This is a genomic window from Brachybacterium timonense (genome assembly GCF_900258505.1).
In the GTDB taxonomy this organism is placed as follows: domain Bacteria; phylum Actinomycetota; class Actinomycetes; order Actinomycetales; family Dermabacteraceae; genus Brachybacterium; species Brachybacterium timonense.
Window position 1 is genome coordinate 2,065,291 of record NZ_LT984895.1, and the last position, 230,686, is coordinate 2,295,976.

The 230,686-nt window shown below is 67.0% G+C and carries 205 protein-coding genes, 7 tRNA genes, 1 other RNA gene and 1 pseudogene (2 of these 214 running past the window's edge); 79 read left to right on the forward strand and 135 right to left on the reverse strand.

Features of this window, described 5'->3' with window-relative positions; genetic code table 11:
- The 5 genes in view from C8271_RS09120 to C8271_RS09140 are tightly spaced (at most 14 nt apart) and all read right to left on the reverse strand, a layout consistent with a single transcriptional unit that may run on beyond the window.
- Positions 1–264: the 5' portion of a vWA domain-containing protein gene (locus C8271_RS09120; RefSeq protein ID WP_106507017.1), read on the reverse strand. It extends 732 nt beyond the left edge of the window; only the first 264 of its 996 coding nucleotides appear in the window; the start codon lies at positions 262–264; its stop codon lies off the left edge, out of view.
- On the reverse strand, positions 261–1,283 hold the full coding sequence (locus C8271_RS09125; protein ID WP_106507018.1) for a vWA domain-containing protein: 1,023 nt from the start codon (positions 1,281–1,283) through the stop codon (positions 261–263). Before C8271_RS09125 ends, C8271_RS09120 begins: the two co-directional genes overlap by 4 nt.
- Positions 1,274–1,831, reverse strand: coding sequence for a hypothetical protein (locus C8271_RS09130; RefSeq protein ID WP_245921070.1), 558 nt, complete (start codon positions 1,829–1,831; stop codon positions 1,274–1,276). Before C8271_RS09130 ends, C8271_RS09125 begins: the two co-directional genes overlap by 10 nt.
- On the reverse strand, positions 1,818–2,714 hold the full coding sequence (locus C8271_RS09135; protein ID WP_106507019.1) for a DUF58 domain-containing protein: 897 nt from the start codon (positions 2,712–2,714) through the stop codon (positions 1,818–1,820). The genes C8271_RS09130 and C8271_RS09135 overlap by 14 nt, the downstream gene beginning before the upstream one ends.
- A gap of 14 nt (positions 2,715–2,728) precedes the next feature.
- Positions 2,729–3,811, reverse strand: a complete 1,083-nt coding sequence (locus C8271_RS09140; protein WP_425428192.1) for an AAA family ATPase — start codon at positions 3,809–3,811, stop codon at positions 2,729–2,731.
- 302 nt (positions 3,812–4,113) lie between these two features.
- Here C8271_RS09140 and glgX point away from each other — a divergent pair, with 302 nt between their 5' ends.
- From glgX to glgB, 3 genes are all read left to right on the forward strand, one after another.
- Positions 4,114–6,339, forward strand: a complete 2,226-nt coding sequence (glgX, locus tag C8271_RS09145; RefSeq protein WP_106507020.1) for a glycogen debranching protein GlgX — start codon at positions 4,114–4,116, stop codon at positions 6,337–6,339.
- An 89-nt stretch (positions 6,340–6,428) separates the two neighbouring features.
- Positions 6,429–8,495 carry an alpha-1,4-glucan--maltose-1-phosphate maltosyltransferase gene (locus C8271_RS09150; RefSeq protein WP_106507021.1) on the forward strand — a complete coding sequence of 689 codons (2,067 nt, stop codon included), beginning with the start codon at positions 6,429–6,431 and terminating at the stop codon, positions 8,493–8,495.
- Positions 8,488–10,692 carry a 1,4-alpha-glucan branching protein GlgB gene (gene glgB / locus C8271_RS09155; protein ID WP_170957845.1) on the forward strand — a complete coding sequence of 735 codons (2,205 nt, stop codon included), beginning with the start codon at positions 8,488–8,490 and terminating at the stop codon, positions 10,690–10,692. Before C8271_RS09150 ends, glgB begins: the two co-directional genes overlap by 8 nt.
- A 115-nt stretch (positions 10,693–10,807) precedes the next feature.
- On the opposite strand, the gene C8271_RS09160 is transcribed toward glgB, so the two are convergent.
- From C8271_RS09160 to C8271_RS09170, 3 genes are read right to left on the reverse strand one after another with little or no spacing between them, the layout of a single operon-like run.
- Complete coding sequence (locus tag C8271_RS09160; protein ID WP_106507022.1) at positions 10,808–11,695, reverse strand: co-chaperone YbbN; 888 nt, start codon at positions 11,693–11,695, stop codon at positions 10,808–10,810.
- Positions 11,696–11,755: 60 nt separating this feature from the next.
- Positions 11,756–12,799, reverse strand: coding sequence for a DUF8094 domain-containing protein (locus tag C8271_RS09165; RefSeq protein ID WP_106507023.1), 1,044 nt, complete (start codon positions 12,797–12,799; stop codon positions 11,756–11,758).
- Complete coding sequence (locus tag C8271_RS09170; protein WP_106507024.1) at positions 12,796–13,800, reverse strand: hypothetical protein; 1,005 nt, start codon at positions 13,798–13,800, stop codon at positions 12,796–12,798. The genes C8271_RS09165 and C8271_RS09170 overlap by 4 nt, the downstream gene beginning before the upstream one ends.
- A gap of 152 nt (positions 13,801–13,952) precedes the next feature.
- Between C8271_RS09170 and nucS the strand changes: the two genes are divergently transcribed.
- Both nucS and nagA read left to right on the forward strand, forming a co-directional pair.
- A complete protein-coding gene (gene nucS / locus C8271_RS09175; protein WP_106507025.1) occupies positions 13,953–14,660 on the forward strand; it encodes an endonuclease NucS in 708 nt (235 codons plus the stop codon).
- Positions 14,661–14,702: 42 nt separating this feature from the next.
- Entirely contained in the window at positions 14,703–15,911 is a 1,209-nt protein-coding gene (gene nagA, locus C8271_RS09180; RefSeq protein WP_106507026.1) for an N-acetylglucosamine-6-phosphate deacetylase, read from the forward strand.
- 42 nt (positions 15,912–15,953) lie between these two features.
- Here nagA and C8271_RS09185 read toward each other — a convergent pair whose 3' ends face one another.
- From C8271_RS09185 to lysA, 20 genes are all read right to left on the reverse strand, one after another.
- Positions 15,954–16,388 carry a DUF2550 family protein gene (locus C8271_RS09185; RefSeq protein WP_106507027.1) on the reverse strand — a complete coding sequence of 145 codons (435 nt, stop codon included), beginning with the start codon at positions 16,386–16,388 and terminating at the stop codon, positions 15,954–15,956.
- 19 nt (positions 16,389–16,407) lie between these two features.
- Positions 16,408–16,683 (reverse strand): F0F1 ATP synthase subunit epsilon, encoded by a 276-nt coding sequence (locus C8271_RS09190; protein ID WP_106507028.1) that lies wholly within the window; start codon positions 16,681–16,683, stop codon positions 16,408–16,410.
- Complete coding sequence (atpD, locus tag C8271_RS09195) at positions 16,680–18,134, reverse strand: F0F1 ATP synthase subunit beta (RefSeq protein ID WP_170957846.1); 1,455 nt, start codon at positions 18,132–18,134, stop codon at positions 16,680–16,682. The genes C8271_RS09190 and atpD overlap by 4 nt, the downstream gene beginning before the upstream one ends.
- Before the next feature lie 52 nt (positions 18,135–18,186).
- Positions 18,187–19,101 carry a F0F1 ATP synthase subunit gamma gene (locus C8271_RS09200; protein ID WP_106507030.1) on the reverse strand — a complete coding sequence of 305 codons (915 nt, stop codon included), beginning with the start codon at positions 19,099–19,101 and terminating at the stop codon, positions 18,187–18,189.
- Between the two features lie 70 nt (positions 19,102–19,171).
- Positions 19,172–20,794 (reverse strand): F0F1 ATP synthase subunit alpha, encoded by a 1,623-nt coding sequence (atpA, locus tag C8271_RS09205; protein ID WP_106507031.1) that lies wholly within the window; start codon positions 20,792–20,794, stop codon positions 19,172–19,174.
- Between the two features lie 81 nt (positions 20,795–20,875).
- Positions 20,876–21,691, reverse strand: a complete 816-nt coding sequence (locus C8271_RS09210; RefSeq protein WP_106507032.1) for a F0F1 ATP synthase subunit delta — start codon at positions 21,689–21,691, stop codon at positions 20,876–20,878.
- Between the two features lie 10 nt (positions 21,692–21,701).
- Positions 21,702–22,241, reverse strand: a complete 540-nt coding sequence (locus C8271_RS09215; RefSeq protein WP_106507033.1) for a F0F1 ATP synthase subunit B — start codon at positions 22,239–22,241, stop codon at positions 21,702–21,704.
- A 20-nt stretch (positions 22,242–22,261) separates the two neighbouring features.
- A complete protein-coding gene (atpE, locus tag C8271_RS09220; RefSeq protein ID WP_425428208.1) occupies positions 22,262–22,489 on the reverse strand; it encodes an ATP synthase F0 subunit C in 228 nt (75 codons plus the stop codon).
- Positions 22,490–22,575: 86 nt separating this feature from the next.
- Positions 22,576–23,391, reverse strand: a complete 816-nt coding sequence (atpB, locus tag C8271_RS09225) for a F0F1 ATP synthase subunit A (RefSeq protein WP_342751958.1) — start codon at positions 23,389–23,391, stop codon at positions 22,576–22,578.
- Between the two features lie 222 nt (positions 23,392–23,613).
- A complete protein-coding gene (locus tag C8271_RS09235) occupies positions 23,614–24,117 on the reverse strand; it encodes a Cg1360 family ATP-synthase-associated protein (RefSeq protein ID WP_106507037.1) in 504 nt (167 codons plus the stop codon).
- Positions 24,101–25,261, reverse strand: a complete 1,161-nt coding sequence (locus C8271_RS09240) for a glycosyltransferase family 4 protein (protein WP_106507038.1) — start codon at positions 25,259–25,261, stop codon at positions 24,101–24,103. The genes C8271_RS09235 and C8271_RS09240 overlap by 17 nt, the downstream gene beginning before the upstream one ends.
- Positions 25,258–26,250 (reverse strand): L-threonylcarbamoyladenylate synthase, encoded by a 993-nt coding sequence (locus C8271_RS09245; protein ID WP_106507039.1) that lies wholly within the window; start codon positions 26,248–26,250, stop codon positions 25,258–25,260. The genes C8271_RS09240 and C8271_RS09245 overlap by 4 nt, the downstream gene beginning before the upstream one ends.
- Before the next feature lie 4 nt (positions 26,251–26,254).
- On the reverse strand, positions 26,255–27,178 hold the full coding sequence (gene prmC / locus C8271_RS09250; protein WP_170957847.1) for a peptide chain release factor N(5)-glutamine methyltransferase: 924 nt from the start codon (positions 27,176–27,178) through the stop codon (positions 26,255–26,257).
- Entirely contained in the window at positions 27,175–28,344 is a 1,170-nt protein-coding gene (prfA, locus tag C8271_RS09255; protein WP_106507040.1) for a peptide chain release factor 1, read from the reverse strand. The genes prmC and prfA overlap by 4 nt, the downstream gene beginning before the upstream one ends.
- Positions 28,345–28,423: 79 nt before the next feature.
- Positions 28,424–28,636 (reverse strand): 50S ribosomal protein L31, encoded by a 213-nt coding sequence (gene rpmE / locus C8271_RS09260; protein ID WP_106507041.1) that lies wholly within the window; start codon positions 28,634–28,636, stop codon positions 28,424–28,426.
- 233 nt (positions 28,637–28,869) lie between these two features.
- Positions 28,870–30,804 (reverse strand): transcription termination factor Rho, encoded by a 1,935-nt coding sequence (rho, locus tag C8271_RS09265; RefSeq protein WP_106507042.1) that lies wholly within the window; start codon positions 30,802–30,804, stop codon positions 28,870–28,872.
- Between the two features lie 328 nt (positions 30,805–31,132).
- On the reverse strand, positions 31,133–32,047 hold the full coding sequence (thrB, locus tag C8271_RS09270) for a homoserine kinase (protein WP_106507043.1): 915 nt from the start codon (positions 32,045–32,047) through the stop codon (positions 31,133–31,135).
- A 61-nt stretch (positions 32,048–32,108) separates the two neighbouring features.
- Positions 32,109–33,167: a threonine synthase gene (gene thrC / locus C8271_RS09275; RefSeq protein WP_106507044.1), complete on the reverse strand. Its 1,059-nt coding sequence runs from the start codon at positions 33,165–33,167 to the stop codon at positions 32,109–32,111.
- Between the two features lie 2 nt (positions 33,168–33,169).
- Complete coding sequence (locus C8271_RS09280; protein ID WP_106507045.1) at positions 33,170–34,498, reverse strand: homoserine dehydrogenase; 1,329 nt, start codon at positions 34,496–34,498, stop codon at positions 33,170–33,172.
- A 101-nt stretch (positions 34,499–34,599) separates the two neighbouring features.
- Positions 34,600–36,024 (reverse strand): diaminopimelate decarboxylase, encoded by a 1,425-nt coding sequence (gene lysA, locus C8271_RS09285; protein ID WP_106507046.1) that lies wholly within the window; start codon positions 36,022–36,024, stop codon positions 34,600–34,602.
- A gap of 223 nt (positions 36,025–36,247) precedes the next feature.
- Here lysA and C8271_RS09290 point away from each other — a divergent pair, with 223 nt between their 5' ends.
- Entirely contained in the window at positions 36,248–38,503 is a 2,256-nt protein-coding gene (locus C8271_RS09290; RefSeq protein ID WP_106507047.1) for a bifunctional alpha,alpha-trehalose-phosphate synthase (UDP-forming)/trehalose-phosphatase, read from the forward strand.
- 27 nt (positions 38,504–38,530) lie between these two features.
- Here the strand turns inward: C8271_RS09290 and C8271_RS09295 are convergent, their stop codons facing one another.
- From C8271_RS09295 to C8271_RS09320, 6 genes are all read right to left on the reverse strand, one after another.
- Entirely contained in the window at positions 38,531–39,064 is a 534-nt protein-coding gene (locus C8271_RS09295) for a hypothetical protein (RefSeq protein ID WP_106507048.1), read from the reverse strand.
- Positions 39,065–39,197: 133 nt separating this feature from the next.
- A tRNA-Arg gene (locus C8271_RS09300) sits at positions 39,198–39,270 on the reverse strand.
- Positions 39,271–39,391: 121 nt separating this feature from the next.
- The gene (gene tsaD, locus C8271_RS09305; protein WP_245921072.1) at positions 39,392–40,453 is read right to left on the reverse strand and encodes a tRNA (adenosine(37)-N6)-threonylcarbamoyltransferase complex transferase subunit TsaD; all 1,062 of its coding nucleotides are present in this window, start codon (positions 40,451–40,453) and stop codon (positions 39,392–39,394) included.
- Positions 40,450–41,277, reverse strand: coding sequence for a M23 family metallopeptidase (locus C8271_RS09310; RefSeq protein ID WP_245921073.1), 828 nt, complete (start codon positions 41,275–41,277; stop codon positions 40,450–40,452). The genes tsaD and C8271_RS09310 overlap by 4 nt, the downstream gene beginning before the upstream one ends.
- A 351-nt stretch (positions 41,278–41,628) precedes the next feature.
- Positions 41,629–42,681 (reverse strand): hemolysin family protein, encoded by a 1,053-nt coding sequence (locus C8271_RS09315; protein ID WP_106507050.1) that lies wholly within the window; start codon positions 42,679–42,681, stop codon positions 41,629–41,631.
- Positions 42,674–44,008 carry a hemolysin family protein gene (locus tag C8271_RS09320; RefSeq protein ID WP_106507051.1) on the reverse strand — a complete coding sequence of 445 codons (1,335 nt, stop codon included), beginning with the start codon at positions 44,006–44,008 and terminating at the stop codon, positions 42,674–42,676. The genes C8271_RS09315 and C8271_RS09320 overlap by 8 nt, the downstream gene beginning before the upstream one ends.
- A 119-nt stretch (positions 44,009–44,127) precedes the next feature.
- On the opposite strand from C8271_RS09320, the gene C8271_RS09325 reads away from it, so the two are divergent.
- From C8271_RS09325 to C8271_RS14505, 5 genes are all read left to right on the forward strand, one after another.
- The gene (locus tag C8271_RS09325; RefSeq protein ID WP_106507052.1) at positions 44,128–44,889 is read left to right on the forward strand and encodes a response regulator transcription factor; all 762 of its coding nucleotides are present in this window, start codon (positions 44,128–44,130) and stop codon (positions 44,887–44,889) included.
- Between the two features lie 7 nt (positions 44,890–44,896).
- A complete protein-coding gene (locus tag C8271_RS09330; RefSeq protein ID WP_106507997.1) occupies positions 44,897–46,024 on the forward strand; it encodes a sensor histidine kinase in 1,128 nt (375 codons plus the stop codon).
- A gap of 122 nt (positions 46,025–46,146) precedes the next feature.
- The gene (locus tag C8271_RS09335; RefSeq protein WP_106507053.1) at positions 46,147–50,037 is read left to right on the forward strand and encodes a multifunctional oxoglutarate decarboxylase/oxoglutarate dehydrogenase thiamine pyrophosphate-binding subunit/dihydrolipoyllysine-residue succinyltransferase subunit; all 3,891 of its coding nucleotides are present in this window, start codon (positions 46,147–46,149) and stop codon (positions 50,035–50,037) included.
- An 81-nt stretch (positions 50,038–50,118) separates the two neighbouring features.
- A complete protein-coding gene (locus tag C8271_RS09340) occupies positions 50,119–50,775 on the forward strand; it encodes a GDSL-type esterase/lipase family protein (RefSeq protein ID WP_106507054.1) in 657 nt (218 codons plus the stop codon).
- Between the two features lie 89 nt (positions 50,776–50,864).
- Entirely contained in the window at positions 50,865–50,939 is a 75-nt protein-coding gene (locus tag C8271_RS14505) for a 50S ribosomal protein bL37 (RefSeq protein WP_369832988.1), read from the forward strand.
- Positions 50,940–51,046: 107 nt separating this feature from the next.
- Here the strand turns inward: C8271_RS14505 and C8271_RS09345 are convergent, their stop codons facing one another.
- Together C8271_RS09345 and C8271_RS09350 are read right to left on the reverse strand one after the other, a co-directional pair.
- A complete protein-coding gene (locus tag C8271_RS09345) occupies positions 51,047–51,361 on the reverse strand; it encodes a zf-HC2 domain-containing protein (RefSeq protein WP_106507055.1) in 315 nt (104 codons plus the stop codon).
- Positions 51,358–52,062: a sigma-70 family RNA polymerase sigma factor gene (locus C8271_RS09350; RefSeq protein WP_245921074.1), complete on the reverse strand. Its 705-nt coding sequence runs from the start codon at positions 52,060–52,062 to the stop codon at positions 51,358–51,360. Before C8271_RS09350 ends, C8271_RS09345 begins: the two co-directional genes overlap by 4 nt.
- A 309-nt stretch (positions 52,063–52,371) precedes the next feature.
- On the opposite strand from C8271_RS09350, the gene C8271_RS09355 reads away from it, so the two are divergent.
- From C8271_RS09355 to C8271_RS09380, 6 genes are all read left to right on the forward strand, one after another.
- Positions 52,372–52,959, forward strand: a complete 588-nt coding sequence (locus C8271_RS09355) for a DoxX family membrane protein (RefSeq protein ID WP_106507998.1) — start codon at positions 52,372–52,374, stop codon at positions 52,957–52,959.
- A gap of 4 nt (positions 52,960–52,963) precedes the next feature.
- The gene (gene aroA / locus C8271_RS09360) at positions 52,964–54,292 is read left to right on the forward strand and encodes a 3-phosphoshikimate 1-carboxyvinyltransferase (RefSeq protein WP_106507057.1); all 1,329 of its coding nucleotides are present in this window, start codon (positions 52,964–52,966) and stop codon (positions 54,290–54,292) included.
- A complete protein-coding gene (gene rsgA, locus C8271_RS09365) occupies positions 54,286–55,329 on the forward strand; it encodes a ribosome small subunit-dependent GTPase A (protein ID WP_170957946.1) in 1,044 nt (347 codons plus the stop codon). The genes aroA and rsgA overlap by 7 nt, the downstream gene beginning before the upstream one ends.
- A 65-nt stretch (positions 55,330–55,394) precedes the next feature.
- The gene (locus C8271_RS09370) at positions 55,395–56,192 is read left to right on the forward strand and encodes an inositol monophosphatase family protein (RefSeq protein WP_106507059.1); all 798 of its coding nucleotides are present in this window, start codon (positions 55,395–55,397) and stop codon (positions 56,190–56,192) included.
- 83 nt (positions 56,193–56,275) lie between these two features.
- Entirely contained in the window at positions 56,276–57,496 is a 1,221-nt protein-coding gene (locus C8271_RS09375; protein WP_106507060.1) for a pyrophosphate--fructose-6-phosphate 1-phosphotransferase, read from the forward strand.
- Positions 57,497–57,595: 99 nt separating this feature from the next.
- A complete protein-coding gene (locus C8271_RS09380) occupies positions 57,596–58,390 on the forward strand; it encodes a calpain family cysteine peptidase (protein WP_138774549.1) in 795 nt (264 codons plus the stop codon).
- Positions 58,391–58,429: 39 nt separating this feature from the next.
- On the opposite strand, the gene C8271_RS09385 is transcribed toward C8271_RS09380, so the two are convergent.
- Entirely contained in the window at positions 58,430–59,074 is a 645-nt protein-coding gene (locus C8271_RS09385; RefSeq protein WP_106507062.1) for an SGNH/GDSL hydrolase family protein, read from the reverse strand.
- A 425-nt stretch (positions 59,075–59,499) separates the two neighbouring features.
- On the opposite strand from C8271_RS09385, the gene C8271_RS09390 reads away from it, so the two are divergent.
- Together C8271_RS09390 and C8271_RS14175 are read left to right on the forward strand one after the other, a co-directional pair.
- The gene (locus C8271_RS09390; protein ID WP_138774550.1) at positions 59,500–60,117 is read left to right on the forward strand and encodes a DUF6318 family protein; all 618 of its coding nucleotides are present in this window, start codon (positions 59,500–59,502) and stop codon (positions 60,115–60,117) included.
- A 224-nt stretch (positions 60,118–60,341) separates the two neighbouring features.
- Positions 60,342–61,181 carry a PKD domain-containing protein gene (locus tag C8271_RS14175; RefSeq protein WP_245921075.1) on the forward strand — a complete coding sequence of 280 codons (840 nt, stop codon included), beginning with the start codon at positions 60,342–60,344 and terminating at the stop codon, positions 61,179–61,181.
- A 256-nt stretch (positions 61,182–61,437) separates the two neighbouring features.
- Here C8271_RS14175 and C8271_RS09400 read toward each other — a convergent pair.
- A tRNA-Met gene (locus C8271_RS09400) sits at positions 61,438–61,511 on the reverse strand.
- A 221-nt stretch (positions 61,512–61,732) separates the two neighbouring features.
- Complete coding sequence (locus C8271_RS09405; protein WP_106507064.1) at positions 61,733–64,840, reverse strand: UPF0182 family membrane protein; 3,108 nt, start codon at positions 64,838–64,840, stop codon at positions 61,733–61,735.
- Between the two features lie 146 nt (positions 64,841–64,986).
- On the opposite strand from C8271_RS09405, the gene C8271_RS09410 reads away from it, so the two are divergent.
- Positions 64,987–65,730, forward strand: a complete 744-nt coding sequence (locus C8271_RS09410) for a PPA1309 family protein (protein WP_106507065.1) — start codon at positions 64,987–64,989, stop codon at positions 65,728–65,730.
- Positions 65,731–65,957: 227 nt separating this feature from the next.
- Here the strand turns inward: C8271_RS09410 and C8271_RS09415 are convergent, their stop codons facing one another.
- Together C8271_RS09415 and C8271_RS09420 are read right to left on the reverse strand one after the other, a co-directional pair.
- Positions 65,958–66,461, reverse strand: a complete 504-nt coding sequence (locus C8271_RS09415; RefSeq protein WP_106507066.1) for a single-stranded DNA-binding protein — start codon at positions 66,459–66,461, stop codon at positions 65,958–65,960.
- A gap of 354 nt (positions 66,462–66,815) precedes the next feature.
- Entirely contained in the window at positions 66,816–67,442 is a 627-nt protein-coding gene (locus tag C8271_RS09420) for a superoxide dismutase (protein WP_106507067.1), read from the reverse strand.
- A gap of 347 nt (positions 67,443–67,789) precedes the next feature.
- Here C8271_RS09420 and C8271_RS09425 point away from each other — a divergent pair.
- Positions 67,790–67,862 (forward strand) — tRNA-Arg (locus C8271_RS09425).
- Here the strand turns inward: C8271_RS09425 and C8271_RS09430 are convergent.
- Complete coding sequence (locus tag C8271_RS09430) at positions 67,824–68,705, reverse strand: HAD family hydrolase (RefSeq protein ID WP_342751959.1); 882 nt, start codon at positions 68,703–68,705, stop codon at positions 67,824–67,826. The genes C8271_RS09425 and C8271_RS09430 overlap by 39 nt on opposite strands.
- Here C8271_RS09430 and C8271_RS09435 point away from each other — a divergent pair.
- Together C8271_RS09435 and orn are read left to right on the forward strand one after the other, a co-directional pair.
- Positions 68,602–70,725 (forward strand): oxidoreductase, encoded by a 2,124-nt coding sequence (locus tag C8271_RS09435; RefSeq protein WP_106507068.1) that lies wholly within the window; start codon positions 68,602–68,604, stop codon positions 70,723–70,725. The two genes, C8271_RS09430 and C8271_RS09435, sit on opposite strands and share 104 nt — an antisense overlap.
- A 145-nt stretch (positions 70,726–70,870) precedes the next feature.
- Positions 70,871–72,778 (forward strand): oligoribonuclease, encoded by a 1,908-nt coding sequence (gene orn / locus C8271_RS09440; RefSeq protein ID WP_342751944.1) that lies wholly within the window; start codon positions 70,871–70,873, stop codon positions 72,776–72,778.
- A gap of 21 nt (positions 72,779–72,799) precedes the next feature.
- Here orn and C8271_RS09445 read toward each other — a convergent pair whose 3' ends face one another.
- Complete coding sequence (locus C8271_RS09445) at positions 72,800–73,156, reverse strand: thiamine-binding protein (protein ID WP_106507069.1); 357 nt, start codon at positions 73,154–73,156, stop codon at positions 72,800–72,802.
- A gap of 165 nt (positions 73,157–73,321) precedes the next feature.
- Between C8271_RS09445 and C8271_RS09450 the strand changes: the two genes are divergently transcribed.
- A tRNA-His gene (locus C8271_RS09450) sits at positions 73,322–73,397 on the forward strand.
- 13 nt (positions 73,398–73,410) lie between these two features.
- On the opposite strand, the gene C8271_RS14185 is transcribed toward C8271_RS09450, so the two are convergent.
- Entirely contained in the window at positions 73,411–73,782 is a 372-nt protein-coding gene (locus tag C8271_RS14185; protein ID WP_245921076.1) for a pyridoxal-phosphate dependent enzyme, read from the reverse strand.
- A gap of 86 nt (positions 73,783–73,868) precedes the next feature.
- A pseudogene (locus C8271_RS14190) lies at positions 73,869–74,225 on the reverse strand (pyridoxal-phosphate dependent enzyme); the annotation flags it as partial.
- A gap of 45 nt (positions 74,226–74,270) precedes the next feature.
- Between C8271_RS14190 and C8271_RS09460 the strand changes: the two are divergent.
- Positions 74,271–74,927 carry a Pr6Pr family membrane protein gene (locus tag C8271_RS09460; protein ID WP_138774551.1) on the forward strand — a complete coding sequence of 219 codons (657 nt, stop codon included), beginning with the start codon at positions 74,271–74,273 and terminating at the stop codon, positions 74,925–74,927.
- On the opposite strand, the gene C8271_RS09465 is transcribed toward C8271_RS09460, so the two are convergent.
- Positions 74,875–75,624 (reverse strand): ABC transporter permease, encoded by a 750-nt coding sequence (locus C8271_RS09465; RefSeq protein WP_212591339.1) that lies wholly within the window; start codon positions 75,622–75,624, stop codon positions 74,875–74,877. The two genes, C8271_RS09460 and C8271_RS09465, sit on opposite strands and share 53 nt — an antisense overlap.
- A gap of 289 nt (positions 75,625–75,913) precedes the next feature.
- Here C8271_RS09465 and C8271_RS09475 point away from each other — a divergent pair, with 289 nt between their 5' ends.
- Together C8271_RS09475 and C8271_RS09480 are read left to right on the forward strand one after the other, a co-directional pair.
- Positions 75,914–76,273: an SDR family oxidoreductase gene (locus C8271_RS09475; protein ID WP_212591340.1), complete on the forward strand. Its 360-nt coding sequence runs from the start codon at positions 75,914–75,916 to the stop codon at positions 76,271–76,273.
- 547 nt (positions 76,274–76,820) lie between these two features.
- Positions 76,821–77,810: a hypothetical protein gene (locus tag C8271_RS09480; protein WP_106507072.1), complete on the forward strand. Its 990-nt coding sequence runs from the start codon at positions 76,821–76,823 to the stop codon at positions 77,808–77,810.
- Positions 77,811–77,902: 92 nt separating this feature from the next.
- On the opposite strand, the gene C8271_RS09485 is transcribed toward C8271_RS09480, so the two are convergent.
- Positions 77,903–77,976: transfer RNA gene (locus C8271_RS09485), tRNA-Lys, on the reverse strand.
- Positions 77,977–78,137: 161 nt separating this feature from the next.
- Between C8271_RS09485 and C8271_RS09490 the strand changes: the two genes are divergently transcribed.
- On the forward strand, positions 78,138–79,034 hold the full coding sequence (locus C8271_RS09490) for an NAD-dependent epimerase/dehydratase family protein (protein ID WP_106507073.1): 897 nt from the start codon (positions 78,138–78,140) through the stop codon (positions 79,032–79,034).
- An 81-nt stretch (positions 79,035–79,115) separates the two neighbouring features.
- Here the strand turns inward: C8271_RS09490 and C8271_RS09495 are convergent, their stop codons facing one another.
- Positions 79,116–79,700: a sugar O-acetyltransferase gene (locus tag C8271_RS09495; protein ID WP_106507074.1), complete on the reverse strand. Its 585-nt coding sequence runs from the start codon at positions 79,698–79,700 to the stop codon at positions 79,116–79,118.
- A gap of 9 nt (positions 79,701–79,709) precedes the next feature.
- The gene (locus C8271_RS09500) at positions 79,710–80,087 is read right to left on the reverse strand and encodes a hypothetical protein (protein WP_106507075.1); all 378 of its coding nucleotides are present in this window, start codon (positions 80,085–80,087) and stop codon (positions 79,710–79,712) included.
- Positions 80,088–80,320: 233 nt separating this feature from the next.
- Here C8271_RS09500 and C8271_RS14510 point away from each other — a divergent pair, with 233 nt between their 5' ends.
- Positions 80,321–80,872 carry a class I SAM-dependent methyltransferase gene (locus C8271_RS14510; protein WP_425428209.1) on the forward strand — a complete coding sequence of 184 codons (552 nt, stop codon included), beginning with the start codon at positions 80,321–80,323 and terminating at the stop codon, positions 80,870–80,872.
- Positions 80,873–81,131: 259 nt separating this feature from the next.
- A complete protein-coding gene (locus C8271_RS09510) occupies positions 81,132–81,566 on the forward strand; it encodes a YchJ family protein (RefSeq protein ID WP_106507077.1) in 435 nt (144 codons plus the stop codon).
- 106 nt (positions 81,567–81,672) lie between these two features.
- Here C8271_RS09510 and C8271_RS09515 read toward each other — a convergent pair whose 3' ends face one another.
- Together C8271_RS09515 and C8271_RS09520 are read right to left on the reverse strand one after the other, a co-directional pair.
- The gene (locus C8271_RS09515) at positions 81,673–82,125 is read right to left on the reverse strand and encodes a hypothetical protein (RefSeq protein ID WP_245921077.1); all 453 of its coding nucleotides are present in this window, start codon (positions 82,123–82,125) and stop codon (positions 81,673–81,675) included.
- 99 nt (positions 82,126–82,224) lie between these two features.
- A complete protein-coding gene (locus C8271_RS09520; protein ID WP_106507078.1) occupies positions 82,225–82,983 on the reverse strand; it encodes an SDR family oxidoreductase in 759 nt (252 codons plus the stop codon).
- 92 nt (positions 82,984–83,075) lie between these two features.
- On the opposite strand from C8271_RS09520, the gene C8271_RS09525 reads away from it, so the two are divergent.
- A tRNA-Leu gene (locus C8271_RS09525) sits at positions 83,076–83,157 on the forward strand.
- An 84-nt stretch (positions 83,158–83,241) separates the two neighbouring features.
- The gene (locus C8271_RS09530) at positions 83,242–83,778 is read left to right on the forward strand and encodes an NUDIX hydrolase family protein (RefSeq protein ID WP_106507079.1); all 537 of its coding nucleotides are present in this window, start codon (positions 83,242–83,244) and stop codon (positions 83,776–83,778) included.
- 120 nt (positions 83,779–83,898) lie between these two features.
- On the opposite strand, the gene rdgB is transcribed toward C8271_RS09530, so the two are convergent.
- The 6 genes from rdgB to clpS form a co-directional block, all read right to left on the reverse strand.
- Entirely contained in the window at positions 83,899–84,543 is a 645-nt protein-coding gene (gene rdgB, locus C8271_RS09535) for an RdgB/HAM1 family non-canonical purine NTP pyrophosphatase (protein WP_106507080.1), read from the reverse strand.
- The gene (rph, locus tag C8271_RS09540; RefSeq protein WP_106507081.1) at positions 84,540–85,307 is read right to left on the reverse strand and encodes a ribonuclease PH; all 768 of its coding nucleotides are present in this window, start codon (positions 85,305–85,307) and stop codon (positions 84,540–84,542) included. The genes rdgB and rph overlap by 4 nt, the downstream gene beginning before the upstream one ends.
- Before the next feature lie 136 nt (positions 85,308–85,443).
- Entirely contained in the window at positions 85,444–86,220 is a 777-nt protein-coding gene (locus C8271_RS09545) for an MBL fold metallo-hydrolase (RefSeq protein ID WP_106507082.1), read from the reverse strand.
- On the reverse strand, positions 86,217–87,026 hold the full coding sequence (gene murI, locus C8271_RS09550) for a glutamate racemase (RefSeq protein WP_106507083.1): 810 nt from the start codon (positions 87,024–87,026) through the stop codon (positions 86,217–86,219). The genes C8271_RS09545 and murI overlap by 4 nt, the downstream gene beginning before the upstream one ends.
- An 85-nt stretch (positions 87,027–87,111) precedes the next feature.
- Positions 87,112–87,753 (reverse strand): DUF2017 family protein, encoded by a 642-nt coding sequence (locus C8271_RS09555; protein ID WP_106507084.1) that lies wholly within the window; start codon positions 87,751–87,753, stop codon positions 87,112–87,114.
- A complete protein-coding gene (gene clpS, locus C8271_RS09560) occupies positions 87,753–88,103 on the reverse strand; it encodes an ATP-dependent Clp protease adapter ClpS (RefSeq protein ID WP_106507085.1) in 351 nt (116 codons plus the stop codon). Before clpS ends, C8271_RS09555 begins: the two co-directional genes overlap by 1 nt.
- A 220-nt stretch (positions 88,104–88,323) precedes the next feature.
- Here clpS and C8271_RS09565 point away from each other — a divergent pair, with 220 nt between their 5' ends.
- Positions 88,324–89,706, forward strand: coding sequence for a nicotinate phosphoribosyltransferase (locus C8271_RS09565; protein WP_106508003.1), 1,383 nt, complete (start codon positions 88,324–88,326; stop codon positions 89,704–89,706).
- A gap of 35 nt (positions 89,707–89,741) precedes the next feature.
- Here C8271_RS09565 and C8271_RS09570 read toward each other — a convergent pair whose 3' ends face one another.
- Both C8271_RS09570 and C8271_RS09575 read right to left on the reverse strand, forming a co-directional pair.
- Entirely contained in the window at positions 89,742–91,547 is a 1,806-nt protein-coding gene (locus tag C8271_RS09570; RefSeq protein WP_170957849.1) for a DEAD/DEAH box helicase, read from the reverse strand.
- 101 nt (positions 91,548–91,648) lie between these two features.
- Positions 91,649–92,020, reverse strand: a complete 372-nt coding sequence (locus C8271_RS09575; RefSeq protein WP_106508004.1) for a DUF3039 domain-containing protein — start codon at positions 92,018–92,020, stop codon at positions 91,649–91,651.
- Positions 92,021–92,148: 128 nt separating this feature from the next.
- Here C8271_RS09575 and C8271_RS09580 point away from each other — a divergent pair, with 128 nt between their 5' ends.
- Genes C8271_RS09580 through C8271_RS09590 form a run of 3 tightly spaced genes read left to right on the forward strand, consistent with a single transcriptional unit; the run spans position 92,149 to position 95,215 of the window.
- Positions 92,149–93,405, forward strand: a complete 1,257-nt coding sequence (locus C8271_RS09580) for a serine hydrolase domain-containing protein (RefSeq protein WP_106507087.1) — start codon at positions 92,149–92,151, stop codon at positions 93,403–93,405.
- Complete coding sequence (mgtE, locus tag C8271_RS09585; protein WP_106507088.1) at positions 93,402–94,763, forward strand: magnesium transporter; 1,362 nt, start codon at positions 93,402–93,404, stop codon at positions 94,761–94,763. The genes C8271_RS09580 and mgtE overlap by 4 nt, the downstream gene beginning before the upstream one ends.
- A complete protein-coding gene (locus tag C8271_RS09590) occupies positions 94,760–95,215 on the forward strand; it encodes a VanZ family protein (protein WP_106507089.1) in 456 nt (151 codons plus the stop codon). Before mgtE ends, C8271_RS09590 begins: the two co-directional genes overlap by 4 nt.
- Here C8271_RS09590 and C8271_RS09595 read toward each other — a convergent pair.
- The 4 genes from C8271_RS09595 to hrpA form a co-directional block, all read right to left on the reverse strand.
- Positions 95,158–96,822, reverse strand: a complete 1,665-nt coding sequence (locus C8271_RS09595) for an ABC transporter substrate-binding protein (RefSeq protein ID WP_106507090.1) — start codon at positions 96,820–96,822, stop codon at positions 95,158–95,160. The two genes, C8271_RS09590 and C8271_RS09595, sit on opposite strands and share 58 nt — an antisense overlap.
- 122 nt (positions 96,823–96,944) lie before the next feature.
- On the reverse strand, positions 96,945–98,402 hold the full coding sequence (locus C8271_RS09600; protein ID WP_106507091.1) for an NAD-dependent malic enzyme: 1,458 nt from the start codon (positions 98,400–98,402) through the stop codon (positions 96,945–96,947).
- Between the two features lie 201 nt (positions 98,403–98,603).
- Positions 98,604–99,191: a hypothetical protein gene (locus C8271_RS09605; protein ID WP_245921079.1), complete on the reverse strand. Its 588-nt coding sequence runs from the start codon at positions 99,189–99,191 to the stop codon at positions 98,604–98,606.
- Between the two features lie 210 nt (positions 99,192–99,401).
- Positions 99,402–103,319: an ATP-dependent RNA helicase HrpA gene (gene hrpA, locus C8271_RS09615; protein WP_425428193.1), complete on the reverse strand. Its 3,918-nt coding sequence runs from the start codon at positions 103,317–103,319 to the stop codon at positions 99,402–99,404.
- Between the two features lie 101 nt (positions 103,320–103,420).
- Here hrpA and tdh point away from each other — a divergent pair, with 101 nt between their 5' ends.
- Positions 103,421–104,482: an L-threonine 3-dehydrogenase gene (gene tdh / locus C8271_RS09620; RefSeq protein ID WP_106507093.1), complete on the forward strand. Its 1,062-nt coding sequence runs from the start codon at positions 103,421–103,423 to the stop codon at positions 104,480–104,482.
- A 29-nt stretch (positions 104,483–104,511) separates the two neighbouring features.
- Entirely contained in the window at positions 104,512–105,729 is a 1,218-nt protein-coding gene (locus C8271_RS09625) for a glycine C-acetyltransferase (RefSeq protein ID WP_106507094.1), read from the forward strand.
- Between the two features lie 308 nt (positions 105,730–106,037).
- Here C8271_RS09625 and ssrA read toward each other — a convergent pair.
- From ssrA to C8271_RS09695, 14 genes are all read right to left on the reverse strand, one after another.
- Positions 106,038–106,408, reverse strand: a transfer-messenger RNA (tmRNA) gene (ssrA, locus tag C8271_RS09630).
- A gap of 276 nt (positions 106,409–106,684) precedes the next feature.
- Entirely contained in the window at positions 106,685–107,587 is a 903-nt protein-coding gene (locus C8271_RS09635) for a hypothetical protein (RefSeq protein WP_106507095.1), read from the reverse strand.
- A 135-nt stretch (positions 107,588–107,722) separates the two neighbouring features.
- Positions 107,723–108,223 (reverse strand): SsrA-binding protein SmpB, encoded by a 501-nt coding sequence (gene smpB, locus C8271_RS09640; protein ID WP_106507096.1) that lies wholly within the window; start codon positions 108,221–108,223, stop codon positions 107,723–107,725.
- A gap of 182 nt (positions 108,224–108,405) precedes the next feature.
- Complete coding sequence (locus tag C8271_RS09645) at positions 108,406–109,716, reverse strand: murein hydrolase activator EnvC family protein (protein WP_106507097.1); 1,311 nt, start codon at positions 109,714–109,716, stop codon at positions 108,406–108,408.
- Between the two features lie 2 nt (positions 109,717–109,718).
- Complete coding sequence (gene ftsX, locus C8271_RS09650; RefSeq protein ID WP_106507098.1) at positions 109,719–110,636, reverse strand: permease-like cell division protein FtsX; 918 nt, start codon at positions 110,634–110,636, stop codon at positions 109,719–109,721.
- Positions 110,633–111,511, reverse strand: coding sequence for a cell division ATP-binding protein FtsE (ftsE, locus tag C8271_RS09655; RefSeq protein WP_106507099.1), 879 nt, complete (start codon positions 111,509–111,511; stop codon positions 110,633–110,635). The genes ftsX and ftsE overlap by 4 nt, the downstream gene beginning before the upstream one ends.
- A gap of 264 nt (positions 111,512–111,775) precedes the next feature.
- Positions 111,776–112,891 carry a peptide chain release factor 2 gene (gene prfB / locus C8271_RS09660; RefSeq protein ID WP_106507100.1) on the reverse strand — a complete coding sequence of 372 codons (1,116 nt, stop codon included), beginning with the start codon at positions 112,889–112,891 and terminating at the stop codon, positions 111,776–111,778.
- A gap of 68 nt (positions 112,892–112,959) precedes the next feature.
- Positions 112,960–113,427 (reverse strand): pilus assembly protein TadG-related protein, encoded by a 468-nt coding sequence (locus tag C8271_RS09665; RefSeq protein ID WP_106507101.1) that lies wholly within the window; start codon positions 113,425–113,427, stop codon positions 112,960–112,962.
- A complete protein-coding gene (locus C8271_RS09670; RefSeq protein WP_106507102.1) occupies positions 113,424–113,894 on the reverse strand; it encodes a hypothetical protein in 471 nt (156 codons plus the stop codon). The genes C8271_RS09665 and C8271_RS09670 overlap by 4 nt, the downstream gene beginning before the upstream one ends.
- 8 nt (positions 113,895–113,902) lie before the next feature.
- Positions 113,903–114,247, reverse strand: coding sequence for a TadE family protein (locus tag C8271_RS09675; protein ID WP_245921080.1), 345 nt, complete (start codon positions 114,245–114,247; stop codon positions 113,903–113,905).
- Positions 114,248–114,402: 155 nt separating this feature from the next.
- A complete protein-coding gene (locus C8271_RS09680) occupies positions 114,403–114,591 on the reverse strand; it encodes a hypothetical protein (protein ID WP_245921081.1) in 189 nt (62 codons plus the stop codon).
- 120 nt (positions 114,592–114,711) lie between these two features.
- Positions 114,712–115,656 (reverse strand): type II secretion system F family protein, encoded by a 945-nt coding sequence (locus tag C8271_RS09685; protein ID WP_106507104.1) that lies wholly within the window; start codon positions 115,654–115,656, stop codon positions 114,712–114,714.
- Positions 115,653–116,522, reverse strand: a complete 870-nt coding sequence (locus tag C8271_RS09690; protein ID WP_106507105.1) for a type II secretion system F family protein — start codon at positions 116,520–116,522, stop codon at positions 115,653–115,655. The genes C8271_RS09685 and C8271_RS09690 overlap by 4 nt, the downstream gene beginning before the upstream one ends.
- Positions 116,519–117,745: a TadA family conjugal transfer-associated ATPase gene (locus C8271_RS09695; protein WP_106507106.1), complete on the reverse strand. Its 1,227-nt coding sequence runs from the start codon at positions 117,743–117,745 to the stop codon at positions 116,519–116,521. The genes C8271_RS09690 and C8271_RS09695 overlap by 4 nt, the downstream gene beginning before the upstream one ends.
- Before the next feature lie 309 nt (positions 117,746–118,054).
- On the opposite strand from C8271_RS09695, the gene C8271_RS09700 reads away from it, so the two are divergent.
- From C8271_RS09700 to C8271_RS09725, 6 genes are all read left to right on the forward strand, one after another.
- Positions 118,055–119,272 (forward strand): YihY/virulence factor BrkB family protein, encoded by a 1,218-nt coding sequence (locus C8271_RS09700; protein WP_106507107.1) that lies wholly within the window; start codon positions 118,055–118,057, stop codon positions 119,270–119,272.
- A 6-nt stretch (positions 119,273–119,278) separates the two neighbouring features.
- Positions 119,279–120,025, forward strand: coding sequence for an SOS response-associated peptidase (locus tag C8271_RS09705; RefSeq protein WP_106507108.1), 747 nt, complete (start codon positions 119,279–119,281; stop codon positions 120,023–120,025).
- Between the two features lie 77 nt (positions 120,026–120,102).
- The gene (locus C8271_RS09710) at positions 120,103–121,380 is read left to right on the forward strand and encodes a sensor histidine kinase (RefSeq protein WP_106507109.1); all 1,278 of its coding nucleotides are present in this window, start codon (positions 120,103–120,105) and stop codon (positions 121,378–121,380) included.
- A complete protein-coding gene (locus C8271_RS09715) occupies positions 121,377–122,060 on the forward strand; it encodes a response regulator (protein ID WP_106507110.1) in 684 nt (227 codons plus the stop codon). Before C8271_RS09710 ends, C8271_RS09715 begins: the two co-directional genes overlap by 4 nt.
- Before the next feature lie 258 nt (positions 122,061–122,318).
- Positions 122,319–123,080 carry an ABC transporter ATP-binding protein gene (locus C8271_RS09720; protein ID WP_106507111.1) on the forward strand — a complete coding sequence of 254 codons (762 nt, stop codon included), beginning with the start codon at positions 122,319–122,321 and terminating at the stop codon, positions 123,078–123,080.
- On the forward strand, positions 123,080–125,563 hold the full coding sequence (locus tag C8271_RS09725; RefSeq protein ID WP_106507112.1) for an FtsX-like permease family protein: 2,484 nt from the start codon (positions 123,080–123,082) through the stop codon (positions 125,561–125,563). Before C8271_RS09720 ends, C8271_RS09725 begins: the two co-directional genes overlap by 1 nt.
- Positions 125,564–125,633: 70 nt before the next feature.
- Here C8271_RS09725 and C8271_RS09730 read toward each other — a convergent pair whose 3' ends face one another.
- A complete protein-coding gene (locus C8271_RS09730) occupies positions 125,634–126,053 on the reverse strand; it encodes a hypothetical protein (RefSeq protein ID WP_106507113.1) in 420 nt (139 codons plus the stop codon).
- Between the two features lie 419 nt (positions 126,054–126,472).
- Between C8271_RS09730 and C8271_RS09735 the strand changes: the two genes are divergently transcribed.
- Entirely contained in the window at positions 126,473–126,721 is a 249-nt protein-coding gene (locus C8271_RS09735) for a WhiB family transcriptional regulator (RefSeq protein ID WP_106508008.1), read from the forward strand.
- A gap of 8 nt (positions 126,722–126,729) precedes the next feature.
- On the opposite strand, the gene C8271_RS09740 is transcribed toward C8271_RS09735, so the two are convergent.
- Positions 126,730–128,220, reverse strand: coding sequence for a sensor histidine kinase (locus C8271_RS09740; protein WP_106507114.1), 1,491 nt, complete (start codon positions 128,218–128,220; stop codon positions 126,730–126,732).
- 142 nt (positions 128,221–128,362) lie between these two features.
- Between C8271_RS09740 and C8271_RS09745 the strand changes: the two genes are divergently transcribed.
- Complete coding sequence (locus tag C8271_RS09745; protein ID WP_106507115.1) at positions 128,363–128,869, forward strand: DUF2505 domain-containing protein; 507 nt, start codon at positions 128,363–128,365, stop codon at positions 128,867–128,869.
- Positions 128,870–129,019: 150 nt separating this feature from the next.
- Here the strand turns inward: C8271_RS09745 and C8271_RS09750 are convergent, their stop codons facing one another.
- The 3 genes from C8271_RS09750 to C8271_RS09760 are packed head-to-tail and all read right to left on the reverse strand — an operon-like array spanning position 129,020 to position 131,454.
- Positions 129,020–129,481 (reverse strand): DUF6912 family protein, encoded by a 462-nt coding sequence (locus C8271_RS09750; protein WP_106507116.1) that lies wholly within the window; start codon positions 129,479–129,481, stop codon positions 129,020–129,022.
- A gap of 12 nt (positions 129,482–129,493) precedes the next feature.
- Positions 129,494–130,819 carry a CpaE/TadZ family protein gene (locus C8271_RS09755; RefSeq protein ID WP_106507117.1) on the reverse strand — a complete coding sequence of 442 codons (1,326 nt, stop codon included), beginning with the start codon at positions 130,817–130,819 and terminating at the stop codon, positions 129,494–129,496.
- Positions 130,816–131,454, reverse strand: coding sequence for an SAF domain-containing protein (locus C8271_RS09760; protein ID WP_245921082.1), 639 nt, complete (start codon positions 131,452–131,454; stop codon positions 130,816–130,818). Before C8271_RS09760 ends, C8271_RS09755 begins: the two co-directional genes overlap by 4 nt.
- Positions 131,455–131,687: 233 nt before the next feature.
- Between C8271_RS09760 and C8271_RS09765 the strand changes: the two genes are divergently transcribed.
- Positions 131,688–131,915: a helix-turn-helix transcriptional regulator gene (locus tag C8271_RS09765; protein WP_106507119.1), complete on the forward strand. Its 228-nt coding sequence runs from the start codon at positions 131,688–131,690 to the stop codon at positions 131,913–131,915.
- 87 nt (positions 131,916–132,002) lie between these two features.
- On the opposite strand, the gene C8271_RS09770 is transcribed toward C8271_RS09765, so the two are convergent.
- Positions 132,003–132,545, reverse strand: a complete 543-nt coding sequence (locus C8271_RS09770) for a hypothetical protein (RefSeq protein WP_106507120.1) — start codon at positions 132,543–132,545, stop codon at positions 132,003–132,005.
- 437 nt (positions 132,546–132,982) lie between these two features.
- Between C8271_RS09770 and C8271_RS09775 the strand changes: the two genes are divergently transcribed.
- Entirely contained in the window at positions 132,983–133,993 is a 1,011-nt protein-coding gene (locus C8271_RS09775) for a LysM peptidoglycan-binding domain-containing protein (RefSeq protein ID WP_170957850.1), read from the forward strand.
- Complete coding sequence (locus C8271_RS09780; RefSeq protein WP_106507122.1) at positions 133,990–134,388, forward strand: Rv3235 family protein; 399 nt, start codon at positions 133,990–133,992, stop codon at positions 134,386–134,388. Before C8271_RS09775 ends, C8271_RS09780 begins: the two co-directional genes overlap by 4 nt.
- A 202-nt stretch (positions 134,389–134,590) precedes the next feature.
- Here C8271_RS09780 and secA read toward each other — a convergent pair whose 3' ends face one another.
- The 6 genes from secA to mtrA form a co-directional block, all read right to left on the reverse strand.
- Positions 134,591–137,449 carry a preprotein translocase subunit SecA gene (gene secA, locus C8271_RS09785; protein WP_106507123.1) on the reverse strand — a complete coding sequence of 953 codons (2,859 nt, stop codon included), beginning with the start codon at positions 137,447–137,449 and terminating at the stop codon, positions 134,591–134,593.
- Between the two features lie 305 nt (positions 137,450–137,754).
- A complete protein-coding gene (hpf, locus tag C8271_RS09790) occupies positions 137,755–138,411 on the reverse strand; it encodes a ribosome hibernation-promoting factor, HPF/YfiA family (RefSeq protein ID WP_106507124.1) in 657 nt (218 codons plus the stop codon).
- A 108-nt stretch (positions 138,412–138,519) separates the two neighbouring features.
- On the reverse strand, positions 138,520–139,200 hold the full coding sequence (locus tag C8271_RS09795; RefSeq protein ID WP_245921083.1) for a ComF family protein: 681 nt from the start codon (positions 139,198–139,200) through the stop codon (positions 138,520–138,522).
- A gap of 366 nt (positions 139,201–139,566) precedes the next feature.
- The gene (locus C8271_RS09800; protein WP_106507125.1) at positions 139,567–141,267 is read right to left on the reverse strand and encodes an LpqB family beta-propeller domain-containing protein; all 1,701 of its coding nucleotides are present in this window, start codon (positions 141,265–141,267) and stop codon (positions 139,567–139,569) included.
- Positions 141,264–142,964, reverse strand: coding sequence for an MtrAB system histidine kinase MtrB (gene mtrB / locus C8271_RS09805; protein WP_245921084.1), 1,701 nt, complete (start codon positions 142,962–142,964; stop codon positions 141,264–141,266). Before mtrB ends, C8271_RS09800 begins: the two co-directional genes overlap by 4 nt.
- 11 nt (positions 142,965–142,975) lie before the next feature.
- Positions 142,976–143,662 (reverse strand): MtrAB system response regulator MtrA, encoded by a 687-nt coding sequence (gene mtrA / locus C8271_RS09810; protein WP_106507126.1) that lies wholly within the window; start codon positions 143,660–143,662, stop codon positions 142,976–142,978.
- Positions 143,663–144,000: 338 nt separating this feature from the next.
- Here mtrA and C8271_RS09815 point away from each other — a divergent pair, with 338 nt between their 5' ends.
- Genes C8271_RS09815 through C8271_RS09835 form a run of 5 tightly spaced genes read left to right on the forward strand, consistent with a single transcriptional unit; the run spans position 144,001 to position 149,251 of the window.
- A complete protein-coding gene (locus tag C8271_RS09815) occupies positions 144,001–145,008 on the forward strand; it encodes a glycerophosphoryl diester phosphodiesterase membrane domain-containing protein (protein ID WP_170957852.1) in 1,008 nt (335 codons plus the stop codon).
- A complete protein-coding gene (locus C8271_RS09820) occupies positions 145,005–145,709 on the forward strand; it encodes a DUF4129 domain-containing protein (RefSeq protein WP_245921085.1) in 705 nt (234 codons plus the stop codon). Before C8271_RS09815 ends, C8271_RS09820 begins: the two co-directional genes overlap by 4 nt.
- Positions 145,706–146,920, forward strand: a complete 1,215-nt coding sequence (locus C8271_RS09825) for a DUF4350 domain-containing protein (RefSeq protein ID WP_245921086.1) — start codon at positions 145,706–145,708, stop codon at positions 146,918–146,920. The genes C8271_RS09820 and C8271_RS09825 overlap by 4 nt, the downstream gene beginning before the upstream one ends.
- Positions 146,917–147,945, forward strand: coding sequence for an AAA family ATPase (locus C8271_RS09830; RefSeq protein WP_106507128.1), 1,029 nt, complete (start codon positions 146,917–146,919; stop codon positions 147,943–147,945). The genes C8271_RS09825 and C8271_RS09830 overlap by 4 nt, the downstream gene beginning before the upstream one ends.
- Positions 147,946–147,952: 7 nt before the next feature.
- Positions 147,953–149,251 carry a DUF58 domain-containing protein gene (locus C8271_RS09835; RefSeq protein ID WP_106507129.1) on the forward strand — a complete coding sequence of 433 codons (1,299 nt, stop codon included), beginning with the start codon at positions 147,953–147,955 and terminating at the stop codon, positions 149,249–149,251.
- A gap of 93 nt (positions 149,252–149,344) precedes the next feature.
- Here C8271_RS09835 and C8271_RS09840 read toward each other — a convergent pair whose 3' ends face one another.
- Positions 149,345–150,340: a stage II sporulation protein M gene (locus C8271_RS09840; RefSeq protein WP_106507130.1), complete on the reverse strand. Its 996-nt coding sequence runs from the start codon at positions 150,338–150,340 to the stop codon at positions 149,345–149,347.
- A 118-nt stretch (positions 150,341–150,458) separates the two neighbouring features.
- On the opposite strand from C8271_RS09840, the gene C8271_RS09845 reads away from it, so the two are divergent.
- Positions 150,459–151,286: an RDD family protein gene (locus tag C8271_RS09845; RefSeq protein WP_106507131.1), complete on the forward strand. Its 828-nt coding sequence runs from the start codon at positions 150,459–150,461 to the stop codon at positions 151,284–151,286.
- Positions 151,287–151,293: 7 nt separating this feature from the next.
- On the opposite strand, the gene C8271_RS09850 is transcribed toward C8271_RS09845, so the two are convergent.
- Positions 151,294–152,877, reverse strand: coding sequence for a phosphohexomutase domain-containing protein (locus C8271_RS09850; RefSeq protein WP_106507132.1), 1,584 nt, complete (start codon positions 152,875–152,877; stop codon positions 151,294–151,296).
- Positions 152,870–153,169, reverse strand: coding sequence for a DUF3499 family protein (locus C8271_RS09855; protein WP_245921087.1), 300 nt, complete (start codon positions 153,167–153,169; stop codon positions 152,870–152,872). The genes C8271_RS09850 and C8271_RS09855 overlap by 8 nt, the downstream gene beginning before the upstream one ends.
- Positions 153,170–153,393: 224 nt before the next feature.
- On the opposite strand from C8271_RS09855, the gene C8271_RS09860 reads away from it, so the two are divergent.
- The gene (locus tag C8271_RS09860; RefSeq protein ID WP_106507134.1) at positions 153,394–153,849 is read left to right on the forward strand and encodes a metallopeptidase family protein; all 456 of its coding nucleotides are present in this window, start codon (positions 153,394–153,396) and stop codon (positions 153,847–153,849) included.
- A 48-nt stretch (positions 153,850–153,897) separates the two neighbouring features.
- On the opposite strand, the gene C8271_RS09865 is transcribed toward C8271_RS09860, so the two are convergent.
- Genes C8271_RS09865 through C8271_RS09875 form a run of 3 tightly spaced genes read right to left on the reverse strand, consistent with a single transcriptional unit; the run spans position 153,898 to position 159,224 of the window.
- Positions 153,898–155,490, reverse strand: a complete 1,593-nt coding sequence (locus tag C8271_RS09865) for a DUF5719 family protein (RefSeq protein ID WP_106507135.1) — start codon at positions 155,488–155,490, stop codon at positions 153,898–153,900.
- Positions 155,483–158,914, reverse strand: a complete 3,432-nt coding sequence (locus C8271_RS09870) for a glycosyltransferase family 2 protein (protein WP_106507136.1) — start codon at positions 158,912–158,914, stop codon at positions 155,483–155,485. Before C8271_RS09870 ends, C8271_RS09865 begins: the two co-directional genes overlap by 8 nt.
- A 10-nt stretch (positions 158,915–158,924) precedes the next feature.
- Positions 158,925–159,224 (reverse strand): WhiB family transcriptional regulator, encoded by a 300-nt coding sequence (locus tag C8271_RS09875; RefSeq protein WP_106507137.1) that lies wholly within the window; start codon positions 159,222–159,224, stop codon positions 158,925–158,927.
- Positions 159,225–159,488: 264 nt separating this feature from the next.
- On the opposite strand from C8271_RS09875, the gene cofE reads away from it, so the two are divergent.
- Both cofE and C8271_RS09885 read left to right on the forward strand, forming a co-directional pair.
- Positions 159,489–160,700, forward strand: coding sequence for a coenzyme F420-0:L-glutamate ligase (cofE, locus tag C8271_RS09880; protein WP_106507138.1), 1,212 nt, complete (start codon positions 159,489–159,491; stop codon positions 160,698–160,700).
- Complete coding sequence (locus C8271_RS09885) at positions 160,697–161,353, forward strand: TIGR03089 family protein (RefSeq protein ID WP_106507139.1); 657 nt, start codon at positions 160,697–160,699, stop codon at positions 161,351–161,353. The genes cofE and C8271_RS09885 overlap by 4 nt, the downstream gene beginning before the upstream one ends.
- Positions 161,354–161,496: 143 nt before the next feature.
- Here C8271_RS09885 and C8271_RS09890 read toward each other — a convergent pair whose 3' ends face one another.
- The 6 genes from C8271_RS09890 to C8271_RS09915 all read right to left on the reverse strand — a co-directional run bounded on the left by C8271_RS09890 (position 161,497) and on the right by C8271_RS09915 (position 168,423).
- Positions 161,497–162,267 carry an ABC transporter ATP-binding protein gene (locus tag C8271_RS09890; RefSeq protein ID WP_106507140.1) on the reverse strand — a complete coding sequence of 257 codons (771 nt, stop codon included), beginning with the start codon at positions 162,265–162,267 and terminating at the stop codon, positions 161,497–161,499.
- A 3-nt stretch (positions 162,268–162,270) separates the two neighbouring features.
- Positions 162,271–163,212, reverse strand: coding sequence for an ABC transporter permease (locus C8271_RS09895; protein ID WP_106507141.1), 942 nt, complete (start codon positions 163,210–163,212; stop codon positions 162,271–162,273).
- Entirely contained in the window at positions 163,209–165,248 is a 2,040-nt protein-coding gene (locus C8271_RS09900) for a glycosyltransferase (protein ID WP_106507142.1), read from the reverse strand. The genes C8271_RS09895 and C8271_RS09900 overlap by 4 nt, the downstream gene beginning before the upstream one ends.
- An 8-nt stretch (positions 165,249–165,256) precedes the next feature.
- On the reverse strand, positions 165,257–166,414 hold the full coding sequence (gene glf / locus C8271_RS09905; protein WP_106507143.1) for a UDP-galactopyranose mutase: 1,158 nt from the start codon (positions 166,412–166,414) through the stop codon (positions 165,257–165,259).
- Positions 166,415–166,567: 153 nt separating this feature from the next.
- Positions 166,568–167,437, reverse strand: a complete 870-nt coding sequence (locus C8271_RS09910; RefSeq protein WP_106507144.1) for a glycosyltransferase — start codon at positions 167,435–167,437, stop codon at positions 166,568–166,570.
- Positions 167,434–168,423: a glycosyltransferase gene (locus C8271_RS09915; RefSeq protein ID WP_106507145.1), complete on the reverse strand. Its 990-nt coding sequence runs from the start codon at positions 168,421–168,423 to the stop codon at positions 167,434–167,436. The genes C8271_RS09910 and C8271_RS09915 overlap by 4 nt, the downstream gene beginning before the upstream one ends.
- A 608-nt stretch (positions 168,424–169,031) precedes the next feature.
- Here C8271_RS09915 and C8271_RS09920 point away from each other — a divergent pair.
- On the forward strand, positions 169,032–169,961 hold the full coding sequence (locus C8271_RS09920) for an LCP family protein (protein WP_245921088.1): 930 nt from the start codon (positions 169,032–169,034) through the stop codon (positions 169,959–169,961).
- A gap of 62 nt (positions 169,962–170,023) precedes the next feature.
- On the opposite strand, the gene C8271_RS09925 is transcribed toward C8271_RS09920, so the two are convergent.
- The gene (locus tag C8271_RS09925) at positions 170,024–170,731 is read right to left on the reverse strand and encodes a glycosyltransferase family 2 protein (protein WP_106507146.1); all 708 of its coding nucleotides are present in this window, start codon (positions 170,729–170,731) and stop codon (positions 170,024–170,026) included.
- A gap of 135 nt (positions 170,732–170,866) precedes the next feature.
- On the opposite strand from C8271_RS09925, the gene C8271_RS09930 reads away from it, so the two are divergent.
- From C8271_RS09930 to C8271_RS09945, 4 genes are read left to right on the forward strand one after another with little or no spacing between them, the layout of a single operon-like run.
- On the forward strand, positions 170,867–172,192 hold the full coding sequence (locus tag C8271_RS09930; RefSeq protein ID WP_106507147.1) for a nucleotide sugar dehydrogenase: 1,326 nt from the start codon (positions 170,867–170,869) through the stop codon (positions 172,190–172,192).
- Complete coding sequence (locus C8271_RS09935; protein WP_106507148.1) at positions 172,192–172,611, forward strand: DUF2304 domain-containing protein; 420 nt, start codon at positions 172,192–172,194, stop codon at positions 172,609–172,611. The genes C8271_RS09930 and C8271_RS09935 overlap by 1 nt, the downstream gene beginning before the upstream one ends.
- Positions 172,608–174,596 carry a DUF6541 family protein gene (locus C8271_RS09940; protein ID WP_106507149.1) on the forward strand — a complete coding sequence of 663 codons (1,989 nt, stop codon included), beginning with the start codon at positions 172,608–172,610 and terminating at the stop codon, positions 174,594–174,596. The genes C8271_RS09935 and C8271_RS09940 overlap by 4 nt, the downstream gene beginning before the upstream one ends.
- On the forward strand, positions 174,593–175,735 hold the full coding sequence (locus C8271_RS09945; protein WP_106507150.1) for an acyltransferase: 1,143 nt from the start codon (positions 174,593–174,595) through the stop codon (positions 175,733–175,735). The genes C8271_RS09940 and C8271_RS09945 overlap by 4 nt, the downstream gene beginning before the upstream one ends.
- Positions 175,736–175,780: 45 nt before the next feature.
- On the opposite strand, the gene C8271_RS09950 is transcribed toward C8271_RS09945, so the two are convergent.
- Entirely contained in the window at positions 175,781–176,980 is a 1,200-nt protein-coding gene (locus C8271_RS09950; RefSeq protein WP_106507151.1) for a glycosyltransferase family 4 protein, read from the reverse strand.
- Positions 176,977–178,041, reverse strand: coding sequence for a non-hydrolyzing UDP-N-acetylglucosamine 2-epimerase (gene wecB, locus C8271_RS09955; protein WP_106507152.1), 1,065 nt, complete (start codon positions 178,039–178,041; stop codon positions 176,977–176,979). Before wecB ends, C8271_RS09950 begins: the two co-directional genes overlap by 4 nt.
- Before the next feature lie 134 nt (positions 178,042–178,175).
- Here wecB and C8271_RS09960 point away from each other — a divergent pair, with 134 nt between their 5' ends.
- Both C8271_RS09960 and C8271_RS09965 read left to right on the forward strand, forming a co-directional pair.
- Positions 178,176–179,324: a glycosyltransferase gene (locus C8271_RS09960; protein WP_245921089.1), complete on the forward strand. Its 1,149-nt coding sequence runs from the start codon at positions 178,176–178,178 to the stop codon at positions 179,322–179,324.
- A gap of 272 nt (positions 179,325–179,596) precedes the next feature.
- Positions 179,597–180,901 (forward strand): glycosyltransferase, encoded by a 1,305-nt coding sequence (locus C8271_RS09965; protein ID WP_170957853.1) that lies wholly within the window; start codon positions 179,597–179,599, stop codon positions 180,899–180,901.
- 6 nt (positions 180,902–180,907) lie between these two features.
- Here C8271_RS09965 and C8271_RS09970 read toward each other — a convergent pair whose 3' ends face one another.
- Genes C8271_RS09970 through C8271_RS09980 form a run of 3 tightly spaced genes read right to left on the reverse strand, consistent with a single transcriptional unit; the run spans position 180,908 to position 185,965 of the window.
- A complete protein-coding gene (locus C8271_RS09970; protein ID WP_170957854.1) occupies positions 180,908–183,043 on the reverse strand; it encodes a DUF6541 family protein in 2,136 nt (711 codons plus the stop codon).
- A complete protein-coding gene (locus tag C8271_RS09975; RefSeq protein ID WP_170957855.1) occupies positions 183,043–184,620 on the reverse strand; it encodes a glycosyltransferase in 1,578 nt (525 codons plus the stop codon). Before C8271_RS09975 ends, C8271_RS09970 begins: the two co-directional genes overlap by 1 nt.
- Positions 184,621–184,654: 34 nt before the next feature.
- Complete coding sequence (locus C8271_RS09980) at positions 184,655–185,965, reverse strand: lipopolysaccharide biosynthesis protein (protein ID WP_106507156.1); 1,311 nt, start codon at positions 185,963–185,965, stop codon at positions 184,655–184,657.
- 118 nt (positions 185,966–186,083) lie between these two features.
- On the opposite strand from C8271_RS09980, the gene C8271_RS09985 reads away from it, so the two are divergent.
- Complete coding sequence (locus tag C8271_RS09985) at positions 186,084–187,211, forward strand: glycosyltransferase family 4 protein (protein ID WP_170957856.1); 1,128 nt, start codon at positions 186,084–186,086, stop codon at positions 187,209–187,211.
- 30 nt (positions 187,212–187,241) lie between these two features.
- Here C8271_RS09985 and C8271_RS09990 read toward each other — a convergent pair whose 3' ends face one another.
- The 9 genes from C8271_RS09990 to C8271_RS10030 form a co-directional block, all read right to left on the reverse strand.
- Positions 187,242–188,234 carry a Gfo/Idh/MocA family protein gene (locus C8271_RS09990; protein ID WP_106507158.1) on the reverse strand — a complete coding sequence of 331 codons (993 nt, stop codon included), beginning with the start codon at positions 188,232–188,234 and terminating at the stop codon, positions 187,242–187,244.
- A gap of 1 nt (position 188,235) precedes the next feature.
- Positions 188,236–189,339: a DegT/DnrJ/EryC1/StrS family aminotransferase gene (locus C8271_RS09995; protein ID WP_106507159.1), complete on the reverse strand. Its 1,104-nt coding sequence runs from the start codon at positions 189,337–189,339 to the stop codon at positions 188,236–188,238.
- Positions 189,336–190,013, reverse strand: a complete 678-nt coding sequence (locus C8271_RS10000; RefSeq protein ID WP_106507160.1) for an acyltransferase — start codon at positions 190,011–190,013, stop codon at positions 189,336–189,338. Before C8271_RS10000 ends, C8271_RS09995 begins: the two co-directional genes overlap by 4 nt.
- Before the next feature lie 92 nt (positions 190,014–190,105).
- On the reverse strand, positions 190,106–190,630 hold the full coding sequence (purE, locus tag C8271_RS10005; RefSeq protein WP_106507161.1) for a 5-(carboxyamino)imidazole ribonucleotide mutase: 525 nt from the start codon (positions 190,628–190,630) through the stop codon (positions 190,106–190,108).
- Positions 190,631–190,699: 69 nt separating this feature from the next.
- On the reverse strand, positions 190,700–191,902 hold the full coding sequence (locus C8271_RS10010; protein WP_106508015.1) for a 5-(carboxyamino)imidazole ribonucleotide synthase: 1,203 nt from the start codon (positions 191,900–191,902) through the stop codon (positions 190,700–190,702).
- Between the two features lie 44 nt (positions 191,903–191,946).
- On the reverse strand, positions 191,947–193,296 hold the full coding sequence (locus C8271_RS10015; protein ID WP_245921090.1) for an ATP-binding protein: 1,350 nt from the start codon (positions 193,294–193,296) through the stop codon (positions 191,947–191,949).
- Between the two features lie 15 nt (positions 193,297–193,311).
- On the reverse strand, positions 193,312–194,007 hold the full coding sequence (locus tag C8271_RS10020) for a response regulator transcription factor (protein WP_106507163.1): 696 nt from the start codon (positions 194,005–194,007) through the stop codon (positions 193,312–193,314).
- 32 nt (positions 194,008–194,039) lie between these two features.
- Positions 194,040–195,293: an adenylate/guanylate cyclase domain-containing protein gene (locus C8271_RS10025; protein WP_245921091.1), complete on the reverse strand. Its 1,254-nt coding sequence runs from the start codon at positions 195,291–195,293 to the stop codon at positions 194,040–194,042.
- Positions 195,253–196,179 carry a biotin--[acetyl-CoA-carboxylase] ligase gene (locus tag C8271_RS10030; RefSeq protein WP_170957857.1) on the reverse strand — a complete coding sequence of 309 codons (927 nt, stop codon included), beginning with the start codon at positions 196,177–196,179 and terminating at the stop codon, positions 195,253–195,255. The genes C8271_RS10025 and C8271_RS10030 overlap by 41 nt, the downstream gene beginning before the upstream one ends.
- A 164-nt stretch (positions 196,180–196,343) precedes the next feature.
- Here C8271_RS10030 and C8271_RS10035 point away from each other — a divergent pair, with 164 nt between their 5' ends.
- The 5 genes from C8271_RS10035 (at position 196,344) to C8271_RS10055 (ending at position 202,509) form a co-directional block, all read left to right on the forward strand.
- Positions 196,344–197,933 carry an acyl-CoA carboxylase subunit beta gene (locus C8271_RS10035; RefSeq protein WP_106507165.1) on the forward strand — a complete coding sequence of 530 codons (1,590 nt, stop codon included), beginning with the start codon at positions 196,344–196,346 and terminating at the stop codon, positions 197,931–197,933.
- The gene (locus C8271_RS10040; RefSeq protein ID WP_106507166.1) at positions 197,930–198,211 is read left to right on the forward strand and encodes an acyl-CoA carboxylase epsilon subunit; all 282 of its coding nucleotides are present in this window, start codon (positions 197,930–197,932) and stop codon (positions 198,209–198,211) included. The genes C8271_RS10035 and C8271_RS10040 overlap by 4 nt, the downstream gene beginning before the upstream one ends.
- Before the next feature lie 51 nt (positions 198,212–198,262).
- On the forward strand, positions 198,263–199,963 hold the full coding sequence (locus C8271_RS10045) for a DUF885 domain-containing protein (protein ID WP_106507167.1): 1,701 nt from the start codon (positions 198,263–198,265) through the stop codon (positions 199,961–199,963).
- Complete coding sequence (locus C8271_RS10050) at positions 199,960–200,652, forward strand: Maf family protein (protein ID WP_106507168.1); 693 nt, start codon at positions 199,960–199,962, stop codon at positions 200,650–200,652. Before C8271_RS10045 ends, C8271_RS10050 begins: the two co-directional genes overlap by 4 nt.
- Positions 200,653–200,730: 78 nt before the next feature.
- Positions 200,731–202,509, forward strand: coding sequence for an acetyl/propionyl/methylcrotonyl-CoA carboxylase subunit alpha (locus C8271_RS10055; RefSeq protein ID WP_106507169.1), 1,779 nt, complete (start codon positions 200,731–200,733; stop codon positions 202,507–202,509).
- Positions 202,510–202,521: 12 nt separating this feature from the next.
- Here C8271_RS10055 and C8271_RS10060 read toward each other — a convergent pair whose 3' ends face one another.
- Positions 202,522–203,982 carry an NAD(P)H-quinone dehydrogenase gene (locus C8271_RS10060; RefSeq protein ID WP_245921092.1) on the reverse strand — a complete coding sequence of 487 codons (1,461 nt, stop codon included), beginning with the start codon at positions 203,980–203,982 and terminating at the stop codon, positions 202,522–202,524.
- Positions 203,983–204,104: 122 nt separating this feature from the next.
- On the opposite strand from C8271_RS10060, the gene C8271_RS10065 reads away from it, so the two are divergent.
- Both C8271_RS10065 and C8271_RS10070 read left to right on the forward strand, forming a co-directional pair.
- Complete coding sequence (locus C8271_RS10065) at positions 204,105–204,935, forward strand: purine-nucleoside phosphorylase (protein WP_106508017.1); 831 nt, start codon at positions 204,105–204,107, stop codon at positions 204,933–204,935.
- Positions 204,932–206,671 carry a phospho-sugar mutase gene (locus C8271_RS10070; protein WP_106507171.1) on the forward strand — a complete coding sequence of 580 codons (1,740 nt, stop codon included), beginning with the start codon at positions 204,932–204,934 and terminating at the stop codon, positions 206,669–206,671. Before C8271_RS10065 ends, C8271_RS10070 begins: the two co-directional genes overlap by 4 nt.
- A 7-nt stretch (positions 206,672–206,678) precedes the next feature.
- Here C8271_RS10070 and C8271_RS10075 read toward each other — a convergent pair whose 3' ends face one another.
- Together C8271_RS10075 and deoC are read right to left on the reverse strand one after the other, a co-directional pair.
- Positions 206,679–207,776 (reverse strand): DUF2330 domain-containing protein, encoded by a 1,098-nt coding sequence (locus tag C8271_RS10075; protein ID WP_170957858.1) that lies wholly within the window; start codon positions 207,774–207,776, stop codon positions 206,679–206,681.
- A 152-nt stretch (positions 207,777–207,928) separates the two neighbouring features.
- Entirely contained in the window at positions 207,929–208,597 is a 669-nt protein-coding gene (gene deoC / locus C8271_RS10080) for a deoxyribose-phosphate aldolase (RefSeq protein ID WP_106507173.1), read from the reverse strand.
- 167 nt (positions 208,598–208,764) lie between these two features.
- On the opposite strand from deoC, the gene C8271_RS10085 reads away from it, so the two are divergent.
- Positions 208,765–209,862 carry an NUDIX domain-containing protein gene (locus C8271_RS10085; protein WP_245921093.1) on the forward strand — a complete coding sequence of 366 codons (1,098 nt, stop codon included), beginning with the start codon at positions 208,765–208,767 and terminating at the stop codon, positions 209,860–209,862.
- 97 nt (positions 209,863–209,959) lie between these two features.
- Here the strand turns inward: C8271_RS10085 and C8271_RS10090 are convergent, their stop codons facing one another.
- The 8 genes from C8271_RS10090 to C8271_RS10125 all read right to left on the reverse strand — a co-directional run bounded on the left by C8271_RS10090 (position 209,960) and on the right by C8271_RS10125 (position 220,006).
- Positions 209,960–211,264, reverse strand: coding sequence for a thymidine phosphorylase (locus tag C8271_RS10090; protein WP_106507174.1), 1,305 nt, complete (start codon positions 211,262–211,264; stop codon positions 209,960–209,962).
- Complete coding sequence (locus tag C8271_RS10095; RefSeq protein WP_106507175.1) at positions 211,257–211,787, reverse strand: cytidine deaminase; 531 nt, start codon at positions 211,785–211,787, stop codon at positions 211,257–211,259. Before C8271_RS10095 ends, C8271_RS10090 begins: the two co-directional genes overlap by 8 nt.
- A 63-nt stretch (positions 211,788–211,850) precedes the next feature.
- Positions 211,851–213,185, reverse strand: a complete 1,335-nt coding sequence (locus C8271_RS10100) for an ABC transporter permease (protein WP_106507176.1) — start codon at positions 213,183–213,185, stop codon at positions 211,851–211,853.
- The gene (locus tag C8271_RS10105; RefSeq protein WP_245921094.1) at positions 213,182–214,528 is read right to left on the reverse strand and encodes an ABC transporter permease; all 1,347 of its coding nucleotides are present in this window, start codon (positions 214,526–214,528) and stop codon (positions 213,182–213,184) included. Before C8271_RS10105 ends, C8271_RS10100 begins: the two co-directional genes overlap by 4 nt.
- A complete protein-coding gene (locus C8271_RS10110) occupies positions 214,525–216,099 on the reverse strand; it encodes an ABC transporter ATP-binding protein (protein WP_106507177.1) in 1,575 nt (524 codons plus the stop codon). The genes C8271_RS10105 and C8271_RS10110 overlap by 4 nt, the downstream gene beginning before the upstream one ends.
- Before the next feature lie 154 nt (positions 216,100–216,253).
- Entirely contained in the window at positions 216,254–217,360 is a 1,107-nt protein-coding gene (locus tag C8271_RS10115; RefSeq protein ID WP_106507178.1) for a BMP family lipoprotein, read from the reverse strand.
- 193 nt (positions 217,361–217,553) lie between these two features.
- The gene (locus C8271_RS10120; protein ID WP_106508020.1) at positions 217,554–218,717 is read right to left on the reverse strand and encodes an amidohydrolase; all 1,164 of its coding nucleotides are present in this window, start codon (positions 218,715–218,717) and stop codon (positions 217,554–217,556) included.
- 110 nt (positions 218,718–218,827) lie between these two features.
- Positions 218,828–220,006 carry a mannose-1-phosphate guanylyltransferase gene (locus C8271_RS10125; RefSeq protein ID WP_245921095.1) on the reverse strand — a complete coding sequence of 393 codons (1,179 nt, stop codon included), beginning with the start codon at positions 220,004–220,006 and terminating at the stop codon, positions 218,828–218,830.
- 248 nt (positions 220,007–220,254) lie between these two features.
- On the opposite strand from C8271_RS10125, the gene sdhC reads away from it, so the two are divergent.
- From sdhC to C8271_RS10145, 4 genes are read left to right on the forward strand one after another with little or no spacing between them, the layout of a single operon-like run.
- On the forward strand, positions 220,255–220,632 hold the full coding sequence (gene sdhC, locus C8271_RS10130; protein ID WP_106507180.1) for a succinate dehydrogenase, cytochrome b556 subunit: 378 nt from the start codon (positions 220,255–220,257) through the stop codon (positions 220,630–220,632).
- Between the two features lies 1 nt (position 220,633).
- The gene (locus C8271_RS10135) at positions 220,634–221,080 is read left to right on the forward strand and encodes a succinate dehydrogenase hydrophobic membrane anchor subunit (RefSeq protein ID WP_106507181.1); all 447 of its coding nucleotides are present in this window, start codon (positions 220,634–220,636) and stop codon (positions 221,078–221,080) included.
- Positions 221,081–221,120: 40 nt separating this feature from the next.
- Positions 221,121–222,896, forward strand: coding sequence for a succinate dehydrogenase flavoprotein subunit (sdhA, locus tag C8271_RS10140; protein WP_106507182.1), 1,776 nt, complete (start codon positions 221,121–221,123; stop codon positions 222,894–222,896).
- Complete coding sequence (locus tag C8271_RS10145) at positions 222,896–223,657, forward strand: succinate dehydrogenase iron-sulfur subunit (RefSeq protein WP_106507183.1); 762 nt, start codon at positions 222,896–222,898, stop codon at positions 223,655–223,657. The genes sdhA and C8271_RS10145 overlap by 1 nt, the downstream gene beginning before the upstream one ends.
- Positions 223,658–223,832: 175 nt before the next feature.
- Here C8271_RS10145 and C8271_RS10150 read toward each other — a convergent pair whose 3' ends face one another.
- Positions 223,833–224,654: an exodeoxyribonuclease III gene (locus C8271_RS10150; RefSeq protein ID WP_106507184.1), complete on the reverse strand. Its 822-nt coding sequence runs from the start codon at positions 224,652–224,654 to the stop codon at positions 223,833–223,835.
- A 108-nt stretch (positions 224,655–224,762) separates the two neighbouring features.
- On the opposite strand from C8271_RS10150, the gene C8271_RS10155 reads away from it, so the two are divergent.
- The gene (locus C8271_RS10155) at positions 224,763–225,596 is read left to right on the forward strand and encodes a hypothetical protein (protein ID WP_106507185.1); all 834 of its coding nucleotides are present in this window, start codon (positions 224,763–224,765) and stop codon (positions 225,594–225,596) included.
- Between the two features lie 174 nt (positions 225,597–225,770).
- On the opposite strand, the gene C8271_RS10160 is transcribed toward C8271_RS10155, so the two are convergent.
- The 7 genes from C8271_RS10160 to C8271_RS10190 all read right to left on the reverse strand — a co-directional run.
- Entirely contained in the window at positions 225,771–226,676 is a 906-nt protein-coding gene (locus C8271_RS10160; protein ID WP_106507186.1) for a bifunctional methylenetetrahydrofolate dehydrogenase/methenyltetrahydrofolate cyclohydrolase, read from the reverse strand.
- A 32-nt stretch (positions 226,677–226,708) separates the two neighbouring features.
- Positions 226,709–227,968, reverse strand: a complete 1,260-nt coding sequence (glyA, locus tag C8271_RS10165) for a serine hydroxymethyltransferase (protein WP_170957952.1) — start codon at positions 227,966–227,968, stop codon at positions 226,709–226,711.
- Positions 227,969–228,072: 104 nt separating this feature from the next.
- A complete protein-coding gene (locus C8271_RS10170; protein ID WP_106507188.1) occupies positions 228,073–229,203 on the reverse strand; it encodes a UDP-N-acetylmuramate dehydrogenase in 1,131 nt (376 codons plus the stop codon).
- Positions 229,200–229,652 carry a MaoC/PaaZ C-terminal domain-containing protein gene (locus tag C8271_RS10175; RefSeq protein WP_106508021.1) on the reverse strand — a complete coding sequence of 151 codons (453 nt, stop codon included), beginning with the start codon at positions 229,650–229,652 and terminating at the stop codon, positions 229,200–229,202. Before C8271_RS10175 ends, C8271_RS10170 begins: the two co-directional genes overlap by 4 nt.
- Before the next feature lie 46 nt (positions 229,653–229,698).
- Positions 229,699–230,169 (reverse strand): FAS1-like dehydratase domain-containing protein, encoded by a 471-nt coding sequence (locus C8271_RS10180; protein WP_106507189.1) that lies wholly within the window; start codon positions 230,167–230,169, stop codon positions 229,699–229,701.
- A 180-nt stretch (positions 230,170–230,349) separates the two neighbouring features.
- The gene (gene rpmG / locus C8271_RS10185) at positions 230,350–230,520 is read right to left on the reverse strand and encodes a 50S ribosomal protein L33 (protein WP_029360274.1); all 171 of its coding nucleotides are present in this window, start codon (positions 230,518–230,520) and stop codon (positions 230,350–230,352) included.
- A gap of 91 nt (positions 230,521–230,611) precedes the next feature.
- Positions 230,612–230,686 (reverse strand) — tRNA-Met (locus C8271_RS10190); it runs 2 nt beyond the window's last position.

The following is a 230,686-nucleotide window of genomic DNA, read 5'->3' on the forward strand; positions in this document are numbered from 1 at the left end:
CTCACCGTTGTAGTCCTCCGCATTCATCGACCCGGTGCGGTCGACGACGAAGAACACGTTCGCGTTCATCCGCTGGACCTGCTCACCCTCCAGTGGCGTCACCGGCCGGATCGCCACCACAGCCATCAGGAGGACCATCAGACAGCGGCGCAGCCACGCAACACGCTGGCGTGGCCGCACCACCAGCAGCGCAGCACAGAATCCCAGCAGGAGAAGGAACAGCGGGATCGATGCCCACAGGGGCAGGAGCGGTTCGAGCCTCATCGCGACCTCCAGCCCAGGACGAGCACCCCCACCAGGGTCAGGAATGTCAGCACGAAGAACGGTCCGGGATGGTCAGTGCGCACCACGGTCGGGGTCGCCCCGAGCTGCTCGGCCTGTGATTTCTGGATCTGCTGGATGATCGACGGGATCGCGTCCGGGTCGGAGGACTGGTAAATGCTCCCGTCGATGCGTTCCGTCTCCGTCTTCAGCTCGTCGAAGCACTCCTCGGAGCACTCGAACCGACCGGGGAAGAAGGTGTAGAGCGAGATGTCACGCTCAGCGATCCTGTCGGCCGCCTCCTTGAGGGAGAACACCGGTTCGCCGTTCACCTCGTTGTCCGTTGCGAAGATGATCGACCGGGAGCGGTCCTTCTCCGCCTGGTCGAAGAGCATTCCGCAGGAGGCGAGGCCATCGGGCACGATCGATGCCTCATCCGGGATGCCCCTGGTCCCTTCGACGAAGGTGGTGTACTTCGAGACCTTGTCGTCGGAGTAGTCCTTCGTGCCGAGCCGGTACCCGAATTCGTCGAAGTCGATCGCCTCCGCACCCTCACGAAGCTCCCGCTCGACCAGGTCGTAGTCGTTGGTCAGAGGGAACACAGTGCGGCTGGTGGAGTTGAAGATCGACAGCGCGATCCGCTCGCCCTCAAAATCCTTGACCATGTCGGCGAAGGTGTTGAGGATCTCCGTGTCGTATTCGTACATCGACCCGGACACGTCTAAGCACAGCACGATGTCACGGGAAGCGAACTGGGGCGTCTCGATCCGTTCCGTGGCCACGCGCCCGCTGAGCACCGAGGACGCGAGCACACCCAGCACCGCCATCGCCACGGTGAGCACGCGCAGCACCCGCGAGGCGCGCTGAGCGCGCACGAAGCTCGGCACCCGATCGAGGTAGGACGAGTTCGCCACCAGAACGGGCGAACGCCGCATCGCGCGCCGGTTCCAGAAGGTGATACCCCACGTCACAAGGGCGGCGAGCAGAAGCAAGCCGGTGACCCACCAGAACGTCATGACCATGTGCGGATCACCTCCCGGGCTCGCTGCACGGAGTCCTCCAGCGCGCGGTCCGACGACAGGGCGAAGTCGGGTTCGTACAGGTCTGCGATCAACCGTCCCACCTCGCGGGTACGGGGGTCGGCCACGAGGGTGCGCACGTCCTGGCTCGTCACATCATGACCGGTGGTGCGGCGCACAAAACGCCGCATGACCCCGGTCAGCTCATGGTGGCCCTCACGGGCAGCCAGATCACCGGCGTCATGCCGGTCAGCGATGTCGTTCACCGCGCGCAGGAACTCGGCTTTCAGCGCTTCGACCTCACTGGGCCGGCCCCGGTAGGCGGCACGCTTCTCGATCATGCGGGTGATCCGCAGCACCGCGGTCACTAGTGCGATGATCACCAGCAGGCACAGCGCAGCCAGGATCAACCAGGCCACCGAGTACTGCGGCGGATCGATGATCTGGGGCTGCGCAGTGATCTGGGGCTGCGCAGTGATCTGGGGCTGCGCAGTGATCTGGGCCAGGGAGATACCCCCACCCGGCCCGACGGTCAGCTCAGGATGCAGCATGACGGTACTCCCGGGCACGCAGCATGCCGATCATGTCGTCGATGACGGTGGTCTCCCCCTGGGTGAGCACATGGGTGATGTGCAAGCGATCCAGCATCTCTGAGATGCCATCACGACGGGCCCGACGGTACGCCTCGACATCCCGCGCGACGCGTCGTGATGTGCGCGCGAGCGAATCGATATCGCGCGGGTTCTGGACATCGACCACGTCGTGGTCCAAAGAATCAGTCTGCAGCGGGTCGGCGTCACCGATCCGCACCACCATGACGTCATGGCGGGTCGTCAAGCGGCGCAGTGCCGTGAACTCCTCCACGGTGGGGTGCGCCTCATCGGTGATGATCGTCATCAGCGTCGGGCGCGAGGTAACGCGGAAGGCGCGCTCGAGCAGCCACGACGTATTCGTTGCATGCCCCTGCGGGGTCGTGGCCTGCTGAATGGTGCGCAGCAACAGCTCGAGGTGGCCGTCCGAGGAGCGCGAGGGCAGCAGCACCGGGCGCTGTTCACCACCGGCCACCAGGCCCACCAGATCACCGTTCTGCTGGGCGAGGAAGCACACGAGCCCGGCAGCGATCACCATCGCGTCACGCTTGGACGTGCCGTCGGCCGCAATGGCGGACATCGCCGCGGAGGTGTCCGCCACGATCGACAGGTGCCGCACGCGCTCCTCATTGAACTGGCGGATCAGCGGCTCACCGGAACGGGCCGTGGCCTTCCAGTCGATGTCGGAGATCTTGTCGCCCGGCTGGTAGTACTTCAGGTCATCGAAGTCCTCACCGCTGCCCTTGAACAGCGACTTCCCACGCCCCTGAATCAGGCCTCGAGCCCGGTTCGAGGTATGCAGGTCCACCCGGGCCTTGACCCGGGTCAGCAGCGAGGTGGCCATCGGCGCTCCTCCGCTCAGGGCATCGGGACGGCGTGGAACACCGCGTCGATGATCTGCTCGGGTTTGATGCCGCTAGCCAGCGCGTCGAAGGTGAGCACAAGGCGGTGACGCAGCACGCCGTAGCGCATGGCGCGCACATCATCCGGTGTGACGTAGTCACGGCCATTCAGCAGGGCATGCGCCTGCCCCACACGCATGAGCGCCAGCGAGCCACGGGGGCTTGCACCCACGCGCACAGACTGCGGCAGGTTCGGCACCGGGCGCGGCCCGGAGCCGCGGGTGGTGAAGACGAGGTCGATGATGTACCGCTTGACCGCGGCGTCCACATACACCCGGTCCACCATCTGCTGCAGGAAGCGGATGTCGTCGAGCGTCACCGAGCCAGCCGGCTGCTTCGGTGCAGACAAGCTGCCGGAGGTCGAGCGATCCAGAATCTCGTGCTCCTCCGCCGGACGCGGGTACGTGAGCACGTCCTTCATCAGGAAGCGGTCCATCTGCGCCTCGGGGAGGACGTAGGTTCCCTCTTCCTCGATCGGGTTCTGGGTGGCGAGCACCATGAACGGCTCGGGCAGCTTGTGGATCTCGCCGCCGATCGAGGTCTGCCGTTCCTGCATGGCCTCGAGCATGGCCGACTGGGTCTTTGCGCTCGAGCGGTTGATCTCATCCAGGAGCACGACGTTCGCGTGGACGGGGCCGAGCTGGGTGGTGAAAGTTCCGGAACCGTAGTTGAAGATCTGCGTGCCGATGATGTCGTTCGGCATCAGGTCCGGGGTGCACTGGATACGGGAGAACGAACCGGTGATCGCCGAGGCCAGGGCACTGGCGGCCGTGGTCTTCGCCAGACCCGGAACGGACTCCAGCAGCACATGACCGCCCGCGGCGAGCGCGGCCAACAGAGTCTGGCGCAGATTCTCCTGGCCCACCACGCGCGAGGAGAAGACGTCGGTGATGGTGCGCACGATGTCCCCCGCACGCTCCATGTCCTGGCCACCGATCGCAGCATTCGACGGCGCGAACGAGCCGGAGCGGCGAACGCCCTGTGCGGGTGCCCCCGGGGTGCGCTGGCCAGGCTGCTGGGCGGGGCCCGAGTTCGGCACTGCCCCGCCATGCGGAGCGCGGCTTGGCGCCGACTGATGGCTTCCGGGCGCGCTAGGCGGGTTGGCTGACTGGCTCATCGGCTGCGGTTCCCCCATCAGGTGCAGGTGCGTCTGGTGGTGCGCTGTGGCGCATCGACGCCGGTCCACCCCGGAGTGGCCGCTGGCGAACCTCCCCCGTGGACGCGACCAGGCGCCTGGTTGATCCTAACGCCGACGGCGCTCGAGCGCTGACTCCCTGTGCAGTGCGCCGGACGAATCAGCCGCTGGCCAGGATACAGCGGCGATTCTGCGAGAATGCGCGAGTGCTTCCCGATCGATACGACCGCGCCACCCCGCCCGTCGCCCCCACGTCCCCGGGACTCGTCGTCGACGCCCAGGGCAATGGAACGTTCGCCGTGGCTGCTCCACGCGCCGGTGCCGTGGACCTGTGCGTGCGGCGGGGCGGAACGGAACAGCGGCAACGGCTGCGGCACTTTGACGGCGGTCTGCGCTGGGACGACGTCACCGGAATGCTGCCGGGCACCGAGTACGGGCTGCGCGTGCACGGAGAGTGGGATCCCGCGCGTGGACTGTTCGCCAATCCGGCGAAGCTTCTGCTGGACCCGTATGCACGCGGCGTCTCCCATTCCTCAGCGCTGATGAGCTCGTTCTTCCCGATGCAGGTGGATTCGATGCTGCACCAGGTCGGGCCGACGCCGCTGCGCTGCGATGTCGACAGCGGTCCCGAAGCGGTGTGGTCCGTGGTCACCCACAACCCTTTCGACTGGCAACAGGACCTGCGGCCGCTGGTCGACTGGGACGAGACCGTGCTGTACGAACTGCACGTGAAGGGGTACACGCGTCTGCACCCAGCCGTGCCGCCAGAGCATCGAGGCACCTACCTCGGGCTCACGCATCCTCGGGTGCTCGACCACCTGCGGGATCTTGGCGTGACGTCCGTGGAGCTGTTGCCGATCCACGCGATGATGGACGAGGCTCACCTGACCCGAATGGGTCTGACCAACTACTGGGGCTACTCCACGCTCAGTTTCTTCGCACCGAATCCTGCCTACGCCACCGCGGCCGCTCAGAACGCGGGAGCGCAGGCGGTGCTCGACGAGGTCAAGACGATGGTCCGTGCCCTGCACGCCGCGGGCCTCGAAGTGATCCTCGACGTGGTCTACAACCACACTGCGGAGGGCGGCGCCGATGGTCCGTCACTGAGTCTGCGTGGCCTGGACGCTCACGAGTACTACCGCATGCATCAGGGCGAGTTCCATGACGTCACCGGCACAGGCGGATCCCTCGACACCCGCTCGGTGCACGTGATCGACCTGATCCTCGCCTCACTGCGCTACTGGGTGCAGGACGTACACGTGGACGGTTTCCGCTTCGATCTGGCCGCCACCCTCGGGCGGGACGACCACGGGTTCCGACCGGATCATCCGCTGCTGCGCGCCATGATCACGGACCCGGTGCTGCGCGGGGTCAAGCTCATTGCTGAACCCTGGGATGTTGGTACGGGCGGTTGGCAGACGGGCTCTTTCCCGGCGCCGTTCGCGGAGTGGAACGACGCCTTCCGTGACGACGTGCGCTCCTTCTGGTTCGCCGACCGCGCCGAGCGACAGCGCAGCGGCACGCAGGCGATCGGCGGCGTGCGCGATCTCGCCACGCGCTTGGCGGCCTCCAGTGACGTGCTCACCCGGAACGACCCCGTCGGCCTTCCTGCGGGGCGAAGCCTGCGCTCACCGTGGGCGTCGATCAACTACGTCACGGCCCATGACGGCTTCACCCTGGCCGACCTGGCGACTTACGAGTCAAAGCGGAATCAGGCCAACGGCGAAGACAACCGCGACGGAACCTCAAATAATCGGTCCTGGAATCACGGCCATGAGGGAGAGGTGGACCCCAACAGCGCCGAGGGTCAGGCGATCCTGGCTCACCGTCGCCGTACCACCCGCGCTGTGCTCGCCACGCTGCTGCTCGCTTCAGGCACACCGATGCTCACCGCTGGCGATGAGTTCCATCGCAGTCAGCGGGGCAACAACAACGCTTACTGCCAGGACAACGAGATCTCGTGGGTGGACTGGGAGCATGATGAGCATGGCGTGGCGCTTGCCTCGGTGGTGCGCGCATTGACCACGCTGCGACGCGCCCATCCCCAGCTGCGCTCCCCGCACTTCCTGCGCCCGGCTGACCCGTCGGCTCTGGATCCCGGCCAGGTCGCGTGGTTCCGCCCCGACGGAGCCGTGATGGACCACGACGACTGGATGAACGCCTCCCAGCATGTGCTGGGCATGCTCCGCCCCGGCATTCCTGACGCCGACGGTTGCACGCACCTGTACGTGCTGCTGTCCGGCGAGGAGAACGACACCACCGTCCGCCTGCCCACAGCGCCCTGGCCGCACGGCATCACCCGCGTGCTGTTCGACAGCACCCTGGAGGTCCCATCCGCGGCCCCATCTGAGCCGCTCAGCAGCGATCAGCTGACGATGCCCGCGGGAAGCGTGATCGTCCTCGGGATTGAGGTGTCCAAGGACGTAGGCTGATGCTGCACGGCGCTTCCGGACGGGTCCGTCCCAAGGGCCGTGGCCCGGCTGAGAGACCTCACTCCGCTCCCGAGCAGGCAGGAGACACCATGCCCGAGCCGATCGTGTCCCATCACGGCGACGCCCGCTCCGACGTCGCCCGGATCGACCAAGGGGTCGGACGGATCCCGATCATGGATGTGCAGCCCGTCGTCGACGGCGGTCGATTCCCCACCTCCTGCGTCACCGGCGAAACAGTGCGCGTGCGAGCCAATGCTTTCCGCGAAGGGCATGACGCCATGGGCGTCCAGGTTCTGCTGACCGATCCCGACGGCGCCACCAGTACCCTGCGGATGCGCAGCAGCAACCCGGGGCTCGACCTCTGGGAGGCGCAGATCCGCCCGGATAGTCCCGGCCACTGGGCCTTCTCGATCGAGGCCTTCGATTCGCCGTACGACACGTGGACGCATGTGGCCGACGTGAAGATCCCGGCAGGCATCGATGTCGAACTGGTCGCCGCAGAGGGCGCGATCGTGCTGCAGCGTGCCCTGGATGAGATCGCCGCTGGCACACGACCGGAGCATGACAGACCGGTGCTGCGCGCCGCGATCGACGCCCTCCACGATGCGTCCCTCTCCCCCGCCGCGCGCACCGCCCCGGCGCTGGCCGCTGATATCCGTGGGATCCTCGACCGACGCCCGCTGCGCTCCGGTGTGACCGTCAGCGGACCGCACCCCCTGGTGGTGCATCGCGAACGCGCGCTGTACGGATCGTGGTACGAGTTCTTCCCCCGCTCGACCGGTGCGCGTTTCGACCCCGAGCATGGGGGCTGGGTCTCCGGCACCCTGCGCACCGCCGCCCAGGAGCTCGACCGTGTGGCCGAGATGGGCTTCGACGTCGCCTACCTCACGCCGATCCATCCGATCGGCTCCACCTTCCGCAAGGGCCGCAACAACACGCTGGAACCGCAGCCTGGCGATCCCGGCTCCCCGTACGCGATCGGGTCCGCCGACGGCGGGCATGACGTGATCCACCCCGATTTGGGCACGATGGCGGACTTCGATGCCTTCGTCGCTCGCGCCCGCGAGCTGGGGCTCGAGGTGGCGATGGACATCGCCCTGCAGTGCTCGCCGGATCATCCGTGGGTACGGGAGCATCCGGAGTGGTTCCACATCCGCCCCGACGGCACCATCGCCTATGCGGAGAACCCGCCGAAGAAGTACCAGGACATCTACCCGCTGAGCTTCGAGAACGATTATGAGGGCCTGTATGCGGCGATCCGCGACATGCTCGAGCTGTGGGTCGAGCATGGCGTGACCCTGTTCCGCGTCGACAACCCGCATACGAAACCGGTGCGGTTCTGGGAGGAGCTGCTGGCGGAGTTCGACCGCACGCACCCCGAGGTGATCTTCCTGGCGGAGGCCTTCACCCGCCCCACGATGATGCACACGCTGGGCAAGGTGGGCTTCCACCAGTCCTACACGTACTTCACATGGCGCCACAGCCCCGACGAGCTGCGGGAGTACATGGAGGAGCTGGTCGAGGCGGCGCCGTACATGCGCCCCAGCTTCTGGCCCACCACACACGACATCCTCACCCCCTTCATGACCAGTGGTGGCGAGCGAGCGTTCCGTCTGCGTGCGATCCTCGCCGCTACCCTCGTGCCGACCTGGGGTATCTACTCCGGGTACGAACTGGTGGAGGACGTGCCGCGGCCCGGTGCGCAGGAGCAGATCGACAACGAGAAGTACGAGTACAAGCCTCGCGACTTCGCCGGAGCACTCGACCAGGGCCGCAGCCTCCAGCCTCTGCTGACGGACCTGAACCGGATTCGCCGCGAGCATCCCGCGCTGCAGACCCTCACCACGATCCGCTTCCATGACGCCGACGACCCCCAGGTGCTCGTGTTCTCCAAGCACCTCGATGCCGCAAGCAGCCCCACAGGCGCGGCGGACACCGTGATCGTCGCGAGTGTGACCGAGCACGATCGCGACGCATGGACCACCCTGCACCTCGATCTGGGCGCGCTCGGCGTGTCCGGACCGTTCGAGGTGGAGGATCTGTTGAGCGGTGAGCGGTTCACCTGGGATGCGAATCCCTTCGTCATCCTCTCCGCGGCCGAGCGCCCGGCGCACGTGCTGCGGGTCATCCACCCAGAGGAGGCCCGAGATGCCTGAGATCCCCCCGACAGTCCCCGCTCCACGCTCCCCGCGGCCGATGCCTCTGAGCGACCATGAGATCGGTGCCGCCTCGACCGGCAGCTACCACGATCCCCACTCTGTGCTCGGCGTGCACCACTACGACGACGGGGTGACGGTCCGCGCGCTCGCGCCGATGGCGCACGCCGTCGAGGTGATCACCCCCGATGCCGCCGCAACGGCGATGGAGCATGAGCACAACGGCATCTGGGTGACCACGCTGCCGGTCGCGAATCTGGCGTCCTACCGCCTGCGCGTGACGTGGACTGAGGGCGCTGATCCTGTCGTTGTTGAGGACCCATACCGGTTCCTGCCCACACTGGGCGATCTGGATCTGCATCTGATCCGGGAGGGCCGCCACGAGGAGCTGTGGAACGCGCTGGGCGCGCACCTGCGCACCGTCGATGGCGTCGCGGGCGCATCGTTCGCTGTGTGGGCGCCCAATGCGCGTGCGGTGCAGGTGATCGGTGACGTCAACACCTGGAACGGCCGCTGCCATGCCATGCGTTCGCTGGGCTCCTCCGGGGTGTGGGAGCTGTTCATCCCCGGCGTCGCCGACGGCGACGTGTACAAGTTCCGCATCTTGGGCGCTGACGGCGTGTGGCGTGAGAAGGCGGACCCCATGGCGCGCCGCGCCGAGGTGCCGCCGGCCACCGGCTCGATCGTCACCGGCAGCGACTACGAGTGGGGCGATGACGCCTGGCTGGCTGAGCGCGCGGGCCGCGATGCACTCGCCTCTGCGATGTCGGTGTACGAAGTGCATCTGCCCAGCTGGCGACCCGGCCTGGGCTACCGGGAGCTCGCCACCGAGCTCGTCGAGTACGTGACGGATATGGGATTCACCCACGTGGAGTTCATGCCGCTGGCGGAGCACCCCTTCGGCGGATCCTGGGGCTACCAGGTGACCGGCTACTACGCTCCGACGTCGCGTCTGGGCACGCCCGATGAGCTGCGCGCCCTGATCGATGCGCTGCACCGCGCTGGCATCGGCGTGATCATGGACTGGGTGCCCGCCCACTTCCCCAAGGACGAATGGGCACTGGCCCGCTTCGACGGCACCCCCCTGTACGAGCATGCGGATCCGCGCCGGGGTGAGCACCCGGACTGGGGCACGTACATCTTCGACGTCGGCCGGCGCGAGGTGCGCAACTTCCTGGTGGCCAATGCCTGCTACTGGCTCGAAGAGTTTCACGTCGATGGGCTGCGCGTGGACGCGGTGGCCTCCATGCTCTACTTGGACTACTCGCGCAAGGATGGCGAGTGGCTTCCCAATGAGTTCGGCGGCCGCGAGAACCTGGATGCGATCAGTTTCCTGCAGGAGGCGAACGCCACCGCGTATAAACGGGCTCCCGGCATCGTCATGATTGCCGAGGAGTCGACGTCATTCCCCGGCGTGACGCGACCAACGGATGCCGACGGACTCGGGTTTGGCTTCAAGTGGAACATGGGCTGGATGCACGACACCCTCGAGTACATCGGCGAAGACCCGATCCACCGCCAGTACCACCACGGCGAGCTGACCTTCTCGATGGTCTACCAGTACTCGGAGAACTTCGTGCTGCCGATCAGCCACGACGAAGTCGTGCACGGCAAGGGGTCACTGCTACGCAAGGCGCCGGGCGATGACTGGCAGCAGGCAGCAACGCTGCGCGCCTACCTGGCCTTCCAGTGGACTCACCCGGGCAAGCAGCTGCTGTTCATGGGCAGCGAGTTCGCGCAGGGCACCGAATGGTCCGAGCAGGCTGGCCTGCCCTGGTGGCTGGTGGAGTACCCGCTGCATCGCGGGGCCCAGCAGCTGGTCAAGGACCTCAACGCCCTGCAGCGGTCGACGCCAGCGCTGTACGAACTAGATCAGGACCCGGCAGGTTTCGAGTGGCTGATCGGGGACGACGCCGAGCGCAACACGATTGCGTTCCTGCGGCGAGACCGGGCTGGGAACCCGGTGGCCGTGGTGGTGAACTTCTCCCCGCAGCCCTGGCACGACGTGCGGATCCCGCTGCCGCAGGGCGGCACGTGGGTCGAGCATCTCAACACCGATGCGACGGTCTATGGCGGCAGCGGCGTCGGGAATCTGGGGGCTGTACACGCGGAGGCACTGCCGTCCCACGGCCGTGATCATTCCGTGCGGCTCTCGGTGCCGCCGCTCGGTGCTGTGGTGCTGAGCCCCGAGGCGTGACCTGATCCGCTGATCCACCAAGAACGCGGCCCGGGCACCGATCGTGGTGCCCGGGCCGCGTCCTGTGGCGTGTCATCGCGGCCGGTGACCGTGCCGCAGTGGCGTATCCGTGCAGTCAGTACAGCAGGTTCGCCAGTCGCTTGCGCGCCTTGGCCACACGCGGGTCCTGCGCGCCAGCGATCTCGAACAGCTCAAGCAGGCGTGCGCGTACCGCATCCTTCGTCTCCGGGTCAGCTCCGCGCAACAGGTCAAGCAGACGAGAGAAGGCGTCCTCGACGTGGCCGCCCATCATGTCCAGATCCGCTGCGGTCAGCTGTGCATGCAGGTCCGTCGGGTTCTGTGCGGCGGCTTCCCGCACAGCGTTCGGGTCAGCATTGCGGGTACGTCGCATGAGCTGAACCGTGGCGAGCCCAGCCTTCGCTTCTGCATCGGCGGGCGCCTGCTGCAGCTGCTGCTCGAATTTCTCCACAGCTGCGTCGAGATCTCCGGCCTCGACTGCCGCCATGGCCTCCTGCAGCAGCGGCGGCAACGGCTCCGGCTCATCGGCAGCGTCGGTGTCGGCATCGGGAGGCGTTAGCCCCTGCTGCTGGGCGAGTTGCAGGATCTGGTCGAGCAGAGCCGTGATCTCGGCAGGCGGGAGCACCGACTGGGCGATCGGCTGCACCTGACCGAGCATGAGAAGCATGACCGTGGGCAGCTGCTGCACACGCAGCGCACCTGCCACACGCGGCTGCGCGTCGGCATCCACCACGGCAAGGCGCACGGCTCCGCCCTTGGCGTCCACTGCCTGGCGCAGATCGCTCAGGAAGGTCTCACCCTCGGGCACACGGGAGCTCGTCACCACGAGCAGGGTCGGCAGTGTCTGCGAGTCCGCGATGAGCTGTTCGAGCCCCTGCTCGGTCACCGCGACCTCATACTCGCTCGCGGTTCCACTGGAGCCCGGGGCATCGGCAGCCGGCTGCTTAAGGGAGGCGAGATCGATGACGCCGTACGGGTCGCTCACGGTCGATACTCCTTCGACGGATTCTGCTCGGGCGCGATCAGTGTAAACAGGCCGTGGGGCTCAGGAACCACTCGCGCCCAGTACTGACATCGTGGCGCCAATGGGTTGCACCTGACCACCGGCCTCTGCCGCCGGGATGTGGAGGGCCACCACGGTGCCGAACTCACGCACGAAGGACTTCGTGAACTTCTTGCGGCCAACCAGCTTCGTGTACACATTGTCCTCCCCATAGCTCATCGAGGCACCCTCCTTCACGGTCACGGTGCGGGTGGACATGAGCGTGGCCATCACGAGGGCACCGCCGTCGTTGGTGCGCAGCCCCAGGAACTCGCCCTCCTTGACCGTGAAGCGCTCCTTGATCGTGGCAACCTCGTCCCACTCGACGCCCGCGTTCAGCTCCTTGCGCTCCTGGCCGATGTTCTGGTGTTTCTCTGTCTGGAGTGGATTCGGGGCCAGCTTGTCGTCGGGATCGGCGGCGTCACCGTCGGACAGCACCTTCGCGTACAGCTCGAGCGCCGCCTTCGGCGTCATCACGAGGCCGTCCTGCTCGTACGCCACGGGCTCGGAACCAACGGCCTGGTCCTCCACCGCGGGCATCTCCACGCCGACGGCCTGCTGCGCCCACCCCCACGTGACATACGGGGAGCGGGCGTCGGCCTGCTGCAGAGCCACGAAGAAGGGGACGCCGCTATCCGAAGAGTCGGCCACCAGCGCGATCGCCACGCGCGGGAACTCGGCGCCCACCGAGGTGATCGGCAGCATGAGGTCAGCCGACGGGGTCTTCAGATGATCCGCCCATTCGGGAACCTTCGCGATCATCTCGTAGTTCTTCGTGCGGAACTCGAGCGCCGAGCCGGTCACGCGCGGCGCAAGCTTCTTGGCGTCGCGCGCCTTGTCTGCCTCCGCGACAGCATCATGGATCTGCGAGATGACCGGCTCGAGTTGTTCGTCGTAGGCGACAGGCGTGGGCGCCTCCAATGCGGGGCCCGTCGGAGGAGCCGATGGAGCCTCAGGTTCCGAGGAGCACGCCGCCAAGAGCCCCCCGACGCCGATCGCACCGGCAGAGGCGAGCACGGTGCGGCGGGGCAAATACTGTGCGCTCATCGGTCGTTCTCCTCAGGATCCTCGCGCTGCTCGATCGGCTCGCCCCGGTGACGATGGGGACGCTCTTCCCCGGTGCTCACGGGTGCGATCGCATCGGAGTCGACCACGGACCAGGCATCACCGAAGTGCTCATCCTCGGTTCGCGCGTCAGTGCTATCGGTTTCAGCGATGTCAGTGTTGACGACCGGGCCGACGCCGGCGCTAGCCTGCTCGGTGGAGTCGCCGTCATGATCCGCGACGGCGTCACCGTGCTCCGGCTCGGTGATATCGGCCTCACGGCCTGCAATGGCGTCTGCGTCATTCATCTCGACGGCATCTGCGTCAACCGACGCCTGGTCCGTATCGTGCAGTTCAGCCTCATCCTCCTCGTCGCGTCGACGGCCGGAGCTGAGTGAGACGACCAGCAGCACAAATCCGATGACAGCCACAGCGGCGCCCGCGGCATAGGCGTAGGGCACCCATTCGTTGCGAGCATCGACGGGCCAGGTGATGGACACGCTTGTGGCCCCTGGCGCAGTGCCATCCGTGACCAGGAGGATCGCGCGGAACGGCTGCGGTGCCGTCTCGGTCTCAGCGCGGTGGAAGTCGGCCACGTCGATCGTTGCGGGACTCGCTGTGGTCTCCACGGAACGCCAGAGATCCGACGAGACTGGATCCGGTATCTCCGCCTCACCCGAGGCGTTGACATCCTCCGTCGTCAGAGTCTGCCAGTCACTGAGCCCCGTGATCCGCGTATGGTGGGCGCCGCCCAGATACGCGGTGATGTCGTCGTTGCTCGCGGTGATCAGGGAGACATCACCATCCGCGGTGATCGTCGCGGTGCCTTCAGTGCCGCCCACATACAGCACACCCGGATCAATGATCACGGCAGAGCCAGGCTCTTTCAGCTGCACGGTCGCAGTCCGCTCGGTGTCCGGGGCCCACGTGGTCTCCCCCAGACGCCCGAGGATCAATCCCGCCGCGCCCAGCAGGACGAGGACGAGGGCGATGATCCGCTTCACAGGTCAGTCTCCTCCGGTCAGGGGTCGGGTTCGCACCCGAGTGGTTCACGAGCTCTACACGATACGGGGCCGACGTGTCTCAGGCACCGGATCGTGAGCACGCGCACCTCCAGACCCGGTATCTCCCCTCAGGCGTGGACTAAGGTGTCAGGGTGCGTCTTGTCGTTGCCCGCTGCTCCGTCGACTACACGGGTCGGCTCACAGCCCATCTGCCACTCGCGCCTCGCCTGCTGATCGTCAAGGCCGACGGATCCGTGCTGGTCCACTCTGACGGCGGCAGCTACAAGCCCTTGAACTGGATGAGCCCACCGTGCACGCTGCGCACCACCACCCGCAGCGCCGAGGAAGCCGCTCGCGATGAGAGCAGCGACTGGATCGAACAGTGGGACGTGACCCATGACAAGAGCGGAGACCGCCTGCGCGTTCGCTTGCACGAGGTGCTGGAGGACTCCGCCCATGAACTCGGCTCGGACCCTGGCCTGGTGAAGGATGGCGTCGAGGCGCACCTGCAGGCGCTTCTCGCACAGAACATTGAGACGCTCGGCGAGGGCTGGACGCTGGTGCGTCGCGAGTACGCAACTGCCATCGGGCCGGTGGACATTCTCGCGCGCGATGCGGCCGGCCAGTCGGTGGCCGTCGAGATCAAACGCCGCGGCGAGATCGATGGGGTCGAGCAGCTGACCCGCTACCTCGAGCTGCTCAACCGCGATCCGCTGCTGAGCCCGGTGCGCGGCATCTTCGCTGCGCAGGTGATCAAGCCGCAGGCAAAGGTTCTCGCCGCCGACCGCGGGATCACCTGCGTGACTCTCGACTACGACGCCCTGCGTGGCATCGACGATGCCGAAGCTCGCCTGTTCTGAGCGCGCCGCTTCCGCTGGCACGACCCGCTGAGAGGATCCATCATGAGCACCGTCGCCCTCCCCGTTGACCTCGCCCTGCGCGGCACCGCTGTTCTGCCCCGCCAAGTCGTGCCCGATGCGCTCGTGCTGATCGCCGGGGAACAGATCACCTGGGCCGGCCCCGTTGCGCACGCCCCCGAGCACCGGGCCACATCGACCCGGAACCATGACGGGCTGATCCTGCCCGGTCTCGTGGATGTGCACTGCCACGGCGGCGGAGGCGCGTCGTTCCCCGATGCATCCACTGCCGAGGAGATGATGACCGCGGTACGCGAGCATCGCCGGGCAGGCACGACGTCGCTCGTCGCGTCACTGGTGACCGCATCCGCGCAGACGCTCCGGGACCGTGTTCGTGACCTGCGTAGCCTGGCCGATAGCGGCGACATCGTCGGCGTACACCTCGAGGGTCCGTTCATCTCTGCCGCTCGCAAAGGGGCGCAGAACCCAACGCACATCACCGGTGGTGACGCCGCCCTGGTGCGAGAGCTCGCCGAGCTCGCCGGCGGAGCCCTCGTCACTATGACCGTCGCCCCGGAGACCGAGGATGCCGATCAGGTCATCGAGGCGCTCGCCACCAGCGGTGCTGTGCCATCGCTCGGCCATACCGACTGTAGTTCCGAGCAGATGAGCGCAGCCATCGACGCCTCCGCTCGCGCACTGCGCCAGCACCGTTCACGCTCCACGCTGCCCACAGCGACACACCTGTTCAACGGCATGCGCCCCGTGCATCACCGCGATCCCGGGCCAGCGCTCGCCGCCCTCGACGCGGCGGCCCGCGGAGATCTCCTGGTGGAGCTCATCGCTGATGGCGTACACCTGGATCCACGCACTGTGGCCCACGTCTTCGCCGTCGCTGCCGAAGATCGTGTGCTGCTGGTCACCGATGCGATGGCTGCTGCAGGGATGGCCGACGGCCAGTATTCGCTCGGCTCCCTGGAGGTGACGGTCAGCGATGGCGTTGCCACCCTCACCGATGGTGGGGCGATCGCCGGCGGGACGGCACATCTGATCGATGTCGTGCGCTGCTGCGTGCAGCGCTCCGGGATCGACCTCGTGCCAGCTGTGCGTGCCGCCTCCGCCGTACCGGCGCAGATGCTCGGCATGGACGATCGGATCGGCTCGATCACCGCGGGTCTGCGCGCCGATCTGGTGCTCACCGACCACGACCTGCAGGTCCACGAGGTACTGCGCGGTGGCATCACCGTCTCCTGAGGAGGCGCAGCTGTGACAGCGCGGGTCTGAGGGCATCGAGAGTCAGTCCGCGTCGCCGATCACCAGACCGGTCGGCGCAGCTTCCAGCCATGCGTTCAGAGCCGCCCCTGACGGGCCGTCGACCACGGCACGCATGATCGTGCCGTCACGCAGGCAGAACTCGACTAGGCACGAGTCGTCCTCGCCGTGCGTCGGCAACGGCTCACGGTTAAGCGCCAGGATGTCTCGTCGGAATATCAGCACTGAGGGCGCCAGACGCAGGGACAGCCCGTGAAACCAGCGCAAGCGGTCTGTGCCGAAGCGCATCATGCCGTGCTGCCACACCGTGCCGCGCAGGGTCCGGCGCTGCAATGTGCAGCTGAACGAGCCGCTGTGGCGGGCGACGACGCCAGCACGCACGACGAGCACAATGAGAAGAACCCCGGCAGCAAGCATCCCGACCACCAGCATGGTGATCGGGATGCTTGGGTTCTGCATATCGGGAGCTTACCTGGGGTCAGGCTCGGTTCGCGTCGACCTGCACCGCCTCATCGACACCGATCGTCACGATGTCATGATCCACGGATACGAAACCGCCCACGACGTCACGCTGCATCACGTCGCCGTCTTCGGCGATGATGCGCACGATGCCGCGATCGAGGATCGCGAGCGTGGGCTGCATCTGCGGAAGGATACCCATCGATCCGTCGATGGCCGGAACGATGACCCGTGACGCCTTGCCGGTCCACACCGTGCGATCGGCGGTGACGAAGCTGACCTCGAGCGTGCTCACTCGCCGAGCTCCTTCTGGATCCGATGCCAGTTCTCCAGCACCATGTCGATGCCGCCCACGTTGAAGAACGCCTGCTCGGCGATGTGGTCGAACTCGCCATCACAGATGCCCTTGAAGCCCTCGATCGTGTCGCGCAGCGGCACATCGGAGCCGTCCACGCCGGTGAACTGCTTGGCGATATGTGTGTTCTGGGAGAGGAACTGCTGGATACGACGGGCACGCGCCACCGTCACCTTGTCCTCCTCGGACAGTTCGTCCACGCCGAGCATCGCGATGATGTCCTGCAGCTCCTTGTTGCGCTGGAGGATCTGCTTCACGCGCATTGCGGTGTCGTAGTGTTCCTGGCCGATGTAGCGCGGGTCAAGGATGCGCGAGGTGGAGCTCAGCGGATCGATCGCCGGGTACAGACCGCGCGAAGCGATCTCGCGGGAGAGCTCCGTGGTCGCGTCGAGGTGCGCGAAGGTCGTCGCCGGGGCCGGGTCGGTGTAGTCATCGGCCGGCACGTAGATCGCCTGCATCGACGTGATCGAGTGGCCGCGGGTGGAGGTGATGCGTTCCTGCAGCACACCCATCTCATCGGCCAGGTTCGGCTGATAGCCCACGGCCGACGGCATACGGCCCAGCAGGGTCGACACCTCGGATCCCGCCTGGGTGAAGCGGAAGATGTTGTCGATGAACAGAAGCACGTCCTGGGACTGCACATCACGGAAGTACTCCGCCATGGTCAGCGCGGACAGCGCCACGCGCAGACGGGTACCCGGCGGCTCGTCCATCTGGCCGAACACCAGCGCGGTCTTCTCGATCACGCCGGACTCCGTCATCTCTTCAATGAGGTCCCAGCCCTCACGAGTGCGCTCGCCCACGCCAGCGAACACGGAGACGCCGTCGTGGTTGTTGGCCACGCGGTAGATCATCTCCTGGATGAGCACGGTCTTGCCCACACCAGCGCCGCCGAACAGGCCGATCTTGCCGCCCTGCACGTACGGAGTGAGCAGGTCGATCGACTTGATGCCGGTCTCGAACATGGTGGTCTTCGACTCGAGCTGGTCGAAGTGCGGGGCCGTGCGATGGATGGGCCAGCGCTCGGTGATGGTCATGTCAGAGACCGACTTGTTCAGCGGAGCACCGGTGACGTCGAACACGGTGCCGAGCGTCGCATCGCCCACCGGCACGGAGATCGGAGCACCGGTGTCCACCACGGCCTGGCCACGCACAAGACCGTCGGTGGGCTTCAGCGCGATGGCGCGCACCATGCCGTCACCCAGGTGCTGGGCGGTCTCGAGCGTCAGCGTCGCGAGCTCGAGACCCGCCTTCTCACTGATCTGCGTGGTCAGGGCGTTGTAGAGGTCCGGGATCTGTCCCGGGGGAAACTCGATATCGACGACGGCGCCGGTGACGCGGGCGACGCGGCCGGTCGCGGTGGCGGTCTCAGCGGGGGCTGTGGTGGTCATGTGGCTTCTCTCCATGGGTCGGGCCGGCGCACGAGGCGCTCGCGGCGAGGTCTCAGCGTTCGGTGCGGCCGGTTCCGGCGAGGGCGTCGGCGCCGCCGACGATCTCGGTGATCTCCTGCGTGATCTCCGCCTGCCGCGCAGAGTTGGCCAGGCGCGTGAACTTCCTGATCTGCGTCTCCGCGTTGTCGGTGGCGGTCTTCATGGCCCGCTGGCGCGAAGCGTGCTCGGACGCCATCGACTGCAGCAGGATGTTGATGATCCGTGCCTCGAGGTATCGGGGCATGAGCTCCTCCATCACCGTCTCCGGGTCAGGATGGAAGGAGTAGAGCGGGTAGACGGGCTTGGCTTCACCCGGTTCCGCGTCGACGACCCCGACCGGCACAAGGCGCGCGACGGTCGACTTCTGCTGGAAACGGGAGAGGAATCGCGTGCCCACGACATACAGCTCATCGATGTGACGGGTCGGATCGTCATCCGTCAGGTCCGCGGTCACGATGGAGGCGATCTCGCGTCCGAGTGACGGGAGCTCCTCCTCCTTGTAGGGCGTCCACGACTGCTGCGGCACGGTGCCACGGAAGCGGTAGTAGGAGTCGCCCTTGCGTCCTACGACGTACAGAACAGGCTCCTTGCCCTGCTCTGTGAGCAGATTGCGAAGCTCCTCCGCCTCGCGGATCGCGTTCGGGGAGTAGGAGCCCGCCATGCCGCGGTCAGACGTGATCAGCAGAACGCCCACACGGTTGGTGAGAGTGCGGTCCTCGGCGAGGAACGGGTGGTCAAGCTCCTCGGAGTGCGTGGCCACCGAGCCCACAGCGCGCGTAATCGCATCCGCGTACGGCGTCGTGGCACGCACGCGCGCATGCGCCTTGGTGATGCGGGCGGCGGCGATCATCTCCTGGGCCTTGAAGATCTTCTTCATGCCCTGGGCGGACCGGATCTTCTTCTTGTAAACCCTCTGCTGCGCTCCCATTGCTCTCCTCGTCCGGCGTCAGTGGCTGGTCGGCCGTCGGTCGCCACCTGGTACGACCGACGGCATGGCCTCAGCCTCGGACGATCGTCTCCTGCTCGATGTCCTCCACCTTCAGGGTGTCGTCGACCTCGCTGTAGGGCTCCTTATCCTCCCCGGCAAGGAAGTTCTTCTTGACCTCGGCGAGGATGCGAGTGAGCTCCTCCTCCGTGTCTTTCTCAAACTTCTTGGACTCGCGGATCGCCTGCAGCACGTTGCCGTTGTGGCGCAGATGCTCGAGGAGCTGGCCCTCGAAATCGCGCACGTCTTCCACGGCGATGTCATCGAACTTGCCGGTGGTGCCCGCCCAGATCGACACGACCTGCTCCTCCACGGGGAACGGCGAGTACTGCGCCTGCTTGAGCAGCTCCATCAGCCGAGCACCGCGGTTGAGCTGCTGCTTGGATGCGGCATCGAGGTCCGAGGCGAACATGGCGAAAGATTCCAGGTCGCGGTACTGGGCCAGCGAGATCTTCAGCGTGCCGGAGACCGACTTCATCGCCTTGATCTGTGCCGAACCGCCCACGCGCGAGACCGAGATGCCGACGTCGACCGCCGGGCGCTGGTTCGCGTTGAACAGGTCCGACTGGAGGAAGCACTGTCCGTCGGTGATGGAGATGACGTTCGTGGGGATGTACGCGGAGACGTCATTCGCCTTCGTCTCGATGATCGGAAGGCCCGTCATGGAGCCGCCACCCATCTCATCCGACAGCTTCGCGCAGCGCTCCAGCAGGCGGGAGTGCAGGTAGAAGACGTCACCGGGGTAGGCCTCGCGGCCCGGCGGGCGGCGCAGCAGCAGCGAGACGGCGCGGTACGCCTCAGCCTGCTTGGACAGGTCGTCGAAGATGATCAGGACATGCTTGCCCTGATACATCCAGTGCTGGCCGATCGCCGATCCGGCGTAGGGCGCAATGTACTTGAAGCCTGCCGGATCCGAGGCGGGCGCAGCCACGATCGTGGTGTACTCCAGCGCGCCGTTCTCCTCGAGCGCACCGCGCACAGAAGCGATGGTGGAACCCTTCTGGCCGACGGCAACGTAGATGCAGCGGACCTGCTTGTCCGGATCACCGGACTCCCAGTTGGCCTTCTGATTCAAGATCGTGTCGATCGCGATGGCGGTCTTGCCGGTCTGGCGGTCACCGATGATCAGCTGGCGCTGGCCGCGACCGATCGGTGTCATCGCGTCGATGGCCTTGATGCCGGTCTGCAACGGCTCCTTGACGCTCTTGCGCTGCATCACGGAGGGCGCCTGCAGCTCGAGAGCGCGGCGGCTTTCCGTGGCGATCTCGCCCAGGCCGTCGATCGGAGCACCGGTCGGATCCACGACGCGACCGAGGTAACCATCGCCCACGGGGATCGACAGCACCTCGCCGGTGCGGCGGACCTCCTGGCCCTCTTCGATGCCGTTGAACTCGCCGAGCACCACGACGCCGATCTCACGCAGGTCAAGGTTCAGGGCAAGACCCAGGGTTCCGTCCTCGAAGCGCACAAGCTCGTTGGCCATGACGTCGGGCAGGCCCTCGACGCGTGCAATGCCGTCGGCGGACTCCGTGACGCGGCCGATCTCCTCGCGCTCGGTGTTCCCGGACTGGTAGGTGGACACGGCGGTGTCCAGGGCGTTCCGGATCTCCTCCGGACTGATCATGAGCTCGGCCATCGCTGTGCTTCGCTTCCTCTCGGTCTCCCAGGCGTGGGATGGGTACTCGTCTGCAGGTGGCGCCGTCAGCGGCGCCGGGGGTCAGGACGCCAGCTGGTCCTTGGCACGGGCGAGCCGCGCCAGAACGGTGGCGTCGTAGAGGTCGTCGCCGACTTGGACCCGAAGTCCACCGATCACCGACGGATCCACCGTGCAGTTCATGGCGACGGCACGGCCGTAGATCCGGGTGAGGATGGATGCCAGGCGCGCCTGCTGTCCGTCATCCAGTGGCCGCGCCGACTGGACAACAGCCATGCTGCGCTGGCGGCGGCGTGAGGCGAACTCGGCAAAGCCGTGGACGCGGCGTGCCGGGGCGAGATCGCCGGTGCGCTGCACCGCCCGGTGGGTCAGGGCGAGCGTGAGGCGATGCACGCGGGCGCTCAGCACCGCGTCGAGAGCGCCTGCACGTCGCTCGGGGGCGGCCCGTCGGTCGCCCAGAGCGCGGTTCAGGTCTCCGCTGTCCTCGATCAGGCGGCCGGTTGCGAACAGTTCCTCCTCGACCTGCTCCAGGACGTTCTCACGCTCGGCTTGAGCGAGCAGTGCGCTCACTCCGACGAGTTCGATGGCGTCCAGCAGATCAGGCTGCTCACTCCACCGGCTGCGCACCACATCCGTCACAGCCGCGAGCACGGTGCTGCTCACGCGTGAGCTGAACAGGCTGCGCACGGTCTGTTCGCGGACGTCGGCAGGGCGGCCAGAATCGGACAGCAACCGCACCAGCTGGTTGCTGCTGTCGATCGCATCCGCCACGGCGAACAGCTGCTCGGCAACGGGCTCGAGCGAACCGGTCTCGGCGTCGAAGGACGTCCGAGCACGGTCGAGCACGTCGTGCAGGGAAGTGGAGGAGGTGCCTCGCATCACGGGTCCTTTATCGGGTCGCGGTCTGGGTCGACTCGAGGTCGTCCAGGAACCGGTCGATCACGCGGCGGGAGCGCTCATCATCGGTGAGGGACTCCCCCACGATCTTCGAGGCGAGCTCGCTGGCCAGGCCACCCACTTCACCGCGCAACTGGGCCGAGGCGGCAACCCGCTCGGCGTTCAACTGCTGACGACCGGTCGCGAGGACGCGCTCGGACTCGGCTTCCGCCCGAGCACGGGCGGCGTCGATGATGGCAGTACCGTCCTGGCGTGCCTTCTCGCGGATCTGGGCTGCCTCCTGGCGAGCTGCTGCGATCTGGGACTCGTGGTCGGCACGCAGTCGATCAGCTTCCTGACGAGCCTGCTCGGCCTGCGCCAGACCGCCCTCGATCTTCTCGGCGCGCTCATCCAGCACAGCGTTCAGCCGGGGCAGAACGAACTTGATGAACACGATGGCGAAGATCGCGACGAAGATCGCCGACCAGAAGATCTCCGGCACGTACGGCACGAACAGCCGCCAGCCGGGGGTGGCTCCTTCTGCGAGATACATGGAGGCTCCTGGGAGGGGGATCAGATGAAGGCGAGGACGAAGCCGAAGACGATGGCGAGCAGGGCGAGGAACTCGACGAAGCCGGCACCGATCAGCATCGTGGTCTGGAGCTGAGCGCGGATCTCCGGCTGACGGGCCTGCGCCTCAGCGGTCTTGCCGACGAGGATGCCCAGGCCGATGCCGGGGCCGATGGTCGCCAGGCCGAAGCCCACGGAGGCGATGTTGCCGTCGATGGCGGAGAGGAGCATCGGGTCCACAGGGGTTTCCTTTCGTTGTGCCGACCGGGCGGACGGCGGATCAGAGTGAGGGGTCGGGGGGCTGGGAACAGACGGGCTCAGTGCTCGTCGGCGATAGCCATCTGGATGTAGACGGCCGAGAGGATGGTGAAGATGAAGGCCTGCAGGGCGGCGACGAAGATCTTGAAGGCGAAGACGCCAAGGCTCAGGGCGATCGCGAAGGGTGAGACCGCCATCAGCCAGTTCAGCGAGATCACCAGTGCGTGAGTGAGTCCGATCAGCACAGCGATGATCAGGTGACCACCGACCATGTTCGCCAGAAGACGGATCGTCAGCGAGGCCCACCGCACGACCAGCACCTGCAGCAGCTCGATCGGGACCAGCAGCACATACATGATGCCGGGAACGCCGGGAGGCATCGTCTGGTTGCGCAGATAGCCACCAACCCCGTGCTCGCGGATGCCGGAGACGACGTAGATCACGAAGGTTGCGAGCGCGAGGAGAAGCGGAATGCCGATCACGGCAGTGCCAGACATGTTCAGACCCGGCACCATGAAGCCGAGGTTCATGGTGAGGATCAGGAAGAAGATCATGATCAGCCAGGGCGCGAAGCGTTTGCCGTCCTTCTCACCCAGGGTGTTGACCACGATCTGCTTGTCCACGAAGTCGATGAGCAGTTCGACGGAGCTCTGCACACGGCCAGGCACCAGCCGCGCTCGTGAGGCGACCACGCACATGAAGATCAGCACCGCCGCCATGATCACCAGGCGCACGAGCTGAATTCGGTTGAACTCGAAGAAGGTGCCCTCGAACAGGATGGGGGCCGGGAAGAACTCCTCGAGCGTGGGAACGTGGAAGAAGGAGTCGCCTTCGGCGAGGAGAAGCGTCGTGGCGTCGGCGGTGTTCAGCTCGATCTCCCGTGCTCACGCCCGCTGCCGGGCAGCGGACTCATCCGGCAAGTGAGGACCCTGATGTCCGGCGCGACGGGGTGGGGCCACGCTCCATCGCAGAGCCCGGTTCACACCCGGCTGCTCGGTGGTCAGGATCAGCGCCTGCGGCTCACCCGGGGTCCGTGGTGTGAGACCGACGAACGCACCTGTGCGGGCCTCTGGCGCCTTCGCGAGCATACCAAAAGTTCAGGGCCTGCTTCTCGGGGACGACAGTCCCTCGTCGGCCTGATCCGACGAGATCTGCACGGGCTGACGCAGGCGCGAGAAGAGCACCGTCTCAAGGGCCACGCCTGCAAGAGCACCGATCAGCAGCGCGGCGGCGAGCCAGGTCACGGCGACACTGGGGCTGTTCCGAATGACCAGCAGAACAATGACCACGAGCGCCATCTTGGCCAACCAGCCGCCGAGCATGATGGCGGCAGCAAGAAGTGGGCTCACACGCGGCGCGAGCAGCGTCGTGACGAATGTGGGGATCGTCACGACGAGCCCGAGTGCGGTGCCGATCACGGCGCCGGTGACCGCGGGACCGTCGGCCGTTGCAGCCGCGACCACGACGACGACCAGCCCCAGCACTGCGGACAGCACCACGGCCGCACCGGCGGCACGAATCATGCCGCGATCAGCGGGCGTGACGCGCGCCGTCACATCAGGCTCACCGGAACGGACCGAGTGATCAGGAGTGGATGTCATGGCTCTCCTCGACGGGGGTCACGGGGGCTGGGCGTCGGTGGCCGCGCTCTGTGCGACGGGTGTGCCAGTGCAGTGGATCGATGGTGAGCACAAGTGCAGCCAGCAGGCCGCCCGCCCAGAACAGCATCACAGCCCAGGGCTTGACCACCAGCGGCAACAGCAGGCCGACGCAGACCACGATCGTCCACACGTAGATGATCAGCACAGCCCCGGCTTTCGAGTGGCCCAGCCGCAACAGGCGGTGGTGCAGATGCATGCGGTCGGCGTGGAAGGGCGAGCGACCTGAGCCGATGCGCCGCACGACCGCGAGGGCGAAGTCCAAGAAGGGCACCACCATCACGCCCAGCGGCAACAGAATCGGCAGGAACTGCCCGAAGATATCTGCGCTGGAGAGCCGCGCGGGGTCGACCTGACCAGTGACCGTGATGGTGCTCGCGGCGAGCAGGAGGCCGAGCAGCATCGACCCGGAGTCCCCCATGAAGATTCGAGCGCGAGTCAGGTTGTGCGGGAGGAAACCCAGGCATGCTCCGATCATCACTGCGGTGACGAGAGCGGCGAGCGAGGAATAGTCGGTGGTCGATGCGCTACGGGTCAGGGAATACGCGTAGAGGAAAAAGGCGGATCCGCCGATCGCCATCACGCCAGCGGCGAGGCCGTCGAGACCATCGACGAAGTTCACGGCGTTCATCGAGACGACCACCACCAGAACCGTGAGCACGAGCGAGGTGTGGGCGGACAGCAACGTCACACCGCCGATCGGCAACGACACCAGCTGCACGCCCTGCCATGCCATGAGCAGGGCGGCGAGCACTTGACCGGCGAGCTTCGTGGTCCAGTCCAGATCCCACTTGTCGTCGGCCGCTCCGAGCAGACACACCAGCGCACCGGCAGCGAGGACCCCGAAGGCCTCCCGTGGCTGGGTGAACAGTCCTTCGAGGAACGGCACCTGGGCCGCCATGAGCATGCCGGCGGTGATGCCGGCGAGCATGGCGACGCCGCCCAGCCGCGGCGTGATGGAGTCGTGCACATCGCGCTCGCGCACGGCCGTCATGGCGCCGGCGCGGCGCGCGAGAAGCCTGACCGCCGGGGTCGTCAGGTAGGTGACGGCCGCGGCGATCAGAAGGATGAAGACATAGACCCTCACGAGGGGCGATCCCCGGGCGCGGTGTCCGGGGCAGAAGGCTCCTGGAGCGGGGACTCCTCGATGGCAGTGGCTGAGGAGTCACTGAGGTCGTGCAACTCGGGCTCGCGCGGAAGGTTCAGTGCGCCCGCGGAGTGCTCTGCGCCAGAGCTGTCCGTACCGGTGTTCGAGCCGACGGGCTCAGTCCGCTCACCGGGGGTGCTGTCAGGGTCGCCGATCTCATCCCCGCAGGAGCCAGCATTGCCGTGCTCGACGTGCGCGGAGTCGGTGCAAGAAGCGTCCCCGTCGGCGGTGTCGGCCGTGGCGTGCTCAGCGTCTTCTTCAGGGTCTGCGGTCTCGTCCTCCGGTTCGGGCTGTGTGAAGATATCGCCCAGGACCTCGATGATCCGTTCCCGGCTGAGCGCACCGTCACGCACGATCTCCGGGGGGTCCACAGTCATGTCGATGATCGTCGAGGAGGCGCCCAAGACGGTGGTGCCGCCATCGAGGTACACGTCCACGGCATCACCCAGCTGGGTCGCTGCATCCAGCACGGTCTGCGCTGCGGGCCGGCCGTGCCGGTTCGCACTGGAGACCGCCAGCGGGCCTGTGCGGCGCAGCAGCTCGAGGGCGACCTCATCCTCCGGCATCCGCAAGGCCACCGTGCCGCGGGTCTCACCGAGGTCCCAGGTCAATGATGGCTGCGCGGTGAGAATCAGGGTCAGTGGCCCGGGCCAGAACTCCTCGGCCAGACGCTCGGCGACCTCGGGCACATCCACGGCGAGAGCCATGAGCACCGCAGGGTCGCCGACGAGCACCGGCGGAGGGGTGTCACGACCGCGGCCTTTCGCATCCAGCAGGGCCTGCACGGCCTCCGGGGCGAACGCGTCGGCCCCGATCCCATACACGGTGTCCGTGGGGAGAACAATCAGGCGGCCATCGCGGACCGCCTCGACCGCGGCCTCGAGGGCCTGCTCGCGGGTGTCATCGTCTCGGGTATCGTGCACGCTCACCGTGTCAGTCTCTCACTTCCGTCCGGTCGGACGTGTCCATCTGCCGGTGTGCCATGACAAAGCGGTCACGGCCGGCGAGATCGCGCACCGTACGCACCCGGTTGAAGGCACCCGTTGCCCGGGTAAGTTCACGCATCGCCGCGCCCTGCACATCGGCATGCTCCACAGCGAGCAGCCCACCGGGGCGGAGCATGGTCGAAGCACGGGCCAGCACCGCGGTGGGTACCTCGAGTCCGTCCTCGCCGCCGCCGTACAGGGCCCGCTCCGGGTCGTGCTCACGCACTTCCACCTCGCGTGGCACCGCACCCGGCGGAATGTAGGGCGGGTTCGACAACACAGCATCGGCGCCGTCGATGTCGGTGAGCTCAGCCTCGGCACGCACATCGGCGATGCGCAGCTCCCACCGTTCTGATCCCGCGATCCGGTGCAGGTTGCGTCGCGCCAGGTTCGCAGCGTGCGGGTCCCGCTCCACGGCGATCACACGAGCACCGGGCAGTTCATCAAGAACGGCTGCCGCCACAGCGCCGCTACCGGTGCATAGATCCACCACGAGTGCGGCATCGGGCATCTGTTGCAGCAGCAGGTCGACGAGAAGCTCCGTCTCCGGCCGCGGGATGAACACACCGGGCTCGACGGCCAGCTCGAGCCGACGGAACGGAGCACGGCCCAGGATGAGCTGCAGCGGCTCGCGGTGGAGGCGCCGAGAGACCATCTGCGCCAGGCGGGCATCGAAATCATCGGGAAGGCTGTCAACCAGCAGCAGATGTCCCTCGGCTTCGGCTGCTTCAGTGACCAGGGCCCGGGATTCGGCAGCCGGCGACGCGGAAACATCGGCCAGCACGCGTGCCGTGTGCTGCAGGGCGCGACGCAGGCGCCGCTGCGGGTCAGCGTCGCGGCAGCCCGGCGCCACGTGGTCCGCGCATGTCATGTCCGGTCCTCGCCCCGTTGCGGGCTCGCGGTGCTTTCAGCGCGCGCAGCCTCCAGCCGACGCCGACGCTCGAGCTCGCGGCAGGAGTCGATCACCGCGTCGAGTGCACCGTCGAGAACCTGCGGCAGGTTGTTCGCTTTGTAGCCGGAGCGATGGTCGGCGATACGCGACTCGGGGAAGTTGTAGGTGCGCACCCGCTCGGAACGGTCCACGGTGCGCACCTGGGACCGACGCGTTAGCGAGGCCTGCGCCTCCTGCTCGATCCGATGGGCATTCAGCAGGCGTGCCCGCAGAATGCGCAACGCTTGCTCGCGGTTTTGCAGCTGGCTTTTCTGGTCCTGGCAGGAAGCCACAATGCCCGTGGGCAGATGGGTGATGCGCACTGCGGAGTCGGTGGTGTTCACGCTCTGCCCGCCGGGGCCGGAGGAGCGGAACACGTCGATACGCAGGTTCGCGGGGGCCAGCTGCTCGGTCAGGAGCTCTGATTCATCGGTGTCGTCGGCTTCTGGGAGCACCAGCACGCCGACAGCCGAGGTGTGAATGCGGCCCGCTGATTCGGTGACGGGAACCCGCTGGACCCGGTGCACGCCGGCCTCGTGCTTGAGGAAGGCGTACACGCCCTCGTCCTCGCTGCCGCGGGACGACACCGAGCAGGTCACTTCGCGCAGGCCGCCCAGATCCGACTCGCTCGCATCGAGCACCTCACAACGCCAGCCTTTCGACTCCACATACGCGCGGTACATCCGGAGCATCTCCGCCGCGAACAGTGCGGATTCCTCTCCCCCGGCACCCGCGCGGATCTCCAGAATCACATCGCGAGCGTCGTCGGGATCACGCGGGGCAAGCAGGTCATCAAGTTCGGTGCGCGCCGCCTGAACAGCCTCGGTCAGCTGCTCCGCTTCAGCGGCGAAATCAGGGTCGGCATCGGCGAGCTCTCGGGCCGTCTGCAGGTCGCCAGACAGGGTGTCGAGTCGATCGGCAGCGTTCAGAATCCGTTCGACTCTGGCATGCCGGCGGGCGACGCTACGGGCACGGGAGGGATCCTCATGCAGTAACGGGTCTGCCAGCTCACGCTGCAGATCATCGTGCTCGCGGCGCAGCGCATCGATCTCGGCGCCGCGCCCTTCCCGTTCTTCCTGCGTGGTGTGCAGGTCCGGACGGTTCATCGCGTGGCCTTCCCCTTTCCGTCAAGACGACGACGCCGGCGCGCATCCGTGTGGTGCGCGCCGGCGTCGGGGAGAGGTCTCAGGCCTTCTTCTTGCCGTAGCGAGCCTCGAACCGGGCCACGCGGCCGCCGGTGTCGAGGATCTTCTGCTTGCCGGTGTAGAACGGGTGGCACGCGGAGCAGACCTCAGTGTTGATCACACCGTCGCTCTTGGTGCTGCGTGTGGTGAAGGAGTTGCCGCAGGTGCAGGTCACCTGGGTCTCCTTGTATTCGGGATGAATGTCGGCCTTCATGATGTCTCCTTCGTCGGGTCGCTGGGTCGGCGCGCCGGTGCGTGCCGTGAACCAGAACCGACCCACAAGTGTGCCATGACCAATGCCCTACCGCTATGGCGACGACGTGCGGCACCGGACACATCTGTGTCGTGAACGAGGCTATGTCCCACAGACCCGCTTACGGGGATACGAACCCCGGGGCTGACAGCGTCCTTGGGGCGCGGCGATCGCGGTCGACGGGCTGGGCGGGGTCAGTCGGCGGGTCGGCTGTTCACGCTCGGGGTGTTCTTCTGCACTGTCATGAGGAACTCGGTGTTGGACTGCGTCTTCTTGATGCGCTCCAGCAGCAGCTCGAGCGCCTGCTGCTGCTCGAGCGAGCCCAGCACGCGGCGCAGCTTCCACATGATCGCGAGCTCCTCGCGACCCATGAGCTCCTCTTCGCGCCGGGTGCCGGAGGCGTTGACGTCCACGGCCGGGAAGACGCGCTTGTCGGCGAGCGAGCGCGACAAGCGCAGCTCCATATTGCCGGTGCCCTTGAACTCCTCGAAGATGACCTCGTCCATCTTCGAGCCGGTCTCCACCAGTGCGGAGGCGAGGATCGTGAGGGATCCGCCGTTCTCGATATTGCGGGCGGCGCCGAAGAAGCGCTTGGGCGGGTACAGCGCGGAGGCATCCACGCCACCGGAGAGGATGCGCCCAGAGGCCGGAGCGGCCAGGTTGTAGGCGCGCGAGAGGCGCGTGAGCGAGTCCAGCAGCACGACCACGTCACGGCCCATCTCCACCAGACGCTTGGCGCGCTCGATCGCGAGCTCAGCCACGATCGTGTGGTCGGAGGCAGGACGGTCGAAGGTCGAAGCGATCACCTCGCCCTTCACCGTGCGCTGCATGTCGGTGACTTCCTCGGGGCGCTCATCCACGAGCACCACCATGAGGTGCACCTCGGGGTTGTTCGCGGTGATCGCGTTGGCGATCTGCTGCATGATGATCGTCTTGCCGGCTTTCGGCGGTGCCACGATGAGCCCGCGCTGCCCCTTGCCGATCGGCGAGACCAGGTCGATCACTCGCGGCGAAATGCTGGTGGCCGAGGTCTCCAGGCGCAGTCGCTCATCGGGGTACAGCGGGGTGAGCTTGGTGAAGTCCACGCGCTGACGGGCCCGCTCGGGCGTCATCCCGTTGATCGTGTCCACCTGGACAAGCGGGGCGTACTTCCCCTGGCCGCCCTTGTGTCCGCGGCGGCCGCGGCCTCCACCGGAATGGAAGGCCTGTTCGCGCGCCTGTTCCTCGCCTTCGCGCGGCGCCTTCACCTGTCCGGTGATGGCGTCGCCCTTACGCAAGCCGTTGCGGCGCACCTGGTTCATACTCACGTACACGTCGCTGGGGCCGGGAAGGTAGCCCGTCGTGCGCACGTAGGCGTTGTTGTCGCGGATGTCGAGGATGCCGGCGACAGCCACCAGCTCGTCGCCCTCGCGGATCTCCTCGTCGCCACCGTGCTGTGAGTTCCCGCCCTGGTCGCCGCCATTGCCATTGCGGCCGCGGCGTTTGCGGTCACGAGAGCGGTTGCGGGAACGGCCGCGGCCGCGGCGCTCGTCATCGCCGTCGCCTCCGTGCCTGGAGCCGTCGGAGCCCTGATTCTGCCGCTCACCGCCACGCTCGGAGCGCTCGTCGTCTTCGCGGCGGCGCTGTTCGGATCCGGAGCGGTCGGGCAGTTCGATCTGGTCCACACTCGTGGGGCGTTCGCGGCGTGAGCCGCGCTGTCCGCTGCTCGTCCCGCGTACGTCTCCCTGGGCATCTCGGTCGTGACCGCTGCGGTCAGGAAGCTGAATCCCCAGGTCGGGAGTGTTCGAGCGGGCCTGTTTCGGCTGCTGATCAGCGTCGTCGCGGCGTGTCTCGTTGCGAGGCGCCTCGGTGCGTCCCGTTGCAGTGCCTGCGTCGCGTCCGGAGTCGTCGGGCCGAGCGGTCACGGAGTCATTGCGGCGCGCCTGGTCGTCCGAGCCGCCACTGCGCTGCCCGTCGCGTGGCGTATCACCGCTGTGCTGCGGAGCGCGCCCGGTGCTGATCGCCTCGATCAGCTCACCCTTGCGCAACCGGCGCACGCCCTTGATGCCCATTCCGGAGGCGATCGCTTGCAGCTCGGGAAGCTTCTTGGATGCGAGCGAGGTGTCGCTCGTCGGGGTGGAATCGTTCACCCGGGTTCCTTCCTGTCGGACCGGTGGCCCGGTCCCGTGATGGTCTGTGATGTCGGCGTAGGCGGTGGGATGGCATCCCGGAGCCGCACAGAGCATGCCGGCCCCGCTCCACGGGCGCTCTGACGCGGGCAGGGGTCGCTCGCGGAACACGCGGGTGAAACGGGGGTGCGTCGCGCCATAAGGGCCGTTCACCGGCCGCGCCGTCACGCGGCGCAGAGAAGCGATGACGGGGGAACATCCGACCGACCGCATCACCACCGACAGACATGATCCTCCGGACCGGTCGGGGTGTGATGCGGGCGACGGCATGGTCGCCCGGACGCGGCTCTCAACCTACCACAGCAGCGGATGCATGCGGACGCACCTCGAGTGCAGCGATTCGCCAGGCTGCCGGCTCATCCACAACGCGTCGAGTCAGCGCGCGAAGCTCTTGAGCATCGCCGCGCAGCACCAGGATCGCGGGACCGGCACCGGAGACGACAGCGGGGTGCCCTTCGTGGCGCAGGACACGCAACAGCTCGAGGCTCTGCGGCATCCCGGCGGCACGCTGCTCCTGGTGGATGCGGTCCTCGGTGGCAGTCAGCAGCAGCTCCGGCTCGTGGGCCAGGGCGTGGACGAGCAGGGCGGCACGCGCTGCGTTCATGGCCGCATCGGGGTGCGGGACCTGCGCGGGCAGCAGTGAGCGGGCCGCGGCGGTGGACAGCACGGTGCGAGGAAGCAGCACAACGGGTGAGAGGGCGTCTGGGTGCACGGGCAGGCGGCGTGTATGCGCCGTGCCCGCCTCAGTCCAGGAGATCGTCGCTCCGCCCAGCAGCGCGGGGGCCGCATTATCGGGGTGACCTTCGAACTCCGTCGCGAGCTGCAGCAGGGTCCGCTCATCCAAGGCTTCGGGGTCGGAGAGGAGATCGCGAGCCAGCAGCAGTCCGCCCACCGTTGCAGCGGCGCTCGACCCCAGGCCGCGCCCGTGCGGAATACGGTTGCGGGTGCGCAGCCGGATTCCGACCTGCGGCGCCCCGGCGTGGTCCAGGGCACGGCGCACGGCCCGAACCACCAGGTGCTCCTCCCCCGTCGGTACATCGGCGGCGCCCTCCCCTTCAGCTGTGATCTCCACACCGCCGGTGGTGGCGTCAAGCTCAAGCTGGTCCGTCAGGCCGAGCGCGACCCCTAGGGCGTCGAAGCCCGGCCCCAGGTTCGCCGACGTCGCTGGAACCTCAACGCTCACGCGAGTGTGCGCGATCCTCATGCGACCACCTCCTGATCAGCGGCTGCGCTGCGGACGTCGCACAGCCCGATGGCCGTCGGTCTCACAGGCCCATAGCGGTCGCTGCCGCCTGGATATCGGGGTCAATCACGACGGGGGTGAGGTCGCGGCCGCTCAGCGCCGTGTCGATGTCCTTGAGTCCGTTGCCGGTCACGGTTATCGCGATCGTGGCGCCGCGCGGCACGGCGCTGCGCTCCGCCTGCTGCAGCAGGCCAGCGACACCGGCCGCAGAAGCCGGCTCAACGAAGATACCGACCTCGTCGGCAAGCAGACGCTGGGCAGCGAGGATCTGCTCGTCGCTGACCGCGTCGATGAGCCCGCCGGAGTCATCCCGAGCGGCCGTGGCGAGGGACCATGACGCCGGGGCGCCGATACGGATGGCTGTCGCGACGGTTTCCGGCTCGGGGATCGGGTGCCCTGCGACGAACGGTGCGGCACCGGCGGCCTGGAAGCCCCACATGGCCGGGGCGGACCCGGTGATTCCCTTGTCGCGATACTCCTGGTATCCCATCCAGTAAGCGGAGATGTTTCCAGCATTGCCCACGGGCAGCACATGGATATCGGGGGCGGCCCCGAGCGCATCGCAGATCTCGAATGCGGCCGTTTTCTGCCCCTGCAGGCGATACGGGTTCACCGAGTTCACCAGCTCCACGGGATGCTCGGCTTCGATCTTGCGGGCGATCTCGAGGCAGTCGTCGAAGTTTCCGCGCACCTGCACCAAGCGGGCTCCATGCATGACGGCTTGAGCAAGTTTGCCGGCAGCGATACGCCCTTCGGGGATCAGCACCACGCAGGTCAGACCCGCCCGGGTGGCGTATGCGGCCGCCGAGGCGCTCGTATTGCCTGTCGAGGCGCAGATCACCGTCGTCGCGCCGTCATTGAGCGCGCGGCTCATGGCGGACACCATCCCGCGGTCCTTGAAGGAGCCGGTGGGGTTCTGCCCTTCGACCTTGATGTGGACGTCCGCGCCCACGCGGTTCGACAGCGCCGGGGCATGGACGAGCGGGGTGCCGCCCTCCCCCAGCGTGAGCAGAGTGTCCTCAGCGGTGAAGGGCAGATGCTCGCGATACTCCTCGAGCACGCCACGCCACTGGTGAGCCATGGTCATTCTCCTTCGATGCGCAGCAGGGAGTCGATCGACATGACGACGGGGCGAGCACGCAGCACATCCAGTGCGGACTGCATGGCCTGCTCGCGCGCGCGATGCGTGGTGATGCCGATGAAGGCAGAGTCTGCGGTGTTCCCCTCGTCGTTCCCTTCGGCAGGTTCCTGGTGGATGGTGGAGATGGAGATGCCGTGATCGGAGAGCGTGCCAGCCACCTGGGCGAGCACGCCCGGCTCATCGTGCACGTGCAGTCCGAGGTAGAACTTCGAGCGCAACTGATCAAGCGGCACGATCTCGAGCCCGGCGTACCGGGACTCTCGCGGGCCCACTCCCCCGCGCACGCGCTGGCGGGCCGCGGTCACCACGTCGCCCAGCACGGCGGACGCGGTCGGAGCACCGCCGGCGCCCTGCCCGTAGAACATGAGTGATCCGGCTGCCTCGGCCTCGACGAACACGGCGTTGTACGCCTCGGACACGCTGGCCAGAGGGTGCGCATCGGGGATAAGAGCCGGGTATACCCGGGCGGAGATCCCTGCAGGCTCGTCGGCGCCGCCGCTCACGCGCTCGACGATGGACAGCAGTTTGATCGTGCGGCCCATGCGACGCGCCGCCTCGATGTCGCGGGAGCTCACGGCCGTGATGCCCTCGCAGTGGACGTCTTCGAGGCCGACGCGACTGTGGAAGGCGAGCGAGGCGAGGATCGATGCCTTCGCTGCGGCGTCATGGCCCTCCACGTCAGCGGTCGGATCAGCCTCGGCGTACCCGAGCTCGGTGGCGGTGGCAAGTGCCTGCTCGAAGTCGGCACCGGTGCGAGTCATGGCGTCCAGGATGTAGTTCGTCGTCCCGTTGACGATGCCGAGCACCCGGTGGATGCTGTCGCCCGCGAGCGACTCGCGCACCGGGCGCACGATGGGAATCGCTCCGGCCACAGCGGCTTCGAAGTACAGGTCCACGCCGTTGGCGTCGGCTGCTTCGTACAGCGTCGGCCCGTCGGCCGCCAGAAGGGCCTTGTTCGCGGTGACCACGGCGGCCCCGTGTCGCAGCGCATCCAGCAGCAGGCTGCGGGCCGGCTCGATCCCGCCCATCAGCTCGATCACGAGGTCGGCGTCACGCACCGCAGAGCTCGCATCACCGGTTAGCAGCTCGCGCGGCACATGCGGCCCGCGGTCGCGCTCCAGATCCTGCACCGCGACCGCAGTCACCGTGAGACGGGCACCGATGCGGTGGGCGAGGTCCTCCTGCTGCTCGGCAAGGATCCTCAGCACTTCGGCGCCGACAGTCCCGGCACCGAGCACGACGACCTTGAGCTCGCCAGGGGGCTGTGACATACGACGATCCTTCCTCTGCGTCTGAGGGGCGCCGGAGGAGCACGGCGCCGGCAGCTGCACTGTATCGAGGCCTCGCCCGCTGCCGGGCACAGTGTGACAGTTCACGTCTGCAATCCGACATCAAGAGCCATGAGGTCTTCTTCTGTCTCACGGCGCATGAGCGTGCGGATGTTTCCGTCGCGCACAGAGACGACCGCGGGGCGGGGCACGTGATTGTAGTTCGAGGCCATCGAGTAGCAGTAAGCACCGGTCACGGGGACCGAGATCAGATCGCCACGGTGCACGTCCGCCGGCAGATATTCGTCCTTGACCACGATGTCGCCGCTCTCGCAGTGTTTGCCCACCACACGCACGACCGTCGGCTCTGCCTGCGAGACGCGAGAGGCCAGCAGGCAGGAGTAGTCGGCGTCGTACAGGGCGGTGCGCATGTTGTCACTCATGCCGCCATCGACCGAGACGTAGAGGCGGTGGCGGTCCGCACCCAGGTGCACGTCTTTGAGCGTGCCCACAGCGTAGAGGGTCTGGGTGGATGGGCCAGCGATCGCACGGCCAGGCTCCACCACGATACGGGGCGCCGTCATGCCGAGCTGCCTGCTCTCCTCGCCCACGATCCGCGCGAGCCCCTGAGCGATCCGCTCGATCGGCCACGGCGTGTGCTGCGTGGTGTACATGACGCCGAAACCGCCGCCGAGATCCACCAGGTCGATCTCGTGGCCGAGCTCGTGGCGGATCCGCGCGAGCAGTTCGAGCACGCGCCGCGCAGCCACCTCGAATCCGCCCACGTCGAAGATCTGTGAACCGATGTGGGAGTGGATACCGATCAGCTGCAGCGCATCGGCCCGTTCCAGGGTGCGCTGCACAGCCGTGAAGGCATCTCCAGTGCTCAGCGAGATCCCGAACTTCTGGTCCTCATGGGCGGTGGCGATGAACTCATGCGTGTGCGCCTCGACCCCGCTGGTGATCCGCAGCAGAATCGGGGCACGCACGCCCCGTTCCCGCGCGATGCCGGTGAGCAGGTCGAGCTCGTCCAGAGAATCCACCACGATGCGACCGACGCCACTGTCCAGCGCTCGTTCGATCTCCGCGCGGGACTTGTTATTCCCGTGCATCGCGATTCGTGCCGGGTCAACCCCGGCGCGCAGCGCAACAGCGAGTTCGCCGCCGGTGCACACATCCAGGCCGAGCCCTTCCTCCTGCACCCAGCGCGCCACCGCCGTGCACAGGAACGCCTTGCCCGCGTAGCAGGTCTCAGCGCCGCGCAGGGATGCGAAAGCGTCCTCGAAGGCTTCGCGGTGCCGACGGGCGCGGGCACGGAAATCTTCCTCGTCCAGGATCATCACGGGCGTTCCCACAGTGTGGGCGATCTCCTGCACGCTCACGCCCCCGACCTCCAAGGCGCCATCGCTGCGTCGGCGGGTGGTGCATGACCAGAGTCCATCGATCAGGGCATGGACGTCCGTGGGGTACGGCAGCCAACTGGGCACGGGATCGTTGCCGTGCAGGGCGCCTGCTTCGTGAGCGCGCATCGTGCTCCTGGATGATCGAGACTCGACAGATGGCGGGGCGAAGGCCCACAGAGCACGGTAGAGGACGCGACGCTTCCCTGTCCGAACGGTCCGTTTCGCGGTCCGCTGCGCGCGGCCACAGCCTCGTTTTCCTCCCGACTCCCCTGATCAGCACCGTGAACAGAGCGATGTCGCCTGGAGGCGTGCTTGATAGCGTGGCCTCATCCCAGCGAAGGAGACCCCTGTGAGCAGCCACGAGCTCGTGATCGTCGCCAATCGTCTGCCCGTCGACGCCCGCACTCTTCCGGACGGTGCCACAGAGTGGGTGACGTCCCCCGGTGGCCTGGTCACGGCAATGGAGTCGGTGATGCGCCATGTGGAGTCCGGTGCGTGGGTGGGCTGGCACGGCTCGCCTGGTGAACAGCCGGAGCCGTTCACGGCCGACGGCATGAGCCTGTACCCGGTGCGGTTGGATGCGGACGAGGTGGCCCGCTACTACGAGGGCTTCTCCAATGCGACGCTATGGCCCCTCTACCACGACGTGATCGTGGACCCGGAGTTCCACCGCACCTGGTGGGACACCTATCTGGCGGTAAATCGCCGTTTCGCGAAGGAAGCCGCCGCTGTGGCCGGCCCGGGTGCGACGGTGTGGGTGCACGACTATCAGCTGCAGCTCGTGCCCGAGATGATCCGCAAGGACCGGCCGGATCTGCGTATCGGCTTCTTCAATCACATTCCGTTCCCACCGGTCGAGCTCTTCAGCCAGTTGCCCAAGCGCAACCAGGTGCTGCGCGGGCTGCTGGGTGCGGATCTCGTCGGCTTCCAACGCGAGGGCGACGCCCAGAACTTCCTGGCCGCCGCCCGGCAGCTGCTCGGCTACCACGTCGAGGGCCATGCGGTGACCGTGCCGGGCATCGGCACACAGCCCGCGCGTGATGTGGTCGCAGGCGCCTATCCGATCTCGATCGACTCGGCCGCGGTCTCTGCCCTCACGGAGGATGCAGAGGTTCGGGCGCGTGCCCGGCAGTTGCGTGAGGACCTCGGGCAGCCAAAGAAGATCGTGCTGGGTGTGGACCGACTCGACTACACCAAGGGCATCCGCCATCGCCTCAAGGCATGGGGTGAGCTGCTCAACGACGGCGTCGTGGATCCGCAGGATGCTGTCTTCGTGCAGGTCGCGACACCGTCTCGTGAGCGTGTGGATGCCTACCGCCAGCTGCGCGACGAGGTGGAGCTCACCGTGGGCCGGATCAACGGCGACTTCGCGCCGATCGGGCGTCCGGCGATTTCGTACCAGCACCGCACCTTCGACCGACGCGACATGACCGCGCTGTATATGGCTGCTGACGTGGCGCTTGTGACCTCGCTGCGCGACGGCATGAACCTGGTTGCGAAGGAGTACGTGGCTTCTCGGCCGGATCTGCGCGGGGCGCTCGTGCTGTCCGAGTTCACCGGCGCTGCCGACGAGCTGCGCGCAGCGATCCTGGTCAATCCGCACGACATCGATGAGCTGAAGGCCTCGATCCTGCAGGCTCTCGCGATGACAGAGGATGAGCAGGAGCTCGCCATGACCTCCCTTCGTCGCCAGGTTCTCGACCACGACGTGCAGGCCTGGGCGCACGAGTTCCTCGAGGATCTCGAACAGGCCGGGAACCCTGCCGAGCCCGTCTCGCACACCGTGACTCTGGCTGATGGCGACGATGGCGATGCCGAGCAGCTCGAAACGAAGCTCACCGAATTTGCTCACACGCCGCGGATTCTCGTCGCATCGGATTTCGACGGTGTGATCGCACCGATCGTGGCTGATCGGGACGCGGTGATGCCCGATGCCGGGACGCTCGAGGCGCTCACCGAGCTCGCCGAGGATGACGACGTCACGGTGGCACTGGTCTCCGGGCGCGCACTTGCCGATCTCGACAAGCACACCCAGATGCCGAGCTCCGTGGTGCTGATCGGCTCCCACGGCGCGGAGATCGGCGCACTCCCTCCCACGGTGAACGCCGGCGTGCTGGATGCCGCATCGCTGACGATGGACGAGACCCGTCAGGGGCGCCTGGACTCGGTGATCCGTTCTTTGAAGACGATCGCGCTCAAGCATCCCGGTGCCGAGGTGGAGGTCAAGCCGACCGCTGCGGTGCTTCATACGCGCGGTGTGCGGGGGCGTAGTGCGCCGGATGCTACTGAGGCTGCTCTGGATTACGCACGCACCTTGCCGTGGGCCACCGTGACCCCCGGCAAGGAGGTTGTGGAGTTCTCCGTGGTGGAGACCAGCAAGGGTGAGGCGCTCGACGCGCTCGCTCGCGCGTGCGCCGCGGATGCATGGCTCTACCTTGGTGATGACGTCACCGACGAGTCCGTGTTCGTCCGGGCGGGTGAGCATGACCTCGCGGTGAAGGTCGGGGACGGTGACACGGCAGCGGACCATCGTGTGGCGGACACGGATGCGGTGCGGGAGCTCGTGCAGTCTCTGCTTGAGAAGCGTCGGGCCAACGGGCGCTAATCTGACCCCGCTGAGCATCGCACCCGCTCAGAACAGGCGTGTGGTGATGCCGAGTGCGCCGAGCAACGAGGGCAGGAACGAGGCGGCGTACACCCACATCCCCCAGGTTGACTCGCTGAGAGCCCCCAGAAGCAGGTAGCCGATGAACAGGCCCGCTGTGGGAAGCAGCCCGAGCAGAACAGCAGGAAGCACGATCCAGCGGGCGGCCCCCACTCCAGCGACTGCCAGGATTGCGGTCATGAGCAGCACAAAGGCGGCGAGTGCGGCAAGAGCGAAGGAGATGGCCATCAGCCAGCCGTAGATGCGGTCATTCTCGATGTTCACCAGCGCCTGCGTCCACCCATTCAGAGGCGGGCTGTAGTAGCTGATCCCGTCACTGAGGTCGTTATCTGGCGTGCCGTAACCAGGATTGAAACGGAGGAACGGGCTGACAACGGCCAAAAACGCGCTGAGCAGAAGGAACGGCGGGCTGATGAACAGGTGCTTGCGCTTCTTCGCTGGTGTCGTCGGCGTCGTGGTGCCAACGGGCTCACCCGCGTGTTGCGTAATGGACTGTGACATGTCATGCCTCCCCACGGCAGTTCTAGTGCCATCCCGACCCCGGGGCGAGGCTACCAACCACAGACCGACAGAAGAAGGCCCGAACCGCATAACGCTGGTTCAGGCCATTCCGATGTCCTGAGACATCACGGGGCGCCCGCGACAGGATTCGAACCTACGACCTTCTGCTCCGGAGGCAGACGCTCTATCCACTGAGCTACGCGGGCCAACCCCGGCAGTCTAGCAACCAACGCGCTGTGGCGGCGTCCTGCAGCGGGTGACAGAGCGAAGGGAGACACACCTCACCGCGCATGTGCGGCGTCGACATCGCTCAGACCTGCGCCCCTGTCAACGTGGCAACGGAAGCTGCGCGCCGTGGAGCACGGCCGAGGGATCCGCACCGATCGCGAGCGTATGCGCGGGGGCGCCAGCCCTCGCCAACAGGTCCCCGACGGCCGCGATCATCGCACCATTGTCGGTGCACAGTCGTGGCGGTGGGATGCGCAAATCGATGCCACGTTCCGCACAGGCCCGATCAGCCACCGCGCGCAGACGCGCATTCGCCGCAACCCCGCCGACGATCACGAGAGTGTCGAGTCCGCGTTCAGCAACGGCCCGCAGCGCCTTCGCCACGAGCACATCCACCACGGCTTGCTCAAACGATGCAGCGATGTCTGCCACAGGCACAGGCTCTCCACGCCGTTCGAGCGTCTCGACGGTACGTGCCACTGCGGTCTTGAGCCCCGAGAAGGAGAACGTGTACGGGGCGTCGCCCGGGCGCATCATCGCCCGGGGGAAGGAGAATGCCGACGGGTCGCCGTCGACGGCGGCGCGAGAGATCGCCGGACCGCCTGGGTAGCCCAAGCCGAGCAGGCGCGAGACCTTATCGAAGGCCTCGCCAGCAGCGTCATCGAGGGTGTCGCCCAAGTGTTCGATAGGGTCGCGCACCAGGTCGCCGACGGCGAGGATCGACGTATGGCCACCGGAGACGATCAGCACGATGGATCGCTCGGGCAACGGGCCGTGCTCGAGCACATCAGCAGCAGCGTGGCCCGCGAGGTGGTGCACGCCGTACAGGGGGACATCGAGTGACCAGGCAATGGCCTTGGCCGATGCGAGGCCCACATGCACGGCCGTGGCGAGCCCTGGGCCGGACGTGGCTGCGACGTGAGTGATGTCCTGCAGATCCACGCCCGCGTCATCCAAGGCGATCTGCAAAGTGGGGACTGCCGCTTCGAGGTGAGCACGGGCAGCGATCTCCGGGACAACGCCACCGAAATCAGCATGCTCCATTGCGCTGGAAGCGAGCCCTTGTCCGAGCAGGCGCCCTTCGGTGACGATCCCGAATCCAGTTTCGTCGCACGAGGATTCGACCCCGAGGACGACGGGGGTCCGTGCAGCGTTGTTCACCGCAGAATCGACATCGGGTTGGAGTAGTTGCCCGAATCGTCCATGACAGCGAAGTGCAGGTGGCATCCAGTGGAGCGTCCCGTGGTGCCCACGTATCCGATGACCTCGCCCTGCTTCACGGTGGCGCCAACGGAGGTGGCGTAGCCCTGCAGGTGGAAGTATCCGGTGGTGATGCCGTTACCGTGGTCGACCTTCACGCGTTTGCCGGAGCTGGAGGTGTACTCAACGGCCACGACAGTGCCGGCTTGTGAGGCACGAACGGGAGTGCCACAGCCGGAGCCGAAGTCGACGCCTTCGTGCATTTTGCGGTAGCCGAGCACGGGGTGGGTGCGGTAGCCGTAGCCGGAGGTGATCGGTCCGCCAACGGGGCGGATGAAGCCGGAGTCAGACTGGGGAATCTCCGCGCCGGACTCGTCGACCGCAACGGGCTCGGGCGCCTCGACCTCAATACCGGTGGAGGGGACCTGCTGCTCCTCATCCTGCTGGGCTGCATCAGCGTCATCAGCGGGGGCACTGCGCTCGGCGGCCCGGGATGCCGCGTCGACACCGGCGCGCGACTCGAGCGACCCGTGCACGGTCGGGATGTTCACGGAGGACGCGGGCGCCGAGGGAACCTCAGCAGGCGCGGGAATCGCGGCAGAAGCCGGTGCGGGCTGATCGCCCGCGGTGGCGGTGGCCAGCGGGACGGCAATCGTGGCAGTAGCCAGAGCGCCCACAACGCCAGCCTTCACCATGCCAGCGGGGATCGCGGAATCACGGTGGGCGCCGGTGGAGACCTTCAGAGGACGCACATGCGCCGGACCTGCTGCGCGATGATTCGCCACGTCAACCTGCTTCCATCTGTCGACTTCGAGTCCCTGGTTCCGGTGCGACGCCGGAAGGGAAGGACGCGTCGCCGAACAACCTCGTCCAATCTACGGCCCGCGCGTCGGGACCTCCGGGTCTCCAGAAGGAGGCATTGCCAAGTCTTTGCACTGAGCGAATCGGCGAGGCCGGATCTTGACGAAGAGGCCACGAGGATGGCCACGACGATGCGGCCCACACCACACCCGTCACATCGTGGCTTTCGATCGCGTATGCCCGCACAGGTGCCCGCGCGGGCGCCCGCGCGTGGCCAGACTCCCTGCTGCGCAGGCCGGGCAAGTTCGCCGGCAGTTGGCTACGGCTGGGCAGGCTCAGGCGCGGTGGGCCTGCATCATGTCGTGCACCTCGCCCACGAGTTCCTCGAGAACGTCCTCGAGGAACACCACCCCGATGCTGCGTGCTCCCGGTGAGTCCACGCGAGCCATGTGCGCGCCGTTGTACTGCATGGCGCGCAGGGCATCCTCGACCGCGTCGTCGTCGGCCACGGAAACCACGGCGCGCACGATGCCAGGATGGATCGGCCGGTCGTACGCGGCCTCATCGGCGCCTTCGGGCAGCAGCACGTCCTTGAGGTGGAGGTAGCCGACGAGGTCTCCAACGTCGTTACGCACGCCGATCCGGCTGAAGCCGGTGCTCGCGACGACCTCTTCGATCTGGCCGGGTGTGGCGTCGTAGGTGACGGTGACGACGTCAGCGATCGGGACCATGACGTCCCACGCGGTGTGATCCGAGAACTCGATCGCGCCGCGCAGAAGCCCCTGATCGTCCTCCACCAATCCTTCGCGGCGAGATTCGTCCACGATCGCTGCGATCTCTTCCGCGGTGAAGTCGCTGGACACCTCATCCTTCGGTTCGATCCGCAGCAGGCGCAGGATCGCGTTGGCCGTGTGATTCAGCGTCCAGATCACCGGGGCGAACACGCGGGCGAAGAACACCAGCGGGGTTGCCAGCAGGAGCACCGCCGGCACCGGCATGGCGATCGACATGTTCTTCGGCACCATCTCGCCCAACACCACGTGGAGATAGGAGGCGATCAGCAGCGCGATGGTGAAGGCAATGGTATGGACCAGAACCTCGGGAACGGAGAGCGAGGCGAGGACCGGTTCGATGTAGTGGGCGATCGCCGGCTCCGCCACGGCGCCGAGCGTCACGGAGCAGACAGTCACACCAAACTGGGCTGCCGCGAGCATGACCGACACATGCTCGATCGCCCACAGCGCGGTACGTGCCCCCGGGCGTCCAGCATTGACCAGCGGCTCCACCTGCGGGCGACGCACGCTCATCACCGCGAACTCGGCGCCGACGAAGAAAGCGTTGCCCAGCAACATGGCGAGGCCCAGGAGAAGTGCTGCCGAATCACTCATCGTCAGCCTCCTCCTGGTGGAGAAGCACATCGGGATCCACCGCGGTCAATCGCAGCGAGTCGACACGGTGGCCGTCCATCTCGAGCACTTCCAGGCGAAGCCCATCGGTCTCCACGATGTCGCCGACCGCGGGGATCCGTGCCAGGCGATCCATCACGAGCCCGCCTAAGGTGTCATATTCGGAGGATTCGGGCACGGTCACGTGCAGATCCCGAGCGATCTCATCGGGGCGCATCAGGCCGGAAACGGTCCAGGTGCTGGCGTGCTCGGCGATGAACCGCTCCGGCTCATCGTCGTCATGCTCGTCGCTGACCTCGCCGACGATCTCCTCGATCACATCCTCAAGGGTCACGATGCCGCTGGTCCCGCCGTACTCATCGACGACCACGGCGAGCTGCGCACCCGCTTCACGTAGCTCCAGCAGCAACGTGTCCAGGCTGACGGTCTCCGGCACACGCGGCATCTCCGTCAGGATCTCCCGCACGCGCGTGGTGGCCCGCTCGGCGCGGGGCACGGTGACCGCCTGACGTACCTGCACAACACCGATCACATCGTCCTCACCCCCCTGAATCACAGGGAAACGGGAATGGCCGCTGGTGCGGGAGAGCTCGAGAACATCCCGGGCACTGGCGTCCTGCGCGATGGTGATCATCGCGCCACGGTGCGTCATCACGTCTCCGGCTTCGCGGTCAGCGATCTGCAAGGTACGTGTGAGCAGGCGGGCCGTGCCCACATCCAGGGTGCCGGCCCGGGCCGAGTGCCGCACCAGCGAGTCAAGCTCGGCCGGGGAGCGTGCGGCGGACAACTCCTCCTGCGGCTCAATGCCCACCAGGCGCAGCACGAGGTTGGCGGTCGAGTTGAACACGAGGATCAACGGCTTGAACGCGACGGTGAACCCGTGCTGGAGCGGCGCAACCACGCGGGCGGTAGCCATCGGCGCGGCAATCGCCAGATTCTTCGGCACAAGCTCACCGAACAGCATGGAGAAGAGGAAAGCGAGCACCATCGCGGTGATCACGGCGATCGGACCGATGGCGGTCTCTGGCACGGGCAGCGCGCGCATGAGCGGAGTCAGCACCCGCGCCAGCGGATCCTGCACGGCGAAGCCGAACAGCAGCGTGGTGATGGTGATGCCGAGCTGCGCGCCGGAGAGGTTCGTGGACAGATGCGTGATCGCGGTGAGCACACCTCCGGCCGCTCGGTCCCCGTCGGCGTGTGCTTTCTCGACCGTGTGCTTGTCAAGGGCGACGAGGGAGAACTCGGAGGCGACGAAGAGGGCTGTTCCCGCGGTGAGCAGAACACCGGCCGCGAGCAGGATCCAGGTCATCACTGCAGCGTGACCCCCGACTGTTCACCGACGCGGCCGTGGCATAACGGAATGCTCATGATGAGGGGAGTCTAAGGGAACGTACGGGCTCGCGGGGTGGGCATCGCTACAGTGTCGCCATGCAGCCTAGGGATCAGACCGACAGCGGCTCCACCCAGGTCTCTGTCGTTGTCATCGAGGACGAGCCGACCATCACGCGAGCGATCGCTGATCGGCTGCGCGCTGAGGGGTGGGATGTCCACACCGCGCTGGATGGCCCCTCCGGTGTGCGCCAGGTGACCGAGCATCACCCTGACCTGGTGGTGCTCGACGTGATGCTGCCGGGCTTCGACGGTCTCGAGGTGTGTCGGCGGATCCAAGCAGAGCGGCCGGTGCCGGTGCTCATGCTCACCGCGCGCGATGACGAGACAGACATGCTCGTCGGCCTCGGCGTCGGCGCCGACGACTACATGACCAAGCCGTTCTCCATGCGGGAGCTGGTGGCCCGGTTGAAAGCGCTCCTGCGCCGGGTGCGCCGCAGTGCACACAGCGAGACGCACGGGAGCTCAGACCCCACCGGTGCGCAGATGGCACTGGAGATCGGCGACCTCGTGATCGATCGTGCCGGGCGGCGTGTCATGCGCGCTGGACAGCCGGCGCATCTGACGCCGACGGAGTTCGACCTGCTGCTGTGCCTTGCCTCTGCGCCAGGGACTGTTCTCACCCGTGAACAGCTGTTGGCCGATGTGTGGGACTGGGTGGATGCAACTGGCACCCGCACAGTCGACTCGCACATCAAGGCGCTGCGTCGCAAGCTGGGCGCGGATCTGGTGCGCACCGTGCACGGCGTGGGGTACGCACTGGATGTTCCGTCAGATCCGACGAGTGCTGCGGAAGGCTGAGGCAGCTATGGCGGGGACGCGCCCAGAATCGGCTGAACCAGCACCGACCAGCGCTGAGCGGCGCCGCCTGGATCTACGGCCACTGGACCCCTTCCGCTCCTTCAAACTCAAGCTCGGCGTCCTCGTCGTGGCCACGACCACCGCCACGGCACTGCTCACCTGGGTGGGGCTGCGCGCCGGGCTCGAGCCTCTGTTGGCGATCCCGCTGGTGGTCGGTGCCTCGCTGGTGATCACGCAGGTGCTGGCACGCGGCATGACGTCCCCGCTGCGGGAGATGACGCGCGCCGCGCAGGCGATGGCGCGAGGCGACTATTCACAGCGGATCCACGCCACCAGCCACGACGAAGTCGGCCAGCTCGCGGAAGCGTTCTCGACGATGTCCGCGGAGCTCGAGCAGACCGACCGGATGCGACGGGATCTGGTCGCGAACGTGTCCCACGAGCTGCGCACCCCGGTGGCCGGGCTACGCGCCCAACTGGAGAACATCGTCGACGGGGTGACTCAGCCGGACCCGGCAGCACTGTCGGTAGCGCTGACCCAGACAGAGCGGCTCTCACGCCTGGTGGATCATTTGCTGGACCTCTCACGGCTCGATGCGGGCGCGGTCCAGCTTGAGCGCGAGCAGATCGCGCTCACCCCGTTTCTGCACGAAGTGGTGGATGCGACATCGTTGACCGCCCGCGCACGCGAACTGCACTGGGCCGTCGATGTGCAGCCCGCGCAGCTCACTGCCGTCGGCGATGCCGCACGGATCCACCAGGTCATCGCCAATCTGGTCGACAACGCCGTGCGCCACTCCCCTCCCGCCGGATGGATCACCGTGCGCGCACGCCCCACCGACGATGGCGGGGTACGGATCGACGTACTCGACGACGGCCCTGGCATCGCGCGGGAGGATCGCGACCGGATCTTCGAGCGATTTCAGCGCGGCGGACGGGACGATTCCTCGGGCGGTACCGGGTTGGGGCTGGCTATCGCCCGCTGGGCGGTGGGCCTTCACGGTGGCACGATCGAGGTGCTCGATGACCCCCGTCCGCAGCGCCGCGCGGCTGGCCGTTCCTCTGCGATCCGGGTGACCCTTCCAGGCATCGGCCTGACGCAGCACATGGAGACGCCTGATCACGCCTCGACGTGACTCCAATCACGACCGTGAGGGCGCGCGGTCCTCGTGGCGGGACCTGGGTCCCGGGTGTCGGTGTGAGCGGCTAGGCTGGTGCCGTCCGCAGAATCGATCGTGAGAAGGCTGGCGAAAGCAGAGTGTCACAGGAGACACAGAACTCTCAGTCCTCGGAGTTCGGACCGAATCAATGGCTCGTCGACGCACTGCGGGAGCAGTGGATTCAGGATCCCACCAGCGTGGATCCCAGCTGGGCGGAGTTCTTCAGTTCCAGCACCCCCGCCGACGCATCGACCGATGCACGCCCCCGTGATGGCGTGGCCACACCGGATGCCGGCTCCACGAATTCCGCGGGAGCTGACGGCGCGAACGCCCCAGGCGCCCCGGACGTGCAGGAGACGACGGCCGCCTCGAGCGCTGACAGTGCCTCCACGTCGGACGGCCCCTCCTCCGCTGAGCTTTCGCGTGGCGAATCCGCTGCCGATGCGCCCGCTCCATCGGCCCCCTCCCCTACCCCCGTGTCCACGACGCCCCCGAAGGATCACGCAGACGTGCTCGAGAAGACCGACGTCCAGCAGGCCCCCGTCGCCAAACAGCCCTCGCTGTCCACCACCACGGATCGCCCCCACAAGGTGGCTGCCGAGTCCGGGGATCAGGCACCTGAGCCACGCGAGCCCGAGGTCAAGAAGCTTCGCGGCCCGGCTGCGGCGGTTGTGCGGAACATGGACGAGTCCCTCACCGTGCCCACCGCGACCTCGGTGCGCGACGTGCCGGTGAAGCTCCTGTTCGACAACCGGATCGTCATCAACAACCACCTCAAGCGCAATCGCATGGGGAAGGTGTCCTTCACCCACCTGATCGGCTGGGCGATGATCGAGGCGATCACCGAACTGGGCGACATGAACAACGGCTTCGACGTGGTCGATGGCAAGCCCGTTCTGCTCGAACGCGAGGACGTGAACTTCGGCCTCGCCATCGATATGCCGCGCCCGGACGGCTCCCGCGGCCTTGTCGTGCCGAACATCAAGGCAGCGCAGCGGTTCGACTTCTACGGCTTCTGGAACGCCTACGAGCAGGTCGTGAAGAAAGCCCGCGCCGGCAAGCTGACGATGGATGACTTCACCGGCACCACCGTATCGCTGACCAACCCCGGCGGCATCGGCACTGTCCACTCGATCCCGCGCCTGATGAAGGGCCAGGGATGCATCGTGGGCGTCGGCGCCATGAACTACCCGGCACAGTTCCAGGGCGCGAGCCCCGAGACTCTGGCAGATCTCGGAGTTTCCAAGGTCATGACGCTGACCTCCACCTATGACCACCGCATCATCCAGGGCGCTGCCTCCGGCGAGTTCCTGAAGATCATGGCGGACAAGCTGCTGGGGCTCGACGGTTTCTACGACCGCGTCTTCGAGTCCCTGCGCATCCCATACCAGCCGGTGCGGTGGGTGACGGATAACCCGTTCAAGGCCACGAAGGCGGAGAAGTTCGCCCAGGTGATGGATCTGATCCATTCCTACAGGGTGCGCGGCCACCTGATGGCGGATACCGATCCGCTGCAGTACAAGGTGCGTCACCACCCTGATCTCGACGTCGAGACATACGGTCTGACCCTGTGGGACTTGGACCGCACGTTCCCCACGCGCGGTCTTGGCGGCAAGGATCGACTGCCGCTGCGCGACATCCTGGGCGTGCTGCGCGACGCGTACTGCCGTTCCATCGGCGTGGAGTACATGCACATCACCGATCCGGAAGAACGGGCCTGGCTGCAGCAGAAGTTCGAAACGCCTCAGGCTGACCTCGACAAGGCAGCCCTCACGCGCATCATCGACCGCCTCAACGCCGCGGAGGCCTTCGAAACCTTCTTGCAGACGAAGTTCGTCGGGCAGAAGCGTTTCTCCCTCGAGGGCGGGGAATCACTCATCCCGATGCTCGACGCGATCCTGCATCAGGCCGCCCATGATCACGTGGACGAGGTCTGCATCGGCATGGCCCATCGCGGCCGCCTGAACGTCCTGTCGAACCTGGCCGGAAAGAGCTTCGGCCAGATCTTCCAGGAGTTCGAAGGCACCGTCGGCTCCAGCTCGATGGGCTCGGGAGACGTGAAGTACCACCTGGGAACCGAGGGCACCTACACCGCCCGTGACGGTGAGAAGACCAAGGTGTACCTCGCGGCGAACCCCTCGCATCTGGAGGCCGTCAACCCTGTGCTCGAGGGCGTGGTGCGCGCCAAGCAGGATCGGCTCGAGCAGGGCACGACGTACCCGGTGCTGCCGATCCTCCTGCACGGCGATGCGGCATTCGCTGGCCAGGGCGTTGTCACTGAGACCCTGAACCTGTCTGAGCTGCGCGGCTACCGCACCGGCGGCACGATCCATGTGGTGGTCAACAACCAGATCGGCTTCACCACGCTGCCGGACTCCTCACGCTCGTCCTTCTACTCGACGGACGTTGCGAAGTCGACACAGCTGCCGATCTTCCACGTCAACGGCGATGATCCCGAGGCGTGCGTGCGCGTGGCAGAGATCGCCTTCGAGTACCGCCAGAAGTTCCACCGCGACGTGGTCATCGACATGGTGTGCTACCGACGCCGCGGCCACAACGAGGGGGATGATCCCTCGATGACGCAACCGCTGATGTACAAGCTGATCGGCGACAAACCGAGTGTGCGCAAGCTGTTCACGGCCACGCTGATCGAGCGTGGCGACCTCACCGAGGATGAGACGCAGGACGTTGTGCGCAACTTCCAGCAGCACCTGGATGAAGCGTTCGCCGCAGCTCGTTCGGCCTCGTCCGAGGCTGACCCGTCCACCACGGTGCAGGGGCTGGAGAAGCCGTCGGCGCAGCGGACCGCCGCCCGCCTGGGCGATGTGACCACTGCCGTGGACGCCGCCGTGATCGAGCGTATCGGCGATGCTCACTCGGAGATTCCCGACGGTTTCACGATCCACCCGAAGCTGAGCCAGCTGGCCTCCAAGCGCACGCAGATGTCCCGCGAGGGGAAGATCGACTGGGCCTACGGAGAGCTGCTGGCCTTCGGTTCGCTGCTCATGGAGGGGCACCGGGTACGTCTGGCCGGCCAGGATTCCCGCCGCGGTACCTTCACCCAGCGTCACAGTGTGTTCATCGACCACGAGAACCAGGCCGTGTGGACGCCGCTCTCGCATCTGACCGACGAGCAGGCGCGCTTCAACGTGTACGACTCCTCGCTGTCGGAGTTCGCGGCACTCGGCTTCGAGTATGGCTACTCCGTCGAGTCCCAGGACTCGCTAGTGCTGTGGGAGGCGCAGTTCGGCGACTTCGTCAACGGCGCGCAAACCATCATCGATGAGTTCATCTCCGCATCGGAGCAGAAGTGGGGCCAGAACTCGGGTGTGGTGATGCTACTGCCGCATGGTTACGAGGGCCAGGGACCCGATCATTCGTCGGCACGCATTGAACGGTTCCTGCAACTGTGCGCGGAGCAGAACATGCGCGTGGCCATGCCGTCGACACCAGCGAACTATTTCCATCTGCTGCGCCGCCAGGCAAAGATGGATCCGCGCAAGCCGCTGGTGGTGTTCACCCCGAAATCCATGCTGCGCAACAAGGCTGCGGTGTCGGCGGTGGAGGATTTCACCTCCGGCGCCTTCCAGCCCGTGATCGACGATGCGACCGTCGACCCCGCACAGGTGGACCGGATCCTGCTGACGTCCGGAAAGCTGTACTGGGATCTCGTTGCCCGCCGCAAGGAGCTGGAGGATGGGCGCACGGCGATCGTCCGGATTGAACGTCTCTACCCGCTGCCCACAGAGGAGTTGCGCGCAACGCTGGATCGCTACAGCGAGGATGTCGAGCTCACCTGGGTGCAGGAGGAGCCGCACAACCAGGGTGCGTGGGGCTTCATGGCGCTGAACTTCGCAGTCGAGGTGGGCCGCACATTGCGTGTGGTCGCCCGGCCAGCGTCGGCCTCGCCCGCCACCGGTTCGGCCCGCACGCACAAGACCGAGCAGGAGGAGCTGCTGCAGCACGCGTTCGAGCGCCACAGCGACTGACCGCAGTGCGCCCTGCCCTGAGCCCATGTCGGGCCCGCACTACAGTGGGCCTTTTCATCCCCGCTCTCCCAGGAGGTCCTCGTGTCCACTGAGCCGACTGCGTCTGCGCCGACTGCGACTGCCCGCATCCGTCTCATCGGGCTGGGCGACGAGCTTCTGGCCGGTGCTGGGGATCCGCGGTGCCTGGGCTGGATCGGGCGTGCCATCGCATCGGCGCAGGGTTCCCGCAGCCGTGCTGACCTGTTCACCGCCGCCTTGCCGTCAGAGACATCAGCGCAGCTCGCCGACCGGTGGGAGCGGGACGTCAGTGACCGGCTCGATGCTGACGGTTGGGCCGACGGCAGTGTCGATCACCGTGTGGTACTGGGGTTGGGTCGCGCAGATGTGCGCGCAGGCATTTCCCTGGCCCGCTCACGGCTGAACCTCGCCAAGGTGCTCGACGGTTTGGAGCGGCAACGTCTCTCGGCGTTCGTCGTCGGGCCGCCTCCCAGCAGCGACAATGCACTCACCGCCGGCGTGCGGGAGCTGTCCGGGGCCTTCTCGGACGTGTGCTCGCGGCGTCGCGTGCCGTATGTCGACACGGTGGCCGCTCTGTCCGACCACGACCAGTGGCTCGAGGACATGCGCTCCGCCACCGACGACACCCCCGGACAGACCGGCTACGGACTGATGGCCTGGCTCGTGCTCCACGGCGGGTTCGGCGCCTGGGCGGGACTCGAGGAGCCTGCATCGGCGTGATGCTGCTCGCCCCGCACCGCGTAACGGATGCGCCGGAGCTGGTCTGTGACAGAATGGACGGGTTGCCCGGGCGAAGGAAGGAGACCGCTATGAGCAAGCGTGGACGCAAGCGCAAGGCTCGCCGCAAGAACGGTGCGAATCACGGCAAGCGCCCCAACTCCTGAGCCGTGACGGACCGCGTCGGCGACGACGCTCGAAGGCCTCTCCCCCAGGGAGGGGCCTTCTTCCTTCCCCGGAGGCTCCCGGGTCCATTCTCAGCAGGTAGGTTCCTTCAGCTCTGCGGAGGGCGCACCGTGCGCGTGCTGCGCATGCTCACGCGAGCACTCCCGTCGCTGCTGGTGATCTCGATGCTGCGGTACTGGATGGTGATCCGCTCGCGCAGCGATCGCGGTGCCACCGCATCGCGACAGCTGCGGCGGATAAGCGCCTTGATGCAGCGCATGCGCTCAAGCTCAGCCGCACAGTCCGGGCAGTCTTGGGCGTGGGAGATCAGCTGATCGGCGACAGCGGCAGGCAGCTCGCCATCGAGGGCCTGCTCCAGCCGATAGCGCTCGTCCAGTGTGTCGTCATCGCGCGGCGTGCTCATCGCGCCTCCTCCTCGTCGCGCTCATCGCGCAGATAGCCCAGCGACCGCGCGTGATCGGCCAGCAGCTCACGCAACTGGGCGCGACCGCGATGCAGACGGGACATGACCGTGCCGATCGGTGTGCCCATGATCTCGGCGATCTCCTTGTAAGCGAAGCCCTCAACGTCCGCGAGGTAGACCGCCATCCGGTAGTCGTCACGCAGCTGCGCGAGAGCCTCGGTGACGGCGGAGTCCGGCAGGTTATCCAGCGCCTCGTTCTCCGCAGAGCGCAGGCCCCGGCTGGTGTGGGACTCGGCGTCTGCCAGCTGCCAGTCCTCCACGGTGTCTGTCCAGGATTCCTTGGGCCGACGCTGCTTCTGCCGGTAGGTCGAGATGTAGGTGTTCGTCATGATCCGGTACAGCCAGGCGCGCATGTTCGTGCCCGGAGTGAACCGGTCGAGGGCGCGGAACGCCTTCATATAGGTCTCTTGGACCAGATCCTCGGCATCCTGCGGGTTGCGGGTCATGCGCAGCGCGCCGCCGTACAGCGAGTCCAGGTGGGACAGTGCCTCGGTCTCCACATCCGCGGCGTAAGCCCCGTCGGTATCGGGACCGTTCTCGCGGACTGCATGCGGACGCGCCACCTCATCCGGCGCGGGAACGGAGGCAGGACTGTTGTTCTCGGTCGGATCGGCCATGGCAGGCGGAGGTGTGGCGCTCATCAACGTCAACGGTACGCCAGCGCGGCGGCTATCGCCCCGGACCAGGGTGCCCCGGGATGCCCCTGTGTGCTGGTGATCGATCACCGCGGTTGGCGCCATCCGTGTTCGTCTCCTGTCTGCCGTGTCCTCTGCGCCGTGAACGCTCCGACCACAGTGTCAACGCGCCCAGGACCGAGGATGTTCCCGGCGCGATAGGGTTCTGTCACCGGCGGTGTGAGGCCGCTGACCGACCGGACCAGGCATCAGGCATCTGAACGTCTTTCCGGCTCGGAGTTCGCTGTGTCGACCATCTGGAAACGTGAGGACACCATGGCTCTCATCCGCCGCATCGCCCGCCCCCTGCTCGCCGCCCCCTTCATTCTCGAGGGCGTGCGTACCGCGCTGACCCCTGAGCGTGACATCGACGTCTTCCCGGAGGCGTTCGAGGCGGTCGATTCTGCGATCACCAAGACCTCCGCCCCGTCTTTCGTCGACGCCCGCACGATCGTGCGCGCCTCAGGCGCTGTTGCTGCGGGCGCTGGCCTGCTCTACGCGACGAACCGCGCCCCGCGTCTGGCCGCGGTCACGCTGCTGTGCACCACGACTGTTGGGTGGGCTGGCCGCAAGCGGGTCTGGGAGCTGTCCGGTGAGGAGCGCACTGCGGAGATCCAGTCGATCTTGACCGACGCTGGCCTGCTGGGCGGTCTGCTGCTCGCCGCGGTGGACCACGACGGCCGACCCTCCATGGGCTACCGCTGGGACCAGTTCGTCAAGCGCAGCCAGAAGAACGCTGAGAAGAAGAAGACACAGCTCGAGAAGAAGCGGGCCCAGCTCGAGAAGAAGGCCGGCCGTCTCAACTCACAGGCCCGGTCCACGGTTGAGGACGCCCAGAAGAAGCTGAGCTCTTCGCTGGCGTGATGCCATGACCTCGGATGTGCTGTGGACGGCCCCGGTCGCACGGGGGCCGGTCGATGCTCTGGTGAGGGTCCCGGGATCGAAATCGCTGACAGCGCGGTGGATGGTGCTCGCAGCGATCGCGGCGGAACCAACCGTGCTGCACGGCGCGCTCTCCTCCCGTGACACACGGCTGATGCGTGATGCCCTGGAACGATTGGGCGCTCGCTTCGAGGCGGATGAGGGCGCGCTGACGGTCACGCCATTACCTGCCGCATCGGAGCATCCCGCAGCCCCCATGGAGATCCACTGCGGCCTGGCCGGAACGGTGATGCGTTTCGCGCCGCTGGTCGCCGCTTTGCATCACGGCGATGTGCGTTTCATCGGGGACGCCGGTGCACTCGCACGGCCGATGCACGCAGTGATCGACGTGCTTCGTGTCCAGGGGGTCCGCGTCACGGAAGAGGGCGAGCCTGGACACCTGCCGATCACTGTTCATGGCACAGGGAGGCTCAGCGGCGGGCGCGTCGAGGTCGATGCCTCGGCCTCCAGCCAGTTCATCTCCAATGCACTGCTGGTCGCGGCCCGCGGTGATGAGGACCTGGATCTGGTGCACACCGGTCGCACACTCCCGTCGCTCCCGCACATCGATATGACGCTGGAGACGCTGCGTTCCGTCGGCGTCCAGGCGCATTCCGAGATCGACAGCAATGGCCGCCATCACTGGCACGTCGGCACCGGCCCCGTCGGCGGCGGAGTGCGCACGGTGGAGCCGGATCTGTCCAATGCGGGCCCTTTCCTCGCCGCGGCGCTGGTCACTGGTGGAACGATCGGAGTTCTCGACTGGCCCGAGCAGACGACTCAACCGGGTGATGCCTACCGTGAGCTGCTCACCCGCATGGGCGGGGAGGTGTTCCGCGAGGACGGCGCCTTGTGCGTGAGCGGGACCGGGCAGATCGCCGGCATCGACGCTGATCTCTCGGCCACAGGCGAGCTCACCCCGACCATTGCGGCGCTCGCGGCGCTCGCCCAGTCCCCGTCACAGCTGTCGGGTATCGGCCATCTGCGCGGCCATGAGACCGACCGTCTGGCGGCGCTCGCCACGGAGCTCACACGGCTCGGCGCCCCAACGGAAGAGACTGCCGACGGACTGAGGATCACCCCCGGTGAGCTGCACGGAGCCGTGGTGGAGACATACGAGGACCATCGCATGGCGACCGCGGCGGCGATCATCGGTCTGCGCGTGCCGGATGTGCGCGTGGTCAACATCCAGACCACGCAGAAGACGCTCCCGGACTTCGTCGGCATGTGGCTGTCGATGCTGCACACTGACGCGCCGGCAGGCGGAACCTGGTGAGGCGATCGATCCGGGACTGGGACGAGTCCGATGTGCGGATCCGGCCGAACCGTCGAGGCTCGCGGCCGCGCACGAAGGACAGGCCGCGTCATGAGGACGCGGTACCGGCGCGCGTGGTCTCTGTCGATCGCGGACGCTGGCGCACAGTTCTGTTGGAACCGGACGCGAACGTGCGCGCTGTCACCGCGATGCGTGCACGTGAACTGGGCCGCTCCCCCATCGTGCCCGGCGACGTGGTGGCGCTCGTCGGTGACACCTCCGGGCGGGACGGCACGTTGGCGAGGATCGTGCGGATCCAGGAGCGCACCTCGTTCCTGCGGCGCAGCGCCGATGACGATGACACCTCGGAGCGCCCGCTGGTGGCCAATGTGGACACGATGGCAATCGTCACGGCGCTCGCGGATCCCGAGCCGCGCGGAGGCATGGTGGATCGCTGCCTGGTGGCCGCGACCGTCGCCGGGATCCGCCCGCTGCTCGTGCTGACGAAGGCTGATCTGCGGGCGCCCGAGGAGTTTTTGCGCTCGTACGCCCCGCTCGGCGTGGAGCATGTAGTCACTCGGCGTCATGACGACGGGGAGATCGCGGGGCTGGCCGCGCTGCGGGACATTCTCGCGGGCCGTACCACGGTGCTCGTCGGCCATTCCGGCGTGGGCAAGTCGACGCTGCTGAACGCACTGGTGCCGGGCGCGGACCGCGCCACGGGTGCGGTGAACGACGTGACGGGGCGCGGACGCCACACCTCCAGTTCGGCACTGGCCATGCCGCTGCCCCAGGGTGGCTGGGTGATTGACACGCCCGGGGTGCGCTCCTTCGGCTTGGGGCATGTGCGGGCCGAGGAGCTGTTGGATGCTTTCACGGATCTCGCGGTGCTTGCCGAGGAGTGTCCGCGAGGATGCAGCCATCTGGCGGATGCACCGGACTGCGCTCTCGATGCCCAGGTCGCCCAGGGCGCTGCGGGCAGTGCGGGGCCTGCACGGCTCGCTTCCTACCGCCGTTTAGCGGAGGCTCTGCGGCGCAACGACCCCTGGGAGGCGTGAAAAGCTGCGCGGTTCACGCCGCGTCGATACCGTGCCGACGGCCCGAAGCGCTCTAGGCTGATTCCATGTCCACCAGCCGTTACGCCGAGGATCTGCGTCTGGCCCACGTGCTCGCCGACGCCGTCGACCAGCACACCATGACCCGCTTCAAAGCGCAGGATCTGCGTGTCGAGATGAAGCCCGACATGTCGGAGGTCACCGACGCTGACAAGGACGCCGAAGAGATCGTGCGTCGTCAGCTCGCCCGCTCCCGTTCGCGCGATCAGGTGATCGGTGAGGAGTTCGGGTCCACCGGCACGGCGTCACGTCAGTGGGTGGTCGATCCGATCGACGGCACCGCGAACTTCGTGCGCGGCGTGCCTGTGTGGGCCACGCTCATCGGCCTGATCGAGGAGGGGCGCTGTGTGATGGGCGTCGTCTCCAGTCCCGCCTTGTCGCGACGCTGGTGGGCGGCCGCGGATGCGGGCGCCTTCACCGGGTCACGATTGAGCTCGGCCACGGCGCTGCGTGTCTCCGGCGTGGATGACATCGCGAACGCGTCGCTGTCGTACTCATCGCTGCACGGCTGGGCGGACATCGAACGCTTGGGCGAGATGCTGAACTTCATGCAGCGCTTCTGGCGTACGCGCGCCTACGGCGACTTCTGGTCGTACATGCTGCTGGCTGAGGGAGCCGTGGACGTGGCCTGTGAACCGGAACTGAAGCTGCACGATATGGCCGCCCTGGTCCCGATCGTCACCGAGGCTGGCGGGCGTTTCACGTCGCTGGACGGTGAGCCCGGTCCCTTTGGTGGCAACGCCGTGGCAACCAACGGTCTGCTCCATGAGGAGGCACTCGCAGCGCTCGCGCCGCGCACGCGCTGAGTCGGGGGCCTTGGCTGGCAGGAGCGGCCGCGAGGGTGGTTAGGATCGAGTCGACCACGACCCGACCAGAAGGGACATACCCCATGACCGTCAAGCGCGTCGCTCTGCTCACCGCCGGTGGCTACGCCCCCTGCCTCTCCTCCGCTGTTGGCGGCCTCATCGAGCGGTACAACGAGCTCGTGCCCGAGGTCGAGATCATCGCGTACAAGCACGGCTACTGGGGTCTGCTGCGCGGCGAGAAGATCGTGGTGGACGACGAGGTGCGCGCGAACGCCGGTGTGCTGCACAACTACGGCGGCTCCCCCATCGGCAACTCCCGGGTGAAGCTCACCAACACGAAGAACCTGGTCGAGCGCGGCCTGATCCAGGAGGGCCAGAACGCACTGGAGGTCGCCGCTGATCAGCTCAAGGCCGACGGCGTCGACGTTCTGCACACCATCGGCGGTGACGACACCAACACCACCGCCGCGGACCTCGCGGCATTCCTGCACGAGAACGACTACGAGCTGCACGTGGTGGGCCTGCCCAAGACGATCGACAACGACATCGTGCCGATCCGCCAGTCGCTCGGCGCCATGAGCGCGGCCGAGCAGACCAGCATCTTCGCGCAGAACATCATCGCCGAGAACGGCTCGAATCCGCGGATGCTCATCATCCACGAGATCATGGGCCGCGCCTGCGGGTACCTGACCGCACAGGCCGCCGAGTACTACCAGCAGTGGCACGCCCAGCAGACCTGGCTGCCGTCCATCGGCCACACCGCCGATCGCTGGGACGTGCACGCCGTGTTCCTGCCGGAGATGGCGCTGGACATCGAGGCGGAGGCCGCACGCCTGAAGACCGTCATGGACGAGACCGGCTGCGTGAACATCTTCCTGTCCGAGGGTGCCGGTATCCCGGAGATCATCGCGGAGATGGAGTCGCGCGGAGAGTCCCCCGAGAAGGATCCCTTCGGCCACGTCAAGCTGGACACGATCAACCCCGGCCAGTGGTTCGCGAAGCAGTTCGCGGAAAAGCTCGGCGCGGAGAAGGTCATGGTGCAGAAGTCCGGGTACTTCTCCCGCTCCGCGAAGGCGAACGCCGAAGACCTGCGCCTGATCAAGTCGATGACGGACCTCGCTGTGCAGGTGGCGCTCGAGGGCGGCACCGGCGTGATCGGCCACGACGAGGAGCAGGGCGATCGCCTGCGTGCGATCGAGTTCGAGCGCATCGCCGGCCACAAGGCCTTCGATATCTCCCAGCCGTGGTTCCAGAAGGTGATGGAGCGCGTGGGGCAGACGGTCACCCCGGCCGCTGATCACTGACCGATCGCCGCAACGGTGAATCGCCCCGTCGGCTGACCGATGGACACTGCCGCAGAGGGTCCGCGTACGACACCCCCGTCGTGCGCGGACCCTCGCACCGTGCCAGCAGGGCTTCGAGCGCCCCGTACCTGGCGCCGACGGGCAGAAGCCGCGGTGGCCGCCGCGGCGTGGCGCAGCTCGGTGGCTGCTGCCCTGGGCATTGAGGGCCTGCCCGCACGGCACACTCTGCGGGCCGACACGACCGCCTGGACGCTGCGTCCTCGTCCTCAGCAGGGGCGCTGGGGCAACTGTTGGGTGATGGCGCCGATGCTCGCGCTGCACGAGGTGGCGCCTGAGCGCATCGCCGCGATGCTCACCACTGCTGCGGGCGATGCTGTGCTTGTGCAGCTGCCCGGAGTCCCGGAGCAGATCCGGGTCGCCCGGTCCTTCCCTCGCGATGCGACGGGACGGCTGATCGGGGCACGGCAGGAGAGCGGTCCGCCGGGCTGGCCGGCCGTGCTGGAGGCGGCAATCGCCGACCATGTGGCAGGCGGCTACCGGATGCTGCAGCGGGGTTTTGCCCGCTTCGGCTTCGGGATTCTCGTAGGCCGCGCCTCGCGCACACTGCTGCGTTTGCCGACGCCAGAACAGGTGCAGACCTGGGCTTCACAGCATCGGGCCATGACCGCATCAACACATCCCGCGAGCACGTTCCTCGCGCACGGCTGGATGGATAATGGCGCGCGGCGCGTTCTTGCGGCGAACCATGTCTATGCGCTGGTGGGCGCCGATCCGCATGCTGACGTGTTCCTGCTGCGCAATCCGGTGCGGCCGGGCGAGGTGCTCTCTGTGGCACGAACAGCGTTCCGCCGGGGTGTGCTGAGCGTGGATGTGACGGAACCGCTGCGGAGCTAGGCTCAGCATCGGTCCGCGTCATGTGTGCCGGCGTAGGCGTCAGCGGCTGGTGTGCTCCACGGTCGCGAAGGCTTTGAGCCAGGCATCGGCAATCAGGCGATGGCCGGCCATCGTCGGGTGAATGCCGTCCTGGGCGATCGTCTCCGGGGTGTGGCCATCACGCCACGCCTGGTCGAGAACAGCTTCGAGGTCCACAACAGGGTGCTGGAACTCGTGCGCTAGTGCGCGGATCACGGCGACCTTGCCGTCAAGATCCTCGTGGAATCGTGCTTTCTCCTGGTCGACGTCGGCGACGAACGGTACGACCATCAGCACGGGTGCGCTTGGTCGTGTGGCGGAGAGCTGGTCGAGCATGTATCGATAGTCGGCCTCGAAATCCGCGTCGCTCGTGGGGTCGTTTCGGTCGTAGCGGCGCCAGGTGTCGTTCACGCCGATGTAGATCGTGATGACGTCGGGGTCCAGGTCAAGGCAATCGGTGTCGAATCGGGCTCGGAGATCCTTCGTACGCTCCCCGCTCACGCCGCGATTGAGCACGCGGGATGCTGGCTCGTGCGCGGCGAAATGCTCGGCGATGAGCCGGACGTAGCCGAAACCCAGATGAGCTTCATCCTGCTGTCGCCCACAGTCGGTCACGGAATCGCCCAGGAACACAAACGTGCGCGCGAGGCGCGGCTGCTCAGTCATGAAGTGATTCTCTCACGCTGTGTCGGCGCGGGCCACGCACTGGCCCCCTGGCCTGGTGCACTCGCCATGACACCTGTGGAGGGCGTGGGAGCACTGCCAACCGCGCTCCGCCGCTCGGGACACGCCAGCTTCCCGCCTGGCCGACGGTTATCCACATCTTCGGCGGTCCCGTGGCATGGGCTGGGCGGGGCTGTCTACCGTTCTGGTGTCCCCGAGCCCGGATGAGTCGAGGTCCCCGCATGCAGCGCCGCACCGTTCACATCACGCCCCATCACGCCAAGCACAGCGATCACGCTGCTCTCTCACCCGAGGCGATGCTGGCTGGCCCTGCGGGTGCACTGTCTGGCGCCGCGCCCGCCGCCTCCGCTGGCCTACTGGCCGGTGCCGCGCCTGCCCACTCAGGGAGGCAGCGCCGTGGCGCACGCGTGTTCGCCGCATCCGCCGCACTCATGCTTGCCCTGTCTGCCTGTGGTGGCGATGAGCCGCCCGACAACGGCCTCGACGGCACCATGCCCGACCTCAGCACCAGCAGCGACAACGGCGGCGCCAGCGACAACGGCGGGGCAGACAACACCGCAGCAAGCGACGCAGGTGGCGACAGTGGCGGGGAAGACCTTGCCGCCAGCATCCCCGCGCCCGATCCCGCTGACTATCCCGGCATGGACCAGAACACCCCCGAAGGCGCCGAACAAGCCTTCAAGTACTACATCGCGGTCCTCATCTGGGCGCACCAGACCGGGGATACGCAAACCTTGTCGGAACTCAGCACAGATAACTGTTCGAAATGCGCTTCACTGATAGACGAGGTGAAAGCGATCTCATCCGAATCATCCTATTGGTCCACGAAGGGTTTCGATGAAACCGGAACGGCCATACACGAAAGCAACACCTTCGACCACGAGGTCGGATACATCTACACTCTGACCTACGAAAGCCAAGGTGCCTCTCGGAAGGTCGAGACGAACACTATCGGGGGGATGGTATGGCTCGCCGACTCATGGAAGGTCGATGAGATGATCTCCGAGTCGAAGGACGTCACATGAATAGAATGCCTGCCACACCAAGCTTCCTCCTAACATCGGTCACCATATTCCTCCTTGCATTCTCTCTATCCGCTTCACACTTTCCCGCTGCTCACGCAGGCGGGTCTGGAAAGGACGGATTTACTACAACGCTCGAGGAGAACCGAGAACGCATTGAAGAAGGGGGAAACTCGGGGCGTCCCGGATCAGGAAGACAGCGCGGATCGACCAGATCAGCTCCGACGGTGCGGACGATCTGGCAGCGGCCCGAGGGCGGGGTCCGTTACGAGTGCGGGGCACCGGGCGCCGATCAGTGGTCGTGCACGGTCCCGAAGAACTCGTGCGAAGCCGCGTATGTCCCGCCTCTGCATGGGCAGGGTGAGGACGGTCTGCTGATCAACCAACCACGACAGCGCGGTACAGCTGACCCGAACAAGATCACCCAACGCGGCACCCGGATCACGCTCGCAGACGGCACCAGAACAGACCTCGGCCACCGCTGCATCACCCTCGGCAGCCCCGGTACCGCAGCCATCCCGGGGGCGCCACCGGTGGTCATCACCGTCACCCGCGAAGACTTCGCCACCCTCCCCGTCCAGCCGCTGGAGGCCACTGCCGGGCCACCCGATGGGTGGCTACCGGTGAACATGGTCAACGTCCTCCACACCAACCCGGCCGAGCAAACCCTCGCAACGACACTGCTGGGTACCCCGGTGCAGATCAGGGCGATCCCCATCGAATACCACTGGGACCTCGGAGACGGGAACACCATCACCACCACCAAACCCGGCAAACCCTTCCCCTCCGAAGAGGTCACCTCCACCTACCGGTACGAAGGCTGGTACGACATCACGCTCACCACCACGTTCGCGGGACAGTTCTCCGTTGACGGCGGGCCCTGGCAAGACATCGACGGCACCATCACCATCACCAGCGACCCCGTCCCCCTCTACTCCGCAAGCCTCACCAGCCGCCTGACCAACCCCCACAAACCCTGCCCCTTATACACATCCGACGCGGCCGACGCACCACCCCGGGGAGACCTCCGGGGCCGCCGTATCACTAAAAAAAAAAAGAGAAGCTAGAGATGANATCACATACACGACACCGAGGCCGATTACCAGGAGGCGACACCCAACATGCTTCCAAAGCATGTCAACACCCCTAAACCCCCAGGTCAAGGCCGAGAACTAGCCGGATCCATACACACAATCTGGCCTATAACCCCCGAACCCACAACACACCCACCAGGAGACCGGACTCCGGCCCGTCAGTGAACCCACGCAAAAAAACCTGAGCCGCGACACCGTCTGTCAACGATGTTGCGACTCAGGACATTCGTGGCGGGGGCAGGATTTGAACCTACGACCTCCGGGTTATGAGCCCGGCGAGCTACCGAACTGCTCCACCCCGCGGCGACGTCGTCCACTCTAGGACGTCTACCCCAGGCGGTCCAGCGCAGCAGGCTCGAACGTGGGACAACACACGTTCACGGCACGTTCACCATGCGTCGAATCCGCAGAGCCCTGTGCGTCAGTCATCGAGCTGCCGCGCAGCGCGGAACGGGCGCCGCCCGACGCGGCATGTCGGGCGACACCGCCGCATGTCCGCGCCAGCGGTGCTGGAGCGATAAGCGTCAGCCTTCCCCGCCGTCCGATGGGGCCGGGACACTACCGCCAAGTTCCTTGTTCGCCTGGACCGCCCGGTTCAGAGCATCGGACACGCGTTCTTGCGCTTCACCATAGGCAGCCCAGTCGCCCTCAGACATCGCCTTCTCGCCATCCTTCACGGCGGCGTCCATGTCCTTCAGCGCCTGGTCGAGCCGCGCCTGCGGGCTGCCCTGCGCTCCCGCTCCCGGGTCAGCGGGTTGCTCATCCTCAGGCGTCTTCGCCTCGCCTTCGTCGGACACATCGGCTTCGCCGGTCTCCGTGTCTGCGGACCCCGACTGTCCACCGGTGTCGGGCACCGCGGCATCACCTGCAGCCGCACCGGAGTCACCTCCGAAGACCTCGTCGAGGGCTTGATCCAGCGTCGGCGCGAAGCCGATCTTCTCGCCGAAGGAGACCAGCACCATCTGCAAGAGCGGGTACTGGGTACCGCCACCTGTCGCCGAGGACTGCAGGTACACCGGCTGGACGTACAACAGGCCACCACCCACCGGCAGTGTGAGCAGGTTGCCGTTGATCACCTCGGAGTTGCCGGACTTCAGCAGGTTCAGTGCCCGCGACACATTCGGCTCGGAGTTGAAGGTCGCCTGCACCTGGCCGGGTCCGTTCACGGGGTTCGACGCCGGTAGCACGAGCAACGAGAGCTGCCCGTAGTTCTTCGCCGGATTGCCCGCCTCATTCCCCGTCTCGGAGTCCACAGCCAGGAAACCGGTAAGTACGTTCTGTCCCTGCGCCGGAATGAAGCTGGAGGACAGCGTGAACCGCGGATCATCCATTCCCGGCACCTGCATCGTGAGGTACATCGGCGGCTGCGGGGGCTGCTGCTGCGTTGTGCCATCAGCGTTGCGGGATGCTGACAGGCGCGGATCGGGCGGCACCTGCCAGAAGTCCTGCTGCCCGAAGAACTCATCAGCATCGGTCACGTGATAGGTCGCGAGCATCTCGCGCTGCGCCTTGAACAGGTCTGCCGGGTATCGCAGGTGACTCATGAGCTCGCTGGAGATCTCCGATGCAGGCTTCAGCGCCTGCGGGAACACCTCTTGCCATGCAGCGAGGATCGGGTCCTCGGTGTCCCAGGCGTACAGCGTGACCGAGCCATCGAACGCATCGACGGTGGCCTTCACCCCGTTGCGCAGATAGTTCGCCTGGGCAACGCGGTGGTTCGCCGCATCACCGGCCTTCGTCTGGGAGTCAGTCACTACCTGGTTCATGTCAGCGGTGCGGGAGTACGGGTAGCGGTCTGTGGAGGTGAAACCGTCCACGACCCACACCAGTTTCTCGTCCACCACGGCCGGGTAGATCTGCGAGTCCAGCGACAGGAACGGAGCGACCTCACGTACACGCTGCTGCGGGTCGCGGTCATACAGGATCTGCGACTCGGAGTTCACATAGTTCGAGATCACGATGTTGGGATCACGGAACTTGATCGCATATAGCAGGCGGTTGAAGGGGTTGCCGACGTCGGGGCCACCATCGCCGTCGAAGGTCGTGTTGACCTGGGCTCCGGCGTCACCGTCCTCGCCTGTCCCGGTCTGGTAGTCAAACTCCTCAGGGTTAGCGCCATCCGGGGCGCCGACGATGGAATACTGCGGAGAGTGGCGGCCGAAGTAGATCCGTTCCTCGTAGGAGCCCAGCGCGCCGCTGCCCGGCACGCCCGACTGCAGGAACCCGGGTTCACCGTCGGCATTGCGCCGGTTGCCGTGAGCGGCTGCGGTCCCGTAGCCGTGGGTGTACACGATGTGCCGGTTGACCCACGGCTGGTTCACGAGGTCGAACTTATCCGGGCGCAGTTCACGCACCCCGATCACGGTGTCCTGCATCTGCCCGTCGATCTCGTAGCGGTCGACGGACAGCACACTGTCAAAGCCCCAGTACCGACGGTTCGCCTCACGCTGTTCGAAGGTTGGGCTGACCACGGCCGGATCCATCAGGCGAATCTGTGCGGTGGTGTCTGCATCGGAGCGCAGCGCACCGGGCTCGGCGTCGGTGGTCGCGGCGTAGGGCACTTCGCGCACGTCGTTGAGACCGAATGCGGCACGGGTGGCATCGATGTTTCGCTGGATATAGGGCTGTTCGAGGGCGCGTTCGTTCGGGCCGACGCGGAACTGCTGGATGACCCACGGGTATGCGTTGCCCACCACGAGGGTCGACAGCAGCATGAGACCGGCGCCGATCGCGGGGATGCGCCAGTCGGCCCGGACCACCCAGACGATGAAGAGGGCGGCCACGATCATCCCGGAGATGGCGAGGATGGTCTGCGCCGGGAGGATGGCGTTGATGTCGGTGTACGAAGCGCCATCAAACCGGCTGTGCCGCTCGTTGAGCAGGCTGTAGCGATGGAACCAGTGCCCCACTCCCAAAAGCAGCACGTACCCGGCTGCGAGGATGCCCAGATGCTGACGAGCACCACGTGTCACCTCCAGCCCGCTCTCCTGCCCCCAGGCCACACCCCCGTACACGAAGTGCCCGATCAGCGCGCCGACGAGGGCGACCAGAAACACGAACTGCGTAAACGCGATCGCATCGTCGATGATCGGCAGCTGGAAGACGTAGAAGGAGATGTCCCGTCCGAAAACGGGGTCCTCAGTACCGAACGTCTGCGGGTGGACAAACAGCTGCGCCTCTTGCCAGCGGCGTGCAGCGGCGAGTCCGCCGAATCCTCCGATCAGTAGCGGCGCGATGACGGTCAGGCCGCGACGCAGCGGATCCACGGCGGCCCGAAACTGCTCAAGGGCTTCCTGCTCGCGGGTGATCGGCGGATAGACCGGGCGGGACCGGTAGGCGTGACGCAGACTCAGGTACAGCGGCACAGCGAACAGCGCGAAACCGATCACGAACAGGATGCCCTGCGTCACCCAGCGGGTCAGCAGCACATCGGTGAAGCCGAGCTGTTCGAACCACAGGTACTTCGTCCAGATTTCGGAAGCAAGCACCAGGGTGATCGCGACCGCACCGAGCACGATCGCGGTGATGCCCAGCGGCGTCACTCGAGGCCGCTCCCCGCTGGCTCCGTCCTTCTGTGGTCGGGGGCGGGGCCGTGGGGCGGAATTGCCCCCGAACGGGGAGGTGAAGCTCACGGACGGACCTCGGTGATGTCAAGCGGCGTTCTCTGTGATGCACGGCCACGGTGGCGGCATCGGGTGCGCCGGGGCGGGTAAGTTGGAGTCCTCCGCCATCGGCGGCGACTCCCCCATTGTGTCAGGGTGACCCGGGAAGGACCCCCATGCAGGAGCAACCGTCCGATAACGTTCGCGCGTCCCAGACTCCCGTCGGCGATGCCTCGGCTCCGCGGCACGGCGCTATCAGCGCATCTGGCGCTGACGCTGAGCTCGATCCGACAACCGCCGGTCTTGCCGCGGCCGTATTGGAGATCGCTCGCCATGTCGAGGACTCCCTCGCTGGGTCGGCGGCTTCCGTCAGTGCGCCTCCGCGATTCTTCGCGCTGGTGAGCACCGCACAGATGCTGGAAGCCCAGCCGGCTCTCGCCTCTGTACTCGGCGAGGACGCCGCGATGATGCTGGCATCCGATCCCCATCACCTCACCTCTGTCGAGCTCGAGCCAGAAAGCACCGCTGCCTCGGGAGCATCGGCACCGACGGACCCGCTGCAGGCCTTGGAGCAGGTCGCGTGGCCGCAGCCTTCCAGCGGCGGCGCGATGGTGTGCGACCTGGCCGCCGACCATTGGTCGATCCCCGCCGACAACGCCGCGCCTGCCACGTCGAGCACAGCGTCGACGCCCGGTATCAGCACCGATGTCGATGCTCTGCGGTCACGTCTGGGTACGGGCCGACTCCGGGTGATCATCGCCTCTCTTGCCGACGGAACCACCTGGACCGCACTGCAGCCCCAGAGTCACGCCGACGGCCCGGGCCAGGGCGAACAGTTCATGGGGCCCGCCCTGATGCCTGAGTTGACCGCGGCGCTCGCCGATAGCGTCGCCGCTGACGGGGTCGAGCAGGCCACCTGACCACACCAGCGGCGGCCGCCCTGACTGGAACAGCTCGTGGGCCACGAGAAGTGAGCACCTGGTGGAGGCCCCGGCCGCCACCCTCCAGGTGCGATGGCTACGGGCCCAGCGCACCAGCACAATTGGCAGCCCCGAGAGCCGCCCTCCAGGTGAACTGTCGGGCGGCCCTCACGAGATGGCCACGTACCGCCACTCGAACAGCTTCGCAGTCGCGCGCCCCGGGCGCCTCAGGCCACCACAGGATCGCGGTCATCGACCACGCTGTCGGCATCCTCGCGAGAGATCGCGAAGTCGACACCGTCCGTGTTCTCGTGACCGGGTTTGATGATTTCGCCGGTCTGCTCGTCGATGTCCGGGGTGTCGACCTGGCGCAGTGACTTCACGAAGTTCGTCGTGCCGAAAGTGAGGTCATGACCGATGGCGTCGGCGTTGATCGAGAGGTTGAAACGCTGCGTGCCAGAGTCGTCGGTCCACTCCTGAGAGCTCAAACGCCCGGTGACGATGAGCGGTTGCCCCTTCTTCACGGACCGCAACACGTTGCGGGCGAGCGCGCGACGCGCCCACACAGTGATGAACTCAGTCTTGCGGTCGGTGTAGTCATCCTTATCAGAGTCGTAGTAGCGCGAGGTGACGGCAATGCGCACCTTGGCGGAGGTGGTGCCGTCGCTGCGCTGGATCACGTCGGCGTCGGCCGTGGCGTTCCCCATGACGGTGGTGCGGATGTCTCGCATGATCGTTCCTTCCGTGTCGGCCGGACTCTCCGGCTCCGGCACTCGCCGGTCCCCTCACTGTTCCCGAGCGAGCACGCCGCCCAGAAGGACGCGACGAGATTCGTGGACAAGCGCGCATGGGGAGGAACAGGGGACGGGCAGGGGACGGGCGCGGCGCGGAACCACGCTGGGGAGACAGAAGCGGTCCGGGGAGGTGAGCACGCTCAGGGAAGGAAGAGCCCCGAAGGAGGCCACCGAGCAGGTAACACATGCGCCGGATGACAGCACAGCGGCCGCCCCTGGCGGGACGGCCGCTTGCTTCTGACTCAGCGCGCTGTGCTCAGCGAATACTCAGCACGGCTCTACGCTGCATGATCAGGCCGGGGTGACCAGGCCCGAGGCGTTGCTGCGGGCGTTCTCGAAGCGCTTCTGCACGTCAGCCCAGTTCACGATGTTCCAGATCGCCTTGACGTAGTCCGCCTTGACGTTCTGGTAGTCGAGGTAGAAGGCGTGCTCCCACATGTCGAGCTGGAACAGCGGCACAGTGGCCACGGGCACACCGTTCTGCTGGTCGTAGAACTGCTCGATCACGAGGTTGCCACCCGCGGGCTCGTAGGCGAGCACGGCCCAGCCGGAGCCCTGGATGCCCAGCGCAGCAGCGGTGAAGTGGGCGCGGAACGCGTCGAAGGAACCGAAGTACTCGTCGATCGCGGCCGCCAGCTCGCCGGTCGGCTTGTCGCCGCCCTCAGGCGAGAGGTTCTTCCAGAAGATGGAGTGGTTGGTGTGGCCACCCAGGTTGAAGGCGAGATCCTTCGACAGCTGGTTGACGGTGCCGAAGTCCTGCGCCTCACGAGCTGCTGCGAGCTTCTCCAGTGCAGTGTTCGCACCCTTGACGTAGGTAGCGTGGTGCTTGGAGTGGTGCAGCTCCATGATCTGGCCGGAGATATGGGGCGCGAGCGCGCCGTAGTCGTAGTCCAGATCGGGAAGGGTGTACTCAGCCATGTCGATCCTCCTCAGGGTCGGTGGTGCACCCGCCAGGGCGGATGCCTCGCCTCCCATCCTTGCATTGATCGGGGATAGGCGACACTTCCCATGCGTGGACGGGCCGGCAGGTCGGTGCCGACGATGGCGCTGATGCTGGTGAAAGCGCATGCTCTGAGCAACACCGGCCCCACTCACGACCGGCACCACTTGATAACAGAGCTAACGTAGGGTGAGACGTGCCGACGATGGGCCAATGGAGGGCACAGGCACATCGGTCGAGTCCGCACCCACGTGCACTGGGTGTTGCTCGCTAAACTGTCCTCCGGCGCACTCGGACTGGTGGTCCTCATGATCCCCCGCGCCGAGCCTCCATAGCTCAATGGATAGAGCAACGGCCTTCTAATCCGTAGGTTGCAGGTTCGAGTCCTGCTGGGGGCGCCCGAGCCATGTCAGAATCTCGCACAGTGATTGGATGGGTTCTGCCCCGTCGGCGCGCAGTTCGATACCGGGACTGAGCAGCAGGAAGGGGCGCACGCCGGCGCCGGTTGCGGCCTGAGCATCGGCCGGGCGGTCCCCCACCGCTCCAACGCCCTCCGGTTCAAGGCCGTGGCGGCGAAGCAGCTCTCGATGCATCGTCGGATCCGGCTTGCGCGGGAAACCATCCGGGGCGCAGACCATGTCATCGACGTGCACGCCGCGCGCCTGCAGCAACTGTTCGGCGCTCGCGCGATCACGGTGCGTGGCCACCAGGTTCAGTCCGCCTGCTGTATGCACCGCGTGCATCACCTCGCAGGCGCCTTCCATCAGTGGCGCGGGCTCACTCATCCAGGCGTCTTTCACGTCGGCCTGGGCCTGCCGCAATTCCTGCTCAGCCACGCCGAACCGACGGGACAACTCGCGAACCGCATGCCCGGTGGAAACACGGGTCAGGCGACCGACCTCGAGCAGATGCTCCGGTGCGTCGTCGGCGAAGACCGTACGGCACAATGCGCGGTCAAGATCAGGGTAGGTGTCGAACAGGGTCCCTCCGAAGTCCCAGATGATGCTCCGCATACCGGGGATCCTGCCATGCCCTGCACCGCCAGCCTCGATCGTCGGGACCGATGGCGCAGGCGGCCTGGCCATTGTGTCCGTAGGCTGGTGACAGCGATATGCACCGCCGCCACAGGAGACTTCGATGCTGAACACCGGTGACCGTACCCGCGCCGACCTTGACCCCTTACTCACCCCATGGAAAATCGGAAACGTCGAGATCAAGAACCGGGTGGTTCTCACCTCCATGGGTGGAACAAACCTGTTCGGGTGGATGGAGAAGAACCACTTCGATCAAGCCGGCGCAGATTTCATGCGCACCGTCGCGGAGAACGAAGTCGGCCTAGTGCTACCCGGCTGTCAAGCCATCTACAACCCGATCGGCGGACAGTGGCTGCACCGCAACAAGAAGATGTACCGCGATCTCGCCGAGTGGATGCCGCAGCTGCACCGCACTGGTGCAAAACTGTTCGTACAGCTCACCGCCGGATTCGGCCGCTCCTTCGCCATCAGCGAGATGATGGAGAAAATCGCGATGAACCCCGCGCTGAAGAAGGTAGCCAAGCCCATCCTGGACATCGACAAGGTGATGGCTGCCCCCAGCCCCACCCCGAACCGGTGGTCGGATAAGGTCAGCTCCCGCGAGATGACCCTAGAGGAGATCCAAGAGTTCATCGACTCGTTCGCTGAAACATCCGCGCTTCTGCAGGAAGCCGGCGTAGACGGCGTCGAGATCCACGCGGTGCATGAGGGCTATCTGCTGGACCAGTTCGCAATGCCATACACGAACCACCGCACCGACCAGTACGGCGGCAGCCTCGAGAACCGGCTGCGCTTCGCCACCGACATCGTCAAAGCCATCAAGGCTCGCTGCGGGAAGGAATTCCCTGTCTCCCTGCGCTATTCGGTGACCAGCAAGACGAAGGGCTTCAACGAAGGGGCCCTGCCCGGCGAAGAGTTCACCGAAGCAGGTCGCACGCTCGAGGAATCCGAGAAAGCCGCCAGGATCCTGCAGGACGCCGGCTACGACATGCTCAACTGCGACAACGGCACCTACGACGCCTGGTACTGGGCCCACCCGCCGATCTACATGCCCGAGAACTGCAACCTGGCCGATGTGGAGCACATCCGAAAGTTCGTGGACATTCCAGTGGTGTGCGCGGGCCGCATGGACCCGTACGTGGGCGCCGACTCTGTTGCCGCCGGCCGCATCGATGCCGTCGGCTTCGCCCGCAGCTTCCTGGCTGATCCCGCATGGTTTGCCAAGCTCATCGCTGATAAGCCCGAGGATGTGCGCCCCTGCATCTACTGCCATTTGGGCTGCTTCAACATGGCCAGCTGGAAGGGTGTGCCGAATGTTCAGTCCCTCGGCGATTCACTGAACCTCTCGCGCTGCGCGGTTAATGCCGAGACCATGCAGAAGAACCGCCACTACATCAAGAAGACCTCGTCCGCGAAGCGCGTAGTCATCGTCGGTGGTGGCATCGCCGGTATGGAATGTGCCCGCGTGCTCACCGAGCGCGGTCACACCCCCGTGATCTACGAGTCGAGTGATCACCTGGGCGGGGTCGTGGCAGCGTCGGCGAAGGAAGAGTCCAAAGCCCCGATGGGGTCGTTGCTGAACTGGTTCACCCGCGAGATGGAACGCCTGAACGTCGACGTGCACCTGAACACCCCGGTGCTGCCCGGCAAGGACGGAGCTCTTGTGCTCACGGACGGCACCCAGATCGCCAGCGGCGATGACCACGTGGTGATCGCCACCGGTTCCACCGCGAAGAAACTGCCGATCCCGGGATTCGATCACGCGATCGACGCGATCGACTTCCTGCACGGAAAGGCGGACGTCGGCCAGAAGGTCGTGGTGCTCGGCGGCGGCGTGACCGGCTGCGAGCTTGCGTACGACCTGCATCATCACAAGGGCAAGGAGCCGGTGATCGTGGAGATGAAGCACGATCTGATCGCCCAGGAGGGCATCTGCCTGGCGAACTCCTCCTACCTGCGCGATTACTTCGCGCTGCACAAGGTGCCGGTGCATCTGGAGACTCAGGTGCAGCGTATTGAGGACGGCACCGTGATCTGTACGCAGGCAGACGGCACCCCCGTGTCGATCCCGTGCGATTCGGTGATCTCCGCCGTTGGGTACACGCCGCAGCCTCTGGATGCGAAGCGCTCTCGCAAGCGCACTCACATCATCGGTGACTGCGACGAGATCGGTAACGTCAAAACCGCTGTGTGGTCCGCCTACAAGGCGGCCATGAAGATCGACTGACCAACAGTCGCCAGACACAGACTGGCCGGGCGTCCGCACGCCAGGCGCCCGGCCACGCGTCTGGCGTGCCCAGCTGTGCACCCGCGATGGGGCACGCACGGGCCTGCTGGGCCGACGGGTCAGTGTGGAAGGCTAGAGTGATCAGGTGAGCACCAGCACCAGCGCAGATACGAAGAAGTCGACCACCGACCGCATCATCTGGGTCGATTGCGAGATGACCGGGCTCGACAAGCAGCGTGATGCTCTGATCGAGATCGCCGTTCTCGTCACCGACGCGAACCTCAACATCCTGGGCGACGGCGTCGATGTCGTGATCCGCCCACCCGCTGAAGCGCTCGAGCAGATGGATGACTTCGTCCGCACCATGCACACGACCTCCGGACTTCTTCAGGAGCTCGATGGGGGCATGACGCTGGAGGAGGCCCAGGAGAAGTGCCTGGCCTATGTCCGCGAGCACTGCCCCGAGCCGGGCAAGGCGCCGCTGGCCGGCAACAGCGTCGGCACCGACCGCGCCTTTCTTGACCGGGACGTGCCCGACTTCGCCGACTGGCTCTCGTACCGCACGATCGACGTCTCCAGTCTGAAGGAGCTCGCCAAACGCTGGTTCCCCCGGGTCTACTACAACACTCCCGCCAAGCACGGTGGCCACCGTGCGCTCGCTGACATCCGCGAGTCCATCCAAGAGCTGAAGTACTACCGCTCGGTGCTGTTCTGCGCCGAGCCGGGACCGACCACCGCCCAGGCCCAGGAAGCGTCGAAGGCCTTCGAACTGCGAGACGAGGAGAACGCTGTGCCCCCCGCCCCGAGCACCCCGAGCACCTGGCTCGACACCCGTGTCCATACCACGTGGCTGGAGGGCGAGGGCGATGAACTGCTCGGCTTCGGCGCGGCCTCCGCTCGCGACGACGCCGGTTTCGCCTGGCTCGATGACACCGGTGAACGTGATCTGTCGCGCCCCGCGGAGCTGTGGATCACCTGCCGCATGACCCATTGCTTCGCCCTGGGCCACATGATGGGTCGGCCGGATCTGGGCCGCTTCGTCGATCATGGAGTCGCTGCGCTGACCGGTGCGTTCAAGGACACCGAGTACGGCGGCTGGTTCGCCGCGGTCGCCGACGGCGAACCGGTCGACGATACGAAGCAGGCCTACGCTCATGCCTTCGTGGTCCTCGCGGCCGCCTCCGCGACCGCCGCGGGCCGTCCCGGCGCACAGGAGCTACTCGACGAAGCTCTCCAGGTGCTCGATGAGAAGTTCTTCGATGAAACCACCGGCATGAGCGTGGACACCTATGACCGCACCTTCTCGGACTGCGAGGAGTATCGCGGCATCAACGCGAACATGCACACCGTTGAGGCGCTGCTCGCAGCGGCCGACGTCACGGGTGAGCGCATGTGGCTCGACCGAGCCGTCGGTATCGCTACCCGTGCGATCGACGAGTTCGCCCGCAACAACGACTGGGCACTGCCGGAGCATTTCGATGTGCAGTGGAACCCGCTGCTGGACTACAACCGCGACCAGCCGAACCATCCGTTCCGCCCCTACGGGGCCACCATCGGCCACTGGATCGAGTGGGCTCGCCTGGTGCTGCATGCTCGCGCCGCGCTCATTCAGCTCGACGGTGAGGCACCAGAGTGGATGCTCGAGGCCGCGACTGCACTGATGGAGAAGTCCGCGCAGTCCTTCGGGGCCGATGGGGAGCCGGGCTGGGTGTACACCGTCGACTGGGACGGCTCCCCGATGGCCCGTGAGCGGATGCACTGGGTGGCTGCAGAGGCCGTGGGCGCTGCGGCGGTCATGTACCGGGTGACCGGCGACCGCGTCTGGGCCGAGCGCTACCAGCAGTGGTGGGAGTACATCGCCGCCTACCTGCTGGATGCCGAGGACGGCTCCTGGTTCCACGAGCTCGGTGCCACCAATCAGCCGCAGGGCGTGACCTGGCCGGGCAAGCCGGACATTTACCACGCGTTCCAGGCCACGATCATCCCGCGCCTCCCGGTCACGCCGACCATGGCGGCCGCGCTGCGCGACGGGCTGCTCGACGACGAGTTCTGAGGACTCCGGAGGCGCCTCGCGTCAGGCCTCGGACGGCTCGTGCTGCTCAAGCGCGGCATCGAGTCGCGCAATCTTCGCGTCGATCTCACCGGTGCGTCCGGGCCTGATGTCGGCCTTCAGCACGAGTGAGGTGCGCGAACCGTACCGGCCTGCCTCCTCGGTGGCGCGGCGCACTACGTCCATCACCTCATCCCACTCCCCCTCGATTTCGGTGAACATGGAAGAGGTGCGATGCTGCAAACCGCTGGCGCGGACCACACGGATCGCAGCCGCCACGGCGTCGTGCACGCTGGCACTGTCGCTGCCGGGACCAAGCTCGCGCACGATCGTCGGGTCGGACGGCTCACCGGTGGGTTGAACAGAGAAAGCGATGATCATGCCTCCACTTTGCTCCTTTGTGGACACGCGGCGCCACTATCGGTGTCCAGATGGACCGCCCGGCCGACAATGCGGGCAGACTCACATCGGAATCGCACCTCTGAGGCGGCATCAGCACTCGACCCTGCGGTATTGTGGGTGTTCGTTCGCTTCACGCGACACATGGTGGTCGTAGCTCAGCTGGTAGAGCTCCTGGTTGTGGTCCAGGCGGTCGCGGGTTCAAATCCCGTCGATCACCCCAATAAACGCCCTGGTCACAGGGCGTTTTTCTCTTTCAAGCGGTGGAGTGCAGCAAGCCGGGCGAGTTTGGTGTTGCCGCCGGAGAGGATCACCCCGACCCGTTGCCCCGCCGCGTCGGCAGCGCCGGTCAGCACAGCCGCGGCAGCGAGCGCCCCGGTGGGTTCCACCAGCGTCTTCATCCGCTCCAGCAGGAAACGGCAAGCGTGCAGCAGCTCATCATCTGTCACGGTCACGATCTGCTCGAGCTCGCGGCGCAGCACCGGGAACGTGTGTTGCCCGAGCGCCGTGGTCTGTGCACCGTCGGCCACTGTGTGCGGCGCGTCGATCTGCACGATGCGCCCCGCGGCAAGCGACTGTTGAGCGTCATCGCCAGCCGCGGGCTCCACGCCGATGACCCGGATGCTTGGCCGTAGTGCGCGAGCTGCTCTCGGGACTCGGTGTAGCGGTCGAAGTCGATCACGCGCGCGCCGTACCCCGCGGTGGCTTCCCGTTTGAGCCTCGGCGCATCCTTCGGCATCAGCACGGTGGCCTGCACCCCGAGCTCCCGGGCGGCAAGCGCGACCGCCTGGGCATGGTTCCCGGAGGAGTACACCACCACTGCCCGCTCCCGCTCCTGCACAGGGCGGGACGCGATGGCATTGAATGCGCCGCGCACTTTGAACGCCCCGGTGCGCTGCAGGTTCTCCGCTTTGCAAAACACACGGGCGCCGGTTGCATTATCGAGCGTGCGCGAGGTCAGGACCGGTGTGCGGTGCACTCGTCCGGCCACTCGCTTCACTGCGGCGCGCACATCGTCGATCGTGACGGGCAGGGGCTCGTGGGTGTTCATGTCCTCATCCTGTCAGTCAGTGCGTTCACCGGGCACAATGGCCCGATGAGGATCCTCGCGATGACGCTGCGGCTGCTGGTGGCGATCGCTGTGGCGGCTGCGATCAGCACCGACACCACGGTGTCGATCGACCGTGGCGAGCTGGCCCGCCACGTCTCCTTCTTCACCAATCAGTCGAACGCCGCGTTCGTTCTGGTCACAGTGCTGGTAGCGGCCTTCGGTGCGCGCCGCCCGGCGTGGCTGGAGACCGCCCGCGGCGCCGTCACGTTCTACCTGGCGATGACAGGTCTGGTGTATGCATTTGTGGTGGCGCCCGTCGATGAGCTGCTGCGGTGGGACATCGGCTGGACCGGGATCGTGCTGCACCGTGTGGCTCCCGTTGCTGCAGTGGCTGACTGGGTGCTGACGCCGCGCCAACACCGCGCCGGCCCGCGCCGCATCCTGATCTGGTTGGCCTACCCGGTCGTGTACGTGGCGTTCACGTGGATCCGCGGCGGTCTCACGGGTTGGTACCCCTATGCGTTCCTGGACCCGTCGCTGGGCGGCTGGGCCGCGATGCTGCCGATCCTCGGTGTAGTGCTGCTCGCGTTCCTTCTGGTCGCGACCGTGCTGCATTTCTGCGCTGGTCGGCTCGCCGTCGGGCCAGTGCTCAGCGATCAGGAGTCACTGGCAATTGCGTCGAGCGGGCCAGGATCGCGGTGACTATCAGCGCCGTGAGGGTCTGCGCGAGCACGATGCCGCCAAGCACCACGAGCTGAAAGCGCCCCGCCTCGATCGGTGAGGCGCCGCCGAACAGCGCGCCCACGAATGCACCGGGCAGCGTCACCAGGCCCGTCGTGCGGGTCGAATCGAGGTTCGGCACCAGCGCTTCCCGGACCGCATCACGCACGATCTGGTCATGCGCCACTGCACTGCGCGCGCCGAGCGCCCACCATCCTTCGATCTCACCACTGCGAGCCTGCGCTGCCGCACCGAACCGTCGGCCCGCGAGTGTGGAGGCCGACATCGAGTTGCCGATCAGGATGCCGACGATCGCGATGATCTGTGTGGGCTGTGTCGAAACGATGCCGGTGAGAAGCAGAATCGCTGGGACAACCAGGCCGCTCGCAACGACGCCGGTGACCGCTGCCAGCGGCCCGTTCTGCAGCTGCCGCAAGCGGCCGACGGCGGTAAGCGACGCTGTGGCGAGCATGAGGGCGATGAACAGCAGGATCATCCACGGCCAGGCGACAACGCCCCGCAGCAGCAGCGCGATTGCGGCCAGCTGCACCGCAGCACGCATCAGGGCGATCAGCGGCGCCCAGCCAAGCGTGACGCCGCGCCACCGCAGCAGTGCCACCGCCGTGAGCGCAAAAAACAGCACCACGGCGCCGGTGCGCATCAGCAGCTCGACATCCATCTCGCTTCCTCCGTGTGTCACTGCGCGCCGTCATCGGGACCCAGGCGGGCTGTACAGACGTGATCGGACAGCAACACCGTGAGCCTGACGCGCGCCATGAACGCTTCCCGCGGCCGCTGCAGATCGTATTGAGGCCAGTATCCGCCCTGTGTCGACATCGCTGAGCTCAGCGCATCCGTGGTCATCACCGCGCAGGGCCTGACGGCCCCCAGCGTGAGTGCCACACGGGTGATGGGCAGGAAACGCCCTGCCCGAACATCACGCGGAAGGGATCCCTGGCTTCGACATCATGGTCAACAACGCCGGAATCGCCCAGGTGAACCCGATCGCTGAATCGGCCACCAAGTTCGCGGTGCGAGCGCTGACGCAGGCCGCCGCCAAGGAGTACGCCTCGCGCGGCATCACCGTGAATGCCTACTGCCCCGGCATCGTTGGTACCTCCATGTGGCAGGAGATCGACGCCCGATTCGCTGAGCTGACCGGCGCGGAGAAGGGCGAGACGTTCGACAAGTACGTCGGCGGCATCGCGCTGGATCGCCCGCAGACTCCGGAGGACGTTGCGGACCTCGTCTCCTTCCTCGCAAGCCCTGGTTCGGATTACATCACGGGCCAGGCGATCCTGACCGACGGCGGCATGGTCTACCGCTGACGTTCCCACACTCACCCCTACGAACTTGGTGCGTAGTGCACGTCATCCGGCACGTTTGACATGCGCTTCGCACCAAGTTCGCGGAAGGGTAGAGGGAGCGACGGGGAGGTCACCACGAGCTCCCTACCCGCTCTGACCGCCTAACCCGGCTCTTCACAGATGGGGGCGTAGCAGCCGGCGGCGGTCTGGGCGCTTCGCTCCGGGGGTAGGCATCGAGATATTCCGACGACGGAATCTCTGGCGCTCGCCATCCGACAGACCTCGACATGCCCAATGCTGCATTCACCGCGAGCGCCGGGCATGATCGGCTCCCTCGCCGAGCCGTCGCACGCATCACCGTGCAGCATCGTGCCACGGCATCGTCCCGTCAGCGGCGTCGTCGGCTGATACGTCATCCTTTCGGACCAGAGCCCAGCGCGATTCCCTGGTCCCTTCGGCCCGACATCGCCCGGATCCCGGCCAGACCATTGCCCCGCCCTCGCACATTTTGGGAAGGTCCGAAGCATCCCGCGGCCTTCGGGCCGACCGCCGACCCGATGGAGTCACTATGTCCCCGGTCCACCGCTCCCCGTCCTCGCGCCCATCGATCCAGAATCTGACGCTGACCCGTCGCGGTCTGGGCCGTGCCCTCCTTGGAGCCAGTGCGCTGGCTGTCTCGGGCACTGCCGTCTCGATGACCGCCGAACCGGCCCGCGCCGAGGGCGAGCGGGTCCTCGCCAGCTGGGGCTCCTCGTCTCTGGCCCCGCACTCGATCCTCGACCACGTCGGGTCCGAGCTCGGCTTCTATCCCGTCGTGCACTACGCCCGACCGGCCCAGACATCGATCGAGACCCTCGCCATGCGCGGCGGCCATGACCCGCTGCTGGACCTGCCCGACGGAATGATCCCTGGGCACACCGATCCGATCGAGGTCACCGCCTCGAACCTCCGGCCGGAGCTGTCCCTGTACGGCTACGAGGGCTGGGTCGATGACGTCTTCTGTCGCCTGGACACCACCGATCACGGCACGTTCATGTTCCACCGCGTGGATCCCGGTGAAGCGAAGCCCGCCGTCTCCACCGCGTTCCGCTCGGAGCCGCAGGCATTCTCCCGCAACGGATGCCACGTGTACTGGATGGGCAAGAACGATCTGACGTTCGACGGCTACAGCGCGGACACCGCAATCGAAAACACCCAGCGTGCCTGGGATGTGGACGGCGCGGGCGCCGACGGTCGCGTGCTCGTGCTCGGCTACTGGCGCACCTTCCTGGATGACGCCGCCCGCGCCGGGGACATCGCCCGGGTCAACGGTGAGTACGCCACCCGTTTCGGCCCGGACTTCTACCTGGACGTCCAGCATCTGCTGACCGACCCCGAGTGGGGCCTGTCCAGCCCACCCGTGGCCGACATGGGGCTGCAGCCGGTCACCGCGCCCGACGGCGGGCTGCAGCCGCCACGGGAGCTCGTCGGCGAAGACAACATGCACCTCAACGACCTCGGCAACCAGGTTGTCGCCTGGGCGATCACGGAGAAGATGCGCGACCGCTGGGGAGCCTGAACACGGCAGTCCCTGAGCGCCCCCGGCCGCCTCGCGACCTGCCCCGCACATGCGAAGAGGCCCCGTCCACTGGACGGGGCCTCTCTCGTGGGTGCGCCATCAGGGACTCGAACCCCGGACCCACTGATTAAGAGTCAGTTGCTCTAACCAACTGAGCTAATGGCGCGAACAGAGAAGAACACTACCCCCGATCGCGGGCCCGACCAAGCACCAGCGGCCTGGTGTGAGAGAGCGAACAGCAGTCACCTGTCGGTAGACTCAAGTTCTTCCCGACGCCCTGCCAGCTCGATCCGGCACGGGCCACGCATCGACCTCAGGAGGAGCATCGTGCGGATCGCGGTGACCGGAGCCACCGGTGTGCTCGGCCAGGAAGCGGTGCAGGCTCTCGTGGCCGATGGCCACGACGTCACCGGTATCACCCGCCGCGACCGGGGCGTTCCGATCGTTGAGGGACGCGGCGCCACCGCCGTGGTAGCTGACGTCTTCAGTGCCGACGACATGACCCGCACCTTCCGCGGACACGACGTCGTGATCAACACGCTCGCGCATGTGCCGGTGGGCATGTCCGCGCTGCGGCCGGGCGCCTGGCGCGAAGATGACAAGCTCCACGCGGAGGCCTCGGTCGCCATCGCAAAAGGTGCGGCCGCCGCAGGGGTAAACAAGCTGATCCAGGAGTCCACCGTCTTCCTGTACCCCGGCAACGGCTCGGAGTGGATCAGTGAGGATCTGCCGCTCGCAGTACGCAACCAGGCGTTCCGCCCCCGTGTGCAGGAGATGCGGGCAGCGGTGGATTTCGCGACCGGCGGTCGTTCTGCAGTGGTGCTGCGGCTCGGACAGTTGTTCGGTCGCGACCCAGCGACCACGCATGCCCTGCGGGCCACTCGCGCTGGCGACCCGATTCTGCTGGGCAAGCCCGAGGGGTACATCACTCTGCTGCACCATAAGGACGCGGGCCGTGCCTTCGTGGCGGCGCTGCGCGCGGGCAGCGGCTTCTATAACGTCGGCGGCGAACCGATCACGCGCGGCCGCTGGGCGAAGGATCTGGGCACAGAGGCCGGGGCGAAGAAGCCGGCCGTGTTCTATCCGGAGATCACGCAGGCTCTGGTGGGGACCAGGCTGGAACTGCAGCGCCGTTCGCTCAGGGTCTCCTCGGTGCGGTTCATGTCCGAGACGGGATGGTGGCCGCGCATCGGGCCGTCCACGCCCGGCTGGTCCCGTATGTGATCCTCCCCCGTCGGCGCAGCACGAAGCGCTGCAGGGGCTGCAGCGTTGGCATAGCAAACAGGGCGGCCGACGGCCGAGGAGTCAGAGGCTGCGGATCACACGGGCAGGGTTGCCCACGGCCACGGAACGGGCAGGCACGTCCCTGGTGACCACGGAGCCAGCGCCGATCACGCTGTGCTCGGCGATGGTGACGCCGTTGAGGATGGTGGCGCCGCCGCCGATCCACACGTTGTCGCCGATGGTGATGGGTTCGGCCGCCTCCCAGCCGTCGGCACGCGGCCCGGGCTCAAGCGGATGGATCGGGGTGAGCAGCTGGATGTTCGGGCCCAGCTGACAGTTGCGGCCGATGCGGATCTCCACGACGTCGAGGGCCGTGAGGTTGTAGTTCACGAACGTGCCCTCCCCAATATGGAGCCGCACCCCGTAATCCACCCAGATCGGGGCACGCACATGGGCACCCTCCCCCAGGCTGCCCAACAGCTCCCGCAGGATCTGCTGCGATCCGCTGGGGTCGGACGGGTACGCCTGAGCGAAACGGCTGGTGGCATCCAGGGCGCGATGATAGGCGCGCGTGATCTCCGGGTCATCGGCGATGTACCAGTCGCCGGCAATCATCTTCTCGCTGGGGGTCCGCTGATCCTCGGGATCGATCTCGAATGCGCGCATGGGTATCTCCTATATCAAGCGGCTCGCGGGGCACAAGCCATTGGGGTGGGGTTCAGCGGGGTCGGAGCGCTCAGGGGTCGGGGCGCTCACCGGGACGTCGGCATGGGCACGGGCGAGTATGCGCCAAATGCGGCGGGCGATCTGGTTCTTCAGGCAACACAGGGCTTCCATCAGCCCCGCGCAACCTGGGACCTCCAACAGCTCCGACTCCAGATCCCGGACCATGACGCGCAGACGTGCATCGAGCACGCTGATCGAAGTGCAGAGGCGTTCACGATCGGCCAGAACCACCTTCACCTCCCTGGCCTGCTCATCGGTGAACGCAGCCGGCAGATCATCTTCCCTGACCATCGCCCGCGCGGCCGCAGCAGTGCTCGCCGTCTGCACCGTCTAAGGCTGGGTACCCGTCATGGACCCGCGACTCATCGTGACCGCACCACTCACCGCCACCCTCATCGGCACCACCCCGGCACCGCGCGCCAGCCGCCCCGAATCTTCGGGCTACGCCGGGATGAATGGTCAACGATCAGCACGCCTTCTGCCTAACCTGTATGCATCAGCGACGATAGGCATGCGCGATGCTGCACACTTTTGCTGAGCAGTGGTCAGAAAGGCATTCCATGGACTGGCATGATCGGTACGCACTGAACCCACAGCCTTTCGGGATCGAACCGACCCCCTTTTTGCGTGAAGTTTTTGAAGATCCCGATTCCTACGGTGCCCCGGGGGGTTCTTTGCGGATTCTGTGCCCTGGGGACGGGTACGGACGCAACGGACTATGGTTGGCACGTAGGGGGCATTCGGTCGTGGCATTTGACCTTGTACGATCAGCAGTAGCCAGGGCTCTATCGGATGCCACAGTCGCCAATCTCGACTACTTGGCTATTCCTGCTGACCTTTCCGAGTCGCCATTCCCGTTGAGTCGGGGAAGCTCCTTTGAGGCAGTGGTGCTCGCATGGATGAGGCTTCCCGGTGAAGCTGCGCGACGTTCATGGAATGCGGAGTGCGTCCGGAAACTACAGGCCGGCGGCATCATCATCTTTGTCGGCGGGCAGCGAGTGACAGGCAGCCTCACCGAACAGAAGGAATGGCCTCCTTCTATCTCTTGGCTTGATCTTTCAACCAAGGACGAAGTAAGGATGGTGGGGCGCAAAGAATGTCTTCAGCGCTAGAATGGGACAAGTACAATGGGCCATTGCAAGATGATCGGGATGATCGGGCAGCAGACCGCCGAGCGCATGGGAGCCAGCATGGCCGTCGATGCTCTCGAGATGGCACGACCGCCCACGACACCAGCAGGCCTCGCACTGGGATCGGGCCTAGAAGACACGAGGGAGTCCGCTCCACGAGAGTGGTTAGGCCGCGACGTGCGGCAAAGGCGCCACGACCGGCCGTGCACGACCAGTCGACGCGGCCGGGGATAATCGCTGCATGCCTGCCTTGACTGCCCACACCCGGCCCGACGACTCTGCCCGCTGCCCCTGTGGCACGGGCGACGTCTACGGCGACTGCTGCGGTCCGCTGCTGTCTCAGCAGCGCCACGCCGCGACCGCTGAACAGCTGATGCGCTCGCGATTCACGGCATTCGCCACGGGAGATGTTGATCATGCGCTGCGCTCATGGCATCCTCGCACGAGCCCCAGCTGGAGGGAGCTGGATACGTCACTGGCCGACGGCACGCGATGGCTGCGCCTGGACGTCCTGCGCAGCGAGCAGGGCGGTCCGTTCGACCAGGAGGGCGTGGTGGAGTTCCGGGCGCATGCGAAAACAGCACAGGGGCGCCGTGTGCTGCACGAGGTGAGCCGCTTCGAACGCGTGGACGGACGGTGGCTGTACGTCTCCGGTGAGGTGGTCACCGGCGCCTGAGCGCGCGGTCCTCACACGGAGTTCTTCCCCACTGCGCCGCACAGCCTTCTCGAACAGCCCAGCGCCCCGCTGCGGGTCCTTCCGCAGCGGGGCGCTCGCGTGCGTTTCAGCCGCGCCGGGTGAGGTACTCGGCGACTGTCTTCTGCGCGTTGCGGATCGCTTTATCTGCGTCCTTGGAGGCGGCACGGCCCCGCGAGGCGACCTTCGAGGCCTGCTTGGCGAAGTCCTTGCGGGCAGCTGCCGACGCCTTATGCGCCTTCTTCGCCTCACGCTGCGCCGGGCTGGGGCGATTCGCGAGCGCGATCGCGGTGATTGCACCGGCCGCCAGCACCACGCTGCCGATGACGCCGCCGGCGATCACAGCGGGGCTGAGACCGGCGTCCTTCCCGTCACCGGCGGCGGAGAAATCCTTCACGGATCCGACCAGCTCGTTCTTCCACCGGGTCACGGCGTTCTTGGGGTTGATCCGGTCGATCAGCTCGTCGATATCCGATGCGAGATTGTCCTGTCGGCGGTGCGCCTCCGCCCGCATCTGATCCAGGTTGTCCTTCTTCGCCACGGGGGCCTCCGGGGTGGTTCGTAGTGTGGTCAGGGCCGATGTTATCGCCTTGTGCGTGTTCCCCGCGCTCGCTGCGGGCGGCACGGGTCAAGCGGTCGATCAGTGGTTCTGGGTGCGGGCCAGGAAGTCGTCGGCGCCACCGACGAGCTCGATGTGGCCGGTGGGAACATCCGCCACGGCCATAGCCACCACCTCGTCGGCGAATTCCTCAACCGAGTACAGCCGGCCAGCGGCTTCACGGCGTTCCTCAAGAGCGCCGGGGCGGGCACGGTTCAGCAGCGTTGCGGTGACGGTTCCCTCGATCATGTCTCCGGAGACGATCACGAAGGAGACGCCGTTCTCCTTGAGGGCGGGGATCTGCTCGGTGAGCGCGTCCTCCCCCGCACGCTTGGACAGCGCCACCGCTTCGTACTCGGGCATAGTCTCGACCTCGCGGATGAAGTGCGCCTGGTGGCTGGTGACAAACACGATGCGGCCACCAGGCTGCATCAGGTCGGCGCCGGCACGCAGGGCGTCCAGCTGCGCATCACGGTTCAGGCGCATCGCGTAGTCCTCCCCCAGGTCGGTCTCCATACCGCCCGAGGCGTTCAGCACCAGGATGTCGAGAGAGCCGTAGGTCTCCACAGCGGTACGCATGAGGGTGCGCACGTCGTCGGGGTTCGTGAGGTCGGCGCCGACGGCGACAGCCTGGCCACCGTTCTCCTCGATGCTTGCGACCACCTTGTTCGCCCGTGGTGCCTTCTGCCGGTAGTTCACGACCACGTTCGCGCCGAGCGCGGCCAGCTTCTGGGCCGTGGCGGCGCCGACTCCGCGGGAGGAGCCTGTGACGACAGCGGTCTTACCGGACAAAGCGGCCATGGAAACTCTCCTCATGTGTGATGCAGGGGACCCTGCGAGCCTACCGCTGATGGCACGCCCCGTGCCGACTGCCCGGTACGCTAGTGCGGCGCGCGCGAGTGGCGGAATTGGCAGACGCGCTGGATTTAGGTTCCAGTGCCTTCGGGCGTGAGGGTTCAAGTCCCTCCTCGCGCACTTCGCCGACGGGGCTTGCGGGAACCCGCACTGATCCCCTGCTGCCTGCCATACTGCTGGTGACGTACCGCACGAGGAGGCACGATGAGCCGCACTGCTCTGGGAACCGAGGGCGCCTGGTTCGAACCGGAAGAGATGGGCGAGCTGCGCCGTCGGCTCCCGATCCCCTATGTGGACGTGGTACCGGTGCGCACCGATGTGGACGGCACCGTCTCCCAAGTAGGTCTGTTGCTGCGCGCCTCCGGGGCCGGGCGGATCATCCGCGACATCGTCTCCGGCCGCGTGCTGATCCACGAAACGCTGCGCGAAGCAATCGCTCGGCACATCGACAAAGACCTGGGGCCGATGGCGCTGCCGCGCATCCCCGCCTCCCCGGTGCCGTTCACGGTCGCGGAGTACTTCCCCACCCCGGGGCAGTCTCTGTTCACAGACGCCCGTCAGCACGCCATCGCGCTGGGGTACATCGTGCCGGTGGACGGCGAATGCGCCCCGCAGGAGGATGCGCTCGAGCTGGCCTGGTTCGACGTCGCTGAGCTGATGGACTCCCCCGTGCTGTCCGAGATGGAGAACGGGCACGACATCATTGTGCGCCGCGCCCTCGCCCACGCTGGCGTGATCTGATCCGGCGTCGACGAGCGCGGGGCGCCGTCAGCGCCCGATAACCGCGAAGGGCGCCGTCAGCGCCCGATACTCACGAGCTCTGCTCCGGGCACCAGCCAGCCCCTTTGCCTCCGGCGGACGTCAGCTCAGCAGGTCCGCCACGTGCACCGCGATAGCTCGGAACGCCGTGCCGCGGTGGGAGATCGCGTCCTTCTCCTCAGCGCTGAGCTCAGCGCTCGTGCGATCTGATCCGTCGGGCACGAACAGTGGGTCATAGCCGAAACCGCCTGCTCCGCGCCGCTCTCGTAGCAGCGTTCCGGTCATTTCTCCGCGCTCCACGACCTCGGTGCCGTCGGGCGCCACCAGGGCGGCCGCGCAGACGAAGCGGGCCGTACGGTGCTCATCGGGCACATCGGCGAGCTGGGCGAGCAGCAGGTCATTGTTGGCGTCATCGTCACCATGGCGGCCAGACCAGCGGGCGGAGAAGATACCGGGGCTTCCACCCAGCACATCGACGGCGAGCCCGGAGTCGTCGGCGATCGCGAGCAGCCCCGTGGCGCGGGCGGCAGCGCGGGCCTTCAGCAGGGCATTGCCGTCGAAGGTCACGGCATCCTCCACCACGTCCGGCAGCTCGATGCCAGCCGAGGAGATCACCTGGTCGGCGGCGAGGCCGGGCACGGCGTCGGCGAGGATTCGCTGCAGCTCAACGAGCTTCTTCGCATTGTGCGAGGCGAGGATGACTCGCGCATGCGCGGGCACAGCGGCGCGGGTGGGGGATGTGCTCATGATGCGAGCCCGAGCACGTCCGCCTGGATCTGGGCCAGCTGCGCGCAGCCGCCGGTCGCGAGGTCCAGCAGCACACCCAGCTCCTCACGGTCGAAGGGCTCCCCCTCGGCGGTGCCCTGCACCTCCACGAAACGACCAGACCCGGTGACCACGACGTTCATGTCCGTGTCCGCCTCGACGTCCTCGCGGTATTCGAGATCCAGCAGAGGCCTTCCCTGAACGATCCCCACGCTGATGGCGCTCACCGAGTCGGTGAGCACGCTGCGTGCCGCGGGGATGGAGGCGTGCTTTGTGCCCCAGCTGATTGCGTCGGCAAGCGCCACGTAGGCACCGGTGATTGCCGCGGTGCGGGTACCGCCGTCGGCCTGTAGCACGTCGCAATCCAGCTGGATCGTGTTCTCCCCCAGTGCTTGCAGGTCCACCACGGCACGCAGGGAGCGGCCCACCAGGCGGGAGATCTCGTGGGTGCGGCCGCCGATACGGCCCTTGACGCTTTCACGGTCCGAGCGGGTGTTCGTCGAGCGTGGCAGCATCGCATACTCGGCAGTGACCCAGCCGGAGCCAGAACCCTTCTTCCAGCGCGGCACGCCCTCGGTGAACGAGGCCGCGCACAACACGCGGGTGCGACCGAACTCGATCAAGGCGCTGCCTTCGGCATGGTCGAGCCAGCCGCGGTGGATGCGCACCTCGCGCAGCTGATCCGGGGTGCGGCCATCCACGCGGTCGCCAGTAGTGCTGGCGGGGGTGGCGGACGTGGCGCTCATTGATGGCCTCCTTAACTCGGGTCCAAGACCCCTCGAGGATAGTCGCCGCATGTGAGGCGCTCAGGCGCCGACGCAAACAGTAGGCGCCGCTCGAGCGGCTCCGCGCCCTGTTCGGGTGCCGCCGCGCCGAGCGTGCTCAGATGTCGTAGTGCGCGCCAGCGGCGGCCAGCTCGATCGGACCGTCGTACACGCTGCGAGCCTCCCGCAACGGGATCTGCGGATCGGTCCAGGCTGGCACATGCGTAAGCAGCAACCGCTGGACAGCAGCAGCCCGGGCGGATTCGCCCGCACGCTTGCCGGTCAGGTGGACGCCGGTGAAGCGATCGTCGCGCCCCTCGATGTAGCCGGCCTCGCACAGGTACAGGTCCGCGCCCGAGGCGAGCTCGTCAAGCTGCGGGCACGCGTCGGAGTCCCCGGAATAGACGAGCGTGCGATCCCCGTCGGTGATGCGGAAGGCGTACGCCTCCACGGGATGCAGCACGGTCCGAGCCTCGAAGCGCAACGGGCCGATGCTCCAGGAGGCCCCATCGGTGATGGACTGGTAGCTGAAGGGGCTATCAGTCACGCCATCCGGCACCGTGGAGCGGCGGTTCATCACCGCACAGAGCCGATCGGGCAGATCTGCCGGGGCGTGGATCGGCAGGATCGGCAGATCAGTACGTTCGTGGTAGGCGCGGAACACCTCCAGGCCGGTGAGGTCCAGGAAATGGTCCGGGTGCAGGTGGGAGATCACCACGGCGTCGATGTCGATCGGGTCGATCACGCGTTGCAGCGCACCGAAGGCACCGCTGCCCAGGTCGATCAGCACTCGCCAGGTGCGGCCGTTCTCGTCCACGTGCTCGAGCAGATAGCTGGACGCAGCCGACTCAGGGCCTGCAAAGCTGCCACTGCAGCCGATCACATGCAGTCTCATACGCGCACCTCCGGCAAGGTCGAGGTCATGGTGACCATGGGGCCCAGGAAGCGACGGGACAGCCGCGCGAAGTCGCTGCCGCCATCGCCTCCGGTCTCCGCGAACACGTGATGGGGCGGCTGGGTGCTCGTGCGCAAAAGGTGCCCAGCGCGCAGCTGCCGGTACACGTCCAGCGCGGTCTCCGATGCGGAGGAGACGAGCGTGACCTCGGGGCCCATCACATAGCTGATCGGGCCCGCAAGCAGCGGGTAGTGGGTGCAGCCCAGCACCAGGGTGTCCACGCCGGCATCCCGCACCGGGGCAAGGTACTCGTGGGCCGCTTCGATCACGTCGTCGCCGTCGGTCTCGCCACGTTCCACGAACTCGACGAACCGTGGGCAGGCGGCGGATGTGATCTGCAGATCCGGTGCGGCCGCGAAGGCGTCGTCGTAGGCGCGCGAGGCGATGGTGGCGTGGGTGCCGATCACACCGATGCGGCGGTTACGGGTGGCGGCCACGGCACGACGCACAGCCGGCTGGATCACCTCGATCACGGGCACGCTGTACCGCTCCCGCGCATCGCGCAGCACGGCAGCGGATGCTGTGTTGCAGGCGATTACAAGCATTTTCACGTCGCGCTCGACCAGCGAGTCCATGATCTCGAGCGCGAGTGCGCGCACCTCGGCGATCGGGCGGGGACCATAGGGCGTGTGTGCGGTGTCGCCGATGTAGACCAGCTCCTCGCGTGGCAGCTGGTCCAGGATGGCGCGGGCGACCGTGAGGCCCCCGACGCCGGAGTCGAAGATCCCGATCGGCGCGTCATTCATCACCGTCAGGCTAGGCCCCCATCCACTGCTGCGCTGTGACACCGCGCGCACTGCGGGTGAAGTCACAGCAGCAGGCTGGGGCGCGTCAGTCGATCGCCCGCAGCAGGCTTTCCTGCAGCCAGGTCAGCAGGTCATACACCGCGATCACCACATCACCGCCGGCGTGCTGGTCATCGGGTTCGTTCATTGCATCGGCGTCCTCAACCCGTTCGGAGATCTGTTGCAGCATCCGCAACGTGTCGAGGTCTCCATCGCGTTCAAGACCCAAGCGATCAGCCAACACGATCCGCACGTCATTTAGGGCGCGCAGCACATCGGGCACATCATCGTCGTCCAGCGCGACCTCGGAGCGTGAGGGCCCCGAAGCATCCAGCAGCGCCATCAACCGTTTCAGCTCGGCAATGCGCTGCTCGGCAAGATCCTGCTGACCCAGGCGCCGGAACTCCTCGGCGAGCGCCGGGTCCTCGGAGGCCGACGGGAACAGTTTGCGCACCGCGGAGTCCGACGGCTCCCGTGCATCGCGCACCGCGAATTCTGCTTCCAGCCGTTCGAGCGGGTCCTCACTGGTGGCGGCCCGGCGCACGGAGGCGCCCCCGGATTCAAGGCCCAGATCCATGCGGATCAGGTCTGCTGTCTCCTGCGCGACCTGGGCGATGATCGCCTTCTCTTCAGCTTCGAGACGGCACACCACAGAGCCGTCGGGGCGGCGACGGAAAGCGTGGGCCATCAGTTCTCCTGATCCTTTTCCACCGTGGCATGCAGCCCGAAGGAGTGCATGGCGTGCACATCGGTCTCAACCTTCTCGCGGGAGCCGCGAGAGACGACGGCGCGGCCATGCTCATGCACATCGAGCATGAGGCGGTCTGCGGTGGCCTGCGAGTAACCGAAGTAGCTGCGGAACACGTACGACACGTAGCTCATAAGGTTCACCGGGTCGTTCCAGACCACGGTGCGCCACGGCCCTTCACGGCTTTCGCGTTCATCGGCATCCACCTCGACCACGCCCAGGGGGCCCGGGGTCGAAGGAGCTTCAGATGGCGGATTCGACACGGTCACCTCCCCGCAGGTCAACACCATAAACACAGCTTCTGCCACAGTTTCTGCGCGGCTCGAATCGACCGGGGCGCCACGACACAGGCGGTGCGTTATCTTCCTGCAGCGTGAGGCCGATGCGATCCACGGTGGCGTCGAGTCTACGGGCAGGGGCCGACAAACCTGATGCAACACCGGGCATGCCGTGCCGATCGCCACTCGGTCCCACCGTGCCGCAGCGGGACGGGCCGACTACCGTAATGCCGTGACCACCGCTTTGCTCACCGACCTGTATGAACTGACGATGCTTGAGGCGGCGCGCGCGTCCGGCGCCGCAGACCGCCGTTGCGTGTTCGAGGTGTTCACGCGGTCCCTGCCTCCGGGCCGCCGTTATGGAGTGGTCGCTGGCATCGGTCGCGTGCTCACGGCGATCGCTGACTTTCGATTCGATGACGCGGACCTGCGATACCTGGCAAAGATCGACGCGGTCAGCGACGACACCCTTGAATATTTAGCCTCCTACCGTTTTCGGGGCAATGTGCACGCCTATGAGGAGGGCGACCTCTTCTTCCCCGGTTCACCGATCCTCCGGGTCGAGGGCAGTTTCGCAGATGCGGTGATGCTGGAGACCGTCGTGCTGTCGATCCTGAACCATGACAGCGGCGTCGCCTCGGTGGGCGCCCGCATGGTCACGGCAGCGCGCGGGCGGCCCTGCATTGAGATGGGCGGGCGACGCGTGCACGAGGATGCAGCGATCGCTGCGGCTCGCGCTGCGTACATCGTCGGCTTCGCCTCGACATCCAATCTCGCGGCAGGCGCGCACTATCGGATCCCCGTGACGGGCACATCCGCGCATGCCTTCACGCTGCTATTCGATGATGAGCGCGACGCGTTCCGCGCCCAGCTCGCCGCGCAAGGCAACGCCACCGCGCTCCTGGTGGACACCTATGACGTGCCCACCGCGGTGCGCTCGGCCGTGGAGCTCGCCGGGCCGGAGCTCGGCTCCATCCGGCTGGACTCCGGGGACCTCGGGCAGCAAGCGGTGCAGTTGCGCGATCTGCTCGATTCCCTGGGCGCCGACGGTACACGCATCACAGTGACCTCTGATCTGGACGAGTATCGGCTGGAGGAGCTCGCGCATGCCCCCGTCGACGCCTATGGCATCGGCACCCGGCTCGTGACCGGCGGCGGGCACCCCGCCCCCGGTTTCGTGTACAAGCTGGTGGAGCGGGAGAACAGCGCAGGCGTGATGGAGCCGGTAGGTAAACGATCGCAGGACAAGACCACACCCGGTGGCGCGAAGCGTGCAGTGCGGATGCTCGTGGACGGGGTGGCACGCGCCGAGGTCGTGCTGCCGGCGGGTGCTGAGATCACCGAACTCGATCAGGAGATCACTGCGGCGGTCGACGCTGAAGGATCCGGGAGTGCGAGCGGCCGCGTGCACTTGCGTCCGCTGCAGGTGCCGATGATCCGCGGCGGTGAGCGCGTCAATCCGGTGAGCGCCCCGGAGCAGGTTCAGCGTGCTCGGGCCCATCATGCGCACGCGCTCGCCGAGCTCGATCTACGTGCCGACGACGGCCCGGACGGGCCCGCGGCGATCCCGACACATCTCGCCAGCCACAGCGCGGCGCAGGCGATTGAGCGCTGAGAGCACCGGTGCGCACCGACCGTTACCGCCTGCCGTTACCGTCTGCCGACGAACCAGCCGCGCACCATGTCGATGCGGTCCTGCAGTTGTTCAGCGCTCGCCTGCGGCACCGCCGGGCCGCCGCAGCGGCTGCGTAGAGTGGTATGCACCGACCCGTGAGGCTGCCCGGACTTGCGCGCCCACGCGGATACCAGTGAGCTGAGCTCCTTGCGCAGGTCCATCAACCGGCGATGATCCACCACAGGATCCGGCAGATCAGCACCGCCGGCGGGACGGCGCCGTCGGCGCTCCTGCTGCTGGGCCTGATGCTGCTGCAACACGGTCCGCATCTGGTCAGCGTCCAGCAGGCCAGGGATTCCCAGGAACTCCTGCTCATCCTCACTGCCCACCACACCACCGGCGCCGTACTCGCCACCGTCGAACAGCACCCGGTCGAAGGATGCCTCCGATTCAAGCGCCTCGAAGCTCATCTCCAGCTGATCCGAGGCGCGTTCAGAACGGTTCGCCTCCTCGATGAGCTGATCATCCAGTCCCGTGACCTCATCGCCCGTCTCGGGCCGGCGGTCCAACACGTGGTCCCGCTCGGCCTCGAGCGCCGCGGCATGAGCCAAGAGGATCGGCACCGAGGGCAGGAACACGCTGGCGGTCTCACCACGGGTTCGCGAACGCACGAAACGTCCCACGGCCTGCGCGAAGAACATGGGGGTGGCGGTGGAGGTGGCATAGACACCGACCGCCAGGCGCGGCACATCCACGCCCTCGGACACCATGCGCACCGCCACCATCCAGCGGTCCTCGGATGCAGAGAACTCCTCGATACGTCGGCCCGCGCCGGCGTCATCAGACAGCACCAGGGCGGGGTCTTCGCCGCTGATCGCGCGCAGCGTCTGGGCATAGGCCCGCGCCGCTTTCTGGTCGGTGGCGATCACGAGGCCTCCGGCGTCCGGCACGTTCTTGCGGACCTCGGTGAGGCGACGGTCAGCAGCGCCGAGCACCGCCTGGATCCACTCGCCGCTCGGGTCCAGTGCCGTGCGCCAGGCCTGCTGGGTGATGTCTTTCGTTTCGTAGGCGCCCAGCTGCGCAGAGACCTCATCCCCAGACTTGGTGCGCCAGTGCATTCGCCCGGAGTAGGTCATGAACAGCACAGGGCGCACCACATGGTCGCGCAGCGCCTCCGCGTAGCCGTAGGTGTAGTCCGCTTTCGAGCGCAAGAACCCGTCACCGTCCGGCTCATAGGTGACGAAGGGGATCTGCGCATCATCGGAACGGAACGGGGTTCCCGTCAGCGCCAGGCGACGTGTGGCGGGGTCGAACGCATCACGCACCCCATCGCCCCAGGTGAGTGAATCTCCGGCGTGGTGGATCTCATCGAGGATCACCAGCGTGCGCTCCGCCTCGGTGCGGGCACGATGCAGCGCCGGGTTCATGCCCACCTGCGCATACGTGACAGCCACCCCCTGGTAGTGGCTGCCGTGCGTGCCCTGCGCGTTGGTGAAGTTCGGGTCCAGGGCAATGCCGACACGTGCGGCAGAGTCCGCCCACTGCGTCTTCAGATGCTCTGTGGGGGCCACCACGGTCACGCGACGCACCGCACCGCGGGCGAGCAATCCCGCGGCCACCTGCAGAGCAAACGTGGTCTTGCCGGCGCCGGGCGTCGCGACCGTGAGGAAGTCCTTCGGATCGCGACTGCGGTACAGCTCCAGTGCCTCTGCCTGCCAGGCGCGAAGCTTCGGGACGGTGCCCCAGGCGGCGCGTTCAGGGTAGGCCGGCGACAGCGACCTCGCGGCGGCCTCCGAGGGGCGGCGCGGGTCGTGATGCGAGAACAGATCCGGGGCAGTCACAGCGCTGTCCACCGTACCGGTGCGCAGCGACGAACGACTCGCCGTCGGGGTGTGACGAACTCCGTCGGCGTGTCGGCCCGACGTCGTCGAACGGGCAACCGTCAGCGCCGACGGAAGAGATTCCGCAGGCCGCCGCCGAAGCCGCCGCCCTGGCCGCCGTCGCCACCGTCCCCATCCTGCGGGTCGCGTATCCCGTCGTAGATCTCCTTGCACTGCGGGCACACGGGGTACTTCTTCGGGTCACGCCCCGGCACCCACACCTTGCCGCACAGGGCGATCACGGGGGTGCCGCCCAGGGATGCCTGCGCGATCTTCTCCTTGCGTACGTAGTGAGCAAACCGGTCATGGTCGCCGTCGTCGGTGCGCTCTTCGCGTTCCTGCAGCTGGCGGTCAAGCACCGCGGTGCTACCGGGGGCGGCCCCCGGGTCCTGGCGGTACGGGTCCATGCGCGAAGGATCAGAGGTGGAGGACATGTCCGCCAGGGTTCGGCGCAGCAGTGCGGGGCTCACGGGGGTCTCCTCAGAGTCGTCGGACGTCCCTTGAGACTAACGCGCCAGGCACGTCGTGGCAGGATCGAGGGGCCGACGACAAAGGAGCATCGATGAGCATGCACGAGACGAGGACCCGCGCGGCCCTGGAGGCGCTAGCCGCGGAGCTGACCGCAGCCGTGGTTCCCCGGATGTCCGATGGTTCTGCAGCGACCCCGCAGGTCGCATCGAGCCCGCAGGCCACGTCAAGCCCGGCAGCGTCCCCGGAGCCGGTCGAGGCCGCCAGCGCCGTTGTTGCGGCGATCGATCGACCCGGCCAGGACGCCGTGATCGTTGCAGCTGGCCGCACCAGTGTCCTCTCTCCCACGGATATTGGCCGGGAAGACCTGCAATCCGCGCATCCGTCACCGCCGCCGGAACCTGTCACCGAGCAGACCCTGTTCGATATGGCCTCGGTGACCAAGGTGGCGACGGCTCTCACCGCCGCGACGCTCATCGACGACGGCCTGCTTGACCTCGATGCGCCGGTCCACGAGGTTCTCGGCGAGCGCGTGCCCGATCCACGGATCACGGCACGCATGCTCATGACACATACGGCAGGCCTATCGCCCACGCTGCCGCTATGGACCGGGGACGGTGACCGCGAGACGCGCCTGGACCGGATCGCTGCGGCACCACTACGCAGCGAACCAGGAACAGCGCACGCCTACTCCTGCATCGGTTTCATCCTGCTGGGCCTGCTGTGCGAACAGCTCGGCGGTGCGCCTCTCCCCCAGCTCGCACGGACGCGGGTGCTCAGTCCGGCAGGAGCTAACGGAGCACACTGGCTGCCGGATGAGTCCCGGGCACCGCAGTGCGCCGCCACCGAGATCGACACCGCCACGCCGCGGGGTCTTGTCCAAGGGATCGTGCACGACGAAACAGCCTGGTCAACGGGCCCGGTGGGCAATGCCGGCCTGTTCGCAACCGTCGCGGATGCTCTGGCCCTCGGTCGCGCCCTCGCCGGACGCACGGACCTCCGCCTCTCCCCGGCCACCTGGGAGCTGCTGCGCACTGACCAGCTGGGCGACGACATCCCCGTGGATGGCACCTGGCGTCAGGGACTCGGCCTGCGCATCGGCCATGACCTGACCGACGGAACCACAGCTCCGCAGCTCGTCGGGCACCCCGGGTTCACCGGCACGAGTGTGCTCGCTGACCCTTCATCCGGCGCCGTCGCCGTGCTGCTGACCAACCGCGTCCACCCGCACCGCGATCTGCACACCGTACTGCGCGCACGACGCCTCGTGGCCGAGCTGCTCGTTCGCCCAAGTCAGCCCGAGCCGACCGACGCTGCGCGGCCCCACGACGAGCCCATGGATCGCGGATGAACGTGAAGGCTCCACTGGCGCGCGCCGCCCATCTGCGCCTGGTCGAAGGACGTTTGGCTCGCCAAGACCTCGCCGGCCTCGGCGAGATCCTGGCCGGAGTCGACGTGCGCGGCCTGGTCGATATCGCCGAACGTCTGCCCCCGCATGGCCTTGCCGTGATGCTGCGCATGCTGCCCAAGGACCGAGCCTTGGAGCTGTTCGAGGCGCTGCCGTCCTCGCTCCAATCCGACCTCGTGCGGGCGCTGCAGGAGGATGCGGACATCTCTGAGATGTTCGCCCGCTTGGACCCGGATGATCGAGTAACCCTCCTGGACGAGCTGCCGGCGTCCATCGCCAATCGGATGCTGCGCGGCCTCACTGCCGAGGAACGGGCGAGGACCTCACCGATCCTGGGCTACGACTCCTCGTCGATCGGCCGAAGAATGCACCCGGAGGTGCTGACCGCCCGACCCGACGACACAGCGGCCGCAACTCTGGCTGCGGTGAAAGCTGGAGCGGCCGATGTCAGCACGATCCAAACCGTGGTCGTTGTCGATGCCGAGCGCCGCGTGCAGGGCCAGGTCTCGCTGCGCACGCTGATCCTTGCCGACGGGGACACGCCGATCCGCGACATCCTGACGGATGCGCTGCGCGTCGAGGCGACCACCGACGCGGAAATGGCGTCCCGCGACTGTGTCGAGCAGGGACTTGACGCCGTGCCCGTGGTCGATTCCGAGCAGCGACTTGTCGGCGTTCTCACGTTGGATGACGCCGCCGCGCTTCTGCAGGCGGAAGCGGCTGAGGACACCGCGCGTCAGGGCGGTGTGGAGCCGCTGCGGCGCCCGTATCTGGCCACACCGGTGCTGCGTCTGGTGCGCACCCGCATCGTCTGGCTTCTGGTCCTGGCGATCGGCGCGCTGCTGACCGTGCAGGTTCTGGAAGTGTTCGAGGCGACTCTCGAGCAGGTCACAGCCCTCGCGCTGTTCGTGCCACTGCTCATCGGCACCGGCGGCAACACGGGTAATCAGGCGGCGACCACGGTCACGCGGGCGCTGGCTCTGGATGAGATCGCTCCGCGAGATCTGCTACGGGTGATGGGCAGGGAGATGCGGGTGGGTGCTCTGCTCGGCATCGTGCTCGGCGCACTCGGATTCTTCCTGGCGGGAGTGGTCTACGGTCTCGACTTCGGGATCGTGATCGGGCTGACGCTACTGGCGGTCTGCACGGTGGCGGCGACAGTCGGCAGCGCGATGCCGATCATGGCCCGGCTGGTCCATGCCGACCCGGCTGTCTTCTCCAACCCGTTCATCAGCACATTCCTGGATGCCAGCGGCCTGATCATCTACTTCCTCATCGCCAAGGCGGTGCTGGGCATATGAGCGCTAATCGCGCCGTTGCGCCCGTGATGGCCGCGCCCCGCTGGCAGCGGATTGCGCTCGTGGTGATCGCGCTGGCAGCGAATATCGGCTTCTATCTGCCGAAAGTACCTGTGGCCGGTGGAGCCGGGGGCATACCCGGGCTCGACAAGGTTGTCCATATCAGCGTGTTCGCGCTGACAGTCTGGGCTGTGGGTCGGCTCGTCGCCCCGGTCCGGCGCTTTCCTATGGGCTGGGTGGTGCTCGGCGCCCTCGCGCATGCTGGACTCATCGAGCTCGTGCAATCGTTCGAGCCAGCGCGCTCGGCCGATCCCGGGGATCTTCTCGCCGACGCCGTCGGCGTCGCCCTGGGCCTTGTGCTCTGGCACCTGGAGCGACGCCGACATCGGCGTCAGTCTCAGTCAGTCGCGCGGGTGAGTTCGCGCAGCACGAGCACGCGGTCGATCGAGCTGTAGGGGGCTCCGAGCGCATACGGGTTCTCCTCACTGGGGAATCCCGTCCAGTTCTCCGCGTTGTAGTTGAACCAGTTGGGGGCGACCACGATCGGCAGCGCCGGCAGCTTCTCCACCATGATCCGCTGCAGTCCGTCGATGCATTCCTGCTGCTCAGCCTTGTCGTCCGTGGATGTGAACCGCATGAGGAGCTCGTCTGTCTCATCGTCGTACCAGCGCTGAAAGTTCGCCAGCACCGTCCCACTGTCGCTGCGATGCTTCGACGACAGCATCGAGCGGTACATGAACCAGGGGCTCGCGCCAGCCGAGACGATCGAGAGCGTGACATCGAAATTCCCGCTGTTTCGCGTCTCGATCCACGATTCCAGCGCGACGCCCTGCGGGGAGAAGCGCACGCCGATCGCTTGCAGGTTCTCATCGAGGATCTGCGTGACCGACACCCAGTCGGCAAAGGACGAGGGGATCGTCAGCGGGAAATCCAGCGCAGTGCCGTCGGGGCCGACGCGCACACCGTCGGGACCCATCGGGTACCCCGCTTCATCCAGGACGCGCCCGGCCTCATCGGGGTCATAGGTGAACTCGCTGTCCTTGAAATCAGGGGCGATGTACTCGTCGAAGGTGGGGCGAGGCAGTGCCGTCGGATGCGGAGATGGGACGTAGCCCTGCATGGCGCGCTCGGCGATCGCTTTGCGGTCGATCGCCAGGGAGATGCCACGCCGCAGCTCGAGGTTCTGCCAGCGCTCCTTCTCCAGATTGAAGGTCAGGTTCACGGCGCCGAGGCCCGGATAGTAGTAGCCGCGGTGCTCCGGATCCGCCTTGACGAAGAGGTCCTCAACGTTCGCGACGAACCCACCGGACCAGTCGAGCTCTCCCTGCGCAAGCGCCGTACTGAAGGTCTCCGTCGAATGCGCGGGCCACTGCAGCTCCTCGACTTCGAACTCGTCGGCCGCCCAGTGATCCGGGTTCTTCACGAAGGTATACACCTGGCTGTTGAAGGTTCCGAACCTGTACGGGCCCGAGCCGATGGGCTCGGTGATGGTGTCGTTGACAACGTCGATCTTCTCGAAGATGTGTTTGGGCATGATGTAGACAGCCCGCAACGTCGGCGCGTAAGCGAACGATGGCCCGTCGAAGGAGACGTGCACCGTGTTCTCCCCCGTGGTAGCCGCATCGGTCACCGGCAAGGCCGAACCGTTCGTCGCGGGCTCATCACGCAGCAGCAGCAAGCTGTAGAGGACATCGTCCACCGTGAGCGGCTCGCCATCATGGAAGGTAATGCCCTGACGCACGGTGATCTCGGCACCGGTGCCGTCCTCGTCAAACGTGATGTCCTCCGCGATCCACGGCACCGGGTTCTCCACATCCATCGACGTGGTGAGCATGAGCGGTTCATAGATCAGGCCGGTTGCTCCCGCCAGTGCAGTTGACGAGAACGGGTTGAAGTTCTGCACGTACGTGGGCACGTCGTTGGCGTGGATCCGGACCGGCGGGGCCTGCTGGGCGCCCTCACCTGGGCCACTGCTGCAGGCACTCATCACGGTCGCTGCCGCGCTCGAGCCGAGCAGGGCCGTCAGCAGTGTGCGCCTGCGCAGGTGATGTGCTGTCTCCATAGTGTGACGTCCTCCTCGACGTGGACAGGCACGGTGCCCACCCTTTTCCGCGCCACGGTAAAGGGAATCCCGGCGCTGTAACAGTACGACGCCGGGATTGTGGATAACCATCGCGCGATGGTTCACCCCGTGAACGTGATCTCTTCGCCGTAGACGGCGGGCACAGCTCCCGTGATCGTGTCGACGGTGCCGAGCTCCTCGCGTGCAGCCTGCTCCACGGCCCCGGCAACGGCCTTGGTCACGCCTTCCTTGAAGACGCTGGGGATGATGTAGGCCGGGTTCAGCTCCTCGTCGGTGACGACGTCGGCGAGTGCCCGCGCAGCAGCCAGCAGCATCCGGTCGTTCACGTGCGTGGCGTGGGCATCGAGCAGGCCGCGGAACACACCGGGGAATGCCAGCACGTTATTGATCTGGTTCGCGAAATCGCTGCGGCCGGTCGCGACGACTTCCGCATGCTTCGAGGCTCCGGCCGGGTCGATCTCCGGGGTCGGGTTCGCCATGGCGAACACGACAGCGCGGTCCGCCATCGTGGCGACGTCTTCGGCGTTGAGAATGTTGCCGGCGCTGACACCGATGAACACGTCGGCATCCCGGATCGCGTCCTGCAGCGTGCCGGTCAGGCCGCGAGGGTTGGTCACCTCGGCGATCCACGGCAGGCGGCCGGTGAGGTTCTCACGGTCCTCATGGACGATGCCGTCGATATCCGTGACCACAACGTCCCGAGCGCCTGCGGCGCGCAGGAGACGGAGGATCGCGGTGCCGGCAGCGCCCGCGCCGGACAGCACGATGCGGACCGAGCCGATCTCCTTCTCAACCACGCGCAGGGCATTACGCAGGGCGGCGACCACCACGATTGCAGTGCCGTGCTGATCATCGTGGAAGACCGGTATGTCGAGTTCGGCCCGCAGACGGTCCTCGATCTCGAAGCAGCGCGGGGCAGAGATGTCTTCGAGGTTGATACCGGCGAACACAGGAGCCAGCGCCTTCACATGGGCGACGATGTCCTCCACCGAATGGGCATCCAGGCAGATCGGGAACGCATCAATATCCGCGAAGCGCTTGAACAGGGCTGCCTTGCCCTCCATCACCGGCATCGCGGCCAGCGGCCCCAGATCGCCCAGCCCCAGGATGGCGGAGCCGTCGCTGACCACGGCGACGGTGTTGCGTTTGATGGTCAGGCGGCGGGCATCCTCGGGGTTGTCCGCGATCGCCTTCACCACGCGAGCCACGCCCGGGGTGTACACCATGGACAGGTCGTCGCGGTGGCGGATCGGCACCTTCGACTCGATGGTGAGTTTGCCGCCCAGGTGTGCGAGGAAGGTGCGGTCCGAGACCTTGCCCAGCTCAACGCCGTCCACGGAGCGGAGGTCGTCGACGACCTCGACGGCGTGGTCATGCCCGGCAGTGAGCACAGTGATGTCGGCCCGCATCCGCTCGGGCCCGGAGGCGGAGACGTCCAGCGCGGTCACCGTGGCCCCGTGGTGCTCGATACGGCCGGTGATGTCGCTGACGGCGGCGGAACGGGCCGCGAACTCGAGTCGGATCGTGATGGAGTAGCTCACGGATGGCATCGGTGACATGAGTCTCACTGTAGCGGTGCTCCGGGCCCGTTGAACCCCGCTCGTCGAACTCGACGCAATCGTGTCCTGACCGCGACCTTCCGCACTGCGCAGAGCCGCCCCGAGCACTGGCTCAGGGCGGCTCTGACTGGTGTTGTGCCGATGTTCCCACGGTTCTTTGGCGGAGTTCATTCACCCGCCGCCGTGGGGATCAACGCACGGTCAGCCGCGGAAGGGCGCGACGTCGTGGGCGTGACGCTCCCACAGTGCGTCAGCAGCGGGCACCTGCTGGCCGTACCGCTCAGGATGCGCGGAGACCTGCACAGACTGAGCAGCAACTCCCGGATCCCACTGGTCATAGTCGGGGGCCACCTGGATCAGGCCCGGCGGGGTGGCATGCTCGCCGAAGCCCAGGAACGCGTCGATGGCCTTCTTCTTGTGGCGCACCTCGTCATACGTGCCCCAGCCCATGGAGGGGCGCTGCTGGAACAGGCCACCGGAGTCGGCATCCACGGCCGGCTCGTAGTTGTACAGCCACGACTCGACGATCGCGGTGATCAGCGCGATGCGCGTGGCCGACGGGCCCAGGTCGTGGCCAGCGCAGACGGCAATGATGAAACGAGCGTTGGCGGTCTGCCAGTCGTCCATATTGTTGACGTCGAAACCCTGCCGGTTCTCCGGGCGGGTCATGAATTCCTCGGTCCACACGTCCTCCGCGCGGGAGGGAGTGGCGAGGGCAGCTGCACCGGTGAGAGTGAAGGCGCCGAGGGCACCGGCAGTGAACAGGCGGCGACGGGTCAAAGCAGTCACGATGTGTCCTTCTCATGCAGGGGGTCGGTTCTCCGCAGGGAAGACACGGATCACCTGGCTGATCGGGCACTTCGACGCTAACGAGCCGGCCGCACCGCATGCCATGGTCCTTACGTGCCGGATTCACGCCCTCCAGCGCACGTTTGCCCGGGACACTGTCACCATGTCGAACCTAGGTGCCGACGCCTGGCGCCCGGTCCAGTCCCGATCTCAGCCGAGCGCGGCGATGGCGGCGCGGATCCGCTTCTCGGAGACGGTGTAGCGGGTCCCAAGGGTCTGCGCGAACAGGCTCACGCGGAACTCCTCGAGCAACCACGGAATCGCAGCGGCATCCTTCTGGGCGAGTTGCCGCTGGCTGAGGGACGCCCGCTTGTGTTCCCAAGCATCCTGCACGGTACGCAGCTGCCAGGCGAGCTGTTCATCGCGGCGCGGGTTCTCCTCGAGTTTGTCCAAGCGGATCTCGTCGGCCTGCAGATACCGGGGCAGATCCCCCAAGTGATCCACGCCGGTGCGGGAGATGAAGCCATCGGCCAGCAGATCCTCCGCATGCTCACGGATGGCGGTGAGTCGGTCGAGGATCGACAGGGAGGAGATCCGGCCCAGTCGCCTGTGCACGGTTGCCCCGGCGGCGAGTGCGGCAGCGGCGTCCTTCACAGCCTGGGTGGCCACCTGGTCGTGCTCAGCACGCACCCGAGCACGCAGGGCGTCGTACTCCGCCCGGGTGCGCACGTCGGCCTCCCCTGCCAGGTGCTCGGTGGCAGCGCGTGACGCATCCGCGAGCAGTGCGGCAGTCGAGGCGTAGCGGGAGGTGCCGACGGCGAGCTTCGTGGGGTTCGGCAGTGCCCGCAGCACCGGGTCGAGATCCGCACCCAGGTCGCGGTCCAGCAGGGCGAGCACACCGTCACGATGGGCAAGCGCCTGCTCATCAGCCGTGGCGAGCACCTTGAGGTCGACGCGCTCCACGCGACCGTCGGCACCGCGATGCGCCACCAGCGCTGGATACCCCGTGACCTTCAGGCCGCCCACGGTGGACTCGTGCACGCGCGGAACCCCAGCGTTAGGGAAGCCGGGCAGGTCACGGCGGGCCAGTTCCTCCCCTTGGGCGGAAACAGAGGTGTCCATGCGCTTCTTCAAACGCGCACTGAGCTCGGCCAGGTCATCGCCGGCGCCCACCTGCCGACCCTTGGCATCCACGACACGAAAGTGCATCCGCAGATGCGCGGGCAGCTTCGTCAGATCGAACTCAGGGCCGTACAGCGGCAGATCATCGGGCACACCGGGGAGGGCCACGAGCTCGTCGGCAACGGCTTCAAGGAAAGGCTCACCAGCGTCCGGGTCATCCTCATGCAGCGTGGCAGCCACGGTCTTCGCCCGCTCCGGGGCGGGTACGAGGTGGCGACGGATCGGCTTGGGCAGGGACCGGATCAGCTCGGTGATCAGCTCCTCACGCATGCCGGGCACGAGCCAATCGAAGCCCCGTGGGGCGAGCCGGTTCAACACGGCAAGCGGCACGGTGGCGGTCACGCCCTCAGCTCCCTTCGAGCCCACCTCACCAAAGGAGTAGCTAAGCGGCAGGGTGATGTCGCCCTGCACCCAGGTATCGGGGAAGTCAGCGCGGATCGCGGCCGTGGTGTCCTCATCGGCCACCAGAAGATCCTGCTCCGTGAGGGTCAGCAGGTCGGGGGTCTCGTGCCGCTGCCTCTTCCACCAGGCGTCGAAGTGGCGGCCAGAGACGACCTTCTGCGGGATACGCGCGTCGTAGAAGCGGAACAGCTGCTCATCGGTGATCAGCAGGTCGCGCCGACGGGTCTTCGCCTCCAGCTCCTGCAGGGAGGTGATCAGCTGCTGATTGTCACGGAAGAAGTGGTGGCGGGTTCGCCAATCACCCTCGATGAGGGCGTGCTGGATGAAGATCTCCCGGGCGGCCTCGGGGTCGATGCGGCCGTATCCCACCACTCGGTCAGCCACGATCGGCACGCCGTACAGGGTGACCTTCTCATGCGCCATTGCTGAGGCGCGCTTGGAGGACCAATGCGGTGCCGAATGGGAACGACGCACCACATGGGCGCCGATCTCCTCCGCCCAGGCAGGGTCGATGCGGGCGGCGGTGCGGCCCCACAGGCGAGAGGTCTCCACGAGCTCGGCAACCATCACATAGTCAGGCCGTCTCTTGGCCAGAGCAGAGCCGGGCCACAGCGCGAAACGCGCGTTGCGCGCCCCCGTGTATTCGCGGGTGCGGTCCTCATACAAGCCCACATGGCTGAGCAGCCCCGCCAGCAGCGCCTGGTGGATCGCCTGCGGGGAGGCGGGATTGTCGTTCGCGCTCAGGCCGACGTCCTTGGCCATGTCCTTCAGCTGCGCATGCAGATCCCACCATTCGCGGATGCGCAGGTAGTGCAGGTACTGGGAGCGCACTTCGCGGCGGAACGCGGAGCCGGACAGCTCCTTGCGGCGCTGCTGCAGGTGATTCCACAGATTCAGGAAGGTCAGGAAATCACTGGTGTCATCCTCGAAACGCTTGTGCTGCTGACGGGCCTGGGTCTGCGCGTCCAGGGGCCGTTCGCGCGGGTCCTGGATCGACAGCGCGGCAACGATGATGAGCACCTCGCGCAGCGCGCCGAGTCTGTCCGCTTCGATGAGCATGCGGGCCATGCGGGGATCCAGTGGGAAGCGGGCGAGCGTGCGTCCCACACGTGTGAGGCGTCGGCCCCCGGGAGCACGACGGTCCTGCTCGATGGCGCCGAGCTCCTCCAGCAGCCGCACACCGTCGGTGACAGCCCGAGTGGCGGGTGGTTCGACGAACGGGAAGGACTCCACATCGCCCAGCCCCAGGGACGTCATGAGCAGTACCACAGAGGCGAGTGAGGTGCGCAGGATCTCCGGTTCGGTGAACTCCGGTCGGGACTCGAAATCCTCCTGCGAGTACAGGCGAATAGCGATGCCCGGTTGTGTACGGCCAGAGCGGCCCGAGCGCTGATTCGCGCTCGCCTGGGATATCGGTTCGATCGGCAGTCGCTGCACCTTGGTGCGCTGAGAGTAGCGGGAGATGCGAGCGAGTCCTGAGTCGATCACGTAGGTGATGCCCGGGACGGTCAGAGACGTCTCCGCGACGTTGGTGGCCAGCACGATGCGTCGAGCGACCCCGGCCCGCTTGGGGCTGAAGATCTTCTGTTGGTCGCCAGCAGAGAGCCTGCCGAACAGTGGCAGTACGTCGACTGACAGGGAACTCGTGCCGCGGCCCAGGTGGGCGGTGAGCGCATCGGAGATCTCGCGGATCTCCCGCTCACCGGGTAGGAAGACGAGGATGTCGCCGGATCCCTCGGCCATCACTTCGTCCACGCCATCAGTGATCGCCTGAGTGAGGTCTCGCTCGATGGAGTGGATGTTCTCGAGCTCGTCGAGATCGTCGGCGTCAATGTCTTCCACGTCAGGCGTGAGCACGAGCGGCCGGTAGCGAATCTCGACCGGGTAGGTGCGCCCGGATACCTCGATAATCGGTGCGGGTGTGAGCTCGCCGTCGGGGGCGCGGGTACCGAAATGGACGGCGAACCGCTCCGGGTCGATCGTCGCGGAGGTGATGACGACCTTGAGGTCGGGGCGCTGCGGAAGGATCTGCCGCAGGTAACCGAGGATCACGTCGATCGTGAGGGAGCGTTCATGCGCCTCGTCGATGATGATTGCGTCGTATCGCTTCAGGAGACGGTCCCGGGCGATCTCCGCCAGCAGGATGCCGTCGGTCATGAGTTTCAGCCGGGCACCGCGCGCCACCTCGCGCGTGAACCGCACCTGATAGCCGACAGCGCCCTCCCCCAGTCGCTCCCCCAGCTCGTGGGCGATGCGCGAGGCGACGGATCGGGCAGCGATGCGCCGCGGCTGCGTATGGCCAATGAGTCGCCCGCCGCTGCCGTAGCCGAGCTCAAGCAGCATCTTGGGGATCTGCGTGGTCTTGCCGGATCCCGTCTCACCGGCGATCACCACCACCTGCTGCTCGCGCAGCGCCTCGAGGATGTCCTCACGCCGCTGCGAGACGGGCAGATCCGCGGGATAGCTGATCCGCAGCGCGTCGCCGTCGCCCGAGTCGGGGCGTGTGGCGTCCGAGGCTGAGGGGTCATTCGCGGGCGATGTCACGGACAAACACCCTAGACTCTTCTCGTATGTGAATCGCTTCGCGCGTCATGAAGCGATCGGCGCATGACGGCGATGATCTGGCGAGCAAGGAGGCTTCCGTAATGCGAGCACTGCGCAAGACAGGCCCCGGGCCGGGCTTGGAACTGGTGGACCTGCCCGAGCCCTCCTGCGGGCCGAGCGACGTGAAGATCCGGGTGCTGCGCGCCGGGATCTGCGGCACCGACCTGCACATCCTGGCGTGGGACGCCTCCGCGCAGGCGATGTGCGACACGGTGCCATTCACGCCAGGCCACGAGTTCTACGGCGAGGTCGTCGAGGTGGGCGCAGACGTCGACGACATCCGCGTGGGTGATCGCGTCTCCGGCGAGGGCCACGTGGTGTGCGGCATCTGCCGCAACTGCCGCGCGGGCCGCAAGCACATGTGCATCCGCACCCGCTCCGTGGGTGTGCAGCGCGATGGTGCCTTCGCCCAGTACGTCGTGATTCCCCGGATTAACGTGTGGGTGCACGAGCATGACGGCGGCGAGTCTCTGATTTCCCCCGAACTGGGCGCTGTGTTCGACCCGCTCGGAAACGCCGTGCACACCGCGCTGAAGTTCCCCGTCGTGGGCGAAGACGTGCTGATCACCGGTGCCGGACCGATCGGGCAGATGACCGCTGCCGTCGTCCGCCATGCGGGTGCTCGCTTCGTCACCGTGACCGACGTGGCCGAGCACCGCCTCGCGATGGCCCGCGAGTGCGGCGCTGACCTCACCGTCGATGTCTCCACTGCACGGATCCGCGCCGCCCAGGAGGAGCTCGGCATGCAGGAGGGTTTCGACGTGGGCCTGGAGATCTCCGGTCAGGCGTCGGCCCTGCAGGAGATGATCGAGAACATGAACCACGGCGGCAAGATCGCTCTGCTGGGCCTGCCGCCGAAGCAGTTCGGGATCGACTGGACCCAGGTGGTCACCCGCATGATCACGCTGCAGGGCATCTACGGCCGCGAGATGTTCGAGACCTGGTACGCGATGAGCGCAATGCTGCAGACCTCCGAACTGCTGCGTGACCGGATCCGCTCCACCATCACCCATGTGCTGCCACTGGAGGACTGGGAGCACGGCTACGGGATCGCCCGCGAAGGCAGCGCCGGCAAGGTGCTGTTCGATCTGTCCGACCTCTGACCCCGCCCCAACCTTCCCAGGAGACTGTCGTGTACACCGACTTGAAGGATCAGCTCACCCAGGAACTCGCCGCGATCGACGCCGCCGGCACGTTCAAACGTGAGCGAGTGATCACCACCCCACAGTCCAACACCGTCACCGCCGGGCCCATCGGCCAGGACGGCACCGAGGTGCTGAACTTCTGCGCGAACAACTACCTGGGGCTCGCCGATCATCCCGCTCTGATCGAATCGGCCAAGAATGCGCTGGATGAGCGCGGCTTCGGCATGGCCTCGGTCCGGTTCATCTGCGGCACCGGCGACCTGCACCTGCGCCTAGAAAAGGCGGTCTCGCAGCTGCTGGGCACTGACGACACGATCCTGTTCTCCTCCTGCTTCGATGCCAATGGCGGCGTGTTCGAGTCGCTGTTCGGGCGGGAGGACGCGATCATTTCCGACGAGCTGAACCATGCCTCCCTGATCGACGGAATCCGTCTGAGCAAGGCGGCACGCTTCCGCTACCGCAACGCAGACCTCGAGGATCTACGTGCCCAGTTAGAGGCCACTCGTGCACTGAACGACGGCGCCGGCGCGCGCCGCATCGTGATCGTCACCGACGGCGTGTTCTCCATGGACGGCTACCTTGCTCCGCTGCCGGGCATCTGCGATCTGGCCGACGAGTACGGCGCGCTGGTGCTGGTGGATGACTCCCACGCCGTCGGCTTCATGGGCGCCACCGGCGCCGGCACCCCCGAACACTTCGGGGTGAGCGACAGGGTGGACATCTACACCGGCACCTTCGGCAAGGCACTCGGCGGTGCAAGCGGCGGCTACGTGTCAGGTCATGCGGAGATCGTGGGGATGCTCCGTCAGAAGGCGCGCCCGTACCTGTTCTCGAACTCGCTGGCGCCGTCGATCGTGGCGGCCTCACTCACAGCGCTCGAGCTCGTGGCCGACAGCGGCGAGCTGCGCATCCGCCTATTCGACAACGCCTCTCTGTTCCGTCGCCGCATGAGCGAGGAAGGTTTCGAGCTGCTGGACGGCGAGCACGCGATCATCCCGGTGATGTTCGGCGACGCTGCGCTCGCGGGCCGGATTGCCGATGCGATGCTCGCCCACGGCGTGTACGTGACCGCGTTCTCTTATCCAGTGGTGCCGAAGGACAGGGCGCGCATCCGCGTGCAGCTGTCGGCGGCGCACACCGAACAGGACATCGAGCGGTGCGTCGCTGCATTCGTCGCCGCCCGCTCGGAGTGCGCTGAGGGCTGAGCCGCGCGCTCGGAGTGCGCTGAGGGCTGAGCCGCGCGCGCCTGAAGCGCTCTCAAGGCTGAGCTGCCCGCTTTCGCGGCCGCCATGTCAATCCATGGCGGTATTCGTGGATCCGCGACGTATACAGCGCGGATCCATGAATACCGCCACGAAACGGCGGATTCGAGTGGTCGACCTGGCTCAAGGCGACGGCCATCACGCCAGACCTCAGCCACACAACCGCACCACCCGGCCTGCTCCACCCGGGCATAACAAAGACCCGTGCCGCGACGCTGTGACAGAACAGCATCGCGACACGGGTCAGAAAAAAGTGGAGCCGGCGGGAATCGAACCCGCGTCCGATCGTGTGGAGCCAGGGCTTCTCCGGGCGCAGTTCGTGAAGGCGTGTTCTCAGTCCCGACGCTCGCACGAACACGTCGTCGACAGACTCAGTCACTCTGAGGTGTTCATCCGCCCCCGGTGACGAGGGACGGCAGCAGTGGCTCCTTAGATGATGGAACGATCCGGGTCAGGAGCACCCCCGGGGTTCCAGACTGCTGTCGCTGATCAGGCAGCGAGAGCGAAGTCAGTGCGCTTAGGTTCGGCACTTATTGGTTTCCAGAGGACATTAACGAGATGACTCTGGTTTCTCGGCCCGCTTCCCCTGCCTGGACAACGACCGTCGAAACCGATCGGCCCCCTGGCGTGGAGTCGCTGGTGGCGGCAGGGCCGCCTCGCACGCGATATCGAGTTGTCAATCGGGACGTTCCCGCGGGAACGTCCGTCCACGGTCACACCACACTACAACGCACTGCTGGGCTGCCCAAGCGATTATCGGGACGCTCACTCCCGGGCCCGTTCCAGGAATACCGCAGGCAGAGATCGCCCGAGTGACCCGCGACCGCTGGACACCGCTGAAACGGATTGCGGGCCCCGCCGCTGACCACACAGGTGAGGCCCGCCGGCGCCGACGCCGTCAGTCGCCCAGTCGCAGGGCGACCAGCAGTCCCGGGTCGGAATCGAGGTAGACCACGGGGACCGCCGATACCGTGATCTGTGCGTCCGGGGAGTGTGTCCAGGCCGCCGTGCATGTCACAGGCGACGTCGTGCGCGCCGGCATCGGGCCGTCACAGCCCGACACCGTCATCTCACCCTCGAGCGGGACGTAGCCGCCGCCCGAGTTCACGGTGGTGTCGACCGCTGCGATGAGTTCCTCCTCGGTGAGGTCGGAAGAACCGAACATGCTGCCCTGGCCGACGCCGACGAGCTGGTTCGCGGGATCGGTGATGGCCTGTACAGTCGACGCGTCCAGGCCGTTGCCGACGCTCACAATCATCGCCGGCTGTCCCTCCTTCTCCCAGCCGGACGGTGCGCGCACCCCGTAGACGGTCAGCTCACCGGATGTCTGTCCACCCTCCATCGGCGGTGTGCCGCTGCAATGCAAGGGCGCATCCTGCTCCCACCGCAGATCGCCCTCGCATGAGGCGTCCTTGATGCCGGCGTCCGTCAAAGCGGCTGCAGTCTTCTCAGCGTCGAGCGTCCAGGTCTTGGTGGAGGTATCCACTGTGTCGTTCAGACCCTCGGTCACGAAGAGAACCAGCGGCATGACTCCCGCCGTGCCGGTCTCCTCGGCACCGCCACCATCGGACGACTCCTCACCGCCACCATCAGACGAATCATCGCTGCCCGCATCGGACGACTCATCGCCGCCACCAGACGCGTCTCCGCCCTGATCTGAGGCAGCGGGCGGGTCGGCAGTCGGTTCCTCAGTGGGTGTGCAGGCGGCAAGCCCACCGACCGTGAGCATTGCGGCACAGCACACACCACCCATGGACGTGGCAATCCGGGTGGTGAGAATGGTGCGTCGGGTGGCGGTCATGTCTCCCCCTGGGTTGTCGACGAACGCTCAGTCTGTCACATCACACATAGCGCGCCCGAAAACGGGAGCACCGGGTGCCAGTCTCGCTACAGGGGGCGACACCGGGACGACGTGGTCGCCGTGGTGCCCGACGGGTCAGACCAGCTCGCGCTGACGCATGGCGCGCTGCGCCTCGCGCAGGTCCTGCTTCTCGCGCAGAGTCTGGCGCTTGTCCCATTCCTTCTTGCCGCGGGCGAGTGCGATGACCACCTTCGCGTGCGAGCCTAGGAAGTACATCTCCAGGGGCACGATCGTGTACCCCTTCTCGCGTGTCTTCCCGGCGAGTTTGTCAATCTCGCGACGGTGCAGCAGCAGCTTGCGTTTGCGTCGCGCGGCGTGGTTCGTCCAGGTGCCCTTGACGTAGGGGGCGATGTGCACGGCATCCATCCACATCTCCCCTCCCTCGATGAAGCAGTAGCCATCCACGAGGGATGCTCCGCGATCGCGCAGAGACTTCACTTCGGTGCCGGTCAACACGATTCCGGCTTCGTAGGTGTCGTCGATGTGGTAGTCGTGCCGGGCCTTCTTGTTCGAGGCGATCAGCTGTTTGCGGGGAGCATCCGACGGCGCAGCCTGTGCGGCATTCTTCTTGGCCATCAACTTCTCTCCGTTCTTTGTGTGCTGTCCTGCGCTCCCCCGCCCGGGCGCAGCGGGCACCCCACTCTAGAACCTTGGCGACGGTCAGGCGAGCGAATACTCGTGATCATCCGCGCCATGCGGCACGAGTCGCGGAGGTCCCGCAGCGCCAGGTCGGTCCACCCCAGCCCCACACGCCTGGATCAGACGTACTTCAGAGGATTGACGGCGGTTCCGTCTTCGTGAATCTCGAAGTGCAGGTGGCACCCGGTTGAGGAACCCGTGGTGCCGACGTAACCGACGGTCGTACCAGCGGAGACCTTCTGCCCCGGCGAGGCCGCATACCCCTGCAGGTGGTGGTAGGAACTGGTGATGAGCTTGCCGTTGCGTATGCCATGGCTGACGATCACCTTTTTCCCGGCGCGGGAATTGGAGGTGTTCTGCAGAACACGGCCAGACGCAGTCGATTTGACTGGTACGCCGCAGGCAACAGGGAAGTCGATGCCCGAGTGGAACTTGCGGGTGTGGAACACCGGATGGAATCGCCAACCGAATCGCGAGCTCACGCGCCCCGGCACGGGCCGTACGAACCCACCGCTGTTGCTCGCCTCCTCATCCACCTCTGGATCGGCGGCGTTGTTGTTGTCGTTGTTGTTGCTCTGGGCCAGCCGCGCTCGCTCTTCGCGTGCAAGCGTCTCGATCTCCTCATCAAGCTCAGAACCACGGCTTTCGAGGTTGTCCTGATCGCCCTGATACTTGCTGCGCTTGGCCTCGAGGTCGTCCTTCTGCTGCTTCTGGTCGTCGTAGAGTTTGTCCAGGTCGTCCTTCGCGTCCTGCGCGGCCTGTGTTGCGTCCTTCTTACGCTGCAGTGCCTCTTCGGCCTCCTGCTTGAGATCCTTGATCTCCTCGCGCACCGCGATCAGTCGATCTTCAGCATTGACGTTCACGGCCTGATCCGTGCGCAGCTGCCCGAGCCGGGTGCCCTGGGACTCGAGGGTGAGCCGGTAATTCATCGAACGGTCCACGGTGTCCTGGGGTGAGCTAGAGCCGACGAACACCGACGCCGGGCTGGGCGGACCTCCGCCCTTGTATGCGGAGATCGCCACCTGCGCGAGCTCCTTGTCCGAAGCGTCCACTTCCTCCTGGCCGGAGGAGACCTCTCCGCTCAGCCGTTTCTCTTCCGCTTCAGCATCACCCAGGCGGCGCCCCACACGGGCGTCTTCATCTTCCGCCTCCTTCTGCTCGGCGCGCGCGTCCTCAAGGTCCTGCTGAGCCTGCGGGATCTTCATCTCCGTCTCCGCCAGGTCCAGGTAGGTCTGCGCAAGGTCCTCGTTGACACCGTCGAGCTCAATCCGCAGGTCTTCGAGCTGCTGGTTGATGCTCTCACGCTCCTTCATCTTGTCTTCCTTGGAGCCGTCGGCCAGTGCCGCGGGCGCGCCAAGCAGCAGCGCCTGCCCGACCATGACAGCGGCAGCACCGAAGGCCAGCAGGGAGCGATGGGGGAACCGAGGCATACTCACACCTTCAGATAGCGGTTGAGGGAGACGACACTGGAGCTGATCGAGAGGGCCGCGCCAAGGGCGATCAAGATCGGCGCAGCCCAGATCAGATCGAACGTACCGACCGAGACGATCTGCTTTCCGAGCGTCGGTACCAGCCAGCCCTGCACAATGTACTCCAGCCCCAACCACAGCAGGCCGGAGGCGATCAGCGCGCCGATGATGGCTGCAACGGCGCCCTCCAGCAGGAACGGCGCACGGATGAACACGTTGGAGGCACCCACCAGGCGCATGATCGCGATCTCTCGGCGCCTGTTCGCCACCGACATGCGGATCGTGGTGGCCACCAGCAGCACCGCAGCGATGAGCATCAATACCGCTAGTCCGAGTGCGAACAGCGTGGACTGATTGAGCACATCGATGAACGGAGCGAACACACTGAGCAGGTCAGTGACCTCGTCCACGCCGTCGCGGCCCTGGAAGAACTGCACCACCGCACGGGAGTCCTCCGCTGAGCTGAGCGTGATGTGGAAGGAGACCGGCATGTCCTCCTCCGTGAAGTCAGCCGCGAACCCCTCCCCCGCGAACTGCTCCTGGTAGATCTTCAGCGCTTCAGCTTGAGATCGCTCGGTGTACGAGGCGACGTACCGGGAGAGTTCCTCGCCTTCCAGCGCATCTCGCACCGACTGGACCTGGGCGTCCGTGGCTGCACCTCCCGCACACGAGGCGGTGGTTGAGTGCGGCGAGCACATATAGATGGTCACCTGGGATTGCTCCACCAGGGTGGCCTTCATATCCATGATCTGCTTCTGCATCAGCAGACCGGTGCCGACAAACGTCAGCGATACGGCAGTCACGATCACCACGGAAATGACCATGGCGATGTTGCGCCACAGTCCCGTGAGGATTTCGGAGAGGATGAACCGCGCTCTCATCGGCCACCGCCCAGATCGTCGTCGTCCGCCGCGAAGGCAGCCTCCTCTTCACGCACCACGGCGTCGCGATCATCCAGAAGCTGCTCTCCACCGTGGGTGGGACCGTGGCCGGTGGCCTCACTATCCACGTCGGCATCGGACTGGTGCTCCTCACCGTCAGCCTGATGACCTGAGATCACCGATTCCTCGTTCGAGGACTCGTACGCACCATGGGTGTCATCGCGCACCACACGGCCGCCAACCATTTCCACCACGCGTCGGCGCATGCGGTTGACGGCGTTGCGATCATGGGTGGCCATCACGACCGTGGTTCCGCGGTCATTGATCTCGTCGAGCAGATCCAGGATTCCTTCCGCGGTGGCGGGATCGAGGTTACCGGTGGGCTCGTCACACAGCAGGATCGACGGCCGGTTGACGTAGGCGCGGGCAATCGCGACACGCTGCTGCTCACCACCGGAGAGCTCATGGGGCATACGTCGGCCCTTGTCTTCAAGGCCCACCATCTCCAGCATCTCCGGCACGAGTCGACGCACGACACGGCGGGGGGTACCGATCACGGCGAGGGCGAACTCAATGTTCTGGTACGCCGTCTTGGAGGGCAGGAGGCGGAAGTCCTGGAACACCATGCCGATGTCACGGCGCAGCGACGGGACCTTCCATGAGGGGATCCGGGAGAGGTCCTTACCGGCGACGAACACCTTGCCCGTGGTCGGCGCAGTCTCCTTGAGCACGAGTCGCATCAGGGTGGATTTACCGGATCCGGAGGCTCCGACGAGGAACACGAACTCCCCGCGCTCGAACTCCATGTCGATGTCCGTGAGAGCGGGGTGGCTGCCGCGCAGATACGTCTTGGAGACGTTGTCGTATCGGATCACTCAGGCGCCTAGGTGGTCGGGGAAGTCTGCCGACCACAATCTATGGCGCGTGCGCGCGGAACGCTGTGACCCACGTGGGCGCGGGCGGTCAAACCTTGGTCAAATCTGCGTTCGCATCCGTCGCGGCTGACGGGTGATGTGTGCACGCCGACAAGCGATCCACGTCGCACGACGGGCGACGCACGGAGCCGACCAACGATGCGTGCCGAGCAACGGGCGATGCGTGACGCGCGACGTGTGCCGCACGACGGTGGTCAGTAGTGATCAGTCCTCAGACTTCGCCTGTTCGGCGCGCCAGCGGATGCCCGCATCGATGAACGCATCGATCTCGCCGTCGAACACCGAGGACGGGTTGCCCTCCTGGTATTCGGTGCGCAGATCCTTCACCATCTGGTAGGGGTTCATCACGTAGGAGCGCATCTGGTCACCCCAGCTGGCCTTCACATCACCGGCGAGCTCCTTGCGCTTGGCATCCTCCTCCTGCTTCTTGACCAGCAGCAGGCGGGACTGCATGACGCGCAATGCGGCGGCGCGGTTCTGGATCTGCGATTTCTCGTCCTGCATCGAGACGACGATGCCGGTGGGGATATGGGTCATGCGCACCGCGGAGTCCGTGGTGTTCACGGACTGGCCGCCGGGCCCGGAGGAGCGGAACACGTCGATCTTCAGCTCGTTCTCGGGGATCTCGATGTGATCGGTGGATTCGATCAGCGGGATCACTTCGACGGCGGCGAACGAGGTCTGGCGGCGGCCCTGGTTGTCGAAGGGGCTGATGCGCACCAGTCGGTGGGTGCCGCCTTCGACGGACAGCGTGCCGTAGGCGAAGGGAGCGGAGATCTCGAAGGTCACGGACTTCAGGCCGGCTTCTTCGGCGTAGGAGGTGTCCATCACCTTGCTGGGGTAGCCGTGGCGTTCTGCCCAGCGCAGGTACATACGCAGCAGCATTTCCGCGAAGTCAGCGGCATCGACTCCGCCAGCGCCAGCGCGGATGGTGACCACGGCGTTGCGCTCGTCGTATTCGCCGGACAGGAGTGTGCGCACCTCGAGCTCGTTGAGGGATGTGCGGATCGCCCCATACTCATGCTCGGCCTCGGCCAGCGTGTCGGCATCAGACTCCTCAGCGGCAAGCTCCACCATGACTTCGAGGTCGTCGATACGCTGGGCGAGCTCGCCGATGCGTCGGCGCTCGGCCTGCGCATGGGAGAGCGCAGCGGTGACTTGCTGGGCGTTGTCAACGTCATCCCACAGATCGGGGGCAGAGGCATCCTTCTCCAACTGCGCGATGCGAGCATCGAGCGCGTCGACGTCGGTCACCTGCTCGATCGATGACAGGGTCGAGCGCAGGTGCGGGATCTCTTCGGAGAAGTCGATGGTGGCCACGAGGAGCGATTCTACGGCAGGGCCGCAGCTGCGACTCCGGCTTTCTCCCTCTGCGGCGCGGCGAACGATCAGCTGGCGCGGGCCTGCCCGGTGACCTGCAACGGAATGCTGACATCTGCTCCCTGCAGGAACCACCCCAGCAGCGGCGGGTGCGTGCCGGCGCTGACTTTCAGACGCACGGTGCCGTCGTTGCCCACCTCGAAGGAGTCAATGCTCACGTCGTGCAGCCGTCGCTCACTGAACGGGTACTCCGCCAGATGCTCCGCGGCGATCTGCCGGGCCTGCGTCGGGCTGACCGCAGAGTTGACCTGATCGTCATAGATTCCTTCGGGAGTCAGCGCCTGGCTCGCGGCGAGCGCCGCGGTATCCGCGGCATGCTGGAGACCGTTGCGCTCCAGGTGCACGCCAGTGACCGCACCACCCATGGCCATCACCATGAGGATCACCACGAGCACGCCGATCAGGAGCACGGTGATCGTGCCGGAGTCGTCCACGAACCGGTGGCGCAGCCTGCTGACGGCGTGGACGGCGCTCATGGTGCGAGTCCTCGATGACGGTCAACCCGCACGACATGGTCAGAGCCGACGGTGACTGGCCCGGCCTTGCCGAGCACGGGGCCGAGTCCCGGCACAGGCACGGGGATGCGCACGACGGCACGTACTGTTCCGCCGGGCGCGGCGCAGGGGTCGAGGCTGCAGCTGATGTCGACCACATCGGCATCGGTATGCAGGCCGTAGTCCTCGAGCACCATCGTGGTGTGTGCGGCGGACTGTGCCGCAGCTTCGGTCGGATCTGCCACGGCGGCGTGGATGCGTGCGGAGTCCCGCGCTATGACGTCGGCGGCGAAGACGGCGGACTGGACGGACCCGAGCGTGAGCACCAGGTAGAGGCTCGGAATCAGGAGAACGACGGCGAGCACGACGAACTCCACCACAGCATTGCCGTCGTCATCGCGCAGTTGCGGCTGACGGCGGAGCTGGCGGAGGTCTGTGCGCAGGCTCATGCGGCGCCTCATTCCCAGGACTCCTCATCGAGTGCACGTCCCTGCACGCTGAGTCCGCCGGCGGGGCCGATGAGGCCGACGAGTGGCAGTGTTGCTGTCACGTCGACCGTGATCACATTGCCGTCGACTGTGGCCGAGGTGCTTGCATGGAAACCGCTTCCGAATCGAGCTTCGATGAGGTCGTGCGCACGGGCCGCCCCATCGTCCGGGCTGGCACCCACTGATGCGGCGTGATGCGCGCCCTGCACGGCGGCGTCGATGAGCAGGTTGCGGGTATGCAGCGTCACGGCCGCTTGGATCACGAGCACAGCGATGAGCATCAGCAGCGCAGCGACGAGCGGAAACTCGACCACTGCCGATCCGCGGTCGGAACGCAGCGCAGTCCGCAGCCTGCGGCGACTGCACCGGTGCCCGAACGCGTCGCCTGACATGGCGGCCGGATCAGCCACGCTGCCCAAGGCCGTTCGTGCGGCTGGCGCCTCAGATCGTGGGCGCCGATCGGGATTACTCACCCGATGTCCTGCTGGAGGAACGGCGCCATCGCATTGTTGAAGATCTGGATCAGTTGATCGCTGGCCACAGCCCACAGTGCGATCACGATCGCAGCAGTCATGAGCGTGATGAGCACCCAGCCAGGCACGTCTCCTCGTTCGGAGGCGAGACGCTGCAACAGGCGACGATGGATCGACATGGTCATACTCCTTCAGAATCGGTGAGGTATCGGATTCGGCGGATTGTTGGATTCGGTCGGTTCTCGACGACGGTCGATGGGGCAGTCAGGTCGGTGACATGCAGGTCGGTCTCCATGCGCAGCGGATCAGAGCGTTATCTCAAGAACAGCGAGCCCCGGGAACAACGCGAAAACGATCACGAGCGGCATCACCAGGAAAACGACCGGGACGAGCATGAAGATCTCGCGTCGCCCAGCGGTCTCCAGCAGGTCTCGTTTAGCGGCTTCCCGCGCGTCCTGCGCCTGGGCACGCAGGACATCGGCGAGCGGCGTGCCCCGTTCGAGCGCAACAGCGACACCATCCCCAAAACGCGTGATGGCCTGCAGGGGGCTGCGATCGCTCAACGCAGCGAGCGCCTGCGACGCAGTGGACCCGGCGCGAATCTCAGCAACGGTGGTGGCGAGCTCGTCCGGCAATGCGCCACGTGAAGAGCGCGCCACGCGCTCCATCGCCGCCAATGGACTCTCCCCGGCCGCAACGGCGAGGGCAAGCAGATCAGCGACCGTGGGGAACTCTCGTGCCATGCGTGAGGCACGCCGACGGATCTGGGCGGAGAGCACGTAGTCCCGCCCGAGCACTCCGGCCAGGGTTCCCAGCACGACGATCATGAGTCCCAGCAACGGGCTCGCCCCCCGGGCGAGGATGGCCGTGATGGCGGTGGCGAGGCCAGCCACGGAACCGATCACGCCCAGGAGCACCTGCTCCATGCGGAAGGCGTCCACGCTTGTGCGGCCACCTGCGAGCCGGAGTCGCCGCTCCAGCTGCTCTCTGCCGCCGGTGAGCCGCTCGAGAATACCGATCGTTTTCTCGGCCACAGGGCCCATCACGAGCACCAGGCCACGCCGTATCCGCCCAGAGCGGGGCGCGGTCGTCTCGAGCACGCTGTGCTGATGACCTCGCAGATACGGGTCAATTCGACGTGCAGGGTCGGGGCGGCGTGCACGCAGATGCGCCTGGGCGATCAGCAGGATTCCGGTTGCTGCGAGGAGACCGAGCAGGGCGCCGAGCAGGGGAGCTGATGTGTCTGTCATCGAAGCACCCGCTCATCCTGGGGAAGCCGCGCGATGAGCAGCATGACGCGGTAGGCGAGCAAGGACACGACGGCGCCGATCAGGATGAGCGCGGCCCCGGCACTCGTGTCGTATGCCTCGGCCGCCTGCGGACGGGTCGACATGAGGGCGAGCACCGCCCAGGGAGCAACGAGCGCGAGACGCGCAGCGTTGACTGTCCAGGACTGCCTGGCCTCCAGCTCAGCGCGGGTGCGGGCATCTTCACGCAGAAATGCGGACAGGGTGCGCAGTAGAACGCCAAGGTCAGTGCCGCCCACATCCCGGGTAATGCGCAGTGCTTCGACGATTCTGTCGCCGACGGGATCGGCCAGGCGCTGCTTGAGCAGATCCAGGGACCCGGCGAAATCTCCGCTGGCGCGGTGATCGCGAGCGAACTCCTGGAAGGCGGGTCGCAGCGCCTCCGGGCCTCGCTCCCCCAGCTGCCCGAGAGCCTCCGGCAGAGACATTCCCGCACGAATCGCTGAGGCCACATGATCCACGGCCTCGGGCCATACTTCCCGCAGCGAATGCGAGCGCCGACGGGCGGCGGCCCTGAGGACCAGCAGTGGGAGCGGCACGACGGCGAGTCCGAGTGCGAGGGATGGAACGGTCGCCGCAGAGACAGTCCAGATAACGGCAGCCACCAGCAGTCCGAGTCCGGCACTGAGCGCGGGAACCGCCCACGCCGGCACGGAGCCGAGCCCCACACGGACCAGGTCCTCGCGCACCCGCTGCATTGGTCCGCTCATGGTCCGGGAGTGCTGTTCCGGCGACGTGGGCCACATCGACCACCACAGGCTCAGCAACCCGAGCCCGCCGATGAGCCCGACGACGCCGCCCGCGATCATGCTGCTGCCTCCGTGCCCAACAGGTCGCGAAGATCATGGCCGCAGCGGCTGAACCGCTCAGGATGCGGCGGCATGCCAGCGCCGCGCACAAGTCGTCCATGGCGGCTCACGAACAGTTCGGCGGTCTCGATCACGCCGTTCTCCGCCCGGCCGGGCAGCGCGACGATCTCGCGCACGCTGCGATGCCCGTCGGCACTGATGTCGAGGTGCACGACGATGTCGATCGCGCTGGCAACCGTGGGTACGACGAACGACGAGGAGACGTTCTCTCCGGCGAGCAACGGCAGCGTGCACAGCTTCGCCACCGCATCGCGTGCGGAGTTCGCATGCAGGCTTGCCATGCCGGGCAGCCCGCTGTTCAGGGCGAGCAGCATGTCCAGGCATTCCGCCTCACGCACCTCGCCAACGATGATGCGGCTGGGGCGCATCCGCAAAGACTCCTTCACCAGACGGCGCATGGTGATCTCCCCGGTGCCCTCGAGACTCTCTTGTCGGGTCTGCATCGCCACCACGTCTCGTAAGGCGAGGTCCAGCTCGAAGACCTCTTCAATCGTGACGACACGTTCACGCGGACCGACGGAGGAGGCGAGGCACCGCAGCAGCGTGGTCTTGCCAGCGCCGGTTGCTCCGGACACAACAATGTTGAGGCCGGCGTTGACGGCGGCGTCGAGGAAGGCAGCCGCCTGCCGGTTCATCGAACCGAGCGCCACCATTCCTTCCACGTCGTGGGCGCGGGCGATGAATTTGCGGATGTTCACCGCCCAGTGGCGCCGGGTGACCGAGGGAATGACGACATGCAAACGGGACCCGTCGGGCAGCAGGGCGTCAACGAAGGGGCTTGAGAGATCCAAACGTCGGCCACTGCTGACGAGCATCCGCTCGACGATGCCGCGGACCTGCGCATCATCCAGCACGATCGTGGTCAGCTCACTGCGTCCGTTGCGGCTGACGAACACCTGCGTGGGCGAGTTCAGCCAGATCTCCTCGATCTGCGGATCATCCAGCAGCTCCTGCAGCGGGCCGAAGCCACCGATGCGGGAGGCGACTTCCGCCACCAGTGCGTCTGCATCGCGCAGCGCCGGCACCGAACCGTCGGCGGCGCGATTGTCGTACTCCGTGACCACGTCGCGGATGAGCGGCTCCAGCTGGTCACCACGGATGTCGAGGCCGCGTCGACGAATCAGCTCGCGCGAGCGCTCCTCGATCACCGCGGTCGTATCCATCGTGTCCCCTCCCCCGGGCATCCACTCGGCCGGCTCTGTGCCGCACCTCGATGACGCGGCGCCTGCCTGCCACCGTAGAAGCGCACACCCACCTCCCGCAGGGCAGAGGCGAGGATTGTGGATAACTCCCGCAGATACGCCCGAACCTCGCATTCGTCATGTCGTGAGCCCACCGCGGGCCGTCCTCGTGTCGTGCGTCAGCCGCGTGGCCGAGTGGCAAGGACGTGTCTCGACCGTGCGGGACCGTGCGATCATGGGGCGCGTTGTCCCCTCCCCTGCCCGCTCGGGCATCCCGACAGGAGCTATGCCATGGCGGAGTCCTCCGCGCCGTCCACCCGACGACCCAAAGGCCCGACCCTGAAGTACATGGCCAAGCGCGTGCTGGCCGAGTTCAGCCGCGACGGCGGCACTGATCAGGCCGCCAAACTGACCTACTTCATGGTGCTGTCGATCGCCCCCACCATGCTGGCGCTGTTCTCGATGGCCACCTTGCTGCTGGCCGACATCAAGGATCAGATCGCGCAGCTGATCAAGGACGCGATCACCTCCGGCGCCGGCGGAAGCGGCATGGATATTGGACCCGCCGTGGACTCCACGCTGGATTCGCTGATGGGCTCGGCCACTGGCGGCACTATTGCGCTGATCATCGGTATTGCCACGGCACTGTGGTCAGCCTCGGCCTACGTGAAGGCCTACGCCCGTGTCGCCAACCAGATCTATGAGGTTCCCGAGGGGCGCGGACCGGTGCGGATGAACCTCGCGATGCTTGCCATCACCCTGGTGCTGATCCTTGGGATCCTCACGATCCTGATTTCGGTCCTGCTGAACGAGACCATCGTGGACGGCCTGGTCGCTCCGCTCGCCGGGCCGCTCGGGGCGCAGGGCTTCGTGAGCTTCCTGTCCGGGACGTTCCTACCGTTCTGGGCGTGGCTGAAATGGCCGGTGATCCTGCTGCTCGCCTTCGCGCTGGTGTCGGTGCTGTACTGGGGCGCCCCGAACGTGGATCGGCGCTTCCGTCTGATCTCCCCCGGTGGTGTGTTCGCTGTCCTGGGTATCGCCGTTGCGGCCGTGGCGCTGTCGATCTACATGACCACGGTGGCCAGCTATTCGAGCTACGGCGCGATCGGCGGCATTATGGCGGTGCTGTTCGCTCTGTGGGTGATGAACATCGTGATCATCATGGGAGCGGAGGTCGACGCCGAGTACGAGCGTGCCAGTGAGCTCGAAGCCGGCAAGCCGGCTGAGGCGACCGTCACCGCACCGCTGCGCGACGATACCGGCGCAAAGAAAGCTGCCGCCAAGCATGAGAAGCTCGTGGACGAAGGCCGCGACATCCGCCTGCGCCACCTGCATCGCGACGGCGACGCCTACACGGCAGAAGGCTCCCGCCTGACACCGAGCGGCTCGATCCCGGCAGTCGATCCCGACGCGGAGGCCGCGCAGACGTCACACGAGAAGGACGCGGGCAGGAAGGCCGACGGTCAGGACTCCGCCGGTTCGAGCACCAGTTCCTCGTCAACGGACTGACTCGTCATGTGCGGACGCTTCGCGTTCTTCCAGGAGATCGAGCCCCTGATCGAGGATCTGGGGGCCGTGGATCTGGCTGACCCGCACCTGCGCCAGCGCTGGAACATCCCGCCGACGGCCCCGATCTACGTGGTCACCGAGTCCGTGGATCAGGCGTCTGGCGAGGTGCAGCGGGCGCTGAGAGTCGCTCGCTGGGGTCTGCTGCCGCCGTTCGCGAAGGACGAGTCCTTCTCCTCGCGCACGTTCAACGCGCGCCGCGAGACCCTTGCCGAGAAGCCGAGCTTCCGCGGCAGCCTCGGCCGGTACCGGGCGATCGTGCCCATGGATGGGTACTACGAGTGGGTGCGCGACCCACAAGGCAAGCGCAAGCAGCCGTATTGGATCGCGCCGGCGGACGGCTCACCACTGTATATGGCGGCGCTCGTGTCCTGGTGGAAGGGGGCGGGCGATCACGCCGGTCCGGCCGCATCGCCTGACGGGGAATTCCTGCTGAGCGCCACGATCATCACGCGTGAGGCGACAGGTGATCTCGCCCAGATTCACCACCGCACCCCAGTCATGCTGCGCCGTGAGGCGGTCAATGACTGGCTGGATCCACGGCTGGACGATAGGCGTGCCGCCCAGGCATGGATCCTGGACGATGCGCATCTGCTCCATGACGCCGCGCTCGCACCGCGGGAGGTGGATCCAGCGGTGGGGAAGGTCGGCAACGAGGGCCCCGAACTGCTCGCTGGTCCGCAACGGTTGCTCTAAGCGCCCCCAGGCTGCCCCCACAAGGTCCTCCCGCGGGATGACGTCCTGCGTCAGGCCGCCGTCGTAAGGTCGTGCTCATGTCCGAGCCATCCCCGTCGCCGCGCCGGTCCGCCCTGCCGTGGCGGCGCGTGGATGACGCTTTCCGTTGGGTGATTGAACATCCCGGCACAATCGATGCCGTCGTCTTCGGCACCACCGCTGTACTGATAGCTCTGGCGGGCCTTGCAACAGCACCAACTGCCAGCGCCTGGTGGGCGCTGTTCTCGGTGCCGATGATCGCCGTCGGCGCGATCGGCCGCACCCGCCCCGCCTGGTGCATGACCGTCGTCGCGGTGCTGGCGGTGCTCCACATGGCCGTGCTCATGCCCGTCGTCGTGGGCGACGTGATGACGTTCTATGCGTTCTACTGCGCCGTCGCCTACGGCACCGCCCGTACACACGCGATCGGGGTGGCGCTCGGCATGCTGGGCGTGCTCATGCAGTCGCTGTTCTGGGCAGGCACCCTGCTAACCGACCCTTACGGCGGCCCCGGTGCTGCAGCCGGCATCTTCATCCTGCTGCTCATCACCGGCTCGGTGACGATTCTGGCGATCTGGGCGCTCGCCCGCCTGCAGCATGCCCGCGTGCGACAGCTCGCCCTCAGCCGTGAACGCGCGGAGCAGGCAGTGCGCGAACGCGAGCAGCGCACCGCGCTGGCGGTGGCCGACGAACGCGCCCGTATCGCCCGCGAGATGCACGACGTGGTCGCCCACTCACTATCGGTGATGATCGCGCAGGCTGACGGCGGCCGGTACCTCGCTCAAAAGGACCCGGATGCCGCCGCACAGGTGCTCGGCACCATCGCCGGCACCGGCCGCGCGGCGCTGGCCGACATGCGTTCGCTGCTGGGCGTTCTGCGAGCTGAGGAGGAGACCAGCTTCGGACCGCAGCCGGGGTTGGACCAGATCGGTGAGCTCGCTGGGCGTGTCCGCGCCGCCGGGCTATCGGTCGACCTGCAGATGAGCGAGGGAATCGATCACCTTCCCCAGGCGCTCGGCGTGAGCGTGTTCCGCCTGGTGCAAGAGGCGCTGACCAATGTGATGAAGCATGCCGGCCCCGCGGCGGCCGCGCGCGTGAGCCTGCGTCTGAACGGTCCGTTGCTTGAGGTTGAGGTGCTCGATGATGGCCGTGGTCATGACCCCGATTCCGATGGCCTGGGCCACGGTCTGACTGGGATGCGTGAGCGTGTCTGGGCCTTCGGAGGGGATCTGCAGGTCGGCCCGCTGCCGGGTCGCGGCTATCGCGTTCTCGCCCGTTTTCCCGTTCCTACCGACGGGCTCGTCCCCGCCACCGCCGAGAGGATGATCACTCGATGACCACTACGCCCGCTCCACTGCGCATCGCCCTGGTGGATGACCAGCCACTAGTGCGCACCGGCTTCGCCATGGTGATCGACTCCCAGGACGATCTCGAGGTGGCTGTGCAGGCCTCCGACGGCATCGAGGCTGTGGACCTGCTGCGTTCCCATCGCATCGACGTGGTGCTGATGGATGTGCGGATGCCGCGGATGGACGGTATCGAGGCCACGACACAGATCCTCGCGAATGCCCCTGCCGATCGCGCTCCGAAGGTGATCGTGCTGACCACCTTCGATCTCGACGAGTACGTGGTCGCAGCGATCCGTGCTGGCGCGAGTGGCTTCCTGCTCAAGGATGCGCAGCCGGAGGAGCTGCTCGCGGCGATCCGCACGGTGCACCGTGGCGACGCCGTGATCGCCCCGTCGGCAACCCGTCGGCTGCTGGAGAAAGTGGTTGCCACGCCGGAACCGGAGACGCGTGACAGGTCCGTGCTGGACGCGCTCACCGAGAGGGAGCTCGAGGTGCTGACCCTGATCGGGAAAGGCTGCTCGAATCAGGAGATCTGTGAGCAGCTATTCGTCGCCGAAGCAACCGTGAAGACCCATGTGGGGCGCGTGCTCGCCAAGACCGGCGCCCGTGATCGTGTGCAGGCCGTGATCCTTGCCTTCGAAACAGGTCTGGTCACCCCCGGCTCCTGAATAAGGGGCCGACGGGACTCGACGCGCCACCGCGATCGACGCCTGCACCGACGAGTTCGCCCGCCGGATGGCGGCTGTAGCTCGCCTTTTCCGGATCACCTCACCACGCTCGGGCAGCAGCACGTCATACCTCGGGAGGATGGGGCGGCACCCAGAATCCACCCTCAGGTGCTGCACTCACGACGCAGGGCCGACGCGCCCTCGAACGCTTCAGGCAGACGATCGAGATGTTCCGATTCCCCGGCTCGAAGGACAGTCATGTCTCGCTCTGCTCCCGTCAGAACACAGGACACCGCCAGCGCCCCCGCCAATGCCGACGCACGGCCCGCGATTCGTGCTCGCGGCATCACCAAGAGTTACGGCACCGGTGCCGGCGCCGTGACAGCTCTGGACGGTGTGGATCTCGATATCGCCAGCGGACGCTTCACCGCGATCATGGGCCCCTCAGGGTCCGGGAAGTCGACTCTGTTGCATGTGCTCGCCGGTCTCGACTCAGTGGACTCGGGTTCCATCGAGCTCGACGGCATCGAGACGACCACGCTGAAGGACCGGGAGCTGACCCTGCTGCGGCGCGACCGCATCGGATTCGTGTTCCAGTCCTTCAACCTGCTGCCGATGCTCACCGCCCGGCAGAACATCGTTCTTCCCCTCGACCTGGCTGGCCGCCGTGTGGATGAGGCCTGGCTTGAGACCGTGGTCGGAGCACTCGGACTCACGGAGCGCCTGGATCATCGTCCCGCGCAGCTCTCCGGCGGTCAGATCCAGCGTGTTGCGATCGCTCGAGCGCTCGTCACCTCTCCGGCCGTTGTCGTCGCCGATGAGCCCACCGGCAACCTCGACTCTCGCACCACCGACGAGGTTCTCGACTTCCTTCGCCTCTCGGTGGATGAGCTCGGGCAGACAGTCGTCATGGTCACGCACGAGCGCGATGCTGCTGAGCATGCCGACAGGATCATCTCTCTGGTCGATGGCCGCATCGACAGTGATGAGCAGGCTCCGTTCACCGCGGGAGGTCGCTGATGAGTGCCCGCACCGTGCGCCTGACCCCGCTGCGCCGCCACCTCGCCGCGATCCTCACCATCGCGCTCTCCACCGGATTCGTCGCCGTGATGATCGTGGCGGGCGGCTTGATGACTCAGTCCGTGTCTGCCGACGTGTCCGCATCCCTGCGCGGAGCGCAGCTCGTCGCCACCTCTCATGATCCTGAAGCGATCGAATCTCCGCCCGCGGTCCAGGGCAGCACCGCCTCGTGGCCGCTGATGCAGAACATGACACAGCTGCGTGCGGGCGACGCCGAGACGTGGGTGCGCATCTCCTCCCTGCCGCCCGAGGAAGCCTCTCCCACACCGCTGGTGAGTGGGCGCCATGCACGCGCCGACGGGGAACTGGTGATCGATGAGGACGCTGCCGAGGCGCTCAACGCCCGGGTCGGCACACGACTCACCGCGCCCGCGACCGCGCCCGACATACCCGATCAGCCCCTGACGGTGGTCGGGATTGCACGGTCCCAGAGCGCCGCACTGATCTCCTCGAACACCGGCAACGCGTACCTCACAACGCATTCCGCACCGCAGTTGCTGGGCGGTCCGATCGCGGACCACGCCTCGGGGTGGCTGTATGCCATTCCGGAGGGCACCGACCTCGAGGAGCTCGCAGAGACCTCGAGTCATGACACCGTGGCTGTACGCACCATCCAGGCCGTGATCGACGATTCCACTGCCGACTCCGGTCTCGATGCTCTGGCCATTGTCGTCGGTGCTTTCCTCGCTGTGGCACTTGTGACCGCTTCGGTGGTCATCGCCAACACGTTCTCCGTCACCGTCGCGCAGCGCACGCGGGACCTCGCGCTGCTGCGCACCCTCGGCGCCACGGGACGGCAGGTGAGTGCCGTTGTGCTGCGGGAGTCGCTGCTCGTTGCCCTGGTGGGATCTTTCGCCGGTGTGCTGGGCGGGCATCTGCTGGTGCAGGCTGCCCTTGCGATCTCAGCCTCTGCTGGGTGGGTGGAACGCCTCGCGCCTGTGCCGGTGAGCTGGGCTTCTGTGCTCGTTCCGCTCGTTGCCGGGGCCGTGATCACGGTGGCGGCGAGCCTGCTGCCGCTGCGGCGAGCCACCGAGGTTGCCCCGCTGGAGGCGTTGCGGCCCGTATCGACGCGCCATCGCTCGGGTGCGCGTCGGCAGTGGCGCACGGCACTGGGAACTATCGCGACGATCATCGGAGGTGCCGCGCTGACGGGCGGTGTCGCCATGGGGCAGATGGAGGATCCCCCTATCGAGGCAGGCGCATCGGTGCTGCTTGCGATGGCCGGTGGGGCGCTCAGCATGATCGGTGTGCTCAGTCTGCTCGAGCTGGTCGTGCCACCGCTCGCGGGTGTCGGCGGACGTCTGCTCGCGGCGATCGGCCGCCACCCCGCACGTCTGGCGCGCGCGAACACCCTGCGCGATCCCTCGCGCAGCGCTGCCACCGTGGCCGCCCTGGTGATCGGCACGACGTTGATGACGATGATGGCCGTCGGCGCGCGCACCGCCGAAGTGTCACTCACGCATGACCTGGCCGATCGCAAACCCATCGATCTCGTGGTGCGCTCCGAGAGCCTCACGGCTGAGAGCACTGACATCGTGGCAGGCGTCGAAGGTATCGCCCGTGCAGACGCTGTGCCTGAGGCGGAGCTCGAGCTCGGCGCCGATGACACGATGACCGTGCTTGGCCCGACGCCTGAACAGCTGCGCTCTCAGGCCGCACGCGGCGGACTCGCCGAGCAGCTGCGCGACGGTGTGCTGCTCACCGGCGCCGACCGTGCGGAGCGGTTCGGCGTGCGCGACGGCCAGCGCCTCACGGTGCCGACCGCCACCGGCGGAACGCGCGAGCTCACCGTGCACGTGGACGGAAATCTGGATCTCTCTTTGGTGACCCCCGAGGTGGCACAGGAGATCGCAGGAGTAGGCGGCCGCACCGCGGTGCTCGCGAAGCTGAAGCCCTCTCTCGGATCAGCTGCATTCGCGACTCTGAGCGACGTACGCGAACAGCTCGCCGAGGCGGGGATCGCCGATGCCCAGGTGCAGGCTGAGGGGATCGAGCGCTCGAGCTACGGCCAGATCCTGCAGGTGCTGCTGAGCGTGACCATCGCACTGTTGGGCGTCGCAGTGCTGGTGGCGTTGGTGGGCGTGGCGAACACACTCAGCCTGAGCGTGGTCGAACGGACTGCTGAGAACGGTCTGCTGCGGGCGCTCGGCACGACCCGTGGTCAGATGCAGGCAATGCTCGGTTGGGAGGGGATTCTGTTGGGGCTGATCGGTGCCGGGATCGGCATCGTCCTGGGCTGCATCTACGGCCTGGCGGGGGTGGCCTCGGTGTTCGCTGGGCAGTTCCCGACGATCATCTCGATCCCGTGGGCGCAGCTGGCTGCTCTGCTGGTACTGACCATCGCGGCGGGCTGGCTGGCTTCCATGCTGCCGGGGCGCGCGGCATCACGGACAGCTCCGGCCGTCGCGGTCCGCGCGGACTGATGCGTGGACGCCGTGCACGGGCCGTGGTGGCCAGTCTGCCGGCACCGTGCACGGCCGACGGTTGCATGGGTCACTCGGCGCGTAGGGAGCGCTCGTGCTCGGCCTTCGAAAGCGTCGTCAGCATGATGAACAGCGCGATCGACAGGCCCAAGGCGAGCGCTCCCTGCCAGTACATCGCTCCGCGCAGCATGCTGGCGCCCACCAGGGCCTGGAACATCTGCCAGGTGATCCCGAAGCCGATGCCGAATCGTCCGCCCCGGCGCAGAGAGTGTGCGGCCACTGCCACGGCGATGGTGAACAGCCCCAGGAAGACGGCGAGTCCGAGGCCGAAGCGTCCGGTCACCTCTCCAGCAACGGCCAGCGAGGCGCAGTAGACCGCGGCCGAGGCGAGCAGGAGAGCTTCCACGGCCAGGAGGATGACCGCCGTACGCCGACGGGGGCTCGAGTCCGGGGAGTCGGCGGCGGGGTCGGGGTTCTGTGCGGCGGGCATGGGAAGCACTGTAGCTGTCGTCCTGAGCAGGAACCGGTGTCGCACTCGCGTGCAGAGGACACTGCGGCGACCCGCCGTCGACTCGGGGGCCGGGCCATCGCACCCTCGCGCGACGACGCCCCGTCGGGATCCTCGCGGCGGTAGCCGGCGGGCGACCTCTCCCGCGCACGCGATAACGCCTCTGAACCGGACAGATGCAAGAGGGCGGGCTGTGGGAAGTCCCACCCGTCTACGGCCTGCGGGCCCTTGTGGGGACTTCTGGCCCACCCGACAATGGATGACGAACCTTTTCGCCCGACGCTCCGTCGCGAGCGACTCACGGTGATCAGGGAAGCGACGTTGACCGTCCGCCCGGCGGACGACCACCACCGCGCCGCGTCTCACGAGGCGGCGGGGTGTTCTGGAAAGTGAGAGTGACGATGGACTGGCGCCACCGTGCTGAGTGCCTCAAGCATGACCCTGAACTGTTCTTCCCGATCGGGAACACAGGCCCGGCAGTCACGCAGATCCAAGAGGCCAAAGCCGTATGCCAGTCCTGCGAGGTCATGACGGCCTGCTTGAAGTTTGCGCTCGAGACCGGTCAGGACTCCGGTGTGTGGGGCGGGCTATCCGAGGACGAGCGCCGTTCACTCAAGCGCCGCAACGCCCGCGCGCGCCGCGCGAGCTGATCCTGCGCTCAGACCACCAGCGGGTCCAAGTGGACCTCGACGGTGGCGCGCGTTCCGCCCTCGGGGCGCTCCGTCCACTCCAGTGTGCCGCCGAGCTGCCCCTGTACGAGGGTCAGCGCGATGCTCGTCCCGAGCCCACTGGGCTTGGCGCCGTGCATGCCGTCGCCATCATCCTCGATATGGATGCGCAGCAGGGAGCCCGTGCGTTCCGACCGTACGGTGAGCGTGCCGCCATGCTCGGACAGCCCGTGTTCCACCGCATTGGTGGCAAGCTCCATCACGACGAGCGCAAGCGGGGTCGCCTCCTCGGCACGAACTGATCCAGCGCGGCCGACCTTCTCGGTGCGCACCACCACTTGCGCATCCTCCAGGTGAGGCCCGCCCTCGCGATGCACCGAGGCACTTGCGGCGTCGACAGCAAGACGCAGGCAGCGGTCGATCACTTCGTCGAAATGGACCGTCTCCTCAGCACCCTGTAGGAGCGACTCGTGCACGAGCGCGATCGTGGAAACCCGTCGCATCGCCTCATTGAGGGCGTCGCGCGCCTCGTCAGTGGTCATCCGACGCGCCTGCATCCGCAGCAGGGCTGCGACGGTCTGAAGGTTGTTCTTGACGCGATGGTGGACCTCACGGATTGTCGCGTCTTTCGTCATCAGTTCACGTTCGCGACGGCGCAGTTCGGTGACATCGCGGATCAGCACCACAGCGCCGATCCGCTCACCGCACTCCGTCAGCGGGACGGCGCGCAGCGACAGCGTGCCGCCACGGGCCTGCATATCCGACCGCCACGCCGCGCGCCCCATCAGCACCAGGGGCAGCGACTCATCAACCGGTGCACGTGTCTGCAACACCTCTGTGGACAGCTCAGCCAGGCTGTGCCCCGTCATGTCGCCGGCTACCCCGAAACGGTGAAAAGCCGACAGCGCATTCGGCGATGCCCACATGACCACGCCCGTGGCGTCAAGCTCAACCACCCCGTCACCCACGCGCGGAGCGCCGCGACGGGGCGGGATGGGCGCGCCCGCAATCGGGAAGGCGCCGTGTTCAATCATGAGCAGCAGGCGGTCCCCGAGCGCAGACTGACGCTTCTCACTGACCGACGCCTCGCGTTCTGGCACCGGCGCTTCAACGGCAAGCACCGCGAGGGTTCGACCGCGGTGACGCACGGGAACCAGACGGCAGGTGGCGTCTCGCCCCTCCCGCTGCACCGTCAGCGTCGATGCAGTCGCCTCCCGTTCCTCGAGCAGGGCGAGCAGCTGCGGGTTCTGCTGATCGGTGATCGTGATACCGACGGGATCCTCGTAGTACACGGTGGATCCCGTGGCAGGGCGGCAGTGAGCCAGAGCGTGCGCTTCACCGGCCCCGCCCACCCAGAGCACGAGGTCGCAGCGCAACAGGTCCGCCACCAGGTTCCAGTCCCCCACCAGGTGTTGGAGCCACTCCACGGACTTCTCGTCGAGGGCGGGAGTGCCGGGAGGGAACTTCGACAGGCTGAGCATGCACTCCAGGATAGAGTCGGCGCGCTGTGCACGACGAGTAGGGTGAAGCGTGGCGCCGTCGGCGCTCGAACTGCGCTGGAGGACGACACGAGGTGTTCACCGCCGGCGTGACACCCGTCGGACCACTTGCAGGGAGGCACGAATGGACCTGGTCGAGGAGCTTGCGCTGCCGTTGGCGCCGCATGCCGTGATGCATATGTATGCGGATCCGCGGTATGCGCAGATCCGTGGTGATGCACTCGGTGCGCAGGACGTCCGCAGCGAGCACGAGGGCGATCCCGAAGGATGTCTTGTTGTGACGACGACGCTCACCATGCCCACCGATCGTGTGCCGGACGTGGCACGGCCCTTCGTCGGCTCCTCGATCACCGTGCGAGAGACTCAGCGATGGCTGGCCCCGGGCAGCGACGGGTCCCGCACCGGGACCATGCTGTTGGAGGTCGCCGGTACGCCGGCGCGTGTGACCGGGGATATGCGATTGGTTCCGGCTGGGCCAGATGCGTCGCGAATCCACATCGATGGGCAGCTCGTAGCGAACGTGCCGCTTGTCGGGCGGCGACTCGAGCGGGCAGCGATGCCGTACGTCTCGACGGTCATGCGCATGGAGGAGACGGCGGCACAGCGCTACCACGATCAGTCAGCGGACTGATCAGACAGGGCCTGGCTGGCCGTGCCCACACCATCCGTCAGATTGGTGGCGTGTGCCCGTGCGGGTCCCGCATGGTCACGGGAGCGGCAGCGTCACGGCGAGCTGGCGTTGTCACCAGCATCGGCGTCGGTGTCACCGCCTCCTGCGGTGTCAGTCGCCGCCTCCTGCGGTGTCGCATGTGCTGCCGTCAAGGAAGCGAAGTGCCCGAGCTGACTCGGAGAGGTCGAACCACAGCAGCGCGGGATCAGTGTCTGAGGCGTCGTTCTGCTGCGCCGTCAGCTCCGTGACATGCACGCTGACGAGCACCAGGTCCGTGTCCCGCGTGATACGCACGCCGTAGAGGCCGTCGGAGTCCTTCCCATCACCGAGATCGGCAGGAGCGGCATCTGCAGCGAGCACCGCTGCACGGCTGTGTGGTTCAGCCGCGCGCAGGGCGATGAAGGCAGCTTCCTGCTGAGCCTCGTACTCGAGGTCTTCTTCGTCGGCAGAGACGCTCTGGCGGGCTTGGGCTGTCACGGCGAAGGCCCGACGATCTGCGCCGACGGGCAGTCGGCGCGCTCCACGCCGGAGAGCGTCACGATCTGCGTCGGTGCACGGGAGGTAGATGCGCATACTCCGATCCTCTCACCCCGCGGCACGCCGCCGGCGGCCCGGCGGTGCAGCGATCTGCACGCTGCGCCCACCGGCCATCTCCGGGCGGCCCACAGACCGATCGGGGCCCGACGGCTCGGTGTGCTCCACTGGCACACCGGCCTCCGGCACGTTGTCCTGCACCGGAATGACAGCCTCTGCGATACGGGCGAGCCCCCGGCGCAGCGGCGTCCTGGCGGCAGTCTCGATCAGCATGGCCCCTTCCCACAGGGCACGGCGGCACGTGGCGGAATCATCCGGCAACAGGTGCAGGGTCCTGACGGGCAGCCGTGTGGCGATCAGCTCGCGGATCCGGGCCGCATCCGCCGGGGGCCCGACGCGATTGACGATGACGTGCAGTTCTCGCGCGCTGATCTCCTGTAAACGGCTGCGCTGGCGGAGCAGCCGTGTGATGGACACCGGATCGGCGGCCACCACCACGATCAGAAGGTCGCAGGCTCCGATCGTCGTGATCGCAGCGGCGTTGCGCTGCGGTGCGAGCGTGTCGTAACTGAGGTCTTCGTCTTCCTCGAGCAGAGCGGCGATATCGATAATGCTCACATCCGCGACCTGACGCGCGATCTGGAGCACGCCGCGCAACGACTCCTCCTGCACATGCGGCCAGCGCGACGGTGCGCCGATGCCGGGCAGAAGCCGCAGATGAGGACGGATCAGGTCCGTCAGGCCGCGCAGCACCTCGGCGTCCAGCGTGTCACGATCCCGGGCACGGCATGCTGCTGCGAGCCCCGGGCTCTCGTCGAGCACCCCGAGCATCTGTGCGAGCGCCGGACCGCAGGTATCTGCGTCGATGAGCAGCGCCTCCCGGCCTGCGGCCGCGATCTCCGCAGCGAGGTTGAGCGCGATCGTGGTGCGGCCCGGCGCCCCCGTGGGGCCCCAGACGCCGACAAGACGGCCGCCATCGGCCAACGACGGTTCCGGTGTCGCGTGCTGGGCAACCGCCTCCCGAACACCCGACCGCTCCTGCACCGCGATGCTGACCGCCTCGACCAGGTCACCGATTGGGGCATCTGGGGTGAGAACATGTGTCAGCCCGAGGCTCGTGGTGGTGGTGTCTTCGCTCGAGCGCAGCCCCACAACAGCTGCTCCTGCAAGAAGATCGCTGATCCGGTCTCGCCCGAGTCCGCGCACATCCAGGTCGATCACGACAGCGTCAGCGCCGCCGGCTGCCACCACGGCGAGGGTCTCGGCCAGGTCTGCGCAGCGGCGCACGATCCTCACGGTGGCGGGCGACATCTGCGCAAGGTCATGCACAATACGCACCTCGTCCCTGCCCGAGGCGCACAGCACCACATCGATCATGGCCTCACCCCGTCGGCGCCTGGAATCCCGATGACGTCGAGCCGCTCCCCCGCGGCGAGTGCTTCGAGCACGGCGGCGAGGAACTCTTGCGGCACCAGCACCTCGACGCTCATCGCGCGCATACCCAATGAGGACCCTTCGTCGACGCGCCGTACCACTGCCTGCTCCACCAGGAGTTCCGCCGTCGGCTCCTCGCCATCGGCACCCTCGCGGGTGCGCCACAGCTCGACGCTTCCGCCGGGGACAACGGATTCGGCAACGGCCGCATCGACCGCGATCACCAGTGGACGCAGTGAGACATCTGTGGGCTGTCCAATGGCTGAGACAGCGAGCAGCTCACCGGGGTGAACAGCCGAGACGGCAACGGCTCCCTCCGGGATCTGGTCGAGCGAGGTGACATAACCGGGGGCAGCATCCCCCAGACGCACATCCACCGTGGTCAGATCCTCGCGGGTGAGCACATCACCCGGCACGATCGCCTCTCGGGCGGCGAGGACAGTCACCGTCTGCGACAGGCGTGCGGCCAGCAGCGATCCCAACAGCACGCTGACGATCACGAGCAGGATCCCGATGGCCAGGCGGGGGTCGCGCCAGCGTGGGCGGCGCAGCCGCATCACAGGGGTCTCGGTGGCCACGGCATCCTCCAGAGCACTCGATCGGCCCCCACCCCGGGGGCTTGCTGGCGAGGCTACGTTCACTGGGGCCATGCTCGCCGCGGGATGGCGCGGATTGTGGACAACCAACACCGTGGGCGTGCACGGGCACGTATGAGTCCACTGTCATCCACAGTCACGGGGAGGCCTCGGCCTCGCACCCGTGCATCTGACACACTGTCGCCGCGAACGATCTGACAGCCGGAGGGAGAGAGATGCGCACGCGATTCGTGCCTCTGTCGGACGTGGCGGAGATGCTCTCCATCTCCGCGTCACAGGCTTATGCCCTGGTCCGCTCCGGGGATCTACGCGCGATCAAGGTGGGTGGCCGCGGCCAGTGGCGAGTCGAGATCTCCGAAATCGAGTCCTATATCGACCGCAGCTACGAGGCAACAGCGTCGATCCTCGCCGAAGAGCGTGAGCGCGAGAAGGAGCGGAGCTAATACCGCGCCGGGACCCGCGCGTAGCCACGCCGCCGATGTGCCGGGCGTGAAGCTGTCTCAGGCTGTCTCAGGCACCCGAGCGCAACGTCAGATCGACAGGCTCTGCACGGCCAGTACGCGTGATACCGGAATGGTGAGCAGCTCACGACGCCGCTGAGCCTCGCCACCGCGGTCAACGCCCACCAGGTCAATGGCATCAGCGCCGACACGCGCCAGACGCCCCGCGACAGTCCCGGCAGCCGTGATCACGGTGACCGGTGCGCGGTCTCGGGAGATCTGCCGCAGCCGGGAGCGCAGCGACTGCTCGCCCACCGCTGTTCGCGACGCCTGACGTGCCCGTACGCCGAGCCCGTGGAGCATCACGACCGCGTGGAGAGGGATGAGCGCCCAGCTGCTGTCCGTGTCTAGTTCGATCCATTCATCGCTCGCCTCGGTGAGCTGTCCCTCCAGCACTCCGAACTCAGGCACGGTCACGCGGATCCGCGCGCCGTGGGCCGCGCGCAACCGATCCGCAAGGATCACGTCCGCCTGCTCGGCGCGGATCAGATCGCTCGTCAGGGCGAAATCGTCGCTCCCGTCCAGCGCGTCCGGAACCAGCCACTCCTGATGCTGTCGACCGTCGGGGTACATGGCCTCAGCGTATGACCACAGCACGGCCCCGGCGTCCCCTCCCGGCAATCAGGCCCTGCGATCCGGCACCGACGTGCGGAGGCTCCCTCGCAGATCAGTCACCTGCGGCGTATGAGATGCGCGGCCCTGACAGGGTGCACTATCAGCGCTGCTCGATACAGCACAGTGCACACCCCTCTCGTCCTTTCGTGCCAGTCCTACTCGCAATGTTCGGCACCAAGGACCAATTGTGACCTGCATCAACCCTGGTTACTTTCTCTACAAGGCATCAGAACAGATCAAACTGCACCAAACGCATCGATGACCGACGGTGACGTCGGCCCATCCGATCGATGCCAGGCGACGTCAGACGAGTGCCGACGCTCTCCATCGCCACGCGTGCAGTCGTCGTCATTGGTGCTGACCAGGGGATCACTGACGACCTACCGGAGGGGACGATGGCCACCACCACACCACGCGCAGCAAAGACGCACGCCGGGACGGCGACACAGGCCAACGTCAACGGATCGCCAGTGCGCCTCAAGCCCTCAGCTCTTCTGGTGCGCGCCTGCTTCGTCGTGGCTGGAGCAACGGGAGCCACTGTCCTGGCTGCGCTCACCATTGACCTGATCCCACCGGCCGCCGCTGGTCACGGCGTGCCCGGCCTTCTCGCAGGAGTTCAGGCACTGCTCGCCGGCTCTGCCGCCGTGCTGTGTGCCTACCTCGCTCTCGTGCACCTGCTGGCCCTCATCGTCCTGGCCGCTGGGCGCCGCTCCCGTACCGGCCGCACAGCCGGAGCTGTGCTTCGCGTCCTCGCACCGCGCGTCGCCAAGAAGCTGGGTGTCGGTGTCATCGCTGCGAGCAGCGTGCTTCCCTGGGGCGTCGTCGGCACCGCAATCGCTGCCGATCACGCGGAGGATTCATACAGCACCGCCGCTGTGATGCTCGACGGTGAACGCGCGAGCCCCGACTCTGTGATCGGCGCCCCCGACCCGATCCCCGCTCCCGCAAGCCCCGTCTCCGGGGCAGCGCCAGCCCCCTCAGCGCCAGCACGGCCCGTGACCACAGTGCTGGACGGGTCAGCGACAGAGCGCACCCATGTCGACGATGCTGCAACCGGGACAGCTGCCCACAGCCTGGGGTGGAACGCAGCACCCGCCGCGCCCGAGCACAGCGTCGATACCGACACCACAACGCCTCCCCCTGCCGAGCTCGGCTGGTCGCCCAGCAGTGAGCCGACCACTGTCACTGTGCGGCCCGGCGACAGCCTGTGGTCGATCACCGATGACCTGCTCGGTCCGGGCGCCGATCCGATCGAGGACATCGCTCTCCACTGGCCGGCTCTGTATGAGCGAAACGCCGACGTCATCGGTTCTGACCCCGACAGCATCTCCCCCGGGCTCGTCCTCACGGTGCCTGATGCGCTCACCACCCGTCCCTCCCCGCTCACCGACAAGGAGAAGCCATGACCACGACTGACCAGCGCCGCGTGTCCGCCAGCGCTCCGGAGTCGGTGCCCCTCGAGGATCCGCGCACCGCAGTGCGCATGATCGACGCCGTCGCCCGATGCGCCGTGGAGATCGTGCGCGCACAACGCCCTGTGAACGCACTTGCGAAGGTCGTGACACCCGACGTCGCGGGCATGCTGGCCCGACGGGCCGATCTCACCACACGCCTGCGCGCCACCACCGGCTACGTTCCACCCAGCCGCGTCGCCGTCACCGGGGTGCGCTCATGCATCGTCAATGAACGCACAGTCGAGGCCAGCTGTGTTCTGCGCGAGCCCGACCGCGCCCGCTTCCTGGCGATGCGTTGGGAGCTGCGCCACAGCGGCTGGCGCGTCACGGTGCTTGAGATCGGCTGACCAGCGCTCCGCGGGAGGCCACCTGACGAGCCTGCGGCAAGACCGCATCCGTCCGCCTGCGCAGGCTCACAGTCCGCCGGACCTCCCGCGAGCACGCTTGCCCGAATCCACCGTCTTTGCTCTGGACAGCGGCCGACCCCGTTCCCATCGTGGGGATCGGGGCACGGCCACCGGCTCACCCCACCAGAGGAGTGAGTCGTGATCAGCGCTCGCGTCGGCTCGGCTTGTCGCGATCCTCGCGGCGTCCGCCGCCCTTGCGCTCCTCACGCTCCAGTCGCCGACGCTCACGGCGCGAGAGAGTCCGTGGGTCTGGCGCCGATTCACCCTCCGCCGAGCTGTACTGCAGATCGCGGGCTGACGGCCCGGAATCGAGGCCTCGAGCGCTGATGACGACGTCATCCTCAGATTCAGCCTCGGTCTCGGAGGCCTGCACCGTCGACTCTGCGGCCTCATCATCGGCCTCGCGCGTCTCGTCGTCCTCGGTCGACCGTGCCGCAGCATCCTTCGCGCCAGCCTTGCTCAGCAGATCACTGACTCCCTTCGGCACGACGGTCGTGGGCGTGGAGACCTGGACGTCGAGGTTGTAGATGTAGCCGACAGTGTCTTCCTTGATGCCCGCGACCATGTCGTTGAACATCAGGTGGCCTTCGCGTTCGTACTCCACCAGCGGGTCACGCTGCGCCATGGCACGCAGGCCGATGCCCTCCTTGAGGTAGTCCATCTCGTAGAGGTGCTCGCGCCAGCGACGGTCGATCACCGACAGCAGCACACGGCGCTGCAGCTGGTGCAGAGCCGCCTCGCCCAGCTCCTCACGGCGGCGCTCGTAGGCCAGATCCGCATCCGAGAGGATCTCCTCACGCAGGGTCGACGCGGAGAGGTTCTCTTTGCCGCCCACCTCCTCGACGAGCTCCTCAGCGGTGATGGACACCGGGAAGGCGGGGCGCAACGCGCCCCACAGCTCATCAAGGTCGACGTCCTCCGGGGTGACGCCGCGGGTGTGGGCATCGACGGTGCCACCGATGACCTCGTGGATGAAGCGCTCGATGTGTCCGTCGAGATCTTCTCCCTCAAGGATGCGGGTGCGCTCTTCGTAGATCTTCTTGCGCTGCTTGGTGAGCACGTCGTCGTACTTGAGCACGTTCTTGCGGATCTCAGCGTTGCGCGACTCGATGGAGTTCTGCGCACGCTGGATCGCCCCGGAGACCATGCGGCCGGTGAGCGGGATCGATTCATCCACTCCGCCGCGGGCCAACAGTGCCTCCGCCGCGCCCGCGTTGAACAGACGCATCAGATCATCCTGAAGCGACAGGTAGAACCGTGACTCGCCCGGGTCACCCTGACGGCCGGCACGGCCTCGCAACTGGTTGTCGATTCGTCGAGACTCGTGCCGCTCGGTTCCCAGCACGTACAGGCCACCGAGATCGACGACCTGGTCATGCTGTTCTGCCACAGCATCGCGGGCACGCTCGAGCGCCTCGTCCCAGGCTGCTTCGTACTCCTCCGGCTGCTCCTCTGCGTTCAGGCCGCGATCAGCCAGGTCGGCGTGCGCCATGAACTCGACGTTGCCACCGAGCATGATGTCGGTGCCGCGGCCAGCCATGTTCGTCGCCACAGTGACCGCGCCCTTCGCGCCGGCCATGGCCACGATGGCCGCTTCTTTCGCGTGGTTTTTCGCGTTGAGCACCTCGTGCTTCACGCCCTGAGCCGTGAGCAACGTGGAGAGGTATTCGGACTTCTCCACGCTGGTGGTGCCGACGAGCACCGGTTGACCGCGATCGTGACGGGTGACGATGTCCTCCACAACGGCATCGAACTTCGCCTTCTCGGTGCGGTAGATCCGATCCGGCTGGTCCTCGCGAATCATCGGCTTGTTCGTGGGGATCGGAGCGACACCGAGCTTGTAGGTGTTCATGAACTCGGCCGCCTCGGTCTCGGCGGTGCCGGTCATGCCCGACAGCTTGTCGTACAGCTTGAAGTAGTTCTGCAGAGTGATCGTGGCGAGAGTCTGGTTCTCCGCCTTGATCTTCACGCCTTCCTTGGCCTCGATGGCCTGGTGCATGCCTTCGTTGTAACGGCGGCCAGCAAGAATGCGCCCGGTGTGCTCATCGACGATCAGCACCTCGCCGTTGAGAACCACGTAGTCCTTATCGCGCTTGAACAGTTCCTTGGCCTTGATGGCGTTGTTCAGGAAGCCGATGAGCGGCGTGTTCAGCGATTCATACAGGTTCTCGATGCCCAGGCGGTCCTCCACCTGGTCGATGCCAGATTCGAGGATGCCCACGGTGCGCTTCTTCTCGTCAACCTCGTAGTCACGGTCCCGACGCAGGACCTGCGCGACCTTGGCGAACTCGCCGTACCACTTATTGACGTCACCGCTCGCGGGACCGGAGATGATCAGCGGGGTGCGGGCCTCATCGATGAGGATGGAGTCGACCTCGTCGACGATCGCGAAGAAGTGACCGCGCTGGACCCGATCGTCGGGGCTCAGGGCCATGTTGTCGCGCAGGTAGTCGAAGCCGAACTCATTGTTCGTGCCGTAGGTGATGTCGCAGGCATACTGCTCGCGACGCTGCTCAGGAGTGAGCCCGGCGGTGATCACGCCCGTGGTCAAGCCCAGAGCACGGAACACACGCCCCATGAGCTCACTCTGATAGGTGGCCAGGTAGTCGTTCACGGTCACGACGTGCACGCCCTTGCCGGCCAGGGCATTGAGGTATGCGGGCAGGGTGGCCACGAGGGTCTTGCCTTCACCTGTCTTCATCTCTGCGATTCGGCCACGGTGCAGGGCGGCACCGCCCATGACCTGCACGTCGTAGGGGCGCTGGCCCAGGGTGCGGCGGGCGGCTTCCCGCACGGCCGCGAAGGCTTCGACCTGAATGTCGTCGAGGGTTTCGCCGTCGTCGAGGCGCTGCTTGAAGTTCTCGGTCTCGGTGCGCAGCTCCTCATCGGTGAGATCCTCGAAGATCTCCTCCGCCTCGCCGACACGGCGGGCGATGGTCTCCAGCCGCTTGCGCTCGCGTCCTTCACCGGCGCGCAGGATCTTGTCGAAGAGGTTGGCCACGCGTTCACTCCATCCGCGGGCGGGCGTCCCCGTCCCGTGTTTCCTCCCCGCCGCTCGCCGACGGGATCTGCTCGATGCGTCTGAGTCCGCCTGTCAGTTTCGCAGACGGTCATCGGGTTTCCTGCGGAGCGCCGCGCATGTCACAAACGGATCACGCGAGCTCCGCCGCCCCATCGTAGTCCCGACCGGCGGGCGATTCGCACACCTACTTCCCGCAGGTTGAGAACAGAGGCGAGGCCCCGACGATGCCACATGGGTGTGGCGTCGACGGAGCCCCGCGCTGTTCAGGGTCGACTGATCAGCGGTCAGGAGGCGTCAGCCTGCTCCTGCTCAAGTTCGATCACGCCGTAGTTCCAGCCCTTGCGGCGGTAGACCACCTTGGGGTTGCCGGACTCCTCGTCGATGAACAGGAAGAAGTCATGTCCCACGAGCTCCATGTGGTAGAGAGCGTCATCCACGGTCATTGGCGTGGCGGGATGCTTCTTCTCGCGGATGACGACGGGACTGTGGTCATCGTGACCGCCCGCATCGTCGGCAGCCGGCGTGTCCTGCGACGTGGGCGCATCGGGGTCCGCTGACGCGAGCACGGCGTCGAGATCGGGGGTCATATGACGCACACTCTCACCGGAGATCTGGTGGGCGCGCTCACGGCCGCGGTGCCGGTCTTTGCGCCGGTCGCGTGCGCGACGCAGACGCTCAAGCAGACGCCCGTAGGCAAGGTCGAGGGCGGCGTACAGGTCATCGGCTCGCGCCTCGGAGCGGATCACATTGCCGTTGTCGTGGACCGTCAGCTCGACCCGGTCGCTGAGCTCGGCACGACGTGGGTTCTTCTCCTGCGAGATCTCAACGTCCACGGCGAGAGCTGCAGGGGCGAGCTGGGTGACTTTGTCGAGCTTGTCCTCAAGATGGCGGCGGAATCGTTCGGGAACGTCCATATGGCGTCCGACGACATTGATCTCCATGATGTCCTCCTGGTTCGGGGTGCGGCCGCTCGGAGCCCGGCCGCGCTGGCTCGCTGGCTGGGGTGGCCACCTCCTTCCGAAGGGGAACTCGCTGCATCGTCGAGTAGGTCAATCCTGCCACGGACTGCTGAGCATGTCGTGGACCGAGGGCCCGGGTATTCGGGCTGCGGCAACGACGACCGCTCCGACCACCTGCACTCCGGCCTCGGTGAGCGCATCATGCATAGCGCGCAACGTCGAGCCGGTGGTGACCACGTCATCGACGATCACTGCGCGGCCACCGCGGGCCTGCGCGGGAAGAGTTCCGATCGCGATGCGTCGTCGGCGTCGCTCGCGCGCATCGTGCCCATCCTGGCCGCTGCTGGGGCGGGCTCGCAGCCGCATGGTGCGCCCGGCGTCTGCCCGCTCGAGCTGGCGAGTGAGATGAGCGGTATGCGCCTCGCCGCGTCGAAGCCGGGCGCTGAGCGTCGACGGAACAGGGACGAGCCAGACCGGATCATGCCTGGACGGCTCCTCCCCCAGCCGCTCATCTCCTGGCTGCCGTGCGGTCAGCTGCGTGATCGCGGGCGCCACGCCGGCGGCGATCGGCCCAGCCAGATGAACCGCGCCCCCGTTCTTCCAGGCCAGGATGATTCGTTGCAGCGCCCCGGTGTACTGGCCCAGAGCGAGCACGGGCATCAGCGGGGCAAGGTCGACACCCGCAGGGTCGTTACCGCGAGGCCGCACACGCGCATCGGCGAGCAGAAGCAGCGCGTCACATGCCGTCTCGACTCGCTGCGGCGGCGCCATGAGCAGCTCCCTGCAGTCCGGGCATAGCCACGTATCTTCCTCACCGCACGGGCAGGTTCGGGGGACGACCAGCGAGCTCAGAGCGCCGGCAGCAGCACCGGCACCGCGACAGAGGGCTTCCCACGGTTTCGATCGCATTCGGCTGCTGGGGGTCGCCGAGGAGACGGTCTGGAGTGCGCTCATGCCGGAATCCTGCCGTGTCGGCCCTGCCGGTGCTCGGCTCGGCCCGACGGTGTGGATCGGGGCGACTGGGGAGGGCGCCTGCAGGACTGGCGCCTCGCATCGATTCAGCAGTGCGTGGCCCGCTGACTGCGAGACCTTCTGAGTGCGAAACCCGTTGAGCACACAGCCTTCTGCGCGCACAGCTCAGTAGAACGACGGGTCACGCGCCTGCAGGTCCACCCGCATCCAGGTCTCCCCTTCGCTGCGCAGCAGCGCATCGCCCGCCGTCGCCCAGATCGCATCGGCCACCACCGAGCCCGTGATCCGCGTCGTCCCGTCTCGCAGGTCCGGCAACGCATCACGAGTGGCGCAGAAGTCGACAATCCGGGCACGTTGACCTCCATGCGCAGGATCGGTTCCGAGCACGATCACCGCAGCCTCGTCGTACCACGAGGCATCCCTGACCTCGGTGATGGCGGTGCGCACCGGAGTTGGCTCGGTGATGGCCTGCGGGACACCGTCTTCAGTGCGACGCACCGCGCACAGATCCAGCCGGGCACCCGATGCGTCGCTCGAGAGCACCAGCAGGCGCGTGTCATCAGACGCGATGCGCAGCGATGCAACGTCCCGGCCCGCGAGCCACGCAGCATCGACCGTCACGTCATCGGCGGCGCCCGAGCCCGCGAGGGCCAGCAGCACACCCGTTCCCGAGCGCGCCGCCGTCCAGACATACCCGGCGCCATCCGCGCAGGGCAGTGCGAAGGAACCGCCGGATGCGGCCTCGCGCAGCGGAGCCGAACCGTCGGTCGACGCGATCAGCACCGTGGAGCCGTCATCCGACAGCGCTGTGGCGAGCGCACCACCAGCCTCGATCATCGGGGACGAGACAGCGATGTCCGCGAGGTCGGGAACCACCTGCTGCGCTTGCTCCCCCGCCGACACATCCGCCAGCGAGATCACGCCGCGGGCTCCCGCTCCGATCGGACGATGCCCGGGAACGGGACGCTGAGGCGCATCATCCGCAACTCCGGTGACGTCCGCGCCGTCGACGACGAGCCGCACATCGGGCAGCGACGGCAGGGAGCGCAGCGAGGCTTCGATCTGGGACAGAGCCAGTGTGCGCTGCGCCGCGTTCAGCGCATCCACCTGTTCCGGCACGATGACGTGAGTTGTGCCATCGCCACTGGTCGACACAGACGTCTCCGCGAGGCGCGCCGAGCGTGGCACAGCGGAATGCACCGCACCGTTGAGGAATGGCGCAGGCCCCTCCGCGAGAGCCTCGAGAACAGCGGACGCAGCCCGCTGCACAGGGAACCAGCGATGGTCTGGCACCAGGTGTATCGAGCGCGGATCCAGAAAGTACAGGCGCGCTGCCTCATACAACGTCTCGAACGCCGCTTCCGACAGGAAGATCCCATCCGGGCAGGACGAGATCCGCCATTGTTCCTCGACCTGGGCGAGCGTGAAGGTGAAAGCGCGAGCCGTCGGCCCCACCATCTGGGTGCGCACTCCGTTGGCCGCGAGCGTGGCGACCGCTTGCACGGTCACGGTCACCTCGCTCGGGCCGGAGGACTCTACGAGGAGCTCCTCGCTACCCGAATACATCACCACGCCTGCTGCGGGACGCCATTCCTTCCGCTGTTCGTCGGTGAGGTACTCGCGCGCGACGGCGTAGTCATTCGCTGGCCCCACCCCGGCTTGGACGAAGCCTGCCACGACGGCCTCCGGTGCCGCGTCCTCGGGTGGCGGAAGAGCCCGCACGTACGGCGCACCGGGCTGTGCCCCATCAGGCAGCGGTTCGACAGCGATCGGTGAACGCGTCGGGATGCGCGCGCAGGCAGCCAGGGCGGTGAGGGCGCCACCGGCAGCCGCTGCCCGCAGCAGATCGCGTCGTCGCGGGGTCATGCGCCCTCCTCACGCGTCGTATCCGATCCGCTCACCCGTGGCTCGAGGAGCTGCGGCAGGTCCGTGGGCCCTGTGGGAGCCTCGGGAGTCGGCGATTCGGCGACGGGCGCCGCGTCAGGATTGAAGTCGCGTTCGAGAACAAGCGGGGAGTCGACCAGATCGGTTCCAGGCCGACGCGGAAGCGTCAGGCGGAAAACAGCGCCCTCATCGAGCTGCCCCCAGGCCTGCAGCCATCCACCGTGCAGATGCGCGTCTTCCACGGAGATGGCCAACCCGAGCCCGGTGCCCCCCAGAGTGCGGGCACGTGAGGGATCCGCGCGCCAGAAGCGGTCGAAGACGCGCGCGGCATCGGCCGGCGCGATCCCGCTGCCGAAGTCCTGCACCACGACGGCCACGGCGTGCTCGTCCGCGCCGGTGATCACGTGGATCGGCGACCCGGCGCCGTGCTCAATGGCATTGGTGAGAAGGTTGCGCAGGATCCGATCCACACGACGGGCGTCGACCACGGCCTCGGTTTCGCTGCCCGCCAGATGCAGATCGATCCGACAGCCCCGCGCGTGCGCGATCGGCATCGCATCACGCACCGCCTGCTGCACGAGATCGTCCAGCTCCTCACGGTGCGCCTCCAGCTGCGCAGCACCCGCATCGAAGCGGCTGATCTCCAGCAGATCCGCCAGGAGCGTATCGAAACGCTGCACCTGGGCGGACAGCAGTTCGACGGTGCGGGCAAGATCCGGCTCGAACCCGTCGCGCCGTGACTCCAGCACAGACGCCGCCATACGGATCGTGGTCAACGGCGTGCGCAACTCATGGGACACATCAGAAACGAACCGCTGCTGGACCCGGGACAGCTCGGTGAGGTCCGCAATCTTCTGCTCGAGCGTCTGTGCCATGCGGTTGAAGGACACGCCCACGCGCGCGAGCTCGTCGGCCCCTGCGACCTCTACCCGGCCGGTGAGATCCCCGGCAGCCAAGCGTTCAGCCGCCAGGGCAGCGCGTTTGAGCGGGGTGATCACTAGGCGCGCCGCCACGACGGCGATCCCCACCAGGATCGCCAGCAGAACGAACCCACCGGCGAGCATGACGCGCTGCACGAAGGTGAGAGTGTCCTGTTCCTCCTGCAGGGAGTACACAAGGAACAGATCGTAGGTGCCGCTGCCCGCGACGGATACGCGGGTCCCGACCAGCAGCGCTGGCTGCTCACGGCCATCACCGTCCGCGCGCCCGATGGAGGTCCACACCATCGCATCAGGCTCGTGCGCCACCCGAGCGGAGAAATCAGGGTCGACCGCTTCGAACAGGCTGCGGTCCGAGGCCACAGGGAAGACGCCAGCCGATTGATCGGATGGGACGAGGCCGACGTCGCGCCGGGAGCTGTGGTCGCTTCCGGAGACGGACTGCACGAAAGCGGTCGCAGCGTCCTGCCGCTGTGTGGTGGTCGCCGAGCCCAGGCTGCGCAGCGTCTCGGCGAGCTCGGCGCGCACATCGGCAGCCTCTTCGAGCACCCGGCTGCGCCGCTGCTCATACAGGCCGTCGGCGATCACCGATGACAGATACCCGCCCACGGTCGCCACCGCAAGGACCGATAGCAGCACGGTCACAGTCACGACGCGCACAGCGAGCGGCCATGACCGCGGATGCCAGGCTGGCGTCGGCCCGGCCGCCGACTCCTCGGCCGACACGGCGGGGTCCGACACGTCTGCTCCGCTCAGGAGGAGGATCCGGCGCGGTAACCGACACCGCGCACGGTCACGACGATCGTGGGATTCTCCGGGTCGTGCTCGATTTTCGACCGCAGCCGCTGCACGTGGACGTTCACCAGGCGCGTATCGGCGCTGTGCCGGTAGCCCCAGACGTCGCGCAGCAGCACATCGCGGGTGAACACCTGCCAGGGCTTGCGTGCGAGCTGCGTGAGCAGGTCGAACTCGAGCGGCGTGAGCGCGATCAGCTCCTCACCGCGACGCACTTCGTGCCCGTTGACATCGATCACCAGGTCGCCGATGGTGAGACGCTCGGTGGTCGGTGCGTCGGCGCGACGCACCCGTGCCTTGATCCGCGCCACGAGCTCCTCAGGCTCGAATGGCTTGGTGAGGTAGTCATCGGCCCCGGCTTCGAGCCCCTCCACCACGTCGGCTGTGTCCGATCGAGCGGTGAGCATGATGATCGGAACGTCGGAGTCACGACGCAGCCGGCGGCACACCTCGATCCCGTCGATACCGGGCAGCATCAGGTCCAGCAGCACAACATCGGGTGCAAGATGCTCAAAGGACTCGAGCGCGCTGGCCCCGTCTGGGGTCGTGACCACGTCGAAGCCCTTGGCGCGCAGGACGATCCCGACCATCTCGGCGATCGCCTGATCGTCGTCGACCACGAGGATCCGTGAAGGCGTCGTCATATGGCCATCATGCCACCGCAGACCGCCGGTCAGCCGTCAGATGGCCCGGCGGCGTGCCGGAGCTTGTGGACCACCGTCACGACTGCCCTCGACGTTCGTCGGATCTGGCGAGTCGGCCACTCCCCTACAGTCATGGGTGGTCGTGCAGGCCGCATGGCGTCACATGGCGCTGCGGCCCGGGCAATGCAATGCACAGATAAACGAGGAGCGGTGTGATGAGCAGCGGATGGACAGCCCCTGGCGCAGCCCACAGCGGTGCGTGCGAGCCCGGGCCGGAGCCATCCGCCCACCGCCCGCCGTCTCAGCCGACAACGTCCGATCCGCTAGAACGGGAGCTCGTGCAGCGCACGCCGCTGTTCCCTCTGCGGCCGCTCGGCGTAGGTGAGCTGCTGGGAGCCGCCGTGCGGATCTACCGCATGCGACCGGGCCTGACGCTGAAGCTCTCCGCGCTGGTCTTCGGCATCGCCTTCTTCATCACCACGATCGCGACGGGCCTGGGCATGATCCCGATGATCGGCGAGATGCAAGCCGTTCTGGAGAACCCGGAGGCTCCCGTGGACGTCTCTCCCGCTGACGCGGTCAGCGGCACCATGTCCTCGATCGCGTCGTCCGCTGTCTCCGCCCTCCTGACTCTGGTGGCAACCAGCATCGTGATGCTTGCTCTTGCCGTCATCACCGTGGCAGAGGCGACCGGTGAGCCGATCGCTCGCGCCCGAATCACGCAGGCCATTCGCACCGGCTGGTGGCGGGCTCTGCTCGCCACGGTGATCGCCTACCTCATCGGACTGCTCGCGTTCGCCGCCATCGTTGCGCTCGCGGCGATTCCGCTGATGATCCAGCAGGAGGGCACCTGGGTGACCGTCGGATCGCTCCTGATCGGGTTGCTGATCGGTGCTGTGCTCTGGCTGTACATCTACGTGCGCTTCGCCCTCACGATCCCGATCATCGCGCTCGAAGAGACAGGCGTGATCGGTTCCCTGCGCCGATCCCTCGAGCTGACCCGGGGGCGCAGACTGTGGCGCGTGTTCGGCACCTACCTGCTCATCATCGTGCTGGGCGCGGTAGCGACGCAGGTCGTCTCCGGCGTCTTCCTCACGATCGCCACCGTCGTCTACATCGGGATCCTGCTGGCCACGTCGTTCCAAGCTCTCGCCGTGGCCATCGGCGTCCTCACGGTGATCTCGATGCTGGGCACCTACGTGGCTACGGTGCTGATCGCTCCGTTCCTGGGAGCGGGCACCACAGCGGTGTACGCCGACGCTCGTATGCGACATGAGGCCTGGGATATAGAACTGACACACCGGGCGCAGGCCGCCCGCGCCACGGCATCAGGACAGGCGACATGATCGGGGCACGCAGCATGCTCGGCCTCGGCGTGCTGGCCGGCCCCCTGCCGACGGGCGGGGTGGACCTGCCGCCGGATGATGCGCGCGGCCGCATTCGCCGCGAGCTGCTGAAGCCGGAATACGACGACTCCCCCGGCTTCGTGCAGTGGGTGCTCGGCGCGATCGAACGCTGGCTGATCGACATGCTCGACGGGATCTCAGGCTCGTCACCTGCGCACTGGGTCGTAGCGGTCATCGTCGGGCTCGCTCTGCTGACCGCAGCCGTGCTCGTGCTCCGTCGCAGCGGCATGCTGCGCCGCAGCGCTGAGCTGAGCGTGGCCTCGGATCTGGACGCCGATCCCGTGCAGACGGCGACGCAGCTGCGGCAGCGCGCATCCGATGCGGCGAGTGCGCAACGTTGGGACGACGCCGTGGTGCTCGCCATGCGTGCCCTCGTCCGCGACCTCGATGAGCGCACTCTCGTGGATGTCGTGGCCGGGATGACAGCGCATGAGGCCGCAGCCTCGGCACGCGAGTTTTTCCCCGAGCTGTCCAGTCCGCTGCAGAAGATCGCCGACGATTTCGACACCGCCGCCTATTCCCGCAGCAGCGTCGGTGCGAAGAGTGCCCGGGACGCCGTGAAGCTCGCCGAATACCTCGCGCAGACCAGCCCAACGCTCACCGACGACTCGGTATCAGCGTTCAGTGGGGTCGCGACATGAGCGCACCGGAAGCACCGGCCGTGCAGGCTGAGTCCGCTCCGACGTCCACCAGCGGCGTGGATGCCGTCGACACGTCACAGCGCCGATCGCGAGTGCTCACGGTCGCGGTGGTGCTCGCTGTTCTCCTTGCGCTGGTGACCGCAGTGCTGCGCGGCAACTACCGGGACGGGCCGTTGGAACCGGATGCGCCCACTGCTCAGGGATCCCGGGCGGTCGTGTCCGTGCTGAAGGATCTAGGGACCGACGTCGGCGTCCAGCGCCACACCGAGGACGCGGCACAGTCGCTGCGCGCGGGACGCTCGGTGCTGGTGACCGACCCCAACGGCCTATCCGGGCAGCAGCTGAACCTGCTCGCCGACGCGGCGGCAGCCCCGGGATCCGGACGCCTGCTCCTGGTGGCACCCAGCATGATCGTGCTCTCATACGTCGACACATCGATCACACCCGCAGGCCAGGTGCGTGAGGCAACGACGATCCGAGCAGACGCACACTGTGGAGAGGCCGCCTTCCGCGCGCGCAGTGTGCATCTGCCCGGCCCGTCGGACGACAACGCTTTCCCGCCCTCCATCCAGTACCGCGCCCCCGGCGGCGCGACCTGCTTCGGACCCGATGACACGGGGCTGGTGGCCGTCGAGGGCGATCTGGTGGTGCTCGGATCAGCCGACCTGCTGGCGAACGCGACTGTCCGGGATGCTGATAACTCTGCGGTGGCGCTCAATGCGCTGGGCGCCGATGAGCAGCTCACCTGGTATGTGCCATCGTCCACCGACCCCATGGCCGGGAACGCCCCGGACCTGTTCACACACATGCCTCGCTGGGCAGGCCCCGTCGCTCTGTGGATCGTCGTGATGACGCTGATGGGGCTGATGGTGGCGGCGTTCCGTCTGGGCCCCGTCGTCGTGGAGCCGCTTCCGGTGGCGGTGCGTGCTCAGGAGCTCGTGCTCGGCAGAACCCGACTCCTGCAGCGTGGCTCGCAGCGTGAGGCCGCAGCCTCCTCACTGCGCGCGGCGACCGCGAGTCGTCTCGCGGACCGCCTCGGCGTGCGGCGTGAACGCGAGCTCGACACGCTCATCTCGGCGCTCACCCCGCATGTCTCCCATTCCGCCGCTGAGCTGCGGGCTCTGCTCGCTCCGGGCCCTGTGCACACCGACCAGGAGCTGCTGCACCTGGCCCATGACCTCGACCGTCTCGAGAAGGAGATCGACCGATGACCACGCCCTCCCCCGTCGGCGGCACCGCCGATCCGACGCCCCATCCCAGAGCCGCCGGTACTGCGGTGGAGTTCGACGTCGCCACCCGCGACGCACTGCGCTCGCTCGCCGATGAGATCCACAAAGCCGTTGTGGGGCAGGATGCCGCCGTCTCGAGCCTGGTGGTGGCGCTGCTGTGCCGCGGTCATGTGCTGCTCGAGGGTGTTCCGGGTGTCGCCAAGACGCTGCTGGTGCGATCCCTGGCCGCAGCTCTGGACGTGCGAATGCGGCGTGTCCAGTTCACGCCCGACATGATGCCTGGCGACATCACCGGCTCCCTCGTGTACGACGCCTCCACCAGTGACCTGGTCTTCCGCGAAGGCCCCGTGTTCACGAACCTGCTGCTGGCTGACGAGATCAACCGCACCCCGCCGAAGACGCAGTCCGCCCTGCTCGAGGCGATGGAGGAACGTCAGGTGAGCGTGGACGGCGCCAGCCGACCGCTGCCCGACCCGTTCGTCGTGATCGCCACACAGAACCCGATCGAGTTCGACGGCACCTATGCGCTGCCCGAGGCACAGCTGGATCGCTTCTTGCTCAAGGCCGTCATGCCGCTGCCTGAACGCGACGACGAAGTCGGGGTGCTGCGTCGCCACGCCGACGGCTTCGACACGACCGATCTCGCGGCGATGGGCCTCCAGCCCGTGATTGGGCCTGAAGCGTTGCGCCGTGCACAGCGTGACGTGGCGCGTGTACGGGCGGAGGATCCCGTGGTGGAGTACGTGGTCGACATCTGCCGCGCCACCCGTCGGTCCCCGAGCCTCGCGCTCGGTGTCTCGCCCCGTGGCGCGATCGCGCTGCTGCGCACATCGCGCGCCTGGGCATACCTGTCCGGTCGCGGCTTCGTCACCCCCGACGATGTCAAGACGATGGCCCCCGCGACGCTGTCGCATCGTGTACGGCTGACGACGGAGGCCGAGCTCGAGGGCTCGCAGGTGGAGTCGGTGCTGGCCGCCACGCTCTCCTCCGTGCCCGTTCCGCGCTGAGGCTGCGATGAGACTCACGATCACCCCGCGTGCGGTCGCCCTGGCCGCTGTGGGCCTGCCGATCCTGGTGCTGTGGCCGTTGTGGTGGGTTCTCACGGGGCTCCTTGTCATCTGGGCCGGCATCGTTCTCCTGGATGCGCTGCGGGCACCGGCGCCGAGTCGACTGCTCGTGCAGCGCCGCCTGCCGGCGCAGGTCAGGCTCGGCGAGCAGGTTTCGGGCGCGGTGTTCGTGACGAACCCGACTGTGCGCACCGCCCATCTGCAGATACGGGACGCATGGAATCCCACCGCCGGGATCGATGCACAGCGCACGGACCTGGTGGTGCCGCCCGGGGAGCGCCGCGCCATCCGCCAGACGCTGCAACCCACGCGACGCGGTGAGCATTCTTCTCGCGCTCTTGTGCTGGCCAGCCGAGGGCCGTGGGGGTTGGTACGTCGAGTGGGCCGGGCTGATGCGCCGGGCCGTCTGCTGGCCCTGCATCCCTTCGGTTCGCGCCGTCATCTGCCGTCGCGTGTGCGGCGTCTACGCGAGATCGAAGGGCTCGCGGTCGTGCACCAGCGCGGGCAAGGCACGGAGTTCGACTCGCTGCGCGATTTCGTGGACGGCGACGACGTGCGGTCGATCGACTGGCGCGCCACAGCGCGCCGCCGCAGCGTGGTGGTGCGCACCTGGCGACCCGAGCGAGATCGGCATGTGCTGCTGGTGGTAGACACCTCCCGCACCTCTGCAGCGCGGCTCGGGGATGCGCCGCGCCTGGATGCGGCTCTCGATGCTGCGCTGCTGATGACGGCACTCGCCACACAGGCAGGTGACCGGGTGGATCTGCTGTGCGTGGACCGCATCGGCCACTCCTCCGTGATCGGCTCGAGCCGCTCCACGGTGCTGCGCGACGTGGTGCGCACCACCGCGGCGGTGCACCCCGCGTTGGTGGAAACGGACTGGGAGAGTGCTGCCCGGAAGATCAATGACCGTGCCCGCAAGGGTGCGCTCGTGGTACTGATCACCCCGGTTGAGCCGTCAGTGGTGCATCAGGGCCTGGCCCCTGTGGCTGCGCGGATCGCCCGGGATCATCCGCTGATCATTGCGTCGGTGAGCGACCCCGCCCTGGACACGTTGGCGGCAGATCGTCATGACGTGGAAGCCGTGTACAAGGCGGCCGCGGCCGAGCAGTCCCGCCTGGAGCGCTCAGGCGTGGCCGGGGTGCTGTCCCGCTCGGGGGCACGTGTTGTGGATGCTCCGCCAGAGAGTGCACCGCAGGCCCTGGCCGATACGTACCTCGCGATGAAGGCGGCCGGCCAGCTCTGAGCCCCGCATGGTCGCGGTGGATGCTGGACCGCTTGCGCTCGGCGCGGCCCGGTGCCCGGTGGTGGGCCCACGGCCGTTGACTGACCTGTGAGGTCAGCCGGCGGTGGCGATGCGATCCCCGACGAGTTCATCGGAGAGGTCACCGGTGATGCCGCTGCGATGTGCAGCGCGCCCGCGGCCCAGCATGTAGATCAGGAAAGCGCTCCACACCGTTGCGCCGATCAGGATCTTCACGGCCGTGGGCAGGGAGCTGGGCGTGACGAATGCTTCGAGGAAGCCGGACAGCAGAAGGACCGGCACAAGCCCGATCGCCACGGTCACCAGGGCACGTGCGGCGCGGGCGAGCGCCCACAGGCGCGGCAGTGGGCCCGGGCGTACCCAGGACATGAACACGCGCAACCCGGCGCCCGCACCCACCACGACGCAGGTGAGCTCCAGCAGGCCGTGCGGCAGGATGTACGCGAAGAACGTGCCCAGCTGGCCGTAGGCGGCCATCACACCGGCGGACAGCCCCAGGTTCAGCCCGTTCTGCAGCAGCATGACCACCGGCCAGAAACCGGTGACGCCGAACACGACGGCCTGCACGGTGATCCATGCGTTGTTCGTCCAGACCTTCACCGCGAAACCGGCCGCTTCCCCTTGGAAGTAGTAGGCCACGAACTCGTGCTGAGCGAGGGCGCGCTGCGCCGCGGCAGGAAGCACCAGCTCACGGGCGCTCGCATCCAGGCCGAACCACAAGGCCACCACCATGGTAGAGACCAGGAAGATGAGGGCGCTCACCCCCACGGTGCGACGCGCCTCGTACAGCGCTGCCGGCAGGTCATCCCAGAAAAAGCTGCGGGCGTGACGCCACAGCGGGACCCGGGTGCCGGTGATGCGCAACCGTGCGCGGTGCACGAGGAGCGAGAGATGCGCCGTGAGCGCCGGATCGGGGTTCGTAGAGCGCACTGTCGACAGATGCGTGGCGGTCTGCTGATACAGGCCGATCAGCTCGTCGATGTCGGCAGCCTCGAGTCGGCGGGAGCGGGTCAGTCGTGCAAGCTTCTCCCAGACGGGGCGGTGCACGGCGATGAAAGCGTCGGTGTCCACTCCAGCAGGGTAGGCCGTGCAGCGCCAGCAGGGCCGCCGACGAAAGTCGCACCATCCCACCTCCGGAAGCCGACGGACGGAGGTCCGCTCCCGGCCGCAGGCCTGGAAGGATGGGGGCATGCCCGCCACGAGCCCGCGCCGTGACGGCCTCGTCATCGGCGAGGCCGTTCTGCTCGATCTGCGCCCAGCCTCATTCGCCGTGCGTATGCTCTCCGGTGTCATCGATGGCGTCATACAGATCGTCCTCATGATCGCGGGGTCCATCACCGTTGTCACCGTCGGCGAACTGCTCGGCCTAGATGACGGGCTGCTCATCCCCGGGCTGTTGTTCGCGAACCTCACCGCGTTCCTCGGGTATCCAATGGTGTGCGAGATGCTGTTGCGCGGCCGCTCAGTGGGTCGCCTCATCGTGGGGACGCGCGTGGTGCGTGAGGACGGCGGGCCACCGCATGCGCGTCAGAGTCTGCTGCGCGCGGTGATGGCGATGTTCGAGCTGTGGGCAACGAGCGGCACGGTGGCGCTGACCTGTGCAGTGATCGATCCCCGGTCCAGGCGCGTCGGCGACCTGCTGGCGGGGACGATGGTGCTGCAGGAACGGATGCGTGACCGCAACGATGAGCGCCTGGAGGTGCCCGCGCACCTGGCTGACTGGGCTGCCCGTGCCGACGTGGGCCGTCTGCCGCTCGAGCTCGCCCAGGACATCAGACGGTTCCTACCGCGTGCCACGACGATGAACACCGCCTCCCGTCGGGACCTGTCGCGGGCACTGGTGCAGCGCGCACTACCGTTCGTGGCCCCCGCTCCCCCGCCCGGCACGGATCCCGAGGCGTTCCTTCAGGCGGTCATCGCTGAACGATCCCGCCGGGATGAGGAGACGCTGCGCCGTCGGCGTCAGGCCACCGAGGAGCTGATCGAGCAGGTTCACGCCGTGCCGTTCCAGCGCTGAGGTCCGGTCACTCCCCCGGCTCGGTGAGCATCGCGATCCCCTCGCGTACGGCGTAGCGGGCACCGCAGTCTGTGCACTCGAGCGCCGCCGTCCGGTCACGCAGCTCAGCATGGCAGGCAGGACAGCGCAGCGCAGCGCGCAACCACGAGGGAATGTCTGCGCCGCTGGACTCAGCCGGCACCTCGGTGCGCACGATCTCGAGCACCTCGTCACGAATGCGCTCCATGGTCGCGTGCTCCGCGGCTTCCACGTTCAGTCGCAGCAGCGGCTCGGTGTTCGATGCGCGCAGCGACAGCCACCACTGCTCGGACGATGCCGCACCATCTGCCCAGTGCTCCAACGTGAGTCCGTCGAGCTGGTCGCTGCTGACGTCTCCGATCCGATCAGCCCACTGCTGCACACGCTGCATGGCTGCCGCAGCATCAGGCACCCGCGAGTTGATCTCCCCGCTCGAGGCATACGGGTCGTACTGGGCGATGAGCACGGAAAGCGGCCCGTCGGTAGCGGCGAGAGCGGCCAGCAGGTGCAGCGCGGCGAGCATACCGGAGTCCGCGTAGAAGAAGTCGCGGAAGTAGTAGTGGGCAGAGTGCTCACCGCCGAAGACAGCGTCGTGCTCGGCCATCAAGGCTTTGATCAGAGAGTGACCCACGCGTGAGCGGACCCGCCGGCCGCCGGCGGCGCGGATGGCGTCCTCGACATGGCGGGAAGAGACAAGATTCGCCACGACGGCCGGCTCCGACTCGCCGTCGGCGCGCGCCCGGTCAATCTCCCGTGCAGCGATGAGCGCCGTCAGTGCCGACGGCGGCACGATGCGGCCGGTCTCGTCCACGGCGATGCAGCGGTCGGCGTCGCCATCGAAGGCGAGGCCCAGGTCCGCACCATCGGCCTGGACCCGCGCCTGCAGATCTGTCAGCGTGACGGGATCCAAGGGGTTCGCCTGGTGGTGCGGGAAGGTGCCGTCGAGCTCGAAGTACAGGGGGATCACGTCCACCGAATCGAGCCGCTCAGCAACCGCGGGCATTGTCAACCCAGCCATAGCGTTGCCAGCATCGACCACGACACGCAGTCGCCGACGGGTCGGGACGGAGACCAGCGACAAAACGGTGTCAACGTAGTCGGCGAGAGTGTCAATATCTTCGGCGCGGCCGCCGGGCCGTTCCGGGATCTCGCCCGTATCCAGGTAGGCCTCGGCGCGGCGACGGATGTCATCGAGGCCACTGTCGCGGCTGATGGGGCGCGCCCCCGGCAGGCAGAGCTTGATGCCGTTGTCTGCTGGGGGGTTGTGGCTCGCGGTGAACATGGCGCCAGCGGCACGATGCAATCCGCTCGCACAGTACAGCTGATCGGTCGAGGACAATCCGGCCCGTGCCACCGTTGATCCGCGCCGCACGGCGCCGTCGATGAACGCCGCGGACAGCTGCGGGGAGGAGACCCGCATGTCGTGGGCAACGATGATCGCTGCAGCGTCAAGCTGGTCGGAAAAAGCGGCGCCCAGGGCACGAGCGACCTCGTCGGTGAGGTCCTCTCCGGCGCGGCCACGCACGTCATAGGCCTTGACGATGGTCGACAGGTCGTGGGTGTTCTCAGTCATCGGAAGTCCTGACGACGTGGAGGTGACGGGCAGTGCGGGAGACATCCCGACGCGGCGCCTGCTCAGCCGGAGCGGGGCGAGCCGGGGGCACTGGCCGCACCGCGTCGGCGAGGGCCACCAGATCATCGCTGGCCTCTGGGCTCCCCGTGATGCGCAGCAGTTCCCAGCCGACGGGGGCGGTGAGCCGTCCCGCGTGATGGGCGCACAGATCGTAGGCGTGCGGTTCACTGACGCGTGAGAGGGGGCCGAGCACCGCGGTGCGGTCCTCATACACGAACGTCAGCGTGCTCACCGCGGGACGGGAACACGCGGTACGGGAGCATTCACGAGCAGGCACCCTGCGAGTCTACGCATCAAGCGGTCTGCGGGTGGGATGCGAACGGTTCCGCGGGTCGCACCACGGGAGCAGGGAGATTCGATTCTGAGCACGCTCAGGGGCTCGGCACCGGATGGTCGCACGCGGCCGGGATCGTCGTCAGGAGCCGCCAAGGATCGGGGCGGCGGTAGGGTGCGGCCATGTCCTTCGACGCCGTGACTGCCGCCGCTACAGATCGCCGATCCGGTCCACGGCGACGGGACCGTCACGGCCGCGGCCTGCGCAGCAGCCTGATCCCCATGCACCTGCCCGGCTTCCATACCCGACGCGAGGTCTTCGACCAGGTGGCCGCCGATGCCGCTGCGGATCTTCTCGAGCGTTTCCCTCGCCGGCTGCAGCACCTGCGGGTGCTCGTCGAGGATGTGCCACCAGCGGATCCCGCGCCATGGGAGGGCCGGACGGCGAGCCTGGGCCGATCCCTGCCGGGAACACGTGAGACTCCGCCTCGAGCGGTGCTGCACCGTCTGCCGATCCAGACACGGTGCAGCGACCGCGATCACCTGGAGCTGCTGATCCGCCAGGTGCTGTCCGAGCAGGTGGGTTCCCTGCTCGGGATGGCCGCGGAAGACGTCGACCCCGACGCCTGGGGCGACTGACCTCATCGCCCCACTCCCCGCCGGCAGGTGCCGCCGCGCGGCAGCAGGTCACTGTGCGAGCGATACCTCAGCACCGCGCTCGGCAACGCTCGGACTCGGCACCGGCAGGACGGAGACGAGATTCCCCCCGGCTCCGTCGGCCAGGAGCTGAACCCACGCTGCGTGGACCGGCTGCGTGCCCGGGACCAGCACGAGTCCCGCTGTGTTCGCATCCACCCCGAGCTGCTTAGCGTTCAGCGTGGTGGCGGTGTTCTCCGGCAGCGAGACCTCGACCGGTTTCCCCGCGGTTCCATCCGTGCGCAACGGGATCACCTGGAGCGTGTCAGCTCCCTGCGGATCCACAACCAGACGACCGTCGGTGCCACCGGGTGGGATGGCGATCACGGCTCCGTTCAGCAGGTCGGGCGCGGCCTGGACCACTGCAGTATCCACAGGTGCACCGATGGTGTCGCCAGGCAGATCACGACCGGTCACTCCGAACGTCACTGCCGCGCTGAGGGGGGTATCCGCTGTGAGGCGCACCGAGTAGTTCGCGGGCGTCAGCCCGTCCAAGGGAACGGAGGCGAGCGTGCCGGCAGCGACGTCGATGCCGCGTGCCGCGGGCACGTCCACTGCTCCCTTCGGGCCGACGATCTCTGCGTCAACCGTCGTATCGCTGCGGCCAGGGTTCAGTAGCACGAGTCGCGGGGACCCACCCGTGACGTGCACACCGGGGAGCACCTGATCACTGCGCGGTTCCGGCAACGACGGAATGATCTCCGCCCCCGTCGGGGTGAGGCCGTCGCGGGAGGTGGTCTGCACGGTGGTGATCAGTGGTGCGCCGAGCACATCGACCCGCACGCCGATATCGTCCTCGGCACCGACCACGGACTCGAGCAGCACACGTTCCTCCTCGCCGGGGGGAACGACCACCCGGCTGCGGCCCTCCATAGCCGCTGGTCCCTCCGCGGTCCAGATCTGCACCGACGCTGTGGCCGGACGCTGTGAGACGTTGCGCAACACCAGCGCAGCGCTGTCGCCGCGCTGCGTGCTGATACCCAGGAACTGCGCCTGAGTGGTCGGAGCAGTGCACCGGGTGGCTGCGAGCGAGCGGTAGTCACCTGTGGTCGTCGCCGTGGACTGCACGACATCGGTGATCGGGGGGCCATTCGTCGCGGTGCCCGTCACCATGTGTGGGCGCTTCCCGAGGTCTGCCAGCGTCTGTACCGAGGCTCCCAGGCCACTGTGCTCGGCAGTCGTGGAGATGCGGGTGTCATCGTCGTCGAGGGCGGTGATCGACGGGGTGCGCACACTGCCGTCGGCAGGGTCTCGCAGCGTCTCGGATCCTTCGGTGGAGCCGTACAGCAGCCCCGAATCAGGTTCGAGCGACACCGTGGATGCTCCCACGGTGGTCGCGGGCGCGGTCACCCCCAGCTCGGCGTCCCCGCCGGTGGGCAGGGCACCATCGGGCAGCGTGAGCGGGCCAGGGCAGAACCGTGACAGCGGGCCCGGCGTCGCCTGGGTCTGCGCGACCTGCACAGCAGAGCTGACCGGCTCGGGCTGGACGATGATCACTGCGCCGGCGGCGGCGAGGACCGCGGCAGAGGCGAGGGCGAGCAGCGGCCGTGGGCGGCTCTCGCGCGGTGCAGCGGGCTCAGCCATACAAGTCCTCGATCCCTCGGGTGCGCGGCCGCCACGGCACGGCGACCAGGGCCGTGAGCACGGTGGCGCTGAGCAGCAGGATCTGCCAGATCAGCGTCCCGGGCTGCTCACGGTCGATCTGCACGGTGCCACCGACGTCGGCGGGCAAGGTGAAGCCCTGTGCCCAGCCGTCGATCACGGTGGGCTCCAGCCGTTGTCCGTCAACCCGCGCCACCCAGTCGGAGTCAGCGCGCTCGGACAGAACAACGAGACGGTCAGTGCCTTCGGCGCTGACACGGCCCGAGGCGGTGATCGTGTCGCTGCGAAGCGCCGTGCCCTGCGCCGTGGAGTCCGCGTCGGCGATGACGCGGGCGCGGGGAGCCGCCTCAGCGACCCGCCACAGGCCACCGCTCGTGGTCTGCGTGACTTTCTCCAGCACTGTGGAGGAGTCGAGCGCATCGACCAGGTCGCGCTGCTGCTCATCCTCACCGGGCACGACCACGTAACCGATCGCGAGTGTCCGGAAAGCCTCACCATCAGCTACCGCTCCCGGGGACAGTAGCTGCGCCGCGGCCTGACGCAGCGCCGCCGAGGCGGGATCCTTCGCATCGCTGCGCGTCGCCTCGAGACGGCGCAGCTCGACGATGGCCGACCGCTGGGCAACCGAGTCCTGCCCCTGTGTGAGCACGCTCGCACGCGCCATGCCTGGTTCTTCGCCGGCCTCGAGCACGAGCACGCGGCCACGTGCCTCGGAACGGCCGAGGTCGGATGCCGCCGTCGGCACCACGACCTCGGAGGTGCGCTCGATCTGCAAGCTGCCAGGCAGGTACACGCTCCACAGCGCGACCATTGCTGCGGCACCGGCCGCAACCCCCGCCGCGAGCACGGTGCTCAACACCCGCCGGGCACGGCCCACGGACTCATCACGCCGGGCCGCAGCGTCGTATCCGCACAGCGCGGCTGCGGCGAGCGTGAGCAGCACGAGGCCGAGCAGGGCGTGCAACGGCGGGCCGACGGCAAGGCCGTCAGTGATCTCCAGGTCGACGCTTCGCGCCCAGGCGATCACGAGAATCCCTGCCGCAGCCCCGAGCAGACCCAGGCGTGCGAGGGTACCGGCTGGGCCGCCCAGCACCGACGCGCCAAGGGCAACGGGAAGCACAAGGATCACGGGTACACAGAGCAGAGCGGTCACTGCCGCCGGTGGCAGAAATGCGAGCAGCGACTCCTGCACTAGCGGTGTCTGCGGCCAGAGCGCGAGCAGGTCCAGTGGCGTGGGTACCTGAGTCGGCGCAGGCATGCCGCCGACGGCGAGCACCAGCTGCGGATGCCCGATGTACTGCGGGATGTAGGGGGCATGCAGGGCAAGCGAAGGAACCAGTACCCAGAGCAGCCGTCGGCGTCGTCCCGGCACGACAGCAGCGATCAGCAGGCCGATCACGACAGCGAGGGCAACAAGCACCGGTTGCACGGCACCGATCACAAGCAGCAGCAGGCCGGCGGCCGCGGCAGCCGGAACACTGGCCCGATGCACCTTGTGCGGCAAGCCCACGGCGCGCCCCACCGCGAGGGCGAGCAGCGGCATGAGCATATGTGCCAGCAGCAGGGGCCAGGCGCCCAGCGAGAGCGCAGAGAGCAAAGGCGGCGCGAGCGCCCACAGCACAGCGGCGACGAGCCGCGCACCGATCGCCCGAGTGAGCGCCCCCGCCGCGAACCACGCGGCGAGTGCCGACACGGGGATGGCCGCGAACACGATGGCCTCGACGAACAGTTCGCCAGGCAACGGCAGCGAGCCGAGCAGGCGCAGCAGGGGGTCAGCCGGGCCGCGGGCCCCCAGGTCACCGGGGACCCAGCTGGACCATGCAGCAGCGAAGGCGTCACGCAGCGTCTGCGGCATCGGGATGAGGGCCGGACCGCTGAGGTCACCGCGCCCCAGCAGGCCACGCAGCACCACGAGGGTGCCGATCACCGAGAGGACGGCAAGCGCGCCGGCCCACGCGAGATGGCGCCCGTAGGTGGCGTCCTCAACACCGTGCCGCGTACCGGCGATTCCCCAGGAGGTCAGTCGTGCGCGGCGAGTGCGCTCATCGTCGGCGAACAGCCGGGTCCAGGTGGTGTCGACCTGCTGGCGCAGGTCCTCGCCGCGTGGCAGGTACAGCGGTGCCAGACGCCGCCGAGGTACGCGTGCGGCACGTCGAGATCGGGCTCCGCGTCGCATGACGCGGCCACTGAGCCGCAGAACGTCACTGAGTGCGGCGATTTCCGCGACGGCGCGGCGCGGCTGCGGGATCAGCAGGAGGAACACGGCGCGCACCAGGGTGATCAGCGGCAGTGCGAGCAGCAGTGCGATGGCGCCCACCGGTCCGCGCTGCTTGAGCAGGGAGAGGACCTGGCCACGTCGGTGGTCGCGCAAGGTCTCATGCGGCTCCGCGTCAGCTGGTGTGGCCATCACACGGGACCGCGCCTGCACGGCAACCCGTTCACCGGAGCGCCACACCCGCTCGCAGAAGTCGATCTCTGCCCACGGCTGCGGGAGGTCAACGTCGAATCCGTCGAGGTCCCGTACGGTCTCCTCGCGTACAAGCATGCCAGCGAGCGCTACGGCCAGGACGTCCTGACGCCAGTCCGCTTGGCCCTGGTCGATCTCGCCGGGGTCCACGCCGGTGGCGATGCGTCCGCCATAGGTGAGGGTGATGCCGACGTCGAGCAGCGAGACGGCGTCGTCCGCCGTCGTGGGCTGCTCCTCGTCGGCAGCAGAGCTGGTCTCCTGCGCATTGCCCGGTGCAGTGCTCGGGCGTGACACAGCGGCCGTCGCACCGTGGAAAAGACGCTTGGACCCCACCACGGCGGTGCGCGGTGACTGCTCGACCGTGTGCTCGAGCCAGGAGAGCGATTCGCGCCCGGGGGCGGCGCCGTCAGGGACGAACCACAGCCAGGACTCACCAGCGCCGATCGCGGAGGTGTCGATGCGTCGGCCGCGCCGACGCTCCTCGCGAAGTCGTGCGGGAACCTGGGCGAGGTCTTCGGCTTCTGATTCAAGCCTCCGTGCCTGCTCGCGAGGGTTGATCTCCCGCATGCGGCGTCCCGGGCGTTCATGCGGGACAGCCTGCTGCGACGATGCTTCCTCCGCCTGCGGCGTGTCGTCGCCCTCAGATGCGTCGGTGGGCGTGCACAGTCCATGGCCGGGACGTGTCTCGCCCAGAGCGAGCCGGATCGCCGCCATCGGGCCGACGGCCGCGGGGTGTGACTGCACATCGTCGACGGTTCCGTCGACGCGCGCGGAGGCTAGGGCCTGTTCCGTCTCGGCGGTCAGACCGGCGGTGGTGACCACGCAGATGGCGTCCGGCTGCCGCGTCTGAGCCTGGAGGCTCGCCAGGGTTCCGCGGAAGGTGTGCGGGGTCGTCGTCCCAGCAAGCAGGACGACGGCGGTGATCCGGCGTGTGCTCACGGAGGAGCGGTCAGACCGCGCGACGCTTCAGCTTGCGCCGCTCACGCTCGGACAGACCGCCCCAGATACCGAAGCGCTCATCGTTCTCGAGCGCGTACTCGAGGCATTCAGCGCGTACCTCGCAGGACACGCAGACCTTCTTCGCCTCCCGCGTGGAACCGCCCTTCTCCGGGAAGAAGGCTTCGGGATCGGTCTGGGCGCACAGCGCACGTTCCTGCCAGGACAGCTCACCGTCTTCGGCGTCGGCGACGGTGAAGTCCAGCAGGGACAGCTCTACGCGCTGCCGATCCTCGCCGAGCTGGTCATCCATCGTCGTACTCCCTCCGGTCCGGCCGCGTGCCGGGGCTCGGTGCGCCTCTGCGTGCGGCGGTCGAGCGGTCTGTTGTCGATTCGGGTGCCGGTGCGCCGACGACCAGGCAGGAGGTCCGACGCGGATCCCGCAACCATGTGGCCGCCTCACCGGCTGCGCCCCTAAAATACACCCGTGTAGTTCAGGCTCGTCAACCGTGCGTCCGGGATCACGGTCCACGTAAGGACAGCGCCGCCGGATGAATCGACCACGCGAGGAGCAGGAGTGCACGGACGCATCGACCGCGAGCACGGAGCGGACGGCACGCAGTCGCACCGGGCACAGGCCGGGCCTGCGCGCCTTGAGGTGATCGGTATCGAGGGGCTGCCCGAGGTGCGGCCGGGCGATGACCTGACGGCTCTGCTCGCAGCGCACCTGCACGGCACGCTGCAGGACGGCGATGTCCTGTGCATCTCCACGAAGATCATCTCCAAGGCGGCCGGCCTGGTGGTTCCGCCGGAGCAGAAGGACGCTGCCGTGCGGGAGCAGGCGGTGCGCACGGTGGCGCGGCGTCGGCACGGCACTGTCGTGACCAGCATTGTGCAGCTGGCCCATGGCCCGGTGATGGCGGCCGCAGGCATCGATTCCTCGAACGCCCCCGATGGGCTGCTGCTCCTGCCGGAGGATCCGGATGCATGCGCACGGCAGATTCGCAGCGCCCTGCAGGATGCCACCGGGTGTGCTCTGGCCGTGATCCTCACCGACACGTCCTCACGGATCTGGCGTCACGGCGTCGGCGATATCGCCCTGGGCGCCGCGGGGCTCGCATCGTTGCAGGATCTGCGCGGCACCGCCGATTCCCAGGGGCGTCGTATGGCGGTGACGGTGCGCAACCTCGCCGATGAACTCGCCGCCGCGGCCGATCTGGTGAAGGGGAAGACGGCCGGGATCCCCGCGGCGATCATCCGCGGCGCGGAGCACGCGTTAGCGGAGCCCGGTGTCCCGGCATCGGCGCTCTCCCGGACGGGGCCCGACGACTGGTTCCGTCGCCCCAGTCTCGAGTCAGTCTGGCAGGCTCTCGGTCTGCGCCTCGAGGATGAGCCGGTGGCGGCCATGGATCCGGAGCCGGCGCCTGATCGCGTGGAGCAGGCAATCCAGGTGGCGCTTCGCACACGCCACGAGGCCGAGCAGATCGGGGATATCCACGTCGAGCATGCCCACTGCAGCAGGGATCATGATGGAGAGCACGTCAGTGATGTGGAGCGCAGCAGCGTTGTAAACCCCGAACCTCTGCTGCGGCGCGACGGCATGGAGCTGTACGTGCTGCCCGGAGCCGATACGCCACGCGGCTGGGCGCGCGCAGGCGCGCTCGTGGAGCGACTGCGCACGGCACTCGCAGCAGAGGCCATCGCCGATGACGACCCTGCCCTGCGCGCGATCCGCATCCATCTCGAGGCCCCATGTCCCCGCAAGCATCCTGAGGAGAACGCTCGATGACCACACCGCCCGCTTCCCCCACCGCTGGTCCCGTGCCCGCACTGCTCGAGGCTCTCGAAGCCGTCGGCCCGCGACCCGCGCTCGCCTGGTACGGCGAGGATGGGCGCGTGGAGCTGTCCGGCCATGTACTCGCGAACTGGATCATCAAGGCGATCGGCCACCTGGCGGACGAGATCGCGCTTGAGCCCAGGGAGATCACCGTGGTCGACCTTGCACCGCATTGGAAGCGGCTCGTGATCGTTATCGCCGCGTTCGCTCTCGGCGCGGATCTGCGCAGCGTCCCCGGCCAGGATCCCGTCCGCGTGCTGTTCACCTCAGACCCAGCCTCCCCCGCTGCTGACGAGGCCGACGACGTTCTCGCTGTGGAGGCGGCATCCCTCAGCCCGGGGTTCCCGGGCTCTCTGCCGCCGCTGGTGCATGACTGGGCAGCTGAGGTGCGGTCAAGCCCAGATCGCCTGACGGCTCCCCTTCCTGCCTGGAGCGGGCCGGACGTCGCGCCGTCGGCAGAGTCGGTCGTTCTTGTGCCAGACGACGGGCTCGATCACCTCGATACCGTGCTCGGCGTGTGGCTCGCGGGCGGGCGCGTGGTGGGCCCGGCGAGCGCAGTGACCGAGGAGATCACCCGCGCCGAGGGAGTCACGATGCGGCTCTGACCTGGCCGGCGTCCGGCTGTACACACGCGGCGTCTTCGCTGCCGTGTCGTGACACAGCCTGGGACCGTCCGATGGGAGTACAGCTTTCGGCCAGCCGAAGCTGGTTCGGCGCTTGGCTACCGGCCGCCGAGCGGTATCTCGGTTCAGGAGGCGCGCAGTGTGGAGACCGCTTCGTGCGGATCCCCATCGAAGATCACGCGCCCCTGCTGCAGCACGACGATCCGCGTGCACAGCTCCTCGAGCATGTCGAGTTCGTGAGAGACCACCACCATCGTGCGCCCCGCAGCCTGCAGCTCGCGGATCCTCGCCAGGCATTTGCGCTGGAACGGTTCATCGCCGACGGACAGGATCTCATCGACCAGGAAGATGTCCGGATCGGTGTGCACCGCGACAGCGAAGGCGAGGCGCAGGAACATGCCGGAGCTGTAGTACTTCACATCCGTGTCGATGAAGCGCTCGATCTCGCTGAACGCGACGATGTCGTCGAAGCGCTCCTCGATCTGCTCGCGGCTCATCCCCAGGATCGCACCGTTGAGGAACACGTTCTCGCGGCCGGTCAGATCCGGGTGAAACCCTGCGCCTACCTCGATGAGACCGGCCACGCGCCCGCGTAACAGCACGCGTCCCTTGTCCGGGAAGAGGACGCCGGAGATCGTTTTGAGCAGCGTCGATTTGCCGGAGCCGTTGAACCCGATGAGGCCGACGGTCTCGCCCGCACGCACCGTGAGGTCCACGCTGTCGAGGGCGAGGAACGTATCGGCGAGCTTCTTGCGCTGCAGCGCAGCGAAGACAAGCTCCTTCAGCGCTCTTGTGTGGCGCAGCGAGAAACGTTTGGAGACGTTCTCGATGCGAATCATCTCGCGGGTCTCATGTGCAGCTCCCGCTGCGGGCTGGGCGGTGGATGCGGTGCTCATGGGTCACAGCTCCTGGGCGAAGCGCCGTTTGGAGCGCTCGAAGACGAGGGTGCCGAGAACGAAGGTGATCGCGGCAACGAGCAGTCCGAGCCACCACAGTCCACTGACGCCGGATGCCGCGAAGGCGGGGTCTTCGGCCTGGATCGCGATGGTGGTCGGCAGGTGGCGCCAGAACGCGGTGTGGAAGAGTTCGACCACGATCGTCAGCGGGTTCAGCACGTACAGCCAGAACATCACTGTTCCGCCGATCGCTTCCTCGACCAGCGCGATGCGGTACAGCACGGGGCTCAGCCAGGTAGCGACCATGACGATGAGGTCAACGAAGTTCTCGATGTCCCGGAACGCGGCGTTCAGCGCGGCAGTCAGCATGCCGAGCCCGATCGTGAACACGACCAGGATCACCATGCCCATCCCGAAAGCGCCGATCTCGAGAAGCGACGGGGTCCAGCCGAACAGGAGCGCGCCAGCCAGCAGCACGAGCAGCTGCGGCACGAAGTGCACGAGCGCCACGATCATGCTCGCCCATGGGAACAGTTCGCTGGGCAGGTAGATCTTCGAGACCAGCGGGGCGTTGCCGGTGATGGAGCGGGTGGCGTTGCCGAACACCTCGCCGAACAGGTTGATGACGACGATCCCGGAGAACAGATACACCGCGTAGGCGGGGTCGCCCTTGGACAGCTGCAGGAACACACCGAGCGCGATGTAGAACACCGCGAACTGCACGGCAGGCTTCACGTAGCTCCACACCATGCCGAGCACGCTGCCGCGGTAGCGGACCCGCAGCTCCTTCTTCACCAGCAAGTGCAGCAGGAACCGCTCACGCAGCGGGTTCAGCCAGCCTGCGTCCTGTCCCGGGGCATGCCAACCGTCCGCCCGCTCCTGGCGCGACGGCGCCCGGAGCGCCGGGCTGATCGCGCCTTCCCCTGCAGTCTCGGTGTCGCTCACGCGCCGGCGCCGGTGGTCGCGGAGCGCTGCTCGTCCTGCTCACGCACCGGAGCAGGGTTCTGCTCGAACGTGCGCTCCCAGGCCTCGAAGGAGGTGATCCGCTCACTGGCCTGCTGATAGAGGTCACGCAGCTCGTTCCAGCGGCGCCACAGCTCCACATGCGCGCCAATAGCGGACGCCAGCATCCCGCGGACCTGGCGCGGGTCGCGCTTGTACCAGGCGATCTGGGTGCCCTCAGCGTTGGAGACCAGCGCCGAATCGTAGGCGGACAGACGCCACCACTTGGCGTCCTGATGCGCGATGGCAGCCTGCGGATTGGCGTCCGACCGCTCGGATGCAGGCTTCACGAGCTGCTTGACGAGAGTCTTCGCAGTCCAGGCTGGCAGCACGAGCCGGGAAGGCTGGGTGAACGGGCGGCCCTTGCGCGGCGGCTTGTTCACGCGCACCGCAGGGTATGCGTCCTGGTCCTTCTGGGTGCGCGAGTCGTCGAACTGCTGGGCCATGGCGCGGATCTCTGGCAGCTTGGTGCCGATGTTGCCGTGGAGAGCATCGGGCCCTGCGAGCACGTCGCGCTGAGCCATGAGACGGCCGGCCTCCGTGAAGTACTGCATGGAGATCAGGTGTTTGACGTCCATGAACTGCGATTCCTTGACCACGCGGCCACCGCGGTCGTATGGGGAGTGCAGCAGCGCGGTGATGATGCGGTTGCGCTCGTGGAAGTAGGCCTGCCAGCCCACAAGGTCGTCCTTGTCCACCCAACTCATGTGCCACACACCGGCGCCGGGCAGGGAGACGGTCGGATAGCCGCGTTCCTTGGCGCGCAGGCCGTACTCGACGTCGTCCCACTTGATGAACACTGGCAGGCTGAGGCCGATCGCTCGCACGGTTTCGGTGGGGATCAGGCACATCCACCAACCGTTGTAGTCCACGTCGAAACGGCGGTGCAGCCACGGGGTGGAGCGCAGCGGGGAGCGCGCGAAGTCATGCCCGAGCTCTGCTTCGGCCACGGGCAGCGCGGGCTGGATGCGCCAGCGGTCCACCACCTCGCCGAAGGTGTGCAGCACGGAGCGGTTGTTCAGATCGAACATATGCGCACCAACGATGGTGGGCGTCGTTGCGAAATCCGCGAACGTGCACAGACGCAGCAGCGACTCGGGTTCGATCACGATGTCGTCGTCGCAGTTGACCACATATGTGGACGTGCCTTCGGTCGCTGCCTCGTACATGCCGCGGGAGAAACCACCGCTGCCGCCGATGTTGCCCTGCTCGATGACCTCGAGCTTGGATCCCATCACGTCCTGGAGCGGGGCGAGCTCATCCGCGTGATCGCGCAGACGGTCCGACCCCTGATCCACCACGTACATGACATCGAGCTTGCTCATCAGCTCGCTGTCACGAGCGATGGTGGCGATGTTGTCCAGGCAGTAGGACACCTTGTTCATCGTCGTCATCGAGATGGAGAACGTGCCCTCGGTGCGGGCCAGGGAGGCGTCGGCGCTCCACTCGGCGCTCTCGATCAGCACGCCCTCGGCACCGGCGAACACATCGAACCAGTACCAGCCGCCGTCGCCGAAGGCCGTCAGCGGAAGGTCGACCACACTTTCAGCCTCACCGCGCAGTTCAACAGCGGTGTGTCGCTGCAGGGTTCCGCGGGCGGAGGAGCGCATCACCACCAGCAGGCCATCGCCGCGACTGCGCACAGTCAGCCGCACGGAGCGCACCGGTGTCCAGCGCCGCCAGTAGCTCGCGGGGAAGGCGTTGAAGTACGTCGCGAAGGAACGCATGGAGCTGCCCGGGATGTGCACAGAGCGCCGGGAGCTCAGCTCGTGGAGGTCAACGGATGCGGGCGCCTGCGCGGTCGCCGGAGCGTCCTGTGCTGCGGCGCCACGTCGGCTGCCGGCGCCCAGTCCGTGCGCTGCGGAGGTGACACCGGAACGGGCGTCTCCACCTTCGATGTACAGGGGAACGACGTCTGGGGTGGCCTGCGTCGGCAGAATGAGGCGCTGCAGGACGCGCTGGGGTGCGGTGGTGGTCATGTCTCTCCTCACGCAGCCAGCAGGTCAGCCAGCTTGTTGTCCGCCATCGACAGGGCGGAGCCGATCGCCATGTGCATGTCGAGGTACTGGTAGGTGCCCAGACGGCCTCCGAACAGGGTGCGCGGCTCGGCATCGGCCATCTCGCGGTAGCGCAGCAGTGTCTCGCGATCGGCGTTGGAGTTGATCGGGTAGTACGGCTCGTCGCCCTCGGCAGCGAAGCGGGAGTACTCGCGCTGGATGAGCGTGCGATCTGTCGGGTAGTCGCGCTCGGGGTGGAAGTGCCGCGGTTCGATGATGCGGGTGAACGGCACGTCGGCGTCGGCGTAGTTCATCACGGAGGTGCCCTGGAAGTCGCCGACCTCCAGGTGCTCGGTCTCCAGATCAATGGTGCGCCAGCCGAGCGCCCCGGCCGAGAAGTCGAAGTAGCGGTCGATCGGGCCGGTGTACACCACGGGGATCTGGCCGCGCACGGCGTCCTTGTTCAGCGGCTGTGAGGCGTCGAAGAAGTCTGTGGACAGGCGCACGTCAATGCCTGGCTGGTCTGCCATGCGTTCCAGCCATGCGGTGTAGCCGTCCCTGGGAAGGCCTTCGTACGTGTCGTTGAAGTAGCGGTTGTCGTAGGTGTAGCGCACCGGCAGGCGCTTGATGATAGAGGCGGGCAGCTCCTTGGGGTCGGTCTGCCACTGCTTACCGGTGTAGTTCTTGATGAACGCCTCGTACAGCGGGCGACCGATCAGAGAGATGCCCTTCTCGTCAAGGTTCTCTGGGTCGGTGCCAGCCAGCTCGCCGGCCTGCTCGGCCACGAGGGCACGTGCCTCATCGGGCGTGTAGGCGGCGGAGAAGAACTGGTTGATCGTGCCCAGGTTGATCGGCATCGGATACACGACGCCGCGGTGGGTCGTATAGACGGTGTGGCGATACCCGGTGAACTCCGTGAACTGGCGCACGTAATCCCACACGCGCGTGTTGGAGGTGTGGAACAGGTGCGCGCCGTATCGGTGCACCTCGATGCCAGTGGCTTCGTCCCGCTCCGAGTAGGCATTGCCGCCGATGTGGTCGCGACGATCGATGATCGTCACGGAGACGCCGTGCTCACGCACAGCCCGATCCGCGATCGTCAGGCCGAACAGGCCTGCTCCGACGACGAGGAGATCAGGGGTCGACACAGGGTGTCCTTTCCGTTACCGGGGCAATGGACGCGGCCCCGGCTGCATGAAGCACAGCCTCCGGGACCGGAACGGTCCCACAGTAGCCGAGCCGCCGCCCGGTCCCTGCGAAGCCGTCGGCGCGCCTCGACGTCGAATCAGCGTCCGGTCCGTTCAGCCGGATCTGCGCCGCAGCCAGCGCTCGACGCCGAGCCGGTAGACGAGCCGACGCAGGGGGCTCGGCGCGAGACGGTAGAGGGCGCGCTGCAGCACGTTCACGGCGAACCGTCCCGGGCCGATCATGCGATCGCGAAGCATCTGTCGCTGCAGCCACAGGTCACTCAACAGCAGGCGCATCCCGCCGCGACGGCGGAAGAGCTGCTCATCGACGCGGTAGTCGACGAGCGCCTCGGGGACGTTCGCCACGCGGGCCCCAGCGAGAAGCATCCGCTGCCACAGCCAGTAATCCTCGAGCAGCGCCAGGTCGCGGTAGCCGCCGGCGGCAAGCACGGCGCTGCGCCGAAGCACCACGGTGGGGTGATGGAACGGGCAGTGCTGGGTCGCGTATGCCTCGATCCGTTCTTGGGTGAGCGGACGCGATCTCCAGGGCCCGGTTCCGACGCTGATCCGGTCGGAGAACTCCTGCATGGCGGAGCCGAGCACGTCGAGGTCACCGGATGCCATCACGGGAATCTGGCGAGCGAACCGCTCCGGGCGGCACAGATCATCGGCATCGGCCCGGGCGACGAGTTCTGTCGGTGCGGCCAGCAGACCGTCCTGCAACGCCGCAGCGATGCCGCGGTGGGTCGGATGGCGCAGAACGCGGGCCGGGCCGAACTCCCCCGCCTCAACGCGTTCGGTGATCTGTTCGAGCGTGGGCGGCAACGGGCCGTCGACGGTGAGGATGAGGTGGTCGGGCTGCAGCTGCTGCTCGATCGTCGAGGAGCGGATGGCGCGCTCCACCCACACCGGGTCATCCTTCCCCCACAGCGGCATCAGGACGCTGAACGGCTCCCCTCGCTGCGAGACGGCCGATGGGCTCATGAGCGGCCGGCCTCACGCTCGATGCGGCGCACGTCGGCGGCGGCGTCACCGTCGGCACTGAGCACGTCGGCGGATGGGCGCGGGCCTCGGCGGAGCGCATCTCCGAGTCCGCGCAGCCCCACGCCGAGCAGGTCGCCCCGGTGGCGCAGCAGACGCTTGACCCAGCCGAGCACTGAGGCGCTGCCGTACATCGCCTTCTCGGGCAGGCTGAACGACGATGTGCGCAGCAGTGCCCAGACGCGGTTGCGCACGTCGAAGTAGAAGCGGCTGCCCGGGGATTTCTGGGCGTTCGCGAAGGTAGCGGTGCGGTGTTCGACCACAGAGGTGGGCACATGCACCCCACGGCCGCGGCGCAGCAGACGCCCCGTGTGCTCGAAGTCATCGGACCAGATGAAGTAGTCAGCCAGAGGCAGGCCGAGGCGGCGCACGTCCTCCCCGCGCAGCAGAACAGAGACGTAGCTGGCGGTGCGAATCGGGCGCCCGCCCGCAGCCGCCGCATCAGCGCGTTCCTGCTGCCGGGCGTTCCACCGTGTACGTGACCGGTTCATGGGGTGCTCGCGACCGTCGGTCCAGACAGCGCGAGAGCTCAATACCGATAGGCGCACCGGCGAGGCCTCGATGGCGGACAGCAGCGCGGCGAGTGCATCGGGACGTGGCACGGTGTCGTCGTCCATCACCCAGACCCAGTCGGCGTCGTGGCGCACCAAGGCGCGGGCGATCCCCGCAGCGAACCCGCCGGCGCCGCCGACGTTGCGACGCAAGTGCAGCACATCAGCGCCCAGCGGGTGTTCATCTGCCACGTGACCAGAGCGGTCCGTGGATGCGTTGTCGACGATGACCACACCTGCCGGTGGCGTCGTCTGCGCGGCGATCGCGTCGAGGCACTGGTGAAGCAGCTGCTCGCGGTTGTACGTCACCACGACGGCGATGACGCGACGGTGCCCCTGGCTGTCTCGACTGATCACGCTGTTGCGCGGCTCGGACACATCGCCTCCTGACCTTCGGCCTCGCGCACCGTGCGCAGGCGGGCCCAGTCTACGAAGGCGGGGACGCTCTGCCTGTGACCGACGCTGCGGTGTTGACACGCGTTGCGTTTCCGGGAATCTGCCACGCGCCACCGGCTACCCTGACGAGCGCACGGTACGGACGGCGTCGGGCGCATCCCGGGGATGCGTGGTCTCGACGACAGAGCGCCGCTGACGGGCCGACGACTGGACGCTGACAGGCCAACGACAGGAAGGACCGCACTGTGGCAGAGGAGAAGCCGCCAGGCCCCAGCCGTCCGGGTGCGCCGCGGCGTCCTGGAGGCTCACGAGCCCGGGCCGGGGGCAGCGCACGCGCTCTGCCGCGGCGGGGCCCGTCTCGCGCCGGGTCCGCAGGTGTCGAGCAGCCGACGCGGCCGCTGCCGGTGGAACAGCAGATCCCCGTCGGTCACGAACGTACAGGTCATCCGGGGGCACCGCGCGTGCAACAGGAGGGGCCACGTCCCGGGTGGTCGCAGGAGCCTCCTGCTCACCGCGACCGGTTCGCCCCGCCCGCTGACGGCGGTGTCGCATCGATGCGTCCCGGTCCGCCGCGTCGTTCACGCTCGCGGGTGCCACGCCCGGTGCGGTTGACCGCCACGCTCATGGCCCTCGTGCTCATCGTCCTGCTCGGCTGGGTCGGCGGACTCACCCTGTGGGCGAACGGTCGGATCGACCACGTCGACGCGCTCTCCGGACGCGAGGCGACACCGGGCACGACCTATCTGATCGCCGGTTCCGATTCTCGCGGCGGGCAGGCCGTGACGGACGACGGCACCACGGGCCAGCGCGCGGACACGATCATGCTGCTGCACAAGGCCCCCAACGGTGAGTCGTACCTGGTCTCGTTGCCGCGCGACACCCTCGTGGATATTCCCGGGCACGGGAAGTACAAGCTCAACGCCGCCTTCGCTTTCGGCGGACCGGCTCTGCTGGTGACAACCATCGAGGAATTCACGGGGCTGACGGTGGATCACTTCGTGGAGATCGGCTTCGACGGCGTCGAGGGCATCGTCGATGCGGTCGGGCACGTGAACCTGTGCATCGACCATGACGTGGACGATGCCCGCTCCGGTCTGAAGATGACGACGGGATGCCATGACGTTGGCGGGGAACAGGCACTCGCCTTCGTGCGCGCTCGGTACATCGACCCGACAGCCGACATCGGCCGGCAGAAGCGGCAGCAGCAGTTCGTGAGCGCTCTGCTGGACCGCGCAACGTCTCCGAGTGTGCTGCTGAATCCGGCCAGTCAGGTGAAGCTGGCCGGGGCTGGCTCCGACGCTCTGCGTACCAGCAACGGCACGGGCGTGTTCGCGCTGGGCCGTATGGCGCTTGCGGCCCGCTCAGCCATGGGCGCCGGGGCCGTGCAGATGCCGATCAAGGATCCGGAATACCGCACGAAGCATTCGGGCATCGCGATCCTGACCGACGACGCCGAGATTAAGCAGTTCTTCGGTGCAATGGCCGACGGCTCCCTCGCTCGGGAGAAGCAGGACGGGTGAGCCGCGGGCACGATTGGCGCCCGGGCAGCGGGATGAAGGACGAGTGAGCAGCGGACTGCCGGTCACCGGAACAGCATGTCGATGACGATGTTCACCGAGTTCAACACCGACTGCCCCTTCGATCGCGAATAGTCGGTGTACAGGATGTGCACGGGATGCTCGCGCACCGTCAGCTCGTGCCGACCGATCTCCTCGACGATCTCGGAGGCGTGCGCCATCCGGTTCTGCTCAATGGTGATCACCTCGCAGGCGTGACGCCCGAGCACCCGCAGCCCGTTATGCGCATCAGTGAGACGCACGCCGCTGGTGAGATTCGAGTAGTGGACCGCACCCCACAGCACGAGGCGTTTGATCAGCCCCGGCTTCGTGCGCGCATCCAGAAAGCGGGAGCCAAGCACGACGTCCACCTGTTCCTGCTCACGCAGCGCGATCATCTGGGCGGCGTCATCCACCTGGTGCTGGCCGTCCGAGTCGAACGTCACGATCTGCCGCATCGCCGGATCGCGCAGCGCGTAGTCGATTCCGGTTTTGAGGGCAGCACCCTGCCCCATGTTGTAGGGGTGGCGCACCACGGCCGCCCCAGCGTCGCGGGCGATCTGGGCGGAGTCATCGGAGGAGCCGTCATCCACGCACACCACCAGCGGATACCGGGTGCGCAGGTCGCGAATCACGTCGCCGACGACCGCGCCTTCGTTGAACAGCGGGACGACGAACCAGGTCGAGTCCGCGTAGGGCGCATCAGCGCTCGGGGTCGAACCAGCGTCGCTCATACCATCTCTCTCGGCGGGTCAGAGGGTGGTGCGTCCAGCGGACGCGCCTAGGAGGATACCCTGTCGTGGTGGGCGACCGAGGTCGCCTCCCATCGCACCAGGGCGCCTCGCGCCCACTCGAGGAGGAATCAGATCGTGAAGACCGCTGTCGTCGCACTGGGAAAGATCGGGCTACCACTGGCTGTGCAGTTCGCAGACGCGGGCCACGAGGTGATCGGCGTCGACATCAACCCTCGACAGGTCGAGCTGATCAACCAGGCCACCGAACCCTTCCCGGGTGAGGCTCACCTGCAGGAGAAGCTTGAGGAGCTCGTCCCCGCAGGCCGCCTGCGCGCCACCACCGACTACGCGGAGGCGATCCCCGGCGCTGACGCGATCGTGATCGTCGTGCCCCTGTTCGTCAATGACGAGACCTGGGAACCCGACTTCGACTGGATGGATGCAGCCACTCGTTCCTTCGCCGAGCACATCACCCCCGGCACCCTTGTCTCCTACGAAACCACCCTGCCCGTGGGCACCCTCCGCGGTCGTTTCGTCCCGATGATCGAAGAGATCTCCGGACTGAAGGAATCGAAGGACTTCTTCGCCGTCTTCTCCCCCGAGCGCGTGCTGACCGGTCGTGTCTTCGAGGACCTGCGCAAGTACCCCAAGCTGATCGGGGCGATGAGCGAAGAGTCCACCCGCCGTGCCCGCGAGTTCTACGAGTCCGCCCTCACCTTCGACGAGCGTTCCGACCTGCCGCGCCCCAATGGAGTGTGGGACCTGGGCTCGCCGGAGGCCAGCGAGCTCGCGAAACTAGCAGAGACCACCTACCGCGACGTGAACATCGGCCTAGCGAACGAGTTCGCGTTGTTCGCGCAGCAGGCTGGCATCGACGTGTACAAGGTGATCGAGGCGTCGAACTCGCAGCCGTACTCGCACATCCACCAGCCCGGGATCGCGGTGGGCGGTCACTGCATCCCGGTGTACCCGCGGTTGTACCTGTCCACCGACCCCGACGCCGAGACCGTGCGCACAGCCCGCACGCTCAACGCTTCCGTGCCCGCCAAACTCGTTGGCCGCGCCACGGAGTTGCTGGGTGATCTGACGGGGCTGAAGGCCGTCGTGCTCGGTGCGTCTTACCGTGCTGGTGTCAAGGAGACCGCATTCTCCGGGGTGTTCCCCACTGTCGACGAATTGCGAGCCCGCGGCGCCGAGGTCGCGGTGCACGACCCCTTCTACACCGATGACGAGCTGCGTGGCTTTGGCTGGGACCCCTACCACGTGGGCGAGGCCGCGGACCTGGTCATCGTGCAGACCAACCATCCCGAGTACAAGGACCTCACCAGCAGTGACGTTCCCGGGGTGAAGCTGATCGTCGACGGCCGCAACATCACCACCGCCGAGAACTGGAGGGGCACCCCCCGCCTTGTCCACGGCGACGGACAGGGCTCCACGACCACCACGACGCCCGCCGCCTGATGGACACGCTGCTCGCGGGCCCGCTCAGCGGCGGGGCCTTCACCAACCGGGCGTTCATCATCCAGATCCTGCTCATCGCAGGAATCTTGGTGGTGATGGCATGGCTGTTCGCCAAACGCGGCGCGAAACAGCTGGCTATCCGTCGGCTGCTGATCATCGCCTTCGGCGTGTTCGCCATCTTCACGGTGATCTTTCCGACGGTGCTCACTCGGGTAGCGAACTTCGTGGGCGTCGGCCGCGGAGCAGATCTGCTGCTGTACGCAACGGTGGTTGTGCTGCTCGGTGTGATCGCCGTGCAGGAAGCACGGGCGAAGAATGAGGAGAAGCGCTCGACATACCTGGCACGGCGGCTGGCGATCGATGAGGCACCCCCCGCCAGTGACTATCGCGAGCAGGCGCTGGGACACCGGGACGGATGATTGACGCCCTTGTGCTGGTGGCCGCTGGCATCGGTGTTCTGATTCTCCAGGTGCTCCCAGCCCTGGTATCAATTCGTCTGCTCGGTGGCTCCTGGTTACTGGCGTTCGCCCTTGCACCTGCATGCGGGTTCGGGCTGGCCGGCGTCGCGGCGATACTCGCCCACGGGATCGGCGTGCGCTGGGGCGTCTTGCCGTACGTGGTTTCTGCTGCCGCTGTAGTGATCATCGCTGGGCTGCTCCGTCACGCAGGGATCAGGTTGCCCGTGACACCTGTTTTGCAGGGACGGCTGATGCCGCGCCGTACAGTGCCGGGCGCACCGGTATGGCTGCTCGGTGCTGCGGCCGTTGCAATCATCCCGATCGCGCGTGCAGCACGGTGGCGTCCCGATGCAGTGCTCGAGCGTTGGGACACGCTGTACCATCTTTCGGCTCTGCAGCGCATTCGTGAGACAGGTGCGGGGTCGTCACTCACGCTTGGATCGGTCTCTAACACTGTGGGGAATGTGACGCCGTATCCAGCGGCGTTCCACGATCTCGTCTCTGTGGTGCCGTGGGTTCCGGTTCCGATCCTCCTCAATGGGGCCACGTTGACACTCGCCGTCGTGCCGTGGGCGCTCGGGATCGCACTGCTTTCCCGCGCGACGCATCCCGGACTGCCATGGGCCCCGTTCGCCGGGGCGATTCTGGCCCTTCTCGTGCCTGCTGCTCCGCTGAACGAGTGGATTCACCTGTCGCCGATTCCTAATCTGACCGGCTTCGCCACCTTGCCCGGTTTCCTCGCTGGCACCTTAGCGCTGTGGAGGTCAGTTCTCGGCGACGACGTCAGTGCGCTGCCTCGCACTGCACGCGGATTCATCTCCTCCACTGCGGGGGTCGGAATCATCGCGTGGGGAGGCGTCGGCCTCACCCTCGTGCAGCCGAATGTCGCAGTGACCGCGCTTCTGATCATGGCTGCGCTCACTGGCGCAGACGCCGTGCGGACACGGCGCTCCGCGCCGCTACTCGCCCTCGTCCCGCTGGTGCTTCTCATACCGGTTGCCTTGCTTGTCTGGACTCCATTGGGCTCCGCTGTGACGGAGTTCGTCGGTGGTCTGCAGGTTCCCTGGTGGAATGCACTCGGCGAGGTCATGCTGGGACTGTGGACGGTCTGGCCGATGCCCCTCGGGGTGGTCATCGCACTGCTGTGGTGGCCCGGTCTCGTACATAGTCTGCGGGGCGAGCGCCGCTGGCTCGCCCTTTCCTGGGCTGTACTTGTCGTGTTGTACCTCGATGCCGCCGTCGACTCGCCCCTGGACTTATCAGTCCTGTTCTACCGAGGCCAGGATCGGCTGTCGATGCCGTTAGCAATGGTCTCCTGCGTGCTTGCCATTGCCGGTATACAGGTGTGGCGCGATGCGATACGACGGGGGCTGACCGGTGCCTCCGCTGGGACATCCAGCGCACAGCGCGGTGCTGTCGCCGCCGTCCTCGTGATCGCGGCGGCGATGGTGGTGACGCTGGGCTCCATACCGACGCGGTCCGACAACGCTGCCAAAAACCTGGATCCCGACTATCCCGGCAGGGGACGATTCCTGCAGGCAGATGAACGGATGGAGTTCGCTCGCATCGCTTCTACGCTCGATTCGAGCTCGACGATGCTGGCAAGCCCGTTCTCAGGGGGCGCGCACATGTATGCGCTGCACGGTCAGCAGGTGCGTTTCCCTGTCGCAGGTACCTCACTGCGCCACAGAGACATCCTCTTGATCCACGCCGCAGCGGATGCGGCCACTGATCCACAGGCATGTGCTTTCCTCAACAGATGGGGGATTCGGTACGTCTATCAGGATCGGATCTCGTATCAGTACGACAGCCGCTTCGAGCCGCTGGACCGCGACCTCACCGGAATCGGGCCCGTTCTCATGCACACCTCGCATTCGACGTTGTACGAGGTGAACTGTGACCCAGGCGATGGCAGCACCGACTACCACCCTGGCGCCAGAACGTGACGACCTGTTCTTACCCCGGTGGGAAACCAGCTGATGACCGCGGCACCTGGCATTCCACGCGAGGCAACACCGACTACCGTCCCAGCCTGGACGTTCTACGAATCGCGGCCGTCATCGGCGTGATCGGAGTGCATGTTCTGGCCGGGCCCGTCCAGGCGGGCGAGGCCGGTCTGCCCGTCGTCGCATTACGCATTGCTCTGACAGTTGCTGCCCCGCTGTTCCTCATGATCACCGGAGCGCTCACGCTCGGGCCGGGACCGCACCGCGCCGGAGCCGGGGCATTCCTGTGGCGCCGCGTACGGCGCGTCGTGCCCGCTCTCGTGTTCTGGTCCGTCTTCTATCTCGTTGTCGTGTTGGCGTGGTGGAGCGGGGAGCAGCTGACGCCCGCTGCGCTTGCGCGCCGTGTGATCGAAGGGGAGACCTATACGCACCTCTGGTTTCTGTGGACGGTCCTCGCCATCTACGTCATCGCTCCGGTGCTGTCCGGTTATCTCTCGGCGAGTGGACACGTTGCAGGGGCACACGGGGAACGGCAACGCGCGTGGACCGTGGGTGTTATCTGGTGCAGCTGGGCCGCGACAGTCGCAGCTCTTCCACTGCTCACCTCAGGCTCCGCCGTCGGCGCAATTACTCCTGTCACCCCGGGCGCTTTGACCTTTGCACTGCTGTACGGCGGATACTGTGTGATCGGCCGTGCTGTGCTACTGACCGACGTCCCGCGCTATGCCGCCATTGCGTCGCTGATCGCGGCGATCGGGCTTCTAGCGATTCTGACGTGTGCGCGGTGGACCCAGCCACCGTACGGCCCTGAGCCGTCTGGGATGCTGGCACTTCTGGCGCCGTCGTATCTGAATCCTTTGGTGATGGCCGCATCTGCGGCCCTTTTCCTCGCGGTCCAGGGCATGTTGGGCTCATGGCTGCTCGAGGGCTCGGCAGCCTCGTGGCTCCGGTCAGCGGGCGAGGCAACGTTTGGCATCTACCTCGTGCACTTTGCGGTGCTTGTGATGCTGAGGGAACTGGGGCCACTCGGCAGCAGCCAGCCGTGGGCCCTTGCCCTGCTATGGCTGCTGACAACGGTTGTGTCAGCGGGTCTGGTGTTGCTCGGTCGGCTCATCCCCGTGGTGCGAGCTGTTCTCTGATCAAAGGTAGTGCAGCCGTTAGCGAGCGCGACGTGTGCCCCTCCCTCAGCGTGCAGTAGTGGTCGACTCGAGAATTTCGCGTGCGCCTTGAGCCGCGCAACCCGCCAGGGAGGCGTGGCGCAGTGTCCATTGGCGAAGGTCCTCACGTGTGGGGCGATTTTCACCGCGAAGCGCCTCGAGCATGCCCCGGGCGACGTCATGCGCGTCGTAGTCGCATGCCCAGCCCAGTGAATGGTCGCGGATCCGATCATACGCAGCACCTTCACCTGCATGAACGACAGGGGTACCGCAGGCTGTCGCAGCATAGATCTTCGTCGGGAGCGCGAACTCATAGCCTTGCCCGGGGGTGATCGAGCTGAGTCCGGCAACTGCTCCGCGGAGGAAGCAAGCCACCTGTTGCGGCGGAATCTTCGGTCGGAATTCAACACCAGCGATGCCGCTCTCCCGCGCCCGGCGCTCAAGGGCGTCCCGCCCCGAGCCTTCGGAGAAAAATAGGATCCGTGCATCGGGTCGATGTTCCCGGACGCGGGCGAACGCATCGAGGAAGACCTCGGCGCCCTGCCACTCCGATACTGTTCCCGCGTAGACGAAATAGGGGCTTGCCCCGTCGGGGTTCTCCCCCGCATCCGGTCCATCCGGACAGAACGTGTCGGTATCGATGCCGTTGCCGATCATGACGCGTGAGGGAGCTTCCCCGATGAGCTCCGTGAGGCGTGCGTGCACGCCCGGGGAGATCGTGAGGACGCGTGCTGCCCGCCGCCACACCATCGTCTCCGCGGTACGCACCGCCGTGCGAACGATGGATGGGACGCCTTCGACGCTATCGGTGGCGTCTGACCAGATGTCTGCCGCATAGAAGGTGTAGGGCACCCGACGCAGAGCAGCGATCAGCATGGCGACCAGGCCGGTGGTTGGCGGCGGCTCCACCACCAGAGCGTCCATGCGCCCCACCAGCAGTAAGCGCAGAGCGAGCGGAATATCGAAACTCAGGTAGGAGACATATCCGCGAACCTGTCCTTGTGTGTCACGTTTGACTGGCCAGCGCGACGGGGTGCCGGCGCGAGCAGCCCCATGAACTCCTGGCGGTGGGGCCGTGGTGAGAACCTTGACCTCGGCCCCCTGTTCCTCGAGAGCGACCGCGAGCGCTTCGAGGCGGAAAGCCGCCGCGCTCGCCTCCGGGGTGAACAGGCGGCTGGCGATCACCACGCGGGGGCGGGTGCCCATCTTTCGCGCCACGGCCCTCATGCGCGCTCCGCCAGCAGATCAATCACGCGTATCGCCGCGCGGCCATCGCCGTAGAAGTCGGGGCGCGGCCCCTCCGGTCGCGGACGCTCGACTGCTGCAGCTAGCTCGGCGGGGTCCGCCACGAGTCGGTTCCACTCACCCTCCAGGGTTTCAACCCACTCGGTCTCGGTGCGAACCGTCGAGCAGGGCGCACCGAGCAGGTACGCCTCCTTCTGCAAACCGCCCGAGTCGGTCACCACGGCGCTGGCATGCTGCAGCGCGTTCATCAGATCCGGATATGCCAGTGGCTCGCCCACGTGCACCGCTCCACCAGCCAAGTCGATCCCTGCCTCAGCGGACTTCGCCACCAAGCGAGGATGCGCGAACAGCGCGAGCGGCACCGACAGCGACTTCAAGGCCTCGATGATGGCGGCCAGGCGCTCGGGATCATCCGTGTTATCGGCGCGGTGGATCGTGGCGACCGCGAAATCGGCCTCGGGATCGATGCCGTCCGGAAGCCGCAAAGCGCTCCCTTCCACGGCGGCGGCGACGCGGAGACAGACATCGGTCATCACATCGCCGACAACCACCGCGCGATCCTCCAGCCCCTCCTGAGCGAGGTGCCCCCGGGCTACGTCGGTGGGGGCGAGCAGAAGATCAGCGGCGTGATCGGTGAGCACCCGGTTGTGTTCCTCAGGCATTCTGCGGTTGAAAGAGCGCAGACCCGCTTCGAGATGGGCCACTTTGAGGTGCATCTTCACGGCAGATAACGCGCCCGCAAGCGTCGAGTTCGTATCCCCATACACGAGAGTCCAGTCCGGTTGGTGCTGTTCGAGGACCTCATCCATTCCGGCGAGCATCGCTCCGGTCTGTCGCCCATGGGAGCCCGAGCCGACCGCCAGGTTGACGTCAGGCTCAGGGATCCGTAAGTCGGCGAAGAAGGCATCGGACATCTTGGCGTCGTAGTGCTGCCCCGTATGCACGATGATGTGCTCGACGTCCTCTCGCTGGGCGGCGGCGTCGGCGATTGCCGCGAGCTTCACGAACTGTGGGCGCGCACCCACCACGGACAGGATCTTCATCTCGTGCTCCTTGGAATGCTGGGGCTGAGTTCGGCGGCAGGCTATGAGCACTCCCACGATAGCGGGACCGTGCCGCCTCCGATCTGTTCGCCACGGCTTCTCCGGCCACAGGGCCCGATCGTTATAGTGACCCCGTGCATGAACCGACGATTCTGCTGATCAGCCTGTCGCCGATCGCCCGCGACTCCCGGGTGCTCCGACAGCTCTCGGTTGTCAGTGAGTTCGGCCGCGTGGTGACGGTGGGCTATGGCCCGCGGCCAGACGGCTCGGCTGAACATATCGAGGTGCCTGGGAACCTGAAGACGCTACCCCAGACTCCGGCTGGGGTGGCACGCCTCGCACTGCGTCGCCTGCGATCAGCGGAACTCGCAGCGCCAGCTATCCAATGGGTGCTCCGAGCTCTAGAGGGCCGCCGCTTCGACGCCGTGGTAGCGAATGAGGCGCGCATTCTTGCGCTCGCTGAGGCTGTGGCGCATGGTGCGCCGATCTGGGCCGACATGCATGAATGGGCCCCCGAGGAGCGCACCCACATCACGAGCTGGCGCCTTCTCGTGGCACCGCTGATGGACCATCTGTGCCGCACCTACCTCCCGCGCTGCGCTGCGGTAACGGCCGTCGGACCGAGTATCGCTCAGTTGTACAACGAGCATTACGGGGTCCCGACTCTGGTGATGCGGAATGCCTCGCGGTTCCAGGAGCTCGCCCCCTCCCCTGTCAAGGATGACCGCGTGCGTCTTGTGCATTCCGGCTCCGCTGTTCTCGGGCGGAATCTCGAGCTGATGATCGATGCGGTCAATGCGTTGCCGGAACGCTTCACCCTGGATCTGTACCTGGTGCCAGCTAATGATGGTGGCACGTACATGCGGGCCCTGCGTGAGCGTGCAGCTTCCTCGAACCGTGTGACGTTCCATGACCCGGTTCCGCCCGCTGACCTTCCTCGCACGCTGAACGACTATGACCTCGGCGTCTTCTGGATCGAGCCGTTCAACACGAACGCGCGCCTCACCCTGCCCAATAAACTGTTCGACTTCGTGCAGGCCCGCATCGGTATGGCAATCGGCCCGAGCGAGGAGATGGAACCCGTTGTACGCAAGCATCAGCTCGGACCCATCGCCCAGGGCTTCGACCTCGCGCAGTGCATCGACTCGCTGAGAGACATCACGGCCATGGATGTGCGCCGTTGGAAGGACAGCGCCGACGCGGCTGCGCATGAGCTGAGCTTCGAGAAGGACGCTGAGGTCGCCCGCGGCATCTTGAGTCGCATGCTGCACCCGCACACCTAACACACGCACAGATGGCGACCCCAGGAGGCCACATGTTCGCTCTTCCACGGCCCGATCAGATCGTGGACGCGGTTGCGCATCGATCCGTTCGCTGGCTCGGCGGCTCCTTCGCTGGGGCGCCATCGGCACGGACCGCCCTGCGCCGACGGCCCGCCGGAGAGCTTCTGGCTGATCACGCATGTATGACAGTACGGCTAGATCGCGGGGACCATCCTGCGTGGTCCGACGTAGAGCCCCTTGTCTCCCGATTGCTGCAGGCAGCAGACCACGCTGTGGCATGCAAACGTCACCGACAGGCGTTCTCCCTTGCTGATCGTGCACTGCGCATCGCGTACCACCCCTCCGTTCACACTGGGCCTGACGGCTCTGTGTTGATGCTCGACCAGGAACGTTTCCTCGCACCGTTCCGGGCCTCAACCGCTGGCAGATTCCTACTCTTCGCCCCCGACCCTGACGAGCACCGCGCTTCCGCTGAGCCGACGGAGCGCCCGGAACGCCCTCTGCGCGTGCTCGTCCTCAGCCATTCCTCGTGGACTTTTGTCCACCGAGTCATGGATGACCTCAGCACACACGAGAACGTCGAGTTCCGCGTGGTGGACCTGTCTCGGTTGCCGCTGGGGGTTCGCCCCACGCACGCCCTCGCCATGAAGGCACGCACCGATTTCTGGCGCCATGGTCGTCTCCAGCCAGTGCCCACACAACTCGTCGACGCGTTGACGTGGGCGGACACCGTGTACCTCGAATGGGGAACATACCCGCTGACCTGGTTCAGCATGCTGGATCTCGCACCGTTTCGAGTGCGCAGGGTCGCACGAGTTCACCGATTCGAGATGACCACGCCATATCCACTTCTTGCGCGCAGCGCCGCATTCGACGAGATCGCTTTCGTAGCGCCACACGTACGCACTTTCATGGAATCAGCGTCGCCGCGCCTTGCACAAGCAGGACGATTGAGGACTGTGCAGAATATCCATTCGCTTCCCGCCCGGCCCAGGAACCAAACGAACCGTGACCTGTACGAACTTCTTCAGGTGGGCTGGGCACCGCGCGTGAAGGACGTCCTATTCACCCTCGATATCCTGGATGAGCTCCGCCGCACTGACCAGCGATTCCATCTCACATTGATCGGACACGACCTGGACCGATCTCCTGGTTCACGATCCAGAGACTGGACCGAGCACGTTCAGCGCCGGATCGATGCCGTAGGCGACGCTGTGACGATACTCGGGTACCGACGCGACGTGCCCGACTTGCTAGGCGGTGCTGGATTCCTGGTGTCTGCCTCGCGCAACGAAGGGACGCACGAGTCGGTAGCGGAAGCCGCCGCCGCTGGGTGTATCCCCATCGTGAGGGATTGGCCGGAGAACCGTCCTTGGGGCGGAGCTGCGAGCGTGTACCCAGCCCACTGGACTGTGACGACGCCTCAAGAAGCTGCAGCACAGATTCGCTTGTTGTGTGATCAACATAGGCATGCCACCGAAGCGGATGCCCGTGAGCAATGGGTGCGCGCAGATCGGAACCCGGGCCGGCTGCGACGCGAATACATGGAGTTCCTCACCGGTTCGGGGCCACACTGACACCCATCACTCCCGGCTCGGCACCGGCCCCGGAAGCCAGTTGATGAACTCGATCTCATCGAAGAGAGGCTGTTTCCGGCGTTCTCGATCCCACCAGTCCTGGGGGCGTTGTATCGGGCCGCAGGCATCGATCCTCCACAGCGCAGCGTCGCCTTCGCGAGCGACAAGGTGGAATCCTCTCGATGTGTCGACATCATAAAAACCCGGAGTCGCCTGACGCCGATCAATGTAGTTGTAGTTCATCGATGCATCTTCGTAGAAGTACTGGATGCCGTAATAGCGCAGAAGGATGCATACCCGGGGGTCGGTCCGGAGACGATCGAAGTTCTCGGCCAGGAACGCTCCGTCCCGGTCGACATCACGCATGTTCACCTGCGTGAAGACTGACTCGACATCGGATTCCAGCGGCAGGTACGCGACACCCGAGGCAGGGTCTCCTATCACCACGGATCCTTCCGGCAAGCCGTCACCCATGCGCCTTATGAACGCCATCTCCTGCTCGTCAGCGACCGGCTGCGGGGAGGACTCCAACGCACCAACGGGGCGCGCAACACCGAGCGTGATGTACGCCGTACCAAGGGTCGAAGCGATCATGCTTGCCGCCGCGCCAACAGCGATAAGTCGAACCGTTCGATTCCCCAGATCCCGGCCGCACAGCGACACACGTGCGCCCGGAGCGAAAAACCTCTCTGCGACCGCACCGACAGCAAGCGGTAGTACGACGGCCTGAACCGCAAGCAGTCGGTACGTGTCGCTATACCACAAGCCACTGAGGCCGCTGAGCACAGGCAACGGGACATAGGAGCCCGCTATCAGCGCAGCCTGGACGAACCAGGCTCCGACAATCCACCGATGATTGCGCCTGCGTGCGAGGAGAACCAGGCCGAGCATCACCAGAGGAATCACGACCAGCGCGGCCCCCAATCCGGTGGGTCTGCTCACGTCCGTCGGCCAGTTCGCAAGCAGACTCGTCACCTTGAGCCCAAGGTCGTCCCATGTCTGGCTACCGGGCCGCATCAGATAGGAGCGCACGCGCGGCGGAATCAGCATCAGTGTGAAGGCCAGGGCTGCGGCGGCCATGGTGGCCGCCAGAATGACCACGTAACCGCGCCGAGATAGTGAACGACGAAGCACCCGGTGCGCTCTGCGTGCGCTGGACAGCAGGAGCGGGAGCGCAATGAACCCAGCGTTGAATAGCACCGAGGGGTGGGTCACACCAAGCCCGAGCAAGGCTGCCCCCACAATTGCAATATCCACAGCGAACACCGCCGGGTTTCGCCGCACGTAAGCCCACCGAGCGCGTCGGAGAAAAACGATAAGGAGCACAATCGCGGCAGGGAGCATCGCCAGGGCGAGTGCATTCGGCCAGAACGCACGTACGATCACAAGCCCGCCCGGAAATGCTGGGAACATACACGCAGCGCCTGCCCCGGCGAGGGCGGCCACCGAGGCACGACGAAAAACGGAGCGCGCAAGCAGTGCAATGTTCACGGCGAACACGACTGGTGTGACGACGAAAGCCAACGTGTTCGCTGAGGAAACAATCCCAAACCAGGGCATTGTCAGGGCCGCGACGCCGTGCCAGACGGTCGGGTACGTCACATGCCCTACGCGTAATCCATAGTTGAAGTCGACCGCTGCGAACATCGACAGCGTGCCCGTCTCCTCGATCGCGTTAAGTACGTTGTAGTGGTACATGGGATCGACTCGCGGACTGGGCATAAGAGGATCGATCACCAGCATCATGGGCAGCAGCAAGGCGCCCACTGCCACGAAGACGGCCGCCGCCGTCGCCGCAGCGGGGTGTCCATGCCGGGGCGACGCGCGGAATCGTGCTCCCTCATCTGCGCCCTCTACGCCGTGACGTGCGAAAACAATCCAGCGAAGAGCAGCGGCTACGAGCCAGATCAGGCCAGTTGCCGCGGCGAACGCCACAGGGCTGAAGGCAATCCCGATCGATCGGAGAAGCACACCCAACAACCCCAGCATCAACGAGGACAGAAGCGGCCCACCCGCCAGCGTGACCGTGGCCCGGCAGCGCAGAATCAACAGCATGATGCTCCCTGGCGCATAAAGCACAGCCAGCTGTGCAACCGCGATCGGGATCACGGAGCACCAGGAAACGAGAAGTTGGATGGCCATCACGTGGACACACTCGAGGCTAGGCTGGCTGCGACAGTCCGTGCCCGACTCACCCATGTCTGGTCTTCTCGCACCGTCCGGGCGTGCTGAGTCAAACCCGCCAGCTCTTCCGGATGTTCGATCAGGCGTGTCAAGGTTGCGGCTATCACCTCGCTGCTATAGGGCACAGAGCAACCCACACCAAGATCCTCAACAATCTCCCCGGCGAGGGTCTGGCTCGAGGCGAGCACGGGTTTGCCATACCCCAGGTACTCATAGAGCTTCATTGGTACTGCAAAGCGCCTGTATTCGTTCGGCTGGACCGTCAGCAGGCACAGTGATGCGCGATCGTAGTGCGGACCCAGCTGAGACGCCGTAGCGTGCACAACGTTCACACGATCATTCAGCAACGGCCGGAGCTGCTCGCCATGGCGCTCCCACGCCTGTTGGGGAACCACCAGAGTCAGCGTCATCGCCTCCACCTGGGCAACGGCACGCAGTAGCTCGTCGATCTCGTGTCCGGGTCCGACCCCACCAACATAGAGTGCATGGAACCCTTGGTGGGGAGTCGCTGCATCGCGGAGGGCGGCTCCTGGAGGAAGCGCAGTACACCGCTGCGGATCGAAAGGAATGATCGGAACCATCGGCAACGATGGGACGAAAACATGGGCGCCGCACCGATCAAGAACAGCCAGATCCACCCGGTAGAGAAGCTGCATGAGAGTTCGACGCAGTGGAGGTACGCTCCGCTGCTTCTCCGGAAATCGCCAATACACATCGCGGTAGAACTGCCCAACGGGGACTCCGTGCCGTCGACAATACGCAAAGATCCGGCCCTCGAGAAACACCGCGATTCCGGTGCGCACGCTCGTGGCAAGCGCATTGGGCTGTGTCGAGTTCTCTGAATAGACGAAGGCGATCTGCTGCCGCCCGCGCACTCGATCACGGAGGTCAGCGAAGGCAAGGCTCCGATCCGGCGGATTTCCGGTGATTCGCAGCACCTCGTACCCGATGTTCCGCAGCGCACGAAGCATCTGGTTCGGACGCTCCCTGCTTGCGCTCGCCGGCTCAGAGTCCAGGGGATATGGGCTATGGAAGACAACTCGACCGTGCTGGACACGGCGAAGGGCGCGCGAGCACAGCTCCATTACCCGTTCAGTCTGCTCGGGATTGACAACCTCTAAGTCAATGCCTGTCACACAGCGACGAATCTGATCTGCTGTCTCCACATCATGCGCTGCAAGCTCTGTAGCGTCCTGCAGAGCTCGTCGAACAAGCGGGTCTGAGCAGTGGGAAGCTACCTTCGGTCCCACAATTGCAACGTGAGCAACGCCGGATGCAACCGCCAAGGCGTGACCGGTCAGCGCCCCGTCCACGTCCCACGACAGGATCACGTCCGGACGTTCCATCTGGCGCGAGCGCACTGCGCGCGTTGCGGCCGCGGCGATATTGCGGCGTCGCACTTGAGCCGAACTGAACAGCCTCTGTTCGACGTGAACCGCGTCCAACACGTCAACGGCGCAGTCACAGGATCCGGTCGCGCAACGGAGAGACTGGGCCGCGTGTGATAGAGACTCGGCGATCTCGAGGATCCTCATCGGCTCACTCCTGTGCTGATCTCTCGGGAAGGCTTCACTGGTCATTATCGACCTCACATTCTCGCGGGCGAGTATCGAATCTGCGTGCGGCTGCCAGTGCCATGCCCAACAGGATCACCAGCATGAGCGCCATAGCAAAGCCGAGGACGGTGAGCGTCGTCAGCAGTGGCCATGGCGCGAAGTACAGCAACCCCAGTGGGATGCCTGCGAAGAAAACAGAGAAGACTAGCAGCCACCCCTGATTCTCTGTCACGACGAACACTGTGGAGATCGGTGAGGTGACCAGCTGCATCGCGAGCCACGGCGTCAGGGCACGGGCGATGTCTCCAGCCATGTCCCACTGTGGGCCCAGCAGCAGCAGGAACAGCCAGGGGGCGGTGAGATAGATCAGTCCAAACGGCACTGTAGCGATGAGCAACGATCGAATCATCGTAGCCCGGACCAGTCGATACATATCACCGGGCTGGACCCGAGCGAGCTTCTGGAAGAAGACCTGAGAGATCGCGCTGTTGATGAGCCCGATGGGCGCCTGCAGGATCCGCCAGGCCATATTGAACTGCCCCACGGCACCGAGCGCCACCAATCCGATGAGCAGCGGGATGCCATTGAGCCGGATACCGTCAATGAGCGCATTGGGCAGGTTCAGCAGAGGCATCTTGCGATACCGGCGGACCAGTTCCCTGCGCGAGGGTGTCTCCTCGGACACCTCGTGCATCAAGTCTCGGGACTTGCGCCGCAAATTCACGAACGCGAAGGCCTGGCCGAGCAGCGTACCCAGCTGCAATCCAAGGAGGGAGCGCATGCCGAGCGCTCCGAACAGCACCTGTCCGCCAGCTGAGCCGATCATCTGCTGCACGCGATTCACAGAGATCGTCCGGTAGTCAGTTTTGCGGTTGAACCAGTACTGCAGCACATTGACCTGTGCCACGAAGAAAATGGTCAATCCGGCGAGCGGAAGCCAGGTAGCCAGAGCAGCACTGTCGTAGATCCGAAGCACCACGTCGTGAAGCAGCAGTGCCAACAGTGACGCGCTTGCGGCGACTGCGATATTCGAGATCGTTGCGATGCTCGCGATCCGGCGGGCATCGTCATCGCGCTCAGGCAACATGATCGTCATGTCAAGGCGGAGGGAGGCCACGGTGATCGCGATCGCCGTGAGCGATCCATAGATGGCGAACTGCCCGAAAACCTCTGGGGTGAACAGGCGAGCCGTGATGAGGCTTGCCGCAAATGCGACGATCTGCGCGATCGCCGTTCCTGACACCAGCACCAGGATGTGCCGCAGAGTTGGGTACTTCTGAACCAGGCGTGCGAACCGCCCTGAGGCTCCCCCGGGTCGAGCCATGGTGATGCGTTCCTTCCCGGCGGTCCGTATGCGCCTGACATAGTAGTACGGGGTTCCCGAGACAGGGACGCCATCGAGAGGCATGTCGCCTTTGAGCGCTCTGGAGAGAGGAGACAGGATGGCCCATCATCCTCGTCGGATCGCAGTAACCACCCCACTGCTGGCGATCCCGCCCACCTATTTCGTCACGGAGCACGCCGAGCACTTGCTTCGACCTGGTGCAGCCTGGATGTTCCGCGTGCATCCCCTGGCCTCCCACGTCACCAAGGGGGCGACGCGGATCCCGATCATCCCAGCGCTGCCGAATCTCGGATCATTCTCGCAGCGCTCGCGGATCGCCTCGGCGGCGATGCCGCTCCAGGCACGACACGTCATCCGCGAGCGACCCGACCTTATCCATCAGCATCATGGCGTGTGGACCGCCGGTGCTGCAGCAGCAGCACGCATCCTGCGAATCCCGATGATCACCACCTTTCATGGCACCGATGCCGTCACCGCGGCGCTGCCCCATCCGCAGGGCCTGCAGAGGGTGCACCGTCAGCAGGCACGGCTCGCGTTCTCACGCTCGGATCGCATACTCGCGGTGAGCGAACACCTGCGCAGGACCGCACTAGCCGCTGGCGCACCTGCTGATCGCACTCTGGTCCACTACCAGGGCATCGATACCGACGTTTTCACACCATCGCCCATCCGTATGGACCGTCCGCCGGCGATCTACGTCCTCAGCGCGTTGATCCCGCGTAAGCGGATCGATCTCGCCATTCGTGCCTCGCAACAGCTCATGCATGATGTCGACCACGAGCTCCACATCATCGGCGATGGCCCACTGCGTTCCGCACTGAGCCGGCTCGCGTCGGATACCCCGCACATCACATTCCACGGGCAAGTGGACCGATCGCGAGTGCTCGAGGCGCTGCGGTCAGCGGATCTGCTCGTCTTGCCATCCCGAGCAGAAGCAGCCGGGCTTGTGCTGCTCGAGGCACAGGCTTGTGGTGTTCCGGTCGTCGTCACGGGTGGGGATGGGAAGCAGGAGATGCTGCAGGACGGCGTGACCGGCACGGTTACATCCCCTGATCCCACCCCGGTGGAACTGGCCCGCGCCCTGCACGCCTGGCTCCCCGACTCCTCGCGGATGCGCGAGCAGGTGGCGCGTGCAGCACGCAATTTCGTTGTGACGCAGCGCAGTGTGCATGTCGGCGCCGAGCGCCTCGTCCAGATCTATGACGAAGTGCTCGGCACCGCGTGATCATGCGGGATGCCAATGCGGGCGGACGTCTCAGAGCGAGACCACACGCCCGTCCCGCGCGCTCTCCAGCACCGCTTCGACGGTCCGCACCGTATTAAGCCCCTCGCGCATGGTGACGATGTTCGACGAATCTCCATGCAGCGCATTGCGGAACGCTTCATGCTCGGTCTTCAGAGGCTCCTTGCGGGTGAGCGCGTACCGGGTGACGTCCCCCTCGGACACGCCACGGAAGGACGCCATCGATTCCCAGACGTTGGTGGGGTTCTGCCCGTTCTGGTAGAAGGTGAGGTCCGCGTTCACGGTGTCGCCCACGAGAGCGCCCTTCTCCCCCGTGACCACGGTGACGCGCTCCTTGAACGGCGACAGCCAGTTGACCAGGTGCCCGGTGATCGCGCCGTTGCGGAGTCGACCTGCGATGGAGACCATGTCTTCATCGTCTCGGCCCGAGCGGCGAGTCGTCGTGGCGGCCACCGACTTGAAGTCCGACTGCGCCACCCATGCGGTCAGGTCGATATCGTGGGTAGCAAGATCCTTGGTCACACCCACGTCGGCGATCCGTGCGGGGAAGCCGCCTTGGCGGCGCGTTGCGATCTGGTAGATCTCCCCCAGCTGTCCGTCGGCGATCCGCTGACGCATCTCCTGCAACGCCGGGTTGTACCGCTCGATGTATCCCACTGCGCCCACAAGCCCCGCGGACTCGAAGGCGAGCGCGATCTCTTCCGCCTCAGCGACGTCGAACGCCAGCGGCTTCTCCACCAGGCAATGCACGCCAGCCTGCGCGAAGGTGAGTGCAACGTCCTTATGCAGGGCGGTGGGGACCGCGACCACGGCATAGTCGATGCCAGCCTTCACCAACGCCTCAGCGTCGGGCAGGATGTCGTAGCCGGCAGCGGCACCGTGCGGGTCGCCGCCCGGATCCGCCACAGCCACCAGCTCGACGCCGTCCAGTGATTTGAGGTTGCGGGCATGGTGACGCCCCATCATCCCCAGGCCGATCAGGCCCGCACGCAGTGTCGCCGTCATCTCACGCACCTGCCTTCGCCACAGCATTCACCGCGGTGATCACGCGGTCGACATCGTCATCGGACAAGCTCGGGTGCACCGGGAGCGAGATCACTTCGGCCGCGACCGTTTCGGTGACCGGCAGATCGATCTCCATCCCGTAGGACGGGAGTCGATGCACCGGAGTCGGGTAGTAGACGCCTGCTCCGACCTGGTGCTCCTCGCGCAGGGCGTCGCGGAATCGATCCCGCTCCTCGCCTGTCGCACCAGCTACTCGGATCGTGTACTGGTGGTACACGTGAGAGGCGCCTTCCCGTACCACCGGAACCACAACACCCTCGAGTTCGGTATCGAAACGGGCGGCGATCTCGCGACGACGCTCCGTCCACGCATCGACCTTGGTCAGCTGCACCCGGCCGATCGCCGCGTGAATGTCGGTCATGCGATTGTTGAAGCCCACCACCTCATTGGCGTACTGCTTCTCCATGCCCTGGTTGCGGTACAGGCGCACCACGCGGGCCATCTCCGACGTCGCGCACGCGGTCATGCCACCCTCACCGGAGGTCATGTTCTTCGTCGGGTACAGCGAGAACATCGCGCCGTCGCCGAAGGTGCCCACCTGCTGGCCGTTCAGGGTGGCGCCATGGGCCTGTGCAGCGTCCTCGAAGACCCACAGGCCGTGTTCCTTCGCGATCTCGACGATCTCGGGCATCGCGGCTGGGTGCCCGTACAGGTGCACCGGCTGGATGCCGACGGTGCGCTCTGTGATCGCAGCCCGCACTGCGGCCGGATCCAGGCAGAACGTGTCCGGATCAATATCGACGAACACGGGCACGCCGCCGCTGGCAGCCACAGAGTTCGCGGTCGCCGCGAACGTGAACGAGGGAACGATCACCTCGTCACCGGGCTTCAGACCCAGAGCCAGCATGCCCAGATGCTGCGAAGAGGTTCCCGAGTTCGTGGCCACGCATTCACGGCCGGCCACCATGTGTGCAGCGAATTCCTGCTCGAAGGCCTTCACCTCCGGGCCCTGAGCGACCATTCCGGAGGCAAGCACGCGGTCAACCGCGTCCCTCTCTTCCTGGCCGATGATCGGCTTCGCGGCGGGGATCAGAGCGGGGGTCATGAGTCGTGTCCGTCCTTCGTGTCGTCCTTCGCCGGGGCGGCCGCCTCGGCAGCAGGGTCGGAGGCGAGCTGGAGCCCGCCTGTGGTCTCGTCAGGGATGTACCACTCGCCCGTGACGGGGCACACCCACGCATCAGTGCCGTCGGAGGCTGGCTGCAGGGGCTCACCGGAGCGGCCCACCCAGGCGATTCGCCGGGCGGGAACACCGGCGACCAGCGCATGCGGGGGCACGTCCTTCACCACGGTCGCGCCGGCGGCGACCATGGCCCAGGCGCCGATCGTGACGGGCGCGACGCACACGGCGCGCGCCCCGATGGAGGCGCCTTCGCGGCAGGTCACGCCCACCGGCTCCCAATCCGTCGCCGATTTCGGGGACAGATCGGGGTTGACGGCGCGGGGGAAGTGGTCGTTGGTGAATACGGCGGCGGGGCCGACGAAGACACCGGCTTCAAGAACCGCTGGTTCGTACACCAGGGCGTAGTTCTGGACCTTGCATCCATCGCCCATGCGCACGCCGGTGCCGATGTAGGCGCCGCGGCCCACCACGCAATGCTCGCCAAGCTCGGCGTCCTCGCGGATCTGGGCGAGGTGCCAGATGGAGCTGCCCTCCCCGATTCGTGCGCGCTCGTCGACGTCCGCGCCGGGGGCGACCCGGTAGTTCGAGGGTGAACTCATAGCCGTGAGCCTACCGCGCCCATACCTCGATTCTCGGGACGCTTCGCCTGTCGGAGCGCGTCTGCCGCGTCGTCGATCCGGAGCGCGAGCATTCAGCTGCTCAGCCGTCCGCGCAGCGCCTCACCCTTCGCGTAGGCGCTGCGCCGCAGGTCCTGCTGGAACTCGACCATCTGAGCTCGCAAGCGCTGCGCGACGTCATCCGTGCCGGCGCCCAGGATCCGAGCGGCCAGGAGACCAGCATTGCGAGCCCCGCCGATGGACACGGTGGCCACCGGCACGCCGGCGGGCATCTGCACGATGGACAGCAGGGAGTCCATACCGTCCAGGTGGCGCAGCGGCACTGGTACACCGATCACCGGCAGTGGGGTGAGGGAGGCGAGCATGCCGGGCAGGTGCGCGGCGCCGCCGGCCCCGGCGATCACGACGCGCAGCCCGCGCTCTGCGGCACTGCGGCCCCAGGCCACCATGTCCTCAGGCATGCGGTGGGCGGAGACGACGTCGACTTCGACGGCCACGTCGAATTCGGCGAGCGCGTCGGCCGCTGCTTCCATCACCGGCCAGTCGGAGTCGGATCCCATCACGATGCCAACAAGCGGGGTGTGGTCGTTCTGCGTCATGGTCACTCCTGTGACGAGGATTGCTACGGATATGTGTGGGGCCGACGGTGCAGCGACGGATCGGCAGGATCACGTGCATGCCACGTCGGCCGTGGCGGCGTCCGGTCCGTCGATGATGAGCGTCTCGGCGCGGTGGGCGCGCTCGAGCAGCGACGCGGCGTTATCGCCGCACAGGGTGACGTGGCCGAGTTTGCGGCCAGGCCGCACGGACTTGCCGTACAGGTGGAGCTTCAGCTCGGGATCGACGGCGAGCGCCGCGGCGGCACCGGCGTGCAGGTCCTGCGCATGCCCGCCGAGCAGGTTCACCATCACCACAACGGGCGCGGTGGGGGTCGTCTCCCCGAGCGGCAGGTCAGCGACTGCCCGCAGGTGCTGCTCGAATTGGCTGGTGACGGCCCCATCCATGGACCAGTGGCCGGTGTTGTGGGGGCGCATGGCAAGCTCATTGACGAGCACGCGTCCATCGGCGGTCTCGAACAGTTCTACGGCGAGCATGCCGACTACGTCGAGGTCGTCGGCAATGCGGCGGGCGAGGTCCTGGATCTGCTGCTGGCGTGATGCGTCGAGGCCCGGTGCGGGGGCGATCACCTCGTAGCAGACGCCATCTCGCTGCCGGGACTCAACCACTGGATAGGCCACGGTCTCTCCCCCGGGCCGACGGGCCACCTGGGCGGAGAGCTCGCGACGGAAGTCAACGAGTTCCTCGGCGAGCAGCTCGCCACCGGCGAACCAGTCCGAGACCTGGGCTGCGTCGGTGACGATGCGCACGCCATGGCCGTCGTAGCCACCGCGGGGAGTTTTCACCACAAGGCGTCCACCCATCTCGGCGAGCGCAGCCTCGAGGTCGTCCGGTCCCGTCAGTCGCCACCAGCGCGGACAGGGGTGATCCAGCGCGGTGAGGCGCTCACGCATGTGCAGCTTGTCCTGGGCATGGGCGAGGGCGTCCGGACCTGGGCGCACCGCGGCGGCGCCAGTGCCGAGGACGCCGCGCAGGATCGGCCCGGGCACGTGCTCGTGGTCGAAGGTGATGACGTCGACGGCCTCGGCAAGTGCGCGCACTGCCGCATCGTCATCGTGGCGGCCGATCCGGGTGCTGCCGGCGACCCGTGCGGCGGATTCATCGGGGCTGGTAGCGAGGACGGTGAGGTCCAGATCGAGTTCGATAGCGGGGCCGATCAGCATGCGGGCCAGCTGTCCGCCGCCGACGACGCCGATCCGGCGGGTAGGCGGGTTCATGGGGGTTGACGTGCGCGGCTCGGTCACGGTGCCCATCGTAGGCCGCCCGCCATCGGCGATCGCAACGACGCCGGGACGGCTCATGCGGACCGCCGGGCACGTGCGCCGCGCCGGGAACGGCGCACCACGGCACCCTGCGGTAGCTGGGAGAGGTCCTGGGCCTCGTCCTGCGGCTCTGTCTCGTCGTCGATGTCTTCTTCGCCGGGGGCGGAGATCAGGAAGACGCCGAAGGTGGCGGGTTTCTCGGTCAGCAGCTCGAGGCGGCCACCGTCATCCTCGACGAGGGTGCGCGCGAGCGCCAGACCGACACCGGTGGATGAACCGCCGGAGACGGCCCGTTCAAAGATGCGGTTGCCGAGCGCGGGGTCCACGCCCTCGCCTTCGTCGGTGACCTCGATAACTGTGGAGCGGTCGCTGCGGCGGACCTTCACAGTCGTGCGTCCGCCGCCGTGGGCGAGGGAGTTCTCGATGAGGGTGGCGAGCACCTGTGTGAGAGGGCCGACGGACCCCCAGACGGTGGCCGTGCGCGGCACCTGGATCCGCAGTTCACGGCGGGCGTTGCGGAAAGCGGGGGACCACTCTTCGCTCTGCTGGGTCAGGATGGTGCGCAGCTCGACCACGCCGGGTGTGCGGCGGTGCGAGGAGCGCGGGGCGTTGATGAGGTCGTGCACGACCTCGGTGAGGCGGTCGATCTGCTCGAGCGAGATGCGTGCCTCGTCCCGCACCCACTCCTCCGAGCTGGTCGCGAGGATTTCATCCAGTCGCATCGACAGCGCTGTGAGCGGAGTGCGCAGCTGGTGGGAGGCGTCGGAGGCGAGACGGCTCTCGGCTTCGAGGCGCTCGGTGAGCAGGGCGCCGGAGCGTGAAAGCTCTTCGGCCACATCGTCGATCTCGGCGATGCCGGAAGGGGTCCAGGGGCCGCGGGCGCGGCCTGATCCGAGTTCTTCGGCGCGGCGGTTGAGCCGTGCCAGTGGCATCGCGATGCGTTGCGCCTGCCAGAGCGCCACGGAGACGCCCACGGAGATCGCGGCAAGACTCGCCACGGCGATCAGAACCCAGGCGCTCGCCGTGTGGGTTCGCACATCCGATTGCGGAATGTACACGTTGATCAGCTGGCCGTAAGCACCGTTGGAGTTGACGTGCAGCGGGTTGTCTCCAGGCGGGTCACCGGCGGTGATGGCGGTGCCGTCCACGGTCACGGAGATCGTGAGGAACAGGTCGGGCTGGGCGTCGACGTATTGCTGCAGCAGCGCTTCGTCGAGAGGTCTTCCCTCTGCCAGCCGTGTATCGGTGGCGATCCGGACCTCTTCGAGGACCGCGGCGGCGTCGGCGCTGAGCTGCTGCCGGGAGAGGTTCAGCCAGGAGCCGCCCAAGGGGATGCCCAGCATGATCACGGCCAGCACCACCGTGATGATGGTGGCCTGCAGCACCCGCTGCCGCACTGGTCAGCTCTCGGCGCCGGTCTCGAAGCGGAAGCCGACTCCGCGCACCGTGGTGATCCGGCGCGGGCTGGTGGCGTCATCACCCAGCTTGCGACGCAGCCAGGAGATATGCATGTCGAGGGTCTTCGTGGAGCCCCACCATTCAGCGCCCCACACCTCGCGCATGAGGTCATCGCGAGTGACCACGCTGCCTGCTTCGCGCACGAGCACGGTGAGCAGGTCATACTCCTTGGCGGAGAGGTTCAGCTCCTCACCGTCGACATAGGCGCGGCGGGCGGCGACATCCAGAGACACGCCGTGAACGTCGAGGGTGTCGGAGGATTCTTCGACAACTTGCGTGCGCCGCAGCAGAGCCCGGATGCGTGCCTGCAGCTCCCCGAGTCGGAACGGCTTGGTGACATAGTCGTCGGCCCCGGCGTCCAGCCCCACCACGGCGTCGACCTCGTCGGCGCGCGCGGTCAGCACGAGGATCGGGGATTCGAGCCCTCCCTTGCGCAGGCGACGGGCGACCTCCAGGCCGTCGATGTCCGGCAAACCGAGGTCAAGGATCACGACGTCCACGCCCTCGGGACCGGCGGCGATGGCGAGCGCGTCCATGCCGCGGCTCGCGCGCGTCACGGTGTACCCCTCCCGGTCCAGTGCACGGGAGAGCGGTTCCGCAATGGCTGAATCGTCCTCGACGAGAAGCAAACGAGTCACGGGCCCATCCTACGTGTCGCGTCGTGCCAAGCTCACAGGCCGATGCTCAGCGATGACGACCTGCCGCGCTCAAGGGTGATCGCCTCGACCTCGCCGATGCCCTGAAGGTCGACCGCGCGGACCTGGTCCATCACGAAGTCGCGCGGCACAGCATCGGCCACGCACTCGGCGGTGTGCCGGTCGATCAGGACGCTACCGGGGCGGGCAACAGCCTGAAGGCGGGCCGCGAGATTCACGGTGGGGCCGAACACGTCGCCGTAACGCGAGAACATCGACCCCCAGCACAGTCCGACTCGCACGGGCGGCAGGTCCGGGTCGGCGGTGATGATTTCGGAGAGGCTCAGTGCGATCTGCGCGCCCGCTTCCGGGGTGTCGGCGAGGAACATAATCTCGTCGCCGACGGTCTTGACCACACGCCCGCCGCCTACGGAGATGACGTCTCGGCTGACGGCCTCAAAACGACCGACCACGTCGGCGAGCTGGCCGCCCTCGAGGCTCTGGGTGAGCCGTGTGAACTGCACGAGGTCAGCGAAGCCCACAGCGCGCAGCAGCGGGAAACGCTCATCCACGTCGGTGTGGAGCACCTCGGATCCGGCGCGCGCGGCATACGATGCGAGCTGCCGACGGAAAGTGAACATGACCTGCGACTCGAGGGTGCCCAGAATCTCGGGGATCATATCGAGCATGGCTTGGCGAGCGTCGGCGTCATTCGTCCCGGCCGCGGTCTTCTCTTCATCGACCAACGCTTCGGTGATCCACATGGCCAGGCGTCCCATGTGATAGCCCAACCCGCGTGTGATCGAGATGAAGGCGCGTTCAGAGAGCACACCGTCCTCGACCAGGGCGGCGAGGTCGCCGATCGCGAACGCGTCGTCGTCCGTGAACACCACCGTGTCCTCATCCACGGGACTGAAGCCGAGCGAACGCCAGTACACGCGGGCGAGCCGTTCCGGAATGCCCTGCAGTTCACTGAGGTCGCGCAGGGAGTGGGTGCGAGAGCCCTGCAGCAGCGCCTTCTCCAGGGTGCCGACGCTGCGGCGGGCAGAGGCGAAGCGTTGGTGAATCCGCCGTACCTCATCTTCATCAAGCGGGGCGTCGGTGAGGACGGGCAGTGCCCCGGTCAGGGTACTCACCGTGCGGGCCACGCGATCATCACCGAGCTGTCGATCGGACACCATCGACACGTCCGCAGGATCGACAGCGGCATCCTCCTGCCGTGCCCCCGGGGCCGGGTCGAGGGAAACGTCACTGTCGGAGCGCTCCACCGGATCGTACCCCTGGGTCACGCTGGGTCCTCCTGCCGTCGATTCGGATGCTCTGCCAGCGCCGTGGGGCATCGTCGGGCCGTACGCGATGCACATCTCCCATGTCGATCGGCACGGGAGCGGCGCCGCCTGTGTCCACGAGCAGTCGCCCGCGCGAATCGATGCCGACAGCTCTGCCGCAGAGCGGTGCCTCCGTGGTGCCACCGAGCTGTGATTGGCCCCATGGGAGCACGCGTACCTGCTGCCCCACTGTGAGGCACGTCATAGCATAACGCTCTCGCAGCGTCTCGCCAGCGTCACCGTCACGCGAGTCGAGCGCGGCAGCGGCCATCTCGAGCGAGTCCGCTAAATGTGCATCGAAGGATTCCTCGGGGGCATCGACGTCGCGTTCGCGCCCCATGGCCAGCAGTCCTCCCTCTCCGAGCAGCCAGGCTGGCTCCAGTGCAAGGGCATCGACGGGCACGGCCGGCGGCCGCAGGTTGATCCCCACCCCGATCAGAAGGTGATCGGGGCCCTCCGCCTCCACGAGGATGCCGCCGAGCTTCCTGCCGTCCCGCGTCACGATGTCATTGGGCCACTTCACGCCAAGATCTGCACGGCTTCCCTGGTCACGCATCAGAGTCGCGATCGTCTCGAGCACAGCGAGACCTGCCACGAGCGGATACCAGCTGCGGCGCTCAGGGCCGACGGACGTGCAGTGCGCGAGGGTGAGTGCGATCCCGTCCCCCGGCGCGACAGACCAGGAGCGGCCCAGTCTGCCGCGCCCGGCGCGCTGGTCCCGCGTGAGAACCGCCAAAGGCGTCGGCGCCCCGGAGCGCACGAGGTCCCGCGCCTCATCCTGCGTGGATCCGTCGACACGGTCACGGCGGTGCAGCACGGGCCCCGCAGAGCCGGAGGGTGAATGCATCGGTGGCTGCATGAGGGGCGGCTCCAGGATTAACGAAGGATGAGAAACGAAGGATGAAAAACGCGGGCCCTGACCCGCGGCGGTGGGTAGCGTAGTATCCCCGTGTTCCCGAACCCTGCGGGTGAGCATCCCGCGCACCCGCGGCGCCGCTCCCAGGAGGCCCCGTGACCGCATCCCCCCGGCCGCTCAGCACCGCACAGCGTCTGGAGGACCTGCGCGAACGCGAGGAAAAGGCTGTCTCGGCCGCAGACTCGGTCGCAGTCCAGAAGCAGCATGCCCGCGGGAAGAAGACAGCGCGCGAGCGGATCCACGACCTGCTCGATGAGGGATCCTTCACCGAGACCGATCGCTATGTGCGCCACCAGGCACGGTCCTTCGGGATCGATGCCAAACGTCCGGACGGCGATGGCATCGTCACCGGGTACGGCACGATCGACGGCCGCCAAGTGTGCGTGTATGCGCAGGACTTCACCGTCTTCGGTGGTTCGCTGGGTGAAGCCCACGGACGCAAGATCCAGAAGGTCCAGGACCTCGCCCTACGCACCGGGGTACCGATCATCGGCATCCTCGATGGGGGCGGCGCCCGCATCCAAGAAGGCGTGGCCTCACTCGCCTCGTTCGCGGGGATCTTCCGCCGCAACACACGCGCCTCCGGCGTCATCCCGCAGATCTCGTTGATCATGGGGCCGGCGGCGGGCGGCGCCGTGTACTCCCCCGCGCTGACCGATGCGATCGTGATGGTCGAGAAGACCTCCCACATGTTCATCACCGGTCCCGACGTGATCCGCACCGTCACCGGTGAGGACGTCGGCTTCGAGGAGTTGGGCGGTGCCCGCACCCACTCGGTGCGTTCAGGCGTGGCCCACTACATGGCCCCGGATGAGTCTGAGGCCATCGAGTACGTCAAAGATCTGCTTTCCTACCTTCCGGCGAACACTCTGACGAACCCGCCGGTGTTCCCACTCGCTGTCGAGGACGAGCCCACTGCGGAGGATCGCGCGCTCGACTCCCTCGTCCCGGACTCCCCCAACCAGCCGTACGACATGCTGACCGTGATCCGCGCAGTACTGGATGAGGGCGAGTTTCTCGAGATGCAGCCAATGTTCGCCCGCAATGTCGTGGTCGGATTCGGCCGCGTGGAGGGGCACAGCGTGGGCATCATCGCCAACCAGCCCTCGCACCTGGCCGGCACACTCGACATCGATGCCTCGGAGAAGGCAGCGCGGTTCGTGCGCCTGTGCGACTCCTTCAATGTGCCCGTGCTGACCTTTGTGGACGTGCCCGGCTTCCTTCCCGGCACCGACCAGGAGTTCGGGGGCATCATCCGGCGCGGCGCCAAACTGCTGTACGCCTACGCGGAGGCGACGGTTCCGCTGATCACCCTGATCACGCGCAAGGCGTACGGCGGCGCGTACATCGTGATGGGCTCCAAGGACCTTGGCGCCGACGTGAATCTCGCCTGGCCCACCGCGCAGATCGCCGTGATGGGTGCACAGGGTGCGGTGAATATCCTCCACCGCCAGAACCTCAAGCGGGTCGCGGAAGAGGGCGGCGACGTCGAGGCCGAACGCACCCGCCTGCAGCAGGAGTACGAGGAGGAGTTCGCCACGCCGTACACGGCTGCAGAGCGCGGCTGGATCGACGGGGTGATCCAGCCGTCCCAGACTCGCTGCGAGATCACCCGGGCGCTGCGGGCGCTGCGCACGAAGCGTGACACGCTGCCCACGAAGAAGCACGGGAACATTCCGCTGTGAGCCCGCATGCATCCCACGACGCCGCCTCCCCGGCGCCGCAGCCCCGCCCCGATGTGCGCCTGGTCGGTGGCCGTCTGAGCGAAACGGAACTGGCTGCGCTCACCGCTGCTGTGGCGGCCGTGAGCGTGGCCTCTCGAGAACTCGCCCACGAGCGCGAACTGGCACAGAACACCGCCGACGACTCGAGCTGCTGGGGCGATCCCACACAGCGCCACCCGCGGGCTCATGGACTGCGCTCACGTCCAGGCCCCGGAGCCTGGCAGTTCTCCGACCGCTGAGCAGGCGCGCCTCGGTCCCCGCCCGAGGCCACAAGGACGTAGGCTCGAGCTATGCCCACCGCATCCGAGCAGAGCACTCGTACCCCGTCCGCCCTTGACGCGCTCGCTGACCGCTACGTCGACGCCGTCGCGGCAGCGGACCCCTTCAGCGCCACCGCCCTGGGCGTTCCCGGCCACGACCACGAAGTCACCGACTACTCCCCCGAGGGTTTCGCTGCCCGCACCGATCTGGCACGCGATCTGCTGCGAGCGATCCGTGAGGTGCCAGACGCCGACCACACCGACACCATCACCCGAGCTGCTCTCGAGGAGCGGCTGGGGCTGGAGATCGAACGTGCCGAACGCCGGCTGGATCAGGCTGAGGTGAACAACCTCGCCAGTGTGCTGCAGTCCCGTGACGTGCTGGACCTGATGCCCGCTGAGACCGCCGATGACTGGGATGTGCTCAGCGAACGCATGGCCGCTTTCCCTCACGCCCTGCGTGGTTGGGCGCGCACCCTGCGTGAGGCCGCAGCAGACGGCGTGCGCAGTTCGCGCCGCCAGCTGCTGCTGGGCGCTGAGCAGGCACGGGGATACGCAGCGGAGGGCGGTTTCTTCGACACATTCGCGTCAGAGGCCGCGGGGGACGACGCGCAGCGCGAGCGTGCCCACACAGCCGCCCGGACCGCAGCTGATGCGTACCGCGAGCTGGCCGATGTGCTCGACGAGCTCGCCGCTGACGCACCGGCGCGGGACGCCCTGGGCCGCGAGGACTACCCCCTGGCCTCGCAGACCTTCTTGGGTGATCGGATCGACATCGACGACACCTATGCGTGGGGCGTGGATCAGCTGCGCGCGATCATCGATGAGCAGGAGCAGGTGGCCGAGCGCATCAATGCCCGATACGGCACGGGCGCCGGCCGCAGCGTGGCGGCAGCCCGCGAAGCGCTCACCGCCGACCCCGATCGGGTCCTGCACGGCACCGATGCCCTGCAGGCGTGGATGCAGGAGCTCAGCGACCGGGCTATCGCTCAGCTGGCCGATGTGCACTTCGACATCCCTGAGCCGCTGCGTGCGCTGGAGTGCCGCATCGCCCGCACAGGCTCCGGCGGCATCTACTACACCGGCCCCAGTGAAGACCTCACCCGCCCGGGCCGCATGTGGTGGGACGTCCCCGCCGAGCAGAATGAGTTCCGCACCTGGTCGGAGACCACCACGGTGTACCACGAGGGCGTTCCCGGTCATCACCTGCAGGTGGGAACGCAAACACTGCAGGCGTCGGCGCTGAACCGCTGGCGCGCCATGATGTGCTGGACCTCCGGTCACGGCGAAGGCTGGGCACTGTACGCCGAGCGGCTGATGGAACAGCTCGGGTACCTCGACGACGACGGCGACCGGCTGGGCATGCTCGACGCGCAGCGGATGCGCGCGGGCCGTGTGGTGCTGGACATCGGCCTGCACAATGAGCTCTCAATGCCTACGGATCTGCCCGGCTCCCGCGGCGGTGCGTGGACGTACGAGTCGGCGTGGGAGTTCATGGCCGAGCACTGGAATGACCCGGAGCCGCTGCGCCGCTTCGAGCTGCACCGCTACCTGGGCTGGCCCGGGCAGGCCCCGTCGTATCGGATCGGACAGCGCGTGTGGGAGCAGCTGCGTGATACGGCGCTCGCCCGCGGCGGCGAGGACCGCGAGGCCACGCTGCGTGATTTCCACCGGCGCGCCCTGGAGCTCGGCGGGCTGCCGCTGGCCGTGTTGCGGGATGCCCTGGCATGACCACCGCAGCGCCCGAACAGATCACCGACGCCACGGGTGAGCCGGAGCCCTTGCTGCTGCTCGCCTCCTCCTCCCCCGCTCGGCGCGCCACGCTGCAGTCTGCGGGCATCGCCCACACGACGCGGCCAGTGGACCTCGATGAATCGGCGGTGCTCGCCGCCGCCCTGGCCGGGGCTGACCTGGAACCCGCCGAACAGGTACTGGTGCTCGCTCGCGCGAAAGCAGAAGCGGCCACGCGCCGTTCCGACGGCGGCTATGTGGTGCTCGGCGCGGACTCGATGCTGGAGATCGACGGCGAGATCGTGGGAAAGCCGCTCACCGCCGCGACGGCACGAGAGCGTTGGCAGGCAATGCGGGGCCGCGCCGGTGTGCTCCACACCGGACACTGGCTGGTCGATGACCGCGACCCCGACGACGGTGGCACCGGGGCGACCCTGGGAGCGACGGCATCATGCCGCGTCAGCTTCGCCGACCTCACCGATGAGGAAATCGACGCATATATCGCCACCGGCGAGCCGCTGCAGGTGGCAGGCGGTTTCACGATCGACGGCCGCGGGGGCCCGTTCATCACCGCACTCGAGGGCGACCCGCATGCCGTGGTGGGCCTGTCCCTCCCCCTGCTACGTGACCTGCTCGCCGAGCTCAAGATCGCGGTGTACGAGCTCTGGGAGGAGCCGGATTCTCGCTGACGGGCACGCTGGCCCGTCGGGGTCCTGCCCGGTACTAGACTCGACCTCTGTTCGGCTCCCGGAAGGAAGATCGCTCCTATGGCCGCTCGCCATCCCAAAACCCGCCCGCTGCGCACGGTGCTCATCGCCAACCGGGCAGAGATCGCAGTGCGCATCGCCCGGGCATGCCGGGATGCCGGTCTACGGTCGATCGCGGTGTACGCAGACCCTGACCGGGACGCACTGCACACGACAATCGCCGACGAGGCATACGCGCTCGGCGGCAGCACCGCCGCGAACTCCTACCTGGTGATCGACAAGCTGCTCGATGTGGCCGAACGCTCCGGAGCCGATGCGATCCATCCCGGCTACGGGTTCCTGGCCGAGCGCGCCGATTTCGCGCAGGCGGTCATCGACGCTGGGCTCACCTGGATCGGACCGCCGCCGGAAGCAATCGAGAAGCTCGGGGACAAAGTGTCTGCCCGCGCAATCGCGCAGAAGGTCGGGGCCCCGCTCGTGGCCGGCACCCCCGATCCGGTCTCCGGCAGTGACGCCGTGGTGGCCTTCGCTCGCGAGCACGGCCTGCCGATCGCGATCAAGGCGGCCTACGGCGGCGGCGGCCGCGGCCTGAAGGTGGCCCGCGAGGAGTCCGAGGTGCGCGAGCTGTTCGACTCCGCGGTGCGGGAGGCCACCGCGGCATTCGGGCGCGGCGAGTGCTTCGTGGAGCGCTACCTGGATGCTCCGCGGCATGTGGAGACGCAGTGCCTTGCGGACATGCACGGCACCGTGCAGGTGGTCTCCACGCGTGACTGCTCCCTGCAGCGCCGCCACCAGAAGCTTGTGGAGGAGGCCCCGGCGCCGTTCCTCACCTCGCAGCAGCAGGCGCAGCTGGTCAGCTCATCGAAGGCGATCCTGCGCGAAGCAGGCTATGTGGGTGCCGGCACCTGCGAGTTCCTGGTGGGGCGTGACGGCACCATCTCGTTCCTCGAGGTCAACACGCGTCTTCAGGTCGAGCATCCGGTGACCGAGGAGGTCACCGGTGTGGATCTTGTGCGCGAGCAGTTCCGTATCGCGGCGGGCGGTCGGATCAGCCCGCGTGATCCCGTTCCGCGCGGTCATTCCTTCGAGTTCCGCCTGAACGGCGAGGATGTCGGCCGTGGCTTCCTGCCCTCTCCCGGGCGGATCCGCCGCCTTGATCTGCCTGCCGGACCCGGCGTGCGCGTGGACATGGGTGCGCGCGCCGGCGATGAGATCTCCGGCGCCTTCGATTCGATGCTGGGCAAGCTTGTGGTCACCGGCGCCACCCGCGAGCAGGCACTCGAGCGCTCCCGACGAGCTCTTGCGGAGATGCAGATTGAAGGCATCCCCACCGTGCTGCCCTTCCACCGACTCGTCGTGGAGGATCCTGCCTTTGCTCCGGCAGATCCGCAGGAACCGTTCGGGGTTCATACTCGATGGATCGAGACCGAGTTCACCGGTGAGGTGCCTCCGGCGCCGCTTCCGGCGCAGCCCTCCGAAGAGGAGGACCGCGAAACTGTGGTGGTGGAGGTCGACGGCCGTCGGGTGGAGATCAGCCTGCCCGCCTCCCTGCGTGCCCCGCAGACCTCACGTCCGCAGCGTCGTCGCCGCTCCCACCGCGGCAGCGCTCCGGAGAGTGTCGGATCCGGTGCAGTCACCGCCCCGATGCAGGGCACGATCGTCAAGATCGCGGTGGAGGACGGACAGCACGTGGCCGACGGCGATCTATTGCTGGTGCTGGAAGCGATGAAGATGGAGCAGCCGATCACCGCGCACCGCTCCGGCATCATCAGCGGGCTCACCGCGGAGGTCGGTGCCACGGTCTCCGCCGGCGCCGCCCTGTGCAGCATCGAAGACTGATCAGGCCCGTGCTCAATCCCCCCAGAGAGCCTGCCGCGCCACCTCGGACAGGGATCCACTGAGCGAGGGGTAGACGGTGAACGTCGAGGCTAGCTGCTCGGCGGTGAGTCGGTGGGTCACCGCCAGGGCGAACGGCATGATCAGTTCGCTTGCCCGTGGCGCAACGACAACCGCTCCCGCCACCACGTGGGAGCCGTGCCGCACCATGAGTTTCACGAAGCCGTCGGAGATCCCCTGCATCTTCGCTCGCGGGTTCGTGCCGAGCGGCTTGGTGAGCACGCGCGCATCGATGCGCCCCTCACGCACGTCCTGTTCGCTGCAGCCGACGGTCGCGATCTCCGGACTCGTGAAGATCGCCGAGGAGATCTGCGCGGCGATCAGCGGTGAGACCGCCTCCCCCAGCGCGTGATGCATGGCGATACGGCCCTGCATGGCAGCGACCGACGCCAGCGGATTCACCCCGGTGCAGTCACCGGCCGCATACACGCCGCGCACACTCGTGCGGGAGACGCGGTCGGTCTCCACGTGGCCGCTCGGCCGCAGGCGGATCCCTGCCTCCTCCAAGCCCAGGCCGTCCGTAGCGGGCACGGCACCGATGGCCATCAGCACATGACTGCCGCGAATCTCCTCCCCGGACTGCAGGGTGACCACCACGCCGTCGCCCTCCACGCGAGCTCCGGCCGCCCGTGACCGGGCCTTCAGCCGCACCCCGCGGCGAGCGAACACGTTCTCCAGCACGTCGGCAGCATCAGTATCCGAACCGGGCAGCACCTGGTCGCGCGAGGAGACGAGCGTGACCTCGGAGCCCAGGGAACGGTAGGCGCTGGCGAACTCGGCGCCGGTCACACCAGAACCGACGACGATCAGGTGCTCAGGCAGCTGCGTGAGGTGGTACAGCTGGGTCCAGGTGAGGATGCGCTTCCCGTCGGCCGGCGAATCGGCGAGCTGGCGCGGGGTCGCACCAACGGCGAGCAGCACGACGTCGGCGTCAATGGTCTCCAGTACCTCACCGTTCTCGCCAACTGCCTCGACGCGGTCTGGGCCGCGTAGACGACCAGTCGCCTCGAGAATCCGGACCCCGGCCTCACGCACCGACGCGGCGATGTCCTCCGACTGCGCATGCGCCAGACCGCGGACGCGCCGGTTGGCGGCATCCAGGTCGACCGTGAGCGATCCAGCGGCCGGGCTGGTCGCAGAGTCCGCGTCGCGGATGCCCAGTTCCGCTGAATCAGCCACGACGCCCAGCACATCGGCCGTCGCGATGAGCGTCTTCGAGGGCACCACATCGGTGAGCACGGCGGCTCCGCCGATGCCGCGTCGCTCCAGCAGTGTCACCTCCGCTCCGAGATGGCCCGCGACAAGCGCGGCTTCGTAGCCGCCGGGGCCGCCGCCGATGATCACGACACGCGATCGGTCGTGGCGGGCATCCAGACGTGCAGGGTCAGGGGGCAGGGCGGTGCTCGGATCGCTCACAGCGCCATTCTGCCCCGGCGCCCTCCGCTCTGTCAGGCGATCTTGCACGTCACGAGCAGCAGCCACTGGCCCGTCGACCGTTGGACTGCACGCTGCAGGCTGGCCTGCGCTAGGTTCGGTCCATGAACCCCGACACCACTGATCCCTACACGCTCGCGCGCGATGCCGCCGATGCGATCGCGGCATCCTCCGGTATCGCCCGCCACGACATCGCCCTTGTGCTTGGCTCCGGCTGGGGCGGCGCTGCTGACCTGCTCGGACAGGAAGTCTGGCGCGCCGACGCCACCTCGATCCCCGGCTTCCGCGCCCCTGCCGTCGCCGGGCACGTTGGCACACTGCGCTCGATCCGCATCGCCGCCACAGGCGCCCACGCCCTTGTGCTCGGTGCCCGCACCCACTTCTACGAGGGCGCTGGCGTTGACGCCGTTGTCCACGGCGTGCGCACCGCAGCAGCGGCCGGCTGCAGCACCCTAGTGCTCACCAATGGCTGCGGCGGCCTCAACACCTCCTGGGCGCCCGGCACGCCCGTGCTGATCTCTGATCACATCAACCACACCGGCGCGACACCGCTGCGCGGAGCGAACTTCGTGGACCTCACCGACGTCTACACGCCGCGTCTGCGTCAGATCGCCCACGACATCGATCCCTCACTGCCCGAGGGTGTGTATATGCAGTTCAGTGGCCCGTCCTATGAGACCCCCGCCGAGGTGCGGATGGCCGGCATACTGGGTGCCTCACTGGTGGGCATGTCAACGGCGCTCGAGGCGATCGCCGCCCGGGAAGCGGGCCTCGACGTGCTCGGCATCTCCCTGGTCACCAACCATGCAGCCGGGATCAGCCCCGAGCCGCTCTCCCATGAGGAGGTGCTGCAGGCCGGCAAGGACGCTGGGCCGCGCATCGCCGAACTGCTGGCCCGTACCGTCACCCGCATTACCGAGGAGGCACAGCGATGAGCGCACTGTCAGCCCAACTGTGTGACCAGGTCAACGCGTGGATCGCCGATGACCCGGCGGCCTCGACCCGGCGTGAGCTCACCGAGCTGCTGAGCCGCGCTGAGGCGGGCGAGGACGCCGCGATCGCTGAGCTCACCGACGCCTTCTCCGGGACGCTCCAGTTCGGCACCGCCGGGCTGCGCGGACGCATGGGGCCCGGCCCGAACCGGATGAACCTGGCCGTCGTCTCCCGCGCGGCCCGCGGCCTCGCGGATCATCTGCTCGCAACACTCGGGGACAGCGCAGCCGCAGGCTCCGACCAGGCGCCGCTCGTAGTGATCGGTCATGACGCCCGCTACAACTCGCGCGACTTCGCACTCGCCTCCGCGCAGATCATGACAGCGGCAGGTTGCCGTGTGCTGCTGATGGATCGCTGCGGACCCACCCCGCTGGTGGCGTTCGCGGTGCGACACCTGGGGGCCGACGCGGGTGTGGTGGTCACCGCGAGCCACAATCCGCCTGCCGACAACGGCTACAAGGTGTACCTGGGTGGCCGGATGCAGGAGCCGGACGGTCGTGGTGTGCAGATCGTGCCGCCCTCGGACGCTCAGATCGCTGAGCGGATCGCGGCCGTCGGCCCGGTTGCACAGATCCCGCTGGCCGAATCCGGTTGGGAGGAGCTCGGTGATCAGCTGCGTGAGCATTACCTTGAGGCGATCTGCGCCCTGCCCGACCCGTCTGGGCCGCGCGACGTGCGGATCGTGCATACTGCTATGCACGGGGTGGGGACCGAGCTCGCGACCGCCGCGCTGCACCGCACCGGTTTCACCGATGTGCACAGCGTGCCCAAGCAGGCTGACCCGGATCCGGATTTCCCCACGGTGTCCTTCCCGAACCCGGAGGAGCCCGGTGCGATCGACCTCGCCCTCGAGCTCGCCCGCACTGTGGAGGCCGACGTGGTGGTCGCGAACGACCCCGATGCGGACCGCTGTGCTGCAGCCGTATTCGATCCCCATCGGGACGACTGGCGGATGCTGACCGGGGACGAGCTCGGGGTGTTGCTGGGTGATCACCTGGCGCGTGTGCACGGCTACGCGGGGGCATTCGCCCGCTCGGTAGTCTCCAGCCGCTGGCTTGACGCAGTTGCTCAGCAGGCCGGGCACGAGGCCCGTACGACGCTCACCGGTTTCAAGTGGATCGCACGTGCTCCGGGGATCGTCTACGGGTATGAGGAGGCGATCGGCTACTGCGTTCTGCCCGATATCGTGCGCGATAAAGATGGTCTGTCCGCCGCACTGATGGTGGCGGAGATGGCGGCGCTCGCGAAGGCACAGGGTCGCACCCTCGTGGATCGTCTCGATGACCTCGCACGCAGCCACGGCTTGTTCGCTACCCGGCAGCTGTCGATCCGTGTGGAGGATCTCTCCCTCATCGGTCAGATGATGCAGCGTCTGCGGCAGTCGCCCCCGAAGCAGCTGATCGGCGCCGACGTCGTCGAGACGCAAGACCTCGCGGAGGGGTCGGTGGAGAGCACTGGTCTGCCGCCCACCGACGGCATGCTGCTGCGCACCGCGGAGGATACGCGGGTGATCGTGCGTCCATCGGGCACTGAGCCGAAACTCAAGTGCTATCTGGAGGTCGTGGAGCAGGTGGCCACGGACTCGTCGCAGAGTGATCTCACAGCCGTGCGTACGCGTGCTGCGGAGCGCCTCGAGGTGCTCGTGGCGGACATGCGCGCAGCGCTCGGTGCAGCCTGAGCACTGCTCAGCTCACCCGGGTTCCCCGGGACCGAGTTCCCCGCTGAGCAAGCACGAGCACGATGACGGTCACGATCGCTGTGATCAGGTTGCCCAGCAGCACCACGATCCCTGTGAGCGTCCAGCCAGCCGGGAACGGCCCGAGATAGACCACTTCCGTGACGTCGTACGTGGGTACGACTGTGTCCTGCTCGGGGTCGGGGGCGAAGGTGAAGTCCGTGGTGAAGGACTCAGGTTCGCCCCAGATCCGAAACTGCGTGACGATGCCGTGTCGCCCGCCGTGATCGTCCGGGGCGATCAGGCCTCGCAGGGTGTCGTCGGTCCAGGTCCAGTCCTCGTCGGTCGGGTCGGCGATCCAGGGGCGTTCGCTGATCTGCTCGTCCTCGCTCGCATCGGTGCGCTGCATCGGCTGGTCGGAGATGACGTACAGGTTCAGTTCCTGGCTCGTGCGGGCGGCCTGTGAGAAGCGCATCGGATAGACGAGCTCTTCACTGTCAAAGTCGAAGCGCAGCGGCTCGGTTTCATCCTCGAGCACTGCGTCGTCGGCGTACCGCACGGCGGTAAAGGTCCAACCCTCCTCGGCGTACGGCTCCAGCAGCGGCGAGACCTCATCCGACAGGGCGAAGCCGTTGTCCTCGAGCCACGTGCGCACGGGGGCTGCGTCGCCGCCGAGGACCGCCACATCGAAGCTGCCGATCCTCTGCCTGCTGTGCACCACTGCCGCAGAATCGGGGACGGCCGCCCCATGGTCATCACCGCTGCCGACGAGGCCGGGGGGCTCCTCCGAGGTTCCCCAATAGTCGTAGCGGATCCGCTGACGGGGCCGTGTCGCGCTCCGCATTTCGCTCAGTGTGTCCACATCAGCAGCGCTCACGTCCGGCACAGTGGGCGTGGGCACGAGCAGCGCGGGCCCTGTCCGGCTGGCACCGAGCTGGAATCCCATAATGATGGTTTCGCGACCGTCGCGGTGGGCGAGCACGGCGGTCTCCTCCAGAACGTCAGAGTCGTTGCCCGCATCAGCAGGGTCGATGAAGGCGCCACAGGCGCAGGCACTCGCTGGTGTCAGTGCCCCCACGAGCAGCTGAGCCGCCAGGATCGATGCCACGAGCAGTAGACGCCTGAGGCGTACTGCCTGCACCGATACGGATCGCACCGACAATCGCATAGACATGAGCATCATGCGTCCCCTCATCCGGGGCGCTCCGGTGTTCGATCCCCATCGACTCCGGGCGGCACCGTCGACCGCAACCCCAGGGATCAGTATCCCTCGCCTGCGGTATCTCCCTCGAGCACGGCGCGCGATCCGGACAATCCCAACCGGGTGGCGCCTGCGGCCACCATCGCCTCAGCGGCAGCGCGAGTGCGGATGCCTCCAGAGGCTTTGACGCCCAGACGGTCGCCGACGGTGCGGCGCATGAGAGCGACAGCATGCTCGGAGGCGCCGCCGGCGGGGTGGAAACCGGTCGAGGTCTTCACGAAATCAGCGCCGGCCTTCTCGGCGGCCTCGCACACGGCGATGATCTCCTCATCGCTCAGCGCGGCGGACTCGATGATCACCTTGAGGACCGTCGGTGCTGGCGCGGCCTCGCGCACGGCGGCGATGTCTGCCTGCACCCCAGCAAAATCACCGGCCTTAGCGAGGCCGATGTTGATCACCATGTCGATCTCGTCAGCACCCTTCGCGACGGCGTCGGCGGCCTCCGCGGCTTTGATCGAGCTGGCGTGCTGACCCGAGGGGAAGCCGCACACCGTCGCGACCTTCACGGAGGTCTCAACAGGCAGCATCGACGGGGACACGCACACGGAGTAGGTGCCGAGTTCCTCGGCCTCGCGCAGCAACGCTTCGACGTCGGCCGCAGTCGCCTCGGGCTTGAGCAGGGTGTGGTCGATGAGCTGGGCCAGCTGGGCGCGTTCAATGGCAGTCATGCATCGAGTCTCCCAGATCCGCGGCCATCGTGGGGCCGTCTCGGTCCCGCCGCGGTAGATCGCGTGGGCGGGAATCGTCGGCGGGATCGCGCCCGCCCGCTGCCCCGCATGTAGTGGCCCCTCCGCGGCACTGATCGGCGTCCGCCGTTCGCGTAGGATCCTCGGGCGTGAGCACGCCCCCGCCTCAGCCGCGACAGGATCCCGTCCCTCTCTCGCCCCCGCGCCGCATCGTCCTCGTGGCCGGTCCCTCGGGTAGCGGCAAGGGGCTGCTTGCTGCCCGCTCCGGTCTGCCGATGGTGCCGCTGGATGAGTTCTACCGCGACCTGGATGATCAGAACCTGCCGCGCCGCTTCGGCATTGTGGACTGGGACGTACCGGCGTCCTGGGATGCCGACGCAGCGTTCACTGCGCTGAGCGAGCTCGCCCGCACGGGCACCGCCCAGATCCCCACCTATTCGATCTCACAGTCCCGCCGGGTGGGCAGCCAACGCGTCGAGGTCGGCGATGCGCCCCTGATCATCGCCGAGGGCATCTTCGCCGCCGAGCTCATCGCACCGCTGGCCAGTGCCGGGCTGCTAGCCGACGCGATTGTGCTCAAGCGTCCTGTGCCGCTCGTGTTCGTCCTGCGCCTGGCGCGAGACCTGCGTGAAGCACGCAAACCCGTGGGCGTGCTGCTGCGGCGCGGGCTCACCCTCGCAGCCGAGCAGCCGCAGCAGATCTCTCGTTGGGTGCGCGCCGGTATGACACCGATGCCGCTTCGTCGAGCGATCCGGCACGCCCGGTCCCTCGCCCAGCTGGCGTGGGCTGAACACCACCACCGAAAGGTCGGCAGTGCCGGGACGACGTTGAGGATCACAGCGGTCTGTTTCCTGCGCGATGGGGAGCACGGCCCTGAGCTGCTCGGGGTGCGCAAACGCGGCACCAGCACCTACATCCAGGTGGGCGGCAAACTCGAGGCCGGTGAGGGCGCACAGGATGCCGCCCTCCGCGAGACCGTGGAGGAGACGGGTCTGCACCTGAACGTCTCGGAGCTGGAACTGCTGGGGGATTTTCATGCCGTCGCCGCGAATGAGCCGGACACCCTGGTCCACTCCACCGTGTTCCTCACCCATCATCCTCTGCCAGAGGACTTCCAGGTCAGGGCCGAGCTCGCGGACCATCGCTGGTTCCCACTCACTCAGCCAACGCAGTGCGCAGGGGTGCAGATCGCGCCGCTGATGGCCGAGCACATCATCCCGGCGCTGCGCCGACGGCTCGGCCGCTGACCGACCCTCACCCGTCGCGTCTGTTCAGACGTGAGGCGCGCCGACGGCGCTGCTCCTGCTCACTCGCAGGCGACGACACGCTGCAGACCGACGGGTCTTAGGCGATCCGATCCAGCACGATCCGCCGTTCACCGATCGCGGTGCCCGTCGCAGCGATCGTCCACGCGCCGTCGATCGCGTCGACCGCCCGGCCGACGCGTTCAGGGGTATCCGTGTGCAGGCGCGCGAGCACGTCGCCGGCGCGCACCTCCTCCCCTAGGTGCTTCACGATCTCGACACCGGCGGCGGCCTGCACGGCTTCACCGGGACGGGAGCGCCCGGCACCGAGTCGCCACGCGGCCACACCCACCTGGAGTGCGTCCAGCGAGCTGACGACGCCATCGGCCTCAGCACGGTACTCCTCGATGTGGCGCGCCTGCGGCAGCTCGGCGTCAACATCTCCGCCCTGCGCGACGATCATCGCCCGCCACGTGTCCATGGCACGCCCGTCAGCAAGTGCCTGCTCGACATCGGCGTCATGCACCCCGGCCGCGTCGAGCATCTCGCGGGCGAGCGCACAGGTCAGCTCGATGATGTCAGCGGGGCCACCACCGGCGAGCACCTCCAGGCTTTCGCGCACCTCCAGGGCGTTGCCGGCGGTGCGGCCCAGCGGTGCGGACATGTCGGTCAGCAGGGCGACGGTGCGCACACCGGCGTCGGTGCCCAGATCGACCATAGTGCGGGCAAGAGCGCGAGCGTCGGCCTCGTCCTTCATAAAGGCGCCAGCGCCGGTCTTTACATCCAGGGTGAGAGCGGCGGTGCCCTCCGCGATCTTCTTGGACATGATCGAGGAGGCGATCAGCGGGATCGCCTCGACGGTTCCGGTCACGTCCCGCAGGGCGTACAGTTTCTTGTCCGCGGGGGCGAGGCCTGAGCCAGCCGCGCAGATCACCGCGCCGACCTGCTCGAGCTGGCGCATCATCTCGTCGTTGCTCACAGCGGCGCGCCAACCGGGGATCGCCTCGAGCTTGTCGAGAGTGCCGCCGGTGTGCCCGAGCCCCCGGCCGGACAGCTGCGGCACCGCCACGCCGAAGGATGCAACCAGTGGTGCGAGCGGCAGAGTGATTTTGTCGCCCACTCCGCCGGTGGAGTGCTTATCGGTGGTGGGCTTGGAGAGCGCGGAGAAGTCCATCCGCTCGCCGGTGGCGATCATGGCGCGGGTCCAGCGCGAGATCTCCTCCCGTTCCATGCCGCGCAGGAAGATCGCCATGGCCAGTGCTGCCATCTGTTCCTCAGCGACAACGCCACGGGTGTAGGCGTCGATCACCCAGTCGATCTGCTCAGGGCTGAGACACCGCCCGTCGCGCTTGGTGCGGATCACGTCGACAGCGTCGAATGACTCGACGCGGGTGCTCTCAGTCATGAGTCTCCTCCTGGAGGTTGGCGGGGCCGAAGGCCTGCGGCAGCATCTGCTGCACGGTCAGCGGGCCCTGGGGGCTGAGGATCGTGAAGTCGGCAGCGGCGTGCTCGCTGAGCAGCTGACGGCAGCGACCGCAGGGCATGACCACGGGACGGTTCACGTCGGCGTGCTCAGGCCCGCCCACGCACACGAAGGCGCGTAGCCGGCCGCCGCCGCCGGCGATCAGGGAGCTGATCAGCCCGCATTCGGCACAGAGGGTGACGCCGTAGCCGGCGTTCTCCACATTGCAGCCGGTGACCACGCGGCCGTCGTCCACGAGCGCAGCCGCCCCGACCTGGAAGTGGGAGTACGGGGTGTAGGCGCGCGGCGCGATGGCACGTGCTTCCTGCACGAGGCGGTCGAACAGGGCGTCATCGATCGGGGCGCTACTGATCGAGGCATCGCCGATCGGAGTGTCGTCGGTCGACGCGCTGCCTGATGGCACCCCGTCGGTCGGGGCGTCACCGTTCAGGTCCTGGCTGCGCATACGTGGCTCCTCTGTTCGGGCGGATCTGCTGCGATCAGGCGATGGCGACGCTGAGCAGCAGCCTCACTGCTTGACGTACGGAACACCGTCGGCGGCGGGCACGCGCACGCGCCCCACCACGCCAGCCACGGCGAACAGTGCCACAACGTACGGGAGCATGAGCAGGAAGTCACCGGGGATGCTCACGCCACCGGCGGAGGCGCTCATGGTGCCCAGGCGCAGCTGCAGCGAGTCGGCGAAGGCGAAGGCGAGTGCGGCAAGGAGGGCGCCGACGGGGTGGTAGCGCCCCAGCAGCATCGCGGCCAGTGCGATGTACCCCTTGCCGGCGGACATCTCCTGGCCGAACGCCACGCCGGTGCCGATGGTGAGGGTCGCGCCACCGAGCCCGGCCACGGCCGAGCCCAGCAGCACATTGCTCCAGCGGGTTCGGTTGACCTTGATGCCCACGGTGTCGGCGGCCTTCGGGTGCTCGCCCACGGCGCGCACGCGCAGACCCCAGCGGGTGCGGAACAGCGCGATGGTCAGCACCACCACGATCACCCACATGATGTAGACGAGAACGTTCTGGTCGAACAGCACGCGTCCGATCACAGGAATGTCTGCGAGCAGCGGGATACGTAGGTTTGGCAGCCGCATGGCGGTGTTGAACGTGCCCGGGTCCTGACTCATCACGGTGCCGAAGACGAAGGACGTCACACCGATGGCGAACACATTCAGCACGACGCCGACGATGATCTGCTGGACGTGGTAGCCAACGGCGAACAGCGCCAGCGTCGCGCCCATGAACAGAGCCATGAGCGGCGCTGCGAATAGGCCAACCCACACATTGCCAGTAATCGACCCGACCAGCGCCGCGCCGAAGGCGCCGAACAGCAGCTGGCCCTCGATCGCAATGTTGATCACGCCTGCGCGTTCGGAGAGCACACCGGAGAAGGCGCCGAAGGCGAGCGGTACGGCGAGAACGATCGTGGACTGAAGCAGCGTGCCCACGTCAAGGGTGCGCTCGGAGATCACCCAGGTGAGGAAGCACAGCACCCAGGTGATGGCGAACACGGCAACGATCGGATTGCGCACACGCCCGCGTAGTCGGGTGGGTCGGCTCGCGAACCACCACAGTGCACCAGCGGCGGCCAGGGCGATCAGCGCCAGCACGATTGCGCCGCCGCGCGAGGGCAGGGCGACCGTCTGCGGAATGATGCCGAGCGGGTTGATGTCGCCGTCCCGCGCAAGCGCGAAAGTGCTGCTCACTGCAGGCAGACCGCGCAGACCGAAAACGACGAGCGCGATGAGCGCGAGCACAGTCAGTGTGGTGGGCAGGTGCCACCAGTTCTGCGGCCGCTCATCGACTACGGCGCGGGTGACGACGGAGTCATTGGAGGTGACGGCTGGTGTGCTCATCGGTTCTCTCCCGTCGTCGTGACGCGTGTCTGTGGACGTCCAGGGCGCCGGGTGCGGTTCATACCAAAGATCGCGCGCACCAGCGGGGGCGCGGCAATGAACAGCACGACGAGCGCCTGAATAACCTGTACCAGGTCCAGGGGAACGCCCTGTGTGGTCTCCATGAAGCGCCCGCCGGTGGACAGCGCCGCGAACAGCAGGCCTGCCAGGAGGATGCCGACCGGTCCGGAGGCGCCCAGCAGCGCCACGGTGATCGCGTCGAAGCCGAGTGATCCAGCGATGCCTTCGGTGAGGCGGTGTTCGGTGCCCAGCACGTGCACCGCGCCGGCGAGGCCCACGAGGGCACCGGCCACCAGCATCACGCCGAAGGAGGCGCGGGAGGTGGAGATACCGGCTACCTGGGCGGCGCGCGGGTTGGAGCCGACGGCACGGAAGCGGAAACCCGCCGTCGAACGATTCATGAGCCACCACAGGAAGACGACCGCAGCGATCGCGAGCACGATGCCTAGGTGCAGACGGAATTGCGGCCCCAGGATCTGCGGCAGCTGCGCGGTGGGTTTCACGGCCGGAGAGGTGGGCTGGGACTTGTTCGCGCCGGTGAACAGTTCGGTCTTCAGAGCGAAGAAGAGCAGGTAGGTCGCGATCCAGTTCAGCATGATCGTGGAGATCACTTCATTGGCTTCGAACCGGGCCTTGAGGAACCCTGCGATACCGCCCCAGAGCCCGCCGACGGACGTGCCGACGGCGAGAGCAACCAGCAGGTGGATCACAGGTGGCAGGCTCCAGGTGAATCCCACGAACCCTGCTGCGGCGGCGCCCATGATCAGCTGGCCGGTGCCGCCGATGTTGAACAGCCCGGCGCGGAAACCAACTGCCATGCCGGTGGAGGCAATGATCAGTGGGGTGGCGACGGTGAGCGTCTCGGTCAGCGGGCGGAAACCGGCGGCGAGAGCCGGGAACAGCACGTAGGTGCCGCTGCCGCCGGCCTCGCGGATGGAGTCGGCGCGATGCGAGTAGGAGGGTGCATCGAAGATGGCGCCGCGGAACATGGCGACGTAGGCCTGGGTCACGGAGTCCCACACGGCGCGGAAGGTGTCGCTGGGGCGTGCGAAGAAGTAGCCGGCGGCCTCGCGTACGTCCTGGTCGGCCACCACGATGAGCACGGAGCCGATGAAGAAGGCCAGCAGGAAACTGAGCGCGATCACCAGCGGGTTGCCGCGTCCGATGGCCTGAGCGAGGCGCCGCAGCATCGAGTCGGCCTCATCGTCGCGCGGGGGCGGCGCGGTCGGGCCGACGCCTGCGGCCTGTGCGGTGGTGGCAGCGCCGTCGGGGGGCGTGGTCACGCGATGTCTCCTTCGTCGGCAAGCTGGGAGTCCGTGGTGCGGGCGCCGGCGGCGACTGCTTCGCGTGCAGACTCCACGGTGTATCCGGCCATCATCAAACCGAGCACGTCGCGGTCCTCGTTGCCGGGCACGATTCCGAGGACGCTGCCGCGGTACATGACGGCGATGCGATCAGCGAGCTGGACCACCTCGTCGAGCTCGGTGGAGACGATCACAACGGGGGTGCCGCGGTCACGCTCCTCAATGATTCGCCGGTGGAGGAACTCGATTGAGCCAACATCCACACCGCGAGTGGGCTGACAGGCGATCAGCAGGGATAGCTCGCGGTTCAGCGCGCGCGCCATCACCACTTTCTGCTGGTTGCCCCCGGACAGTGTGGACACGGCGGACTGTCCATCCGGTGGGGTGCGGATGTCGAAGGCGGCGATCTGTTCGCGGGCGCTGTCACGCACAGAGGCCGGTCGCATGGCGAGGGAAGAACCGTAGGGGGCACGGTCGTGCTGGTCGAGCACCAGGTTCTCGGCCACTGTGAAGTCGGGGATCAGCGCGTCATGGGTGCGGTCTTCGGGCACGAAACCCACCCCGCGGTCCAGGATCTGTTTGGTGCTTCGCCCCACGAGCTCAGTGCCGCGCAGCGAGATGGAGCCGCGCACGTCGTGCTGGAGCCCCATGAGTGCTTCTGACAGCTCGGTCTGACCGTTACCCTGCACGCCAGCAATAGCGAGCACCTCACCCTCATGCACGTCGAAAGAGACGGCGTCGAGCGTGCGCACACCCTGCTCGTCGGTGACGCGCAGCTCCCGCACCTGCAGCGCGGCACCACCCGTCCTGGCTGGTGACTTCTCGAGGTCGAGCTCTACGCTGCGGCCCACCATGAGAGAGGCGAGCTCCGTCTGATCGGCCGACGGGTCGGCGGTGCCCACCACGCGGCCGCGACGGATCACGGTGATCCGGTCAGAGACGGCCTTGACCTCGCGCAGCTTATGCGTGATGAACACGATGGAGGTGCCCTCTTCGCGCAGCTGACGCATGATCGCCATGAGTTCGTCGGTCTCGTGCGGGGTGAGCACGGCGGTGGGCTCATCAAGCACGAGGATCTCGGCGCGGTGACTGAGCGCCTTGACGATCTCGACCCGCTGCTGCGCGCCCACGGGAAGATCCTCGACGCGGGCATCGGGGTCGAGGTCAAAGCCGAAGCGATCGGAGATCTCACGCACCAGGGTGCGGGCTGCGGACAGATCGAGCAGGCCACCGCGGGTGGGTTCACTGCCCAGCACGACGTTCTCTGCCACGGTGAACACGGGCACGAGCATGAAGTGCTGGTGGACCATGCCGATTCCGGCGGCCATCGCATCGCCCGGTCCGGAGAAGCTGACCGGCTTCCCATCCAGCAGGATCGTACCGCCGTCGGGGCTGTACAGGCCGTACAGCACGTTCATCAGGGTGGACTTGCCGGCGCCGTTCTCCCCGAGCAGGGAGTGGATCTCGCCAGGCTCGACCACGAGGTCGATGGCGTCATTGGCCACGAAGGACCCGAAAGTCTTGGTGATGCCTTGCAGTTCGAGCTTCACAGCACTCGCTTCCGTCGGCGTGCCCTGAACGGGGCGTCCGCCGGCTCATGGGCTGGGGCGATGGTCCGTCGGCTGGCCGCGGGTCACCGATGACTCGCGGTCCCCACCGCGTGGCGGGGGCCGCGAGTCAGGATAGTGAGCGTGGTCGCTCCCGTCACTTCGCCTTTGGAGAGGCGTCGGACTGGACGGTGACCTTGCCGTCGATGATGTCCTGGCGCAGGGTGTCGAGCTCACCCTTCAGTTCGTCCGACACCTTGTCCTCGAAGTCGTGGAACGGGGCGAGGCCCACGCCTTCGTTCTCCAGCGTGCCCACGTAGGGGGTGGATTCGAAGGAGCCGTCAGCGGCACCCTTGGTGACGTCCTGCACGGACTCGCCGATCTTCTTCATCACAGAGGTGAGGATGACCTGCTGGGCGGCGGGATCCGAGCCGTTGGTCTCGTAGCCGTCGGAGTCCACCCAGATGACCTTCGCGCCGTCGTGCTCCTTGGCCGAGGCGAGCGTGCCAGCGCCGACGGGGCCGGCCACCGGCATCACGATGTCGGCACCGGCGTTGTAGAACTCGTCCGAGACAGCCTTGCCCTTGGACTGGTCCTCGAAGGTGCCGACGATCGACCCCTCCTGCTTCTCCTTGTTCCAGCCGAGCACCTCGACGTTGGTGCCGTGGACCTCGTTGTAATGGGCCACGCCGTCGGCGTATCCGTCCATGAAGATCGTGACGGTGGGGATGTCCATGCCGCCGTAGGTTGCGACCTTGTCGGTCTCGCTCATACCTGCGGCGAGGTAGCCGGCGAGGAACGCAGCCTGGGCAGTGTCGAACTCGATCGGCTTGACGTTGTCGTACTCGACCGGATTGCCGTCAGCGTCCTGGGCGGTGGAGTCGATGATGGCGAACTCCACATCGGGGTTTGCCTCGGCCGCGGCGCCGGTGGCCGGAGCCAGCAGGTAACCCACGGTGTAGATCAAGTCGCACTGCGAGGAGACGAGGTTGTTGATGTTCGGGGTGAAGTCCGAATCAGAGGTGGACTCCGCGGTCTGCGTCGCGATGCTGAGGTCCTTCTCAGCGGCTTTCAGACCGTTGTAGCCGGACTCATTGAAGGACTTGTCCTTCCAGCCACCGGAGTCGGAGACCATGCAGGCTTTGAAGTCGGAGCCGCCGCCGTCGCTGCCACCGCTGCCGCCCTCCTCGGGCGCGGAGCCGCAGGCGGACAGGGCCAGGATGCCCGCACCGGTGAGGGCGATCAGGCGCGAGGAGTTCTTCACGGGGGTCCTCCAGAAGGGGTCGGGGCAGGGCGGCCGACGTCCATTCACCGGCTGCTCCACGTGGGTCACCGGCACTGTATCTTCGTGCGCGCGGCGCCGCGCCCACCTTGGCCACTCGCAGCGAAACGTTATGGAATCGACGCGGTGATGACCCGCAGGTGAACACGGGGTGACGGCTTGCCCGTGTGCAGCGTCACACGAGGTCGCGCTGTATGCATGCCGAGGCGAGGACAGCAGCTCCGATGCCGATGGCGCGCTCATCGATCATGAGGTCGCCCATGTGCAGGTCGTAGGTGCGCCCGCCGGGGGTGCGGGTGCCGAGCCGAGCCAGCGCCCCGGGGACCTTCTCGAGGTACCAGGCGAAGTCCTCCCCGCCCAGTGACTGCGCCGTGGGGTCCACCCCGTCTTCCCCGAGCACGGCCGCAACGGCAGCGGCTAGCACCGTCACGCTGTCCGGGTCATTAGCGACGGGCGGTACCCCGCGATCGTGGCTGACCTGGACGTCGACGCCCCATGTGCGGCCGATCTCGCCGGCGATCTCGACCAGCAGGTCCTCGGCACGGTCCCATGCGTCGTGATCCAGGCAGCGCAGGGAACCCTCGAGATGGCCACGCGACGGGATCGCGTTGAAGGCGGAGCCAGCGTGGATGCTGCCCCAGGTGAGATTCACGCCAGAGCGCGGATCCATGCGGCGGCCAAGCGCTGCGGGCAGCTGGGTGGCGAGCGAGCCCAGGGCGTACACAAGGTCCTGGCTGAGGTGTGGGCGGGAGGTGTGACCACCGGCACCGCGCACTGTGATGCTCACCGGATCGGTGGCCGAGGTGATGGGCCCCGACTTCAGCCCCACGTGGCCAACGTCCACTCCCGGATCGCAGTGCAGCGCCAGGATGGAATCGACGCCGTCGAGAACACCCTCGCCGATCAGCTCGAGCGCCCCGCAGGGATGCTTCTCTTCCGAAGGCTGGAACACCAGGCGCACTCCGCGAGTGAGCAGACCGGCCTCACGCACACGCACCACGGCAGCGGCCGCACCGAGCACAGCACTCATGTGCACGTCGTGGCCGCAGGAATGGGAGACGCCGTCCACGGTGGAGCGGAAGGGAACGGTGCTCAGCTCCGGAATGCCGAGCGCATCCATGTCGGCCCGCAGGGCGATGAGCGGCAGCTCGCTCTTCTCGCCGGGAATGTCGCAGATCACTCCCGTGCGCGGCATCCGTACTGGCTCGAGCCCGAGCGCGTGAAGATGCTCGATGACGTACTCGGTGGTGGCGTGCTCTTCGTGGGACAGCTCCGGGTAGCGATGGAGGTGCCTGCGCACCTCGCGCAAGGACTGCTGCTTCTCGCGCAGCACGCTCATGATCAGGCCGTCGGGGCCGAGGGCGGGGTGTGCGGCAGGGTCGGCGGGGGTCACCGTGCTCCTCGTCTGCGCCCGCCGACGGGATCGGGATGCGCGGGAACGGAGCGGGCTCAGCCGTTCGACGCGGTGCCCGCAGCGCGGTCGCAGAGCCTACGGGCGAGTGGTCCGAGCGCCTGGGCGTGCTCATCGGCGAGGACGAGAAGGGCGTCGTCGGTGTCGACCACGCTCACACCCTCCACGCCCACGAGCGCCACGAGGCGATGCGAGGAACCGTACACCGTGGCCTGCGAGGACACGGCATCGACCCGGGTATCGCCCAGAACGCGGACATCGCTGCGTTCATCCCCGACTGTGCGCACGGCCCCGCCAGCGTCCGGGCTGCGCAGCTGGCGGGCGAGGGCAGCGAAGTCTCCGACGTCATCCCAGTCGAACGTCGCAGGCACGACGGCCACGCGCCCCTGTGCAGCGAGCGGCTCGGCGAGCGCATGGTCGATCGCGATCGAGGTGAGCGTGGGCCAAACCTCGTCACGGACCGCGTCGGCGTGCGGCCCGTCGAGGGCGGCAGCGATGCGGCGTGCACCGGCTGCAAGCGGCGGGATCTGTTCGGCCAGGGCGTCCAGCAGCATGTCGGCTCGGGCCACGAACATGCCGGCGTTCCACAGGTGGCCGCCCTCGGCGAGGAACTGTGCGGCCCGATCTGCGTCGGGCTTCTCCACGAAGCGGTCCACCCGGAGCGCTCCGGTGACGTTCAGCGCATCGTCCGTGTCCCTGGCCTGGCAGCGGATGTAGCCGAAGCCGGTCGCCGGATGCGTGGGTCGAATGCCGAGCGTCGTCAGGTAGCCGTGTGCGGCAGCGGCGCACGCGCGACGCACGTCGTCATGGAAAGCCGCGGTGTCAGTGATCAGGTGATCGGCGGCGAAGGAGCCGATGATCGCGTCGGGATGTTCGCGCTCAGCCACCGCCGCACCGAGCGCGATCGCTGGCATGGAGTTGCGGCCCGACGGCTCAACGAGCACACGGGCCTGCTCCCCCACCTGCTCACGCACGGCGCCCTCGTGGGCGCGCCCCGTGATGATGCACGCGGGATAGTCGGCAACGCCGTCGAGCCGGGCGATGGTCTGCTGCAGCAGGGAGGCGCCGCTCCCCGTGAGGTCGAGCAGGAACTTCGGGTGGTCGGGCCGTGAGAGCGGCCACAGTCGGGTGCCGGCTCCCCCGGCGGGCACGATGGGGATGAAGGGTGCCCGAGGCGTGGCGTCGGGCGCCTCGTGGCGTGATGCTGCCATGACCATGTCCACAGGGTAACGATCCGGGAACATGTCCGGCGTGCGGTTCTGTAACAGTGCCGCGCGGCCAGAACAGCCTGGTCCGAGTGCTAGGCTGACGGCGCCCCTGTCGGGGGCGATGATGATGTCGCCGTGTCGTCACCCGCTCGTCGGACCGGATCGCCGCGCTGTCGCGGTCGGGTGCAGGATGCGCGAGGATCCACGCGTGCACACATCGGATCCTCCGGCTCCACCCCCGTTCTTTGGAGGACTCCGTGGCATCAGCCCAGTCCGGGACGCTCTACCGCGGCCGAGAAGGCATGTGGTCCTGGGTCGCGCACCGCATCTCCGGGATGCTCATCTTCCTATTCCTCGTCGTCCACGTGCTCGACACCGCACTGGTGCGAGTCTCCCCTGAGGCGTACAACGAGGTCATCGGCCACTACGCAACGCCGGTCTTCGGCATTGGCGAGCTCGGGCTGGTCGCCGCGATCCTCTTCCACGCGCTCAATGGTCTGCGCGTGATCCTGGTCGACTTCTGGTCGGGTGGGACGAAGCACCAGCGGGCCCTGTTCTGGGGCGTCGTCATCGTGTGGGCCGTCCTCATGGCCGGCTTCACTCCCCGCCACCTGATGCACATGTTCGGAGCGTGAGATGACCACCACCATTCCCGAGCCCCGCACCCGGTACCGCCGCACCGGTCAGCGCGGTGTGAACACCGAAATGGCTGCCTGGCTGTTCATGCGCATCTCCGGTGTTGCCCTGGTGATCCTGGTATTCGGCCACCTTTTCGTGAACCTCTGGCTGGGAGAGGGCGTCAAGGGCATCGACTTCGCCTTCGTGGCCGGCAAGTGGACCAGCCCCTTCTGGCAGACCTGGGACCTGGCCATGCTCTGGCTGGGCATGATCCACGGCGCCAACGGCGTGCGCACGATCATCAATGACTACGCGCGCAACGACACGCTGCGCATGGTCCTCAAGGCGCTGCTGTATATCGCCGCTGTGGTGACCATCGTGCTGGGCACGCTCGTGATCTTCACGTTCAGCCCGTGCCCTGCGGGCGCCGATCCCGCCCTGTTGCCCTCCATCTGCCAGGGCTGAGTCCTGCCCTGACGCCGTCACGAACGGAGCCTGAATCCTCATGCAGACCCATACCTATGACGTGGTGATCGTCGGCGCCGGCGGCGCCGGTATGCGCGCGGCGCTGGAGGCCTCCAAGCGCGCCCGCACCGCTGTGGTCACCAAGCTCTACCCCACTCGCTCCCACACCGGTGCCGCGCAGGGCGGCATGTGTGCCGCCCTTGCCAACGTCGAGGAGGACAACTGGGAGTGGCACACGTATGACACCGTCAAGGGTGGCGACTACCTGGTGGACCAGGACGCCGCGGAGATCATGGCCAAGGAAGCCATCGACGCGGTGCTCGACCTGGAGAAGATGGGCCTGCCGTTCAACCGCACTCCGGAGGGCCGCATCGACCAGCGCCGCTTCGGCGGTCACACCCGTGAGCACGGTGAGGCACCGGTGCGGCGAGCCTGCTACGCGGCGGACCGCACCGGTCACATGATCCTGCAGACCCTCTACCAGAACTGCGTGAAGCAGCAGGTGGAGTTCTTCAACGAGTACTACGTGCTGGACATCCTGCTCACCGGCGATCCGCGCACTTACGAGGATGTGCGTGCCGCTGGCGTGGTCACCTATGAACTGGCCACCGGCGAGATCCACGTGTTCCGCGCGAAGTCGGTGGTGTTCGCCTCCGGCGGTTTCGGCAAGGTGTTCAAGACGACGTCGAACGCCCACACCCTGACCGGTGATGGCCCGGCCATGGCGCTGCGCCGCGGTATCCCGCTGGAGGATATGGAGTTCTTCCAGTTCCATCCGACGGGCCTGGCTGGCCTGGGCATCCTGCTGTCTGAGGCCGCCCGCGGCGAAGGCGGCATCCTGCGCAATGCAGACATGGAGCGCTTCATGGAGCGCTACGCCCCGACGCTGAAGGACCTCGCTCCCCGCGACGTGGTGGCCCGCGCGATGGCGAACGAAGTGCGTGAAGGACGCGGCTGCGGCCCGAACAAGGACTATGTGCTGCTGGATCTCACGCACCTGGAGCCCGCGCACATCGATGCGAAGCTGCCGGACATCACCGAGTTCGCCCGCACCTACCTGGGTGTGGAGCCCTACACGGAGCCGGTGCCGGTGTACCCCACCGCGCATTACGCGATGGGCGGCATCCCCACGAACGTGCGCGGCGAGGTGCTGCGCAACAGTGAGGACGTGATCCCCGGCCTGTACGCCGCCGGTGAGACGGCCTGCGTGTCGGTGCACGGCGGTAACCGTCTGGGCACGAACTCGCTGCTAGACATCAACGTGTTCGGCCGCCGCTCCGGCATCGCCGCCGCGGAGCATGCTGCACAGGTTGAGCAGGCAGAGCTGCCGGCCGGCGCTGAGGAGCCGACGGTTCAGCTGCTGGAGCGTCTGCGCGACCGTCCCGCCACCGAGGATCGCATCGCCGATATCCGGCGCGATCTGCAGGAGACGATGGACGCGAACGTGCAGGTGTTCCGCACGGAGGAGACCTGCCGCAAGGCGCTCGAGGATATCCGCGCGCTCATGAAGCGCTACGAGACCGTGGCCGTGCAGGACAAGGGCCGGCGCTACAACCTCGACCTCATGGAGGCCGTGGAGCTGGGGTACCTGCTGGATCTCGCCGAGTGTGTGGCGCTCGGGGCTCTGCACCGCAAGGAGTCCCGCGGCGGTCACTTCCGCGAGGACTTCCCCAACCGTGATGATGCGAACTTCCTGCACCACACGATGACCTACCGCACCCTGGAGGGTGAGACCGGCGAGGAGGGCACCACGCTGCGGCTGGGCACCAAGCCTGTGGTCATCACCCGTTACGAGCCGAAGGAGCGCACGTTCTGATGACCGCTGAGGCGAAGAACACGACTGCCGAATCGTCGGCCGCTGAGATCCCCTCCTTCGACGTCACGCTGCGGATCGCCCGCTTCGATCCGGATTCGGATCAGGGCACCCACTGGCAGGACTTCACGGTGCGGATGCACGGCACGGATCGTGTGCTGGATGCCCTTCACGAGATCAAGTGGCATCACGACGGCTCGTTGACGTTCCGCCGCTCCTGCGCCCACGGCATCTGCGGTTCGGACGCGATGCGCATCAATGGCCGCAACCGGCTGGCGTGCAAGACGCTGCTGAAGGACCTCGACATCAAGAAGCCGATCACGGTGGAACCGATCAAGGGTCTGCCCGTGGAGAAGGACCTCATCGTCGATATGGAGCCGTTCTTCGACTCTTATCGCGAGGTGATGCCGTTCCTCGTGGCACACGGCCAGGAGCCGAGCCGTGAGCGCCTGCAGTCAGCCGAGCAGCGCGAACGCTTCGACGACACCACGAAGTGCATTCTGTGCGCCGCCTGCACCTCGTCTTGCCCCGTGTTCTGGACCGACGGGCAGTACTTCGGGCCTGCGGCGATCGTGAACGCGCACCGCTTCATCTTCGACTCGCGCGACGACGCGGGTGAGCAGCGTCTGGAGATCCTCAACACGCGCGAAGGCGTGTGGCGTTGCCGCACCACGTTCAACTGCTCCGAAGCGTGCCCGCGCGGTATCCAGGTGACCAAGGCGATCGCTGAGGTCAAGCAGGCCGTCATCCGCGGCCGCATCTGACGGCGCGGCCCCGCAGCCACGTCACGGCAGGGCCCGATCCGCTCCGGTGAGCGCACCGGTCGGCTCGGGCCCTGTTGTCGATCGGCCTCCCATGTCAGGACGCTACGGGCGGAGCGGACCGCATGAGCGGCGGCACATCGACGCGGGTGCTCCGGGCACAGAACGATGCTTCGCCTCAGCCGTAGGTGATGATCAGTGGGGCATGGTCGGACCAGCGGGTGTCGTAGGACGGTGCGCGGTCCACGCGGGCGCTCTGCGCACGCTCGGCCAGCTCGGGGCTGGCGATCTGGTAGTCGATGCGCCAGCCGGCGTCGTTGTCGAACGCCTTGCCGCGCTGTGACCACCACGTGTAGGGACCGGGTCCCTCGCCGGCGAGGGTGCGGTGCACGTCCACCCAGTCACTGTCGACCAGCAGACGGTCCAGGTAGGCGCGTTCTTCGGGCAGGAACCCGGCGCTGGTGAGGTTGCCCTTCCAGTTTTTGATGTCGACCTCGCGGTGGGCGATGTTGATGTCGCCGGTGAGCAGCACGTGGCGGCCGTCGGCGCGTAGAGCGGCCAGGCGTTCCAGCATCACGTCGAGGAAGGCGTACTTGTCGATCATTGTCTGGGGGCGCTCGGTGCTGCCGGAGTGCATGTAGCAGGAGATCACGGTCAGCTCGCGGCCGTCACCCAGGGGGTCATCGAGGTCCAGCTCAAGCCAGCGGCCGGTGTGGGTGTCCTCCTGAAGGCCAGGCAGGCCTCGACGAACCGCATCGAGGTCCACGTCATCCCGCTCGACGCGCACAGCTGCTGCAACGCCCGCGCGGCCTTTGAGGCGCGACGCGCTAGACGCGGTGGCCCAGCCCTCGCCGACCAGACCGGCCACGAGCTCGTCGGGGGCGCGGACTTCCTGCAGGGTGATCACATCGGCTCCCGCGGAGGCAACCCACTCGGGCATTCCTTTGCGGACGGCGGCCCGCAGGCCGTTGACGTTGACGGTGGCGATCGTGAGGCTCATGCAGGGCAGTATTCCAGGATCGTGATCACCGCGGCTGCCTGCAGCGGGGCATGGCATCATCGATGCGGGACATCCCACTCGTCCCGTCGATGCCGCCAGGAGGTTCCCATGTCAGCTCTGCGACGCCTCAAGAACGGGTTCCCGATCAGGATCAGCCGCCAGCCCCAGGCCCAGCGGACCGCGTCCGCGGACCTACGGGAAATCGCGCCGTCGCTTGGCCGCAATCCGTCGGCGCAGGAGCTGCTCGATGAGGCCCGTGCCGTGGTGATCAGAGCGATGCGCGATGAGTTCCTGCGCGAAGGCCTGGTGCTCGTGGACCTACCGGCGGACTGGACGCGCCGCACCCTGCTGGAGTCGCACCTGGCTGACGATCACGAGTACCAGGCGTTCGTGGACCGCTCCCTCCATGCGCTGGCGCTTGAGGCGGATCCGCAACCGGTGGCGCATGTGGCGCAGGAGCTGCGTGCGCGGGAATCGGCTGATCGCGCAGGACTGACGCTCGAGGCGGCTGGCTCTGTGGCTGCCCTGCTCGTATCCGAGGCGGTGCGCCAGGCTGCGCCTGCCGGGGACGGGCCGCATGACCGTGACCGTTACCTCGAGCGACTCGAAGCGGTGGCGCAGGGACAGCTGCGCCGGATGGTGACCGTGCCGCAGGAGCTACGGGTCGCGCAGCAGCGCCTGGCAGCTCTCGAAGAGGACGTGCATGAAGCACTCGGCCCCGATGCTCCGAACACTTCGTCCGCCGAGGAGAACGGCACGGCCGCTCCGACGCTCGGTGAGCGCGCCGCCGCCCTACGGGATTACCTGAACTCGGACAGCGGCCGCCAGACCGTCGGGATGATGGCCCGCGGTGCGGCGGCAGCGGCCACGAATCCGATGGTGCGCCGTGCGGGCCGCACAATCATGGGCAATCGCCGACGCGGCACCGACCATCAGCACTGATCCGCCGAGCAAGCGAGGCCGACGCCGCATGGCTCAACCGCGAACGCCACCGCGTGTGCGCGGCCATGAGCGTGCCGTGCACCAGCAGGGACCATCCGCTAAGAACGCCCCGCGTGCGCGCGGCCATGAGCGTTCACGGTGACGCAACTGGCAACGGGTGATGTGTTCAGCGGCTCACAGCGACGGCTCGGTGGTGATGCCCGCGGCGTGCTCGGCCATCTCCACGACGTTCTTGACCAGCAGCGCCCGGGTCATCGGGCCCACTCCCCCAGGGTTCGGGGAGATCCAGGATGCCTTCTCTGCAACACCGGGCGCGACGTCACCGGTGAGCTTCGCTTCCCCGGTCTCCGGGTCGACCACGCGGGAGACGCCGACGTCGAGCACGATCGCGCCCTCCTTGACGTCGTCCTGTGTCACCAGGTGCGCGGCCCCCGTGGCCGCGACGATCACGTCAGCGCGGCGCAGATGCTCCGACAGATCCCGGGTCCCGGTGTGCGTCAGGGTGACTGTGGCATTGACGGCACGGCGCGTCATGAGCGCGCCGATCGATCGGCCGACGGTCACGCCGCGGCCGGCGACCACCACATCCTTGCCCGCAAGGTCGATGCCATGCCGATCAAGCAGCTCGATGACGGCTCGCGGCGTGCAGGGCAGCGGCGTGAGGATCGGCCGGTTCGCGTTTAGCACCAGTCGCCCCAGGTTCATGGGGTGCAGACCGTCGGCGTCCTTGGCCGGGTCGATCCGTTCGAGGATCGCATCCGTGTCCAGATGCTTGGGCAACGGCAGCTGCACGATGTAACCGGTGCAGGCTGGATCGGCGTTCAGCTCATCGATCACCGCCTCGAGCTGCTCCTGAGTGGTGTCCTCCGGCAGGTGCTTCTGGATGGAGTTCAGGCCGATCTGCTCGCTGTCGCGGTGCTTGCCACGCACGTACGCGGCGCTGCCGGGGTCATCACCCACGAGCACAGTGGCCAGGCCCGGCTGCGGGTGGCCTGCCTGCACGAGGGCGCGCACACGCTCAGCAAGCTCAGCCTTGATGGTCTTAGCGGTGGCCCGCCCGTCCAGAATCTGTGCACCCATTCTGTCTCCTTCCTCGCGTTCCATCGTGCCTGTCAGTACTGGGCAAGTCCCGCATACAGCGGCTTCGCGTCAGCGAGCGCCGCGGTGCGGCGGCGCAGCGCCTCCAGGTCCGCACCGTCGGTCAGTGCGAGCGCGATCACGTCGGCCACCTCCCGGAACTCGTCGGCGCCGAAACCGCGGGTGGCGAGCGCCGGGGTGCCGATCCGCAGGCCGGAGGTGACGCGCGGGGGTCGCGGGTCGTTGGGCACGGCGTTGCGGTTCACGGTGATGCCGACCTCGTGGAGGCGGTCCTCCGCCATCTGGCCGTCGAACGGGCTGTCCACGAGGGAGACGAGCACCAGGTGCACGTCCGTACCGCCGGAAAGCACAGACACGCCGGCGCGCTGCATGTCCGGGGCCGTGAGCCGTTCAGCGAGGATGCGCGCGCCCTCGAGGGTGCGCTCCTGCCGCTCGCGGAACGCAGCGGACGCGGCGACCTTGAGCGCGACTGCTTTCGCGGCGATCACATGCATGAGGGGGCCACCCTGCTGGCCGGGGAAGACGGCGGAGTTGATCTTCTTGGCCCAGTCATCGGTGGACAGGATCATGCCCGAGCGCGGGCCGGCGAGGGTCTTGTGCACGGTGGTGGAGACGACATCAGCGTGGGGCACGGGGCTCGGATGCAGCCCGGCGGCGACGAGCCCGGCGAAGTGGGCCATATCCACCCACAAGCGTGCGCCCACCTCGTCGGCAATCGAGCGGAAGGCCGCAAAATCAAGCTGGCGCGGGTACGCGGACCACCCGGCGACGATCACATCGGGCCGGGTCGTGAGCGCCATCTCCCGCACGGCGTCCATGTCAAGCCGCCCCGTTGCCGGGTCGATCTCGTAGGCGGCGATGTCGTAGAGCCGGCCGGAGAAATTGAGCTTCATCCCGTGGGTGAGGTGGCCGCCGTGTGCAAGCGACAGCCCCATCAGCGTGTCCCCGGCCTGGGCGAGTGCGTGCATGACGGCTGCATTCGCGGTGGCACCAGAGTGCGGCTGCACATTGGCGTGCTGAGCGCCGAACAGCTCCTTCGCGCGCTCGATAGCAATCGTCTCCGCGACGTCCACCTCTTCGCAGCCGCCGTAGTACCGCTTCCCGGGGTAGCCCTCGGCGTACTTGTTCGTGAGCACAGAGCCCTGCGCCTGCAGCACTGCCCGCGGCACGAAGTTCTCGCTGGCGATCATCTCCAGCATGCGGCGCTGGCGATCCAGTTCACCGTCGAGCACACGCGCAATCTCCGGGTCGAGGTCGGCGATCGACTGGTCCATGACGTCCACGGTGCCTCCTGGCTTCTCGGGGAAGGGCGGAGCGTCATCACGCCGCCCGAAGAATGACCTTCATCCTAAATCGATCCGGCCCGCACCGGGCGCGTTCAGATCCGCACACCCACCTGGACCGGCTCGGGCACCAGGGTGATGCCGAAGGCGTCCTGCACCTGTGCACGCACGGCCCGCGCCAGCTCCACCAGGTCATCGCTGGTGGCGCCGCCGCGGTTCGTCAGGGCGAGCGAGTGCTTGCTCGAGACCGCGGCGCGGGGCCCGACGCTGAATCCACGCTCGATGCCCGCGTGTGTGATCAGCCAAGCCGCGCTCGTCTTGATCCGGCCGTCTCCGGCGTCGTACCGGGGCGCGTCGTGCGGCAGCCGCGCTGCCTGCTCAGCGTCCAGGATCGGGTTGGTGAAGAAGGAGCCAGCAGACCAGGTGTCGTGGTCTGCCTCATCGAGCACCATGCCCTTCGCGGCGCGAATTGCGAGCACCGCGTCACGGACCTGCGTCATCGGCACCCGGTCACCCACGTCGACACCCAAGCGTTCGGCAAGCTGGCTGTAGGCGATCGGCGCAGACAGGTTGCCGATGCGGTGCTGGAAGGTCACGGCGAGCACGACGTAGCGGCCGGTCGCAAACGCGTCATCGGCACCGTACCGGGTGCGTTTGAAGATGCTGTCGCGGTAGCCGAAGTCGCAGTCGCCGGCGAAGAAGGTGCGTACGCGTCGGTCGTCGCGATCCCAGGTCCGCACACGCGTGATGGTCGCGGCAACGTCCTGTCCGTAGGCGCCGACGTTCTGGATCGGGGTGGCGCCGACGGTTCCGGGAATGCCGGAGAGGGCCTCGATGCCGATCATCTCGCGTGCCACCGCGTACTGCACGGCGCGGTCCCAGGTGGTGCCAGCGAAATGCTCGACAATGGCGCCGCCACAGGTGGGCTCGAGCGGGGTGAGGGCAGCGGGATCCGCCAGGATTCCGTCGGGCTCACCGCTGGGGCTGATCTCGCATTGTGCGTCGAGCACGGGCGGGCGATGCGGGTCGCGCAGGTGCACGACGGTGCCGTCGAACGGGGCGTCGGAGGCAATGATGTTGCTGCCTCCACCAAGCACGAGCAGGTCCTCGCCGCGCTCGTCGGCGGCGGCAACAGCCTGGATGATCTGCTCTTCATCCGTGGCATCGACGAGGCTGCGGATCGTTCCACCGATGCGCAGTGTGGTGAGATCCGCCAGTCGTGTCATGCCTGCGACCCCTCCGGTGTGTGAGGCAGTGCGATGGTGACGCGGGCGCGGCCGAGCGCGGCGGTGCCATCGACGGTGGCCGTCAGGTCGATTCGTGCGGTTCGCCCCTCCTGGTCGATGCTGCCGACGGTGGCTGTGACGTGCAGCGTCACCGAGCCGTCGGCGGGCACGACCACGGGGTTCGTGAACCGGGTCGAGTACGCAGTCACTCGTGTGGGGTCACCGAGCGCATCGAGCAACGGCGCGATCGCCATCCCCATGGTGAGCATGCCGTGGGCGAGCACGCCCGGCAGCCCGGCCGCCTGTGCTGCGGTGTCGTTGTAGTGGATGGGGTTGAAGTCGCCGGAGGCGCCGGCGTAGCGCACGAGGGTGTCACGGGTGATCTCGCGGTCGACAGCGAGGATCTCCTGGCCCTTCTCAAGGGCGCTGAGGTCGAGGGTGGTCGTCATGGCCTGCTGGGCTCCTTCCTGGTCGGTGCCGTGCGTCGCGTCTGGTTCACGCACCGCGCACCACGAGCATGCTGCGCACGGCTGCGACGGGGGCGCCGGATTCGTCGGCCATATCCACTCGGGTCGTGACCATGGTGTGGCCGCCCGCCGCACGCACCCGTTCGACGGTGAGGGTCGGGATGAGCACGTCACCGGCGATAACGGGGCGATGCAGGGTGAAGTCCTCCTCGCCGTGGACCACGCGGCTGAAGTCGATACCGGCAGCGGGGTCCTCGATGTACTGGGCCTCCGTGCTCTGGGCGAGAGAGACCAGGAAGGTGGGAGGGGCCACGACGTCGGTGTACCCGGCCGCATGAGCGGCATCAGCGTCGGTGTGCAGCGGGGAGGCCGCGCCCGTGGCATGCGCGAACTCAGCGATCTTCGCGGCACTCACGCGGTGCGGTGCGCCGGGAGGGTAGGTGCGTCCGGCGAAGGACGGATCCGGGGCGGTGGGGCTCTGGGCGTCAGCGGCGGTCATGGGGCTCCTCGGGTCGGGTCCGTCCAGGCTAGGCGCCGACGGGTCGCTGGCCATCGGGGCCCGTCACTGCTGCGTGCATTGTCGGTACGGGCTGGGCATGCGCGGCGCCTGGGTGCGCAGGATGCGCGAAAGGCCACTCGGCATACTCCGAGTGGCCCTGTCACGTGTGCGCGATCGCGGTCAGCGGGTCTCGCGGTGCGCGGTCTGCTTGCCGCAGGTGGGGCAGAACTTTGACAGCTCGAGGCGGTCGGGGGTGTTCCGCCGATTCTTCTTGGTGATGTAGTTGCGCGCCTTGCAGTCGACGCAGGCCATGGTGATCTTGGGACGCACGTCAGAGCTCTTGCTCGCCACGGTTCGCCTCTCTCGTTCCGGGTGACGCGCCGGGTGCGCGCCGCGTGGGTCCCCTGGCGGGGATTGTCTGTGCACTCCGGCCGAGCCGGCGTGGTACCGAGGGCGGGGATCGAACCCGCGACCTCACGATTATGAGTCGTGCGCTCTGACCGTCTGAGCTACCCCG

Coding starts and splice junctions, on each gene's coding strand:
- C8271_RS09475 (WP_212591340.1), top strand. CDS start 75,914: ATGGTCAACAACGCCGGAATCGCCCAGGTGAACCCGATCGCTGAATCG.
- C8271_RS09520 (WP_106507078.1), bottom strand. CDS start 82,983: ATGGCCGCTTTGTCCGGTAAGACCGCTGTCGTCACAGGCTCCTCCCGC.
- C8271_RS10160 (WP_106507186.1), bottom strand. CDS start 226,676: ATGGGTGCACAGATTCTGGACGGGCGGGCCACCGCTAAGACCATCAAG.
- C8271_RS09910 (WP_106507144.1), bottom strand. CDS start 167,437: ATGAGCCCATCGGCCGTCTCGCAGCGAGGGGAGCCGTTCAGCGTCCTG.
- atpD (WP_170957846.1), bottom strand. CDS start 18,134: ATGACCACCACAGCCCCCGCTGAGACCGCCACCGCGACCGGCCGCGTC.
- C8271_RS10120 (WP_106508020.1), bottom strand. CDS start 218,717: ATGAGCGTGCTGCGCGAGAAGCAGCAGTCCTTGCGCGAGGTGCGCAGG.
- rdgB (WP_106507080.1), bottom strand. CDS start 84,543: ATGAGCACATCCCCCACCCGCGCCGCTGTGCCCGCGCATGCGCGAGTC.
- C8271_RS09670 (WP_106507102.1), bottom strand. CDS start 113,894: ATGAGCCTGCGCACAGACCTCCGCCAGCTCCGCCGTCAGCCGCAACTG.
- rph (WP_106507081.1), bottom strand. CDS start 85,307: ATGAGCGCCACGTCCGCCACCCCCGCCAGCACTACTGGCGACCGCGTG.
- C8271_RS09695 (WP_106507106.1), bottom strand. CDS start 117,745: ATGGATACGACCGCGGTGATCGAGGAGCGCTCGCGCGAGCTGATTCGT.
- C8271_RS09355 (WP_106507998.1), top strand. CDS start 52,372: ATGGCTCTCATCCGCCGCATCGCCCGCCCCCTGCTCGCCGCCCCCTTC.
- C8271_RS09725 (WP_106507112.1), top strand. CDS start 123,080: ATGAGTGCCCGCACCGTGCGCCTGACCCCGCTGCGCCGCCACCTCGCC.
- C8271_RS09385 (WP_106507062.1), bottom strand. CDS start 59,074: ATGACTGAGCAGCCGCGCCTCGCGCGCACGTTTGTGTTCCTGGGCGAT.
- C8271_RS09200 (WP_106507030.1), bottom strand. CDS start 19,101: ATGGGAGCGCAGCAGAGGGTTTACAAGAAGAAGATCCGGTCCGCCCAG.
- C8271_RS09985 (WP_170957856.1), top strand. CDS start 186,084: ATGGCCCATCATCCTCGTCGGATCGCAGTAACCACCCCACTGCTGGCG.
- C8271_RS09830 (WP_106507128.1), top strand. CDS start 146,917: ATGACCACGCCCTCCCCCGTCGGCGGCACCGCCGATCCGACGCCCCAT.
- C8271_RS10175 (WP_106508021.1), bottom strand. CDS start 229,652: ATGACGACCACCCTCGACCTCAGCGCCCTTGAGAAGGGCCAGGAGATC.
- C8271_RS09845 (WP_106507131.1), top strand. CDS start 150,459: ATGCCCGCCACGAGCCCGCGCCGTGACGGCCTCGTCATCGGCGAGGCC.
- C8271_RS09215 (WP_106507033.1), bottom strand. CDS start 22,241: ATGTATCTCGCAGAAGGAGCCACCCCCGGCTGGCGGCTGTTCGTGCCG.
- atpA (WP_106507031.1), bottom strand. CDS start 20,794: ATGGCCGAGCTCATGATCAGTCCGGAGGAGATCCGGAACGCCCTGGAC.
- murI (WP_106507083.1), bottom strand. CDS start 87,026: ATGAATGACGCGCCGATCGGGATCTTCGACTCCGGCGTCGGGGGCCTC.
- C8271_RS09460 (WP_138774551.1), top strand. CDS start 74,271: ATGAGGATCCTCGCGATGACGCTGCGGCTGCTGGTGGCGATCGCTGTG.
- sdhA (WP_106507182.1), top strand. CDS start 221,121: ATGCAGACCCATACCTATGACGTGGTGATCGTCGGCGCCGGCGGCGCC.
- mtrA (WP_106507126.1), bottom strand. CDS start 143,662: ATGACGACGCCTTCACGGATCCTCGTGGTCGACGACGATCAGGCGATC.
- C8271_RS09720 (WP_106507111.1), top strand. CDS start 122,319: ATGTCTCGCTCTGCTCCCGTCAGAACACAGGACACCGCCAGCGCCCCC.
- mgtE (WP_106507088.1), top strand. CDS start 93,402: ATGAACGTGAAGGCTCCACTGGCGCGCGCCGCCCATCTGCGCCTGGTC.
- purE (WP_106507161.1), bottom strand. CDS start 190,630: ATGACGCAGAACGACCACACCCCGCTTGTTGGCATCGTGATGGGATCC.
- C8271_RS09420 (WP_106507067.1), bottom strand. CDS start 67,442: ATGGCTGAGTACACCCTTCCCGATCTGGACTACGACTACGGCGCGCTC.
- wecB (WP_106507152.1), bottom strand. CDS start 178,041: ATGAAGATCCTGTCCGTGGTGGGTGCGCGCCCACAGTTCGTGAAGCTC.
- C8271_RS09835 (WP_106507129.1), top strand. CDS start 147,953: ATGAGACTCACGATCACCCCGCGTGCGGTCGCCCTGGCCGCTGTGGGC.
- atpE (WP_425428208.1), bottom strand. CDS start 22,489: ATGCTCCTCTCCGCCATCGACGGCAACATCGCCTCCGTGGGCTTCGGC.
- C8271_RS09850 (WP_106507132.1), bottom strand. CDS start 152,877: ATGACTGAGAACACCCACGACCTGTCGACCATCGTCAAGGCCTATGAC.
- C8271_RS09765 (WP_106507119.1), top strand. CDS start 131,688: ATGCGCACGCGATTCGTGCCTCTGTCGGACGTGGCGGAGATGCTCTCC.
- C8271_RS09700 (WP_106507107.1), top strand. CDS start 118,055: ATGGCGGAGTCCTCCGCGCCGTCCACCCGACGACCCAAAGGCCCGACC.
- C8271_RS09575 (WP_106508004.1), bottom strand. CDS start 92,020: ATGTCCTCCACCTCTGATCCTTCGCGCATGGACCCGTACCGCCAGGAC.
- C8271_RS09740 (WP_106507114.1), bottom strand. CDS start 128,220: ATGCTCAGCCTGTCGAAGTTCCCTCCCGGCACTCCCGCCCTCGACGAG.
- C8271_RS10045 (WP_106507167.1), top strand. CDS start 198,263: ATGCCCACCGCATCCGAGCAGAGCACTCGTACCCCGTCCGCCCTTGAC.
- C8271_RS09590 (WP_106507089.1), top strand. CDS start 94,760: ATGAGCGCTAATCGCGCCGTTGCGCCCGTGATGGCCGCGCCCCGCTGG.
- smpB (WP_106507096.1), bottom strand. CDS start 108,223: ATGGCCAAGAAGAATGCCGCACAGGCTGCGCCGTCGGATGCTCCCCGC.
- C8271_RS09315 (WP_106507050.1), bottom strand. CDS start 42,681: ATGAGTGATTCGGCAGCACTTCTCCTGGGCCTCGCCATGTTGCTGGGC.
- glyA (WP_170957952.1), bottom strand. CDS start 227,968: ATGGACCAGTCGATCGCCGACCTCGACCCGGAGATTGCGCGTGTGCTC.
- C8271_RS09980 (WP_106507156.1), bottom strand. CDS start 185,965: ATGGCTCGACCCGGGGGAGCCTCAGGGCGGTTCGCACGCCTGGTTCAG.
- C8271_RS09370 (WP_106507059.1), top strand. CDS start 55,395: ATGTCCACCAGCCGTTACGCCGAGGATCTGCGTCTGGCCCACGTGCTC.
- C8271_RS09795 (WP_245921083.1), bottom strand. CDS start 139,200: ATGGCGCCGCCGCAGCGAGTCGAGACGGCATGTGACGCGCTGCTTCTG.
- C8271_RS09735 (WP_106508008.1), top strand. CDS start 126,473: ATGGACTGGCGCCACCGTGCTGAGTGCCTCAAGCATGACCCTGAACTG.
- nagA (WP_106507026.1), top strand. CDS start 14,703: ATGAGCACCGTCGCCCTCCCCGTTGACCTCGCCCTGCGCGGCACCGCT.
- C8271_RS09330 (WP_106507997.1), top strand. CDS start 44,897: ATGGCGGGGACGCGCCCAGAATCGGCTGAACCAGCACCGACCAGCGCT.
- C8271_RS09430 (WP_342751959.1), bottom strand. CDS start 68,705: ATGGAGGTGAGAACCACCCGGTTCTTGATCTCGACGTTTCCGATTTTC.
- C8271_RS10170 (WP_106507188.1), bottom strand. CDS start 229,203: ATGACACGACTGGCGGATCTCACCACACTGCGCATCGGTGGAACGATC.
- hpf (WP_106507124.1), bottom strand. CDS start 138,411: ATGGAGATCAATGTCGTCGGACGCCATATGGACGTTCCCGAACGATTC.
- C8271_RS10030 (WP_170957857.1), bottom strand. CDS start 196,179: ATGCATTCACCCTCCGGCTCTGCGGGGCCCGTGCTGCACCGCCGTGAC.
- C8271_RS10050 (WP_106507168.1), top strand. CDS start 199,960: ATGACCACCGCAGCGCCCGAACAGATCACCGACGCCACGGGTGAGCCG.
- C8271_RS09280 (WP_106507045.1), bottom strand. CDS start 34,498: ATGTCACAGCCCCCTGGCGAGCTCAAGGTCGTCGTGCTCGGTGCCGGG.
- C8271_RS09745 (WP_106507115.1), top strand. CDS start 128,363: ATGGACCTGGTCGAGGAGCTTGCGCTGCCGTTGGCGCCGCATGCCGTG.
- C8271_RS09375 (WP_106507060.1), top strand. CDS start 56,276: ATGACCGTCAAGCGCGTCGCTCTGCTCACCGCCGGTGGCTACGCCCCC.
- C8271_RS09860 (WP_106507134.1), top strand. CDS start 153,394: ATGTCCTTCGACGCCGTGACTGCCGCCGCTACAGATCGCCGATCCGGT.
- C8271_RS09295 (WP_106507048.1), bottom strand. CDS start 39,064: ATGTCACAGTCCATTACGCAACACGCGGGTGAGCCCGTTGGCACCACG.
- C8271_RS09635 (WP_106507095.1), bottom strand. CDS start 107,587: ATGACCGCCACCCGACGCACCATTCTCACCACCCGGATTGCCACGTCC.
- C8271_RS09545 (WP_106507082.1), bottom strand. CDS start 86,220: ATGAGACTGCATGTGATCGGCTGCAGTGGCAGCTTTGCAGGCCCTGAG.
- C8271_RS10000 (WP_106507160.1), bottom strand. CDS start 190,013: ATGAGTTCACCCTCGAACTACCGGGTCGCCCCCGGCGCGGACGTCGAC.
- C8271_RS10090 (WP_106507174.1), bottom strand. CDS start 211,264: ATGACTGAGAGCACCCGCGTCGAGTCATTCGACGCTGTCGACGTGATC.
- clpS (WP_106507085.1), bottom strand. CDS start 88,103: ATGGTGTTGACCTGCGGGGAGGTGACCGTGTCGAATCCGCCATCTGAA.
- C8271_RS09940 (WP_106507149.1), top strand. CDS start 172,608: ATGATTGACGCCCTTGTGCTGGTGGCCGCTGGCATCGGTGTTCTGATT.
- C8271_RS10125 (WP_245921095.1), bottom strand. CDS start 220,006: ATGGTCATGGCAGCATCACGCCACGAGGCGCCCGACGCCACGCCTCGG.
- C8271_RS10180 (WP_106507189.1), bottom strand. CDS start 230,169: ATGACCGCCGCTGACGCCCAGAGCCCCACCGCCCCGGATCCGTCCTTC.
- C8271_RS09925 (WP_106507146.1), bottom strand. CDS start 170,731: ATGAGCGACGCTGGTTCGACCCCGAGCGCTGATGCGCCCTACGCGGAC.
- C8271_RS09865 (WP_106507135.1), bottom strand. CDS start 155,490: ATGGCTGAGCCCGCTGCACCGCGCGAGAGCCGCCCACGGCCGCTGCTC.
- tdh (WP_106507093.1), top strand. CDS start 103,421: ATGCGAGCACTGCGCAAGACAGGCCCCGGGCCGGGCTTGGAACTGGTG.
- C8271_RS09235 (WP_106507037.1), bottom strand. CDS start 24,117: ATGACATCCACTCCTGATCACTCGGTCCGTTCCGGTGAGCCTGATGTG.
- C8271_RS10065 (WP_106508017.1), top strand. CDS start 204,105: ATGAACCCCGACACCACTGATCCCTACACGCTCGCGCGCGATGCCGCC.
- C8271_RS09900 (WP_106507142.1), bottom strand. CDS start 165,248: ATGACCACCACCGCACCCCAGCGCGTCCTGCAGCGCCTCATTCTGCCG.
- C8271_RS09480 (WP_106507072.1), top strand. CDS start 76,821: ATGTCCCCGGTCCACCGCTCCCCGTCCTCGCGCCCATCGATCCAGAAT.
- C8271_RS09435 (WP_106507068.1), top strand. CDS start 68,602: ATGCTGAACACCGGTGACCGTACCCGCGCCGACCTTGACCCCTTACTC.
- C8271_RS09705 (WP_106507108.1), top strand. CDS start 119,279: ATGTGCGGACGCTTCGCGTTCTTCCAGGAGATCGAGCCCCTGATCGAG.
- C8271_RS09350 (WP_245921074.1), bottom strand. CDS start 52,062: ATGAGCGCCACACCTCCGCCTGCCATGGCCGATCCGACCGAGAACAAC.
- glgB (WP_170957845.1), top strand. CDS start 8,488: ATGCCTGAGATCCCCCCGACAGTCCCCGCTCCACGCTCCCCGCGGCCG.
- C8271_RS09825 (WP_245921086.1), top strand. CDS start 145,706: ATGAGCGCACCGGAAGCACCGGCCGTGCAGGCTGAGTCCGCTCCGACG.
- C8271_RS09685 (WP_106507104.1), bottom strand. CDS start 115,656: ATGACAGACACATCAGCTCCCCTGCTCGGCGCCCTGCTCGGTCTCCTC.
- C8271_RS09780 (WP_106507122.1), top strand. CDS start 133,990: ATGACCACGACTGACCAGCGCCGCGTGTCCGCCAGCGCTCCGGAGTCG.
- C8271_RS09715 (WP_106507110.1), top strand. CDS start 121,377: ATGACCACTACGCCCGCTCCACTGCGCATCGCCCTGGTGGATGACCAG.
- C8271_RS10010 (WP_106508015.1), bottom strand. CDS start 191,902: ATGGGCACCGTGACCGAGCCGCGCACGTCAACCCCCATGAACCCGCCT.
- C8271_RS09445 (WP_106507069.1), bottom strand. CDS start 73,156: ATGATCATCGCTTTCTCTGTTCAACCCACCGGTGAGCCGTCCGACCCG.
- C8271_RS09165 (WP_106507023.1), bottom strand. CDS start 12,799: ATGAGCGCACAGTATTTGCCCCGCCGCACCGTGCTCGCCTCTGCCGGT.
- C8271_RS09975 (WP_170957855.1), bottom strand. CDS start 184,620: ATGAGGATCCTCGAGATCGCCGAGTCTCTATCACACGCGGCCCAGTCT.
- C8271_RS10070 (WP_106507171.1), top strand. CDS start 204,932: ATGAGCGCACTGTCAGCCCAACTGTGTGACCAGGTCAACGCGTGGATC.
- aroA (WP_106507057.1), top strand. CDS start 52,964: ATGACCTCGGATGTGCTGTGGACGGCCCCGGTCGCACGGGGGCCGGTC.
- C8271_RS10135 (WP_106507181.1), top strand. CDS start 220,634: ATGACCACCACCATTCCCGAGCCCCGCACCCGGTACCGCCGCACCGGT.
- thrB (WP_106507043.1), bottom strand. CDS start 32,047: ATGAGGATCGCGCACACTCGCGTGAGCGTTGAGGTTCCAGCGACGTCG.
- C8271_RS09130 (WP_245921070.1), bottom strand. CDS start 1,831: ATGCTGCATCCTGAGCTGACCGTCGGGCCGGGTGGGGGTATCTCCCTG.
- C8271_RS09935 (WP_106507148.1), top strand. CDS start 172,192: ATGGACACGCTGCTCGCGGGCCCGCTCAGCGGCGGGGCCTTCACCAAC.
- C8271_RS09645 (WP_106507097.1), bottom strand. CDS start 109,716: ATGCCTCGGTTCCCCCATCGCTCCCTGCTGGCCTTCGGTGCTGCCGCT.
- lysA (WP_106507046.1), bottom strand. CDS start 36,024: ATGCGCGCTCACGAAGCAGGCGCCCTGCACGGCAACGATCCCGTGCCC.
- ftsX (WP_106507098.1), bottom strand. CDS start 110,636: ATGAGAGCGCGGTTCATCCTCTCCGAAATCCTCACGGGACTGTGGCGC.
- C8271_RS09415 (WP_106507066.1), bottom strand. CDS start 66,461: ATGCGAGACATCCGCACCACCGTCATGGGGAACGCCACGGCCGACGCC.
- C8271_RS09125 (WP_106507018.1), bottom strand. CDS start 1,283: ATGGTCATGACGTTCTGGTGGGTCACCGGCTTGCTTCTGCTCGCCGCC.
- C8271_RS09800 (WP_106507125.1), bottom strand. CDS start 141,267: ATGACCCCGCGACGACGCGATCTGCTGCGGGCAGCGGCTGCCGGTGGC.
- C8271_RS10155 (WP_106507185.1), top strand. CDS start 224,763: ATGTCAGCTCTGCGACGCCTCAAGAACGGGTTCCCGATCAGGATCAGC.
- C8271_RS09530 (WP_106507079.1), top strand. CDS start 83,242: ATGAGCCGCACTGCTCTGGGAACCGAGGGCGCCTGGTTCGAACCGGAA.
- C8271_RS09325 (WP_106507052.1), top strand. CDS start 44,128: ATGCAGCCTAGGGATCAGACCGACAGCGGCTCCACCCAGGTCTCTGTC.
- C8271_RS09410 (WP_106507065.1), top strand. CDS start 64,987: ATGCAGGAGCAACCGTCCGATAACGTTCGCGCGTCCCAGACTCCCGTC.
- C8271_RS10145 (WP_106507183.1), top strand. CDS start 222,896: ATGACCGCTGAGGCGAAGAACACGACTGCCGAATCGTCGGCCGCTGAG.
- C8271_RS09970 (WP_170957854.1), bottom strand. CDS start 183,043: ATGGCCATCCAACTTCTCGTTTCCTGGTGCTCCGTGATCCCGATCGCG.
- C8271_RS09730 (WP_106507113.1), bottom strand. CDS start 126,053: ATGCCCGCCGCACAGAACCCCGACCCCGCCGCCGACTCCCCGGACTCG.
- C8271_RS09320 (WP_106507051.1), bottom strand. CDS start 44,008: ATGACCTGGATCCTGCTCGCGGCCGGTGTTCTGCTCACCGCGGGAACA.
- C8271_RS09495 (WP_106507074.1), bottom strand. CDS start 79,700: ATGCGCGCATTCGAGATCGATCCCGAGGATCAGCGGACCCCCAGCGAG.
- C8271_RS09465 (WP_212591339.1), bottom strand. CDS start 75,624: ATGGATGTCGAGCTGCTGATGCGCACCGGCGCCGTGGTGCTGTTTTTT.
- prfA (WP_106507040.1), bottom strand. CDS start 28,344: ATGAACCGTCCGGACCTGCACACCACGCAGGAAGAACGGGAAGGGCGC.
- C8271_RS09770 (WP_106507120.1), bottom strand. CDS start 132,545: ATGTACCCCGACGGTCGACAGCATCAGGAGTGGCTGGTTCCGGACGCG.
- C8271_RS09210 (WP_106507032.1), bottom strand. CDS start 21,691: ATGCGAGGCACCTCCTCCACTTCCCTGCACGACGTGCTCGACCGTGCT.
- C8271_RS09995 (WP_106507159.1), bottom strand. CDS start 189,339: ATGACCCCCGCTCTGATCCCCGCCGCGAAGCCGATCATCGGCCAGGAA.
- deoC (WP_106507173.1), bottom strand. CDS start 208,597: ATGACTGCCATTGAACGCGCCCAGCTGGCCCAGCTCATCGACCACACC.
- C8271_RS09580 (WP_106507087.1), top strand. CDS start 92,149: ATGAGCATGCACGAGACGAGGACCCGCGCGGCCCTGGAGGCGCTAGCC.
- C8271_RS09680 (WP_245921081.1), bottom strand. CDS start 114,591: ATGACCATGTCGATCCATCGTCGCCTGTTGCAGCGTCTCGCCTCCGAA.
- C8271_RS09890 (WP_106507140.1), bottom strand. CDS start 162,267: ATGAGCACCGCATCCACCGCCCAGCCCGCAGCGGGAGCTGCACATGAG.
- C8271_RS09820 (WP_245921085.1), top strand. CDS start 145,005: ATGATCGGGGCACGCAGCATGCTCGGCCTCGGCGTGCTGGCCGGCCCC.
- thrC (WP_106507044.1), bottom strand. CDS start 33,167: ATGGCTCACCAGTGGCGTGGCGTGCTCGAGGAGTATCGCGAGCATCTG.
- C8271_RS09595 (WP_106507090.1), bottom strand. CDS start 96,822: ATGGAGACAGCACATCACCTGCGCAGGCGCACACTGCTGACGGCCCTG.
- C8271_RS09150 (WP_106507021.1), top strand. CDS start 6,429: ATGCCCGAGCCGATCGTGTCCCATCACGGCGACGCCCGCTCCGACGTC.
- C8271_RS09710 (WP_106507109.1), top strand. CDS start 120,103: ATGTCCGAGCCATCCCCGTCGCCGCGCCGGTCCGCCCTGCCGTGGCGG.
- C8271_RS09510 (WP_106507077.1), top strand. CDS start 81,132: ATGCCTGCCTTGACTGCCCACACCCGGCCCGACGACTCTGCCCGCTGC.
- prmC (WP_170957847.1), bottom strand. CDS start 27,178: ATGACATGCGCGGACCACGTGGCGCCGGGCTGCCGCGACGCTGACCCG.
- C8271_RS09950 (WP_106507151.1), bottom strand. CDS start 176,980: ATGAGGGCCGTGGCGCGAAAGATGGGCACCCGCCCCCGCGTGGTGATC.
- C8271_RS09875 (WP_106507137.1), bottom strand. CDS start 159,224: ATGGATGACCAGCTCGGCGAGGATCGGCAGCGCGTAGAGCTGTCCCTG.
- C8271_RS09345 (WP_106507055.1), bottom strand. CDS start 51,361: ATGAGCACGCCGCGCGATGACGACACACTGGACGAGCGCTATCGGCTG.
- C8271_RS10150 (WP_106507184.1), bottom strand. CDS start 224,654: ATGAGCCTCACGATCGCCACCGTCAACGTCAACGGCCTGCGGGCCGCC.
- C8271_RS09665 (WP_106507101.1), bottom strand. CDS start 113,427: ATGAGCGCCGTCCACGCCGTCAGCAGGCTGCGCCACCGGTTCGTGGAC.
- C8271_RS09755 (WP_106507117.1), bottom strand. CDS start 130,819: ATGATCGATGTGGTGCTGTGCGCCTCGGGCAGGGACGAGGTGCGTATT.
- C8271_RS09135 (WP_106507019.1), bottom strand. CDS start 2,714: ATGGCCACCTCGCTGCTGACCCGGGTCAAGGCCCGGGTGGACCTGCAT.
- rpmE (WP_106507041.1), bottom strand. CDS start 28,636: ATGAAGGCCGACATTCATCCCGAATACAAGGAGACCCAGGTGACCTGC.
- C8271_RS09600 (WP_106507091.1), bottom strand. CDS start 98,402: ATGTCACCGATGCCATCCGTGAGCTACTCCATCACGATCCGACTCGAG.
- C8271_RS09990 (WP_106507158.1), bottom strand. CDS start 188,234: ATGACGGCGACACTGCGTGCGGGCCTGATCGGCCTGGGGATGATGGGG.
- C8271_RS09555 (WP_106507084.1), bottom strand. CDS start 87,753: ATGGCCCACGCTTTCCGTCGCCGCCCCGACGGCTCTGTGGTGTGCCGT.
- C8271_RS09690 (WP_106507105.1), bottom strand. CDS start 116,522: ATGATCGCGGGCGGCGTCGTCGGGCTCATCGGCGGGCTCGGGTTGCTG.
- C8271_RS09750 (WP_106507116.1), bottom strand. CDS start 129,481: ATGCGCATCTACCTCCCGTGCACCGACGCAGATCGTGACGCTCTCCGG.
- C8271_RS09185 (WP_106507027.1), bottom strand. CDS start 16,388: ATGCAGAACCCAAGCATCCCGATCACCATGCTGGTGGTCGGGATGCTT.
- C8271_RS10095 (WP_106507175.1), bottom strand. CDS start 211,787: ATGCGCAGCCAGGACCTGAACGGTGACGCCCCGACCGACGGGGTGCCA.
- C8271_RS09885 (WP_106507139.1), top strand. CDS start 160,697: ATGACCACACCGCCCGCTTCCCCCACCGCTGGTCCCGTGCCCGCACTG.
- C8271_RS10100 (WP_106507176.1), bottom strand. CDS start 213,185: ATGAGCACACCAGCCGTCACCTCCAATGACTCCGTCGTCACCCGCGCC.
- C8271_RS14510 (WP_425428209.1), top strand. CDS start 80,321: ATGGACTGGCATGATCGGTACGCACTGAACCCACAGCCTTTCGGGATC.
- C8271_RS10055 (WP_106507169.1), top strand. CDS start 200,731: ATGGCCGCTCGCCATCCCAAAACCCGCCCGCTGCGCACGGTGCTCATC.
- C8271_RS09775 (WP_170957850.1), top strand. CDS start 132,983: ATGGCCACCACCACACCACGCGCAGCAAAGACGCACGCCGGGACGGCG.